We start from the raw sequence: 226480 nt of genomic DNA on the forward strand, positions 1-226480 counted from the left end.
CGAGCGCATCAAGGTTGTCGAGCGACGGTTGCTGGCGGAGGTCATCGCCGCTGTCGCGACCCGAGGCATTGTCTCCGACGGACGAAAGGCAGAAATTCCAGATGAGCGAGCACGCCGGTGAGTGAACGTAAGGCGATCCGCAGGGCGCTGGTGAGCGTCTACGACAAGACCGGGCTCATCGAGCTGGCCACCGGACTGCACGCCGCGGGCGTGGAGCTGGTGTCGACCGGTTCGACCGCGGGCAAGATCGCCGAGGCGGGCATTCCGGTCACCAAGGTCGAGGACCTGACCGGTTTCCCGGAGACCCTCGACGGCCGGGTCAAGACGCTGCACCCCCGGGTGCACGCGGGCATCCTGGCCGACACCCGCCGCGCGGAGCACGTCGACCAGCTCGCCGAGCTGGGCGTGGAGGCCTTCCAGCTGGTGGTGGTGAACCTCTACCCGTTCACCCAGACCGTGGCCAGCGGCGCGAGCATCGACGAGTGCGTCGAGCAGATCGACATCGGCGGGCCGTCGATGGTGCGTGCCGCCGCCAAGAACCACCCGTCGGTCGGCGTGGTCGTCGACGTCAACGACTACGACGACGTGCTCGCCGCCGTGAAGTCGGGCGGCTTCACCCTCGCCGAGCGGACCGGACTGGCCGCCAAGGCCTTCCAGCACACCGCGAGCTACGACGTCGCCGTCGCGAGCTGGATGGGCTCGGTCGCCGTGCCCGCCGTGCAGCCCGAGACCGAGCAGTTCCCGGGCTGGGTCGCCGGCTCGTGGGAGCGCGCCGCGGTGCTGCGCTACGGCGAGAACCCGCACCAGGCCGCCGCGCTGTACACCAGCAACGACGGCACGGTCGGCATCGCCCAGGCCGAGCAGCTGCACGGCAAGGAGATGTCGTACAACAACTACACCGACGGTGACGCCGCCTGGCGCGCCGCCTACGACTTCGACGAGCCCGCCGTCGCGGTGATCAAGCACGCCAACCCGTGCGGCATCGCCGTGGGCGCCGACATCGCCGAGGCGCACCGCAAGGCCCACGCCACCGACCCGGTCAGCGCCTACGGCGGCGTGATCGCGGCCAACCGCGAGGTCAGCGTGGAGATGGCCGAGCAGGTCGCCGAGATCTTCACCGAGGTGATCGTGGCCCCCGGTTACGCGCCCGGCGCGGTCGAGGTGCTGCAGCGCAAGAAGAACGTGCGCGTGCTGGTGGCCGAGCCGCCGCGGCGCAAGGGCGTGGAGCTGCGTCCGATCAGCGGCGGCGCGCTGCTGCAGGACCGCGACATTCTCGACGCCGCGGGCGACGACCCGGCCAACTGGACCCTGGCTGCGGGCGACCCGGCCGACGCCACCACCCTGGCCGACCTCGAATTCGCTTGGCGCGCTTGCCGGGCCGTGAAGTCGAACGCGATCCTGCTGGCCGACGACGGTGCCGCCGTCGGTGTCGGCATGGGGCAGGTCAACCGGGTCGACTCGTGCAAACTGGCCGTCGAGCGGGCCGGTGAGCGGGCCAAGGGTTCGGTCGCCGCCTCCGACGCGTTCTTCCCGTTCTCCGACGGCCCGCAGATCCTGGTGGCCGCGGGCGTGCGCGCGATCGTGCACCCGGGTGGTTCGATCCGCGACAAGGACACCGTCGAGCTCTGCAAGGAAGCCGGTGTGACCCTGTACCTGACCGGAGCGCGCCACTTCGCGCACTGAGTCACCGCCGGACCCGAACGGGTGCCGTACCGAATCCCTCGGTGCGGCACCCGTTTTCGCTATCCGGCGTCGACCACCTGGCGGCTGCCCAGCGGCGCGGCCAGAACGATCTCCACGGTGCCGAAGACGGCGTTCATGGTGCACATCTTGCCGACCGCGTCGGCGCGGGTGCCCGCGCGCAGGGCGACCGTCACGGCGGTGGCCGACTCGGTGACGGTGACGTCGACGCCGTAGCACTCGGGGTTGCCGGTCTGGAAGTTGACGCCGATCGTGTTGTCGCTCAGGCGCGTCCACGAGGTGAAGGGCAGCGAGTGGGGGTTGACGATGGTGGGGTCGGGGGTGAAGCGATGGCCGAGGCTCGCGTTGCCGTCCTCCGGCCGGACGCTCGTGGTCGTCGAATGAGATTGGGGCGCAGCGTCATCGGAGTCCGAGCAGGCGGTGAGCGGGCTCAGCAGCACGGCCAGGGCGGCCGTGGCGGCGGTGAAACGCGAGGTCGTTCGCATGACGCGAGCCTAGTCGGCGTGGCGCGCGGGCTCGAGCGGGTCGGTGCGGCATTCTAGATGCGGTACTCCTCACAGTGAACTTTCCGCGAACCCTGCGCGTAACTCACCCATTTCGGCTCGGTGGGGACTACATTCGCTTGCGATGCGACGCCGTGGCATACGGCGAGCATCTTCTGTTGGATGCTCTGCAACTGGATCTTCGAAAGGACGAACGTGGGCGACACGCTGCGCGTAGGCGAAGAACTGGGACTGGGACAGTCCCTGACCGGCGGTGCGTACACCCTGGCCCTGCAGCCGGACGGCAACCTCGTGCTGACCGAGCCCGACGGCAACGTCGTGTGGGCCGCACAGACTCATGGGCAGGACGTGCAGCGCGCGGCCCTGCAGCACGACGGCGATTTCGTCATCTACAAGGGTGACGGCTCGCGCGTCTGGGCCACCGACACCAGTGGCAAGAACGTCGAGCGTCTGGTCGTGCAGCCCGACCGCAACGTCGTGCTCTACGGCACCGACGACTCGGTCGCGTGGGCCACCGCCACCAACACCGACAACCCGCTGCCCGCCCCGGCTCCCGAGCCGGAGCCGGTCGCCGCCGCCCCGATCGCCGAAGAGGTCCCGCCGCCGCCGGCCGCGCAGACCTACACGGTCGAGCCGGGCGACACCCTGTGGGCCATCTCCGAGCGCTTCTACGGTGACGGCAACCGCTACCAGGAGATCGCCGCCGCCTCCGGCATCGACAACCCGGATCTGATCAACGCGGGCCAGGTCCTCACCATCCCGTGATGATCTAGTCGCGGCGTTCTTCGCCCCGCACAACGACAGTGGCCCCGAGGCAACAGCTTCGGGGCCACTCTCGCGCGTGGACCTACTTGGTGGTGGTGAAGGGCAGCAGCGCCATCTCGCGCGCGTTCTTCACCGCGACGGCGACCTGACGCTGCTGCTGCGGGGTCAGGCCGGTCACCCGGCGGCTGCGGATCTTGCCGCGATCGGAGATGAAGGTGCGCAGCAGGTTGACGTCTTTGTAGTCGACGACTTCGATGCCCGCGGCGATCAACGGGTTCTTCTTCGGCTTACGGCCCTGCTCGGCGCGTGCCTTCTTGGACGGTGCTCGCTTCACTGCCATGCGATGTTCCTTCTCACGAGATCAGTGGGTGTCTACCAGCTCGATTTGTGGACCCCAGGGAGCTCGCCCCGGTGGGCCATCTCGCGCACACGAACACGGGAGAGGCCGAACTTCCGGAGATGGCCGCGTGGCCGGCCATCGGCTGCATCCCGATTGCGCAATCGTACCGGACTGGCATCGCGGGGCTGGTTGCGCAGTTCGGCCTGCGCGGCGGCGCGCTCGGCGTCGCCGGTTCCCGGCTTGCGGATGAGCTCCTTGAGCTCGGCGCGCCGGGCGGCGTAGCGCTCGACGATCGCGCGGCGCTGCTCGTTGCGGGCGATCTTGGACTTCTTCGCCATATCTATCGGCTCCCTTCCCTGGGCCTACCTGGTTACGCTGCGCTGCCGCTTCCGGCCCCTGAGCTCAGGGGAGCGTCAGCGCTCCTCGCGGAAGTCGACGTGCTTGCGCACGACGGGGTCGTATTTGCGCAGGACCAGCCGGTCGGGGTCGTTGCGGCGGTTCTTGCGGGTGACGTAGGTGAAGCCGGTACCCGCGGTGGACTTGAGTTTGACGATGGGTCGGATATCGGTCGACTTCGAGGCCATGGGTGCTCCTAAATCTTGTCGCCCCGGGCACGGATGCGGGCCACCACGGCCTCGATCCCGTCCCGGTCGATGGTCTTGATGCCCTTGGCGGAGACCGTCAGCGTGATGCGGCGGCCCTCGCTGGGCAGGTAGTAGGTCTTGCGCTGGATGTTGGGGTTCCAGCGCCGGTTGGTGCGCCGGTGTGAATGCGAGACGGCTTTTCCGAAGCCGGGCTTGCGTCCGGTGACCTGGCAGTGGGCCGACATGCGACCTCCCTCCATGGAGATGACAACCATTTTCGACAACAGTTATTCCGCACTGTACCGTTGGGGTAACGTAAATGAAAATCGTTATCGAAAGGGGTATCGGGTGCTGGACCAGTCCGACCGGAGAACGCCCGTCGTGCTGTTGGCCGGCTTCTCCGGACCTGCCATGACCGGCGTCGAGCACATCGCGGCGACACTGAGCGCGGACGCGGGCACGGTGGTGGTGCACCACGACCTCGCCGACCTGCGCGAAGGCGTCGTGCGGCGCACGGTGCGCACCGCGGGCACCGTCACGACCACCGTGCTGGAACTCGCGCACGGCTGCGTCTCGTGCACGCTGCGCGCCGATCTGCTGCCGATGCTGTGCACGCTCGCCGCCCGCGCGCACGTGCGTCGCATCGTGCTCGCGCTCGACCCGGCCATCGAGGCCGAGGCGCTGTGCCACGCGATCGACACGGTCGAGGTGACCGGAGTGGCGGACCGGGTCGACGGTCCCGCGAGCCGCAACGTGCGGATCGAGGCCACCCTGACCTGCCTGGACGGACAGCAGTGGCTCGCCGACGCCACCGGCGACGAGGTGCTGGCCGACCGCGGGCTCGCCGCGGCCGACGACGAGCGCACCGTCGCGCAGGTGGCCGTCGGTCAGGTCGACTTCGCCGACGCGCTGGTGGTGCTGGCCACCGAGGTCGACGCGCTCGAGCGCGAACGGCTCGGCGCCGTCCTCGGCAGGCTGGCGCCCGCCGCGCCGGTCGCCTGGCTCGACGAACTCCCGGCCTTCGACGCGGTCGAGATCGGCGCGCTGCTGACCCGAATCCCGGCCGACGCGCGCCGCGGCCGGATCTTCGACGCTCACGCGCCGCTGCTGCGCGGTCAGCCGCCGCTGACCACCGACTGCGGCGTCTCGCTCATCGAGTTCGCCGCGCGCAGGCCGTTCCATCCGGGCCGCCTGCACGACGCGCTGGACGTGCTGTTCGACGGCGTGGTCACCGCGCGCGGCCGGGTCTGGCTGGCCACCCAGCCCGACCAGGTGGTGTGGCTGGAATCGGCGGGTGGTGGTCTGCGCGTGGGCGGCGCCGGTCGCTGGCTCGCGGCGATGGACGCCGAGGAACAGGCCTCGGCCGACCCCGACCGCCGGGCGATGGCCGCGCTGCGCTGGGACGAGCGGTTCGGCGATCGCGATGTGTCGCTGGTGATCCTGGCCCACGACGCCGACCCGGCCGAGATCCGGCACGCGCTGCACTGGGCGCTGGTCGAGGACGACGAGCTGCTGCTGGTCGACCGGGCGCCGGAACGAGTCGCGTTGTGGGAGGACCCCTTCGGCGACTGGCACGAAGACCCCTGCGCCGATCCGTCCGAGGCCGCGGCCACGGCGGGCGAGCGCACCGAGAGAGGAGAAACGTCATGAAAGCGGGTATCCACCCCGACTACCACCCGGTGGTCTTCGAGGATTCGAGCACCGGCAAGCGGTTCCTGACCCGGTCGACCTCGACCAGCGATCGCACCGTCGAGTGGACCGACGGCAACACCTATCCGCTGCTGATGGTCGACGTCACCTCGGATTCGCATCCGTTCTGGACCGGCACCCATCGCAACCTCGACACCCAGGGCCGGGTGGAGAAATTCGAGCGCAAGTACGGAAAGCGCTCGCGCGCGGGCAAGGAGGGCTGAGCCGTGGCCGTACCGAAGCGCAGGATGTCGCGGTCCAACACCCGCAGCAGGCGTTCGCAGTGGAAAGCCGCCGTTCCGCAGCTGGTTCCGGTCACCGTCGGGGGTGTCGAGTACCGGGTGCCGCGTCGTATCGTAGGGGCGGTGCGGAAGGGTCTGATCGACCCGTCGCGGATCTAGATCCGCCCGCACGGGGAGTTCGAGAGCTGGTTCGGAGGGGACAACCCGGATCGGGGATCGGACAACAGCAACGGCCTGCCGGGAAATATCCCGACAGGCCGTTGTCGGCCGCCCGGGATTCAGCCCTCGCGCTCGGCCAGTTCGGCCAGGGCCGCGGCGAGCTGGAAGAACTTGTTGCTGCCGAGATCGGCGATGGTCTTGATCTTCAGGGCCTCGAGCAGCTGCTTGTCGTGCGCCTCGGTCAGGCCGGCCAGGGCCGACGGCGGCGCGGCGAGGATTTCCTTCAGCGTCTTGTTCTCGTATGCCTTGTCGAGAACTTTGTCGAGCACCACGTTGACGGCCATGCGAACTCCTTCGAACGAACCTTGGATGTGCTGGGCGAGACGAATGCGCCCTGGCCGACGATAACCCGCTGAAGGCGCTGGTGGGGGCCGAACGCGCCGTCCGCGACCGGTTCTTCGACCGGTGCTGTCCAGGGGGCTTTCCGTGAGGACGTTATGCCTGTTCAGCGCCCTATGGGCGGGTTCGGGGCAATCGCTCGGTTAACGATGTGACGCATGCCACTTGGCGTGAGCAGGGCTAACGGCTTGCCCGGCGATTGCTGGCGGGCACATAACCGACTCTTGGTTTGTTTTGTGGCACAGGAAAATTCCCCAGCGACTGATGCGGAGTCCTTGGCGGGTATGTACTCTCGTGCGGGAGGGCGGGTTCTCCGGTTAAGGAGAACCCGCTCATCGCCACTTCAGGGGCGGTTTTCGGGCCGGATGTGGCTCGCCGCGAGGGATTTCGCGAGCGGGGCGCTGGTCCACAAATTTTCCGACAAACCGGACGTTAGCTGGTCACCGGGCGGTGACGGTGCGCGCCTCGCGCTGACGTTCGGCCGCGTCTCGCCGATCCGGCGCGATCAGCACCGCGGTGATGGGCACCGTCAGACCGAGCGCGCCGAGCACGAACATCGGGAACACCAGGTCGAACGGCGTGAGGCCGCCCGGCGTCCGGCTGCCCGGATCGATCGTGAACTCCAGTGCGGCGACCGCGGTGTAGTACACCGCGGCGACCCCGAGCGCGAACAGTGTCGAGGCCGCGACCCGCACCAGGACCAGCCGCACGACCTGGAAGGCCCACAGGGTCGCGATGCACAGCGCCATCGACGCCAGCACAGCGACGCCGATCAGGCCCAGCGACTCGTCCACGGTGCCCTGCACCGCGAGCGCGTCCAGGGTCAGGTAGGTCGACAGGCCGACACTGAGGCCCATCGTCAGCCCGCCGACGATCAGCCGCGGCAACTGCGGGGTCCGGCCCGCGATCAGCAGACCGGCCAGCACGCCGACGACCGCGGTGGCCGCCGCCGCCGCGCCGAGCGCGGCGTTGTACCGCAACGTGGTGTCGTGCACCGTGATGCCGAGCAGCGCCACCGAATTGGCCAGCCACAGTCCGACTCCGCCGAGCGAGACCGCCGCCATCGTCAGCCAGAGCAGGCGGAACCGCAGGGAGTACTTCGCGTGCCGCACACAGGCGAACGCCACCAGCGCGCCCAGGATCGACAGATCGAACGCGAGCCAGGCGATGCCGGTGCCGCGGCCGAACGTTTCCGCACCGGTCGCGGCGAGCACCTCAACCACGCCGGCCGGCCTCCTCGAACTGCTGCGGCTCGAGCTGCGCGATGGCGTACTCGGTGACCGCGGCCAGCGCCTGCCTGACCTCGACCGCGTTGCGCGCGTCGATGTCGACGATCGGGATGCCCTCGCGCACCGAGAGCGCTTCGCGCAGTTCGGCGATCGGGAAGCGCGGGGCATTCGGGAAGCGGTTCACCGCGATCAGGAACGGCAGGCCGCGCGCCTCGAAGAAGTCGACCGCGGCGAAACTGTCCTCCAGCCTGCGGGTGTCGATCAGCACCACCGCGCCGATGGCGCCGCGGATCAGGTCGTCCCACATGAACCAGAACCGCTTCTGGCCCGGGGTGCCGAACAGGTACAGCACCAGGTTGCCCGGCAGCACGATGCGGCCGAAGTCCATGGCGACGGTGGTCGTCTCCTTCTCCGGCGTCTCGGCGAGATCGTCGATCCCGTCGGAGAAGTGGGTCACCATCGCCTCGGTGCGCAGCGGAACGATCTCCGATACCGCACCGACGAAAGTCGTCTTACCCGCCCCGAATCCACCGGCCACGACGATCTTGGTCGACGCGACCCGCTGATCGGGGTTCGGGGGGCGCATGCCCTCAGAGGCCACGGAGTCCACGCAAAGTCCTCTCCATCAGTGATCGGCGTTCGTCATAGCTCGCCTGCTCGGTCAGCGTCGAATGCACTCGAAGAATCCCGCCGACTACGAGATCGCCGATCATCACCCGGACCATACCCAGTGGGCGTCCGAGGTATGCAGCTATTTCCGCGACCGAGAGCCGATGTGTGCCCAGTCGCATGATTTCGGTGCGCAGATCCCCTGCGGGCCATTCCATATGTGCGGTGTAGGAGACCGTTTCCACCACTGCCTCCAGCGGCAGCGAGATCGCGGGCTCGGTCCGGCCTGAGGTCAGAGCGTAGGGCCTGACCCGGGTCGTCGGCCGGTTTTCTGATCCGTACGGGCTCGACATCTCACCTCAGCCGGCGGAGCGGGCGGTGGCGGTGACCGCCGAGCCCACCCGGTCGACGAGCAACGCCATCTCGTAGCCGATGCGGCCGATGTCGTGGCTCTTGTTGGCCAGAACCGCCAGGTGCGAGCCGTTTCCGACACTCATCACCAGCAGGTACCCGCGCTGCATCTCGACGATCGATTGCATCACCTTGCCGCCGTCGAACAGATGCGCCGCACCCATCGATAGACTGGCCAACCCCGCCGTCACGGCGGCCAGCTGCTCGGCCCGATCCGACGGCAGGTGCGGGCTGGTCGCCTGCAGCAGGCCGTCCGCCGACACCAGCACCGCGTGCGAGACGCCGGGCACATCCCGGGTGAAGCGGGCGACCAGCCAATTCAGATTCTCGTCCGTGGGGTGCGCGTTGCTCATTCGAGGCCTCCGTCGTTGTACTGGATCTCGGCACGGCCACTGCGGACGCCGCTGAGATGTCTGGTCAAGTTGTTGCGGATCTCCTCGGGATCGCGAGCACCCGCCTCCTCGGCGGGGGCGAGACCACCGGGGACCAACTGAGCGCCCGGTTTACGGATCGGCAGGCCACCGACGGTGCGCGACGATGTCGGTGGATTGCCCGCGCTGGCCGCTGCCGACCAGCCCGCGTCTCCGGGGGAACTCCATGATGCGCCGTTGCCGCCGGATTCGGCAGTGGCGGAAGCGGGTTCGACGAGCCATTCCGAGACCATCCGCTGATAGATGGGGGTCGGAGCCTCACCGGGCACCGGCTGCAGCCGGGTACTCGTGGTCGGCATCGGGTCCGCCTCGGCGACCGGCGCGGGCGCGGGCTCGGGCGTTCGTTCCGGCTCGGGCAGACGGGGCACCTGCCGCGTCTCGGTGAGTTCGCTGAGCGCGGAGGCGGGAACACGTTGCGGTAGTCCGATCGCCCTGGTCGCCGAGTCGCTCGCCGGGGCGGGCGCCGGGACCGGCAGGTCGTCGGTGTCGTGCTCGTGCTCGGCCCACAGCCCGGTCGGCTCCTGGGGCTCGGGCTCGACGGGTTCGGGCGGCTGGCCGTTGAGCGGACGACGCTGCGGCAGTCCGGCACCGGTCAGCGGCACCGACGGCGGCTCGGCGTCCCCGCCGGGACCGAAGCCGGTCGGCACGAGCGGATTCGGGCCGGTCGGCACCAGCGGATTCGGGCCGGCCGGCACCGGCACCACGAGCGGCTGCGGGCCGGTCGGCGACAGGATCGGGTTGGGGCCGGTGATGTCGGCGGGGGTCAGCGCGTGCGGGCCGATGGCCGAGGGTGCCAGGGCGTGCGAGCCGGTCGACACGATCGGGTTGGGGCCGGTCGGCGGACCCGACACCGCGGGCGGCGGCGAGACCAGCGCGCTGGGCAGGTGCACGCTCGCGGTGATGCCCGGCTGCGGCGCCTGGGTGGAGGTGCGCCGCAGGCTGACGGTGATGGTGTGCCGCTTTGCGAGCCTGCCGACGACGAAAAGACCCATCCGGCGGGCGGTCTCGATGGTGACCTCACCACCGGAGGCGAGCCGGTCGTTGGTCGTCTGCAGGTCGTCGGCGGACATGCCGAGACCACGGTCGGTGATCTCGATCAGGTAGCCGCCGTCGACCGCGCGGCCGACGATGACCGCCACCGAGGTACTCGGCGGGGAGTAGCGCAGCGCGTTGTCGATGAGCTCGGCGAGCAGATGCTCGATGTCGACCGCGGACTCACCGGCGACGACACCGTCGGGCACGTTGCCGATCTCGACCCGCTGGTAGTCCTCCACCTGGGAGACCGCGCTCCAGAGCATGTCCGACAGCGGCACCGGCGGCAGGTGACCGCGGCGCAGCACGGTACCGGCGAGCACGAGCAGGTTGTCGCCGTTGCGGCGCATGCGGGTGGCGAGGTGGTCGAGCCGGAACAGCGTCTGCAGGCGCGAGGGGTTGTCCTCGTCGTGCTCGAGTTCCTCGATGAGCGCGAGCTGCTGCTCGACCAGCGACTGGCTGCGCCGCGACAGCGTCTCGAACATGTTGCCGATCTGCAGCCGCAGCCGGGCCTGATCGGCGGCCAGATTCAGCGCCTGCTCGTGGATCTCGTCGACGGCGCGTGCGAGCTGGCCGATCTCGTCGGTGGAATGCACGCCCACCGGCGCGATCTCCGGGGTCGCGCCACCGCTGCGGACGACCGCGAGCTCGTCGGGCAGCTTCACGTGCGCGACCTCGAGCGCGTCCCGCCGCAGCCTGCGCACCGGGACGACCAGCGTGCGGGCCACCGCGAGGGCCAGCGCCAGGCCGGCCAGCAGCATGCCGAGCACCAGGGTGGTCTCGCGCAGCGCGCCGGTCTGGGCGTTGGCGGTGTTCGTCTCGAGTGTGTGATCGATGTTGTCGAGCAGGGTGGCCAGGCTCGACGCGTAGGTGTCGGCGCTGACCTGCAGGGTGTTGAGGACCGCGGCGTTGCTGGTCGGGTCGCCGCTGTTCTGGCTGAGCACGCTCATCCTGGTCTGGACGGCGTCCATCATCGCGGCCCTGCTGCCCGCCTTCTCCGGCATGATCATGGCGTAGGTCATGATCGTGGTCATCTCGGAGCCGAGCTCGACCAGCATCCGCGCCCGGGCGCTCTGGCTGCGGCCCGCGTCGGGGGAGACGACCAGCAGGCGCTGGTGGGTGAGGATCCGGCGCGCCTGGTGCAGCGCGGTCAGCTGCAGGAAGTAGCGCTGGACGACGAAGTCCTCGACGTTGGGGGTCTGGGCGAGCGCGTTGGCGATTCGCTCGGCGATCTCGTCGGACTGCTCACCGACCATCGCCGGGGAGCCGCCGCGCACGGTGTTGCGCAGGGTGGCGCCGGTCGCGGTGGCCGCGGTGAGCTCGGTCTGAATGGTCGGCGAGAGCCGGGCCGAGCGCATGGCGCTCTGTACCTCGGCCAGCGCCTGGTCGTAGGTGGTGAGCGCCGCGTCGGTCTGTGGGTCGGCGATCGCACCCCAGTTGGCCGTCGCCGCGACCGCGAGTTGTTCGGTGGCGGTGGCGAATTTGACGACGGGGCGGATGACGGTGGCTTGTTCGGTGGCGGCACTGAGCTGCGTCATCATTTGCAGCTCGTTGTTGATCCGGAGCACGGCGAACGTGGTCGCCAGCATCACCGGCAGCACCAGCACCACACCGACCTTGCGCGTAACCGACCAGTTCGACAGGCTGAATTGCCAGGAGCGCGATGCAGGTTCCATCCGCGTGCGTTGCCTCTGCTTCCACGTGAGACCCCGGCCCGCGCGGGGAGGTCGCGGAGCGATGCGAGCGCAGAACCAACTGGAGGTCTTCTTTTACCGCAGGAAAGATACCCGGCTGGGTGGTCAACGGCAATCCGGACCACACGGTCTGCAATTCGCCGAATATGCGCTGGCACATCGCGACCGCCACGCGGGGGCGTGCCCCTCTCAGTACGTTCTCAGTCGATCACGGCAAACTGAGCACATGCGCATTCTGGTAGTCGACGACGATCGCGCCGTGCGGGAATCACTGCGTCGGTCGCTGAGCTTCAACGGCTACACCGTCGACCTGGCGGTGGACGGCATGGACGCGTTGGAGAAAGTCACCGCGGCCAGGCCCGATGCCCTGGTTCTCGATGTGATGATGCCCAGACTGGACGGGCTCGAAGTGTGCCGCCGGCTGCGCAGCACCGGCGACGATCTGCCGATTCTGGTATTGACCGCCCGCGATTCGGTCTCCGAACGGGTGGCGGGCCTCGACGCGGGCGCCGACGATTATTTGCCGAAGCCTTTCGCGTTGGAGGAATTGCTGGCGCGTTTACGCGCGTTGCTGCGCAGGCGCGCACCCGACCCGGGCGAGGCATCGGAAGCGATGGTGTTCGCTGATCTGTCGCTGGATCCGGTGACCAGAGAGGTCTCGCGCGGCGAACGCGCCATCAGCCTCACCCGCACCGAGTTCTCCTTGCTCGAGATGTTGATGGCCAATCCCCGTCGCGTGCTCACCCGCGGCCGCATCCTCGAAGAGGTCTGGGGCTACGACTTTCCCACCTCGGGAAATGCGCTGGAGGTCTACATCGGCTATTTGCGGCGCAAGACCGAGGCCGACGGCGAGGAACGCTTGATCCACACGGTGCGCGGCGTCGGGTACGTGCTGCGCGAGACCCCTCCGTAGGCGGCCGCCATGGCACCCAAGGAACCCGCTGTCGCCGTCCTGCGACTCCCGCCGGACGCGGGGGAGATGCGCCCACCCATGCCGCTTACCCGCTCGGTGTCGCTGCGCTGGCGGGTGACGTTGCTGGCCGCCTCGGTGGTGCTGATCGCCGTCGCGGTCACCTCCATCGCGGCCTACGCGATGGTGGCGCGCGCGCTCTACGCCGACGTCGACGCCCAGCTCGAGGCCCGCGCGGCCACGATGATCAACAACAACTTCGAGACGCTGGGCTTCCAGTCGATCGTGCTGGCCGGGTTGTTCTCCAATGACGTCGGCGTCGCGCTGATCTACGCCGACCACAAGCCGTACATGCCGCCGCAGCAGACGATCCCGCCGGTCGGCGCGCAGGAGCTCGCGGTCGCCGACGGCAAGATCAACTCGTCGCTGCGCACCGTCGGTGACCAGCGCGTACTCGCCGCGCGCACGCACAGCGGCGCGACGCTGATCATCTCCCAGAAGCTCTACCGCACCCGGGAGGTGCTCGACCGGCTGGCGTGGCTGCTGTTCGTTGTCGGCGCCTGCGGCGTCGTGCTCGCCGCCGCGGCGGGCACCGCGGTGGGCCGCACCGGCCTGCGCCCGATCGCCCGGCTGACCGCCGCGACCGAGCGGGTCGCCCGCACCGACGACCTCACCCCGATCCCGGTCACCGGTGACGACGAACTGGCCAGGCTCACCGAGAGTTTCAACACGATGCTGCGGGCGCTGGCCGAATCCCGGGATCGTCAGCGCAGGCTCGTCGCCGACGCCGGCCACGAATTGCGCACTCCGCTCACCTCGCTGCGCACCAATATGGAGCTGCTCATCGCCTCGGGCAGGCCGGGCGCGCCCCGGCTGCCCGACGAGGACATGGCCGAGCTGCGCGCGGACGTGGTCGCCCAGATCGAGGAGCTCTCGACGCTGGTCGGCGACCTGGTCGACCTGGCCCGCGAGGACGCGCCCGAAACCGTCTACGAGCGGGTGGATCTCGGCGAGGTGGCCGAGCGCGCGCTCGAGCGTGCGCGGCGCAGGCGCACCGGCATCACCTTCACCGCCGAACTGCGCCCGTGGTTCGTCTACGGGCACGAGGCGGGCCTGGAACGCGCCGTGCTCAACGTGCTCGACAACGCGGCCAAGTGGAGTCCCGGCGACGCCGAGGTCAGGATCACCATGCGCCCGGCCGGACCCGGGCTGCTCGAACTGGCCGTCGCCGACGCCGGTCCCGGCATCCCCAGCGGCGAACGCGAGCTGGTGTTCGAGCGCTTCTACCGGACCACGGCCTCGCGCTCGATGCCGGGATCCGGGCTGGGCCTGGCGATCGTCAAGCAGGTGGTCACCAAGCACGGTGGCACGATCGCGATCGACACCTCCGACCGCGGCGGCGCCCTGGTCCGGATCGTGTTGCCCGGTGAGGCCCCCGCGATCCCGGACGAAGCCGAGCCCGGCTCGGTGTGATCGGCCGCGGAGTCTCGGCGAACTGACGGGGCGATCTCAGCCGCCTCTCAGTACCCGTCACGAAGCTGGACAGCAAGCGTGAGGAGACAGACACCATGACCGACGATCCCCAGCAGCGACCTGCTGACCAGCCCGCCGACCCCGGACCGGGCAGCGCGGATCATCCCGCCGAGGCGAGGTTCCCGGGCCATGGCCCGGCGCCTGCGGACCAGGGGCCCGCGGCCGGCGCACCGTATCCGGGGCAGCAGGCGCCGTACCCCGGCCCCGCCCAGCACGCCGGCTCGGCACCGGCCTCCGGCCAGGCACAGTCCGGCGGCGGCCATCCCTACGGCCCGGTGCCGCCCCACGCTCCCGAGCAGCCGTACGGCGCCGCGCCCTCCCACAGCGCCGAGCAGCCGTACGGCGCGGCACAGCCGCCCTACGGGTCGGCCGAGTCGCACGGCACGGCACCGCTGCCGGGCGTGTCCGCTTACGGCGCGCCGCAAGGCCACCAGGCGCCGGGGCAGCCGCCGTTCGGCACGCAGTCCGGCCCGTTCGCCGCCGCGCCTGCGCAGGCGCCGCAGCGCAAGCCGCTGCGGCTCGGACTCGTCGCGGGGGCGACGGCGTTGGCGCTGGTCAGCGGCGGTGTCGGCGGTGTGGTCGGCGTGCTGGCCACCGGCTCGGACCGAGCGCCGGTGACCAACGCGCTCGACGCTCCCAAACCCGCGGTCAACAACGTCGCCAACGCCCCCGCGGGCTCCACCCAGGCGGTAGCTCAGCGAGTGCTGCCCAGCGTCGTGATGATCAAAGTCGCCGGGGCGCGCGCCTCCGGGGAGGGCTCGGGCGTCGTGTTGTCCACCGACGGCCTGATCCTCACCAACAACCACGTCGCCGCCGGCGCGGGCGCCTCGGCGAAGATGGAGGTGGTGTTCAGCGACGGCAGCACCGCGCCCGCCACCATGATCGGCGCCGATCCGGTCTCGGATCTGGCCGTCATCAAGGTCAGCGGCAAGAGCGGGCTGACCCCGATCGAACTGGGCACTTCCGACGGCCTCGCGGTCGGTCAGCCGGTGATCGCGATCGGCTCGCCGCTGGGTCTGGCGGGCACCGTCACCACCGGCATCGTCTCCGCGCTCAACCGCCCGGTCTCGACCAGCGGTGAGGGCACCCCCAGCCAGGTCAACCCGGTGATCGACGCGATCCAGACCGACGCGGCGATCAACCCGGGCAACTCCGGCGGCGCGCTGGTCGACGGTCAGGGCAAGCTGATCGGCATCAACACCGCCATCGCCAGCCTCGGCGGCGAGGCCGCGGGCGGCGCGCAGAGCGGATCGATCGGCCTCGGCTTCGCGATCCCGGTGGATCAGGCCCGCCGGGTCGCCGACGAACTGATCAAGACCGGCCACGCCACCTATGCCCAGATCGGCATCAAGCTGCGGCCGCAGGACACCGCGGCCCGGGTACTCGAGGTCACCCCGGACGGTCCGGCCGCCAAGGCGGGCGTGCCCGCGGGCGCGGTCGTCACCCGGCTCGACGATCGGCCGATCGACTCCGGCGACGCGCTGATCGCGGCGGTGCGCTCGCATCAGCCGGGCGACAAGGTCGAGCTCACCTACACCGACGAGCAGGGTGGCAACGCCAAGACGGTCGAGGTCACCCTCACCGGCGCGGCGGCGGAGGGTGGCCGATGATGCGTTCGAACGCGGCGCTGTCGTGCGTAGGCGCTACGGTGATGAGCATGGACATCGATGCTCCCGTGGCAGGGCGTGCACTGGTTGTTGTCGTCGACGATCGGACGGCGCATGGCGGCGTGGATTCGTTCGGCCCGCTCGTCACCGAACTGCTCAGCGAGGCCGGCTTCCTCGTCGACGCCTCGGTGACGGTGCAGGCGGAAGAGGTCGAGATCCGCAACGCGCTCAATACCGCGGTGATCGGCGGCGTCGACCTGGTGATCTCGGTCGGTGGCACCGGTATGTCGCCGCGCGATGTCACCCCCGAGGCCACCGCGCAGGTGCTCGACCGGGAACTGCCCGGCATCACCGAGGCACTGCGGGCCTCGGGCCGGGTGGCGGGTTCGCTGGACGCTGGGCTGTCGCGCGGTGTCGCGGGCATCTCCGGCAGCACCCTGGTCGTGAACCTGCCGGGTACCCGCTCCGCCATCCGCGACGGCATGGCGACGCTGGGTCCGCTCGCGAGCCGGGTGATCGACGAGCTCTCCGGTTTGGACGAGTGAGGACACGATGACGTCGTCGGACAGCACGTCGCCGCAGGACCAGGAGGCCCTCCACCGCAAGGCCGCCGAGGCCGCGCGTCTGGCCCGCATCTTCGGTGACGTGCTGCCCGAAACCACCGGCGACGAGCGCGGCGGGCGTTCGGATAACGACGAATGGTTACGTTCGCAGGTGCCACCGCACCACGGGTGACCGTACCGTTATCTACGTAGCCGCTACGTAATAGGCGCTCACCGAAATGTCGTTTTCGGTGTGATTGCGAACAGGTGACAATTCCCCGGGACCACGCGAAAGCGTGGTCCTTTGTCGTATGAGTGTTCGAAACTCGCCAGTAACCACTTCTGGTCCACCCCCGTTGACGCGCGGGATCTCGGATGCATTTATGCACTTCAAAGCATGTGACCATGTGTGGAACTGTGCTGGGTGTCACAATGAAATTTACGAACTCTTTCGTTGCCGGAACGACGGCGCAGCGTTTAATGTTCGCCATCGAGCCATCAACTATTGGTCCCCGCAGTACCCCACTTCTGTGCGTTGAACCACCCGGTGGAACCCTGGCTCGGGTTCGCCACACCGGCCCCGGCCGTATCGTCGAAATAACAGTTGGTTACGTAACGGCAACAAAGGGGCGACACACTGAGCTGGGCCTGTGAGGTCCACCCGTCCGGTCTCGAAAGTCGAGATCGGCTGTTAGACACTGATGAGGGGAAGTATGAGCGAGAACCGCACCACCGGTGTGCGCCGCGGCGCCCGTGCCGCGGGCGTCGGCGCTGCCGCGGCCGCCGTGGCTTTCGGCCTGCTGTCGACCGGTGCCGCCAACGCCGACACCTTCGTGCCGTTGCCGGACGGCCAGAAGGTGAGCCCTGCCGGCGTGACCATCACCCGCACGGGTGAGCACGCTTTGATCTCGCCGTCGCTGGCCGCCAACGGCGCGGGACGCGTCGTCTGGGTCTCCGGCACCGCGCTGGCCGAGGTCGCCGACACCCCCGAGGGCGAGGTCGGCCCCTGGAACGGCCCGTCGGGCCGCCCCGGTTCCAACAACTCCTCCACCCACGGCACCTCCCAGCTGAACACCGGCTACATCGTCGGTTGCCAGGTGAGCATCGCCGACGACGCGATCGGCGCCGGCGTCTCCGGCGGTCTGAGCACCGGTGGCGTGAGCGCCGGCGGCTCGATCGGCGTCAACCTGGGCCCGGGCGAGGTCAAGTTCGTGCAGATCAGCTCGAAGGACATCCAGAAGGCCGGCACCTACGCGATCGATTACCAGGACGCGGAGATCGAGATCCAGGGCTGCGCCGGCTACGCGCAGGCCCGGGCGTACACCGTGGTCGAGATCATCGGTGACAACTACTCGAAGACCACCCTGTACGGCATGCCGTTCAGCATCGGCTGACGTCTTTCGAACCGGCACGAATCTTCTTCTCGCTGCGGCGAACTCAATCCTCGAGGGACATTCCTATGATCAACCGTAAGTTCATGGCGCGGATGGCGGGCGTCAGCGCCGCGGCCACCGTGGCCGTCGGCCTGTTCTCCACGGGCGCGGCCAACGCCGACACCTTCGTTCCCCTGCCGGGCGGCCACATCACCAAGACCCTGTCCGACGGCACCGTCGTCGAGATCAGCCTGGTGGGCGAGTCGGCCAACATCAGCCCGTCGATGGGCTCCACCCCGGTGCACCGCAACGCGTGGGTCTCCGGTAGCGCGCAGGTCACCGTCTCCGACGGCGGCTCGGGCAAGATCTTCCCGGGCTACACCGTGGGTTGCCAGGTGAACATCGCCGGCGGCGGTGTCTCCGGCGACGCGACGGTCGAAAGCGACTGGGAGGGCAACGCTTCCGGTGGCGTCGGCACCGGCGGCGAGCTCTCGCTCGGCCCCGGCCAGTCGAAGTCGTTCTACATTCTCGACATCGAGAAGGCCGACGACTACGGCAGCGAGTCGCACGGCAAGTCGAACAAGTTCAAGGACGGCGCCGGCTCGGTGACCTGGTCGGATTCGACCATCGGCCTGACCGGCTGCGGCGGCTACGCGCAGGCTCGTGCCTTCGTGAGCGTCGAGGTCGAGACCGACAACGTCATCAGCTGGGTGACCCTGTGGGGTCAGCCGTTCAGCCTGGGCTGATCTGTTCGATCACGAACACCACGGGCCGGTCGCGATTGCGACCGGCCCGTGGTGTTGTGCCGTCGATGGCATAGCGCTGGACATTGCGGGGTCCCCTCATTATGTTTGTGGCGAAATGACTGCTGTTGTGGTCGTTATCACCACGAATTTCGTGCTTTTCAGCTTCTCGATACACCTCCCGGCTGGGCGAATCTGCCCTGTTGCCAGCGACGCGGTCCGCGGACCCGTCTGGGCTGGGTCCGGGCGCAGCACAGATATCGACCTCGACGGTCGAGGTCGATTTTGCGTACACCTCGAGGGGAAGTATGAGCGAGAACCGCACCAACCGCGTGCGCCGCGGCGCCGTCGGCGCCGGCGCCGCAGTGGCCGTGACGATCGGCCTGCTGTCGGCCGGTGCAGCCGATGCGGATACCTTCGTTCCGTTGCCGGACGGCGAGAAGCACGGCCCCGGCGTTCATCTCAGCCGGACCGGCGAGCACGCCCTGGTCTCCCCGTCGCTGGCCGCCAACGGCGCGGGCCGCGTCGTCTGGGTGTCGGGCAACGCGCGGGCCGATGTGCAGGAAACGCCGGAGGGCGAGGTCGGCCCGTGGAACGGTCCGTCGAATCGTCCCGGCTCCAACAATTCCTCGACACACGGTGCATCGAATCTGAACCACGGCTACATCGTCGGTTGCCAGATCAGCATCGGTGACGACGCGGTCGGCGCCGGCCTGTCCGGCGGCCTGTCCACGAGCGGCCCGAGCGCCGGTGGCTCGATCGGGCTCAATCTCGGCCCCGGCGAGGTCGCCTTCGTGCAGATCGATGCCAAGGACATCCTCAAGCCCGGTGTCTACTCGGTGGAATACCAGGACGCGGAGATCCAGATTCAGGGCTGCGCCGGCTACGCCCAGGCACGGTCGTACACCGTGGTCGAGATCATCGGCGACCACTACTCCAAGACCACGCTGTACGGTGCGCCGTTCAGCATCGGCTGATCGCGGCCGAACCCGAAAATCTGGCTACCGCACACGAATTCACCCTCGAGGGGTCAACTGTGACGATCAACCGTAAGAGCATGTCGCGCGCCGCCGGGATCACGGCCGCGGCGACTGTGGCGCTGGGCTTGTTCTCCACCGGTGCGGCCGATGCCGACACCTTCGTTCCGCTGCCGGGCGGGCATATCACCAAGACTCTGTCCGATGGCACCGTCGTCGACATCAGCCTGGTCAACGAATCGGCCAATATCAATCCGTCGCTGGGCTCCACACCGGCCCATCGCAATGCCTGGGTCTCCGGCAGCGCGCAGGTGACCGTCTCCGGCGACGGGGGCGGCAAGATCTTCCCCGGCTACACCGTCGGCTGCCAGGTGAACATCGCCGGTGGCGCGGCCGCCGGCGGCGCCGAGGGCGAAAGCGATTGGGAAGGCAATCCCTCCGGAGGTGTGACCTCCGGCGGCGAACTGACCGTCGGCCCCGGCCAGTCCAAGTCCTTCTACGTTCTCGATCTGGAACAGCCCGACGACTACGGCAACGAGTCCCACAAGACCCGCAACGCCTTCAAGGGCGGCAGCGGCTCGGTGACCTGGGCTGACGAGACCATCGGTCTGTCGGGCTGTGGTGGGTACGCGCAGGCGCGCTCGTTCGTGAGCGTCGAGGTGGAGACCGACAACGTGATCAGCTGGGTCACCCTGTGGGGGCAGCCGTTCAGCCTCGGCTGACGCAGGCCACCAGCGCGCCCGACGAGGTCGGGGCCGAGTTCCCGGAACCGGCCCCGACCTTCGTCGTCGAGGCAGCTCAGCGGGTGTGTTCGCCGTTGCTGGTCGCCGACTCGGTGGCGATGCCGTGCTTGCCGTTCGAGGTGTTGCCCTGCTCGGCCAGCAGATCCCGGATCTGGATGAGCAGCTCGTTCTCGGAGAGCTTCTCGTCGGCCTTGGAGAAGCGCTTCTTCGCCATGGTCGCGGGCAGCACCAGCACGAAGTACAGGATCACGGCGATCATCAGGAAGTTGATGCCCGCGGTGATGATGGGCCCGATCTCGACGAAGGTGGCCGGTTTGTCGGCCACCAGCTGGATACCCAGCCCCATCTCGTTGGACCCGCCGAAGACCGCGAGCAGCGGATTGACGATCCCGTTGGTGAACGCGGTGACGATGGCCACGAACGCGGTACCCATCACGACGGCGACGGCCAGGTCGATCACATTGCCGCGGAGCAGGAAATCCTTGAAACCTTTGAGCATTGCCGATGTCTCCTTCGTCGAGGAGCCGGCCGGGGGCGCTGTGCTCCTGGTTCGAATGCGCTGAACGGTCGAGCAGGTTCGTGTGTGATGCTAATCAGCATTGCGGCAAATTTCTCGCGAACAGTGCCCAGGTGGCGTCCACGGTGCGGGCCGGCGGGGTCAATGGAAGACGACCGTGAGCGCCGTTCGTAACGAGGCACCGGCCACCGCCGTGGCGTATTCGGCGTCCAGCGCGACCAGGACCACCCGTTCCGCGCCCGAACGTCGCTCGCCCGTCGCGGTGACGAGGACCACGGCGGCGTCGGTGGCCAGCGTGCGGGCGGGCTTGCTCGCACCCGGTCCGCCCGAGTCTTCGACGCCGACGACATCGACCCGGTCGCCCGCGCGCAACACCTCGGCCACCGCGGAATCCGCCAGGCGGATGGGCACGATCCGGGCGTCGGGGGAGCCCGCCGCGGCCGCGGCCAACCGCGGGCCGATGACGCGCAGGTCGGTGAAGGTTTCGCCGGCGTGCATCGCGCCGGTGAGTGTCGCGCCGACCAGGACGGCGGTATCGGTGACCGAACCCGAAGGCAGCGAACGGGATTCGAGCCGGTCGACGCGCAGATCGTCGGCGGTGAGCAGTCGGCCCGGAGCCAGCTCACGGGCGGCGACGACGACGTCGTGCCGGGTGGTGCCGGGATCGCCCCGGACGAACAGCGCGAGGGCGAGCAGCGCGAGCACGGCGGCCCCGATGCGCCGCGCGAGCAGCGCATCGGCCCAGGCCGGGCGGTTACCGAGGGCGAAACGCCAGGAACCGCCACGTCCCAGATCGGCGAGACTGCGAGTCATGCCCGAAGCCTAGGGGCGTGGCAGTGCGGATCAGCCGCCGAAAGTGCTGGTTGTGGACAACTTCGGTGCTGTGGACAAACCGGCGGAGATCAGCTCGCGGCGGCGGGCGTCGAGCTGGTGCTGGTGCTGGTGGAGCTGCTGCCGTTGGTGCTGCCGCTGTCCGCGGAGGACTTCGCGGGCTCGCTCGCGGTGGACGCGCCACCCCGGCTGTCGGTGCGGTAGAAACCGCTGCCCTTGAACACGATGCCGACCGAGTTGAACAGCTTCCGCAGCTTCCCGGAACACTGCGGGCACTCCGTCAGCGTGTCGTCGGAGAAGGACTGAACGATGTCGAAGCGGTTGTCACACTCGGTGCACGCGTATGAATAAGTTGGCACAGGATCCTCCGCAAGTCTCGTCGATCTAGCACTCTACCGCCGACACTGCCAACGTCGGAAATCGCCGTTTCATTCCGGCGGAACGGGCCGGTCACCGCCCAGTTCACGCAGCCCACCGCCGGGCGTCAGCGCCCACCCCATCCGCCGGTCGTGCGGTTCCTCCGGCAGCCGGTCGACGAGTTCATTATCCCGGACGACGGCGATCAGGCGAGTGCTGTTTCCGACGGCGCCCAGCGTGCGGTCGTAGTACCCCGCTCCGCGGCCCAGCCGGACGCCCCGCCGGTCCACCGCGAGCGCGGGCACCAGGATGGTCGCGGCGGTGGTCACGGTGGCGGGCGGCAGCGTCGCCGTGGTCGGTTCGAGCAGACCGAAGCGGGCCTTGCGCAGCGAATCGGGACCCTCGTAGCGGGCCCAGCTCAGCGGTCCCGGCTCGCCGGTCACCGGCAGCAACACCGTGGCGTTGCGCACACGCAGCGCGTCGAGCATGCGCAGATCGCCGGGCTCACCACGGATCGGGACATAGGCGCAGACCACGTCGTCGGCCCCGGCCAGCGGGCCGATCGCGGCGGCCAGCGCCGCGGCCTCGCGTGCGTGATCGGCGGGCCCGACCAGCGCTCGTTCGGCGAGGATGTGGCTGCGCCATGCATATTTGGTGCGCTCACCGGGCATCTCCACAGCGACCACCCTAAGCTCTTGCCGACGCCGGATCGTCGCGACGGGCGATCGGACGGCACGCTGAATGGATAGGGTATGCGCATGACAGACAAGACTTCCGGTTTCCGCACTGCGGTGGTACCCGCGGCCGGACTCGGGACGCGGTTTCTGCCTGCCACCAAGACGGTGCCCAAGGAATTGCTGCCGGTGGTCGACACCCCCGGCATCGAGCTCGTCGCCGCCGAGGCCGCCGATTCCGGCGCCGAGCGGCTGGTGATCGTGACCTCGCCCGGCAAGGACGGCGTCGTCGCCCATTTCGTCGAAGACCTGGTGCTGGAGAGCACCCTGGCCGAGCGCGGCAAGTTCGCCCTGCTGGAAAAGGTCCGCAAGGCCCCCGGTCTGCTCGATGTGACCTCGGTCGTGCAGGAGGAGCCGCTGGGGCTGGGCCACGCGGTCGCCCAGGCCGAGGCGGTGCTCGACGACGACGAGGACGCCATCGCGGTGCTGCTGCCCGACGACCTGGTGCTGCCGTGCGGCGTGCTCGAGACCATGAGCCGGGTGCGCCGGGAGCGCGGCGGCTCGGTGCTGTGCGCGATCGACGTGCCGAAGTCGCAGGTCAGCGCGTACGGCGTCTTCGATGTCGAGGAGCTGACCGAGGGCGCCGAGACCGACGTGCTGCGAGTCAAGGGCATGGTCGAGAAGCCCGAGCTGGCCGACGCGCCGTCGACGCTGGCCGCCGCGGGTCGCTACCTGCTCGACCGCGTGATCTTCGACGCGCTGCGCCGGATCACGCCGGGCGCGGGCGGGGAATTGCAGATCACCGACGCGATCGCCCTGCTGATCGCGGAGGGACACCCGGTCCATGTGGTCGTCCACCGTGGGTCGCGCCACGATTTGGGTAACCCGGGCGGCTATCTTCGAGCTGCCGTCGATTTCGCCCTCGAGCGGGAGGAATACGGCCCGCAATTGCGCGAGTGGCTGAAGTTCCGGCTCAGCCCGGAGTGGGACCCCAACTCCCCGAACGCGTAAGCGCGACAAGCGATGGACACATAGACACAGGAGCTCGATGCGCTCGGTTGAGGATCAGCTGATCAAGGTCACCGCGGCCGCGGTCGCACCCAGGCCGGTCCGGGTCGCGATATCCGAGGCCCAGGGTCTGCTGTGCGCGGAGGACGTCGTCACCGAACGGCCGCTGCCCGGCTTCGATCAGGCCGCCATCGACGGCTACGCGGTGCGCAGCGTCGACGTCTCCGCCGCGGGCACCGACGTGCGCGACGAGGCGGGCGAGCTGATCGACCTCACCCTGCCGGTGGTCGGCGAGGTGGTCGCCGGTTCGCGCCAGCCCATCCGGTTGCAGCCGCGCCAGACCGTGCGCGTCGACACCGGCGCCCCGCTGCCGACCCTGGCCGACGCGGTGCTGCCGCTGGACTTCACCGACGGCGGCCGGGCCAGGATCAAGGTCTTCGAGCCGGTCCGCTCGGGCGACTACGTCCGCCGCATCGGCGACGACGTGCAGCCCGGCGATGTCGCCGTCCGCGCGGGCACCATCATCGGCGCCGCCCAGGTGGGGCTGCTGGCCGCGGTCGGGCAGGACAAGGTGCTGGTGCATCCGCGGCCGCGGCTGTCGGTGATCTCCATCGGCGGCGAGCTGATCGATATCGATCGCACGCCCGGCCCCGGTCAGGTCTACGACGTGAACTCCTACGCGCTGGCCGCGGCCGCGCGGGACGCGGGCGCCGACGTCAACCGGGTCGGCATCGTCAGCGCGGATCCGCGCAGGCTGCGCGATGTGGTCGAGGGTCAGCTGGTGCGCTCGGAGGTCGTGGTGATCGCCGGCGCGGTCGGCGGCTGGGCCTCGGACCAGGTGCGCGAGGCGCTCGACGGGCTCGGCGAGCTCGAGGTGGACCGGGTGGCCATGCACCCGGGCTCGGTGCAGGGCTTCGGCAGGCTCGGCCGCGACGAGGTCCCGACCTTCCTGCTGCCGTCGAATCCGGTGAGCGCGCTGGTGGTGTTCGAGGTGATGGTGCGTCCGTTGATCCGGATCGCGCTGGGCCGTCGGCAGCCGATGCGCCGGATCGTCAACGCCCGCACCATCACTCCGATCACCTCGATGCCCGGTCGCAAGGGCTACCTGCGCGCGCAGCTGCTGCGCGACGAGGCCACCGGTGACTACCTGGTGCAGCCGCTGGGCAACGGCAACGGCGGGTCCTCCCATCTGCTGGCGACGTTGGCCGAGGCGAACAGCCTGATCGTGGTGGAGCCCGACGACACCGATTTCCGCACCGGTGACGAGGTGCGGGTCGCGTTCCTGGCGCAGCGCGGCTGAACAGTGGACTCGATGAACGTATTCCGGGCAGGTCAGCATCCCGGATGGCCGGCCCGGCTCGGTCCGGTGATCGTCGCGGGCGGACAGGTCACGCTGCGCCCGGTGCGCTTCCGTGACGCCGCCGCGTGGAGCCGGATCCGGCTGCGCGATCGCGACCATCTGGAGCGCTGGGAGCCGACCGGACGCGGGAGCTGGGAGGCGCGCAATCACGCGTCGAACTGGCCGTCGCTGTGGACGAGCCTGAAAGCCGAGGCCAGGCGGGGCGCGATGATCCCGTTGGTGATCGAGGTGAACGGCCAGTTCAGCGGACAGCTGACCATCGGCAATATAGTGCGCGGCGCGCTGCGCTCGGCCTGGATCGGTTACTGGGTGGCCAAGGATCTCGGCGGTCAGGGTGTGGCCACCGCCGCGCTCGCGCTGGGACTCGATCACTGCTTCGGGCCGGTCGGGCTGCACCGGGTGGAAGCCACGGTGCGGCCGGAGAACCTGGCCAGCCAGGCGGTGCTGCGCAATGTCGGATTCCGCGAAGAGGGTTTGCTGCGCCGCTATCTCGATGTGGACGGCGAATGGCGCGATCATCTGCTGGTGGGCTTGACGGTCGAAGAAGTCATGGGCACCGTCGTGGATCGCCTGGTCAGAGAGGGTCGAGCGGCACTGCCGTGAAATTTCTGTTACTCATGTGGCAGGTGTGCACGGCGCGCCTGCCGCGAGGGCAGGCGCGCCCGAATTAACCTACGGACGTCGGTAGTGCGTCCAACTATGGATAAACGCGCAGGCGGGGACGGGAGGTGATGACCGCGATGCCGAATTCGATCCTGTGGATCGGACTTGTGGTGCTGTGGGTCTTCGTCCTGTTCCCGATCCTGGCGGACCGGCATCCCCGGATCCGCCGCACCACCGATGCCGCACTCGCCACGCGCGTGCTGCACCGTGGCGGGGCCGAACGACGGATTCGCATCGGGGCGGCAGGCGGTCACGAGAGTGACCCCGACTACCGCCCCCGTGTGCTGACCAAGCGCCCCCACCGTACTGATTCGGAGGATCGGATGACGACATCGGCCGACGAGCCCGTCACCGAAGCTGACGACGAGTTGCTCACTCCCACACCGGAACTGGAAGCCGCGTCGACGGAAGAGGCAGACCTCGACGACGCCGCGGCCGAAGACCGCGCCGCGGCCGCGGATGCCGCGGACGCGCCGATCGATGACGCTGCGGCGGAGCCGGACGCCGACGACGAGTCGGCCGCGGCCGACGACGCGACCGACCCGCCCGTCGCCGCGCGTATCCCACCGGCCCCGCCCGCCCGCCTCGAGGACGTCGCCGAGGAGACCACCGACGCGGCGGCCGACGACGACGAGGACTTCGTGCCGAACCGGCGCGGGCGCGGTGGCTACGACCCCGAGGCCGACGCCATCGCGCGCGCCGCCCGCTACAGCTTCCGGCAGCGGGCGGTGCTCGGCCTCATCATCGCCACCATCCTGTTCGCGGCGTTCGGCCTGCTGCTAAATTCGATGTTCTGGTGGGCGTGCGGGCTGTCCACGGCCGTGCTGGTGGGCTATCTGGCCTACCTGCGCAAGCAGGTCCACGTGGAGGAGGAGATCCGCCGCAGGCGTGCTGCTCGCCTCACCCGGGGCAAGCGCCGCGAGGCCACCGCCACCCCCGAGGCGGCCACGACGCGGCGCACCATGGACCGCGATACCGCGCGTGCCCTGCGCCGCCGTTCCACCCTGCTCGACACCGACGACGAGGACCCGATGTTCGAGCACCTGGAAACCTTCGATCCGGCCACCGCACGCGCGCTCCGCACCCGGGTCGAAGACCTCGGCCGCGCAGTCGGCGAATAACTGGTCGAACCACGCAGAACAGCAGGTCAGAGTACCGATTCGGTATCTGGGCGCAACGCCTGATACAGTGTCACAGCGCGGTTCGCCAGAGCCGCACGGGGCTATAGCGCAGTTGGTAGCGCGTCTCGTTCGCATCGAGAAGGTCAGGGGTTCGATTCCCCTTAGCTCCACAGTATGCGCAGGTCAGGCCGGGTTACGAAGATTCCTTCGAAACCCGGCCTGAACTTTTTCCCCACTAAGTCACCACTAATTCGGCCGAGGACTCTGCGAACCCACACCTCGACAACCATGCGGCGCCACGCGCAGGAAATAGGCGAGGCCAGGGACCGGCACTTGCGAACCCCGAAGTGGATGTGCCAAATCAAAGTGAATGAAAATCGAGGTGTCGCGCGACAACAGCGCTGGTCAACAAGTGTCGTCCCCACACGCGTGGGGGTGAGCCCCGCAGCAGCGCGAACGGCGGTGTTGCGCGGATGTCGTCCCCACACGCGTGGGGGTAAGCCCGGCTGCCCATCCCACAGCAGGGTGGTGCCGAGGTCGTCCCCACACGCGTGGGGGTGAGTCCCACTCGGCCTGGCGCTTAATCGATGCGTCGAAAGTGGTTTCCAACTGCGCGGGGTGAGCTCCGAGCACCCAGGTGCCCGAACTGCTCGCGCTGGTCGTCACATACTCGTGGGGGTGAGCCTAGGACGGGCAAGCCTGAGTCGGTGTTCAACCCGTCGTCCCCACATGCATGAGGTGAGCCGAGCCATACCCCTGTGCACGACGAGGCGCACGGGGCCGTGCCTCACGCGGGGCGCGGAGCCACGTGATCATCAGGGAAGGCACTTCCGCGCCGAGGTGGGGGCCCGATGTTGGCTAGTTAGGAGCTGATAGCGTTTGTCGCCCGCCCTGCCCGCGCCTCTGCGATCCGCCCCGTAACATGGGCAAAATGACAACCGTGGAAGTTCGGCCTGTAGACACAGCCGTAAGTCAGACGCTGGCTGTCTACCCGCGGCTGCGGTATATGGGGTCGAAGTACCGGTTGATCCCGAAGCTGGCCGAGGTCTTCGCTGAGATCGGCGGGGAAACCGCGGTCGACGGGTTCTCGGGGTCCGGTGTTGTTTCCTACCTGCTCAAGAACCTGGGATACAGCGTCACCTCGAACGACTTCTTGAACTTCCCGACTGCGATCGCGACGGCGACAACGGTCAACAGCTCGCAGCGGCTCACCCAATCGGAGATCGCGGCCATCTGCGGGCCCGCTGCCGATGAGCGCGACTTCATTCGTACAACCTTCGACGGGTTGTACTTCACGCCGGCGGATCGGGAGTTTCTCGACAGCGCCTGGTCGCATATCGATCGCTTGCCGCCCTACAAGCAGGCTGTCGCCATCTCGGCGCTTGTGCTCTCAGCAGCTCGGCGGCAGCCGCGGGGCGTATTCACCTTCACCGACGTCAACCGGTACAACGATGGTCGGCGCGACATGGAGCTGTCGCTGAAGGAGCACTTCGTGCAGCACGCCGCTGCCTACAACCGAACAGTTTTCTCCAACGGCATGAAGCACACGGCAGTGACAGGGGAGGTGACCGACCTGCCCACAGGAGCTGACCTGGTCTACCTCGATCCGCCATACGCCCCACCCAAGGACGACGCTGACTACATGAAGCGTTACCACTTCCTGGAAGGGCTCTCGGTCTACTGGCGTGGCCAGGAGATCATGGAAGGCACCGCAACGAAGAAGATCGTGAAGAAGTACACTCCCTTCGCGTATCCGCGCACCGTGGAGGAAGCAATGCGTAACCTGTTCAAGCACTTTCGAGATTCGACGATCGTGCTGTCCTACGGGAGCAACGCGGTGCCGGATGCGGACAAGATCATTGAACTACTGGGGGAGGTCAAGTCCGACGTGCAGCTGATTCCGATTCCGCACACCTACACCTTCGGCACCCATGCGACGGCAGCTCGCAAAGAGGTCGCCGAGTACATCTTCGTTGCTCGATGAGCGCTGCAGTTTCGTTCCAGGAGTACCTGGACTCGATGTCCAAGCTCAGCGGTGATGCCGACCCAACCGTCGAAACAGCCCACACGGCTCAGGTCAAGGACGCTGCCACCCAGCTTGCCGGGCTGGGCAAGATCGATCAGCAGGTGCTGGCGCAGTGGGTCGAGGACCACCCCAACAGTGCCTTCGTTCTTGGCCTCGTCCTGGGGATGAGTCAGGAGCGCCTCAAGAACACCATCCGCAGCATCTATGGGACCACCTCGATCGCGCTTCGTGCACGCACAAACTCGACCGAGCTGATCGCACGCCTCGACAAAGACTTCGATCTGATCCGCCTCCTCAGCACGCAGCTGTCGACCGATTACACCTTCGGCGACGTCCTTGCCGCGCGGTCCGGCGGCAAGGCCCGAGCGATCAACGCAGCGGAAACCGGCAGATCGATCGAAGACACGATCGAGAAGATCGTGCACGAGCTCGGCCTGCCGTTCGAAGTCCGGACACGCTTCGTCGGCAAGGGTGGCAGAACCGCTCCCGCTGACCTCGTGATTCCCAATGCCGCGAACGCTGTAATAGCTATTGCAGCAAAGGGATTCGACTCGACCGGTTCCAAACTGACTGATGCGCCCCGTGAGATCCAGGAGATGGCCGAGGTGCGAAAGCCAGTCCAGTTCATCGGCGCGGTGGTCGATGGAATGGCCTGGCTGTCAAGGAAATCCGATCTCCGGAGACTGCACAAGATGTGGGAGGATGAAGCGATCGATGGCCTCTACACGATGTCGTCGATGGAGCGGTTCCGCGCCGACATCGCGACTCAAGCGCGGCTGCGAGGGTTCAAAGTCAAGGAGTGATGGGCAGGCTCACTCCTCGGAGTGAGCCTCCAGCCACAGCTCGATCGCTTCAGCGGTCGCCGTGTGCACGGAGACCCCTGACTTTGCAGCGGCGGCCCGGAACCGATCGCGGAGCGCGCTGTCGATCTCAGCAGTGAGACTAGGTTTCCGCTGCGGTGCTGGTTCCGGCTTGATGGCGAGATACTCCCAGGGGATCATCTCGATAATCTCCCTGAAATGCGTGTGCCGCAGGACTACTCGATCGCCGACCGGGAACGAGCGAAGGACCGAACAGCTCGCCGAGTACCCCTTCCTGGCGATGCCCTTACCGTGTGCAGTGTCGTGGCGAAGCTTCCGAAGGTCACCGAAGTAGTCATGTTGGAAGGCGTTCGGCTCGCACCCGTGAGCTTCCGCGAGCTTATGCCTGTAGTGCTCATCCCACAGTGCGTAGAACCATACAACCCACAACCGGCTGACTGCGTCGGCTTGAGGACTGTTCGCGCCGAGCGCTCGCAGGAACTTGCCTGCATCGATGGTCGTGGCTGACGGCCGAGGATTGATCTGGAAACCACCATAGGGATCGCACACGTCGAATGCGCTCGGCGCCGGAATCTGGATCGAGATCGGCTCCTTCGTTGTCAGGCCATCGGCTGAGCTCCGCCACGCCACGCCAGTGGCGGGAGTATCGGTTAACTCGGCGATTGCGTCGAGAAAGGTCCATCCTCCTCGCGGTGCCATGCGTACTGTCGCGACCGATAGCAGTAGATCGTCGTTGAGATCCAGAAGAACCTTCTCGACCTCGGGTTTGATCTCAGATGGGAACGTGGGCACCACAGCATTCTTCACTGCTAGCGCCGCGACCTGCACCGGCTTCGGCCGAAAACTTGAGCAGGGGCTGGAGTCTGTGGAGCACACGGAAGTCGCCGGCGCCGGGACGGGTAGGTTCGGAGGCGCGGACCACAGTGGTGCAAAGTCGGCTACTCGCTAGGATTCTATGCATCTACTTGACTAGCGAGCGAGGTTGTACTGCTCGCTGAACGGCCACTCGACGACAGGATCGGCTCGATGGACGACCACTTCTTGACCGCGAAGGTCGATGATGCCGCGCTTCCTGTGCCCCGTGCAGGCGACCGACTCACCGTGCGTCACCACACAGGCACTGCGAATATCGAAGTCTTTGATCCGATGGAAGGCGAATTCGCCGAGCCGATCGCGTTGCCGCGGCCTCCCGAGGGGCCAACGCTCGACGAGGTTGAGAGGTACCTGCTTGACAACCGATTCCGGATCGTTGGCCAGTGGTACTCGCTCGGCCACGAGCAGTTGATCGCTGACGTAGAGTTCATCGGGTTCGCCGAGGAGTAACACCTGAGGTCGAAGAGGCGAGAGGAGCTGGCACAGATGGCCTTCCATCGGTCCGACGCCAGTTCGACTGCGAGTGTGTTGGTTGTCCTACGAGGAAACTCCGCCTCGGGCAAGTCGACCGTGGCCCATGCGGTGGAGCAACGATTCCCGCGTGCTAGCTGTTTGGTTGCTTCACAAGATATGGTCCGCCGGAAGATGCTTCGCGAGACTGACGCTCCCGCCGCGGTCAATATCGACCTCATCGAGCATGTCGCTGCTTTCGGGCTGGCTCGCGGACTGATCGTGATCGTGGAAGGCATACTCGACGCCGACCGGTACGCCGAGATGCTCGAACGACTCTCGCTCACAGCGGGATCAGCGCTGTTCTACAGCTTCGATCTAACCTTCGAGGAGACACTCCGGCGGCATGAGCGCAGACCTCAAGCACAGGAGTTCTCGCCGAAACAGATGGCGCAGTGGTACCACGGGTGGCAACCGTTGCCGTTCGTCGACGAAGTCCGCATCAACGCGAGCTGGAGCCTTGGGAGATCCGTCGATCAGATCTACTTCGACATCCGTGCCGCAATCGATCTCGACCAAGAACCGGCATGATCCGTGATGTAACCAATGGGGCGTCGTCGTAGCCGCGGACAACACCCCACAGGTGACTGTGACCGCCGGACCGATCACGGAGATCCACGGGCGTACTGCCGATTGCACGAAAGAGGAATCAGGTGCATTTTGTGGACGCGGGTTGTGATCCTTGTTCGTTGACCTCGCCGGGCCTTCGATGATGGAGGAGCGGAAGAAAAGTGAATGAAATTCGTCTAGCTCCTTCCCAAAATCGCTGGTCAAGAAGTGCCTTCCCCACACGCGTGGGGGTGAGCCGGTCGACGAACCGGCCTACGTCATCTGGGGCGAGCCGTCCCCACACGCGTGGGGGTGAGCCCCGCGAATTGATATCTATAGCGACTGCCGTCCGGCCCTCCCCACACGCGTGGGAGTGAGCCCGGTCGGCATTCCACGTCCATCTCCACTATGTGGTCGTCCCCACCCAGGCTAGAGCAGAGCAGGCCTGATCGCGCTCGCGTTCGGGCTGCTCGCATTGTTCCTCCCACGTGGGCGAGCCTGATTCGGCCGGCGACTGACCGGGTCACGCGTCGAGATCCACTGGCATGCCGCCAATAGCCCGGTCGAGGACATTCGCTGCGGCCTGGTGGGGGCGTCCGCGCGCCATGTAGTGCTTCTGGGTCATGGAGACGTCCTTGTGTCCGAGGACGTCGGCGGTGACACGCGCCGACAGGCCCGCGTCGTCGAGGATCGTAGCCACAGCGTGGCGGAAGCTGTGCGGGGTGATGTCCTCGGCGAAGCCCAACGCTTCTCGGACCCTCTGCCACGCGTGGCCGACGTTCTGCGGGTCTCGCAATGTCCACACCGCGGATGGGAACACCAGATCCAAGTCTTCGATTCCGGGTTGGGGCGGCGAGGTCAGGCGCCGGGCCGCCATCGCGTCTTTGCGGCGTCTGAGCATCGCGACGGCGAACTCGGGTAGCGCCATGATGCCGGTGTGGTTCTTGGGGTCATCGTCGTCGGTGACCCGGACCAGTCCCTTGCCGCCGACCCGGACGACCTTGCCGACCGGGTGCAGAGTCGCTTCGTCGAGGTCGATGTCGGACCACACGAGTCCGAGCATCTGGGAGCGGCGTAGCCCGGTCGCGGCGTAGAGGGTGATGACGTCGGCGAGGTCGGCGCCTTCGCAGTAGGCCGCGACCGTGGGTGGGGTGTAGGCCTTGACCGGTGTTCCTCGGGAACGTTCGGCCTTGGACAGCTTGCGGGGACACGGGGTCTGCGAGGTTCGGACCGAGGACAGGATGAAACGCAGCTCGTCGACGGTCAGGTCACCGGCACCGCCGGTCCGACCCCTGGCTTCGACGTTTTCGGCCATTTTCGCCTCGCGCACCGGGTTGACCTCGAGCGGGGTCCGGCTGCACGCGAACCGGAACATCCCCGAGAGCACGTTGCGGGCGGTGCGCATGTTCGACGGGCCTCGGGCGTGCCCGACCTCCTTGAGAAAGGCCTCCACGGTCGCTGTCGTGACTTCGAAGAGCCGTCTGCCGCCGAAAGCGGCGTCGAAGGTCTTGGCGGCCTCGTCGTAGCGGCTGACGGTGCCCGCTGCGCGGCCGAGAGAAACGAGGTGGTCGCGGTAGTGGCCCCACAGCTGTATGACGGTCATCGAGTCCGACAGCTCGTCATCGAGGTCGACGCGGATGTCGACGGCGGCAGCTAGCACGGCATCGAGCGCGCGTTGGCCGGTGCGATCGGGCAGTTCGCGCCCTTGAGCATTGAGCTTGATCGGGGAGAAGCGGGTGACGTCGCGTCGCCGGCCGGAGGTGTCGCGGATGTAGACGCGGGCCTTCCAGTGGCCGGGGGAGACCTCGGTGAGCATCGGCTTGCCGGGGACCCCGAGTGGCCGCGGTGGTCTACCCCGCCTCATCGTCGGGCTCCTCTGTCGGGTCGGCCAGGTTCGTCAGGGCGGTGTCGAGTGCGTCGATGTCCCAACGGAATTCCTTTCCGACTCGGATGGGCTTGGGTAGCCAGGGGTGCTTATCCGGTTTGCGCGCCCAACGGCGCAGCACTTCGGGATGAACGCCGACGTGCGCGGCGGCGATCTTGGTGTTGACCCACCGGCGCAGCGGCGGCGTGAGGCCGGGTGGGGGTTCAGCAGACACAACTGCCGCCGGGGTCCTCGGGGTGGATCCCGCGGGCGCTGAGGTGGAGGAGGGACCGGGAAGGCCGGTTGGTCCCGAGATTCGCGGCGTCTCGGCAATATTGATGGGTTCGCCGGAGCCCGATCGTCAGCTGGGTCGCTGCGTTGGAACTGAATTCGGCAAGACTGAACCTGTTACACCGCGCTGGGAGCCGAAGTGCTGTTGCGCTGCGGCGAGGCAGTGGCGCGCGATCAGGCCGAGAATTCTCGCGCGTCAGGTGTGTGGGGGTGTGGGAGTGAATTTGCATCGGGCACCGTGTTTCTGCCCGATCAATGGCTCTTCCTTATCCAGGAAACCTGAAATTTGCCGAGTTCGCTACCGGTATTTCGCGGGCGGTGTCGAATTCAGGGTTGTTCGCGTTCACGGTCAGCGGCTGATGCTGCTGTGAACGGTCATGGAAACACCTCCGGCGCAGTGGATGGACTCCACTGCGCCGGACGGGATCGTTTGCTGTCTAGTGCCTCGTCACGCAACGTTCGGTAGGTAATCGGGGCGCCGAATCTTGGAGCCGACCGCGAAGTCCTGGATCGGTCGGGCGTGCTGGTTGCGCCAACGGATGTAGTCACCGATCGCCGCATCCTGCGCTGTATGGGTGCGATGGTCGGTGCCGTTGAGCGCGAAGTACCGCAGCGCCGCGAACTCGCACTCGATCCGGTTCAACCAGGACGAGTACGTTGGCAGGAACACCAACTCCACACCATGGCCCACGCACCATTCCCGCACTTCACGCCGCTTGTGGACCGAGTAGTTGTCGAGGATCAAGTACAGGCGTTCGTCCGGCCATCGGGCGCGTAGCGACTTCACGAACGCCAGGAACTCGATCGCGCGTTTGCGGTCCCGGATCCGGTAGTACAGCTGACCGGTGGCCAGGTCCAGGGCACCGAACATGTGCCGGACACCGGCGTTGCGGTTGTAGGTGGCGCGCAACCGCGTCGGCCGCCCAGCCTGCTGCCAGCCGCGGCCGGCGCGGGGCTGCAGGTTCAGCGGCCCGAACTCGTCGACGCAGACGACACGCCCGTCCGCCAGCGGGTTGTCGTAGAGATCCAGCACCCGGCTCATCTTCTCCACGAACTCGGGGTCGTTGCTGGTCTTCCATGTTTTCGTGGCCTGCCATGACACCCCACCGGCCTTGAGGATCCGGCGCAATGTCTCCCGACTGATGTCAGCGATCCCGTTGCCGCGCAGCACCTCTGACAGTTTCGATAGGCTCCACGCCGAGAACGGCCACCCCAGGTCCCGGGGGCAGCACCGAGCGATCTGACAGATCCGGTCACGCGTGGCCGGATCGGTCTTCGCCGGTCTGCCCCCTTTCCATTTTGGGTCCAGCGCGTCCATGCCCTTCTCGTTGAAGTCATGGATCACTTGTCGCACATACGATTCCGACACTTGCATCAGCTTCGCGATCAACGGAACCGGTTGATGCTGACCTGAGGCCATCACCACGATCGCCCGCCGCATCCGCACGGGCTGCTTGCTACGCCGCCCGATCTGGGCGAGTTTGCGGCCCTCCTCCGACGTGAGAGCCCTGACGAACACATCCGGCTTGCGAGCCACCGGCACCACCTCCACCGGCAGCATCACCGCTCGACCGGTCGAGGGCAACCCGCCACCCCGGGTGGCGGGTTACAGCATCAACCTTTCAGGACACGGCACTAGGTGATTTCGGGTCCGGAGTAGGGCTCGGGGGTGGCGGTGAAGAGCTGGATGTGGTGGGCCAGGATGCTCTCGGTCAGGGTGAGCTGGTAGGAGACCGGGACGCCGCCGGGGCTGTGGGCGTGGAGCAGGAACCGGGAGTCACGCCCGAAGGAGATATCGGAGCCGGCCGCCCAGAACCGCTGAGCTTCTTCGTTCGGGGTCAGCGCGGTGACGAGTTCCCGCGCCTGCTCGGAGTCGCGGTACTTGCCCATGATGCCCTTGAGCATCGACACCGACCAGGCGCCTTCGGCCTCGGGATCGACCACGGCGGCCTTGCCTGTGTCGGTGAACATCCACACCGGCAACGACCGGCTCTCGTCGATCCCGGGCAAGACCTCGGCGAACAGATCGTTGTGTGCCAACACATTCCACAGCGGATCGACATAGGCGGCCGGGATGTTCCGAGTCTGGAACCGGTCGAGGTTCGACAGCAGGGAAGGATCGCGTTGAACCCAGGTGCGAAGGTACGGGGCCGGCGACAGCGGGATCGCCGGGATGGCGAGGTCGCGCAGATGCGCGGCCATCGCCGGACCCAGCCGGTACCCGGAGATGATCAGTTCCATGAACTTGGCCGACGGCAGCGATTCACCGCGTTCGAATCGACCGAGGTGAACGGCACTGAACTCGAGGACTATCGCTGCTTCTTCCCGCGAGAGCCCGCGGCTCTCGCGTAGCCACCGGAGGGTGGTGCTGAACTCGGGAATCGAGATGGGTGGCGGATCGGGGTCAGGTCGGCGACGGCTGGGACTGCTGCGCGGAGACTTCTGTGTCAATGCTCCCCCCCAGGAGCTCGTGTTGGACATCACGGATTGTGAGGTTTGATCTGAGCATCACCACGCGGTGATGGCATCGGTTGTACCAGAACACCTTTCGTGCGGCAAGGTTTGCCCTCACGTCTCGACATGGTGAACGTAAGTGTTCGCCGAAACCGCAGGATTTGTGTGGTCCGGGTCACTCCGGGGGGTCCGCCGGGTGTCTCTTCGAAAACTTCTTTTCCGCCCAAATTTGGCGAATCGCCAGCGCAGGACGCAATTCTCAACTTGTCATTTTTGACGTATCAAATCTGATAAGCCAATGAGGTAGCGGCGCACCAGGTTTCGTGGATTGAATGGATATCGCAAGACGAAATCCATTCGAGAAAGGAAATCCTGTGGACCCCATCGTGATCGTCGGCTACCTCAACGCGGGGCTGTCGCTGGCGTCGAACGTGCTGGCTCTGGCCGGCAACGCGCTGAACCTGGTGCTGCACTTCCTCTGACCCGCCGAGAGGCACCGCCGAGCTCGGTGCATCACTGACCGGCGGTGCCCCGCAGGCGCCGCACAGAACATTCTCGCCGCGCACGACGTCCAATCCGGCTGCGGCACAAACCCTCAGCTTCACCTTTCGAGGAGAGAGGTCTCCCTGTCATGCCCGAAAACTCTCCGACCACCCACGAAAGCGCGGTGCGCGGTCGCCACAGAACTCCCGCCACCCGTCGAGCCAGCACGCTGCTCATCGCCGCAGCGATACCGGTCGCCATCGCCATCGGAGTCGCCGCACCCGCCCACGCCGCCCCGCCCCTGAGCGCGGTCGCCGACCAGGGCGGCCTGGACGGCTCCGCCCAGCCGGGCACCGAAACCCCCACGCCACCACCGGCTCCCGAGACCGAACCTCAGCCGGAGCCGGCACCGGTGCCGCAGTACTACGAGCAGCCCGCCGAGGTCCGCAAGGGCCCGTCGCGGCCCGCGCCGAGTGTGGAGGAGCCGGTCGAGCCGGTGCGGATCGAGGAACTGCACCTGCCCGAACCGGTGGAGCCGGTCGCGCCGATCACCCCGCCGGAGAACACGATCCGGATCGGAGAGTTCCAGACCCCGAGCCCGGACTGGCTCCCGGTCGAGGTCCGCGACACGATCAACAACACCGCCGCCGGAGCCGAAGCCCAAGTCGCCACCGCCCTGGACTCGATCGGCATCCCCGCCGGACGCTCCGACCGCGTCTCCGGCGCGGTCCTGGGCGGCGCCGGCCTCGGCGGCGCGGCCGGAGCGACCGTGCTCGGCGCCCCCGCCGCCACGGCCGGAGCAACCGTCGGCGCGCTGATCGGCGGCACCGTCGGCGGGATCGCCGGAGCCGCGCTGGGCATCATGGTGCCGGTCCCGATCGTCGGCCAGGTCACCAGCGGCGTCGCCGGAACCGCTTTGGGCGGCGCTGCCGGTGCGGCGGCCGGTGCGGCGATCGCCGGAGTCCCGGTCGCCGTCGTCGGCGCGGTCGTCGGCGGCACTATCGGCGCCGGGTTCGGCGCCGGTGTCGGAGTCGGCCAATGACTCCTCGCCGGGTCGCGGCCACGGTCGCCGCTGTCGTGCTGAGTGCTGCGGCGGTGACCGCCGCAACCTCGGTCGGTCCTGCGAACGCGGTGCCGATCAACGGCTGCCCAGCCCTATACCTCCTCGGAGTGCAGGGCACCGGTCAGTCCTCACCGACCGCGGACCCACTGGCCGATACCGGTGTGGTCGGGTCGCTGATCGGGCCGGTCGTGTCCACCGTCCCGGCGTTGGTGCAGCGCGCCTACATCGGCTACGAGGCCGGGTTCGGGGGCATCGTCCCCGGCGGCGGCGCCGACCCCTACGCGTCGTCGGTCTCGGGTGCGCGAGCCAACCTCGACGCCGCCGCAGCCCAGATCATCGAGGCCTGCCCGAACACGATGCTCGCCGGGGTCGGCTACTCCCAAGGCGCCCAAGCGATGGCGAGCTTCGCCCGCGACGTCGGCTCCGGCAACGGACCCGTCCCTGCGGATCGGGTGGCCGGGATCGCGCTGTATGCCAACCCCGACCGCGGCCAGCTCGAGCCGGTCTTCCCCGGACGGCCGGGACAGACCGTGCCCGACGCGGCACCGGGCACCAGCGGTGCGGCAGTGTCGACGGTGCAGGTGCTGGCCGCACCGGCCGGGGGAGCGGGGATCGCGACAACCGCCGACGGCTACGGCGAGCTCACCGGCCGGGTCGCCGACATCTGCAGCGACGGCGACCTCGCCTGCTCCGCACCCGGGCAAGCCGCAGTCCTTCGCCTGGGAGCGGAATTGTTCGCTCAAGCTGATCTGACCAACCCGATCGGCGCCGTCTCGACCCTGAGCTCGGCGTTGTCGAGCGCGCTCGGCGACGCCTGGAACACCGTTGTCCTCAACGACTTCGAGGTTGATCTCGGCAACGTCGACTACGCGCCGCGGGCCAGTCTCGGTGATCGGCTCGTCGATGCCGGTGACCCCCGCACAGCCAGTCCTGATCCGACCGCGTCAGGTGCACGGTGGAACGAGATCGTCGCGGCAGTTGCGGCAAATCCGCTGGTCGTGGGGAAGTTGATCGCGCAGCTCGGCGCCGCGTGGGGACAGTTGGCAGCGGAGAACGCCGAGTTGGTCAACCCGGTCACCTGGTGGCGGTTCGCCGACACGGTCGGGCGCCACAACGGCTACGCCCTGACCGGGCAGATGAATTCGGGCATAGCGTGGATGGTCGCGCTGGCCCACGACATCGCCGGAGCCCGGTAATGACCGGCACCGAACCCATCGACCCCTTCTACAACAACACCGCCCTGAGCGCCCGCGCCGAGCACGGGATCGTCCTGCGCACCCGCAACGTCACCGTCCCACACCTGGCGGGGGTGGGCCGGGCCTGGCAGGTGGTCTACACGACCCGCACGGGTCGCGGGGTCCCGATGCCGGCCTCCGGCATCGTCCTGGAACCGAAGACCCGGACCGGGAACGGGACCGCGCGACCTCCCGTGGTGGTCTACGTTCCGACCTTCCACGGTCTCGGCGGCCGGTGCGCCCCCTCGCAACTGCTCGTCGCCGGCACCGAACCCGACACCAGCAGCATCAGCGCGGCGCTGGCCCAGGAATGGACCGTCGCTGTCCCCGACGGTATCGGTCTGGGCATCACCGGCTTGCAGCCGCACCACTTCCTCGCCGAAGAAGCGGGCGCGCACGCGGTCCTGGATCTGGCCATCGCCTTGACCAAACCCGCTGCTGCGGGCCGCCGTCCGGTGCCGGTCGCGTTCTGGGGCTACGCCGACGGCGGCCGGGCCGCTGTGGCGGCGGCCGAACGCCAGCCAGGCTATGCCCCCGATCTGGATCTGCGGGCGGTCGCGGCCGGTGCGGTGATCCGCGATCCGCGGGCGTTGATCACCGCGCTCAACGGTGGCGCGTGGGCGGGGTTGGCGTTCGCCGGGATGGTCGGGCTGATGCGGGCCTACTCCTACCTGCCCGTGGACCACCTGCTCACCGACGACGGCCTGCGCGCGGTGCACCACGCCTCCCAGCTCGACCAGTCGCGGCTGATGGTGGAGTACCTGCAACCCCTGTCGGTGTGGTGCGAACGCCCCGACCCGTGGAACGACCCGGTCTGGCGCTACGTGTTGACCAACGAGGTCATCGGCACCGAAACCCCGCTGGTCCCGGTGCACCTCTACCACGGGCTGGCCGACGGCCTCGTTCCTGTCGAGTCCGGGCGGGAACTGTTCGCCGAGTACACCTCCCGCGAGGTGGCGGTGTCGTGGTCGGAATACGACACCGGCCACCTCGGCGCCGCCGACCTCGGCGTCCCCGACGTCTTCACCACCCTGCGCGCGGGATTCACCCGCCGGTCCTCCGGTCGCGAAGGACCCCTCCAATCCACCTGACACGCCTGCCCGCGCCCGCCCCTGCACGGGCGCGGGCAGGCCGACCACTGACGAAACCGCGAGAGGAAGCCGAAGCCGATGAACCGCCCCGTAACCCATCACGTGACACGAATCGTCGCGACAGTCGCCCTGGCCGCGACCGCCACCATCGGCGGGTCGGCCGTCGCTGACGCCGATCCGTCTACCACGGCGCCGAGTACCTCGGCGACGGCGAAGTCGACATGCCCGCTGCTCTACGTCCTCGGCGTCCAGAACAGCGAAGAAGGCGCGGCCACGACCGTCGACACCGGCGACACCGGCGTCCTGGGACAAGCCTTCGGCCGGATCGCCAGCAACGCCGGTGCGGGAATCGAGCGGAGCTACATCGTGTTCGGCGCCGACATCGGGGACGCGAACTACGCCACCGCGGTGAGCACCGCGACCGACCAGATCGAACAACTCGCCACCGGAGTGATCGAACGGTGCCCCTCGGCCCAGATCGCCGTCGCGGGGTACGCCCAAGGTGCCGCAGCGGCAGCCACTTTCGCAGAAAAGGCAGGTGCAGCACGATCCCGAGTGCCAGCGGACAAAGTTGCCGCGGTCGCGCTACTGGCCAATCCCTCACGGCGCGCCGCCACCGGCGTGCTGCCGGGCACCGACAACGCCAGGACGCCGACCGCGGCGCCGGGCACCGACGGTAGCAGCGTTTCGAAGATCAGCCTGACCAACACCGGCCTGTCCGGCGCGGGGATCGACGCGGCGGCGGGCCCGGTCAGCTACGGCGCACTCGCCGGGCGGGTCGCTGACCTGTGCGTGGCCGGGGACGCGACCTGCGACGTCCAATCGGGAAGCCCGTTGGTGAGCGCGGTCGCCAACATCTCCGGCCAGACCGAAGGCAAAGACCCGATCGCCGCGATCGCGACAGTCGCGCAAGCCCTGGTCAGCACGGCCTTCACCACCGCGGTCGGGGTCGTCAACGACGACCTCAGCGGCACCAGCCTCGACCAGCTGACCTACTCGCCCTCGAAGAACCTCGGCCAGCGCGTGGCCGAAGCCTCGTCACCGACAGCGAGCGTGCCGACCGAATCCGATGCGCTGTCGGCGTTGTTCAAGATCGGCACGATCGGCCTCAACGCGGTCGTGTCGGTCGCGCAGAAGGTGTTCACCGCGACCACGATCGCCGAACTCGCCGCCGTCGGCTTGTCGAACCCGGCCGCCGCCCTCGCCGTGCTGGGCACGAAAGTCGCTGACGCGGTCGTGGATCTGATCCCTCCCCAATCGATCAGTACCTGGGTCAACGACGCCTTCGAAGCGATCACTTCCACGATCACCGACACCCAAGACCTGTACACGACCTCGGCGACCGCCCAGTACAGCGATTCCTCCGGTCGGCGCAGCAGCTACAGCACCGTCGCGGCGACCATCACCGGCGACAGCCCGTTGGCCGCGACCGCGGCCTGGTTCACCGCCGTCGCGACCGACCTTGCCAGCGCTTTCCCGCCCTCGCCCTCGGCAACCGCGACCTCGACGACCAGTGCCCCCATGGCCACGAGTCCGCCGTCGACATCACCGAATCCAACCACCACCACGACGCCGCCGATTCCACCGTCGACCACGACCGGTCCGGCGACATCGGTCGCGCGTCCCTAGACCCCTTCGGAGCACAAGGGCTGCCACTCGGTTCCCCCTCCGATCAGTGGTTCTTCCAGCGGTGTGCTCCGAAGGGCCCCAGCCACCCATCCCGACCCCCACCCCGTTCGAGGAGGTGAATCCCATGCCCCGCGACGACCTACTTCCCGGCCACGGCGCCGGATGGCTGAACGAGCCCCACGGCGATAGCGAACAGCCCGCCTACACCCAACTCGAAGACCCGCCGACAGAGCCGATCTCGTCGACCGCGGTATCCGACCCAGCGGGCAACCGGACTGGTGCGTCGGGGCCCGGATTCAGAATCCGCACTTGGACAGCCCTGTTCGCGATATTCGCGGTGGGAATCCTCGCCGGCACGGTCGGGGCCTTCGGGGTCGCCATGATGCCGAACACGTCTCCATCGAGCGTTCCGACCCTGGCGAGTGCGTCCACGACCGCACCGAGCTCGACGACACCTCACCGCGTGAGGGCCTGCACCGGGCTCAAGGCGGCGACGGTGACCGACGGCGCGGGCGACACCACGACCGTCGCCGGGGTGGTCGCGAAGTTCCAGCACGCCTACTACGTGCAACGCAACGTCGACGCCGCACTGGCGTTGGTCGGCCCGCAGTCCGGCGTCACCCGAGAAGGCCTCACTCCCGTGATCGCGGCCTTGCCCGCTGGTGTCGCTCATTGCGTCGGGGTCGACGTGGTCGCCGAGAACACCGCCGAGGTGCACGTGGTCGAGCTCCGGACCGACGGGACCCGCTCGGACTACCTGCAGCTGGTCAACGTCGCCACCGGTCCCTCGGGCCTGGTCATCACCAACGTCCAGAGACGAGGCAACTGACATGGTCGCCCTGACCCCTCGTGATCACCGACTGCACGCGATCGGCGGCCGCCGGTTGGACCCGGCCACCGTGCACCCACCCGCCAACTGCGCCATACATCGCATCGAACCGTTGCCGATCACTGGTGCGCATCCGCCGCTGGTGGCGATCGTCGGCGCCCACGGCGGTGCCGGAACGTCGACGCTGGCCCGGTGGTGGGCGCCCGCCGCCGATTGCGGGCAACGCTGGCCTGCCTCGCCGGAGACCACGCAGCGGGTCGTGGTTGCGGCACGGCTGTGCCTTCCCGGGCTGGTCGCATGCGCGGACCGGCTCCGCGAATGGATCGTCGGCGCGGCTCCCGATGGTGTCGAGGTCATCGGTGTCGTCCTGACCGCCGCGCGACCGGGAGCGGTCCCGGCGGCGGTGCGCCGCTACCGCGCCAATATCGCCGAGCTGACCGAGCTGGTGTGGGAGATCGGCTGGCACAACGAACTCGTCGAGCGAGAACTGGGCGAGCTCGCCCGGTTCACCCCCTTCACCCCGGCCCCGCCGCGGCGGTCCGGCCTGACCGAGGCCGTGCCCGCCGATGTCCACCGTGTCGGCAGCGAGCTCATCGCCGTGCTCGCCGCTTCGTTGAAAACCGCTACAGAAGAACAGGATTCGGAGAGATGAGAATGTCCACGCTATCGATTGTGGGAGACAGCCTCTCGGTGCTGTCGCAGCAGATCACGGTCAACCCTACCCGGCCACCGGGCGGGGAGAAGCTGACCAACCTCGTCGGCTACCTGAGCTGGTTGGTGATGCTGGCCGGGATCGCGGCCCTGATCTACGCCGGCGGGAAATTCGGGTGGGAACGCTGGCACGGCGGTGCCGTGGAGTCCCCCAAGATCGTGTTCGCGGCCCTGGTCGGCGGCATCATCGCCACCTCCGCCGGCGCGATCATGAACGCCGCCGTGGCGGGAGGCAACTGAGATGACCGAATCCCGCACCAACGCAACACCGTTCACCCGCGCCCGCGACCGGAACAGGTTCACCGTCACCACCGACGACGACACCCCACTAGTGCTCACCCGCTATGGGCGCCGCGACGCCGCAGCGACCGTGATCTACCTCCACGGCCCACTCGCCGACGCCACCTCCTGGACACCGCTGATCAGCGAAATCCACCAGCACTTCGGTGGCGAGATCGCACAGCTGGTCTACGACCAGCGCGGACACCGCCATGGAGTCCCATTCCACCCCGACCGCCCAGGTGTTGAGCAGCTGGTCGCTGACCTCGACACCGTCATCGCTCACGCCAGCGGCCGGGTGATCCTGGTCGCGGAGTCCTTCGCCGCGATCCTGTTGCAGGAGTGGCTGTTCCGTCACCGCCGCGGTGTCCTGCGTCTGGACGCGGTCGTCGCGATCTGCCCGGTGCCCGCGCTGCCCGGCGACCGACGGTCCGTCCGATCCGGACTCGCCGACCTGGTACGCCAGCCCGGTAGCTCCCTGGAACGCGATCTGGGGATCGCCTTCGGCATTCTCGACTGCGACAACGATCTACCGATCCTCGAGTCCGTCGGCGCGCTGATGGACGCGCTGCGGGCAGGGGTGTCGGATGTGGCGGTCGTCGAGGACATGCTGCGTGCCACCCCGACCTGGATCGTGGCAGGCAAACAGGACCGGCTCGTCGGCCACCAACTGGTCGCGGAACTGGCCGACACCGTGTGGGCCGAATGGGTCCTCGTCGACGACGCCGGACACGACCTGATCGCCACCCACACCCGCATCGCCGCCGACGCGGTGGTCGCCGCGCTGGAAGCAGCCCACGAACAGACCCTGTTCCGGGGCGCTTGATGCTCGCCACACCCCTGCCCGCCCAAGTCCTTTCACCGCTGACGCAGCTGGTGAATTGGCTGGCCTGGTTCGTGCTGCTGGTCTGCATCGCCCGCGCGACCTGGGTCGGCGGCCAGCTCGCGATCCGGATCTACCGCGAGGAAGCCATCGAAGGCTTCCTCGGCTCCCTGGCCGCCGCCGCACTACTCGGCTCGGCCAGCGTGCTGGCGATCGCCATCCTGCCCACCTGACCAAGGACACACTGATGACCCAGAAACCACCGCAACCCGACAGTCACGGCGCGGTCGCTGTGATGATGCTGGCAGCACTGCTGTCCGTCGCAACCGGCTGTACCGGCACCGACACCGACCGCGCGCCGACGAGCACGACGAGCTCGGTGCCACTGGTTCCTAGCGGCGTGAGCTGGCGGTCCTGGCAGGGCATCGAGCTGCCCGTGGCAGAGCAAGGCCCGCACTTTATCGAGGGCGCGGTCGCCTCGGACTTCGACCGCTCACCGGCCGGGGCCGCGCTGGCCGCGATCCACGCCAGCGTGCGGATGTCGCTGGCCCCGGACGGGCAATGGCCGCAGGTTGGGCAACGGATGCTCGCCCCCGGGCCCGGCCGCGACAAATGGGCGACAGCACGCGCCCAGATCTCGATCACCAGCCCCGCGTCGGAGTCGGTGCCCACCCTCCTCGGCTACACACTCGCGGCCTACACCCTCACCGAAGCGCGCGTCGATATCTACAGCTCGTATGCCGACCACTCGATGACCCGCAACACCGCCAGGGTCGTCTGGGTGGTCGACGGATGGCGGCTGCACTTGGCCGACCCGGTGACCGAAAGCCCTGTCACCGCTGTCGATTCCGCACCGGCCGACATGATCCCCCTGACCCGCCCGTAAGGACCTCCTGATGCGTCCACTTCGTCTGCTCCTGACCCTGCTCACCATCATCGCCTCGATCGTCGTCGTCGCTTTCGTCGTGACCGTCGCCGACGACGACCCCGAGAACCCCCAACCCCCACGCGCACACACCGAAACAACCACCGACCGAACGCCGTCGACGACCTCCTCGCAATCCCGACCACCGACGGTCGACATGTTCGGCAACCGGCTCGAAGTCCCCGCCGACGACGCGGGGGTGCCACTGCCACAGACTCTCGACGGCCGCATCGACCCCGCACGGCCGGACTACCTGACCGCCGCACCGGCGCGGTTGCAGTGGCAGCGGATCTGGGGCGGTGCCGCCGTGCCGGTCTCGGGCAGCGACGGCCCGGCCCGCATCGACAGCGGCGTGGCCGCGGGGTTCGCCCGCACTCCGCAGGGCGCGGCGCTGGCGGCGATGGACGCGATCGGACGGGCCTACGCCGCACCGGAGACGATCTGGCAACAGGTAGTCCGTTACCGCTTCTACGGCGGCGGTGACGCACTGATCGCCGGGTTCGCCCGATCCCGCGCCAGCGCACCAGGAATGGCACGCTACGTGACCGTTCCCGAAGGCGTGCGGATCCAGCCCGGCTACCGCGACGACCTGGCCGTGGTGCAACTCGTGGTCCGCTCCACGAGCGGCTACGCGGTCGCGACCTGGCCGATGGTGTGGGTCGAGGGCGACTGGCGCATCCGCGTCCCCGACGACGTCGACACGCTCTGGCGCCCCGGCACACCCACCGCGTCCACGGCAGGATTCGGCAACTGGAGACAGTCGTGACCAGCGTCCTTGCCGCCCCGGCAGCACCGGGCGGGGACATGCACGCCCAGGTCACCGATCTCGCCTGCATCGCGGTGCCCGGCATCAAGGAGGTCTGCCAACTCGGGGGCGCGGCCGCAGGCGCGGCGAGCGCGGCGCGGGACTCGGTGATCGATGGCCTCGCCTCCGACCTCATCGAAAGCCTCGTGTCTGCGCTGCGAATGGTGATGGCGTGGTGGACGACATTCCCGTCGCCGGACTTGTCGACTGCCGAAGGACGACCCGCCCCGGTACTCGCCCAGATCCGCGAATACACCAGCGGGTTGCAGGTGGTGCTACTGACCGCGGGGATCATGTTCGCCGCGGCACGCCTGGCCTTGGCCAAGCGAGGGGCAGTGGCAGGCGAAGCGCAGGAGAGCTTCTTGATGCTGGCGCGCGCGATCTTCGGCGCGCTGACCTTCGGAGCGCTGATCACCGTCGCCACCACCGCCGGTGATGAATTCGCCGACTGGGTCGTATTCGACGCGACGCGTGGCGATCTCGACTCCGCAATCGACCGCATCGCCGATCCGAAGATCATGGCCAACCTCGGTCCCGGAATCCTCCTGGTCTTGAGCGTGCTCGGTTTGATCAGCCTGCTCGTCCAAATGACCATGCTCGTGATCAGGCAAGCTCTGCTCGTCGTAGTGGTCGCGGTAATCCCCATGGCCGCTGCGGCGTCCGGGACCAGCCCAGGCTCTCAGGCCTACAAGCGACTCGTGGCGTGGTCGCTGGCATTCGTGTTGTGGAAGCCGGTCGGAGCGTTGGTGTATGCGATCGCGTTCACCGTGACCGGCGGCAGCGACCAAACCGATCCCCAGATGGTGCTCCTCGGGGTGATCTTGATGGTGATGAGCGTGGTCGTTCTGCCCGCGCTGATCCGTTTGATCGCACCCGCGGTCGCCACGCTCGGCGGTGGGGGCGGCGCGACCTCGGTCCTGGCCGGCGCTGGCGCCGGTATCGCAATGTCGGCTGCGGGAAGCCGCCCTCAGGCCAGAAAGATGTCCGAATCCGAAAACACCGGACAGTCGAGCCACGGCAGCTCCCCACCCCCGGGCCCAGGTGGTGCTGGCGGAGCGCGATCGATGACCGCGAGTACGGGATCACCTCAGGCCGAGACCACTCCCACAGCAGCAGCTGGTGGCGGGCCGGTCGCGGCGGGACCTGGAGTTGGCGGTTCTAGAACCGGCGGGGCGTCAGCGGCGGGTGCTGGTGCATCAGGTCGAGCGGCAGCGACCGGAGCGATGGGGGCCGGTCCTGCCGGTGCGGCGATGTTGGGCGCGCAGCTCACGGTCGGCACGATGCAGAGCCTGGCCTCAGCCGCGCAAACCGCTGTCCCGGAGTCGCCCTCAGCACCGATCGACCCCGACGCCCTCGGTCCCGGGGAGGTACGGCGATGACCACACGCATGTACGGACGGTGGGAACAGCCTCGTTCGGCCGGGTTCTTCGGGCTGACGTGGGGTGTTTCTCTGCTGGGGCTCGGGTTGATCATCGCGGTGATGGTGTCGTTCATGATCACCCGCTCTCTCGAGTTCACTGGGATCATCCTGCTTGCCGCCGCCGTGGTGTTCGTCCCGCTGGCGGTGACGCGGAACGGGCGTACCGGCTGGGAGCTGCTGTTGTTGCGCGTCCAGTTCGCGCGCTCGCGTTCCCGGGGTGAACTGACCTACCGGTCTGGTCGGTTCTCCAGGCTGCCTGGGATCGCGAAACTCCCCGGTTTACTGGCTGATTCGCGTCTGACTGAGTACGAAACCCCGGGTGGCAAGCGGTTCGCGATGCTGCACATCCGGCGCAGCGACCACTACACGGTGATCGTGCGGGTGATCCCGCGAGGCAAAGAGCTCGTCGACCAACCCCAGATCGATTCCTGGGTGGACGGTTTCGGCCAGCTCCTGGCTTCCCAAAGCCGGGGCGGGGAAGTCGTCGCGGTCACCGCGGTCCTGGACAACACGGTCGAGACCCGGTTGAAGCAGACCCGCGAAGTCACCCGGTTGGTCCGCGACAACGCCCCGGACTTCGCGAAAGCGGTGATGCGGGAAGCCGCCGCGGACAGTGGCGGGGTCGGGGTGCGGATCGAAGCCCGCATCGCGATCACCTACCGCGCGATCGGCAAGGGCCGCATCCGCCGCGACCAGGCCGAGCAGGCCCGCGAGATCGGGCAACGCCTGCAATCGGTGCTGTCCCAGCTCGCCCGCGCCGGCCTGCCCGCCACGCCGCTGCACGCGTGGGAGGTGTTGGGGTTGGTGCGCAGCCGCTACGACCTCGCTTCCCAGCGTGATGTCGAGGCTGCTGGCGCGCAGATTACTGAGTCGCAGTCTTGGGAATCGGTCGGCCCGCTCGCGCATCAGGATCGGTGGGATCACTACGTCCACGACGGCGCCCGCTCCATCACCTGGGAGATGGACGGCGCCCCTCGCGGCGCGGTGATGGAAACCGTCCTCGAAGAACTCCTGCGGCCTCGTCCGGACGTGCCGCGTAAGCGGGTCGCGATCGTCTACCGACTGCACTCGGCGGCCGAAGCGACGTCGCTGGTTGATTCCGATTTCCGGGACGCGGTCGCGGCCGAGCAGACCGAGCGCGGGATTTCCTCGGCGTCGGCGCGGATCCGGGTCGGTAACACCCAAGCCGCGCGCGAGGAACAAGCCCGCGGCGCTGGATTGACCCGGTTCGGGGTGTTGGTGACGGTGACCGATCACCTCGACGCTGATCTGCCCGGTATCGAAGCCTCGGTGAAGGGGTTGGCGGCGGCATCGCGGTTGACGGTGCGTCGCTGCTACGGCTACCAAGCCGCTGGCTTCGCCGCATCCCTGGGTATCGGGCTGGTCCTGCCGGAACACACCTCGATTTCCAAGCGGGTTTCGGGATGAGCACCCGACGCGAGCCACGTCGACAGCAAAACCCGAAATCCGAAGTGGTCGAGGGCATCAGCCTACTCACCAGCACCCGCCGCGCCCAGGTCGAGGCCATGGCCACCCGCGGCGGCCTCGTGGGCTGGCGGGCGCGGATGCTGCTCTCGAGCGATGATCACCGGCGCGCGACCGCGACCCGACGCCGCGACGGCACCACCGGTGACGGGTTCGACCTGACCCCGCCCGCGTTCACCGACCGCGGCTACGCGGGCCCCGGCGGCGGCCGGGCAGCGGTGGTGCCGAGGACACCGGAGTGGCGGGCCACGACCGTGCAGGTCGCTGGACTGTGGCCGTTCTGCGTCGGCGCGACCTCACCGACTGTCGGGGTGCCGGTCGGCAGCCACTACATCACCGGCGCCCCGGTGCATTTCGACCCGATGAGCTGGTTCCTGCGCGGGTTCATCACCGCACCAATCGCGTTCGTGCTGGCGCTCAACGGGTTCGGCAAGTCCTCCCTGATCCGGCGCATCGTCGCCGGAGCGGTCGCGGCGGGGGAGACCGTGCTGTGCATGGGCGACACCAAAGGCGAATACCGCGACCTGGTCGAACGCCTGGGCGGGCAGGTCGTCGACATCGGCTACGGGCACGGGACCGTGAACCCTCTCGACGTCGGCGCGCTCGGCTCGATCATCGCCCGGCTGCCTGATCCTGATCAGCGTCGCCAGGTCGCCGCCCGGGTGGAAGCAGGCCAGATCAATATCATCGCCGGCCTGATCGAGCTGGTGCGCGGCGGGCGGGTCGCCGACTACGAAGAGGTCCTGCTCGCCGCAGGGTTGCGCGAGCTCTACAGTCCCGCAGGCGGGTTCACCCATCAGAACCCGCCGCTGCTGGAGGACCTGCTCGCGGTGATCTCTGCCGGTGGTGACCGGCTGCGTGCGTTCGCCGAGGAAGACGACGAGCTCGCCTACCGGGCCGCGACGAAAACGCTGCGGCGGTCGATGCGGGCGCTGGTCGAGGGCCCGTTCGGGGCGATCTTCAACGGCCCCACCACCACCCGCATCGATCTGGCCAGTCCGGCGATCTGCGTCGACATCTCCCACATTCCCGAGGGCGACACCAAACTGCTGGCCGCGGTGCTGATGACGTGCTGGTCCGACGGTTTCGGTGCCGTCGCGGCCGCTCACGCGCTTTCCGATGCCGGGCTCGCCGCAGCGCGGACGTTCGAGGTCGTGATGGACGAGATCTGGCGGGTCCTGGGTGTCGGGGAGTTCATGGTCGACCGCGTCGACGCTTTGACCCGGCTCAACCGGCCGTTGGCGACCGGGTTGATCATGTGCTCGCACACCATCAAAGACCTCGCCGCGTTCGACTCACCCGCCGCCCAAGCCAAGGCCTTGGGGTTCTTCGAACGGGCACGGGCCAAGATCATCGGGCCGGTCGGCCCCGATGAGGCCACCCGGATCGGCGCTGTCGCGGGCATGACCGACACCGAGCGCCTGCTGGTCACCTCCTGGGCCGCACCACGACCACCCTCGGACGACGACCTCGATACCTCACGTCGTGAAACCCCGCCAGGGACGGGGTGTTTCCTGCTCAAGACCGGTGAGGCGAACGAGCCGGGGATCCCGTTCCGGATGGTGTTCACCCCGACCGAACGCGACTCCGAGGTGCACAACACCAACCGACGGTTCGACAAACTCGACACCGGCCCGGCGGCCAGGTGATCCGGGATGCGCTGTAGGTTCTCATGCTAGTTGACGCCCTTCTCATTGATTCGGCACTGATGTGGCGCGTATGCCATATCGATGAGAACCCGGATGTGCGGCATCCTGGCCGACAGCTCCTTTCACCTGCTGCCAGCCAGGATGCACTGGCTCACTTCAGGTGCCGGGCGAAGAACCGGTTCCCGTCATCCGCCTCGGACGCCGGGACGCCGGTGTGTCCGCCCATATTGGCGTGCAACGCCTTCTCTTTAGAGCCGAACGCGTCGAACAGGTCCAGGGCCATCTGTCGGTCGTTGCCTTCGTCGTCCCATTGCAGCAGGACTTGCAGCGGAATGGTGACCTGCCGGGCCTCGGCGACTATGACACGCGGCACGAAGCTCCCGGCGAACAACAGGGCAGCGCGGATGCGCGGCTCGACCGCCGCCAGCCGGACCCCGATGGAGATCACCCCTCCCGAATACCCGACCGGGCCGTCGATTTCGGGCAGCTCGAGTAGAGCGTTGAGGGCGGCCTGCCATTCCGGGACCGCCTGGTCGACCACTGGGAGGATGAGCCGGTCGACGATGTCGTCGGTGACCGCCTCACCGGCCTGCAACGCCCTGCGCAGGTCCGCGCGGGCCTCATCGGCGGCGGTAGAACCTGGCCGCTCACCGGTCCACGGGTTCTCGATGGTGGCCGCGGCGAAGCCCGCCGCCACGGCATACCTGGCCCGCGCCAGCAGCCGCGGGTACATCTTCTGCAACCCGAGCGGGGGGTGGCCCAGCAGGATCAGCGGCACCGGTGTGGATGCGGATGATCCGGGTGTCCACAGGATGCCAGGGATCTCGCCGAGGGTGAATGCGCGCTCGAGGATGCTGTCGTCATCGAGGCGCTTTTCGGAAGTGAATTGCATGGTCGTGCCTTTCGGGAGTGCTCTTGAACGGCGCTCCCGGACGACCTATCGCCCGACCGTGACCCAAGAGGGGAGCACCCATGTCGATACTGCGTTCACGGGCACCACCTCCTCTTTCTCTCGCACGGCCTCCGGAACGCTAGCAGCGGTCATCGCGATCCGCCAACGGGTTTTCGGAGGCTCCTCGGCCGGATGCCACGGAACCGAACCACTCGCCTAGAAGCCGGATGGTTCATCCCGCACCTCGAAGACCGAAGCGGCCACCCCCGCATCCGACCCGACCTGCCGCCGCATCCAGCAACTCCCTATGGCCGAACCGTCGCACCACGGGCCGTCAATGACCGCCAGGTCCGAGAAAGCGCCAAACCAATGAGAAACCAGAGACGCAAAACCGTTGAGAAACCACTGGATATGAGCAGGTCTTCACGAAAACAGATGCCAGATATAGCGAGAACCTACAGATGTTGGTTCTCATGACTGATTGCGGATTCTCAGTCATTCTGCGTCGATCTTGCGTCTACGCAAGACCGTTGAGAACGTACTCTCTACTCGGTTCCAGGCGGCGAGCCGACCACGGCAATTCACCGATCGCTGAGAATGGTCTCCACCACGATCACCTTTTCCTCCTCGGCCGCGCCATAGCCGTCCAGATCCGCGCTGTGCCATTGTTCGCCGGGCCGAACGCGATGAAATCGGAAGGTTCCGCCGGTGGTGTTCGCCCCGATGATGCACCGAAGAGCAATCGGCTCGTTCAGCGAGTGCCCACAGCGGGCGATGCACAGCGCCAACATGAGGCCCTGAACCAGCACGCGGCGCTGGTCGCCCTCGGAAATCATCGGAACACCGAGCTCATCCCGCAGCCCCTTGTCCACCGGCACGAAGTCATCCAGATGGAAGCTGCTCGCGTCGACCTCCCACTGAGTCAGGTCGACGGAGTTCCCCAAAGGGCGCGTGGCCCGCTCGACCTGATCGGCGAAGACAACGACCTCGCCACAGCGCACGACACCGGCTTGTGCCCGCTCCCGCAGCTCAGGCACCGATCCATCGAGCACACCGCCACCGCCGACCGACACGAACGTGCCCACGCTGTCGGCCGCCGCGTCATTCATCTGCACCGAGATCACGCCACACCCTCTCACGACCCAACTGGCGAAACGCCATCCCCACCAGCTCGAGCAGACACCGGAGGAAAACCGCAAGACCAACGAGATACCAGTTACGCAAAACCGCAGAGAAGCACCGTGATCCGACCAGCTCACGTGCGGTGCAGCCGCAAACAAGAACGAGAACCTACATGCGCGCAGTCGAGCTCCAGCCACCACGCCACCGTGAGGCGACCGCCCGCGCGGATCGTTCGGGGGTGAGGACATGACCGGAACCACGCGCGTCGCCATCGCCGTCGCCTCGGTGGTGATGCTGCTGCTCACCCTCCTTCTGCTGCTCGCGGGGATCGACGACAACGCGTGCGCCGCGACGACCGGATCAGGTTCACCGGCCCGGTCCGCGCCCGGCGCCAGGACGATGCCCCTGGCCGCGGGGACTTACACGTTGACCTCGGGATTCGGGATGCGGTGGGGCGAACAGCATCAGGGCCAGGACTTCGCCGCCGAACCCACGACCCCGATCTACGCGGTCGCTGACGGTGTCGTGGTCCGGGCGGGTGAGGCCACCGGTTTCGGGTTCTGGGTGGTCATCGATCACAACATTCGTGGGCAGGTCGTGTCCTCGGTCTACGGCCACATGTTCCCCACCGACGTCCTCGTCGATGAGGGCGACACCGTCGGCATCGGGCAACGGATCGCCGCCGTGGGCTACAACGGCCAGACCGTCCCCACCGGCCCCGAGGGCGCGCATCTGCACCTGGAGATCTGGACTGGCGGAGGCAAATTCGGCGGCGGCACCGCCGTCGACCCGATGGCGTGGTTGCAGGCCAGCGAGACCTCGCCCGGCACGACCGCCACCTCGTCGACGACACCAGGCCCCGGATCCACGATGGCCGGAAATGCAGGCGAGGAGCTGCCTGTCCTGGCGGCTTCCATCGGGTCCGAGGCAGGGCTGCAGGTGGACACGATCCGGGTGGCCCGCACGATCGCCGTCGAATTCCCGCAGATCCAGACGATGTACGGGCAGCGTGAGGATCCGTTGCCTGATCATCCGAGCGGGCGTGCGGTCGACATCATGATCCCGAACCCGTCCTCCGGCAACGGCAAAGCCCTCGGTGACCGGATCGCCGACTACCTCATCACCAACGCTGCGCCGTTGCGGGTCGACTACATCATCTGGCGCCAGACCTACCGCGCCGCCAGCGGTGAATCCAACGTGATGGAGGACCGGGGTGGCGACACCGCGAACCACATGGATCACGTCCACGTCACCACCCTGGGGGGCGGCTATCCCGACGGTGCACCGATCGAATCCGCAGCCACCAACCCGACCTCGGCCGGCCCCGCCGGATGTGGGACCAGCGCCGGGGAATCGGACCTCGCGCCTGGCGCGGTCCCCGCGGACCTCGAGCCCTGGTATCGCCAAGGCGGCACAGTGTGCCCGCAGGTCAGTGCCTCGTTGTTGGCGGCGCAGGGTAAGCAGGAGAGCGGTTTCCAGCGCGGTCTGACTTCGTCGAGTGGCGCGCAGGGGCTGGCGCAGTTCCTGCCCGGCACCGCGTCCGCGCTGGCTTCGGATGGTCGCCCGTATGTGATCGACGCTGACGGCAACGGCACCGCGTCGGTGTGGGATGACGGGGACGCGATCATCGGCCAAGCCCGCTACATGTGCGACATCGCCGCCAAGATCGAGGGCTGGATCGCGCAAGGCTCCGTGGTCGGCGATCTGACCACGCTCACCTTGGCCGGATACAACGCCGGTGAGGGTGCGGTCCTGCGCTCGGGCGGATTTCCCACCGGCTCACCCGATTACGAAGTCCAAACCCGGCCTTACGTCGCGAACATCCTCGCGATGGCCGCCCAGATGTCGACCTCGATGAGCTGAGGACACCCATGACGAAACGACTGCCACTCCGATCAGCCGCCACCGCGGCCGCCGTCGTCCTGCTCGGTCTGCCGCTGGCCGGGTGCAGCAGCGACCCGGCCGCAACCGATCCACCGGCACCGACCGAATTACACAGCGAGGGACCGACACCCGAGACCGCCGACGCCGCGACAACGGCCCGGATGGGGCTCTCGGCGATGTTCTCCTGGCAGCCGAGCACCGACACCGGTCCCGGCGCCGCCCTGGCCCGTGCCTTGCCGTGGCTCACCGGAGACCTCGCCGCCGCGGCGACGACCGCCCCTGCCAGCGGGATGCGGCCGTTGCCGGAATGGGTGGGGTGGCGCGACAGCGGCGACATTGTTTCCGCGCTGGTCGAGGCACAGCCACCCCGCACGGTCGGAGCCGAGACCTCGGTGGTCGCGGTCGTCACCCAACTGGTGGTTCACCGCGACGGCTCGGCGACCCGCCATCAGCGCCTACACGTCACCGCCACCGTCGCGAACACGGCTGCGGGATGGCGGATGACCGGCTACCGCGTCAACCCCGGGACCTGACATGCCCGAAACCACCAGCAAGCCCATCGCACTGATGACACTCGACATGAACCGGAAACCCATGCCCCGGCCCGAGGGCACCGGGCACCGGACAGGACCACCGCCATGACCGAACCGACCCAAACCCACAGCACAACAGCCCATTCGGTCGTGCATCGGCGCTTGGCCGCCGCGATTCAGAACGTCGCTGCCGACCTGGCGATCCTGTCCGGTGAACCGCGCATCGAACGGCCCACACAGGCAACGATCCGCGATCTGTCCATCGCCCACCGTGTCTTGCGTGAACAGGCCGCCGCGGTCGGCGTGCCATCGACCTGGATCCAGGCCGCCACCTCGGCGGGGCGCCAGGGCCGACGAAGCACCGGCGAACAAGTCCTTCCCGCCGCGCATGCCGTACCGCGATCGCTGCTGGTCGCTCAACTGCGCCACCAGGTCGAGGCCCTCTACACCCTGCCCGCCCTGGCCGTCCTCCGCAGCAATCGCGGCCAGGTCGAGCCCCGCAACGCCGCCCGTTTGAGCGAGCACATGCGGTTGCAGTGGCTGCGGGTGGCGATGACCGCGGTCGCCATCGACACCACCGACGCCGAAACACACGGTTGGTTCGACCTCACCCCGACCGTGTGGCAACCGCGACTCGCGGCGGTCGCGCAGCAGCTCGACCTCGAAGGTGGTCGGCCCTGGCGTGCGGTGACTCAACCCGCGATCGTGCGCGAAGCGCGATGCCGCGTCGCGGCGATGCGCCTGGTCGGCATCAGCCTCGATGCGAGCCGGCCTCATCAGCTGCCACCGGCCCCGCACCTGCTCGAAGCCAGCGCCGAACACGCCTGGGAGACCCGCGAGGAGGTCGAACGAACCGCCGGGGAACTGATCGGCGCGGCGATCGACGCGACCGGCGTCACCGCCACGGATCTCGATCACGCCCAGGACGGCGCACACGACCTGCCGCCCCCAGCAGTGTCGTTGCCCCCCCGTTTCAGAACTCGACCTGTGACCACAACGATTTGCGAAAGGAGCCCCGCTCATGAGGCCACCGCGTTCCCCGTTCGGTGCGTTCGCGCCGATCAGTCCCGAGGACATGGTCCGTACCCGTGCCACCGAGTTGTTGACCTTCACCCGCACCGAGGACTTCGATCGGCTCGCCATCGAGTACGGGTTCATCACCCGCTACCTGGCCGACCGGTTCGTCACCGCGCTACTCGATATCGGCGTCGACTACGACGGCCTGCTGCACACCGAGATCACCCACGCCACCACCGACGCCCCGCTCGTGCGCCAAGCCGCGACCGGCCCGAAGTTGCTCGTGTGGTCGGCAGCGACGTTGGAGGCGTTCACCCTCTGCGCGGCCACCGGCCGAATGGTCTGGCACGAACCGTTCCCCGCACCCACCCTGCGCGACGGGGTCGTCGCGGCCACGACCTCGGCGGAGAAGGCGATCGAACTCGCCGGGCACGCCCTGCGGGATTGGGGTGCCCAAGCCGGAGTCCTGCGGTTGAACCTCGCGCGTAGCCGCGGCCTGGACCAGCCACGGCTGCATCGCCTCGCGAGCGTGACCGGATTGGTGCTCGAGGTCGCGACCATCGGCGCCCACAACCCGGCCGCCGAACAATGCCTGCACCCCGAGCCGGTCCGGTGGCGCGCAGCCGACCTGCTCGACCTGTGGCAGCGCGATCAGGCTATGTCATGACCCCGAGCCTCACGAGTCCCTGGGTACTGCTCAGCGCCCTGGTGATCGCGGCCGTGGCGATCGGCTGCAGCGCCAACCAGGCGCGGCCGGTCCTCGAACCAGCTTGCGGTGCAGCGGCGTTCCCGCCTCCGCACGAGGGCGTGCGGCCGTGTTCGGCGACGGAGGTTCTCCACGCCGCAGTGTCGACGATGTTCGGGCTGGATCCGCTCGCCGGGCGTGACGTCAGCGCGGGGCTGGTCGCCGCGCGGCCCTTGCTGCAGCCGGCGTTCGCAGCCGATGCCCGCGTGCGGATGCCCGAGTGGTCACCGATCACGACGGGGCAGTGGCAGGACTGGGCTGGCGGACAGATCGGAGTGAGCACCGAGGTGCGCATGCGTGCTGATGATCTTGTCCCCGATACGGCGTCGTCGACGAGCCGGGTCCTGGCGGTCACGATCACCCCGGCGGCCGGGACGCCGATCGTGTTCACCGTCTATGCCCGCGCGACCCGCCACTACTCCGAAAGCGCATGGCTGCTGGCTGAATTGCGGGTGCTGTCGTGAGCGGGGACCCGGTCGAGGAAAGCGGTCAGGCTGTCCGGCAGGGGTTCGTGCAGGCCTTGCAGACCGCCCACACCACCACCGGGCTGATTCGTGGTTGGGGCGCGGACTCGCGATCGCGCATCGAGTCCGAGCAGCGCGTGGCTTTGGCCGGAGCGAAAGAGCACCGGTCGGCGATCGAGCACGCGGTCCGCCTGGGCAACCTGGGCGCGGACCACAACTTGACCCAAGCGCGGATCGAGGAGGTCCGTGCTCGTATCACCAACGCGGGCAAGGTGACCGAGGTCGACGTCCGGCACAAGGAAGCCCAGATCACCCGCGCCGACAAAGACCTGCAACGGCGCGAAAAAGACGGCGAGCTCGCGCGGAACCAGAGCACGGAAGTCCACAAGAAGCGGATCACCAGCTACACCAACCGCGAAACGCGTGAGAAAGCACTGCACGCTCTCGATGTCGAGTACAAGAAGCTGCTCATCGACATCCGGCGCCGCGCTGCCGGTTTCACCGAAACCCTGCACCGATCCAACGAACCCGCCGACGCGGCCAAGGCGTCGGCGGCCCAGTTCGCTGCCGCCGACGCCACCCGTGACCTCTCCCCGGAGGCCGAGGCTGCCGCGCAGGCCTACCGGGAACGGCTGATCGACGACACCGGCCTCGATGTCGAGGACCTGTTCACCGACAGCGACCGCGCGAACGTGGCCGATGGTTGGTCACACGGCCTTGAGGATGTGGCCGGGTTGGCTGAGGACCTCACGATCGCCGCGCACCTGCACCACGAATCCGGGCTCGGCGTCGATGACCTCGACCGCGGCCACGCCCCAGATCTCGAGGTGATCGATGCCGAGGTCGTCGAGGCCGGGGAGTGGATCGAGTCCGTCGTCGCGGCGACCGGGGTCCACGACGTCGATCTCTCCGCGCCGGATCCCGGCCTGATCGACGGGGGCGGGCAGCCGTCGCCGCGTGCGCCGGGCACTGAGATCGAAGTGTGGCGTGGTGGTCCCGAGGTGGGATGGGGCCGGTGAGATGTTCGCCCCGACTCCGATCCAGGCCAAGCTGCTCATGGGCATCCAGAACCTGGCCGCCGACGACCAGCACCTGATCGCCACCTCCCAGACCCCGGGCGGGCCCGGGCTATCACCGGTCGCGCTCGCGCACCTCGACGTCAGCCGCCGCACGCGTGCTGAGCTCGAGGTGGTGGCCGCGGCGGTGGGTGTGCCGGGGTCGGTGATCGCCTACACCCGCGCTGCCGGGGACCGCGGGCACCGGTGGCGGCCCGGGCAGCCGCTGCTGAGCAGCGAAGTCATCGACCGCGACACCCTGCTGGCCGGGCACCTCGGCTCGGTGTGGCAGTTGCAGCAGATGGCCGGTATCGGCGCCACGATCGCGCTGCAAGGAACGGTGCCGCGCGACGGATTCGAGGCATTCCGGCATGTGATGGGGGCGAGCTGGCAACGCGTCGGCGCCGTCGGCCACGCCCTGGACCTGACACCGAGCGAACGCGAGCACGTGTGGGAGCCTTCGGCGCGGCCGTGGACCGACCGGGTCGCCGAGACAATAGGGGAGCTCGAACCCGCCGCGGTGACTCGGGCCTGGCGCGGGATCGTCGAGACGAACTTCGTGACGGCGGCGGTCCCGGTGCAGATGCTGACCCGCGCTGGAGTCACTGCCGAGGACATCAACGCGCAACTGCCGGTGCTTCCCGATCGGATGGTCGAGCTCGCTGCGGCGGCGATGCGGCCACGCCCCACACTCGACGCCGCTTTCGGGGCCGACATCAACGCCGCGATCGAAGCGACCGCGACCGCCGTCCACACCGACCCCGACCTCGACGACCACATCGGGCCGGTGCCGGAACGGCCGCGCACCCACGACCTGGGCCACGACCCGTGACCAGGGTGTGCCCACCCACTCCCAGACCGCTGAGCCCGAAACACCCAGTCATTCACCCTGATCGGAGGAACCGATGAGCAGTCCGCTCTCGGGGGCCGAAGAGTTGCCGTCGTGGCAGCTTCGGCTCCTCGAACGCATCCAGGCCACCAGCTACATCCACCACCGGACCCTGTTCCACGGCTACCCGCAGTATTCGCCCGCCGAGTCCGGCCCCAACAATGCAGGCCCCAACATTGCGCTCGAACGGTGGCGCACCAACCTCGCAGCCTTGGAGGCCGAACGCGGCGAGATCGAACTGCACGCCCATAGCCTCGACATCCCCCAACCCATGATCGACTACGCCATCAAGACCGGCGGCAGGGGAGTGCGGTGGGGCGAAACCCCCGAAACAGCGCGACTTCCGCTGGCCCCGGTAGGCGAGAACTTGACGCGCCTGCATCTTCTGGAACAGATCTCCGGTGATGTGTGGAAACTCGAGCACGCCGCGCTGGTGCGCGCGGAGTACCTGCATCGCGTGCACACCGTCGCGCTGCCGGACAACGAGGCCGGTGAGCGTCAGCTCCACGACAACATGGCCGCCCTGTGGCGGCGGATCAAAGGCACCGCTTCCCTGATCGATCTCGACGCTGGGACTGCTCAGCAGTTGTGGGGTCGGGGGCCGGAGTCGTGGAAGCGGCTGGCCGAGTTGACCGCGGCCTCCTACACCGACGCCGAGCTCCAGCAGCGCTTAGGGGAACTGTCCTGGAAGGGGATCGAGGCCGAGGTCTCGCGGGTGTTCGACAACCAAGCCGCCGGCAATGTCACCGAACTCCAACTGCCGACACCGTGGCAGGTCGCCGCGAACGCGGAAAAGGCGTTGGTGGCGATCCGGCTCGCCGACAGCGAAGCCGGACCACAGCCCGGCCGCGACATCGGAACCGCGGTGGAGGCCACCGGCGCCGGGACCGAGACGCAGTGGGAGCCCGACCCCGAACAGCGACCTCGACCACCCGACCGAGACGCTGGTGCGGGCCGGGATCAGGGGGTGTGGTCATGATCGGCGAATGGGATCCTGATGCCGCACCCGCGCGATGGACCTCCTGGTCGCATGCGGTGTCGGAGATGTTCGATGTCGCTCGGCAGGTGCGCGACGTCGGGCCCGAAAGCGAGAGTTCGCGCCAGCTGTGGATCGCGCGGGTGGCCGATTTCGACGCCCTCGCGGCAGACATGCGAAGCGACGCGCTGGCCGATGGCGCCGATCCCGGCTGGATCGAAGATGCCTGCTTGTTTGGTATTCAGGTCGGCATCGACCCCGGTCCGCCGGGTTGGCGCCATCGGCCCGCACGCCAGCATTCGACCGAGGTGTTCTTCGTCGATCTGCTGCATCTGGACCTGTGGCATCTCGAACGGACCGCCGCGCTGCAACTGGCCTACGAGAAGCGAGTGAGGTTCCGGTCCGGCGATGCGCGGGCTGATCTGGAGCGTGAACGAGCATTGTCCGACCGTACCGATCTGCGCCGGCGTCGCGTTTCGGGTGTGGTGGCCGGGGCCCGGATCACCGTCCAGGAGGGCGAGGAGCTGTGGGGCACAGGTGCCGAATGGATGCGGCGCATGCACGCGGGCGCGGTGAACCGGATGAGCGAGGACGAACTGGCCGAGATGTGGAATGCCTACGCCGATGCCCACGTGCCGCTGCTCTGGCCCCCCTACCTGCTCACCGACCCCGATACCGGAAAACCGCTGCGACCCAACCTGACCGAGCCTCCGTCGACGGAGAAGATGATCGCTCAGGCAGCGGCGGCGTCGGCGGCGGTAGCGGCAGCCGCGGAATCAGCGGCGGCGACTGGGAGGCGTACTCGCCGTGGCGAGGACACCGATCAGCCCGGCGCCGATTCCTCGATCGCCGCCGCGGTGCAGGCCACCAATCCCGGCTCATACCGTGATCCCGAACGCCCGACCGGCCTCGACGGGAAGCCGGAGACCGAACCCGAGCCGGAACTGCCACGGGCAACCCCCGTATGCGATCTGGGTCTCGATCATCGGGGCCGTGATGAGTAGCGGGCAGTGGGATGGCCATGACGATGCCGCACGTTTGAGCACGCTGCTGCGCCGCGTGGAACACCTGGCCGGGCAAGCCCACTTGGCCGGCAAATCCGACACGGCGCAGGCCAGCGATACCGGAGCCCGACGCGTCGTGTCGGCGGTGCCTCCGAGGTGGAGGATGCTCTCGGCCGAGGACCGGCTTGTCGTCGCCGAGCAAGCAGCGATTCGCGCCAACGCCGATCGGGGCTGGGTCGAGGACGCCCGCACGGTCGGCAGGCTGCGGGCCGAGAACCCCAGCGATCGGGTGCTGCGGTATTGCCCTCCACGCAGTCTGGGACACGAAGTGTTCCTGGCGGACCTGCTCGAGCGAGACGTGTGGCTGATGGACCGGATGGCGGCATTGCACGTCGGCCGCACCGAACGCATCGCGGCCGGGAATTGGCAGGCAGGCCACGACCCGGTCAGAGAGATGGCACTGATCGAGCACCTGCACGTTCGCTACTCCCGCGCGAGAAGGATTGTGCTGGGGGTGCAGATCACCCCGGACGAGGGAGAGCTGTTGTGGGGCAGCGGCGCCGAAGAGGGCCGCCGAGACCATGCGCTTGTGGTCGCGGCGATGAGCGATCCGGAGCTGTCGGCCCAGTGGCGGGCCTTCGCCGATGATCCGGCTCGGCTGGTGTCGCGGGCGTACCTGCGCCTAGATCCCGTGACCGGACAACCGTTGTGGAGGGAGCTGACCGCACCGCCGGACCCGGAGGCGATGATCGCCGCCGCCGTCGAAGCACACCACACCATCGGCGCAGCCGGTCAGCGGGTCGCCGGTGCCGAGAACCGGATCAGCGCGGCGATCCAGGCCACCGGCGCGGACGCCGGTGGCGAGTGGCTCGAAGCCCCCACCTCGACATCGCCCGACCACCACCAGGGCCCAGCGGCCGGACGAGACCCAGGGGAGTGGTGATGACCAGTAGTGGAGAACCTGAATCCCTTGCCGCACAGCAAGGTCGGCTGCTGCGCCGCATCCAAGCGCTGGCGACCGAGCAACACCGCGTCACCGAGGCCGGGCCAGCGATGTTCGCCGACAGCGGCGGCGTCGATCCACCGGCGCTGGTGTGGCAGCAGCGCCTCGACCACCTCGACAAGGACCGCGTTCAGACCGAGCACGAGGCGTTGCTGGCCGGGATCGACCGCGGCTGGATCGAGGACGCGCGCGAACTCGGCGCGCGGGCGACGGAGGCTCCGGAGCGGGCGGTGACTCGTCAGCATCCTGAGCGGGCGACCGGCGCGCAGGAGTTCTACCTCGGGATGCTCGAGATCGACCTGTGGCATCTGGAACGGATGGCCAGCCTCGATGCCGCCCGCACCGACCGGATCGCGACGGGGCGGTGGAGTTTCGACGCCCCACCCGAGGCCCAGCACCAGTTCTACGCGAACATGTTCGCCTACCACCAGCGGGTCACCGTGCTGGCGGCAGCAGCCGAGCTCACCCGCGGGGAAGGCGAACTGATCTGGGGAGCGAGCGTGGAAGGACTGCGCCGCGGCCACATCGCCGCGATCGGTCATCTCGACGAAACCGCACTGGCCGCCGCGTGGAACGCCTACGCCGCACCGGATCCGATGCTGCGGGTGCCACCGTATGTGCCCACCGAAACGACCGGCACACCGTTGGCTGTTCCGCCGACGCCCCGGGAGATGCTGCTCAACGCCAACACCGCCTTGCGGTCGGAATTCGTCGCTGCCTCCCTCGCCGCAGCGGCGGCGGAGGAGGCCGAACCGTCCGGCACCGCGATCACCAACGCGGTCGACGCCGCGCTGCGCGGCGACCACGAACTGGACTGGGCCACCGACACCGACACACCACCACAGCGCGAGGCGGGCAGCGAGGTGAACCGGGCACCAGAGATATAGCACGACCCGAAAGTGTGTGTTCTGTCGGCGTATTCGGCTAGGGGGAACTGGACCGATACGACCGAACCCGACCCGCTGGGCCTCAACACACCCGCCTGAGGGTGTGGACGTTTTCTCGATCCGAGGAACCGCGATGCCCCACCACCATCAGCCCATTCTCACCACCGGCGTGCTTGAACTGTCCGGCCGCGATCGCCTCGGCGGGGGATCGCGATGAGCTGGATAACCCAAGGAACCCGCTACACCGACCCCGCCTACTACCGCGACAGCGCCACCCCGACCGAGGCGCAGCTGCGCGCCGACTTCGCCACCTATCACCAGCTCCTTGAGGTGGCAGCCTTCGGTGAAACCCCTTTCGACATTGTCGAATACGCTGCCCGCGCCCACGATATCGCTCGTTCGTGGCAGCACGAATCTCCGCCTGAGCAGCGCGCGCTGTGGCAGCAACTCAGCGCTGCGGCCGAGGCTTGGAAAAGCGATCCCGAAGCTGCGCGTATCGAGTTCTCGCGCCTGCAGCAGGCGTTTATCGAGGGCAATTCCGGCATCGAGCCTGACGCCATCCGGACTCAACGCCAAGCTGCGGAGATCACCGGTCACCTCGAGCCCGTCCACGATCACTCGGGCCAGGACGGTGCTCGGTGGCGACCTCGCCACCTCACCGTGGTTCGCGACCGCTCGACCGCCACCGGAGTCCTGCAGCCGGGCGCGGCGGACCGAGCACTCGGCGGCCGGGCAGCCGGGGAACTGAGTCTGGCCGAGATCGACGCCATCATCGACGCCACCGACGACCTGCTCACCGCCGAAGAAGCCGCCGGTGATCTCGATCGCGGCACCGACGAACTCGACGCTTTGATCCCGCCCGGACAGCGTTCGGCGCCCGTGCGCTACGACTACACCGCCGCACATGACCAGCACAAGGCTCACATCCAGGCCCTGCGCCGGGTCCAAGACCTCACCGCCGAACACCTGCGCCTGGCGAGCCAATTCGACGGGACACCCGAGGGCGGGCAAGCACTGATCGACCGCCTGGAAACACTGATCGACGCCACCCACCGCGCCCGGCTGGAAGCCGTCGCCGTCGGGGCCGACGAGCACGACATCACCGCGGCCTACCGCGCCGGCCTCGACGGGCACTACTGGTCACAACAACCCGGCGTCCCGCACTTGGGGCAGCTCGATCAGCTCCTCGGCAACCAAGAGCCGGGCCTCGCCGAAATCAGCACGCTGCGTGCCGAACCCGGCGTCGAGGTCGGCCAGCCACCTGAGCTCGCTCTGGCCGCTGGTGCCGAATTCGCGCACCCACCGAGCGCATCGACGTCGATCCATCGTGCCGGCGCGGTCATCTCGAGCGCGGTCGACGCTGCGCTGCCCGATGGCGGCGACACCGGATGGAGCAGCCCGGAGCTCACCGGGGTCATCGACGCGCCCCACCGCGACCTCGGCGCCGACCCCCACTTCTGAAAGGACCAATCATGTTCTCTCCCCGTGAAACCCGACGCCGTGACAAGACCGGGATGGGTGAGGAAGCCGCCCTGCTGGCGATCCTGCTCGCCGTGCTGATGTTCGTGCTCCTGGTCTGGGCGGCCCTGAAGATCGGTAGCTGGTGGACCGGACAGGCGATGTCGTGGAACCCGTTCGCAGCTCTCCTGTCGGTTGCCTCCGGCCAGGCGGGTTGGCCGTGGCAGTCCACCCCGATCGCGGTGCTGCTGCTGTGCGCCGCCGGGGCACTGGCTCTTCGAGTCCTCCAGGTGTTCGGCACCGATCGGGAGGTCGACGCTGCCGCGCGGACGATGCAGCGGCCCGGCAAGATCCGCATTGCCCGCGCCGTCGACAACCTCGCCGACAACCAACGCCTGCTCAGTGATGCGCCGGAGCAGGTGCGAGCCAACCCTGGACCGTTGTTGGGGCGCACGGTGATCGGGGATGTCGCCCTGCACGTGCCCGCCGAGCTCGGTGTCACGATCGCGGCCGGACAGCGCACCGGCAAGACGGTCGCCTGGGCGATCCCGGCGGTGCTCTCGGCATGGGGGCCGTGCCTGGCAACCAGCAACAAGCCGGACCTGTACCGGCACACTGTCTACGGGCGTGAGCAGGTCGGTCGGGTGTGGGTGTGTGATCTGCAAGCGGTCACCGGCACGGTGGTGTGCGGTTTCTGGGTGAACCTGTTCACCCAGGTCGCCAGCCTGCCCGCCGCACGCAAACTCGCGGGGTTCTTCGTCTCGGGGTCGGCGGGGTCGGCCAGCGAGATCGCGAACGCGAAAACCGACGCCTACTTCGACGGCGGCGCCCAAGAACTGTTCGCGCTGTGCACCTTCGCCGCCGCCTGCGTCGACGGCGATCTGCACCATGTGGCTGACTGGCTGGGCCGCGACCAGGACCCGACCCCGGCATTGATCCTGCGCCACTACGGCCACGACCGGCCCGCCGCACGAATCCTGGAATGCCAAAGCCTCTACGCCCGCCAGCGCGACGGCCTCTACGACATGGCACGCCGTTTCCTCAACGTCCTCTCCGATGGCGGCTACGCCCAGATGGTCACACCCCCGGCCCGCAAGATCTTCCAGGTCAGCGAAACCACCGCTAAGGCGACGGATGGCCGGACGAGCAGTGGCGGCAAAAGCATCACGATCGCGAACGGGATCCGCGTCGAGGTCACCGAGCTACCCCGTACGCACGAGTTGCCGGAGTTCGTGCCGACGGAGTTCGTGACCTCGAACGACACTCTGTATCCGTTGTCGATGACCGGGCCGGACGGGGCGACTCCGCTGACCGCGGCCTTGGTCGGCCAGGTCCTGGAGGCCGCGTTGACCACCGCCCGCGCTCGCGCGGACGGACGGTTGCAGACCCCGCTGCTGTGTGTGCTCGACGAGGCCGCCAACTGTGCTCGCATCAGCGAACTGCCCAGCTACTACACCTATGCGGCGGGGTGCGGGATCATCTTGATGACGATCTTGCAGGTCCTCGAACAGGCCGAGAACCTGTGGGGGGTCAACGGCTGGAAGACTATGCAAGCCCAGTCGATCGAGGTCTACGGCGGGTCCATCGCCGCCCGCGACTACCTCGAGCACTGGTCGGCGATGGCCGGACAACACGACGTGTCCGACCGCACCCGCACCTACACCCCACAAGGCATCCAACGCACCCTGGCCTGGCGGCCCGAACCCATCCTCGACGTCGCCATGCTCGCCGCGCTCCCGAAAGACCGCGCCCTGGTCCGGCTGCCCGGACACGGCCCCGTCGTCGTCCGCAAAGTCCCCTGGTGGGACAGCGGCTACGCACCCCTGGTGAACACCTCGATGCAACGCTTCGGCGGCGGACCGGTCTCGCTGCTCAAGGCAACCTCGGCGGCAGGGGAGGCGCGGTCATGACCAGTCCGAACCCAGCACCGGCGGCACCGACGAACGCTTCGATCCCGCCGCAGTACCGGCATTTCACCGAGTTCGCGCACGAGTGGATGCTGCCCACGGTCAGTGTCCGCCTGGCCGAGGCGAACCGGGAGAACACCTACACCTGGTGCACCCACTGGTGGGCACACCGGCCGGTGGCGGTGCGGGTCGCGCACCTGCACACCGCATTCGAGGCCATGCGCCGCTCCAAGGCCGGATCCGCGGTGAGCACGTTCCTGCTCTCGCACTTCGACCCCCACGTCGCCCACATCCTCGATGCCGCCCACGGGCCACTGCACCGGTGCACCCGCACCCACCACCAGTCCACACCCTCGTTGCCGTTCGACCCGGTCCCACCCGGCTGGTTCGGCACCCGACCCGAACCTCCGGAGGGCCAGCCGCCCAGGAAGTTTCGGCACTACAGCGAGTTCATCGAGCAGTGGCTGCTGCCGGTGACCTCGGTGAGGATCGCCGCGAACAACCGGGAAGGCCAGTACACGTGGTGTCGGCAGTGGTGGCGCCACCAATCGGTCGCGATCCGGTTCGCCGGCCTGCACGCCTGCTTCGAAGCCGCGGTGAAAGCCGAGGACAAGATGGCGATGAGCAGCCTGTTCGTCCGCCACATCGACCCCCAGATGCGCCATGTCCTCGACGCCGCCAACGGCCCCCTGCACCGATGCACCCCAGAACACCACATCGACAGCCCCGGCCTGACCGGCGAAGCGATACCGGCGAACTGGTTCGGCCCACCCGGATCGACGATCCCGGTCGAGCACCGCGGGTTCGGCCCGGACTTCCGAGCCCTGACCAGCCTGGAAGGGGAGAACGAATGAACATGGTCAACGCCACCACGGTCCAGAAGCGAATCCTCAAGGCACTACAGAACTTCGCGGCGGAATCACACACGCTGCTCCGACAGCAGCGAGCCGACGGTGCGACACTGACACCGGAGCAGAGGAAGGACTTCGAGGATCGCGCCAGACTGCAAGCCGACTTCGCTGAGGCTGCTATCGCGGGTGGAGTCCCGCGTGAATGGGTGAGCCAGGCCGGGGAGCGCGGCGCGAAAGGGATCGGCTGGAACACCAACCTGTTCTTGCGCCCCGCCGCCCCGATCGACCGCGACGGCCTGTTGTCGCGGCTGAGCGGTGACTGGGATCGATTGGCGCGCTTCTGCGGAATCCATGCCGCCCATACCCGATTCGCACCGGCTGCGGATCTGCCGCAGCGCGACACGGTGGAACACGTGATCTCGACACTGTGGCGCAGGTCGGCCTTGGTCGGTGCACTGTTGGGCGTCGATGCCGCCGAAGGGGACCAGCGCTGGCCGCTCCAAGGCTGGATGGATACCGCAGCCTCGGCCGCGGCCGAGATAGGCCGTGATCAGGTCGCCCGCCAGTGGAGCGAGATCGCCGCCACCGACATCACCGGCTACGCGAACCAGTCGATCGTGCTGGCACAAGCGGGAATCAGACCCGACCTGCAGCTCGCGCCACCGGAACCGCATACAGTGCTGTCGGAGCTGGAGCAACTGCCCGCCTCGTCGGCGATGCAGCCGCTGTTCTCCGACGGCGCGCGCATCGATGCGGCGGTGGACGCGACCGGAACGGCCAACACTCACACCGGTGACGACCCGCTGATGAACCCACCCACGTTCAGCCACGGAGCGACACCCCCGGCGCCGGGGGTCGAGCTGTGACCGGCCGATCGACTGGGACCGGTCCGTGACGAGCCCGCCACCGCATCCCCGCCTCGTCGCCGACCTGCCGCCTGCGCAGGCAGAGGTCCTCGCCCAGATCCACGACCTCGCCCGCCGGGGCGCGGTGATGCGCCGCGAGCAGGACCACTCCCCAGAACTCGCTCAGCTGGACTGGGATCGCAGCCTGGCCGAAGCGACCGCCTCGGCCCGTGGTGTCCCCGCTGTGTGGATCAATCAAGCCAGAGAGCTGGGAACGAGAAACCGGGCGTGGCGGCCCAGCATCGTGTTGCGGGACCCGCCGAAGAACAACGTGGTCCGTCGGGGATACGGGCGCGTGGTCGACGACACCCGCCGGCTCGCCGACATGGCCGCGGTCGCGGTGGTCCGCGAGCATCACCTCTACAGCATCGGAGTCGACACTGATCCCGAACCGGTAGTGGCACACCAGCTCCGGCGCAACATGGAGGCCCTGCGGACCCGGGTCATCTACACCGCCGACGCGATCCACATGAGCCCGGCGCAACGGGTCCGCAGCTGGACGGTCACCGACGCCGTCCTGGCCTCCCGAGTCCACGCCCACCGCCACCTCGCTGCCGAGGACCTGACGGCATTGTGGCGTGACCTCGGCACACCCGCGGTCGCCGCGAGCGTGCGCTCGTCACTGTCGAGCCTGCGGCGCACCACCACACCGGGGACCGAGCTGGACATGGCGCCAGCGACCGCACAAGACCTCCTGGCCCGCGCCCGCCAGCAGCTTGCGGCGGTCACCACACCACTACCAGCGGCGGCCGAGCCTGGACAGGTGATCGATGCCGCCGTCGCCGCGGCGTTGCCCACCGCGGCCTACGAGCCGGAGACGCCCGGCGATCCCGAGCTCGGATCATCGGTCGACGCACCAGGGCCGCGCCTCGCGCCGGGCTACGACCTCTGATAGCCAAGACATCCCGGCCGCCGCGACACGGTGGCGACTACACCCGTCGCGGGTACTGTGGGCGCTTCGAATCCACCTGGTCGAGGAGCGTCGCGTTGAGCCAGCCCGAGCCGCCCGAAGTCGTTGAACTCGAAGCCGTCCTGATCCCGGAGACGACCACCTTCCACATCAGCGAGAGCCGACATATCGTGGTCGCGCTCGCTCTGTTCGCCGAGACCGCGACCCTGCACACGGTCATCGTGATGGCCGATAACCTCACCGAGCCTTTGGCTGACTACGTCCTCTTCGGCCTTCGTGATGAACGCGGTATCGAGTACCGGCGGATGGGCGGCGGCCACGGCGGCGTCGGTATTTCCGTCGAAGCGCGTGCGCGATTCCGGCGGCCGGACCGACACTGGCCCCTCGCGCTGACCGTGTCCTGGAAAGGGAGCAAAGCCAACAGTGAAGGCGATCTCTTCACGGTGCCAGTGCCGTCACGTGCCTAGCCAACTCCCTGAATCCCGGTTGATCGCAGGGGCCTGCGCCCGCGGCTATGGCGTTGGTGTGCCGCCGAGTGCTCGGGTGATCCTGTCTTCGACTGCGCGCGCGACGTAGCGGTTGATCGCCGCGTAGCGCCGGGAGAGGAACCGCCCGAACCGGTTGCTGGTCGAGAGCGCGGGGTCGTAGAGCCACAGGTACAAGAAGATGATCTCGAAGTTGAACGCCGCCCCGGCCAGCAAGGACCCGCGCTCTGCCAGCAGCAGAACCGACACGGCGAACACGAGCGAGACGACAACCCCGCTGACTCGAATGAACTTCCGGATGACGGTGTGGCCTCCCGGCCAGGTTGACGCGCGCGACGAGATGATGCCGTAGCTGCGCAGGAAGGACCCGCCGATCAGGAGGACGGAGTTGATCACGAACAGGATGGTCAGCGTCGCCAGATTCAGCCATACCAGTTGAAAGACGCCATCACCGATCGCTACCCGGATCACCTTGATCAACGCGATCGTGGCAGCCGCCACCGCTAGCGCGTAGAGCATGCTGGTGGTGACGATGCGCCACCGCTGAGTTCCCGAGCTGGTGGTGATCGGGTGTGTCACGGCGTGCTGCCTGCCGAGATCGGCGAGGAGGTCGTTCATCTTCTTCACGCCCGTTTGCTGGCGCAGTGTCGAGAAGTAGCGCCCGGCGGACATGGATTGCACGCGCATGTTCGCGACACTGATGCTCGCGCACAGGTAGGCGAAGAACACCGAGATGGCCTTGGTCAGCACGTCCTCGTCGACGGGGATGACGAACCAGGTGACGATGCTCATGTACAGCGCGACGATGGACAAGCCACGCGAGACGGCATCGACGCGCAGCTGCCAGTATTCGAAGACGGTTCCCGAGTCCGCGCGTCGGCCCGCCCCGGCGGCGAGGACGACCGCGATGTTGATGGTGGCGTTCGTCGCGACGATCGCGATGACGGCGGCCAGGACGTCTTTGCTCGACAAGCCGGAGCCGAAGAAGTTGCGTTTGTCGGCGGCGAACGTGTCGGGACTGGCCCACCAGATGGCCCCGAACAGAGCCAGGGTCGCCACGGTCAACGCGGCCGTCGACACCGCGATGCGTATGGAGCGATCGGTGGTCTCGGTGTCGATCCAGTCGTTCATCTCGACGGAGCGATCGCGGTCCTGGCTCGACACCGGCGGGAGGTGCGGATCGTCATCAACGGCAGGGGCAGGTGGGGGCGGCGTGGCGTGCTGTCCTGCCCACCGGTGGGCACTGATGCCGACCAGCGCGGAAACGAGCGCCATCGCCCCGCCGAGGGCCAGGAGCTCGTTTCTCTGCCGGGAACGACTGGCTTCGGTCGGGCTCGACTCCGCCGCGGCCTCGCCGTTGTCCGGGGTCATCAGAACGGTATCAAGGTGATCAACGGCAGCAGTGGCTTCAGCGGAACCAGGTCAATGACAATGCCCTTCGCCTCGATTCCGCCTCCGTAGTTGAGGGCGACTGAGCCTTTCTCGATCCATTCCGCCAATCTGTGAAACATCTGGACCACCTCGCAAGATAGATGCCTGCATATTCGGGAAAGTGACGTGTGATCGGAGCCCGCCGCTTCCTCGCGACCCAGCGAACGATTAGTTGCGCAAACGACCGAGAATTATTCTGGGACAGGAAGTTTCGGCTCCGAAGATCGACTTCGAGACTACGTCGCTGCCCGGTAGCCTGCCACCGTCCTGACTGATTCTCAGGTGATTGCGAGGATGCCCCTTTCGGAGTGGTGCATGGGCCGGGCCCGGCACCGAGGAATGGCTATCCCGCAACATATTCCAACCGGTCGGCACGATCAATTCCGATGCAGTGCCCGCAGCGCGACGGAGCTGAGACAGTGGGCGCCGACGCCCACGGTCACCGCCCTCGTTCCTGGCCTCGGCCGCGTTCTTGGCGTTCTGGTCCGGTCGTTCGGAATTGGGTGCCGCGCTCGCGTGCCTCGCGCTGCTTGTTCTCGACCTCGGCGCGGTCGCGTTCGAGTTTGTCGAGGGAGCCGGCGAGGTCGTGGCCGCGGCTGGACATCTTGAGCAGCTGGTTGGTTTCCACCACGCCCAGGTCTTGTCCGCGTTCGACTTCGCGGATCTGGTCGGCGTAGTAGGCCTCGAAGCTGTTGGGGCCAAAGTAGAGCTTCTCGTTGGGGCCGACTTCGAGGGTGTAGGCCTGGGTGTCACGATCCCATCGGGCCTGCCCCTGCAGCAGGCCCTGGATCGCGCGCGGGTCGACCTGCTTGGCCAGGGTCTGTTTGTCCAGGCTCAGCGCCGCTGCCGCGCGTTCGACCTGCCGGGTCGTTCGCGCCGCGGTGGCGGGGTCCTGGCTGCGCAGCTGCTGTGCTTGCTCGCGAGCGGCCTGTTCCACGCGTTTGTTGTGGTCGTCGACAATGCGGGTGAGTAGCTGGTCTTTCTGGAGGGCCTTGGCCTGGCGTGCCGCGCGGGCGCGTTCCTCGGCCCGGATTTGTTCGGGAGTCTTCGGTGGCGGCAGTGAGTTGGTGTGGTCGGCGGTGCGCGTCAGGTCCGCGACCAGATCGCGGTCGTGGGTGCTGCGTCGTTGTTCGAGGGCTTTGGTGGCGGCGTCACGGTATCGGGTGGGGACCAGTCGTGCGAGGGCTTGCTGCTCCTGCTCGCGTTCTTCCCGGTAGTGGGCACCCAGTTCTGTGGTGACCGTGACAAACTCGCGGATCCGGACGGCCAGGTTGCGGGAGCGGCCTTCACCGACGTCGCGGGCCCGGATCCGCTGGAGTTGTTTTCGCAGGTTCCTGCGGTCGCGCAGGGGTACCTCGGCGGCGACCTTCCGGGTGGCGGTGCCGACGATTTCCTGGTCGACGCGCGAGAGCATTCTGGTCATCGCCTCGAGGCGCTGCTGGCGTTTGTGCGCTTGGGCGTGTTCGACGACGAGGCTGTCGCGTAGCCCGAGTCCTGCTTGCTCGCGTGCGGTCTTGTCGATCTGCTGGGTTTGCTGCTGATCGAGCTCGATCAGGTTGGCCAGCTTGTCGCGGACACCGAGCAGCGTGTGCAGCCCGAGCGGTGTGCCTCGACGTTTGGCCTGGTCGATCGCGCGCCCGGCCCCGCGCAGCGCACGGAACGCGGCGGTGAGCTCAGGTGTGCGGCCGACCTGCTCGATGACCTTGCCGAGCCGTTCCACCGCCAGCGCCCGCACGATCGGCCGGCCGAGCTCGACGGCTTTGTCGAACTCCTTCTCCGACAACGCGATGATCTTGAACCTGGTCGGATAGGCCTGCGCCAGACGCTGGGCTTCACGCATCACGTCCGGGTGCGGCGGGCGGGCGGCGCGGATCACGTACTCGCTGACCTGCTGGGTTTGGCCCGTTCGGAGCAGGTGGTCTTCCTTGCGGAGTTGTTTGAGCCCGTCCTCGCGATTGACCGACCCGGCCTTGTATTCGGTGGTCGTGAGGACCCGCTGTTTGCCGAACACCTCGGCGATCAGGGCGACATCGTGGCGGCGGGTGCCGAACGGGGTCGGCCGGGCGTGCTCGGTGCGCCAGCCCTGCTCGGCGGTGCGGCCCAACATGATCTGGTGGCCGTACATCATCATGTCGTGCAGGGTCTTCTGGTCACCCCACTGCTCGACTTGACGCTGCCAGCTCTGCGGGTCGCGTACCGCGCCGATCGACGACGGAGAGGCGTTGTCGGGGATCTTGCCCAGCACGTAGTCGCGGTGGAAGGTGTCACCGGTCGGGGTCAGGCCCCGATCGGTACGCCCGACGACGTCATGCTCGTCGCCGCTGCCCCCGGGACCACCCGGCCCGGTCACCGGGTGGCCTCACCCGGATCCGGCTCGCTGCGGTGATCAGGTGTGGTCGAACCCCTGGCCGCTGTGGCGATGATCGGCGAGGGTTTGGTCGAGGCAGCGTGCCAGTGTGGTGCCGTCGCGTTGGGACAGCGCCAGAAGCAGAAGGGTTTCCGGTTCGATCCAGGCAGGCTGGTGCGGGATTTCCAGCGCCGGGCCCGGTGGGTTCTCGAACAGCGTCTGGACCCACACCCACTTGCCCTCGCCGAAGGCTTCGAGGAAGACGTGGCCGATCCCGCGAGACATCCGATCCAACAGCGCTCGCTGCTCGGCGCTCGCCGATCCGGTGATGTCGGGGAACGCGACCAGCGCGGCCGCCTCGATGAAGGAGAGCCCTTCGGCCGACCACGGGTCCTCGAGGTCGGCCAGTCCGGGTGTTTGGGCGACCAGTCGGGCCAGCTCGGCAGGTTCGTCGGCCAGCCAGTCCCCGAACTCCGGTGAGGACTGCCAGTCAGCGAGTTGCTGGTGCTGGGCGTCGGTGTAGGGGACGGTGTCGTCGTCCAAGACAGGTGCCCTTCCGGTGCGTTCGCGACGGGTGGATGCCGGTGAACCATGCTGATCGTATCCAGTTCACCGGCGACGTAGCTGGCCCACCGCGGCGTAGCAGCACACCACCGGCTTCGGCCACACCTGCGAACCGTCCTCGACTCCAACGATGGCTAGGTCGGGTCGCCACAGATCCGCGGTCACCAATCCGGGCTCGAGCAGCTGCAGTGGCGCCAGCATCTGCTCGACTTGCTCGCGGTCGCGTGGGCGGTAGCTGATCCCGGCCGACGCCCAAATCGCTACCGCCGCGTCGATCTCGTGTACCCGCAGGTCGGCGGCGGTCTGGGTGAACACCAGCCAGGTCCCGTCCGGGAGCAGACTGGTCAGCGATGCGAGGACCGCGGGCGCGTCGGGGAGGAACTCGGCGGTCCCGGACAAGCACACCGCGGTCGGCAACCCCGGTTCCAGCACCGACCCGATCCGTTCCAGGACATCGGTGGGGTTGGTCAGGTCGGCGTCGACGAACACGGCGCCGGCTCCGGTCATCAGGGCGCGGGCGTGGCCGGCGACAATTGGGTCGTGGTCGAGGTAGACGGTGCGCGCGGTCGGGGTTTGGTTGCGGGCGACCTCGTGCACGGTGGGATCGTTCGGGTAGCCGCATCCGAGCTCGACGATCTGGGTGACGCCGTGGTCACCGACCAGGTGTTCGACCGCGCGCAACAGGAACAAGCGGGCCTCAACGATCGCGACCCTGAATGTGTTGATGGCGAGTAGTCGCTGCGCGATGATCTGGTCGCTGCTGTAGGCGTCCTTCCCGCCCAACAGCGCGCTGAAGACCCGTGCCGGGTTCGGCCGCCCCTGATCCACGAAGGCGACGGGGTGCGCGCCGCTGTCGGTCGGCGCTGGGGTGTCGGCCATCTATGGGCCCTCGCTGATGGCGGTGATCTTGCTGGTGCCGTCGGGCTCGGTGGCAGTGTGGATGATCAAGGTCGCCAACAACTCCGGTAACTGCCCGGGGCGTTGTTCACGGACGTGGACCTGCCAGCGCGCCGGGGAAGTCGGCACGATCGACACGCAATAGCGCGTCCCCACCGGCACGGTGTCGATCCCGGCCTGAATCTCCTCCGCCGGAGGAACTTTCGCGTCCGCGGTGACGAATTCACGGGCCTTCGTCCCGGAGCGGTCGACGTAATAGGCGTGCTGCACCGCGAAGATCACCGAGACCGCGCTGGTCGTGTCACCGGCGTCGGCGCCGGAGGCTAGCGCGGTCGTGCGTGTGTGCGGGCAGTCGGTGATCGCGTGTTCAGGCGCGGTGGTCGGCGCGACGGCGGGCACAGTCAAGGGCGCGGGCAGCAGTGTCTCCGTCGGGTCGGCGGAGGGCTGCTCGGTGTCGGGCAACACGGCCAGGACCACGACCAGGCCGAGAAGGATGACGCCGAAGGCGGCGGCGAGTTCGGCGATGACTCGACCCGGGCCGCGCTCGGAGCGTGCACCGGGGAAGTTGCGGCCGACCTGCCGGAACCCTGGTGACGCGGCGGGCTTATCGTGGTCGCCGGTGCGGTCGCTGGGTTGGCTCCAGTCCGACCAATCCCCAACCCACCCCACATCATCGTCGGCGCCCCAGCGGTCGTCGGACTGCTGACGGTCGTCGAAGCGGTCGTCGAAGCGGTCGTCGTCATCGGTGGCCGGTGCGGTGTAGCGGCGCAGATCCAGCGGACTGTCTGTCACGACGGCACCGACCCGATCACCGGAACCACAGCTTCTGCCGGGCCACCGCCGATCGAGGACGTGCCCATCATCCCCGCCTGGGCGCGCGGCTTGTGCTCCCCCTCGGCCCCAGCGGCGGCCAGCCCGCCTGCCGGTGGGACCACCGCGGTCGTCGGCGCGCCCGCGGTGTTCGGAACGACCCCTGGCTGGGTGCTCGCGCCGGACCCAGCCGGAGCCGCCGGTTTCTGCTCGGCCGTGTCCAGGACCGCAGCGGTGTCGGGCTTCGGCGCGGTGGCCGGGGACCCTCCGGTCGTCCCGGTTCCGGTGTTCGTTCCGGTCCCGGTCGGCTTGTCGGAGGTGCCGAAGTTGATGACCGGCGTGCCGGTCGGCGCGGTGGTGGGATTCGTGGGGCTGCCCGTGCTGGTGCCGGTGGCTGCCGGTGTGGTGGCCGCGCCGTCGCCGTTGGTGTTGCCGGTCAGCGCGGCGGTGATGGTGTCTCCGGCCTCGGTGCCGAGGGTGTCGATGGCGTGGGTGGCGACCCCGGCGCCTTCGGTGATCAGGGTGGTCAGGACTTCGGCGCCGGAGGTGATCAGCTGGGTGCCGACGGTGGCCGCGGCGTCGATCGCAGCGGTACCGAGGGCTTGCTGCATCGCGATCACCGGATCGGTCGACGTCGTCGTCGTATCGGCTGCCAGGGTGGTATCCGAACCGGTCGTGGCAGGGTCGGAGCTGTCGTCGTCGGTGGTCAGCGACGGGTCGCCGGTGGAAGGGCCGCCACCGGTGCCCAGGCTCGACTTCGGCGTCGTGTACTTCTCGCCGAGCTTGCTGCTGTAGGTGTCGTAGTCGGCCTGCGCGCCTTGCACGGTCGACAGGGCGTTGCTATACATTTCGCGGGCGAGGTCGATCACCTGCGTGACGCCCTTGTCGTTGGGCGAGACCTTCAGGATCTGGCGGGCCTGGGTCGCGAAGTCGTCGAGTTCGGCACCCAGCGCGGCCGCGGCGGCGGTGTTGGTGCCGACGGCGGCGTCGATCAGCGTCGCGAATTCCCCGGAATCGGCACTGCTGTCGACGATCTGGGCGCGGGTGCCGCGGATCGCCGGGATCGCGGCATCCGCCGCCGCCGACGTCCACGTCGACTCGAGATCCGACATCGTCCCGCTGTACGGGGCCTCGGTCGCGTCGAGCTGGCCGATGGCGGTGCTGAGCAGTGTGACCGCGTCGGTCGACTCGCCGGTGCCGTCGAACGCGCCCCGCAACTCGGTGATCGGTTTCGACAGGTAGGCGATGATCGCGTCCGGATCCGGCGCCGACGTGGTGGTGGAGGGTTTGGTGCGGGTGACCATCACGCCTCCTGATCGACGGCGGTGAGGGTGGCGGCGAGCTGCTGGTCGTGCCCGGTCAGGGTGGCGTGGCAGACCTCGACGTGCCCGGCCTGGGTTCTGACCGCGCTCACGCACCCGTTCAGGTGGGTGGCGTGGTCGTTCATCGCGGCGATCAGCTGGGTGCGGAAGTCGGCGCCGATGAGCCCAAGCCCGGGAACGACCGACGCTGCTGATGTCGTGGACTGGGCGGCGGCGGCGAGGTCACCGACGACCTGGGTTCGGGCTACCGCCACGAACTGCTGCGCGGTGGACGGATCGAAGTCGAGCGACATGGTTTGGCCCCCTGAAGATTCGGTGCGAATGGGTGTGGTTGGGATGTCACAGTGACGAAGGTCGCGCAAGTCTGGGCATGGTGGATCGTGGTGGTGCTCGTCGAATCGGTTGCGGCAGTGTGGCTCTGCTCGGGTCGGTCGGGTCCAGCAGCGCGTCGATGTCCAGGACCATCCAGGTGGCGAGGTTGAGGTGGCGGGCGCCGAGCGCGGCGGCGGCGATGGCTTCGACCAGTACGAGGCGATCGGTGCCGATCGTGCTGAGCTGTCGGGGTCGTAGGCCGTAGTGGGCGAGCAGCCCGACGAGTTCGCGGCGTGCTCCGTGGACGTCGACGGCCAGATCGAGCAACGCCAGCGCTGTGGGGCGTCGGGAGTGGCGGCGTGCCCAACGGGTCGTCAATGCTGCGACGGCCCGGGTCTGCTCGTAGCGGCGCAGGTGCGGGAGCGGGTCGAACGCCGCCAATGTGCGGGCGCGACGCCGGACCTGATTCAGGCCGGTCACGAACTGGCGATGCACCCCATCACGGAAACCGTGATGGACGAACAACTCCCACGCCACCACCGCCGTGCGCATGCGGACATCGCGAGCCGTCGTGCGGTCGGAGGCCGGGAAACTGAGGTAGGCCAGGGCGGTCGCGGTGGGCGAGAACGCCACCCCGGCCACCGTGGCGTGGGCGATCCCGCCGGGCAGCCGCGAGGTCGGCAGGCTGCGCAAGATCCGGGCCGGTTGGGGTGGGCGCGTCACGGTCAGTTGCCGATCATAGCGTTCATGATGGTCCCGGCGCTGGTGGCGACCGCGCCGCCGATCATGGCTCCGGCGATCATCTTCGGGGATTCCAGGCCGCCACCGGTCCACTTCTCCCACGCGAACTTCCCACCGGCGTAGGTATTTCCGACTGTCGTAGTGTGTTTGTTGTCGGCGACGTTTGTGGTTGCGTGGTGAACATGTGTGTTTCGTTGTGACAGTGTCATATGGCGTTGCCCTTCTTGCGGGTTGATGGGAGGTTCAGTTCGGTGAGATCGGAGGGTGGAAGCGTTCGCCGAGTTGTGCTTCCAGGCCAGCGACCCGTTCGTCGAGGAATCGGCTGTTGTCGCGCGCAGCGGTGAGCCGCCCCCGCAGGGATTTGTTGTCGCTGGAGAGATCCCGGACTTGTTTGTGGAGGTCGGCGTTCTCGGAGAGCACCTGTGTGACACCGTCTTCTGGGAGGTCGGCCTCGAGGTCCCGGATGCGTCCGAGCAGTTCCGCGATGGCGGTGCGCTGCTGGCGGATCTCGCGGTAGGCCGCATCGACCTCGGCTTCAGCGTTGAGCGCGCGATCACGCCAAGCGGTGTCCTCGACGATGTCTGTGCACTGGAGCTCGTTGTCGGCCGGTCCCGCTTGGGCTCGAGCTCCGGTGGGCCGGTGAACGCCGGTTGCGTTGGCTGCGTGGATGAGCGCGCGGGCTTGCTTGTTGGTGTAGAGGAACGTGCGTGAGACCTCCGCGTTTCGGGCGAGGCCGGCGACGGTGATCGTGGTGTTGTCGTTGGTCATTTGTGTGATCGCGTCGCCGAGGCGGTCGAGCATGGCGGCGGTGGTGTTGCGTCGTGCCGCGATCGCGGCGGCCGTTTGAGTCGGCGGTCGTGTGCTCATGCCGGCCCCTGCTCAAGTCCGGCGAGGTCGTGGGCGAGGAAGTTCGTCGACCACACACGATGGAAGTAGTTCTGCGGTCGGCGCAGGTCGAGTGATAGTGCTTCGTTGAGCAAGCCGAGTCCGGCGAGCGCCTTCTCCAGTCCGGCGATAGCGCGGGCGGTGGGTTCGAACACCTGATGCAGGTATTCGGCTGTGGCGTCATCGGGTGCGCGTTCGGCGATCGATCGCCACTGCTCCTGCTTGCGGCGCCAGTAGAGCAGGTCGGCGCCGGAGAGCACGAACTTGTCGCAGTTGTGGCAGTCGAGCTGCCACGGGCAGGTGCCACCACTGACGACCGGTTGGAAGGTGCAGAATCCGCCGTCGGTCGGTGTCGACCGGCGAGACAGATCCAGAGCGAGCGCGAGGGCTTGCTCGCGGGTGAGTCGAGCATCCGCACTGGTCAGCAGCAGACCGGGTTCGGCGGCACCGGGGCCGGCGACCCAGACGGTGTGCAGTGCGTCTTCGAGGTCGGCGTTGGTGATGGAAACGTAGTGCTGTGCCATGCGGTCGCTGATGTGGCCGAGGTAGCGGCGAATGTGCGCCAGGCTCGCGCCCGCCCGCATCAGGTTGGTGGCCAAGGTATGGCGGGCTTGGTGGGGAACCGCTGGTCCGAGATCGAGTTCGGCCACCCATTGCTGGAATCGTCGGCTGAACACGGCGTAGGAGATCGAGCGGGTCTGGTCGGGGTTGCCCACCGGAGACGGGAACAGCGCCAGCCCGGCGCGCTCATCCGGGGTGGGCAGCCGAGCGAACCGATGCTCGAATGTGGCGACAGTTTTGGATTGGCGCGTCAGGATGCGGTCGTGGAGCGATTGCGGGATCCGGATTCCCGCGTTGAGGTTGCCGACCTTGGTCTGGTCATGCCACAGCAGCGGCATGCCGCCGTAGACTCCGACGCAGTCCAGGCGCAGTTCGGTGACTTCACGGCAGCGCCGCCCGGTGGCCATGACGATCTCCCAGAAGTCACGCAGGCCTTGATCCTTCGGATCATGAGCTGCGAGCCGTTCGAGGTTGTGCTCGGCCGACAGTGCTTGGGCGACGCTGTCGCTGAACGGGTTTCGTGACTGTGTTGCGTCGTTGCCGCCGTTCGGGATGGCGGTCACGAAGCCTTGGGCGAGTCCGAGCTGGGCGGTGCGGCCCGTTTCGAACGCCCAGTACAGGACCCGGCGGACGTGGTTGAAGCAGGCACGTCGTGTCGCGGCGGTCACCTGGTGGGGTTGTCGGTCGCTGCGGAAATCGGCCAGCGAAGCCAAGCCGTGGCGTTCGCGATGGCGTTGATCGGTGACGAACTCGACCGCGTGGTGGGCATGCAGCAGCGATGGTGTGTGGCCACCGCCGGGTGCTCGTTGGTGCAAGAACGCGCCGAGTTCGTTGCAGGCCCGACGCAGTTGGTCGAACACTGCCCGCGAGGTCGGGCAGTTCGCTGATTGCAGTGTTTCGGCCATGTAGTCCCACAGAAGATCCCGCAGCCACCGCTGGGGCACGGTGGTGAGGTCGAAAGTGCTGACCGCATAACGGAATCGGCGACCGAAGTGATCGGTCTCGATGTATCCGGCCTCCTTCGTTTCGGCGGGGCTGGTGTAGATCAGCCGCAGGGCCTGGCTGATCTCACCGGCGATGATCCGCACCCGCGTACTCATCCGCGGCTGCCCAGTACGGGGACGAGGTGTGGTGTCGAACAGGGTCAGTGAGGAATGGCCGGCCTCGCGCGCCATCGTGGCGAGCCGTTGAAGTGCACTGAATTCCCACATCGCGCGGCGCGGGTTCAGGGCGTGGGTGTGCAGGCCGTACTGGAACTCGGCTTGGACCAGCGGAGGCAGTCCCCGCAGGTTCAGCACGCCGAACCGGTAGACGGGTTCCTGCTCGACGCACCAGCGTGCGTATGCGGCCTCATCGGCGACAACCGGCTGCGCCGCTGCGGGCCGGGTTTCTTCGCGTGTCCACGCTTGGTTGCCATACGCACCGCCCGGCCGACCGGCTTTGTAATAGCGCTGCCGGTGCAGCTCACACAACCCCAGTGACGACACGGCGGTGTAGGTGCACACCCGGCAGAGGCATTCGCCGAAACCGCGCTGCGGGTTGCGCTCGGCGACCCATGCCTCGAAGTCGGCGCCGACGTTGCGGGAGCAGAACCAGCGCCACGCGTAGTGGTGGGATTCGCACAGCATCGTGTCTTTGGACTCGGCGGGCCGTTCCGGGCAGATTCGGCACACACCGAACTCGATGCCCTCGGTGGCCGGGAACGGTGTGGCGGTGGCCAGGAACTGTGCTCGGGTGAGCCCGGATTGTTGGGCGGTCAGCCACTGCTGGTGATGGGTGTTGCAGCTCTCGGACTGATTGCGCCGTGTGCGTCGGCAATCCGGTACCCGGCAGCCCCACCCGTAGACGGGGTGATCGGCCGGTACCTCGATCACCTCCGTGCGGAACAGGGGATCGAAGCCGGGAGCGGAGATCAGTGCGGTCAGCAGTTCGAAGCGGTCGCGGCCGCGGCGGTTGTGCTGAAGACTGGGCGCCAGTGTCAATTCGATCACCGCTGCCCCCACACGTGGTCCAGGGCGGCTGCGAAGGCAGGGTCGTCGACATCGGTGTGGGCGTAGACCTGCTCGACCGTGGTAGCCGAGGACCACCCACCCGCATCGCGGGCGATCACCGTATTGCCACCGGAGGCCTCGAGGACCTCGGTGGCGAAGCGGTGCCGGAACTGGTGCGGGTGGACCGCGGTCAGACCGAGGTTCCGCCCGGCACGCCGGACCACCCGCCGCGCGGCCGTGGTCGACCACGGTTGCCCACTACCGCGGCCGTGCAATTGGACCAGGAGCATTCCGTGGTCGACATCGGCGGGGTATTCGGTGCTCATGTACTCGAAGTAGGTGTGCACCATCGCAGGGCTCGCACGGCGGACGAGGCCGCCGGTGATCGTCGCACCCACCAGTTTCCAGGGGTGTTTGGTCTTGGCGCGGGCGCGATTCGGGTTGAGTTCGCGGTGGCAGATGTGGACATGCGCGGGTCGGCACTGCCCGCAGTCCGCGCCCTCGCGCAGATGCAGATCAACCAGATGCAGGCCACACAATTCCCCGATGCGGAACCCGCCATCGGCCAGCCATGTCACTGCCATCCGGTCCCGAGCCTTCGGCAGCACCGCGACCAGGCCGGCGCGTGCTCCCTCGGGCGCGAGTTTCGGATGGCGCCGCCTGCTCACGGTCGGCGCGATCGGATTCGACGGAACACGAGACGTGCTGTGGCCCAGCAACATACGTTCGCGATCCGCCTTTGTCGGCAGCCGCCGTCGCGTCAGGTCGGCGGCCAGTTTCGTGTTGACTTCGCGTGTCCCGAGGTGGGTGTAGAACTTCTTGAGGCAGGCTGCGGCGCCTTCGAGTCTGGCCGGGCCGTACGCGGTCTTGCCGGCGCGCCAGGGCAATCCATAGGGCCCAGCGAACTCCGCGCCGACCGCACCCATGTACCGATGCAAGTCCTGCACTGTGATCTGCTCGATGACCAAGCCCTCATAGGCCAACCAGCGCAGGTGGTCGACCAGCAGGTGTGCGTAGGTGCGATCCGTTCCGCCCGCGCAGGTGCGCAGGAAAGCGTCAGCGCGGTCGTGGACCCGGCACTGCGGGTCCACGATCGTGTACATCCGTCGACCGGTGCCGCGGACGATCTCCTGGACTCGAAAATCGTTCAGCACCAGCCCTTTGAACCTGCCTGTGACCATGTAACTCCCTCCGTCGTGAACATGACGAACACCGACCGTCCGTGATCGGTCAGCAGAGAGATAGACCATCCAGGTCCGGGATCTGCTGTACGACACGGACACTCCCGGCAGAGGAGGAAAAGTAGGTGATGGCGATGACCCCGGAGAGCAGGATGAACCAGGTGAAGTAGCGCACCAGCTGGACGATCTTGTCCGACATCGGTGGTGCTTGCGGTGTCGGATTCAATAACTGCGCCATCAGGTCGTAGCTGGCCAGCAGGACGGAATGCATCGAGATCCTTTCGGACGAACTCGGGAATCGGACAGGTCAGCGTCCGGTATCGGTGGTGATGCCGGGCTGACGCACCACAGTCGGAGACGATGGGGCGGTGGTGTCGAGACTGATGCCGGGCTGACGCGGCCCGACCCCGGCGACCGTCGACGCCGGACCGGTCGACGGGTCGATCGGTAGCGACGGTGCGGCGGCGAGTTGGGGTGCTCCCACCACCTCGACCGGCGAGAGGCTCGGCGAGGTGGTGGGAGCGGGCAAGTCCACGCTGCGGATCGTGGACGTGGTCGGAGACCCCGGCATCAGCGTGGTCGCTGGTGGACGCGCCGTCTCGGTGGTGGCGCGGCCGGTGACCGGTGGTGAGGTAGCGGCGTCGTGGGCGGCGGCGGCCAGCCAGGCGCCGGCCCACGCGGCGGGGGAGGGGCCTTCACCGAGAGCGTGGGAGTAGGCGTCGTGGCGCATCCCGGTTTCCCACAGCCGCACCCACATCGCGAGGTCGAGTAACGCCTGGTTGTCGGCGACCTCCCGCTGCACGACATCGAACGCCGCCGTGACGAGCCGGTCCCCGGTGATCGGCGGGATCAAGTCGTTGACCGTGGTGGTGAACTTTTCGCCGAGCAGCGCGACGGCGGCTACAGGATTGGACAGCACGACCGAAGCCAGTTGGGCGAGGGTGGCCGGATTGAGAACCGAAGCGATGGCGGTGTTGACCGCGGTGAGACCGATCGTGCCGACCCGGATCGCCGCCGTCAGCGCGGCGTTCATGTCCGGTGGGGTCCGGGGATCGGAGGCCTCGGCCAGCCGTTGGGAGATCGACTTGCTCGGCGACACCGACACATCAGCCAGCGAAGTCCCGGAGACGTCCTCCTCGACCGCGGTGGTGGCGGCTTTGATCGAGGTGAAGGCCAAGGCTTGGCCGATCGAGACCAGCGAGGCGATCGGGTCACCGGTCGACAGCAGCGACTGCGACGCGACCCCGGCCGCGGCCCGCAGGATCGCCGAACCCGCAGGGGTGTCACAGGCCAGATCGCCTGCGACACAGAGGTTCGCGACCCGGCCGGTCACCGCGCCGTAGTCGGCGGCGAGGTCGCGGGTCGGTCCGATCCCGCCACCGGAGGCCACCGACCGGATCGGCGCGGCGGGCAGCCGCGCCAGGTGCGCGCCGGTGGTGCCCGGAGCCGGGGCGGGCGCGCTGGCTCCGGTGCCGGGGAACAGGCCAGCGCCCGGAGTCCGGGTCGGGTCGGCCATCAACACGACCGCCGCGACGACCTCCGGGGCGACGACCCCGGTTCCGGCGCCGATGTCTTGGGCGGTGATCGAGGCGACGTGGGCGCCCTGGGAATAGCCGACGATCGCGATCCTGGTCCGCGGGCACACCGCATGGACCTGACGGATCATCGATTCCAGCCGCAGGACACCGGTGGCGACCGACTCGGTGTACGGGGTGACCGAGGCACCGACCGCGCCGCCGAAACCCGCCGGGTAGGGCACGTAGGCACGGTCGACCAGGCCACGCTCGGGTGCGGCGGCCATCATCGCCCGCATCACCAGCGACAGCATCCCGGTATCGGTCGTCGGCGCGGCATCCGGGGAGGACTCCCCGATGCCCTGCACCCCGAACGCATACAGCGCTGGACAGGCCGTGATTGACAGCGCCGTCGACACCGCCGGAGCCGGGATCGGGCTGGTGGTCGGTGCGGCGCCGACGGGCGCGGCGACGGGCGCGGCGACGGCGATCAACGCCACGCTGCCGGCCAGCGCCATGGCCACACGGCGGGCCGTCATGGGTGCTCCGGCGCCGGGACGACGGCGCCGAACCCGGCCCACCAGATACTGAGCGGGACCCGTCGGCGGCCGGTGATGAGGTCGGTGATGAGGCCGTCGAGAGCTCGCGCCAGCTCGTAAAGTGGACCCCACGTCATGATCAGGCTGGTCGGGGTGTGGTCTTGGTCGAGGCGGGCGGCGTAGTCGGCCATGCGTGCCACGGCCATCCCGATGGTTTCGGTGTGCGGCGGCGTCTGAGAGGACGGAACCGGTAGCGCCTCGGAGACCGCGGCGTCGATACGGCGCATCTGCTCGACGCGGGCCGCTCGGAGCGGCTCGCCGACCTGTGCCTGGGCGCGGGCGAGCTCGACCAGCTCGGCGGCGGCGGCCAGGATCGGGTCGCTGCGCTCGGCATCGGTGCTCCAGCCCAGGACCGAGCCCAGGATCGCCGTACCCGTGGGCAGCGGTGAATCCTGCTCGAACACAGTGCAAGTCATGGCAGCTCCTAGCGGAAACGCCCCGCGCCCGAGATCAGGTGCGGGCCGATGGATCAACCATGTTCGGTCGGCGGGGGATGCGGCCGACCGAACACGGGTGGGTCAGTGGTCGGCGTGGGTGGCCAGTGCTCGGGTGAGCACGACGCGCGCGTCGTCGCCGTAGACGGCCTGGTTCTGCAACAGGGCGAAGGTTCGCTCGGCGAGCGCGATATCGTCGGGGCTGGCGGCGATGACTTCGCCGGTGACGGTCTCGATTTCGACCGCCGTGCTGTCGTGGATTACGAAACTGCTTGCGGGCGACCGGAATTCGGTGTTGAGGGGCACGATCCCGATGCGCAGGTTAGGGCGTGAGTCGAGGTCGTCGATCAATGACTTGATCTGCGCGAACATCACCTCGGCGGAGCCGACGGTGCGGTGCAGGGCCCACTCGCCGATGAGGAATTCGAAGGCGTGGGGTTCGCGGTCGAGGATCAGCTGACGCTGCATGCGCGCGGCGACGGTGTCCTCCACATCGTTGAGCACACCCTGGACCTCGACGCAGGCCGACAGGACCGCTCGCGCGTAGTCCTCGGTCTGCACCAGGCCGATGACCAGCTCCGGGCCCCAGGCGCGTTGGCGGGTCACGCCGGCCTCGATGTCGATCAGGCTGCGCTGCAACTGCGCCAGCCCGGTAGAGAAGTGGGAGTACCAGCTCACGTAGGTCATCGTGTTCTGTCCTTACTGTCGTGGCCGGGCACCCGGATCGGTGCCCTCGAAAGCTGAGCCGGTCGGCCGGTTCAGTGCGTTCGGGGACTGCTAGGCCGCTTTCTGGGCGGCGCGAGCTGCGCCGAGAGTGATCCTGACCAGCAGTTCGAACTCCGCCAGGCGGCTGGGGCGAGGTTCGTCGCGCCATACCCGGGTGTCATCGCCGGGGGTGGGCAGCGGGATCGGGCACCCGGGTACCGTGCGAATCGCCTGCACCCTCGACTCTCGGGGGAACAAGGTGACCGTTCGAGTGTCGTCGGGCTTGGGCGCGGTGGTCAGAAAGGTACGTGTGCCGGTCGCGACGTTGTCCACGATCGGCGTGACGACGCCGCGCTGGCGGAGCTGGTCGAGAATCACCTCCGCCAGGCCGGCGCTGACCTGGATTCCGTGGACCTGGTCGGCGGGCAGGACGATCTGGTCGTGGCCGTCGAGCACGACGTGCCAGCCCAGGCGTCGGTAGGCGTTGGCGCGCTCGGCGGGGGTTTCGATCATGGGTATAGCCACAGTTCCTACTTAGGTTGTAACGGTTGCTCGGCACCGTGTGAGACGCCCGCACAATTCCTGGTCCGAGAGACCTTTTGTGAGGCTCGGTGCAGCACTGGCTGAGTAGTCGTTGACCGGGTCGGCCGTCGTCGAATCGGCGGCGGCCGACCCTGGACCTGATGCATCGGCGAGCGAAGACGGTGACCTCCGGGGTCCGTGGGTTGCGTCATGACCGTCGAGAGTTGGATAGGTCGTGGTCCGAGCCCTCCTGCACGACGCGACACCCGAAACATCGTGAGCGCGAAGCTCTGAGAAAGACCGGTGCCGTGCAGGTGAGCTGGGAACGCGAACAGCTCATTGGAGGCAAGCCGACCAGGCTCGTAAGTAGGGTGCTGCGCGTTCCCGTCTGGGTTTCGGATTGACCGAAGACCCTCACCGACGGGAGTTTGGTTTGACCAGATACTGCGGAATCGATTGGGCGGAAGGCCATCACGACATCGCGATCATCGACGAGGCAGGGACGTTGATCGCCAAGCGGCGCATCGCTGATGATCCGTCCGGCTTCGCTGCCCTCGTCGAGTTGCTGGCCGAGGCCGGCGACACGGCCGAGGAACCGATCCCGATCGCGATCGAAACACCGCGCGGGCTGATGGTCGCCGCTATGAAAGCGGCGGGCCGTCGTGTGTTCGCGATCAACCCGATGGCCGTGGCGAGGTATCGAGAACGCAGCACCATGACCGGCGCCAAGTCCGACCACGCTGATGCGATGACTCTGGCGAACATCCTGCGCGTCGATAGCCACGTGCACCGTCAGCTGCCCGATGACAGCCACCTCGTCCAGGCGATCGCCGTGTTGGCCCGTGCTCAGCAAGATGCCGTATGGCGACGCGCAAAAGCGATCAATGAGCTGAGATCGCTTCTGCGCGAGTATTATCCGAGCTTTCTGGCCGTGTTCGCCGAGCAGTCCAAGACCAACCTGGCCAAGATCGACGCCCGTGTCACTCTGAGGCTGGCGCCGACTCCCGCGGCTGCGGCGAAGTTGACTACAGCCCGCCTTGCGGCGGCGCTGCGCCGTGCCGGCCGGATCCGTGCGGTCGACGCGGCAGCGGCCGACATCGTCGAGCGGTTGCGCCGCGACCAACTGCGACAGCCCGTTCTTGTCGAAAAGGCGATGGGCCGTCAAGCACTGGCGCTTCTGGCAATGCTCGATGCCGCCTGCGCCGGGGCTGACGATCTGGAGGAGTCTTCGGTGGCGGAGTTCCGCAAGCACGCCGATCACGACATCATCGTCAGCTTTCCTGGCTTGTCGGAAACCTCGGGTGCGCGGGTCCTCGCTGAGATCGGCGATGATCGCGCGCGGTTTCCCACTGCGCGGGCGCTGAAGGCATACGCCGGATCCGCTCCGATCACTCGCGCGTCGGGACGCAGCATCGCGATCACCCGCCGACGGGTCAAGAACAACCGGCTCGCGGCGGCTGGCTGGGTGTGGGCCTTCGGCGCCGCGGTCAACCGTGGTCCCGCACGTGAGCACTACCTGCGCCGTCGGGGCGGCGGCGAGCGCCATGCTGCTGCGATTCGGCAGCTGTTCAACAAGCTGCTCGGTCAACTGCATTTCTGTCTCCGAACTCGGCAACATTTCGATCCGGTCAAAGCGTTCGAACCTCCAGCAGTCCAGAGCCCAGAGCCCCTGGCCGCTTGACACTTACGGCCATCGGAGGTCTCGCAAGGCATTCGGTCGATCGGGAGGAGTCCGTCCCTGATCTCGGCGACGGTGATGGACGGATGGGGATGGGAAAGCCAGTCACGCAAGAAGTTCCGCACTGCGGTGCGGCAGCCGCGGAAGTCGACCACCAGCCCGGCGCTGATCACCCGCAGATGGGTGTCGGGTTCGTCCGGGCGAGGTGATCGAGACAGCGGCATCGCACACCTGCGCGGGGTCCTACCGGCACCCCGAGATCGTGGCGAGCACGACCTCGGCGGAGGGCCGGTACGGATCCAGTGGTTCGTGCGGTAGCCAACGCCGGGCGGGATCTCGTGGCGAGGGCACCAGCACTTCGTCACCGTCGGGAACGAGCACCGCGCCGATCGCGGACAGTGCCGCGAAGCTCGCGCCGCTGCGCAGGTGGGTGGGTACGGGACCGGTCAGGATCGTCACCGTGGGCTGCTCGGTGTCGGTGTGCACGATGACCGGGCCCGGCCAGGCCAGCGCGTCGATGACCCGGTGACCGACATCGCACGGCAGCTCGATGGCGCCGACCGTGCCGGTCCGTAGCACGATCTGGCCGGTGGATTCGCGGACGAAGACCTCGAGTCCGCAAGCGTTGCGGTAGATGCTGGCCCGGTGAATCACTTTGTCCACGGACAGAAATCGGGTAGTCGTCATCGGTGTTCACCACCCTTCACGCAGGCCCGGACCGCGTCGAGGACGGTCGTTGTCGTGGGCCGCTGCGGACTGGATGGGGGCGTCTGCCACTCCCGGCACGGTGCTGCGCCGATGGCGGTCGGTGTCGGGAGCCCGATCCGAATGCCGGAGGCGAGGACGACGACGTTGTTGACCCACAGCAGCGTGGCGTCGGGGAGTTCGTCGATCTGGCGGTCAGCCGCGGTGATGAATGTCCACGACCTCGACCTGGGGTGGGACACGATCGGTCCGCTGTCGGCGTCGCCTCGGGCCAGTTCCCGTCGCACCCGGTGACCGAGGACCGACGGCATCATCACCGCCTGGACCCGGCCCGCGACGACGATGAGCTGGCCGGAGTCAGGATCGATGACCGCTGGCAGTTGGCACACCTGCCCGTAGTAGGCGCACCGCGCCGCCACCGAGACACCGACCAAGTCCAGGCCCGCCGACGCGGCCTCGGCTGTGACCGGAAGGTAGGGAGGGGGAGCGTCGATCAGCGCGGTTCGGCCAGAATTGGCATTCATTGGTTGCCTCCGCGTACGAGGTGGGAGATCGCGATCCAGGCCGGAAATCTGAGGTCTGATCGAGGGTTGGTGACCGCGGCCAGGGCCTTGTCCACGGCCGCGGAACGGCGCCGCGAATTACGTCGACTCGGCCAGTCTGCTTCCTCGGCCTTGAGTTCTGCGACAACGGCTTCCAGAGGCTCTGGGCCGTGGCGGGCGAAACTGCGCAGGATCGCTGTGAGCTCGTGGTGTGTTCGACTCCGCACCGCTGTCGACCCCCAATCTTGTGCGCGATTGACGTGTTCTTCTCAGGTAACCAGCAGCATCAGCCGCGGCCTACGGATTCGATGTCCACACCGCGTCCACAACCTGTTGCGGCTCCCGACAGTGCGCCAATTCGGCACTCAGTCGGTCGAACTCGGATGGCCATCGCGCTGCCGACGGCGTGCAGCGGTCGACTCGATCGGTGCCATGGTCGTGGCGTTGGCCAAGCGGACCTTGATCGCTTGCGGGCCGCGATCGCCTTCGGCGATGTCGAAGTGAACCCGATCGTTGTCGGACAGGCTCCGGAATCCCTGCCCGAGGATGCCGGAGTAGTGGACGAAGATGTCGGGTCCGTCGCTGCGAGCGATGAATCCGAATCCCTTCTCGGCGCTGAACCACTTCACAGTTCCGGTGTTCGACATCTCGAATTGCCTTCCGTGATCGCTCTGGCCACCCATCCACGGAGATGCGTCGGGCATTCCGACGCCCCCCGGCGAGGCAGCCGACCAAAGCCGGACCGGTATCTCGCTCGAGTGCTGATTCCAATGGTGGACGGCAGATTCGATGCGCTGAAGGGCTCGAGTGAATAGGTTCAATTCACGGCGGGCCGATTCGGCGGATAGGGTGAGCCGATGGCGTCATCGCCCGGCCACCGTGACTGCGTACGGTGTCGAGGACCTGCGGTCGGTATCGGCAAAACCGTGTTGTGCGTCGAGTGCGCCCGCGCCGCGTACTCGACGCGGATACCGACTGCGCAGTGGTGGGTCGGCGCGCTCAGAGATGCCCTGCGCAGCGAGCAGATCGGTCAGGTTCTCGCGGCCTACCGGCATCACCCAGCCCACGGGCACCGGTCACTACCGCAGACCGAGTTGGCCCGCTGGCTGGGTCTGTCCCAAGCCCGGCTGTGCAGGCTCGAAAACCAGCGCGCCCACCTCGATCACCAGGCCTGGACCGACATCGCCCACATCCTGGGGATCCCCGAACCGCTTCTGTGGCCAGATCCGCACGGGCAGCTGCCAAGAGAAGTCGCCACAGACACCGGCATCGCGGCGGTACGCCTTCCCAACGGGAAAACCGTGCCCGCGATGAGCGCCGGAACGGAGGCACCACTGGCACAGACACTGCTTGCGACACTGAACAACTACGCGGCACTGGACATGCTCGCCGGGCCCCACGATCTGCTCGATATCGTCGAATACCAGCTGGCAGCTATCGATTCCGCCGTGCAGCGCCGCATCGAAGGCCGATCGCAGCTGCAATACGCATGGGGGCGATTCGCCGAATTCCTCGGCTGGCTCCACCAAGACGCCGGGAACCTGCACACGGCGATGAAATGGTCTGCCCAGGCGCTTGCTCGCGCGAATGAGTGCGGCGATCCCCAACTGCGGGCCTACGTGCTGATGCGCCAATCGAACATCGCCGGCGACGCCGGCAACACCGTCGTCGCGGTCGACCGGGTCGAGGCAGCGCTGGCTGACACCACAGGCCTGTCCTCCCGGCAACGATCGGTGCTGCTACGACAGAAGGGCCACGCCTACGCCCAACGGACCTTGACGACAGGCAGCCGAGGAGACCGACGAACGTGCGTGGACGCGCTGGCCGAAGCAGCCGACTTCGCTACCGCGGGCAGTCCCGACGACAACGACCTGGCGCAGTACTGCACCGCCGGATACGTCGCGATGGAAGCTGCACATTGCTGGGTGCAGCTCGGGCGCCCCGAACGGGCGTTGACGACCCTCGAGACGGGATTGGCCGACTGGGCTCCGGGTAGCAACCGCGACCTCGGGATGGGATTTGCTCGCCTGGCCACCGCGTACGCTGGCAATGGCCAACCTGATGAAGCTCTTGACGTCGCGCAGCATGCGCTGAAGATCCACGCCGATACCGGGTCGCACAGGACCATTCGGCAGCTCCAACAGGTTGGTGTCGCCCTGCATCAACGTCGACACCGCGGCCACACGCAAGCCTTCGCGGCTATGCTGCGCGAGCACATGGCGACCGCCCGTGTCGCCCCGGCAGCCCCTGATGAGGAGTTCGAGTGGAGCTGATCACGACCGCCACCTCGACCGACGTCGCTCGTGTCGGCGCAACGGTCGCTGTCCTGCCTGTCGGGAGCTTCGAACAACACGGTGACCATCTGCCGTTGATCACCGACACCGCCATCGCGTGCCTGATCGCCGAGCAGATCGCCGACCGCTACGAGCTCATGCTGCTGCCACCGATCACGATCTCGGCCAGCCACGAACACGAAGCCTTCCCGGGGACCGTCAGCATCAGCGCGTCCACCCTGATCGCACTGATCGATGACATCCGCGCCTCTCTCACCAGGAGCGGGATCACCACCCTGGTCATCGTCAATGCGCACGGCGGGAACTACGTCCTGTCCAACATCGCCGCCCAAGCCAACGTTGACGGCCGCCACGTGGTCCTCTATCCCGGACGAGCGGACTGGGAAACAGCGCGGTTGGAGGCCGGGATGGTGAGCAGCATCCACGATGACATGCACGGCGGCGAGCTCGAAACCTCGATTCTCCTGCACTCCCGACCGGAGCTGGTTGGCGACTCCTATCGCGACGCAGACCACCTCGCCTCGGATCGCCGCCACTTCCTCCTGAAGGGGATGGCCGCCTACACGTCGACAGGCATCATCGGTCTTCCATCAGCGGCAACGGCGGATAAGGGCGAAGCTGTCCTGGTGAGCCTCACCGACTCGTTCGAGGACTACCTCGATGAGATCAAGCGATAGCTACTAGTACAACGACGACTGGTCTGTGCGGTTCGGGCATCACGTGGTGGATTTCTACCCCTCATCGGCTACCAAGCCCTTACGGGTCGAGGCGGTGCTCCGGGGTAGCCCTTTGGTGGCGCGGTGATGAATCCGGCGATAGCCTCCAGGCCGGGCTGGTATCCGTCGGTGGTGCAGACAGTCATCTGCGCGACGTCCATTTGCACAGGCACGAAAGAGTCGGCGGTGCGGGTTCCGGCGGTGATCTCGGCGATGAGGTCGGTGTCGTTGTGTGCACGGCGGTGGGGATCGTGCTCGGCTCGGTGGATGATGCGGTTGTGAGGACATGTTGTGGCGCGGTGCAGTGGATGATTCGGACCTGTGCAAGTTCTGTCAGCGGGATGAGGTTGGGGCGCCAAAGTTTGTCCTGGAAAGCGGCTTCGGCGACGATGCTGACCCCGGCGCGGGCAAGGACGGTGAGGGTGTCGAAGAAGGCGTGCATGGCGGGGATGTTGAGGTCTTCGTAGCCGGTGTGGCGTGGACCGGTGGCGACGGCCATTCCCTGTTTGATCTCGTCGCGGATGACCGCCGGGATACCGACCTGGTCGGCGAGTACGTGGGCGAGAGTGGACTTGCCTGAACCCGGTGGGCCGGAGATGACGGCGATCACGGGCACCCCAGGTGAAGTTGCCATTCCGCATTCTCGCATGTCAGACACCTGTATCGATCCTGTAGTCGCCGTGATCGGCCTTGGAAAGTTGGAAGACGATGAAGCCGGGCGCGCGGGTGAGGTTTCGTACTCGGCGGGGTGAGTTGGGGCTATCTCGGTGGGGGCTGGTGTTTGGTCTTGAATCTCGGTGTCCACAAAGCGTCCACAGACTGGCATGATTCGACCGTATGGACAGCCACGCCGCTATCGTCGGTGCGCAGCTCCGAGCCGCCCGCGAGGCCGCGGGCGTATCGCTGGCTGCGTTGGCAGGCCAGATCCATCGAGGGAAATCGACCCTGGCCTACTACGAGACCGGCGAACGCACACCACCGCCCGATCTCGTCGCAAGCTACGAGACGAGATTCGGCGGCCTTCGCGACCCCGCCGCCACCCTCGCTGACCTTGGAAAGGCTGATGTGGAACGACGAGCGTTTCTGCGCGGCGGGTACTCGACGGCCCTGAGCGCGTCAGTGCTGTTGCCCGGGTGGCTGGATACCCCCACACCCGCCATTCGAGCGCAGAGCGCGATCCGGCACGTCGGTTCCTCCGACGTCGCAGAAGTACGCAACGTCATAACCTTGTTCTCTCAGATCGAACAGCGCATGGGCGGCGGGCACGGGCGGCGAGCTGTCGTCCAATACCTCAGCAGTGAGGTTGTCGCCTTCCTCAACGGCACCTACACCGACGATGCAGTTCGCCGCGGGATGTTCTCGGCGGCAGCAGAGATGGCCTATCTGGCAGGCTGGATGGCTTTCGACAACGACGAGCACTCCCCGGCCCAGCGCTACTTCGCCACCGCAACCAAGCTCGCAGCCGAGGCGCATGACGCACCTTTGACAGGTCACATCCTGCGCGCGATGGCACACCAAGCGATCGACCTCGGGCACCCCGACGAGGGACTCGCACTGGCCGAAGCCTCGGTCGAAGGCCCCAGGTACAGCAAAGCCACGCCTCGGGAGAAGGCCTTGCTCAAGGTCGTCCACGCGAAGGCGCTCAGTTCGGCCGGCCGACCTTCGGAGGCGGCCAAGGCCGTGCTTGTCGCAGAACAAGATCTCGCCGCAGCATCGAGCGCGATCCCGGAACCTTCACGGGTGTTCTTCTTCACCGAGGCGAGCTTGGCGCACGAAACTGCTTGTGTTCTGCGCGATTCCGGGGACTTGGCAGGTGCCGCAGTGCAATTCGACCGCAGCGTACGTAAACGCAAGGCGCAGGCATTCGCCCGCACCCACGCGGTCACCCTCGGCTACCTCGGTGCGGTACAGGCCCGTCAGGGTGACCTCGAATTAGCCTGCGAGACATGGAAAGCCGCGATGCGTTCGATGGGGCGAGTGCAGTCCGGTCGCACCCGTGCGGTCGCCCGCGATATCCGCGACGCTGTCTCCCCCCATCTCGGCTCGACGGTGGCGGGATTTGCCGAAGTCGACGCCCAAGCCTCTGAATACCTTCAAGCACACGGAAAGTAGGACCGCAGCGATGGCTGACGAGACGTTCGAAGTGGTACCGATCGCGCATGTGGTCGGCGGTCGCCGCGAACCCACCGACGATCACTGGGGCGGCACCGAGACGGTCATACGGATCGACGATCCCCGGTTCGGCGAGGACTCGGTCCAGGGCCTCGAAGCTTTCAGTCACATAGAAGTGGTGTTCAGGTTCCACCTGACCGATCAGACCGACCTCCACTTTGGTGCCCGCAGCGCCCGCGACAACCCGGCGTGGCCCGAGGTAGGGATCTTCGGGCACCGCAACATGCGCCGGGTCAACTGGCTCGGAGTGTCGCGCGCGCGTCTCCTTCGCGTCGACGGTCTCGACCTCCATGTAGCGGAACTGGACGCAGTAGACGGCACACCGGTGCTCGATATCAAGCCATGGTTCGCCGAATTCGGGCCTCGCGGCGAGGTCGAGCAGGCACCGTGGTCCACGGAGATGCTCAAGGACTACTTCTGAGCCAGCGAATTCGTGAACAGCTGGGCGGACTAACTCCGGCCGTCATCACTGTGCGGAAGGCTGGGTGAGAAGGAAGAGCGGCATGAGTGATCAGGGAGGGATTGGCCTCGACGACGCCCGCATTGGCGACGGCTAGCCGTCCTTCTGGCGGGCGGTGTGATCGCGGTGCGCTCATGACAGCGGGCGATGATGCGCGTCGACAAGCTACTGCATATCCATGGCGAGTTGCTGGTGCCCCTCGGCCGGACATCGGCCGCGATTTGTTCGATGCCGGCCGGTGAGGACATTGGCGGCGAGTTCACCGTGGCCTCCGCGGTCCGGATGGGCCGCGACACAGACTCCGGCTATGTACGAACGTCGACGGCAGACGCCACACGACCCGAAACCGGCTACTGCCGAGGTTGTTCGCGAGCGGCAGCAGAAATCGGTGGTCAGCTCAGCCGCGCTCTGGTTGGCTGCGCGTAGTCCGCGTGCCTTTGTCCGGCACTGCGTTGGCGCACGACTGGCAGCGTGACGCGAAGGGGATGGGATGATGCTCGATGCCAGCCTGTTGAGATCGGCCCGGCGAGCTCGCGGCTGGTCGCAGGTCCGACTGATTTCTGCGCTGCGAGATCATGCTGCACAGTGCAATGTTGGGCTGATGACGACCGCGAGCCTGCGAGTCGCCCTGTCTCGCTGGGAGAACGGTCACGTTGTTCCCGACGAAGTGCACAGCCGCCTTCTCTGCCATGTTCTGGAACTGGACGAGATCGGCATCCAGCCCGCCCCGTCGTTATTCGACAGCACAGGCGATGACTCGCTGTTCGCGCTGCTCTCCGCACAGACGAACAACCTGCGACTTCTCGATCGTAGAGTGGGCGCGCCAGCGGTCCGGGTTCAAACGGCCGGGCACGTCGAGGCGTTGGAAGCACTTTGGCGCGGCGTCGACGGGGCGGACCGGGTGAGCATCGCGCGGGTTCAGGCCGACGCAGCAGCGTTGGCTGCGTGGCAGGACCTCGACATGGGCGATCACATCAATGCATCACGGCACTACGTCGTAGCCAGGCAGGCAGCCTCAAGAGCAGGCGACCCCGTTCTCATGGCGCATGCAATAGGTGAGCATGCAATTATGCTCGCTGAAACCGGCAGAGCGGCAGCCGCGGCTGTGGAGGTCGCCAGGGCTGAAGCGATGCCGATGTTGCCGATGTTGCTTCGCTCGTGGTTGGCGGCGACCTACGCACAGGTTTCGTCTGGGCTACCGGATCAGGCGCGGTCGGTGCAGACTGCGCTGATCCGAGCCGAAGCCCACCTTCGCCGCTCCACTCATGGTGACGAAGCGGAAATGCCCTACCTGGCGCTGAACGAGGTACATCTGCGACGTTGGCAGGGCCACATTCTGGTCAGATCCGGCGACCCGGCTGGAGCATCGGCGACCCGCGCAGCGCTGAACGAGTTGCCCGGTGAGTTCGTTCGAGCGCGGTGTGGGCAGCTCCTGGATCTGGCCGAGGCGAACCTGGCCGGTGGCGACCTCGAGGAGACACACGACCTTCTCGACACCGCGGCGGCGACGATCGCTCGCCTGGGCTCAGTTAGGCTCGGGAACCGTCACGAACTGCTGTCCAGGCGACTGCGTTCCGGAGTCGCCGGCAACTAGTGCTGCTGCCGCGAGCATGCCCACCGCAGTGCCGGTGCCAAGCAACTGGCCTTTCGAGAGGAGGTCGGCTGTTTCACCGAGAGGAACCCATAGCAGCTGGGCAGATTCCTCGGCGTCGGTCGGTGCGGCGATCTGGCATGGGTCGCTTCCGACGTAGATGAGATGGCGAGTTTGCACCAAGCCGGGCATAGGTTCGAGATCGGCTACCAATGTGAGCCGGTCGACTTCGAATCCTGTCTCCTCCAGAAGCTCCCGACGAGCACCTGACAGCGGGTCTTCGCAAGGATCGAGGATGCCGCCGGGGGATTCCAGACCGATCGAGTCCACGATCCATCGATGCCGACGCATGAGGAGGGCTCGGTGGTGCTCGTCGACCGCGATCACGGTCGTCACTGTGTTCAACCGGATGGCGTGATGAGTTCGGTCGAGCCCGTCAGGTGTGGTGATCTGGCTACGGGTCACCGTAAGCCACGGCTTTCCCTCGTAAACGGTCCACTCCCGGTGAACAATGGTGCGCGGCGGATCGATCATGGATTCACCGTAGCGGGCACTCGTGCTACGGGTTGCTACCTTCCGATACCGGCTGATCCCCGGGAAGGCTGGCGAAGAGTGGCGATCACTAGAATCGTGTTCGCACGACAGCCGATTCCGTCGAACGGCTGTGAGTTGTGTCGATCCCACCAAGTCGCGACAGCCGGTTGGCGCGGCGTAGCGACCGAATCCGGCCCGCACCAGCGGGCGTGGCTACCGAGAGGATTTCGCAGTCGTGACCCAGATCCGGGCTAACGCCCTTGACGAGCTCTCCTGGCGTGGGCTTGTCGCGCTGTCCACCGACGAGGAGGCGCTGCGCGCTTCCCTCTCGGACGGCCCGGTGACCTACTATTGCGGCTTCGACCCGACTGCGCCGAGCTTGCACATGGGCAACCTGGTACAGCTACTGACGATGCGTCGCTTGCAGGACTTCGGACACAAACCGATCGCGCTGGTCGGCGGCGCGACCGGGCTCATCGGCGACCCGCGCATGTCCGGTGAACGAGTCCTCAACGACCACTCCACCGTCGCGGCCTGGGTCGACCGCATCCGCGACCAGGTTCAGCGGTTCCTGTCCTTCGAGGGAGACAACGCTGCCGTTGTCGTGAACAACCTGGACTGGACTTCGCCGATGTCGGCGATCAACTTCCTTCGCGACGTCGGAAAGCACTTCCGGGTGAACAGGATGTTGGCCAAGGAAGCTGTTTCGGCGCGGCTCAACAGCGAGGTGGGGATCAGCTTCACCGAATTCTCCTACCAGCTGCTTCAGGGCATGGACTTCTACCAGCTCTACAACCGGTACGGGTGCACTCTGCAGACCGGCGGCTCCGATCAGTGGGGAAACCTGACTGCGGGAGCGGACCTGACCCATCGCGTCGAGGGCGTGAGTCTGCACGCCTTGGCCACGCCCTTGATCACCAAAGCAGACGGCACGAAGTTCGGGAAAACCGAAGGTGGCGCGATCTGGCTCGATCCTGAGATGACCACTCCATACACCTTCTACCAGTTCTGGCTCAACGCCGAAGACTCCAAGGTCGGCGACTACCTCAAGATCTTCACCTTCCGCGGCCAGGACGAGATCGCAGGGCTCGAGGACGCGGCCAGACAGCGGCCCGCGCAACGGGAAGCCCAACGCGCGCTCGCCGAAGACGTCACCACGCTCGTTCATGGGCAGGCAACAATGGAGCAGGTGCGTGCCGCCAGCCAAGCTCTGTTCGGTAGCGGCGACCTGGCAGCGCTCGACGTATCGACGCTCGGCGATGCGGTCAAAGAGCTGCCTTCGGCATCGCTCTCCCCTGGCACGCACAGCGTCGTCGACCTGCTGGCTGCCACTGGGTTGGTAGCTAGCAAGTCCGCAGCCCGCCGGGCGGTGGCCGAGGGCGGCGCCTACGTCAACAACCGCAAGGTCGAGACCGTCGATGCGGTCGTCGACGCGACGGACTTGCTGCACAGCCGATGGATCCTGCTCCGCAGAGGCCGCAAATCGCTCGCGGTCGTGGAAGTCGGCTGACAACATCGAGATGGGCGGTGACTTGTTGTCTCGGGTCACCGCCCGTCGTTGACCCGAGCACAGCTCGGCCGCGGTACGAACCGAATTCCACGAGCCAAGGCAGCGCGCTGATGGGCAAGCAGTTGATAATTCTCGACCTCGATGGAACGTGCTACCCCCGCGACTCCGCCTTGACACGGATCATCGACGACCGCACGACCACCTTCCTGGTGAAGCGCGCGGGAGTGGAGCCAGCGGACCTGGACGCGATGGAACGGCGCAACCCATCGATTCTCGAAGCGCTCGACCTACTCGGCATCCCGCGGCGCCAGTGGGCCGATGCGGTGTACCAGGACCTGCCGTATCGGCGACTCCTGCACCCCGATCCGGCACTAGCACTCGCCCTTTCACGCATTGGTGGACCTCGAATCCTGGTGACCATGGCTCCAGGCCGGCACGCGATCGAGGTGCTTGACGCGCTCGGACTCGCCGCGATGATCGACCGCACGATCTCCGTATGCGACAACGAATTCCACACCGACAAGCACGAAATCTACCGCGAACTGGTCGCCGACTTCGGCGCAACCGAGGCAACCGTTTTCGGAGACAACGTCGCGTTGGACTTGGACCCGGCATCGGCCTTGGGATGCGTGTGCGTCCACATCGATCCCGGAGGCGGCCGTGGTGGGGCATATCCCGTCTACCCGGACCTGGCTCGCGCCCTTGTGGCGCTTTAGGCGCTGGTAAGCACCAGGATTCGACGAGATCTTCATCGGATGCTACGTCCTGCTACGTTCCACTTGGGCGTATGCGGCTAGACCCTGAAGGGTATGACCAGGACGATCTCGAACGAATCCCCAACTCCGTTGCCGTCCAGCGGTTCCTGCATTGACGAGCAGGCGACATCCGAACCGCTTCTCAACCTCTTCCAGCATCCTGACTCGAAGGATGTTGCGGCCGTACACCGCTGGTTGAAGGTGCTGGAAGATCTCGTCGGGCCCTACGTCGACACCGCGAGTCCACGCATGCGGCGAGAGGATCTGCGGTCGTTCGGCGAGATCCTCGAAACCGAGTCTCTGCCCTACGAATCGAACGCGCCGGAGTCGGTGCTGGCCGAGCTGGCACCATACTTCCAGGGAATGATGCGCTGGATTCACTCCGGCACGATGATCAACGTGACTCCGCCGCCGACTCTGCCCGCGGCCGCGGCGGCAGCGTACGTGTCTGTGCTGAACCCCAACGGTGCACAGGATATGTCCAGTGGGCTCCTGCTCGGAACCGAGCTTGCAGTGGTGAAGATGCTGTCTCAGCTGGCCGGTTTCGACGTCGACAGGTCCGGTGGCGTGTTCACCTTCGGTGGCAAGAGCACCAACATGCACGCGATCAAACACGGTATCCAGCGTGCCCAGCCGGACTCTCGCCGCGACGGCATCGCCACTCCGGTACGCGTGGTGTCCTCGACCCAAGGCCACCCCTGCCACGAGGAAGCGTGCGGGTGGTTGGGAATCGGGGAAACCAGCTGCCTGCGCGTACCGACGCGGCCCGACGGAGCCATGGACCTGGCGGCCTTGGAGGACACCATCCGCGCAAGCGTGCGCGCGGGCGAACAGGTAGTGACGATCTTCGCCAACGGCGGCACCACGATCCAGATGCTGGTCGACCCTATCGGCGACATCGTCGCGTTGCGAGACCGGCTCGTCGAGGAACTGGACCTCGACTACATCCCCCGAGTCCACGTGGACTCGGTCGTGGGCTGGGTGTGGCTGTTCTTCCGCGACTACGACTTCCAAGCCAACCCCTACGGCTTTCCACCGACAGCGCTCAACCGCATCCGCACTCAGGCCGCCCGGATCGCCGAAATCAGCCTGGCGGATTCCTTCGGAGTCGACTTCCACAAGACCGGCTTCGCGGCCTACATTTCGAGCGTCTACATGGTCGCCAACCGTAGCGAGATCTACCAGCAGGGAGGAATCACTGACGCCGACCACCCGATCGGCGGCGGCGGACGCAAAGGCACGCCCTATCAGGAGCTTCGGTTCGGGCACAACTCCCCATTTCAATACACCCTCGAACTCAGCCGGTCGATGGCCGGACCAGTGCAGGCCTACGTCAACCTGAAGATGCTCGGTGTCGCCGGCTACCAGCGCCTAATCGGCGGTCTGGTCGTGTCCTCGCAGCGGTTTGCTGATGAGCTCACTGCACAGGGCAGATTCGAAGTGCTCAGCGACGCGGACAGCCACGGCTTCGCCGTGTTGTTCGTCGCCAAGCCCTCGACAGACACACCATCGCTTTTCGACAGTGCCTGGACGCGAGCCGATTTGGAAGCCGTCGCACACTACAATTATCGCTTCTACCGGTACCTGTTCGAACAGCAAGCGTTGGGCCGTTGCCCGATCGCCTGCGACTACTCCTCTGGCTATCACAAGCTGGCCGGTGGCGCGAAGATCGGCGTCCACAAGTCCTACCCCATGTCACCGTTCTACGACGAGGACACCGCGATCGACTTTGCCCGAACACTCGGCGAGATGCTCACCGAGTTCGACCGTCAACCTCTCGATCAGCCAATGGCAGGCGGCCCACACGAAGCGCGGCCGCCGATTTTCAGGCCCGGCTCCCTGAGATGATCACCCGCCGAGTGAGGGCCGCGTGCGCCGACGAGGTCCTCGAAGGACACCTCAGGAAATACGCCGAGCTCGCCCAATCCGATCGCACCCGAATCCTGGCCGCAGTTGTAAGGAACTACGCGCGCAGTGTCGACCACTCTGACCCCGACCGCTTCGCACTATGGCAGACGGCCAGCAACGAACTCACCAGACCACTCACGAGCGAGCTCGTCGAATCCCGCGCGCGGCGACTTGCGATCAGAGGTGGACGGCGACGGGAATTCGGCGGGCGGTCGCTGCTGTCGTCTATCGGCGACGCTATCCAGCGGGCGCCGGTGACGGCGGAGCACCATCTGCGTGTCGCACTCGATCTGCATGACAGAGGCGTCGCGCCTGTTCTCACGTACGCCTTCAACCGGTGGTTCGACTCCACCGTCGAGCCTCAGGTTGCCGGACGACGGCTCGCCGAACTCACGATCATGGGCCTCTATCGGCTCGCTGGCGAGCAAAAGCCTCGGTCCAATGCGGAAGTTCTGGCTTCCGGCGCCGCCGCAGATGTAATCCACACGGGCGCAGGTGTTTGCAAGCATCCCAGGAACCTCGCGGCCCGCGAGGTACTGCTTCCGCTTGAGTTCATCAACTACAAGATCCTCGCTCAGACCGCTCTCCGTAACCGAATCCCCGGTAATGCTGACTTCACGCCAGATACGGCGACGCTACGCCGCGACTACGTGCACGGCGTCAGTGGCGAATCCATGCTTGCAGCTGGAACTTTGCCGAATTCGCAACAACGGGCAGACCTGAGATCCATGCATGGGGACCTGCTTCGTGAGCTTCCTGAAAACGAGCTCTCCCTTGACCTTCATCCGGGAAATTTCGTTTGGGACCATCGGCATGGCCGCTGGGTGCTGGTCGATCTCGGACCCATCCCCGTAATCGGCTCCGAAGAGTACGCCACCGCCGATTTCACTGCCTACTACAGCCACACCTGGTTGAACCGGCTGTCGAGGGAACGGGCTGAACCGATCAGGTCCATCGACTACCGCGTTGGGGCCTCATCGGATTCAACGCCGAACTTGGGCCTCGAACCCGAATCTCAATGAGCTCGCTACGGTGGAACAAGCGATCTGGTCGCGCATCACTGGCTGGACCGGAACCAAGCCCTCACCCGGCCCCGCCGCCTACTTCGCCGCGCACCAGAGCGAAATCCACGACCACCTCCTCGCGATGAAAGTGCAGACCACATGAAGATCCTCGTCACCGGTGGCGCTGGCTACGTCGGCGCCACCGTGACCCGGCTGCTGCTCGACGCCGGGCACCAGGTCGACGTCGTCGATGACCTTTCGCGCAACGACGCCCGCCAGATCCCGGCCAAAGCGACCTTCCACCAGCTGCGGGTGCAGGACATCGCACAGGTCCTCACCGCGGGATCGGGATTCGATGCGGTGCTCCACTTCGCCGGGCTCATCGCGGCCGGCGAGTCCATGGCGCACCCGCAATGGCACTGGGACAACAACACTCGCGCCTCGCTCGCCCTACTCGACGCCATCGAAGAGGCCGCGGTGCCTCGGCTGGTGTTCTCCTCCACCGCCGCCGTCTACGGCGAGCCCGAGGAAGTTCCCATCGTCGAGACCGCCGCGACAAACCCGGTCAACACCTACGGCGACACCAAACTCGCTGTCGACCGCGCGATCGCCACGATCACCCGAGCCAGCGAGCTCGGCGCGATCAGCCTGCGCTACTTCAACGTCGCGGGAGCACACACCTGCAACGACGGGACCATGATCGGTGAACGCCACACCCCGGAAACCCATTTGATTCCCCTCGCGCTCGACGCCGCCGCCGGACTCCGCGACAAGTTCTCACTCTTCGGCGACGACTACCCGACCCCGGACGGCACCTGCATCCGCGACTACATCCACGTCACCGACCTGGCGCACGCTCATCTGCTCGCGCTCGACGCGATCACACCGGGCGAGCACCGGGTCTACAACCTCGGCAACGGGATCGGATTCTCCAACAAGGAAGTCCTCGACGCGGTGCGAGAGGTCACCGGCGTGGTGTTCGAGACCGAGACGGCTCCACGCCGCCCTGGAGATCCCGCAGTTCTGTACGCCTCATCCGAGCTCGCCCGACGAGAACTTGGTTGGGAGCCGACTAGTCCGGGCATCGTCGATATCGTCGCCGATGCGTGGCGGTTCCATCAGCTGCGTCGCTGATGTGATCGGAACTCGGCCTGCCGTCGATCGACCGGGCCCGGCGAGTCTCGCGTCGGGATCGGCGCGAGAGACGGCGGCTAGCCGATTCGCAGTGCGGCGGTGGCGGCTTCGACGACCGCGCTGCGATATCGGGCGCCGAAGAGCACCAGGTGCACGAGCAACGGATGCAACTGATGCAGGGGGATCCGTTCGCGCCAGCCGTCGGCCAGCCGCGTCGCCTCGGTGTAGCTGTCGAGGATGTCGTCGAGGTGGTCGATACCGAACAGCGCGAGCATCGCTAGATCGGTTTCGCGGTGCCCGGCGTGCGCTGCTGGGTCGATCAAGACACCGCGCCCGCCGCTCCAGACGACATTGCCTGACCACAGATCGCCGTGGATACGGCTCGGAGGCTCGGTGGGACCGGCCAGGGAATCGATCCTGGCGATGACTGTCTCGATCAGCCGGGTCTCGTCAGGCTCGAGGTGTTGGTGGCCGGTGCGCAGGTAGGGCAGCAGGCGAGCTTCGGCGTACCACGTGTTCCATGGTTGGGTCGAGGGCGTGTTGTCGAGTGCTAGGTCGGCGATGTATCCGTCCCAGTCGGCACCGAAGGTCGGGGCCGGGCGGGAGTGCACAGTCGCCAGGTCGTGGCCGAATCGGCGCGCGGCCTCGACCGTGCCCTCCTGCGGCGTCAGCCACGGCAGCACCAGCATCGTGTCGTCGACGGCGAGAACCTCTGCCACGGGACTCGATTCGGTGTCAGTGGCCAGCCAGCGCAGGCCAGCGGCCTCGGCGGCGAGGACTGGTCCGCAGTCGGCGGTGGCTTTGACGAAGACCTGTTGACCATTGCCGGTCGTCGCGCGGTGCAGGGTCCAGGAGTGCCGCGCGCCGAGGTCGACGACGGTGTCGATCGAGCTGTTCAGCAGCTCGGATAGGTGAGCGTTGTCGAGCACAGATCGGTGTTCCTTTGTGATAGCGGGTCGCGATTGTCAGTAGGCGATGATGCTGTTGCCGGGGGCGGGAACCCGTCCACGATTATCAAGGCAGAACGCGCTCTGGACCGGGTTTCCTGACACCCGACGGGTCAGGACGCGGGCGCGGCATCTGGTCCGGGGCTGGGGGCGAGTGTGCTATTGGGCTAGCAGGTCGGGGGCGATGTATTACAGATGCTGCGACCTGCGACTGTGTTGGCGTTAGCAGTAATGAGTTGGCGAGAATTGCGGCGGTGGTGAGCATTCCGACGGCGGTTCCGGACCCGAGGAAGTGCTGGAGGGCGAGCAGGTCTGCCGTGCGGGTGAGTGGAATCCACATCAGTTGGCTGGCTTCCTCACCGTCTGTCGGTTCTGCGACCTGACGGGGATCGCGTCCTAGGAACACCAGGTGGCGGGTTTGAACCAGGCCGGGCATGGTTCGAAGTCGGCGATCAGGTCGAGTGCTGCGACCTCGAAGCCGGTTTCCTCCAACAGTTCCCGGCGTGCGCATGCGGCAGGGTCTTCACCGGTTTCGACAATGCCGCCGGGCGATTCGAACCCGGTCGCGTCGACGATCCAGCGGTGACGGCGCATCAGCAGCACTCTGGCGTGCCGGTCGACAGCGATCACCGTTGCGACAGTGTTCAATCGGATCGCGTGATGGGATCGGGTGATGCCGTCCGGTGTGGTGATCTCGTTGCAGGTGACCTGCAGCCACGGTGTTCCGTCGTACACAGTCCATTCACTATGAACGACAGTACGTGGCGGATCGACTATGCGCCCAGGCTAGCGTCCGGTGGCGTGTTCAGCCGCGTTCGATTGCCACAGCTCGTGCTGAAGAGCGCGGTCGCGCAGCTGCCGCCAGCCTGCTGGAAATCTGGCTGGGATCAGGCGGTTGCTTGGTGGTAGGCAGCGACGATGTCGGCGGCTATGCGTCCACGGGCCGAGACCTGGTGGCCGTTCGCGGACGCCCAGGCGCGGATGGCGCCGCGCTCATTGGCCGGCGCGGACTCGGTGACCTTCCTCGGGCGAGCGCTCGGTGTGGCACCTCGGATCTTCCGTGCGTGCGGGATCCATTCCTCGAAGGTCTTGCGCAGGAGTGCGGCGTTGGCCGCGCTCAGATCAATTTGGTAGCGGGCTCCGTCGATCCCGAACGAGATCGATTCATCCGCGGGTGTGGTGCCATCGAGGTCGTCGACGACGCTGACCGTTACTTTGCGTGCCATATTCCGGCCCTATTCGCTCGTTGGAAGGTTGGGAATTTCCAACGGTATCGGTGTTCGATGACTACGAAAACTCGATATCGATGTACGTTGCGTCACACCAGATTTCAGGTGAAAGCACTCGTTGTCGCACCGTAGCGTCGAGGAATGACGAACAATTCGAGCGGTGACTGGACCTGGATCTGCGACATGTGTCGGATCGAGCTGACCGTCGAGTGGGATGACGAGCTGGAACAAGACATCGGCCTGCCAGCCTTCACAGCCCCTTTGCCCGGCCGCGTGATCAACATCTGCGACGACTGCGCACAGAATCGGGGCTCACACGAGCTGACCGAACTGGCCCATACCATCGTCGACAGCCAGGGCATGTGAGAGGAACCGCGGTGCCGACCGCGCCGGCGAACGTATGCGCACCGGGCTGATTCGTGCGGGGATACAGAGCGCGGAGGACTCTCGGCGGTGGTCTATAGCCCGAATTCGGGTCGATGATCGGCTTGATTGACCTCGGTCCCGGTGTACTCGTCGATGCCGAATTCGTCGTCGGTGGCTTCGTGTCGCCACCGCACGCGTTCCTCGCGGCGCCGTTGAGGAGCGGTCAGATTCTCGCGCCTGGCGTGTTCGGTGCGGTGGTTGGTGAGCTCGGCTTCGAGGGCCTGGTGTAGGGCCTCGACGGTTGCGTCCCGGGCGATCGCTTCCTCGGTACCCGCACGGGCTTGCGCGTCGGCACGGCGCTGATCGTCCGCGGTGGCGGTGCGCTCGGCACGAGCGGCCAGTTCGTTGGCATCTCGGTTGGCAGCTCGGGCGGCGGTGCGGGCCTGATCGTGGGCTTCTTGGTGGTCGCGATGGTCACCGACGAGGGTGTTGATGCGGGCCTGCAGAGCGCTTCGCTGTCGGCGGCGCATGATCGGCAGCGCGTCGAGCTCTTCTCGTGCGGTGTCGAGCTGGTGTTCGGTGGCGTGGAGTCGACGGATCGCGGAGTCGAGTTCGCGGGCACGAAGCAGGGCGGTGGTGCGGGCGTCGTCGGCGGCGCGTTGCTGTTCGGCTACTACCGGTTCGGGTTCGATCTCGATGGGGATTCGTCGGATCGGGGCGAAGAACTCCGCTTCGGTGGCAATGTTGCTCAGCCGCAGGGACAAACCCTCGATGGCGTCGGTCAGTTCATGGTCGGAGAGGCGTTGGATCGGATCGAGTAGCGCGGGTGGCTGTTCGGTGAGGGGATGGGCAGCTAGCCACTGCTCGATGACCGCGCGTCCGGCCGGGTCCAGTGCCCGCCAGTCGCGGCGCAGCATCGCCATCGCGGCGGGTGTTGGATGGGTGTCGGTGATGTGGGCGCAGCGTGCGGTGAGGTGGTGGGCGGGATCGTGGTCGGGGATCGCGGGTCGTTCGTCGTCGCGGCATGGCTGGCACAGGCCGTCGTCGGAACGCCGTGGCGGCACCGGGATGGTGGCGGTGCGGTGGCGTTCGATGCTGCAGTCCACGCAGGGCAGGCCGACGGCGGAGGGTATCGCGGCTAGGTCGTAGTCGATCGGGGAACCGATATCGGGCCTCAGAGTGCGTTCCTTGTCGTCTGGATCGAGGCCGTCGGACGGCTCGGCCTCGTCGAGATAGGCGTCGAGGGTGTCGTCGCCAGCTGCTCGGATCGGGTCGAATACTGCTGGTGGGATGGTCGGATCGATGCGGTCGCGATGGTCGTAGACGGGGCGGGACCGCGTTTGGGCAGGTTCGAGTTCGGGGCGGTAGGTGTGGGGGTCGGCCGCCGGTGTGCAGGCGTTGATCAGGTCACGGTGGTGCGGGAATTGCTCTGCGGCCCAGCGGAGTCGGGCTCGGGCGACGGGGAAGCTGTATCGGTAGAGGGTTTCCGAGACCGCGGTGAGCACCGCTCGTTCGTCGTCGGTGAGCTCGCTGCTGAACGTGCGGAACGCCGCGGTGGCGTCTGCGACGCGTCCGGTGGCGAACAGCCTGGCGATGCTGTCGATGTCGGCAGAGCGGTGGTCCTTGGCCGGATCGCCGTCGACGGAAGACGCGTTCGACGTCTCGGTCATGGTCGGTTCGGGTTCGACGAAGCTGTCCAAGGGTTCCTCATCAACGACCGGGGCTGCGGGTTCAGGCGGAGCAGGAGCCGCGGCCGGAGTCGGCGTGTGGTGGTGTAGTGCGTCGATTCGCCAGGCCAGTGCGGCGGCGAGTTGGTCGGCGCGCAACGGTGGCGCGTCGTCGGGTTGCGCGCCTTGCAGCAGTTCGTAGGCGGTGACAAGCAGATCTCGCGGGTTCCAGGTGCTGGTGGCACGTTCGACGGCGGCCACGACCCGGGGCCAGGCCGGTGCGGAGGTGACTTGCTCGGTCATCTCCGCACCCAGGACGGCTTGCAGGTCGGGGAGCCAGTCGGGGCGCAGCAGATCGGTGCCGGTGATGTCGAGTGCTGATGGTTCCAGTTCCAGACGCGCCCACAACGCGGCGGCGGGCATCTCATCCGGCAGCGGACGCAAGGCTGCGGCGTCGGTGAGCAGGGTGGTGATGGCGAGTCCGGCCCGGTCCGCGAGGTCGATCTTGTCGGCCACCACAGGCCAGTACGCGTCGGTGCGGATGCGGGGATCGATGCCGTCGACGACCGGCGCCCACCGATTCCGCGGCAGCGTCGGATCCCCGTAGACGTCGACGACTCGTTGGTCGAGGCGTTTCTGGTGGAGTCGTTCGAGGTTGGTGTAGCGGTCCGGTCCAGTTGGGCGGATATCGGTATCGGGGACGTGCAGGCCGGCTCGCCACACCGCGAGCTCCGCGAGCAGCGCCGCGTCGGCGCCGAGGAGCGGGCGCGCCCAAACTGGTGCGGTGGACGGGGTCCACCGGTCGGTGGCGCTTTGGATCTGTGTGGCGAGGTCGGCCACGATCCGTTCGCGAGCACGCACCGGTGCGGCGAGCTCGTCGTCGACACCGTGGTCGGGCAGACCTGGGGTCCAGGCGAGCGGCCCGCGGCCGGTGGAATGACTGCCGGTGGGGTCCAACCGCCAATCCAGGACCGCCGCCGGATCATCGGCGGTATCGAGCTCGCGGGCGGCCGCAACAGCACGCAATGCCGCGACCGGGTCGGCGCCGGATAGCGCGATGAGCGCGAGGTGCTGGCGCAGGACCGGGTAGGCGGGAGCCTCGGTCAAGTCGGGGTGGATCGTGTCGGCGAGGCGGTCGAGTTCGTCGAGGCGGTCGGCGCCGAGGGCGTGTTCGGCGGCTAGGCCGAGGGTGTCGAGGTAGATGTCGACCGCGGGCCCGATCCGCAAGGTCGGGTCGAGGGCGTCGCGGAGTTCGGTGTGCGCGGACTTCTGCGATCCGTCGCGGCCCAGGATCCGGTGCAGATGTTCGACGGCGGTGCGCGGGTGGTGGGCGGGTTCGGTGTAGATGGAGCCTTCGGCGCCGTCGAGGGCGGTGACGATGTAGGCGTGGTTGGCGTGGATTCCGCGGGTCATCGCGACGTAGAACTGTTGTCGGGATTCGCGCCCGGACAACGCGACATGACAGGTGTCGGCGGTGATTCCCTGGGCGGAATCGATCGTCGCGGCGTAGCCGAGGTGCACATGCGCACGCACATACTTCACCGGAAGATGTACCGAATGCTCGCTGTCGATGCCACCTCGGCGGTGCGAAACCGTGAGCGAACCGTCGTCGTGGACGTCGGTGACGCTCCAGGAGTAGCCGTTGCGGACCCAATCGGTGTCCCCGAAACGTAGCCGCGGATTGTTGCGACGTGTGCGCACGGTGTCACCGACGGAGGCGCACAGGCCGTCAGCGAGGACGATTTCGGTGTCCGCGGTGGTGCCGGTTCGGGTGAGTCTGTCGGTCCGGGCACGGGCGTTGAGCGCGGTGACGACGTCGTGGGTGGGCGCCAGCATGACCGCGTCGCGACCGGTCTGGTGGTCGGCCGCCCACGCGGTGTAGGTGTCGTCGTAGACCGATCCGGTGTGCCCGGAGTGGATCCGATCGTTGTCCAGATACCACGCCAGCGCCGATGGGTCGCCGTCGCGCAGTCCGATCGACGCGGTCGCTTCCCCAGTGGAGGCGAACCGAACGACATGCGAGAGCGTCACCATCTGCTCGGGAGAGGCGATCGCCATGTCGGTGTCGGCGCCGCCGGCTTCGATCGCCGGGAGCTGCCGGTCGTCGCCGATGCACCGCACAGTCGCCCCACGTCCGGCCAGGAATTGCAGCAGGCGTAGCCGTTTGAGGTTGCTGAGCTTGACGTGTTCGTCGACGATCACCAGCGTCGCCTCGTCGATGTCGAGCACCCATTGTGGCAACGACGGCGTCCCGACGAGCTCTTCTCCAGCCGTGATCTGGTCGGGGGAGTGGCGGTGGAGGACGTCGAGGAGTTTGTCGACGGTCTCGGCGCGGGTGCCGATCGAGGTCCCGAGTACCGCGGCTGCGGCGGCGGTGGGTGCCATGCCGAGGACGGTGCCGCCGCTGGAATGCCAAGCCGTGGTGAGGACTTGCATCGCGGTCGTCTTCCCGGTGCCCGCCGGTGCATTCGCTGTGTGCACGCGTAGGCCGGAGGTGGCGAAGGAGGAGATGACCCCGACCTGACCGGCATTCAGTGGCCGGTCCGGGTGGGCGGTGTCGAACTGGGCGACAGCATCGGCGAGAAGTTCCGGGTCCAGGGAGCGGGCACCGGGTTGGATCGAGAGCTCGATCAGTGCCGTTTCGACGGCGAGGGTGGTTTCGGTGGTGTAGACCTGGGAGTTCGGGGCGTGATGGACCGAGGTGCCGTCGCTGCGCTGCAACCACGCGGGCACCGCACGAAGACCGGGTTCCTCGGTCAGGTCGGGATCGCCACGCGCCACCGTCGACCGCGGTGAGAGCGCGGCTGCGATGACTTTGTCGGGTACCCATTCCCAGTCGGCGGGGGTGATTTTGCCGCGGAGTTGGCGTTCGACTTCGGCGCGTAGGTTGAACGGCCGCCAGGTCGATCTCCGTTCCGACACCGCTGCCAAAGCGCGCTCGGCGGTCGCGGCGATGAACTCGGCGTCCGGGGTCGGGCGCGGTGTCGGCGGCACCGCTAGCGTGCGCAGCACGAACTCCTCGACCGCTTCCCGGCCACCGAGCAGGTCGGCGGCCTGGGCCGCCCACGTTTCGCGTTGCTGAGCTTGTGAGCCCGGAAGATGTTTCGCCGGGCGGGTATTCAACGTCGCTTGTTCGGCGAGCCCGTAGACCTCTTTCGGTGTCGGTTCGCGCAGGTGCCGTGCTTGGAACTCGGCTGTCAGTTCGTCCAAGCGAGCGTTGATCGCGGTGGCGCGCTGGGACCAGGCGTGGATCAGTTCGGTGGGGACGCCGATGATTTCGCGGATCTGGACCTGGTGGATATTGCGATCGGGCCGGGTTTCGAACTGCAAGCCGAGCGCCAGTTCGAGGTAGTGCTCGAGGCGGGAGTCATAGATTTCCGAGACCGTGACGACGGCTTCGTGGAACAGGCGCGAGTCGATCGTGCGCCACTTGCCGTCGCGGGTGCGGACCTTGTTCGCGATCAGAACGTGGGTGTGCAGGTCGGGGTCGCCGGCGCGGCTGTCGCGGTGGGTGAAGCACGCTGCGATCATCCCTTCGACGTCGACGTGGCGGATGCCGTTGCGTCCCAGCCGGGTGTAGAGGTTGTGGCGTTCCAACCACGTCAACGCGTCCTTGATCGCGCGCTGGTGGGCGGCCTCGATCCGACGTGCCATGTCCGGTGGGGCAAGGGCCCACAGCACCGCGACACTCTTCACCGCGGAGAAGGTGAGCTCGAGACCAGCCACCGCGGTCTGGTTCACCCGCGAGTTCTTGGCCACCCACCCCGACAACTCGCGCGCATTAAGAGGGACGCGACCGTGGTCGACGATGAACATTTCCGTCGCTACCCGTGACCGGATACGCGAGCGAATGAAGTCGGGAATTGCGGTGGTGGGGTCGAGATCCCGTTCCAGATTGTGTTCCCGGTACGCCTGCGCGCACCGTTGCCGGTACTCCGAACGGATCGTGTAGGTGGGGAATTTGTTGCCGAGTTTCGTGGCCTTCGCGGCTGCGCGGGCGGCGTCGCGGGGCTTGGCGCCGAGGGTGATCTGGGTTTGGTAGACCTCGGCTTTGATCCGTTCGGCGTTCGGGTGGACACCGTGGCCGAACAGGGCTTTCATCTGTTCTTCGGTGACCTGCTCGCCCGGGGCGATGCCGAGCGCGGTCAGCCCGGCGCCGTGCCAGCGCCCGGGTGCTTCCCCGTGGTCGCTGTAGTACTGCGACAGTGAGGCCCGCCCGCGCGCGGTGCTGTCGTTGGCGGCGGTTTTGCGTAAATAGTATTGGTAGCCGTTTCCCGCGGCGACCCGGTGAACGGTCGCGACCATGCCTCCATGAAGCGCCCGCGAATTCGGTTGCGGCAAGGGGCAATTAGCGTGGTGAGACTACTTTGGACAACTTTGGACAACTGCGTTATCAAATCGTTATCCAGAATGCCAGATGTGTGCTCGTTGTAGGGACGTTGGGGAGGAAATGAGGGGGTATTTGCATGGTGAAAGTGGGTGCGGGAGTTGCGGTGCGAGGCGTGGCGGAGGGCGGGGTATGCGGATGCGAGGTGGGGTGCGGTGGGCATGGTGGGTGGTGCGGAGCTGGCGGCGTTGGATGCCGCGGTGAGGTGGGGGTGGCCGCCGCGCCGGGAGGAGTTCGGCAGCGGCGGCCACGCACGCTTGAGGTGGCGGGAAGCGGGCGGTCTAGCCGAAGACCTCGCTGATCGTGGTCGGACCGTCGACGAACACCCCACGCAGCTGCGAGGTGATGTCGAGCGGAGCGACGGCAGCGGCGACCGGTCGGTGAGTGAGGGCATAGCCGCCGGCGACGCGGTCGACGGGGTAGAGGCTCCATCGAGTCGGTGTTGCGGCGTCGCCGGGGTAGCGGCGGGTGATGGTGCCGTCTGCGGTGATGGTGAGTATTTCCCAGTCGCCGGACTCGACGAGCGCGAACTGCGGCTCGATGCTGTCGGCGGCGAGCTGCCGCGCGAGCGCGGCGACGGGAGTGCCGGGGGTGATAGGCGCTGCGTCTTCGACGGCGAGGTAGCCGACCACGGTGGCGGTGGTGGCGTCGGCGAGGGTGAGCTGGATCGGGCTGCCGGTGTGTGGGTCGGTGGCGCGCGGTGTGGGTGCGGTGAGCTGTGCGGCGGTGGATGCGGTGATGAGGGCGAGGTCGACGTGTCGTGCGAGCTCGCGCAGCATCTCGGCGACGGTCAGCGGCGGCTCGTCGGCGGTGTCGAAGACGAGACCGGCGATGTTGACCGGAGACGGGTCCGGCACCAGCGTTGAGGCTGTGACCCAGTCGATGTCGCCGTCGGCGGTGCGGGGGACCTCGATCTGGGGTGCGGTGTCGGCGAGGGCGGCCACGGTGTCGAAGGCCGTCGCTGAATATCCGCGGTCGAGGTGGCGGGTCCACCGGTCGAACGGGTTGAGCAAGTGGAAACCCATGAACACGGTGACATCGACAGGGGTGGGTCCGTCGGTCCACGACACACGCAGATGATGGGCGTGGGCCCAGGGGCCGACCGGTCGCAGCGCGAACGCCGCGGTGGGCCAGTGCCGCCGCAGGCGCGCCTGGATCAACGCGCCCCAGGCGGAGAGGTCGTCGGTGTCGTGGGGTGCGATGAGGTAGTGGGTGGTGGTCGAGTCGGTGAACCGGATCAGCGCACCGGTGGCGTGCGGGGTGATTTCGCGGACGATGCCGTTCGTGGCCGACAACTCCGCCAGCGCCGCGTCGAGGGCATCGAGCGCGTCGCCGAGGTAGCGGGTGAGGATCGAGCCGTCGAGGTAGACATCGAAGGTGGGTGCGCTCATCGGGGACTCCCGGGGTCGGAGGTCGTGGACGTGGTGGTGCGGGCGAGGCGCGGTGGCGGGACGTGGCGCCAGCCGGTCGGTGTGCAGGCGTAGTGGCGGGAGCCGAGGGCCAGGACGTCACCGACGGACAGCGACCGGTGGCCGAGCCCGTACCAGTGGTCGGTCAGGGCTTCGTCGCCGTGGTTGGGGTGGCCGTTGAGCGCGGCGAAGACCCGGTCGAGCAGGACGTGGTCGTCGAGGATGCGTTGCAGGAGTTCGAGATCGGCGTCGCGCATCGAGATGTCGAGAGCGAACCGGTCAGCGAGGGAGAGCGGTTTGTCGGGGGTGTAGCCGAAGAAGATGGTGTCGATGTCGCCGAGGTAGACACGGACCCAGCGCGTGCGAGCGCGGCGGGTCCGCGCCGCGACGGACCGGCGGCGTGGGCGATGGTGGCGGGCACGGTGGAACACCGGCGAAACTCCTCGATAGTCGGGTCGAGCGGCTGGGGCACCCGATCGTGCGGGTGCCCCAGCCGAGGTCGGGATGCGAACGGCCCGGGGTCAGGCCGCGACGAGGCGACGCGCGCGCGGCACGGGCACGTGCAGGCCGAGGTAGACCCGGCACTGTGTGCAGAACCCGTCGTCGTGGACAGGGATGTATTTGGTGCAGCCCTCGCATTTGCCGGGTCGCTGTCCTGGCGGCAGGACCTGCTGGCGCCTGGGTCGCGTCGGCGCGGGGACCGGTACCTGTTCGTCGTCGACGTCGGGCAGCACCGGTGCGCCGGGCAGATCGGGGTGGTTGGCGAGGAACCGGTCGATCACCGCGGTCAGCCACTGCGGGGCGCGGCGGCGGACCTCGTCGAGCAGCGCGCACGCCGAGTCGCGGTAGTGCTGGGCGAAGTACGCGCAGTAGGCGGCGGCGAGATCGGCGCCGGTGAACCCAGGCGCGAGCTCGGGCAGCCCGGTGCGGCCGTCGCCGCGGCAGTAGTCGCACAATCCGTCGTCGCTGCGGAGTACACCACCGCGGACGTGGACAGGGCGCTGGTCGGCACTGGGGCGTTCGACGAAGCACGACACGCACCGCCACCCGGCGACCGTGGTCATGGCGGTGGCGAAGTCGTCGAGTCCGTTGCCCTGGAACAGATATGTCTCGCGCCGGTCACCGCGCGAGCGCAGGCCGGTGCGTTCGGCCGCCCACGCGTGGGAGTGCTCCGGGGACTTCACTGATTCGCCCGCGAGCGCGCGTTCGTGGTCGCGTTGGTCGGCGACGTGGGCGCAGTACTGGTGATCCCAGATCGCCTCGGACAACTCGGCCGGCAGCGGCGGCCGTTCACCGGGCCGCCGCGGCGTCCACCCGCGCGGCGCCGACGCGGTGGGAGTGATGCCACGCGCGGCAAGTTCGGCCCAGCGCTGCCGCAGGCGGGCCTGGTCGGCGACCTCGGTGTCGACGAACAAGCTCTCCCGCACATAGGTCGTCACGACCGACGGCTCGACCTCGGCCCGACGGCGCCGGCCGCGGGCGGCGACACGGGCACGGATCTGCTCGGGGCGAAGACGGGAGGCGTCGACGCGTTTGGTCGGTGCGAGCGACAACCGAGGCAGCGGGTTGTACCGAGTGCGGATCGACTGGCGCGGCATCTCGGCGGCGAGGAGCTGGACTTCGAGCTTGGCCTGCTCGTCTTCGACGGTCGTGCCGTTGCGCCGCGCACGGGTTTCCCGAAGGTGGTTCAGGTCGTGGTCGGAGCGGGAGTGCAGGCCGGGATCGGTGTCGGGCACCAACGCCAGCATCCGCTCACGGCCGAGGTCGTCGGCGTGGCGCCACAACGCGTCCAGACGGCGCAGCGCGGCTTCGCGCGGGTGCAGGGTGAACTGTTCGACCATGAAGTCCATCAGCCACCAGTCGGCGTCGGTCGCCAACGCGAGGGCGGCGGGGAACGCCTCGAGCGCCGCGCGGCGGTCGAGGTCGAGCTGGAGCTCGATCTCGAAGATCGCGTCGAGGAACGCCCGAGTGCCCGCGACCTGATCCGGATCGACGGGAATGGGCTCGGCGACAGGGGATTCGACGGTCGGTGCTTCGAGGAACACCGGGGAGTGATGAGCGATAGCAGACACAGCAGATCTCCTGACTGAGAGGCGAGAGATAAGGCGGCACCCGGGCGCGCTGGAACGCGACGCTCTTCCCGAAAAGGAGGGTGCCGGGCTGGGGTGGGCCCAGCCGAGGGCGACCGACCAGGACAGCGGGCGACACGGCGGAGGGAACGCGCCATTGCGTGCGGGGACGAATTCCCCACGCCCGTGCGTGCGGGACGGGTGGGCGCGGCTGGTGGCGGCGTGGGGAATTCGTTTCCGCCGGGCGCGGGCCCGTAGCCGTGGCGCACGATGGCCTGGTAGCCCTCGATTGGCTGGGTCCACCCCAGACCGTCACCCGGACCCACCACCGATGGACTCGCTCATCGGCGCGATCGCTGATCGGAACTGACTGAGATCCGCGCATGCCGTTGTGAAGGTCCGCCGGTCCGGGAGCGGAAAGCCGCCCGAGCAGTGCTGCTCGGTCAGGAGACCGCTGCGCTCAGAACGGCGGCTCGCCGAAACCTGCACCGGCTCCAGCCAGTACCGGCGTCTCCCACAGCTCACGTCCGCCGGCGGGTACCTCGGTGTCACCGGGCCACGAATCGTTGCCCGTGCTCGCCGGGGCGGGTGTGTTGTTCGCGCGGGTGGTGCGGGTCGCGGGGTCGGGCTGGGCGAACCCACCGCCACTGCTACCGTTGCGGCCGGTGCGGGTGACTTTGGCGGTGGCAAAGCGCAAGCTGGGTCCGAGTTCGTCGACCTCGACCTCGTAGACGGTGCGCTTGTCGCCGTCGCGGGTTTGGTAGCTACGCTGTTTGAGCCTGCCCATCACCAGGATCCGCGCCCCTTTCGCCAGCGACTCCGCTGCGTTCTCGGCTGGCTCTCGCCACAGGTTGCAGCGCAGGAACAACGGGTCACCGTCGCGCCATTGCCCGGTGGTGCGGTCGAAGACCCGCGGTGTGGAGGCGACGGTGAAATGCGCCACCGCGACACCGGCGGGTGTGAAGGTGAGCTCGATGTCGGAGGCCAGGTTGCCTACCAAGGGCAGTGTCGGTTCGCCGGGCATAGTCGGACCTTTCTGTCATCAGGACGGGTGGGGATGTGCTGGCCTCGATGCGGAGAAGCGGCGTCCGGGCCGTGTCACCAAGAGACGAAGGTGGTCTCGGTGAATCCGTCGGGAACGGTGTCGGTGACGCTGATGCGTGCGCGCGCCCAGGTCCCGATCAGCGGATGCGCGGGCAGATCGCCGGAGCCTCGGCCGTTGCCTTCGGCGGTGAGTGCCGGCAGCAGATGCAAGGTCTCCGACGCGTCATCCGGGTTCGGCGGGCTGCGGTGTTTGTCGATGAAGGTGCGCTGGTCGTGGTTGAGCAAGAACCGTCTGATCGGGATGGCACGGTCGATGGCGATGTTGGGGTAGGCCTCTGACAACGCGTGCAGGGTCGGCGGGTACTCGCGCAGTGTGCCTTGGTCGTCGAGCTCGGTGACCGGGTCGGTGTCGGGTTCAGGATCGGCGTACTGCCCCGCCCACACCAGCCGGGTCGGCGAGGTCAGGGCACGTTCGACGTCGAGGACGAACGAGTCGCCGATCCACACCACCTCGGCGAGCTTGTAGGCCCACATCTGCGGCTGGATCCGCCCGATGATGGCGAAGTCGTCATCGAGGAAGACCGGGTGGAAGTGCTGTCCCAATTTCTGGTCCCTTCGGGTTCGGGTCGTCACGGTGGATCCGGGCGAGGGCGTGAACAGGCGACTGGCAGCATCCGGTAGCTTGTGCCGCGTCCAAGGCCTGCCGCGCTCGGTGTCAGCGCGGGAAATGGCGGCCATAATCGAGAGGTAGATCAGGGCGGGAGAACTTCGAGGAGGGGCCGCGGTGGCGCCACCGGGTGCGGTGTTGATGATCGATATGCAAAACGCCTACCTGCGCGAGGACGTGCGATCCGCGCTTGGCTGGCCACCGATCTGGCGACTGAACGAAACGATAACCGCCTGCACTGAGCTGCTGGCGGCGGCTCGCGCGACGGGATGGCCGGTGATCTATTCACGGCAGACGTCCAGCCCGGCGATCAACCCGCGCGCGGAACGGCATCGGCTCTCGCGCCCGGGCGTGCCGGTGCTGTCGGCCACCGAGCAGCAGTGGCACAGCGAGATCATCGACGACCTCGCTCCGCAGCCGGGCGAGGTCGTGCTGGACAAGACCAGTCCGAACTTCTTCGCCTACACCGAACTGGCGTTGGTACTCAACGGGCTCGGCGTCGACCGCGTCCTGCTGGCTGGGCTACAGACCAACGTGTGTGTGGAAGCCACCGCGCGGGCCGCGCTGGAACACAACTTCGAGGTGGCTGTGGCCGCGGATGCGGTCAGCACTGACGGACCCGCGCTGCATTACGCGTCGCTGAACTCGATGCGAGTGATGTATGTCGAGGTCGGCTCCTGGCGTGAACTGCTGGCACCGGATGCGGCGTGGGACAAGGCATTCACGACACCGAACTACGGGCGCGACACCGGCTACTGGTCCGAACCCGCTTTGTGAACGAAGCCGGGGTTCGGCGCTAATTGCCCCGGCAACTGCGGGCCTGACGGAGGCGATCGCCGCGGCGTAGCGTCGAACCGCCCCGGCTTGTCCCCTTCGAGCCGGGGACCATCGAAGACGCTCTTTGCGTCGCGGCTGGTCTCCGGCTGCACCGGTCAAGCGTGCCGTGCGTGGCCGCGTACGTTGCCCGCGCTCGAAAGCCCGGCCGAACCAACGGCGGCGGTCCTACACTGCCGAGCACACACCCGCCGACGCAGGGGACCCGCCATGACCCGGCCACACCCACCTCGACCAGGAATGCCAGTGCCATTGCCGACGGCGCCGCAGCAATCAACTCCGAAGCCGCCTGGACAGCTGATTCCGCAGTGGATTGTGGTCGTAATCGCGGGCGGATTGCTGTTCACCTACATGGCGGCCAACAACTTCACCGGTTCCGAAGCCGTCGGCGTGGGGATCGTCCTCGGAATCGGCACGATCATCGTCTTGGTGATCCGAGCCCTGGTCCGGCTCGGTGACAAACGGCCACCTGCGGTCGTGGTGAACACCGTTGCCGTCCAGGCACCGCCGGGTTGGTACGTCGACCCGCAGGGGGCGACGAGATGGTTTGACGGCCGGGCATGGACTGAGCAAGTTCAACCGCCCGCCCCAGCCGCCGAACACCGCCCGCCCGACACGCAGGGGTGAACCTCGGCCCGCGCGCGGTGCGATGAGTTCGGTGCCGAGCGTGCCCGGTTAGATCGCTGTGGTGAGGTCGATGCCCAGATCGGCGGCGACGGCGCGTCCGGTGTGGGCGATCATCGCGATCCTGTCGGGTCGTTCACCGTGGTCGAGAGCAGTGTTGAGCACCACGGCCATCGAGTGTTCGGAATCGGCGTGCAACGCTGCTTGCAGGCAGATCCTCGCGTAGACGGCGTCGCTGCGGTGGTAGGCGTCGTAGCCACACAGCATCGCGGCCTCGGCCCGATCCCTGCCGGTGCTGGCCCGCGCCACCGACTGCCACAGGGTCTGCGCGGCCGGGGCCCAACGGGTGCCGGACAGTCCGAGCATGGCGTCGCGGATCCTCATGTCGCGCAGCGCCGCCACGACAGCGGCCAGATCGTTTGGGGTGCGCCCGGATTCACTGTCGACGGCGATCTTGTCCAGTACCGCTCGGGCGGCGTCACGGCGGAAAGCGGTGCCGAGGTCCGCGGCGAGCGCGGCTGCCAGGCCGGTGCGGTAGGCCGCGACGGCGGGACCGATGAGCGGGGCTAGCTGCGCGACCGCCGCCGGATCGACGGCGATCAGGTCGAGCAGGTCGGTGCGGCTGTTGTGGATCTGGACGCCATCGGGGGTTAGGGCGCGAGCGAGCGGTGAGGTGGCGGGGTCGTTCACGGTTCCGTCGGTGTCGCCGTCGAGCAGGGCGCGGTAGGTCTCACCGGCGGTGATGGTGGGGACCAGCCAGGCGCGGGTCAGCTTCATCGCCGATGCGCGCAGAACATCGATGACCATCCTCGCGGTGCCGGTCGCGTGGGGTCGGTCGTCGACGATGATCACCAGTGCCGCAGTGGCGTTCTCGTTCCCGTACTGCCACTCCAGGTACGCCACCACCTCCCGGGTCTCGGTGGGGTTGGTGACGGTGTCGAGGTCGAAGCGGACCAGCAGCCGAATCGCACGCGGCGCCTCGGCTGTTGGGCAGATCATGGCCAGGACCAGTGATCGGGTGGGGACGAATCGCAGCATCGCGGGGATGGCGGCGATCAGCTGCCCGGCGTCATCGACCCGTACATGATCGGGGGCGGCGGCTCCGGCGAGATGAGCGTGGCTGTTCGATCCGGGTCGTTCGTGTACGGGCGCCATGGAAGTGTGCTCCTTCGAAAATCGGATCGGCGCCGCCCACTACTGCCGAAACCGGCGGTGTGGGTGGCGGGCTCGAGCGCCGGTGGCGGGGCCGGGCATGGTCCGGTCGTTTGCCTGGTCTGACCGGGCCATGCGCGCGCTGTCGGGGGCGTTCAGGCCGCCGCAGCGAGTTCCGTTGTCGCGGTGTCGGTGTCGTCGCTCGCCGGGGCGGTGCCGTCGGTGGGATCGTTCGGCGACTGGTCGGTGACGGCGGGGGAGTTGAGGTCGATGGTGTCGGGGTCGAGGTCTCCGGCGGTGGCGAGCTCGACATCGACCAACGCGAACCCCTTCGATTCACCGATCTGGGCCAGGTAGTGCAGGTAGTGCGTTGCGCTGGTGCCCAGCCACCGGTGATGGCGCCAGGAGTCCTTGCCGAGGGCGGATTCGTGGGCGGCCAGCACCAACCCGAGCACGAACCGCCACCCCTCGGTCGTGGTGCCGCCGGTGGCGTGCTCGATCAGCTCGGTGCTGGTCTCGAGCCCGAGCCGCTGCATCGCGAACGCCCGCGCCCGCGTCCCCGATAGCAGCCCGGAATCCCGCGCCAGCGATTCGGCGACGAATTGCGCCGCACCGGCAGGCAAGCTCCGTCCCGACAGCAGCCGGTTCAGGAACTCGATGCGGCGGGTCTTGGCCGCGGCGCCGCTTCGGTTGAGTTCGATCACCCTGCGCCGCTCGTCGCGGCGGGCCTGCGCGACGGCGTGTTCCGCCTCGGCCTGCGCGGCCGGCTCCTCGGAGTCGGTGCCGATGCTGGTGATGTCGGTGGCGGTGCGCCGCTGCAGCCCGGTGGACTCGAGTTGGTCGACGGGCAGGAAGTAGGTCGGCAGCCACGCATCTCGGTAGGCCAGGTCGTGTGCGGAGCGCAGTCCCTCGGCGGGCGCGTCATCGGGGCCCTCGGCGTCGAAGTCGACGGTGTCGGGGTCGATCAGCTCCCCGGTCGCCTCGTCGACGAGTTCGGCGTCCTCGACCCGCGCGAGCGCGACCACCCAGCGGGCCGGGTCAGCCCAGATGCCGGATTCGGTCACCGGGACCTGATCTGGGGTGACCAGGTCCTCGACGGGTACGTAGTGGTCGTGGTCGAGGTAGGCGGGGTCGGTGGGTGTGATCGCGAACCCGGCCCCGGCGTAGGGCAGGGCCGCTGCGAGGCGCTGGCGTTGTTCGGCACGCTCGCCCGCGACGAGTTCGGCACGGTAGTCGAAGTTCCAGCGGCCGCCTTCGGTGAGCTGGGCGACCGCGGCGTGGTCGGCGACGGCCTCATACTCGGCGATGATCTGGAGCTGGTCGAGCCCGAACTGGTTGTCGTCCAACAACTTCCGTGCCGTCGCGGAACGACCGATCCGGCCGGCCCGACGGATGCTGGCGGTGTCGGTCTGCAAGCCGTCGGCGATACGAGTGGTGGTGGCGCCGAGGTCGAGCATGTAGGTGACTGCGGCCGCGCGAGCGGACTGGGTGAGTTCGATGCGCCGGTCGTTGAGGTTGATCTGAGTGAGCGCCCGGTCGATCAACCGTTGGGGGTCGGTGATCGCCCGATCGGTGTCCTGGATGTAGACCGGGACTTCCCGGATGCCGAGGGTTCGGGCGATCAGGGCGCGGACCTGGCCGTCGATGACGACGATCTGTCCGTCGGGGCCGCGTTCGGCCAGGATCGGGTCACGGACCCCGAGCTGCCGGATGGAGTCGACTTGTTTGGGGTGGGCGTCGAGGTCGATCTGGTCCTCGGGACGGACATTGTGCCCGATCACCAACTCGGCCGGGTCCATGATCCGGGCCTCGACGTGGGGCGGGGCGGGCGCGACCACGATGGTGTCGTCGTCGACGGGCTCGGCTTCGGTGGCAGGGGCGGACGGTTCGGTGGTGGGCTGGTCGAGGTCGACGGTGTCGATCGTGGTGGTGGGCAACGTAGCTCCTCTTCGATGGGAACGGCGACGGCGCGCATCGGTGGGCGTGCGCGCTGTCGCAGGATGGCGGGATGGGCAACTGGTCAGCGGGTGCGGCGGTTGCGGGTGACGTTGAGCGGGTGCAGTCGCAGGGTGTCGGAGTCGTCGGCGCGGTAGGTCCAGTGCTTGCCGCGCCAGCCCGGGAACTGCTGACGCCAGCGCTCGATCACCGGGTCTTCACCGAGCTCGGTGACGGGCCCGGCGGTGCCGAAGTGGACGCGGTTGGCGAGGTCGATGGTGCTGATCGATTCGACCGGCGCGGTGGTCGGCGCATCGGTCGGGGTGGTTGCGGTCAAGGGGTCTCCTTCGATTGCTGGATGTCGATACAGGGCTCGGGATGTTCGAATAGAGCTGGTCACGAACGCGCAGCGCTGACTCGGATCGCGGCGATCCGACTCGAACAGCGGTACGCTGAATATTTGCTGAATGGGTTCGGGGGGAGGGGAGTGTGGTGATGGCGAGGCGCGAGTGAGTGGGTTGCCGCGGTATGCGCCGATGCTGGCGACCGCGGGTGAACTACCGGCCGATGACGGCCGGTGGTCGTTCGAGGTGAAGTTCGACGGCCTGCGCGTGATCGCCTACGTCGAGCAGACGTTGCGGCTCGAGTCGCGCAACGGCAACGACATCACCGTCGCCTGGCCCGAACTCGCCGCACTCGCACCGGCGGAGCCCGGGTTCGTCGTCGACGGCGAGATCGTCATCCAGCACAACGGGCGGTCGTCGTTTCAGGCGTTGGCGCCGCGGATGCATCAACGCAACCCCGCCACCATCGCGGCGCTGGCCGAATCCGATCCGGCGACCTACATGATCTTCGACCTGCTCCACATCGGAGACCGGTCCCTGATCGAGCTGCCCTACAGCCAGCGCCGCGAACTCCTCGAACACACCGGCCTGGCCGGCCCGCACTGGCAGATCCCGCACCTACTGCCCGGCCCCGCCACCGACGCGCTGGCGGTCTCGAAGGAACTCGGGCTCGAAGGAATCATCTGCAAACGGCGCGAGAGCTGGTATCTGCCTGGTCAGCGCAGCCCGGCGTGGACGAAGGTCAAGAACGTCTCCCACCAGGAAGTCGTGGTGATCGGTTGGAAGGCGGGCTCGGGGCGCCGCGCGGGGCAGATCGGATCGCTGCTGGTCGCGGTCCCCGACGATCGCGGCACCCTTGAGTACGCGGGCAGTGTCGGGACCGGGTTCACCGCGGCGATGCTGTCGGATCTGCGCGCGCGTCTGGCGCCGTTGCAGCGACCGGACCCGCCGATCCCCGGCGTCGGACCGACCGCGGTGGGGGTGTTCTGGGTGCAGCCCTGGCTGGTGGGGGAGGTCGTCTTCACCGAGTGGACAGGTGAGGGGCGGCTACGGCACCCCAGCTGGCGGGGATTGCGTCCCGACAAGGACCTCGACGAGGTCGAAACCCCGCTCGGACGTCCATAGTTCGGTGTTCACCATGACCCGGTCGACCCACCACCCCACGCGAAGCGGCGGGAACGCCGATCCGGCCTTCGGACCCGGTCGCGAGTGTTCAGCGTCGGGAGTGCTGGAGGGGAAGCCAGTCGAGGACGTAGAACACGATCAAGACGATCGTCGATGTTTGAGTAAGCCGCAGAGCGATCGGGTCGCCGAGATCCCTGGTGAGGACCATCCGGCCTATCCCGACCAGAAACAGGCCGACGCCGACGACCACAGCCGCGATCGTGCGTGTCGTCCATCGCTTCGGAACGCGCACCGAGTCGGAGAAGGACTTCGGTGGTGGCCACGGAGATCAGGAGCAGCAGCCCGGCGGCCCCGAGGGCCAGGCCGAACATTTTCGTCGCCGCGAGGTCGTTCCAATTCCCGCTGACGGCCAATCGCACCAGCGCGGCGGCGTGGACGCCGGCCACGACGACCGCGCCACCCGTGAGCCACCGCGCCCAGCGGCGGCTGGGGCCTTCCGGCGCCGCCGACACGTACTGCTCTGCCATGACGCCACGATCCCACGGCGCAGACGTCGGAGCTAACCGGATCTCGATGAACAGCGGCCAACGATGTGGGGTTTCGGCGGTCGGAATTCCGGACATGACAGGTCAAGGTTCTGTGGAAGGATCCAGACACAGCCGCCCGATCGGCGGCAGGGAGGGAATCTACGTGCGCGGGTATCGGAAGGCAACAACCGGTGACGGGGATTGGCGGGGGTGCCCGGCGCCGGCCGAATCGGAAGGAGCCTACCGGGTTTCAACGGATCGATTCGACCCGTCACCCAGGCCGAGAAGGATCGCACACGAGGCGACCACGCCATCGGACACAGCCGTGCGGCCGACACGCCGATCCAGGATTGCCGTGGTCGCGGCTATCGGTGTGGTGATCGCTTCGGTGTCCTCGTGCGCGAGCGCGGGAACCGCGGTGGCGCAGCCGCGGTTCGGTCACGTCCCGGCCAGTTGCGCGGTCGCGCTCACTCCCGTCGCGGCCGAGATCGATCAGTTCGCCGGCAGCCTACGCGCCGACGACGATCGGATCAGCACCGACGCCGACCCGGGCCTCGATGGGGAGTCGATCGGTGTGCGATGCGTCGGCATCTACTCCGGTGACCCCGACACCCCGACCCCGCTGCAGGACACCGCGACCGGGCCAACCAGCCGACACCTGTTCCTCAGGTTCATCGTCATCCCCGGCAGCGACACGGTCTCGGATCCGGTTGCACACACCCGGCAGCTCTTCGAGCAGCGGCGGCCACCGGGCGCGTCCGACGTGCCCGGTGTAGGCGAGGCTGCCTACGCTGTGACGACTCATTCGCGCTACCCCAGCGGGATCGCGGGCACGGTCACCGGCTCGGTCGAGATCTCCTTCCGCACGAGCAATCTCATCGTGGCCGCCGACATCGGCGGTATCAACATCCACGACAGCAGCGAACCCGCCCAGTTGCTCGCCGACCTCAAGCGCGACGCTGATGCGATCACCAGAGCCCTGGCGGCCGACATCGACACGGCGATGGCCTGAACGAGGCCGGTTGATGCGAAGCTGTGCGCAGGTTCCGAATCCGGGCGAGGCTCCAGCGGCGGGAATGTGGTGAGTTCGATGGACGACGAGCACCTGATGTCTGCCGATCAGCAGCGGCTGGTCCTAGCCGTGGTCGAAGCCATAAACAACGGTGGCGATGTTGTGGCTCAGGTACGTTCGGCGATCACCCCGCCGCCGGAGGTCGCCGACATCGACACCGTCGTGCGGATCGTCGCGCTGGACTGGGTCGGCTACACCATGGGGGACAAGCCCGCGGTGATCCTCGCGCGTCTACTGGACCGCATCGAAGAGGTCATCGATCCGCCGAGCTGACACCTCAGCGGATGTGCCGGTGGTCTGCGCGAAATCGGCGGTACCGGCCAGGCATTGACAATCGACGGGGAACTCGTCAGCGAACCGGTGATTTTGCTAGTGCTGCTCGGTCAGCCAGTCGATCACCATCAGATACCAGTGCGTCAGGAATGCATCGTCGAGATTTCCGATCGGTGCCAGCCCGTCGCGGCCGAACGTACCGAGGGTTTCGGCCGCGACGGCACCGGCGTACCCGCGGCCTCGCGTGAGCCCACGTTGCTCAATGGGATTGTTTCGCCAGTCGGTGTCGACAACACTCCAGATCTCACCCCGTGTAGTCAGCAACGGATGGTGTCGGGCGTGTTCGTCGTCTGTCCAGAAGCCGGGCCCGAGCGCGGTGATGAACCGCGCCGGTCGGCGCAGCGACCACCCGGCGCCAGCCGGGGTGTAGGTGAACAAGTCCAGTCCGGGTCCGTAGCGGCGAAGCAGTGGCTTCGGCCGGTCAGCTGCTGCGACGACGTTCACCGAGTACAGCGGGCGTGACGGGATGTGTTCTGCGGTCAAGATGTCGCGCAGATCGCGCATCCGCTGCGCGGTACGCAGATCGCAGGCGGCCTGAGCCTGCGAGCGGTGGGCTTCATGGGCGGTTGCGTCCGCAGAATATTGCTGGCGCAATCGCTTTACTCGGTCATGGGCTTCGCTCACACTTCACCGTCCCGGATTCGAACCAGCGGCCGAGGCCGCACAGAAGACGAGCCATCGTTGCAGCGCGGGCTCGGTCCGACCTCGACGTAGTCCCGGCCGACGCGGTTGCCAAAATATATCGCGGCGGCTGAGTTCCGTCTGGAAATGTTCGAACGAGATGATGCCCCGCCGGAGTCGAGCGATATCGGTGCGATGCGCGGCCCGCCTGCCCGTCGCGATCCATGATCGTCGAGTGTTCTGTCGGGTCGGCGGCCGCGTCGTGATCGTGCGCGCGGCGCAACGTCTGGCCGGATCCACTACCGGCTCGTCGCTGAAGGCCGGATCTACGTAGGCTCCCCGCATGCCCTCATGGCTCGGTATTTCGTGGCGGTGCACGCTGATGGTCGCGATCGTCGCGATCAGCGGCTGCGATCCCCAAGCCGATACGCACCACTCCGATCCAGGTACCGCGACGCCGCCGGCGACCTCGACAGCGGGCCAGTCCACCGAGGCGACAGGCTCGCCCGTCCCGGGCTCGGCTCGGCCGGTGTTCGTGGACAACGCCGCAGCCGCCGCAGTCGAAATGCCGATACTTCCTGAGCCCGGGCTCGGGGAAGCGAGGCTGATGCTGGCAGGCGGCTGGAGAGCCGATGTCGTGCTGGGCGGTGGTGAACTCACCTGCACGGGAGGACCTTTCGATGACCCGTCGAAGGGGAGCTCGTGGACCTACCGAGCGCACGCGCGCGACAACATCGTGACCTTCACCGTCGAGATCGCAGCGACCCCGCGGTCGATGCGCTCGCGGTTCCCGCTCGCGCCGCAGATCTCGATCCGGTTCACCGACGACCGCCACAACCTGCAGACCATCCACGCGACCAAGGACTCCGCCGACGACATCGAAGTAGCGGTCTCCGAAGACAGGCGATCGCTGGCACTCAAAGCCACAGCGACTGTGCTGCCTGGTGATTTCGGCGACCCGGACGATCGAGTATCGAAAGTTGCCGTCAACGCTACGTTCTCATGTGGCCTGATCGCGCCACGATAGCCAGCCCTGGAACCCGTGGACGAGAGGATGGTCCGGCCTGTCGTCGGTTCGACTCGGTGCTCGCGCTCACCTGGGCGGCCACGGTGGGCCTGGCTGGCTCAGCCGCTGGCGTGCACGGACTACGGTCCGGGCAGGCCGGGACCGCTGGCCCGGACGTGATCGTCGGCGAGCTCGAGCCGGTAGATCGCCGGCATCGGCATCGCGTGGCTGAATCCCCAATCCACGTCGGTGAATCCGAACCCGACCAGGGCACGCGCGATGAACGTGCCATGGCTGCCGATCACGACGGTGCTGTCGAAATGGCGGTCGGCCAGCGCGATCAGGGCCCCGGCCGCGCGCAAGGTGAGCTGGTCCAGGCTTTCCCCACCGGCGCGCGCCAGTCTCGGCATCATCCAGCTGATCGCGTAGTGGCGCGCGTAGTCGCGGCGAGGTGCGAGCCCGGAGTCCCATTCCCGCAACTCGTGATCGGTCTGCACCGGTAGGTCCAGGGCCTGGGCCAGCGGCTGCACTGTTTGGACCGCTCGTAGGTAGGGACTGGACACGATCGCCCGCGGCGCCAGCGGGATCAGTTCGTCGATCACGCTGTGGGCCTGCCGGTGTCCCTGGGTGGTCAGCGGGCGGGTGTAGTCGTCTGGTCCGCCGGGTGTGGGAATGACGGGGGTGGCGTGGCGGAGCAGGATCAGCGTGGATCGCACGGCGGCCGCGGTACCCGAGGAGTCGGCGCCGTCGTAGGCACTGGTTGTGTCGCGCGGGGTCCCCCGCGGTGGTGGAAGTGACCGGGATTGTCGTGCCAGCGGGCCCGTAGCAGGGCGAGTCCGCGTTCGACGGCGATCATGCGGGCCTGAACGCCGGGGTCGTTCGGGTCGTAGCCTGCCTCGAGCAACGCTGCACGATCTTCAGGTGTCATGCCAGATTGGACGCCGCTGCACCGGTGCCGGTTCCCGGCAAAACGGACGACTTCGCCCTTGTCTGCGCGCGCCGTCGAAAACACTCCGTATCAACAACAAGCCACGAGCCGATGCTGGGTGCGCTTGCCTGGACGCGTTGCCTAGTCGCCTGCTGGCTGCGGGATTCCGCGTCGCCCGAACTGGTCGTCACCAGGCGAGCCGCGATCTATTGCGCGGCCCGTACGCGACGTCGGCTGACGGCACTATCGTCATCTCGGAACGGCCCGTCGGCCAACCGGTTCGACGGCCGGGACTGGCTGGGCTGGCGCCGGTCCGATACCGATGCGTGCACCACGACGATCTGGCAGGAGTGGAACCAGTGAGTGACGACGACTTTCCGATCGACTTCGACGCACCCAGCACGGGCCACGACTACCAGGTGCTCCCTGACGGCCGGGTGCCGTTGTGGGTGTTACTCACCGTCGGCGACGACGCGCACTGCGTCACGCCGCGCCACTCCTACACGGCTCCGCTGGTGCTCTCGGCTGCCGTGATGGGCCGCGACTGCGACATCCCGGCCGGGGAAGTCATCGGCCGCGAGTTCACCGCGTCCGGCGGACTGGGTGAGGCGTTGCACGACTTCCGGCTCGTGCACGATCCGCGCTTGTAGCAGGGGCAGATGGGCTGGGCTCGACTTTGCTGACCTCAAGTGGGATCGATCGGCATGGTCCGGGCAGCGCTGAAGGGCGTCGAGCACCGTTCGCGCAGAGCTGGGCGCCGGTGGTGTGTTCGCTCAGGTGAATTCGGCGCACCACACGCACAGCTGCTCCACTGCGACCTCGGAAGCTTCGGCGGCAGGTACACGCACCGATCCCACCGCGCGGCCGCCGATCGTGGCCTCGATGCGGTAGTCCAGAATGCGGCCGGACTCGGGGTCGTAGCCGATGGCGGTGATCGGGCCTTGCAATTCGATGAGGATGCCCCACTCGCGGCCGTCGATCCCGCGGTGCAGGGTGGTCCAGCCGATTTCCTCTCCGAGCGCGAACTGCGGCATAGCCCCACACCGTAGGACCTCGACGTCACGATGCGATGACATCGCCGTCCGGCGCGGCCGCAGAGGTTATCTGTCGGTCAGGTCGGGGAAACGGCGATGCAGGGCGTCGATGAATCCGCGCACCCGGCGCAGGTTCGACAGGTGCGCAGCGCGTTGCTGCGGCGAGGTAGCCAGCGCCGCCGCAGTCTCGATCCCGGCCGCCTCCACAGTGAGCATCTCGAGGAATTCGCGGGCCTGGGCAACGTCGGGATCATCCTCGGCGCTGCTCATACCAACCGTCTACCAACATCACGGCAGGGGCCGGCCGATCGCTGGACTGATATCGGCCGGGTGCTGCGGCCGGATGCCGATGACGACTTCACTGATGTGTCCTGTCCGTGCGAGGCGATCACGGTGTGGCCCGGGATCGGTCGGCCTCTGGCGTCGATCCGGGCAGTATCGCACCGACTTACCCGATTTCCTGGCGGTGGTTCTCTCCGTGAAACCGCAGCACCGATGACCGGTAAATCTCGACACCGCTCTCAGCGCCGAAGGTGCTGGTATCCGCGAAGTTCGACACCACCAGACGGGTCGCGGTGGTCAGATCCTGCCGGTATCAGCCAGTGACCAGGCAGAAAGGGTGACCGGCCGGGTCCAGCAGCACCCGCCACCGGTCGCCGCCCGGCTGGTGGTCCGGCCTGACCGCACCGAATCCCAGCGCCGAGGTCTCCGCCGCGTCGAGGTCGGCGACCCTGAGGTCCAGGTGCAGCTGCTGCGGCACGTCCTGACCCGGCCACCGCGGGGCCCGGTATCCGTCGACTCGTTGGAAGCCCAGATCGCAACCCGAACCATCGGTCAGGGCGACGAACTCGTCAGTGCCATAGCCGAGCTGCATGCCTGTCAGCTCGAGGTAGAACCGGGCGAGAGCCCGAGGATCGGGGCAGTCCAGGGTCACGCCTCGCAGCGTCGCGATCGGCATCGTGCACTCCCTTGGTCATCCAGGTTCGCGGGCCGCGCGGCGCCCGCAGGTGGCTATCCAACCGCACTGTCGTGGCTCGCTCCACTTCTTTTCGGGCGGCCGACAGCGCCCGCGTCGGGCGCAGCGACAGCGGCGCTGCGCACCCGCTTGTCTGTGCGGGCGAAGGTCCTCCTGCCGCTGGCCACATCGGCTAGGAGGACGGGTGTTCGGGATCGCTGGACGTGTGATCGATCCGCCAGGGGCGCACGGTCCGTGCGGATCGCGGCCGCAGCGGGCGCCGTAGCCGTGGATATCTGCGGGTGTCGGCTTCGGCGTAGCCGCGCAGCACCTCCGTCAGGCGCACCGCGATCTCGTCGAACTGCTCGGGGGTGAGCACGGCGCCGAATGCGGCGCAGGCGTCGAGCTGGCGGCGGACGGTGGCCAGCGCCGCTGCCGTCGGCGCGGGGGCAGGCATCTCGGACATGGCCAGCACTCTACTCGTTATCGAACATACATTCGAGACCTGTAAGTTCGGCGGCGTGTTCGAGAAGTGGCCGGTGCAGTTCAAACCAGAGCCGTGGCGGGTCGTCGACCCGCCACAGAAGGTGATCGTCGCCGCCCACCTGGCCATCACGACCAAACCGCGACACTTCCGCCAAGACCAGCTGGCGATGCGCGTGAAACTCGGCGGCCTGCGCCTGGCCGAGAACGTCCCCGGCTGGCTCCATGCCTGGGTGCTCCTCGATGACGGAACCTGGATGGGCCTGGTCACCTTCACTCTCGTCACCGGTAACGGGCACGGGCAACTCCAGCTCCACCAATGGTGCCCCGCGCACGCGCTCAGTCCGGCCGACCAGTAGCCGAGAAGGCGCGGCCGTCGGCGGCTCGACGCACCGGAAATTTCTGCACGGCCGTACCGGTATGGCAGCGTGGGCGGTGTGGACGGGATCGAAGTCGAGCAGCTTGACGGTGAGCACACACTGCTCCCGCAGCTACTCGCCTCCCTGGACCGGATCCACCGGCTGCGCGACAGCGTCTTCGCCGCACCCTCACGGTTGGCCGGGATCGGTGACCCGGATGTGGTTCGGCTCCTCGCTCGGCGCGACGCCACGGCTGAAGGGTTCCTCGCCGGCACCCCGCAGACGGGCCACCTCGCTTTGGTCGGCGTCCTGCGACCGCGATGCGGTGTCGGGTCTGCACTGGTGCGCACGTTTATCCAACGAGCCTGCGTGGCAGGGGCCGGGGAGGTGGCCGTGGTCCTCGACACCGACCCGCAAGGGCGGTGGGGGCGTCGACAATTCTTCGAAGCGCTCGGCTTCACCGCGGTGTCCGGCAGCGCGCTGCACTTCCACCGCACGGTGTGAGGTCAGTCCCGGTCGGCCGGGCCCTTACGGGTGAGGCCTCGGCCGACCGGGACGGGTGCTGAGCATGTATCCCGCCAGAGACCTGCATCGCACCTGCTGTCGAATCCCACCCTCACCGGCTCTTCGGGATCCGACGAGACGGGAATCTACTCCGCGCCCGCCGGGTCGGCGGTCCGACAGGCGCCGGGGTTCGATATCGATTCGGCATCCGAACCGGGGCGCTAGCGGGCGAATGGTGCAGCGGCCGAACTGAACTCGATGTCGAGGCGGCCGCCGGGATGCACGGTGAAGATCATGATGCCGCCGCTGGCGGCGTGGTGGCGGATCATCTCGATCAGCGAGGTTCCGTCTTGTTTTGCGGTGAGGGAGAGGTGTTCGGCGAAGTCGTCGCCACCGACCGCGGTGTAGGAGAAGTTGAAGTACTGCTCGTAGCCGACCGCGTAGACCACCTTCGAGGAGCCCTCGGGGTTGTCAGGGTCGGCCAGCAGGCGGGGTCGGCCGTTGGATAGCATAGGTGCCCTGGTCCTTGGCCCACACCAGCGCCGGTGGGACCGGGTCGGGTTTGTTGCTGTCGTAGTCGGGCCAGGAATGCTCGGTGGCGGCCATCGCGTGCTCGGCGATCACGGCGACCTGCCTCAGTGGGAACCACAGTTCGAACTTGCCCATCCGTACGGTCATCGATGATTTCCTCTCTGTCGGTGAAAGATTCAGTCCTCGGCCGCGAGGGCGGCCAGCAGCTGCCCGGTGTCTGTGGCCAGGCGGGCGCGGCCGTCGTCGACCATGGCCGCGCACCCGGCCCACGCGGGAGCGGTCGGTGCCGGCGAGGGCAGGGCGTACACGGGCCGGTCGAGCCGGTTTGCCCAGTCGACGGCGTTGAGGGTGCCGCTGCGGATCCCGGCCTCGGGCACCACCATCCCGGCGGCGCCGAGCGCGGCGATGATCCGGTTGCGGTGCAGGAACCGGTCACGGGTGGGCCGGTCGGACGGCGGATACTCCGACACCAGCAGTCCTCGCCGGGTGACCTGTTCGAACAGGTCACCGTTGGTGGCGGGGTAGGCGTGGCGCAGCCCGCCGGCAGTGACGACGACCGCCGACCCGCCCGTGGCGAGCGTGCCTTCGAGGGCTGCGGTGTCGATGCCGTAGGCGCCGCCGGTCACGATCGTCCACCCCTGCTCGGCGGCGGTTGCGGTGAAGTCGCGGGTGGTGGTGTAGCCGTGCTCGGTGCATACCCGTGCCCCGACCACGGCCACGCCGCGGTGCGTGAGGGTGTCGAGGCGTCCGGTACCGCGAGCCCACAATGCGATCGGACCGAACTGGTTGGTGGCGGGGTCGTCGAGCTCGGTGAGCTGGCGGGGCCAGTCGGGGTCTTCGGGGGTGATCAGCCGGGCGCCGATGCGGTCGGCGTCGGCGAGGTCTGCTTCGGCGCGCACCGCCAGGCCGGGGGTGGCGCGGGCGAGGATGTCGGAGGCCCCGTCGGGGCCCTGAGCGGCGAGCAGGATAGCGACCGCTCCGCGACGGTAGAGGGCGGCGCGGGCCAGGATCGCCCATGCCAACTGCTGGGCGTGCTCGGCGGAAATGGTCAGGTCCACGGTCGATGAAGTCCTCTCGCAGGGTGGACCGCGCTGCGGCTGCGGCCGGGCGGGTCGGATGGTGGCTCCTGTTGTGGTTGTCCACAGGGGTATCCACAACATGTGGATATGGTGAGCGCCGGTCACTGCCCGGCCGGGAAGTCGCGTACGGGGCTGGCGGCGAGGTAGCCCGCGCTGCCGGACGCCGGGTGACCGGCTATCGGGGCGCCTCGGAGTCGTCGGTGAGGTTGAGGGTTTTCCAGAGCGTGCGGGCGGCGATGACCGCTGCGAGCAAGTCCATCGGCTGGATGTCCTCGGAGTTCGGTGCCGGGTCGCGGACCTTACGCAACCGCAGGAACGGCACCCCACGTAGCGCGATGCCGGTGGCGGCGGGACCGGACTCGTCGGCCGGGACCGTGAAGACGTCGTAGTCGTCGCGCCGGATCCAGGCCTCGTACCAGGCCTCGGCCGGTTTGCCCTCCCGGCCCGGAGTGGTGGTCTCGGCGGGCGCCCAGTACCGGCAGCGACATAGCGGGTCGCTGCAGAGGTTGAGTGGGGTGTTGCCGACGGGGTTGTAGCGGTCGACGTGCCCGGCCAGCATCACGCAAGCTCGGCGGCTATACCAGCCACATTCGGGGTGCAAGCCAGGTTCGACTGCCACGCCGCGCAGGTAATCGGAGGGGCGGATCATCAAGATGAGGGTGTCGTAGAGGTCTTCCCCGCAGACCTGGCATCGTTTGTGGTGCAGGACTTCTGCGAGGCGTTGTGGGTCGATGTTTCCCCACACTGGTCGGGTTCGGTCGCGGTGGGCGAGGGTGATGTAGGGGACTACGAGTCCGGCCGAGACCGGCGCGTGCGCCAGCCGCGCGAGGATCGGAACATGCTCAGCGGCGCGCGGCCGCGACGTCGGGGAATGTGCTGTGTGGGGCAATCGGGCCTCGAATCTGCCGGTCCGGCATCGGGTTCGGTGTCGTCGGCGGGAGTGGGGTGGGCGACCAGGACCACGGTGGTGGCCCGGTCCGGGGCACAGTGGGTCTGCACGCGCAGGTGGACCAGCGCGACCAGCGAGGTAGCAGTTGGTGTTCCGGCGTTCCACGGCAGATACCGGGTCTCGTCGAGCGCGGGCATCTGGGCACGCAGCCACGAGTTGAGCTGCTTGGCGTCGCCGATCACGAGGCCGTGATCCACTCACGGCCGGTGTGAGGGTTGTGCCCGTAGACCCGCACCACCGTGGGCGGGGACAGGGCGGCGTCGATGACGGTGGCGGGCAGGACGGCGTCGTGGCCGCTGTAGGCCCAGCGGCCACCGGCGATCACCCAGCTTTCGCCGTCGGGTTCGGTCGGCATCAACCGCCACGACACCGGGTCGAGCCCGTCGCGGATCGGGTCGGGCACCCACTGCGGGATCGCGATGCCGTTGATGATTCTGTGGGTGAGGGCGGCGTGTTCGATGCGCACCAACCCCATCACCGGGCGCTGCCCGAAATCGATGCCCATCGTGTCGGGGAAGACTGCGAGTTTCGTGCCGGCGGCCGGTGGTGTGGCGAAGGTGCTGTGCCAGCCCACGATCACGACCTCGGTCGCAGCCAGCAGGGGATGCACGCGGGCGGTGAATCGGTCGGGGTCGGGGCGGTCGTCGGCGGCGAGGCTGATCGGCATGGTCACGCCCGTCCCTCGCTTGCTGTGCGGGTGTGGCGTTCGACGGATTCGATGAACCGCAGCGGCAGGATCACCCGTTCACCGGGTGCGGTGGTCAGCACGGTGTAGCGGGCGCTGACGGTGGTCGGTGTCGCGGTGGGCAGGGTGTGGCCGCCGCGGGTCCGCACGGTGATGGCGTCACCGCGACCGCGCGCGGCCTCCAGCTCGATACCGATCGCGGTCGAGTCCGACGACGGAGCAGTTGGTGCGGGTGTGCGGAGTTGCGCGATCGCGGCACGCAGCCGGTACCGCAGTGGCGGGATGGTCAGGGGCTGGGTCATGCGCGGTGGATCCTCCGGAGAAGGTGCAGGAACGCGAACCGGCGGACCGGTCGCGGATGATGACGGGCAGCCAGCGCTGCGGCGAGCCGGTCGGCTTCGTGGCGGTCGAGATCGATGAGCTGGCATCGGGTTTCACCGGCGAGCGTGTCGTGCAGGTGCAGGCGAACCCAGTAGCCGTCGGTGCTGACGTGCACGCGGGCGCCGTCGCGGTCATGGACCCGAAGCAGCGGAACGGGAAGATGGGGCAGTGGTGGGTGATTCACGCCGACCCGCCTGCGTCAGCCGAACGCCGCGGTGTGGTGGTGCACGCCCGGTCTGCACTCGAGCGCCTCGCGAGCGGGGTGCAGACCGAGGTGATGCGGCCGACGCGGGCAAGGGCGACGTCGTGCATGTGGCTCCCATCGAAGAAGGTGTTGAGGGACAGGCTGTTTCGAGCGCGGGGTCGAGAACATCCGCGTGCGACTCGGCCTCGGACACATCGGAGATGTGCTGTCTGAGGGATGTGCCGCGTCGAGCCGAGAGACCGCGAGGGTGATTGCGCAGGTCGGGAGCACATCGGCCGCCCTTTCGCCAGTGGATCGGGCTGTGATGGGTGCCATCGACGTGGAGATGCCGCACCGGCGTCAGGTGTGCATAGCGTTGGTGGACAACATCATTGGTTGTTGTCCAGGAGGCGAAGATGCCGAAATCGCGAGCTCGACACTCGAAGAAGAAGGCACCCCGCGATCGCGGTCGGCCTGTGTCTGTGGACTTGGGCTACCTGTGGCGACAGGCCCTGAAAGGACCGATCGAGGTTCGGCTCGCGCGGACCGAGGCAGAACTGTCGCGGTTCGCCGAGTGGGGATCGATGCTGGGGATGGACGGTCCGGGGATCGCCTCAGAGCTGATCCGCGCCCATCGGGATCGTGTGCTGGGCGCCGGTGTCGTCCGGGGCAATGTGTGGCGTGCGATGGCGCGCCGCCACGTCAGCTTCGAGTCACTGGTGATGGCGCGCACGGCCGCGTTGGTCGCGCTCGACGGCGACGGCACGGTGATCGGTGGGGTCCTGGCCGGACCCGACGTCGACTTGCTGGATGCGATGTCGCAGGACTGGGACGCGCCTGCCGCGGTGACGGCGTTGGCGTTGGTGGCGATGTGGCGGGTGGATCTGGTCGCCGTCGACGAGCCGCATCGACGCCGTGGTGTCGGTAGCGCGCTGATGCGGGCATTGACCGCGACCGCGTTCTACAACGCGACAGGTGCGCTCTACGGCGCGTTCGCCCCGCGCGAGCCCGGGCTGAGCGCGTTCTTCGGCAGACCGGAACGGGAACTGTTCATCTACCCGACCGGTGCCGGCGTCGATGTGAGCGTGTGGCTCGGCGGCTTCCCGACCGTGGTGATGCCCGAGCCCGACAGGTGCCTGTTCTACCTCAATCTCCAACCACCTCCCACGCCGGAGAACCCGATAGCGCGAATCCCGATCTGATCCGGTCGCGTCGCAGGAATCGCATCCGGTCACTCGTTAGGCGTGACGGGGTGGTTCGACACCACAGGCGGTCACGCGGTTTCGAGCTCGGGGTCGCCGAGGTCGGCATAGCGCAGCGACTCGTCCGGGCAGGCACAACTACAGCGCGGGAAGGTCCGCAGGCATTGCACGCAATATCCGCAGTACAGACAATGCGGGCCGTCGGGGTTGTCGAAGTCGGCGCCGCAGTTGTCGCAGTAGCCGTCCTCGAACCCGAAACCCTCGGCGAAGGCGGTGTAGCCACCGTGCGGGAACCGGCCCAGCTCATAGGTGTGATTTGAATACCACGATCCGTCGCGCCAGTGCCCGGCCTGCTCGTTGAAGATGTAGACGGAGTGCTTGTAGGCGGGGTCGACGGTGAGGATGACGGCCTTGTCGTGGCCGAGCCAACGCTCGAACCGCGACCGTCCGATCCAGGAATCCAGTGACCCGAACGGTGCGCGGGGCAGGAAGTCTTCGGCCGCGATCCGGGTATCGGAGCGGTCATCACCACGGGTTGGGTGGACGTGGTCGGGCAGGACCCCGTTGTGGGCCAGCACGCTGCGTTTGTCCCCGCCGATCGCGAACGGGTGACAGTTCGCGGTGGTGTGCTTGCCGTGGGTCGCGTAGCGGGAGTGAAACAAGGCGGGCCCGTCGGGGAACTCTGTTCGGGCGTGGGCGAATTCGGTGATCGTCTCGCGCGGGTCCAATCCGTGCCCGACGACGAGCCGGTCACCGGCGTGGATCGCCCAGCCGTGCCCGTGGGGGTTGGCGATCGCTCCGGCGGCGAGGGCGTCGTAGTCGGGGGTGATGGCGGGCCGGATGAAGGTCAGGATGCACACGGGTAGGCCTCCTCGAGGGTGGTGAATGCACCGGTAGCGGTGAGCGCGGCCAGCTCCGCGGTCAGCGGCGCGTACTGCGCGCGTGTGGACACCCAGGTGGTGAAGGCGGACCAGTCCCAGCCGCCGCGCGCGACGTCGCCCGAGCGCAGGCCGCGGGTGTATTCGACCGAGGCGTCGGCGAAGGCCAGCGCGGCCTGAACTTGCTGGGTCTTCAGGGAGCTGGCGAATACGCGCAGCTCGAAGGTGTCGGCGGGGCGGGCGTTGACGGCGTGGTAGCGGCCCCACCCGTGATCGCCGTGGGCGAGCTTCTTGGCCATGGCGCGGGTGTCGGGGTCGAACTGCGCCCAGGTGGTATAGCGGCGCCGCGCCAGGGTGCTGACGGCGGGCTCGTTGCGGTAGATCAGCTTGAGCCAGCGGTAGATGTGGGCGGGGGAGTCGAACCCGGCGCGGGACAGGTGGATGTGGATGCCGACTTCTTCGTCGGTGTCGCAGCCCAGCAGCCGCAGCTGCGGTAGCAGCGACCACGGGAACTGGTTCATCGCGTAGTCGAAGCTCATCGGGTGGGTGACCAGCTCGAATCCGTCGCTGACTGACGCGTCGGTTTTGAGGTAGCCCAGCGAGTCGAGCTGGGTGTTGGCGGTTTTCACCGCGTCGTCGTGTCCGGTGTAGCTGGTGCGGACTTCGAGCTCGAGACCCAGGAACAGCGGTCCGAGGCCGTGGAAGTCCGGGTCCGGTTTGTAGTCGGAGTCGTGGACCCGGGATTCGTCGGGTTGGGCGCAGCCGTCGCAGTAGTACTCGCACCCGCGAAACAGCCAGTGGCATCCGCGGCAGCGGTCGTAATCGTCGCGGCAGTCCGGGCACACCGCGTAGTCGCCGTTGATCGAGACCGGATCAGCGACGACGATGTTGCAATCGAAACAGGTCGAGTACTCCTCGGCGCAGCCGGAGCAGACGTCGCCACCGGAGGCGACCGCGGTGATCTCGCTGGTGTAGCGCGCGCAGTCGTCACATTCGCTGAGCCGGCTGCGGCATTCGGCGCACACGTCCTCCTCGTCCACGGTCTGTTCGACGTCGCGGGTGGGCCGATCACACCCCTGGCACAGGTCGAGCTCCGAGGCGCACCTCGCGCACAGCTCTTCGGCGTCGGCGGTGTGGATGAGGGCGTCGGGAGGGGTTCGGGTGGAACAGGACTCGCATTCGGCGAGGTCGAGGGGAGGATTGAGGACGGCGGTGGGCATCGGTTCCTTCCCTGGAAACGACGAAAGCCCGCACCATGCGGGTGCGGGCTCGGATGAATAGGTGGTGATGGCGCGACAGCCCGCTAGGTACTCGGCTGCGGCGGCGCGGGCAGGGCGAGCTGGCGGTCGGAGCCGCGGCGATGGGGGCTGCGGGTTCGTGGTGGTCGGCAGTCGCAGTGCGGGAAGCGGGTTTCGCAGGCGAAGCACCACCCACATTTGCGGCAGTAGCGGCCGACCGGGTTCAGGTCGACGTCGTCACAGGCGCTGCAGACGTAGGGCTCGGGTGCGCGATAGCGCCGCGGCACAGGTAGGTAGCTCGAGTTGGAGTACCAGATGCCGTGGTCCCAGTGCCCCCTCGATTCCCCGAACAGGTACACCTGCTGGTCGTAGGCGGGATCGACGGTGAGGATCAGCAGTTTCGACGAACCGAGCCAGGTTTCCAGGCCGCGGGCGCCCCGGTGGGTGTCCAGCGACCCGAACGGCATCTGCGGCAGGTAGTCCTCGGCGGCGATGCGGGTATCGGAGCGCCAGTCATAGGCGCTCGGGTGGACGCGTTTGGGCAGGATCCCGTTGTGCGCGAGCACCGTCCGCGCGTCACCGCCGAGCCGGAAGGGGTGGCAGTTGGCGACCGTGCGGATGCCGTGGGTGGCGTAGCGGGAGTGGAACAACGCGGGCCCCTCGGGATGCGCGGCGCGGACGCGGGCGAAGGCGTCGATCACGTCCTGGGCGTTCATGCCGTGGCCGGTGACGATCCGGTCACCCGCGATCAGCGCGAACCCGTGGCCGTGCGGATTCGCGTCGGCGCCGCGCAGCAACGCCTGCGGGTAGGGGGAGACCGAGGCGGGGATGAAGGTCAGGAGGCACACAGCACAACCTCCTGCGGGTACTCGTCCAGAGCGGTGAGTTCGTCGAGCAGCGGCCGGTACTCGAGGTGCCGGCTCAGCCAGTCGGTGAACCGGTCCCACTCCCAGCCACCGGCACGGATGTCGGGGACGGTGAGATCGGCGGTGTAGCGGATCGATGCCTCGGTGAACGCCAACGCGGCCTGGACCTGCCGGGTCTCGAGGGAACTGGCGAAGACCCGCAACTCCAAGGTGTCGCGCGGGTGCGGGTTGATCGCCTGATTACGCGGCAACCCGACAGCGCGGTGAGCGCCCTTGGCCAGGTCCTTGGCTCGGGCGCGGGTGCCGGACTCGAACGGGGCATAGCGGCTGGTACGCCGTGCCAGGGCGGTGACCTCGGCGTGGTTGCGGTAGACCAGCTTCATCCACCGGTAGACGTGCGCGGGCCCGGTGAATCCGGCGCGGGAGGCGTGCACATGCAGGCCGACGCTGGCGTTGGTTCGACACCCCATCACCTGGAGGTCAGCCAGCATCTGCCACGGGAACCCGGTCAGGGCGTACTGGTAGGTCATCGGGTGGCAGACGATCTCGAATCCGGCCGGTGCGATGGAGGAGTCGCGTTTGAGGTAGCCGAGCGGGCCGAGCGCATCGACTGCGATCGCGACCATGTCGTCGTAGCGGTCGGCGGGGACGACGACCTCGAGTTCCATCCCGAGGAACAACGGCCCGTCGCCGTGGAAGATCGGGTCGGGTCGGTAGAAGTAGTTCCACACCCGGTACGGGTCCTCGCAACGTTCACACTGGCCCTGGCCGCGGATCAGGGTGCCGCAGTCGGTGCAGGCCCGCAGCTCGCGCGCGCACTCGGCGCAAGCACGCACGTTGCCGACGACGTAGCGGCTGTGGCGGGTGAAGCGCTCGCACTGGAAGCACTGGTCGAACAGGCGCGCGCACAGCTCGCACACCACGCCACCGGTATCGACCTGTTGGCGAGCCGAGGTGACTTCCGTACACACCACACACGGGCGGAGCCGGGAAACGCAGCCCGTGCACAGCAGTCCGGCGCAGGTGGTGGGGGTCAGCGTGATCGCGCGGGCACCGCACTGGAAGCACTGCGGGCACCGGTACACGCAGGTCTCGCAGACGGGCCCGCCGTTGATGGTGTAGCGGGTGCCGGGGTCGCGGGTTCGACAGACCCCGCAGGGGTCGGGCAGTTCCACATCAGGCATGACGGGTGAAATCCCTTCGCAGAAACGACGAACGCCGCCCCGAAGGCCGGGAACGGCGCGAAATGACGAGAACGGGAAACGGCGGTGAGGAAGGTGGGGTATGGGTCAGGCGGCGCGTGCGCTCGCCAGACGGCAGGCGACGGGTTGGCCGTGGTGGCGGCCGTCGCAGGTGGTCAGGGCCAGCACCCGGTCCGGCATGGCGAGCTTGCGGCGCGCGACCGCTTCGAACTCGTCGATACCACTCGCGGCGATCGCTTCGTAGTGGTCGTCGAATCCCTTGACTGGCTCACCGAGGTCGGGCAGTCCCGCCTGGCGCCACATCCGCAGGTAGAGGCCGAACGCGCTGGTGTTCAACGGAGTTACGAGACTGACCTGCATCAACAACAACACGACCTCGACAGCTGTCCCCGGCTTGGTCGGCTGTCCGGCCGCGACTCGGTCGAGTAGTTCGCGGGCGTGGGCGCGGTAGACGAACTCGGTGCTCATGCGAGGGTGGGTGGCGGTCAACAGCGAAAACCCGTGAAAGAGAACGTCGGCGACGTCAGGGTGTCGCTGCTGTGCCAGGTGGATCTCGTCTTCGGCCCAGTCCGTCTGGGTCAGGGTGGACAGCAGCGTTGCCGTGAACTCCTTGCCGGTGAGACTGCGCAGGAGCGGCTCGATCGTGGCGTGCGTGTCGGTCATGAGTGCGTCCTTCGGCAACGGTGATGTGGCAGGCGAACTCTGGAATGGCGCGCAGCTGTGGGCAGGTCAACGGCGCGATCCCCCGATCGCCAATTGCGGCGCGGCAGATCTCGACGGCGTCGGGTAGCGCTGGGGGAGAGGGTGATCCGGCTCAGCTGTGCTGGATGTCGGTAGCGGGGCGTATCCTCGTGGGTGGAAGAGCCGCTGGTCGGGTCGATCTCAGGAGTTTGAGATGCCTGCTAGCAAGCCACGTCGTGCCAGGAAAGATCCCGAACTGGTTCGGCGGTTGGACGAGGTCCGTCAGCTGATGAAGGATCGGCGCACCGAGGCGGAGCGCCGCGCGGCCGCGACGATGGACGCGGTCCAGACCTACTTACACGCTGCGGGAGTGATCCGCCACAGCCTCATGACGCGTGATCACCGCATCGGTGAACTGCGTGGACAGATCGAACAGATAGAACGCGAATACGAAGCCGAAGCCACTCGATGGCGCGCTCAGCAGGCGCAGGCAGTCGCGTTAATGCGTGACCAAGGCGAGTCCGATGAAAGTATCGGCCAACTACTCGAACTGACCAGCAGACAAGTGCGGCAACTCATGACTGCCGCAGCCCGCGCGGCCGATCATGCAACGACTGACCGCAGTGGACCGGATCGCGGTGGTGCAGCCAGCAGTTCGCTGGAAACTGTGCGCTTCGAGGTTCAAGCGGGTTCACAGGACGCCCCAACCGTGGTCGAGGCGCTCGGTCAGAGTTTGGCGTAGCCGCCGATGTTCCAGACATGCCACCGGAATTGGCTCGGAGCCAGGGCGACGCGATAGGGGATGCCGGGCGCGGTCGGATACGGCCAATAGGCGACGCCGCACCGGTGGCAGTAATAGCCGTGGCTCCACACCCCTCGCGCGCGGCCACGCCCCGCCTGGACCTTGCCGTTGCGGCGCGCACGCTGGAACGCGAGCGTCAAGATCGCGGCCACGGGGATCGACAGCAATAGCGGAAAGAGGTAGAAGCCCAGCAACGATGCCAACATGCGGATGGGATTGCCCGGTAGTGGATTTTCGGCCAGGGCTGCGGTGCACACAGCGAACATAGCCATGACGAACAACAGCAGGGTGGACCCCAGGACCGACAGTGGTCCTGCAGAGGGCAGCACGGGTTGCCAGGCCAAGCTTCGCGCGAGAGTCGAACTGTGGCCGTACTCGTGGACCGAGGTCCCGACAACAGGCACAAGTCCACCCGGACCGATGCCAACTCCGGTATGAACACCAGTGCTGTAGCCGCTATGGGTTCCGTCCGCCATGGCGGCGGGCACGCTCTGGACCCAGTCGATGCGTTCGCACTGCGGGCAGGAGAGATCGAGGTTCACTGGTCCCCCAAAGGACGTGGTTTCTCGCTGAAGTCGTGCACGAAGGTGATGCCTGGCAACGAACCGTGCGTCAATCCAACATGGGAAGCACCCTCCTGTCGATGTGGCCTGAACCACACCAGATAGGGGTTCGGGTGGTCCGCCGATCGGCCGAAACATCGTCCGTCTCAACCGCTCGTGCCCGGTTCGGTGCTCGCGGGGCTGCGGTCGGCGTGCACACGCTCATCCTTGGTGTGCGCACGGTTGCCGCGCGGCTCGGCCGCCTCGTGCGCACGGTCGGGATCGGTGTGCGCACGGTCTTCATCATCGTGCGCATGCTGAGCAGAGAGTTCAGCACCGGCGTGCGCACGATCGATGGGTACGTGCGCACGCAGTCGTTCGGCGTCGCGCAGGATTCGGCTGACCGCTGAACGGCTGCGCCCGAGTTCGCGCGCCACACGGCTGGCGCTCCACCCATCTACGTACCGGTGTGCGAGCACCGCGGCGACGGTCGCGGGGTCGCGTCGCCCGCCGGGGTCCTGTTCGCAGATCAGCGTGGCCAGTGCCTCGAGATCTGCTCCGTCGCAAGAACCATCGAGGGAATCCCCGCTCAGCTCGGCTGTCCGGTCGGCAGAGCTCGCGGCGTGGCCGCTCGGTGCGTTCGGTATGTCCAGTGGGCGCTGTGATTCGGGCACAGTGGCTTCCGGCTCGTGCTCCGTGTCGTGGTGGTGTGCGTGCGCCAGCGTCAACAGGGCGATCGAACTCTGGGTCATTTCTCTGCACCATCCGAGCGCTAGCCGGGATTAGGGCTCGTCCGCTTATGTCGTGTCCAGCCGCGGGGAGGCCGCTACTGCTGGAGCCTTTGCTTAGGCTTGGGCCGCTATTTGAAGGGTCGATGCCGTGCATCGAAGGTCGAGCTATCCGGGGCGATCCGCAGCGTAGCCGTCAACGAAGGTCCGGTGGTGGGTTGCCTTCGAAGTAGGCGGAGCCGGTTGGATCAATAGGCCGCGGGGGGACCTCACGCAGCTCATCCACGATCTTTCGCCATCTGCTTCGTTCAGCGGTCAACGCCATCACAGCACCTTGACGGGTCGCGATCACGATCTCGGTCTCGCCGGGGTTGGGGTCACGGTCTCGGAACTGGGCAATCTGGCGTTGGAGCAGCTCGATCTCGCCCTCGATCGCGGCCAGCACACCCTCGCCAGCGTCGACGAGTTCCGGTGTAGATGGGAGCGCATTCGCGAACCTCTCGCTCGCGGCCGCCAAGTCCTTGCCCTGTCCAAACATCCGCCCATTGTCCACTCCTCGACCGTGGTCAGGCAGAACACCGCGCCGACGCCCAGAGAAGTGACGCCACAATTCGCGTCGTCAACGGTGCCCGTGCCTCCTGAAGCGGTGCCAGGATTCGTCGGCATCCAACGCACAACCGCTTACTCGAATAACGGCATATCCACGCCTATTGACGCATCTATCGTGACGAGATCGGCGTCGAGGTGGGCACTGTGATTGAGCAACTCGTGCCACCCGTCGCCAGAATCAGCGCGGCGTCGATACCTGGAAAGTCGTGTGGCCTGCGACTGTCCACGTACTGCGGGACGCAGTGTTGGTGGTGTTCTGGCGATCTGGGTGTTCTCGTCGTGGGTGCATCGACATACGTCCGCATCGCGGGCAGTGGCAGTCGCTGTTCGTAGCAGGCACATGATGGGCTGCCCCGATCGGCTAGTTGGTCCCGCTCAGCGCCATGCCTGCTCCAACTCCGACAATCATCAGCCCGCCAGTACTGCCTACTGTTTCGAGGCGACGTGGAGAACGAACGAACCATGACCGTGCAGTTGCTGCAAGCAGCGCCCAACAACCGTCCGAAAGTGCCTGGATTGCAAGGAAGATCGAGCCCAGGGTCAGCAACTGCGCGGGCAGAGCTCCCTGAGTTGGTACCGCGAACTGCGGAAGGACCGCGCTGAAGAACACGATCGTCTTGGGGTTGGTAGCACCGACGACGAAGCCCTGTCTGAACACACGACCGCCGTCGGTGCTCGGGGCACTGGACAGCAAGGCCGTAGCGAGCTCCTTCCGCTGCAGGATCGTCGCGATGCCCAAATAGATCAGGTATGCGGCTCCTACTACTTTCACGATCGTGAACAACAATGCTGAGGTCATCAAGACCGAGCCCAGGCCTAACGACACCGCGAGTAGCGGTACGAACGATCCGGTGACACCGCCTGCTACCGACAGGACTGCGGACCGGCGCCCCAGAGTCAGGGCTCGGCCGATCGCGAATAGCACGTTCGGTCCAGGAATGACGATGATGATCAAGGCTGCGGCGGCGAAGGCCGCAGCATGCGAAAGCGGGACCATTTCACCGAGCGTAGTTGCTTGCGATCACATTCTGCGTGGAATCGCGTGAGGGGTCGCGTTGGCGCCAATTTTGCCCGCACACCGGGCGGTGTCGACCATCGCGTTCATGTTCCTCGCTGTCCTGAACCGGTGTACATCGTTCTGGCGCGACTGATTCGTCCACGCCGCGAAATCCCCTTTGCTCGTCACCGCCGTCGCCACAATGAGCGGTTCGATACCGACGGTCCACCATGCAACACGGCAGGCACTATTGGTGTCGACGCGTCCGCGGTGGCGCAAGATTCAGCAGCACGGGTTCCGCTGGTGTGATTCTGGTTAGACGTTGAGTCTGCTCACGTTTCTGCCGCAGGAACGTCAGGGTTAGCTCGATGCCTTCGATCTCCCCGAACCATCCCTCCACCTGGGCTCGGGTTCGTCGACCGATGAGGTCTTGTTCGATCTCGTCGAGCCGAACGAGCATCATGGGATTGATGTTGAGCATCGGGCATCGGATGCAGGCGTGTTCGTGCTGGCATGCGGTGCCGTAGGGGCGGGCGCATCCGCCGAGTTCGACTCGTCGTTTGTCGAAATGCTCTTGGAATTCGGTCCATTCGGTGTCGGTGGTCGGGCGGTATTCCTCGGTCGGTCGAAGTTGGCGGCGCCTGTCGAGGTGGGCCTGGTAGTGGCGGACGATGTCTTCGTTGAAGACGGTGACGTATCCGCGGAAGGTTTCGAGATTCAGGTGCCCCAGCAGTGCGGCGCCGATATGGATGGGCAGTCCGCTGTTGGCCAGATCGGTCGCGAAGAGTCTGCGGAAATCGTGGGGTGTGAAGTGCATGTCGGCGAATGCCGGGTTGAGCGCCGAGATTTCGGCGCAGGTGTCTTTGAGCCAGCCCAGGATCGTCACTGGTGACAAGACGTGCTGGCTGTGGCCGTATTGGCGCTGGAACAGGTAGGGCATTGGTTCGCCCCAGACTCTCTCGTGGTGGTCGTAGCGCGCAACGAGGTGGATCGAGCGCCCGTCATTGGTCAGGCGGCGGATGATCTGCGCGATGACGTGGAACAGTTCCGCCGACATCGGGACCACCCGTTCCCGATCGGATTTCGAGGGGGCGATGACCAACAGGCCGATGACCTCGCCGCTCGGGCGCTGGTATTGCCGGATGCTGAGGTGGGTCAGTTCGCACAATTCCTCGATCCGGATGCCGGACAGCCGCAGGACTTCGACCACGGCCCAATGCCAGAAGCGGGAGTTCTCGTGAGCTGTCTGGTTGACCACCGCTCCGGTGGCGAGGTCGCGCAGCCGGACCGGAATGTGGTCGGGGCTTTGCAGGTCGAGGCGGCTGGTGAATCGTTCGTACTCGCGGCCGGCGTGGACGAACCGCACTGCCATGTCGAGGGTGGGTTCGGCGGTGGCGGCGACGGCCAGCAGTGATCGTGCCTGTTCGTATTGGGTTTCAACGTATTCCACCAGGGTTGCGAGCAGTGGCTGCCGGACCCGGATGCGGTGGTCGATGCGTTCCTTGACTCGCCGCTTGCGTACGTTGTAGCCGCGCAGCTCCCCGTAGGGAATGGGGCAGGGTGCCGCCCATTTCGCCCAGGTTCCGGGGTCTTCGACCGCCCAGCTGTGGATGTCGCCGTAGAGCGCTCGCACGTGGAGGAGGATCCCGTGGACGTCCTTGCGGAGCTGGGGTGGTTTCCCGGCGACGGGAGTTTGCCAGTTGATCCTCTCGCGCCATTGCTCGTAGGTGGCTTGGTCGATCTCGAGCGTGGCTTGGCCTGGATTGATGGATTCGATAGTGGCCCAGAAGTTTCCGGCCAGTGCGCGCGCGATACAGGTAATGCTGTTGAAGTCCGCCTCGGTACTGCGGCGGGCGAGGTAGTCGATCAACAGTCGGCGGACGTCGGCGTCACGAACGTCGTAGAGGTCGACGAGCTGGGCCATGCTCAGCTGCCCGACGACCAAAGATGCGCCCAGGGTCGGTGGCGTCGACGGCGGGAAATGGCCCATCTCGTGCAGTACCTGCCAGGCAAGCTTGCCCGGCAGTCCTTTGCCGCAGACTGCGGTGCCGTGGCGCTGGTTCTCGAAGGCATAGTGCAGCAGCGCTTCCGGCGTCAGGTCCGACAACGCGATGCCCTGTGTGGTGAGCGCGCAGCAGACATCGAACAACGCATGCTTGCGGTGCCGTCGCGGGATATGGGTGCGTGCCTCCACTTCGGCGAAGAACCGGTCCAGTAGCCGATCCTTCTGAACGAGCGCGAACGACTCGGGGTACCCGCCGAACTTGTTCGACCGAAAGCCAGCTACCGAGGGCTGAACGACCCGCATGCAGAACAGGATTCGCATTGCGGCGGTGATTTCCGACCGACGATTCTTAGTAGTTGGGCTGATCTCGGTGATCAGCACCTCGCCCAGCGGAGTGTGTCGTTCGTTCAGTCCGGCAGCTTCCCATCGTTGCTGCCAGGTCTCACCCGGAAACCGGAATAGGTGATCGAGCACATGCCCCAGACCGACGATATTGCGCTGACGATTGGCACTGGCAAGCCCTGGCCAATCTCGGCGGTACACCTCGACGATGTGCTCCGCCGCGGCCGCAGTGCGGTCGCCGAACGGTCTGGGCGGGTTGATCGGTATCGGCGCTGGGGCGGAGTCCACACGCGTATCGAACGGCGAATCGTTCTTCGGGCGTTGCTGACTCGTCCGCTGAAGGTGGCGGTGACGGGAGGTGTAGGACGCAGGGGTCGTAGAGTTCGATGGCGTCGCCGTCATTTCAGGCACCGAACACGACCGACACGTCGTCGGCGGCGTAACCGGCCGGATACGACACTTCCGGTCGTGGACGGCCATAGTGCTGCTGGAGCCGGTCGAACATGTCCTCTACCCGCGTCTGGGTGTAGATGCTCACCGTGGCCAGATTCGCATGCCGCAGAATGCGCTGCACCTCGGCCAGCGTCAATGCCGGATCGCTGACGAGGCGGGTCGCGGCGGTATGACGCAGATCGTGGCACGTCCAGTTCGTGTTCAACCTGTCGTTGGCGCGCTGCAGGATTCGCCGCAGCGCCCAATACGTCAGCGGCCGCCTTTCTCCGCGCAACGTCCGGAACACCGGCAGGTTCGGCCCAGGCAAGCCCTCTGACTCGAAATAGCTGGCCAGGTAGACGAACGCCTGCGGATCGGCTGGGATATCTTGGCGGGCACGACTTCCCTTGGACACCACCCATATCCGCATCCCGCCCCAGTCGATGTCGTGGGCTCCGATGCCCAGCAACTCACTCGCCCGGGCTGCGCTGGACACGTAGAACAACAGCAGGGACCGGTCGCGGTCGTTGCGCATCGCGTCGAACAACTCGTCCCAGAGCCTGTCGGGGATTGACCGCGGCGCAGCCTGCGGGACCCGCTGCCGCAAACGTGCCCGCCGCACAACAGGTTTCGGTTCCAACGGGCTCAGATGCCGTAACGCCTCGCGACGCTCGGTCGACTCGGGCACCGGGTTGAGGACAGGACCACGCCCGAAACTTCCGTGATAGGCATAGAACCCGCAGATCACCGACAAGCAATGGTTGATTGTCCGCGGCGCGTATCCCGCCTTCAACTGTTGTTTGCCTGTCCGGACGTTCACCGTCCCTGGCCTCGGCGTGCCTGCCCGTTGCCGAATCCGCTGCGGATTGGACCCGTTACGCAGCGAGCCCACCAGCAGCGCCACCTCTGCCTCGGTCGCGTGGTCCCAGTCCACCCCGAGCAGCCACAGCAACCGGAACCAGCGCAGCAGGTCGTAGCCGTAGCTTTTACAGGTCAACGGGCTGACATCGCCCAACGCTAGGTCCCGCAGGTACTGCACTGCCGGATCGACCAGTCGCTGTTGGGCGTCCACCACTACGAACGGCGGAACCGTTCCCGGTCCGGCGATTACCGCACCGACGCGAGGAACCTCCGTCAAACCCTCGGCCACAGCGTTGCGAAGTTTGGAATCCGGTGCCACACCAACTACTTCGTAGCCGACAGCGGCTTGGGTGGTGCAGTCAACAGACTTTCACGACGGTGGTGGGTAGGACCGTGGCCTGCGCAAGGTGTGCCGGGGCCTAGCAGTTCATCCTCGGCACTGGGCTCGCCCCGGTGTGAAATTCGAGCAACTTTCAGCGAGCGTCAATGGATTTCGTGCATGATCCGGTGGTGCTAAGGGAAGGTGTACTGCTGCGCAGTGATCGACGCCTACTCTCGACGCATCGTCGGCTGGGCCATCGACTCTCGGCAGACCGCGTCGCTGGTGCTCAGCGCGCTAGACATGGCCATTGCGGCCCGTTCATCTGATGGGACGATCATCCACAGCGACCACGGCGCTCAGGGCGGATTCAACTGGTCGTCGCAACACGTGAATATTTCGGTGATTGTAAATGGTCGGCCATCGCCTCGGCCGGTGTTCGCCATCCGAGGACCTTCCGGGGACGAGTGTTGAGCGTGTGGGCGACCGCGGCAAGGTCGTCAGCGCTCCACCGGGACAGGTCGGTGCCCTTCGGAAAGTACTGTCGCAGAAGTGGAGTGGTCCCCGGAAGTTGGACACCGTAAGTAGGCGTCCATTCTTCAGGAGGCAGGCCGATGTACTCGGGAAGCACGTTGAGTCAGGCCGACGCCGTCTCGGCGATCGAACTGTTTGAACAGGGCTTCACCGCGAAGTCCGCGTCCCTGTCCCTTGACCTCGCCCCGAACCCTGTTCAAGTGTTGTACCAGCGATGGCAGCTGAGAGGACGGGACGCGCTGGTGACGAGGGAACGCAGGCAGTACGACTTCGGGACCAAGCTCGAGATCGTGCTCCGTCATGTTGCTGGCGAGTCGGGACGGGCTCTCGCCGAGGAATACGGGCTCCCCTCGCCCAGCACCGTCGCCAACTGGACGACCACCTATCGACGCGAGGGCGGAGGAGGGCTGCGCCCCAAGAGGCGGGGCCGGCCCCCGACCGATCGCGGAAACCCTGCACCGCAGAACGAGATCGAGACGCTGCGCAAGGAGAACGAGCGGTTGCGCGCAGAGGTCGCGTACCTGGGAAAATTGCGGGCCTTGAAGTCACAGGAACGACGCTGAAGGTTCAAGCCGTCGAAGACCTCAAGGCGCAGTACCCGCTGTCGCTCTTGCTGCAGATCGCGCACCTTCCCCGGTCGACGTTCTACGACCATCGGAACAGAATCGCCCGTCCGGATCGGCATGCTGAGCTGAAAGAAGCCATCCGTCAAGCCTTTGAAGAGGCAAGGCGCGCATACGGGCACCGGCGCATCCTGGCGATCCTGCTGCGGCGCGGATGGCGGGTGTCGAAGAAGACCGTGCTGAAACTGATGCGCACGCTCGGCCTGCAATGCCCTGTGCGCCGCCGGCGGAGATACAACTCCTTCCGGGGCGAGGTTGGCCAGGCGGCCGACAACGTGTTGAACCGCCAGTTCACCGCGGCGGTCAAGCACACCAAGTGGGTCACGGACGTGACCGAGTTCGTGATCGGGTCCTCCAAGGTGTATGTCTCGCCGGTCCTCGACCTCCACGACAACCGGGTCATCTCTGCCGCGGCCGGGCCATCGCCGAGCGTGAAGATGGTCACCGATGGCCTGCGCACCGCGATCGACAGCCTGCAGTCAGATGAGAAACCGCTGGTTCACTCTGATCAAGGATTCCAGTACCGCCACCCCCTCTGGCAGGACGCACTCCGCGAGGCCGGTCTCACACAATCCATGTCCAGAAAAGGCACGTGCCTCGACAACGCCGTCATGGAAGGATTCTTCAGCCATCTCAAAGAGGAGTGGTTCCGAATCCAGCAGCCCGCGACCGTTGACGAGTTCCACGCCGGACTGTCCGACTACCTGCAGTGGTGGAACACGACCCGCATCCAACAACGGCTCGGCTACCTCAGCCCCGACGAGTACCTGGCCCAAACCACCGCTGCAGCATAAGGTTTAATTCCAAGGTCCAACTTTCGGTGACCACTCCACTTCTGCGACAATACTTCCCGAAGGGTACTGACCTCTCGCGGTGGAGCAAGCGGGACCTGGCGGCGGTCGCTGACGCGCTCAACACACGACCGCGGAAGGTCCTCGGGTGGCGCACGCCGACCGAGGCGATGGAACAACATCTACAATCGCTTCAACAACGAAACGTTGCGTCGACCAGTTGAATTCGCCCTGCGAGCCACGGTCGCTGTGGAAGATGGTCTCACCGGTCCGGAACGGCAAATTACGTGCGGCCATACGGAGCGCGTCGGATACCAATTCCGTACGCATATGATCGGCCATCGAATACCCGACCACCTTTTTCGAAAAGCAGTCGAGCACGGTCGCCAAATACAGCCACCCTTCCCACGTGCGAATGTAGGTGATGTCGCCGACGAGTTTCGTCGCCGGTGCTTCGGCGGTGAAGTCGCGCCGCAGCAGGTCCGGCAGGTCCGCCGCGTCACCAGCGATCGTCGTCACCGGCCGCCACGGACGCGGCTGACAGGGCACCAGGCCCAGGCCCCGCATGACAGACCGCACCGTTTCCGGGTCCACCGCCGTGCCCCTACGTGCCAGCCAGGCGTGGATGCGCCGATACCCGTAGGTGCCGTCGGAATGCTCGAACGCGAATTGCACTTCGGCTTCCAAGATTTCACGGCGCTGCGCCGTCGCCGACGGTTCGCGAGTTTTCCAGTCGTAATAGCCGGACCGTGAAACATCCGACCACAGACACATGTCGGTGACATCGTGAATGCCTTCTTCGCTCGCAATGAGCTCGTACCGGATCGTCACCGGTATCTCGACGCGAAGAAGGCGCTCGCTTTTCCCATGAACTCCAGTTGCTCACGGAGCTTGCGGTTCTCTTTCTCCAATTCCCGCAGGCGGTCTCGCTCGCTCGTCGTCAACTCCGCACCCGCGGGCCGCTTCGCCCGATACGCCTTCACCCAATTCCGGACCGTCTGATCCGTCACCCCGCAATCGCGGGCCACATCCGCCACCGGCCGCGACTTTTCCACGACCTCGCGGGCCGCCGCTTCCCGGAACTCCGGGGTCAAATCACGCGACTTCTTCTGCGCCACAAACAACTCCGTCCAGTTGCCCAAATCATACTTTGGGTCGCTGTCCGACATCCTTCGGGCACCTCACACCTCGTTGCCGAACTGCCGCGTAACGCCACCGGCAAACTGCTCAAGACCGTACTGCGTGAGCAATACACCGGTGTCGCCGACGGCGTTGTGCACCGCTGAACAGAACCCTTGGTTAATGCCTGAAGACGAGCTCTTCCGCCCTTCGATATTGCACCCCACGACCACCGATGCGGGTCGTGGCCAACCTGATCCGGCAGTAGCAAGCCGCACACGTACACCTCGACGGTCCCGACCAGTATGAAGCAAGATGGGACAACACCTCGCTGCCCATTCCGGTCGATGGGTTGCCGATCACCCTGGCGCGCAGATGAGTCAGGCACCGGTGTCGTTCTTGGGAGCGACCGACTTCCTCGATATCGAGCACGAGTCCGTCCGGGCGTTCACCGCCGCCGCGATTGGGGATGCGAGCACCGACCAGGACAAGGCGAAGCGCCTCTTCGCCGCCGTCCGCGACCAGATCTGGTACGACCCCTATACGGTGTCCGACAATCCCGCGCACTATCGAGCGAGCTTTGTCCTCGAGACAGGGCGCGCCTATTGCGTCCCGAAGGCAGTGCTGTTGACCGCGGTGTGCCGTGCGGGAGGGATTCCGGCGCGGCTGGGCTTCGCTGACGTACGAAATCACCTGCAGACCGAAGCGTTACGAGCGCGGATGGGCGGCACGGACCTGTTCGTTTATCACGGCTACAGCCATCTCTACATCGACGGCCGGTGGTTGAAAGCGACGCCCGCGTTCAATACCGAGTTGTGTGCGCGTTTCGGTGTGCCGCCGGTGGATTTCGGCGGCGATCGCGACGCCCTCCTGCACGCCTTCACTGCCGACGGATCCCAGCATATGGAGTACGTCCGCGAGCGCGGCGTCTTCGACGACCTGCCTTTGAGCGTGATCCTGACCGAGCTTCGCCGTACCTATGGACCGCTGATCTTCAAGCGGCCCAACGTGATCGCTGACGCTTTCACCGGCGCACCCACCAGCTGCACCCAGCCCGACGGGATCTCCCGTGGTTCCCATTCACCTACGGAGGCCTGAAGAGTACGACGACCACAGCAGGTGTCTTGGACGTGCGCAACCCAGCCGACGACCGGCTGGTCGCGACCGTCGACGATCGCGAGACCGTAATCGCGTCGGCTACCGACCTCCGCCACGCCCGGGTCGCGTGGGCCGAAGCTGGCCCGCGGCAACACGCCACATCGCTGGCGGGACTGAATCCTGGTTCACACCGACGAGCTCACCGACCTGCTGCAAGCCGAAACGCAGGCCCTACCTGGACGGAGCCTTCGAAACCCATCGTCCGTTCATATGCCGAGGAGGATGTCACCTGCCCCGCCGTTCAGGTGCGTTCCACATTGGGTGGCTGCCAGCCGGTATCGGTCGGGATGTATTGCCGAAGAATGAGATTGAAGGGGCTGGCGGGCGCGGGGAGCCAGTTGGCCAGGGCGGCCGGGTCAGTCGGATCGGTTAGGAACGCGGAGATGGTGATGTCGACCGAGCCGTCGGGATTTCGGTGCAGTGCGGGTTCGTCGCCGCCGAGTGCGTACCGGCCGAGGGGGTTGGCGACGAGGAAGTTGTCGGTGTCGTACATCGAGATCGACCACCACCCGCCCTGGGCTCGTTCGACCGGGACCAACGGATCCCCGGCGGGCAGGTGCACCCTGTAGGTGGCGCGGCCGTCCAGCGGTGTTCCGGTGCGGTCGATGTCGGTCAGGAAGTATCGGGATTCGGCCTGTTCGTTCGCGGCGAGACCGTACTTCGCTGTGGCCGCGCGCTGCAGGTAGTCGGTGCCGTAATGGCCTGCCGCGGTGAGTGTTTGCCACTGGCCGGCAGTGCTGAAGGCCGTCTTGTAGGCCCCGTCGAGCCTGGCCTGCCCGGCCCGCACTCCAGCGTCGAGCGTTTCCCGGTTCGGGCCGGTGCTCGGGGTGGCGCCGGGTGTGACGCCGAGGGTGGCCAGCGAGTCGAGCATGTCGGAGTCGGGGGCGGGGTCGGCGGCGAGCACGTCGGCAAGTTCATCGAAGAAGCCAGGGCCGGCGGAGGCGGGATTCTGCGGATCGCCGCCGGTGCATGGTTGCTGGCGCAGGCGCGGCGGCGGTACGCCGACAGCGGCGGGGGTCACCGACAGGGTGTATCCGCGCTGCACGGTCATCGCGTCCGGTTGCGCGGTTCCGGCGATGCCGGTGCGGCCGAGCATCCACACGTCCCAGGTGCTGGCCCGCAGCAGGTGGCTACCCTCGGGCGTCGGTCCGGTGTACCCGGGCGGGACGATGGTCGCGGTCGCGCCCGCGGTGCCGGTGGTGCGGGTGCCGATATTGCCGATCACCTCGGTGTACATGTCAAGAAATTGCAGGTCGGCGTATCGGCCGCCGGTGTCGGGGTAGGACACGGTCACCGGCCCGTCGCGCAGATCGAGGAAGGCGTTGGTGTAGAGAGTGTCGGTGTTCGGGGCGACGACCGCGCGGATCAACGGGTTCATCGGGATCGGAATGTTCGCCACGGTGTTCGGTGCCCGCCCGCACAGCAGTTCGGCGCGGGTCCGGGCCATGACGACCGGCGCGTACCCGAACAGGTAGGCCTGTTCGGCCATCTCCAGCGTGGCGTTGTCGGTGTCCGCGCACGCCACACCGGGTGCGATGACACCCAGGAACCCGGTCGCGGCCGCGATGAGGAGCACGGCGGCTTTCGATACGGAATGTGTTGGCACGCTCGACCTCCGAGTTCGGCGATGATCAAGCAATGGTCTCCCGCCTCGACCCGATCCTGGAACGCAGCGGCAGCGAGAACCCGGGAGGGCGGCACCACCATGGCACCTGCTGGCGACTCGGCCCCTGGCTAAACTGTCAGCGCGAGTCTCAACGTTCGACCGGCACGCGACGCTCATCGGTTCGGACCGGTTCGGTCGCGCAGGGCGATGAGTCCGCCGAGGGTGCCGAGGTAGGCCGCTCCGTCCGGGCCGAGGGCCAGGCCCGCGTAGTGATTGTTGTACAGCGGGCCCGAGCCCGCGAGCCGGCGCCACACCATTTCCCCGGTGCGGAAGTCGAGGGCGGTCCAATACCAGGGGTCGGTCGGTTCGGTGCCCTTGGTGTAGGTGTAGACGAGCCCGGTGGCCAGCGAGAGTTTGGGTACCACGCTCGGGGCCGCGACCGTGGTGTTGGTCCACACCAGGTGGCAGCCGTCGCCGCCGGAGTTGATGTCGACGCGGGCGAATCCGGCGGTGGTGGTCTTGCCGAACGTAGTCGCCGTAGGTCCGGCGTATCCGTAGTTGTTCTCCACGATCAGCGAGCGCCCGGCACCGATGAGGGTGTTCTCGGTGGCGCTCGCGCCGGGCGAGAAGACCGGCACCGAACACACTTCCCGTTGCTGTGCCGCCGGGTCGGTGCGGTAGACCACGACGTTCATGGGGTCGGCGTTGTCGGTGATGGCCACGTATCCACCCGGCAGGACGGTGGGAGTGGTGCCGGTGCCGTCGTCGACCTGGCCGGGTTTGGACTGTCCGCTGTTTGCGTAGGTGACGCGCCAGGTGATCTCGGGCACCGCGTCGGGCCCGGGGTCCAGGCGGAACAGTTCCCGGTTGGTGGCGATGTAGGCCTCGCCGTCTGTGCCTACCGCGAAGGAGTTCTGGATCTGGCCGTCGGAACCGTTGCCCAGCCGCAGGGTCCGTGCCGCGCCGGTGTCGGGATCGAGGATGCCGACGACCCCGTTGGTCTTGGCCGCGAACCACATTCGCCCGTCGGTGCCCGGCAGCACCGAGTTGAGGGTTTCGCCCGCGCGCAATGTCTCGGTCAGATCGTAGTCGTGCTCCACGGTGAATCCGTCGGCGCTCGGGGTTTGCGCGAACACCCGCACGTGTCCGTCGCCGGTCCCGACCACGGCTCGATCATGATTGTCGAGATAGAAGTAGGCGCCGCCGCTGAAGTCGGTGGATCCGGCGAGGGCAGCCTCGGCGTCCAGCCCGCGCCGCGGAATCGGGTGGCTGCCGAGGACTCGCATGGTCGCCGGGTCGATCAGGTACAGGCCCGTGTTCGCGCCGAGGCAGGTGGTGACGATTCGCCCCGCCCGATCGAAGGCGAGGGATGCGCATTCACCGCCCAGCAGCAGCGAATCAACGCCGGTGTCGTGTCCGAGGGGGCCGGGACGAGTGTAGGTGTCGGTCATCCACCCGTCGTTGTGGATACCCGCGTCACCGGCTGGCGCCAAGCCCGCCAGCTGGGGCGTAGCGGGCACGTCGGTGAGGGGCCGCGCGGTCGCCGGAGTCCCGAGGAAATCGCTGCCGGGCGGTGACGGAAGGCTGGGTATCGGCGCGCCGTTCGCCGTGCTCGTGCCGATCATGAGCGCTGCGGGCAGCAGCCCGATGGTGAACAGTCCCCGGGTTCGCGACCGGCGTCGGCCGCGGCCGGTCGCGTCGGGTGTGTGATTGTGTGTCATTGTCCTCGTCTTGATTGTCGGTACTGGCTACGCACCGGTCCCGAGAGGTGTTCGGTCAGCGGCAGGACTGGGAGGAGCAGGAGTTCAGGGCGGCGAGGCGGCGGTCGAGGTCGTCGACGATCTCGGTGTGGGCGGCGCGGCCCGCGTCGGTCTTGATGAGGTTGGTCAGCTGGTAGGGGTCGGTGTCCAGGTCGTAGAGTTCGTATTCGCGTTCTTCGAGGGGACGTTCACGCTCGTACCAGCGCACGTACAGGTACCGGCCGGTGCGCACCGCACTCCAGGACGGCATGTCGAACGCGTACATGGCGGGGGTCTCGGTGCCGGGGATCTGCTCCTGAATGATGCCGTCGCGGCCGTCGAAGCCCGCGCCGCCGTATTCGGCCAGGAAGTCCTCTCGCCACCCGGTGTTGTCACCGGCCAGGGCCGGGACGAGCGAGCGGCCGTCGACGTGACCGGGGATGTCGATGCCGGCCCAGTCGAACAGCGTGGGGGCAAGGTCGATCGACAGCCCCATCGCGTCGCTGCGGCCGGACGAGATACCCGGCCCGGCGATGGCGAGCGGCACCCGCATGGACTCCTCGTAGGGGGCCATTTTCTGGGTGAGCCGGTGGGCGCCGAGGCTGTAGCCGTTGTCGGAGGTGAACACGAGGTAGGTGTTGTCCAGTTCGCCGGTCGCGGCGAGGGTGTCGACGATGTCGGCCACCATCTCGTCCAGGGCCTTCAGTGAACCCAGGCGGTTGGTGTAGTCGATGTCGTTGGTGGCGGCGATGGTAGCCGCGCGCGCCGCGGCGGTGTCGACGAGCCAGGAGGGCTTGTCGGACACGTCAGCTTCCTGGTAGTTCGGTGAGCGCGGCGCGGCGGTGGGGCGGGTCTCGGGGAGATGGCGGGGTGCGGGCGGGATCGGGAAGTGCGGGGCGGTGGACAGGGCGTACCAGAAGAACGGCTGCTCCGACGCGGCGGCGGCGGTGATGAATTCGCGTGACTTGCTCGCGATGACGTCGGTCTGGTAGTCGGCCGGTGTCACACCGTATTTGACGAAGGTGCCGTTCTCGTTGAGGGTGTAGTTGTAGCCGGAGTACAGGAAGTTGTCGACTCCGGCGTTCCAGTCGTCCCAGCCGGGTGGGATGTGGCCGGGGTCGTTCTCGAGACCGTTCATGTACTTGCCGGCCATGCCGGTCCGGTAACCCGCGTCGTGGAGCACGGTGGCGATGGTGTGGTCCTCGTTGCCGTTGTCGCGGAAGGACTCGAAGCCGCCGACCGGTCCGGCGTTGGTGAGTACACCGGTGTTGTGGCCGTACTGACCGGTGAGGATGGACGAGCGGGCCGCGCAGCAGATCGGCATGGGCGCGAAGCTCTCGGTGAACTCCATACCGCGGTCACGGATCAGTGCGGCGGTGCGCGGCATCGCCTCCCACACCGGCGTGGCGGTCGCGTCCAGGTCGTCGGCGAGGATCATCACGATATTCGGCCGCGCGTCGACACGCTCGGGTGCGGCCGACGCCGCGGACAGGCCGCCGGTCACCGCCAGCAGCGTCGCCGCCGCGGCGGTCAGTGATCGTCGCAGTGCACGGCTGGAATACATGGAGAACTCCTGTATCGGATTGTTTCAGTGGACGGATTCTTCCGAATCGGGTGTCACTACTCCCGTTGACGGTAATTCGCCAGGCGTGAACATTGCGACACGGTGCAGCGGTTCCTCATCGATTCCTCATCGTCGCCACCGGAACTGTACTGGGCATTCGGCGAACATTCGCGACCAGAGGTGGTCCGGTCGTATTCAGGGCGGGTGCTCTCCATCAAACCCTGTTGATCGGCAACATGTTTCGATCGGGCCGTGGATCGAGTCGCAGCATTCGAGCCGGTGTCGGATGAAGGTTCGGTGAGGACGATGAGCACTCGATGAGAGAACACAGTGGACTGTTTCCGCATGCTCTCACCGTGCCTATCGTCGGTCTCAGTCCTTCACGATCCGGTATTCGTTCACCGATCAAATTTCAGGTGTGGAGGACGGCCAACGAAAGGACATCTGGTTATGAGTCAGCATCGAAAGCAGCGCAATTCCGGACGGCGGCTGGCGGTCCGCGTGGCGGCCGTCGGCGCGCTGGCGGCGATTCCGCTCGCGGCCTTCTCCGGCACCGCGTCGGCCGTCGATCCGGGTCCGGGCATCGGGGTGGACGGTCCGGGTGTGTTGGTCCCGCGCCCGGACACGGATCCGGGGCTCGGTGTGGGTGTGCCCGGCCCGGGAGTGTTCCAGGAACGGCCAACCGATCCCGGACCCGGCATCGGCGTCGACGGCCCCGGCGTGTTCGTCCCGCGAGCCAAGCCGGTGCTCGATCCGGGTCCGGGCATCGGAGTACCGGGTCCCGGCGTGTTCGTCCCCCGCACCGGCTCGGCGGATCTGGGCGCACCGGGCCTGGGCCTGCTGCCAGGCCTGGGATTCGGACTGCCGGGAATCCCGGGACACCCGTTCCTGCGGTGACTGTTCTGATCCCGCGCCGCTGAGGCGACGGTCGGGCCACACCGAACCGCAGGGGTGCGGTCCGACCGTCGCCGCGAGTCTGACACCGTTGCTGGCCCGCCGCCGGTCCGGCAGTGGTCAGCAACGGTCGATGAACTCGCAAGGGCGGGGACGCGGCGACGGCCGCAAGGTGATATCGACGTCTGGGCGTTGGACGGTGATCTCGATGCGCGGCGGCACCGGCGTCTCCCCGGCCGGCGCTGTCGGCTCCGGCGGCGGTGGCGGCGGCTCGCTGCCGCGATCGAGCGCTTCCTGCCGTGTCGCGCATTCGCCGATCAGACCCGACCGCGCCTGCCATGCCTCGTCCTCCGCCGCCGCGATGGCATCGCGATAGCCGCGATCGGGTTCGGGCAAGGCCGCCGAGTCGGCGGCGGCCTGGTCGCGCACCGGGGCCGCGGCCGCGCTGTGGTCGACCGGTGGATCCAGTCGTGCGCGGCCGGTGCGCACCAGAACCTCGTTGACGCTCGCTTCGGCCGACCGATCCGGTCCGGTGGCGTGGACGAAGGCGGTGAGATCGTGACCCTGTTCGGCGGGTACATTCGATCGCACCAGCGTCACCTCGGTGCCGACCGGCGCCAACTCGGCCAGACCGGAGGTGTAGGCGGCGACGCCGCCGGAGACGCAGTCGACGGCGGTGATGCCGGCCAGCGCCACCGTCACCGGCCGCGCGAGGCCGATATCGACCGCCAGATCGGTGGCTCCGGCCGCGGATATCCGTCCGGGCAGCACGGCATCGGACGGGATCTCGAACGCGGTGTCGGGCGCGGCGACATCGGTGCCGGGAGCGCACGCGGCCAGCACCATCCCCACCGCGGCGGCAGCGAGGATACGGCGGGCACATGCGTCGGCGAACGCCACAGTCAACCTCCGGGATGAGTTCGCTGCCGAAGCGTACGGACGCGGCGCGAACCCGGTCAACCGTTCTCACCGTTTTCTCATCGTCACCGCCGATGTGCGGGCACCACGCTCCGGTCGGCCGGTCGGACTGCTAGCGTGCCGCTGTCCCCCATCCGCCGTTCACTCGTACCGCAACCCGGAGGGAAGTCACCGTGACATCGGCCGACGTCAGCCGCGAGCACTGTGTCCTGGTCGTCGACGACGACCACAACGTGCGTGAATCACTGCAGCGCGGACTCGAGCTGTCCGGGTTCGCGGTGCTCACCGCCGGCGACGGCGCCCAGGCGATCCGGTCCTGCACCGAGCACAATCCCGATGTGATCGTGCTCGACATGCAGATGCCACGCCTGAGCGGGCTCGGCGTGATCACCGCCCTGCGAGCGGCTGGCAACGATGTCCCGATCTGTGTGCTCAGCGCCCACAGCGCCCCCGATGACCGGATCATGGGCCTGCAAGCCGGCGCCGACGACTACCTGGTTAAACCGTTCGTCTTCGACGAACTCACCGCGCGGCTGCACGCCCTGCTGCGCCGCTATCGCGGGCCCCGGCCCGAGGCCGCACGCGTCGAACCGTTGACCGTGGGCTCGCTGCACATCGATGCCGCCGGCCGCCGCGTCCGCCGGGCGGGCCGGGAACTCGACCTCACCCGCCGCGAATACGAACTGCTCACCGTGCTCGCCGCGGGCCACGACGTCGTGCAGTCCCGCGAGCAGCTGCTCGCCACCGTATGGGGCTACACCTTCGACACCGACACCAACGTCGTCGACGTGTTCGTCGGATACCTGCGCCGCAAACTCGAGGCCGCCGGCGAACCCCGCATCATCCACACCGTCCGTGGCGTGGGCTACGTCCTGCGGGCCGACTGATCGCCATGCCCATACTGTCACTGCGCACCCGCGTCGCCCTGGCGACCGGTCTCGGCGCCCTGGTCATCGCGGCCGTACTCGTCGTGGCCGTCTCCTTCCTCGTCGCCCGCAACAATATCGATCACCTCGATGACCAGCTCGACACCGCCGTCGACCTCATCGAGCTCAACGCCGACACCGTCGGATTGTTCCTGGGCCGCGTCGGTGACGCCGGCGCCTTCGCCGTCACGCTGCGCGACCACGGCGTCGTCGTCGCCTCCACCACCACCCAGCTCCCCGAACTGCCCGACGGCTACACCACCCGCGACCTCGGCGGCATCCGCTACCGCATCCGCACCGACACCATCGGCGCGAGCACCGGCCGACCCCGCACCGTCGCGGTGGCCGCTCCCACCGCCCGCGCCCAGACCGTCACCCGAACCCAGCAACAACGCGTGCTGGCCACCGGCACCGCGGCCGTCCTGGTCGCGACCGGCATCGGCTGGGCGCTCGGCGGCAGGGCCGTGCGGCCCCTCGTCGAGCTGACCCGCCGCATCAGCGCCGGCACGCCGACCCCCGACCTCACCCACGCCGGCGGCGGCGTCCGGGAGGCACGTCAACTGTCGACCGCGGTCACCGATATGCTCGGGCGCGTCAATCACGCGAACGACCAGCGAGAATCAGCGCTCGAGACGGCCCGCACCTTCGCCTCCACCGCCGCGCACGAACTCCGCACGCCCCTCACCGCGATCCGCACCGACCTCGAAGTCATGCGCGGACTGGACCTTCCCCGCCCTCAGCGCATCGATCTGATCGGCGACATCCTGCGCAAACAGAGCGGTATCGAGGCCACCCTCACCGCCCTCGAACAGCTGGCCTCCGGCGAACTCGCCCGCGACGACCAACGCAGCACCGTCGACCTCATCGATATCGCCGACGAAGCCGCCCGCGACGCCCGCCGCCACCATCCCGCCGCCACCATCGACGTCCGCAGCGAACCACCCCTGCCCGTGCGCGGACTGCCCAGCGGACTGCGCCTGATACTCGACAACGCCATCACCAACGCCGTCAAACACGGCCACGCCACCACCATCCACGTCACCGCCCACCGCCACGGCAACCGCGTCATCCTCACCATCGACGACAACGGCACCGGAATCCCGCCCGACGAACGCGACGCGGTCTTCCAACGCTTCTACCGCGGCAGCAACGCCACCCGCGACGGCTCCGGTCTCGGCCTCGCCCTCATCGCCCAACAAGCCCAACTCCACCACGGCCGAGCCCTCCTCACCGACAGCCCACTCGGGGGTGCTCGCCTCACGATCGATATCGACCCCGACCATCCCCCGGACGCCCCACCTGACCGGTCGTGACCTCGATATCTGCGCGATCACGAGCATCAGGCCGCGTCCGCAGGACGGAATCGGTTCAGTGACCGTGGTCCGAGCCGCTCACACAACCGACCACCGCACAGCTTCTGGTCGGCGAGCTGGTAGAAGGGTCCATCAAAACTGAGGTAGCGCGCCGAGGATGCGTCTACAGGATCGGAGCCATATGATCTCCGGCCAGCGAATCCGCGATGGCGATCTGTGCCGCACTGGGTAAGGTGTGTACGATCGCCCGAACCCGTTCCTTGCGGCGCTGTACAGCCTGGCGCGTGGGCAAACCTGGCGTGGCCTGCATTTGCGCGATAATGCCCTCGATTTCTTCGGCGCCACCGTGATGATGGCCCGCCTCGACCAGGGCCTGCTCTTGTGCTATCTGCGACTCGTCCTTCTCCTCGGACATACCGATCGGGCCGATCATGCGACCGTTGAGGAACTGCTTGACCACCGGATCGTCGCTGGTCAGCAATACTTCTCGCGGACCGAAAAGCACCAGTCCGCGCCGAAACAGCATCCCGATATTATCCGGTACCGTTCGAGCCAGATTGATGTTGTGGGTCACGATCAGGATTGTTGCGTCGATCTGAGCGTTGATATCAATCAATAGCTGAGACAGATAAGATGTTCGGACCGGATCGAGGCCCGAGTCGGGCTCGTCAACTAAGATTATCTGGGGGTCCAGCACCAGCGCTCGCGCCAGACCAGCCCGTTTGCGCATGCCTCCCGAGATTTCACCCGGTAGTTTCCATTCGGCCCCCACCAAACCTGTCATCTCCAGCTTCTCCATCACAATATTACGTATTTGCGTTTCCGTCTTTTTCGTGTGTTCGCGTAACGGGAAGGCGATATTGTCGAACAAGTGCATGGAGCCGAACAGTGCGCCATCCTGGAAGAGCACACCGAACAGCTTTCGGATCTCATAGAGCTCCTTGCTGGAGCAGGTAGTGATATCTGTTCCATCGATATAGATTGAACCTTGTTCGGGACGCAGCAAACCGATCAGCGCCTTCAGGAAGACCGACTTACCTGTGCCGGAAGGTCCGAGCAAAGCGCTGACCTCACCTGCGGGAAGCGTCATCGACACATCTCGCCAAATCACTTGCGATCCGAACTTTTTCGAAATTCCGACAGTCTCGACTACTACACCCATTATTCCTCACTGAATTCTCTGGTTTTGTATTCCGAGCCACATCAGATTGGTTTCATGTCGACGATCAGCCAGCGGCTACCTATCCGTTCGACGGTAACTCGGACGCGACTGCCGTCGATCTTGGTTTCCGGTTGCTCCGCGCTTGTAGTCGACTGGTTGACGAAGAGGAGAAGTTCGGCCCGATCCGGGCGAGCATCGATTACCGAACTCCCCACCACGTCGGCATTTGTCACAACCTGCCGCTTCTGCGCGGACGGCACGATCACCTGACGGCTCACTTCTTCGAACTGCGGGCGGAATTCGCCGCCGAGACTATCGAGCACACTCGTAAAGTGCTGTTCGACGTTCCGGTGGTCGTAGGACAGAATCTGCGAAACCGTCTCGACGGCGAAATCACGGGCCTCACGCCCGGCGCGGTCAGCGGCCCGTGCGTCGCTCGCGCCGACGGTGGTGACAGCAGCGGCCGATACCAGGCATACGGCGAGCAGGGCTGTCACCAGGATCGCTGGTCGGCTGGCGCTGATCCGAGCCAGGCTGAATCGGTGCCGTGAACCCGCGGACCCATGCGAATGGCTGCGGAACCTGAGAAGTTTCATGCGACGAACTCCACGTTCGATACCAACCAACGCCCACCAGTGTTGTCGAGAGAGATCTTCATGCGGTACACCCTGATTTCGCCGTCGGGAGCTTCGCTGTTCTTGACAGTCGAGGTCACTGCGGACAGGACCGTGGCCTTGCCATTGTCGGCCTCCACGATCCCCGCGCCGACGACCTGCCCTGATGACTGGACTGCTCCCTGGTCGAGCAGCGACTGGAACCCTTCTGCCATCGACGCGAACTGGGCTCGGAAGTCCCCGGTAGTTCCGTCGAGTACGCGCGCCAGATCGGAATCGGCGGAATCGTGCCGCATGGTGACAAGGTTGACCGACATCTCCGACGCTGTGGCGAGTATTTCGTGATCGCGTGCCTCGGCTTCGGCAGCCTGTCGCCAGGAGAGACCAGACCACGCCGTGACAACCGTCGCTACGGTGACCACTATCAGCAGAACGCCCCAAGCAGCCAGTCGTTTCCAGCTAGGTCGGGTGGCCTCCTGTTCCGGCACCGCGCCACTGCCGACGTCGTCCTCACCACAGTCGGTGTCGGTGTCCAGTGGGTCCGCGACACCACCGGTCGGATCCGTCTCCGGCTCCGAGTTCTCGACTTGATCGGCGCTCGGTATGGCGCCGACTTCGGTCACCGTTGGAATAGCGCTTGCCACGTCAACTCCTTCTCGTAGGCGGCGGGTGTGATCGAGTACAACGATCCGATCGGGGTACGGAAGCGACCCGACCCAGGGTCGTAGGGCACTGCCCCCGGTGTCGGTAGCGCGGGGTTCGCTGGTGGCGCAGGATCGTCGCTGGAATCCTCCGGCATGGTCGGCGGGTCCGCGGGCGAGTAGGGCGCGTTGGGCCGGGACAGCATTTGCGGCCAAGAGGACGGCAATCCTCCCGGGCATTGTGCGATCTCAGCGGTCCGCACGCCGGGGTCGGTGGCACATGGCACATTCCTGAGGCCACGTGCCACGCGCCCGTCGTCGGCGGGTAGCGTGCAGTACGAATTCTCCGCCGGTTCGGCGGGCGTGACGTTACCGGGGTCTCGCCGCTGAGTCTCGGAATATCCTTCGGTGCAGAGCAGCGGGTTGGCGGTGTTGCCCAATTTGAGGTCCAGCGGTGCTTGCCCGTAGATCCTATCGTCGCCTTGAACACCGAGAATCGAATGATTGATGCTGGCCGACACTGCTGGATAGATGACCAGTATCTGACGAAGTCCTGGGATATTCACTCGGAGAACCTCGCCGACGCTCTGCAGATTCGCCAGCAGAATGGACACGGGTGAACCGATGTCGGAGATGGTCCGATTGACCGCGCCGAAGAATGCGGGACCGTTGTCGAGCGCGGCTCGTATCTGCGCGTCGTTCAGGGCGAGTTGTTCACTGAAGGAGGCGAGGTCCGTGGAGAAGGCCGTTATGTCGGGACCCGCCGTGTTGAGCGCACCCAGCACTGGCTCGGCGTCGGTGATCAATTGCTGCAGCGGGCCGATGTTCGTCTGCGCCAATGCGATGAGCGACCGGGAAGAGTCGATCAGCTGTGCGAGCGCGGGCCCCGCACCGGTGAACGCGGCCGATGCTTCGTCGACGGTTGTGCGCAGGTCTTCCTTCGGCAGGCTCTGGAGCAGATCATTGACCGCCACCACGACCTCGCCGGTGGGGACGGGAACGGACGTACGATCGAGCGGGATGACGTCGCCATCGGCGAGAAAGGGTCCCGAATCTGTCGCCGGTTGTAGATCGAGATATTGTTCGCCGATCGTGAAGACGCTGCGCACAGCGGCGTCGGTGTCGCGGGGCACCTTGACGTCGGACTGGAGCTGTAGCCGGGCGAGGACCTTGCCGTCCTCGAAATCGGTATCTAGTACGACTCCGATATCGGCTCCGCGATAGGTCACCAGGGCACGGGGATACAGGCCACCGGCCGTCTCGAGTTCGGCGGTGACGGTGTAGGTGCCGATGCCCGTGTAGCGTTGCAGGCCCATGAAATGGTAGGCGGCATAGGAGACGACGAAGACCGATATCATCGCGAAGGCGATCAGCTGACCGCGGACGAGTTTCGAGGTCATCGGGGCGCTCCCTGCAGGTCGGCGAGGATCTCATCGATTGTCGGAATTCGTGGGCCGGCCGGTTGTGGCAGCGACGGCGCCAGTAGCGGGTCCGTGGCTTGCCGGGAGGGGTTCCGGCCGATCAGTTCATCGATCGGGATGCTGCCGAGGACTTTGTCTCCTACGGTCTCGGCGCTGACATCGAGGGTGAGGAAGAGATTCAGGTAGTCGCCGCGTAGGGCTCTATCCGCGGTCATCACAGGGAAGGGCATGGTCGCGACGATCTTCAGTGCGTCCGGAATCGCATCGCTGACGGTCGCGAGTTGCTCGAGCACCGGTTGCAGTGCGGCCACGTTGGCGCGTATGTCGTCGCGACTCGCCTGCAACACGTGTGTTGCCGAATCACCGAACTCACCGAGTCGGGTGAGCATCGTGACCAGCTGGCTGCGTTGCTGATCCACAACCTCCACGGCGGGCCCGAGTGCGACCAGTCCCTGGTCGATAGTGTCGTTTTGGGCAACCAGTTCCGCGCCGAGCCGATCGAGTCCGTCGATGGCCGCGACGATGTCCGCGCGCTGGTTGTCGAGTTGGCCGACGAAATCGCGCAGATGGCCGATCAGTGACCGTAACTGCGGTTGTTTGCCGTCGAGGACCCGGTTCAGTTCGGATGTGACGGTCTGGATCTGCTGTAGTCCGCTACCATTGAGCACCAGCGCGAGGGCCGAGAGGACCTCTTCGGTCGAGGGGTACTGGCTGGTGCGCTCGAGCGTGATGGTGTCGCCGTCGGTGAGTCGGCCACGCGGCTGTTCATTGCGTGGCACTGTCAGTTCCAAGTACTGAGACCCGAGCACGCTGTTCTGCGACAGCTTGGCCGAGACGTTCGCCGGCAGCGACACATCGGCGCGGATTTCGAGCGTCACCACTGCTGTCCAGTTGCGGCTCGCGATCCTGCCGATATTGCCGACGACGACATTCTCGGATTTGACCGGCGAGTTCCCGACCAGGTTCTGCGCGTCGGAAAGCTCGACGGTGATCGTGTAGGTATCGCCGTCGACGGCGGTGCCGGGCAACGGGATCGAGTTCACTCCGTCGAACCGGCATCCGCCGGCCAGTACCGGAAGCGCGCACAACGCGGTGAGCGAGGCGGCAATCCGCCGTGCGGTCCGATTCATCGCGGCGGCTCCTCGGACAGCGTGCTGCCGAGCGCACCGACGAAGGCGTCACCCGCTCGCAAACATTCGTCTGCGGGCGCGTTCGCAGTGGTCAGCAGGGCACAGATCAGCGACTTCGGATCCGGCAGATTGGGGACCGCCACCGCGCCCGTGAGCGAATTCGATTGCGGATCGTAGATGTTGTAGAAGTTCGACAGGGTGGTCGGAGCGGAGTGCAGGATCGCCATGAGGGTGTCTACGCGGTCGACCAAGAGCCCGGTGATGGTGTTGAGCTTGTCCACATCGGTACGCAGCCCTTCCCGGTGCTGTTCGACGAACCCGGTGACCTGGTCGAATGTCGCTTGCATGCTGGTGAGCAGCGCGTCCAGCTCGGTCCGGTTGTTATTGAGAAACGCCGACAGATTCGCAAGCTCGCTGCTGAACGCTACGATCTCCTGGTCGTTGGTCGCCAGCGCGGTGGTGAGTTCCTGGAGGTTTCTGACGGTGGCAAACAGGTCGCCCCCGCCTTCGCCCAACGTTTTCATCGCTTCCGACAAGTGAACCAGCGATGCGTGCAGCGACGATCCGTTCCCGTTCAACGTTCGTGCGGTCTGGCTGACGAACTGGTTCAACGCGCCTTCGGTGTTTCCCGGGGTGGCGCCCACGTCCTGGGTTAGTCTGATTATCTGTTGTTTCACCTCGTCGAAGGAGACCGGCACCGCGGTCCGGTCCAGCCCGATAGTGGCTCCGTCCGCCAGCTTCGGTCCACCGGTGTAGGCGGGCGCGAGTTGGATATAGCGGCCTGTCACCAGTGTCGGTGCGACAATCGCGGCTCTGGCGTCCGCGGGTACCGGGTGCCGGTTGTCGTAAGACAATTCCACCCGGACCTTGCCGCCCTCGGGGCGGATTTCCTTCACCGTGCCGACTTCCACGCCGAGAATCATGACGCGATCGCCGGCGTAGAGCCCGGTGGTGTCCCGGAAGTAGACGGTGACGTGGTCGGTGCCGGCGCGATCGACGATCGCCGCTGCCATCGTCACTGTCGCGGCGAGGGCGATGACGGCGACCAAGAGAAGCGTACGTGGCCGTCTGCATAGTACACCAGGAGTTGTGAGGCGTTTGGTGACAAGCCTCATCGGGGACCTCCGAGACTGCCGGGAAGTTGGCCGGCGAGGTTGGCGGGCAGAATGTTCTGAAGCAGAGCCGAGAAGAACGGACCGCTGCCGACTACGTCGCCGAGCCGTTCGGTGTATCGCTCGAGCCCGGTCAGTGCGGCGTTGATGTTGCCGACGTTCCCGTTCAGGGTGCTGACCAGGGTGTCCAGCTGCGCGAGGGTCGGCCCGAGAGTATTTCGATTATCCTGCTCGAGCGCGCGCAGTTCGTTCGAGACGATCTGAGCCTGCACCAGGATGCCGTGCAAGGCCGCTGAGCGGTTGTTGAGCGCCGCGAATAGGCTGCGCCCCTGACCGAGCAAGGCGATAACCTGCGCGTTTCGGCTAGCGAGCACGTCGCTCACCCCCGCCGCGTGGGCAAGCAGATCTCGCAGTTCCTGATCTCTGCCTGCCACCGTTTGCGATAGTCGTTCCACCCCGGTCAGCTGCCATTGGAGATCTGGTGGCAGTTCTCGTTCGACTGCCGAGATCTGGTCGAGCGCGCCGGACAGGTTGCCGGTGTCGGTCCGGGCGACAGTGTCGGATGTCTCCTCGAGCGAGCGGGTGATGTCGTACCCGGAAGCCGTCTGTTCAAGCGGAATGGTGTCGTCGGAGGTCAAGGTTTCCCGGCCGGTTCCAGGGGTCAGTTCCACATAGCGGTGCCCGAGTACCGTGCCGACCTTGATCGTCGCCCTGGTGTCCACACCGAGCCGGACTTCCCCGGGATCGGCGTCGAATTCCACCTCGACCTTGTCTCCCGCGAGGTCGATCGATTGCACCTGACCGACGACGACCCCGCCGACCCGGACTTCCGATCCTTCGAGAAGCCCGCTCGCATCGCGGAAGTGCGCCCGATAGGTAGTGCCGCCGGTGATCCCCGGTATGGACTGGGAGTTGAACCCGAGCGCCAGCGCGGCAGCGATGACCAGCGTGCCGACCAATCCCAGACGGACCGGATCACGCTCGAGAAATGATTTCGAGATTCCGTACATCAGCTATTTGCACCTCTCGGCTGGAGCAGTGAACATCGGTGACACATCCGCGGGGCCACTGCCGTAGCGGACCGCGATGCCGCATACGAAGAGGTTGAGGAAACTTCCGTACGAGGCGGCACGTCCGGTGAGCCGGTAGACTTCCGGAAGCCTGGACAGCACCAGGTTGAGGGTCGTGGTCTTGTCGTTCAACCCGGACGCAAGACGTTCCAGCATGGCGACCTCGGTGCCGAGTGCGGGCCGATTCTCGGCCAGTACATCGGCCAACGCCCTCGAGAGCGAATCGATACGATCCAGCGATGCGGTGATCTGCTGCTGGTCGCCGTCGAGACCACCGATCAGCCGCTGCAGGCCGTCGATCAGCCGCGACAAGTTAGCACTATTGGTATGGACCGTACCCAACGTCGTATTGAAGTTGGTGATGACGGCACCGATCGCCGCATCACGATCGGCGAGGGTATTGGTCAGCGAGCCGACGAGTGCGATGAGTTCTCCGACCGCTGCTTCTTGACCGTTGAGGACCTGGATCAGCGAGACGGTCAGCTCGTTGGTCTGGTCCGGGTCCAACCCCTGAAGCAGTGGCCGGAAGCCATTGACCACCTGGTCGATGTCGAGCGCTGGGGCGGTGTTTTCCAGGGGGATCGGCCCCGCCAACGGACCCGCGCCGCGCGCACCCGGTAGCAGTTCCAGATATCGATCATCAATCAGGTTCTTGTACCTGATATGTGCCCGCGTGCCCGCGTCGAGTGTGTATGCGGAGTCGACGGTGAACGCGACCAGCGCGGTTCCGTCCGCGGCCAGTTCCACGCCGGTGACCTTGCCGGAGGGCACCCCGCCGATCCGTACGTCCTCTCCGTTGCCGAGCCCAGAGGCGTCCCTGAATACTGCCTGGTAGGAGGTGGTAGACATGTAGCGGAGGTTCCCGGCGACCGTCACAACGCCGAGGCCGGCGACGGCGGTCACGGTGATGAATATCAGCAGTTTGATTGCTGACGCTCTGGTACTCATCGGCCAGCTCCTGGGCGTGGAAGGAATTGAGCGAACGGATTCCCCAGCAGATCCAAGGGCGTGAGAACCGGGCCGTACGCGTGGCTACCGTCGTTGAAGTCGGTATGTCCGGGCGGCTGGGACCAGTCGTAGCACTTGGCCGGACCGTCGGCGGCGACGATCGGGCGGTCCTCGGGGTAGGTGTAGGGAGGTTCGCCCATCAGTAGCGTGGCCAGAATATTCAGTCCGGGCTGATCGCTGCCGCCGATCGTGCGCTCGAGATAGGCATTGCTCTGTGCCAGACTCGTCACCAGGCATGGGAGGGCCGGGGCGTGCTCCGCCAGCAGCGCCGTCGTCGGAGCGAGGCTACGCATCGACTCTGCCAGCGGCACACCGGCAGCGGCGAACAGGGACTTCCCGTGATTTCCGAATTCCGTGAAACTGAGCAGGAAGCCGGACAACTCGGCCTGCTTCTCGGTCAGCGTGCGTCCCGTCGTGGTCAGGTTCTCCACCGCACGGAGCAACTCCGGGCTGGCATCGGCGAGTACGCCGGCGGTCTGCGCGGCGGACGTCAGATCACGTTGCAGCGTGGGCAGACTGCCGTTGAACCGGGCGAGGAAGCCGTCCAGGTCGACCAGCATTGTCCCGAGTCCGTCGCCGCGACCGTGCAACGCGGTGGACAATGCGTTCAGCGCGCCATTGACCTTTTGTGGTTCGACTTCCCGCAGCACCACGACCAGCTTCTCGAGCAGCTCGTCGACCTCAGTGGGTACCGACTCCGCGGTCATCCGGACTCCCGGGGCCAAGTGAGTGGCAGCGGGCTGCTCCGGCCACGTGAAGGTGACGAACTTCCGGCCGAAGAGCGTGCTGAGGTCGATGGCGGCGACGGTGTTGGCCGGAATCTCCCGGGCCCGGCCGGCATCGATATCCATGGCGATCATGGCCTGCCCGCGGACGAGTTCCACCGCGGCGACGCGCCCGACAACCACACCACGCAACTTCACATCCGAGCCCGGCTCCAGCATCAGGCCCGCGCGATCGGAAACGAGGTCGATACGGACGGTGGGCTGGAAAAGACCGCGGTTGGTCGCGACTGCCAGCACGACGGTGGCCAGTACGAGCAGGCACCCCAGCACTCCCGTCGCGACGCGGGCAGCCCGGGATCCTTGCATCACACGCGTGCCCATCAGCCCGACACCCGCACTGCTCCGGACGGGCCACCGTAGACGGCCACGCCGATGAGAAGGTCGATCAACATGATCGCGATGAGCGAGGTCCGCACCGCTCGGCCCACCGCGACTCCGACGCCCGCGGGGCCGCCGGCCGCGTGGTAGCCGTGGTAGCAGTGCACACACATCACGACGATCGCCATGGCGAGCACTTTCACCGCCGACCACAACACATCGCTGGGTATCAGAAAGACCTTGAAGTAGTGATCGAACGTGCCCGAAGCTTCCCCGAACAGGAAGACCGTGACCATACGCGTCGCGGCGTACCCCACGAACAGACCAGCGCTGTAGAGCGGCACGACCGCGATGATCCCAGCGATAACCCGGGTCGTGACCAGGTAGGGCAGCGACGGAATGGACATTGTTTCCAAGGCGTCGATCTCCTCGCTGACCCGCATCGCTCCCAACTGGGCGGTGAATCCCGCACCGACAGTGGCCGTGAGTGCGATGCCGGCGATAACCGGCAGGACCTCACGCGTATTGAAGAACGCCGAGATGAAACCGGACAGGGCCCCTAGACCGATATGGCTCAACGACGTCGAGCCCTGCTGTCCGACCTCGTAGCCAGTTGCCATGCTCAGCATGGCGACCACGGTCAGCGTCCCGCCTATCATCGCGAGAGCACCGGACCCCATACTGACCTCGGCCAGCAAGCGCAGCACCTCACTCCGGTATCGGCGCAGGGTCCGGGGCATCGCGACAACGATGCGCTGGTAGAACAACAGTTGTAGGCCGATATTCTCCAGTCCGTTGATCGGAGCCGAGGCTACCGAGATTGCTGATCTGACCATCGTGTTTCTGGATGTCAACGTCATTGCTCGATGCTGTCCTGGTTGATGAGGTGGCAGTGTTCATAGACGGGAAGCGCCGCCCGCGCGGTCCTGGTTAGTGCAACGCGATGGTGGTGATCACAGAGTTGGCCAGGAACAGCAGGAGGAAGCTGTATACAACGGTTTGGTTCACCGCGTCTCCAACGGCTTTCGGGCCGCCACGGACGTTCAATCCGAGATGGCAGGCAACTAGGCCGGCAAGCATTCCGAACACCGCGGCCTTGATTTCGGCGACCAGAAAGTCAGCCGGGCCAGTGATGATCGACAACGCGGTCACATACTGCCCCGGCGACGCGCCCTGCAAATACACCGTGGCGATGTAGCCGCCCATCAATCCGACTGCGGACACCGCGCCATTGAGGAATACCGCGATCATGATGGAGGCCAGCACACGGGGGACACACAGACGGTGGATCGGGTCGATGCCGAGCACTCGCATCGCGTCGATCTCTTCACGGATCGTCCGTGATCCCAGGTCGGCGCAAATCGCGGTGGACGCGGCGCCCGCGACGACCAAGACCGTGATGATCGGTCCGATCTCACGAATGATCGCCACGCCCGCGCCCGCCCCGGATAGATCTACGGCACCGATCTCGGCGAGCAAGATATTGATCTGGTACACGAACATCACACAGAAGGGGATCGCCATCAGCAGAGCGGGCATGATGGACACGCCGGCGATAAACCACGCCTGATGGAGGAACTCACGCAGGTGGAACGGGCGGCGCGCGGTCGCACGGAAGGTTTCGAGCGAGGTGGCATAGAACTCACCAACCGCTCTCGCGGCGACCAAGACAGCGGACCGAGCCTTTCCTTCCCTGGTCTCATGTCCCTCTGGTAATGCCGCAGTTTCACCGGTGTGTGCGCTGTCACTGTTAGGTGCGCCCGGCGACTGCCCGTCGTAAGATATTTCTTGATACATTGCTACCTCGGATTTCTAGGCGACCTCGACTATCCGGGAAGCCTTGTCTCTCGATCTCGCTGTGGACACGTGAGTTCCGAATACGGCAGTGCTGCCACACGGCAGTGCGGCCACGCAGCACACGAATGAACGGGCCGCCTGCCGTGCGGGCAACCGGGCTGATGCCCGCACGGCTTTGACTGCGGTGTCTTCTTGATGACAGCACGCGCGCTGTTGGCTCGCCTCGGCTCCTGCTGGCGTGGCGACTAGACGGTCATTCGAGAGTCTCCACCTTCAACCGGCCGTCCGCGTAGCTCCCACGCAGCACCTTCTTATCGAACTTCCCCACGCTGGTGCGGGGTATCTGTTCGATGAACGTCCACCGCTCGGGCAGCCACCACCGTGGTAGCTTGTCCGACAACCAGGATCGGAGTTCGTCGGGCGAGACTTTCGCCCCCTCGCGAAGGACGACAGCCGCCAGCGGACGTTCCTGCCAGCGATCGTCCGGTGCGGCGATGACCGCCGCTTCGAAGACATCCGGGTGACCCGCCAGGACCGATTCCAGTTCGACTGATGAGATCCACTCGCCACCGGATTTGATGACGTCCTTCATCCGGTCGGTCAGCGTCAGGAAGCCATCGGAACTGATGTGGCCGACATCCCCTGTGCGCAGCCATCCGTCGCGGAAGCGGCTGTCGTCGTCGACCCGGTAGTACGACCCTGTCACCCATGGCCCCCGCACTTCCAGTTCTCCGACAGTCTGTCCATCCCGCGGCTGCGGCGTTCCGTCCTCGCCGACGATCCGCATCTCGACACCGCACACCGGCCGTCCCTGCGTTGCCCGCATCCGCCAGGCATCGACCGGATCGGCGTCGACCGTCGGGCGAGCCACCGCCGCGAGTGGGGAGGTCTCGGTCATGCCCCACGCTTGCACAATGGTTACGCCGAGTCGTTGTTCGAAAGCCTCCATGAGCGACCGGGGCACGGCGGAACCTCCGCAGGCCACCAGCCGCAACGACGAGAAGTCCAGTCCGTCCTCTTTCTCCGTGTGCAGCAGGACGTCGTTCCAGATCGTCGGGACCGCGCCGGCCACGGTGGGCCGCTCCGTGGTGATCATCGCGGCGAGCGGAGCCGCCTGCAAGAACCGGTCCGGCATGAGCAGTTCCGCCCCGGCCATCAGGGCCGCGTAGGGCAGACCCCACGCGTTGGCGTGGAACATCGGGACAATCGGCAAGATCCGATCGTGCTCGGCGATGCCCAGTCCGTTGCCCGTGCACGCGGCCATCGAGTGCAGATACAGCGAACGGTGGCTGTACATCACACCCTTCGGGTCGCCCGTCGTGCCACTCGTGTAGCACATCGCCGCAGCCGCGTCCTCGTCCGTCGAAGGCCATCCGAACTCGGGTGACTCCGCACCGAGAACGTCTTCATAGCGGAGCACCGCCTTACCTCGGCTTTCAAGGGGCGCGAGGTCACCGTCACCGGTGACCAACACGACCGCGACCGTCTCGAGCGTGGGGAGCACCGGGGCCAGCAGCGGCACGAGCGACGAATCGACAATGATGACCTTGTCCTCGGCATGCCCAGCCACAAAGCGGATCTGTTCGGCGGACAACCGGATGTTCAGTGTGTGCAGTACCGCGCCCATGGCAGGGACCGTGGCGTATGCCTCCAAATGCTCCTGGTTGTTCCACTGAAACGTGGCCACGCGGTCATCGCCGGTGACTCCGAGCCGCCGCAACGCATTGGCGAGCCGTCCGCACCGCTCACCCACCTGCTGGTAGGTCGCCCGGCGAAACCCGCCGCCCGTCGCCGTAATCACCTCACGTTGGCCGTGGACGTTCACTGCGTGTCGCAGAATCGACCCGACCGCGAGCGGCGTCCCCTGCATGGTGCTGCGCATTGTCAGACCTCCGTCACTCCGCCGCTCACGCCTTCAGCAAGTCGTCACGGCCGTCGCGCTCGAGCAATGACACGTAGGTGGGGAAGAGCGATTTCGCCGCTGGTACCAGCTTCAGGATCTTCGAAACCGGGCCCTTCGCACGGACCTGCCCTTTGGCCATGGCGATGGAGAGATTGACCTTGCCCAGCCAGAACTGATTTCCGGTGTCCGCCGTCATGAACAACTCGACCTGCGGGGTGAGGTTGCTCTCACCTGTTTGGACAACACCGGCGGGGAAATCGACCGTCAGGACCGCGTCGGGATCGGTGTAAGTGATCTGGAGAACGACACCGGAACTCTTCAGTTTCGCGCCCACTTCCGGGTCGGCCAGACCGTCTACGAAGACGCCACCGATGTACTTGTACACCTCGGAATCATCTTTGAACGTACCCATTATGTACTCCTCACTGAGTTTATTGCCGATAACTGTGAAATTGGAAATTCTGCGATCCGGACGGCTGGTGTTGCTCAGTCCATTCCGATCCATACCGACTTCGTCTGCGTGTACCCGAGCAACGACTCCTCGCCGAGGTCACGTCCGTAGCCTGAGGACTTGTAGCCCCCGAAAGGAGCCGCCGGGTCGATCATGTTGTAGAGATTCACCCAGACCGTGCCCGCCTCGAGCTCGCGGGCGACGCGGTGCGCTCGCTTCAAATCGGCGGTCCACACACCGGCCGCGAGGCCGTAGGCGCTGGAGTTGGCGCGACGCACCACTTCGTCCTCGTCTTCGAATGTGAGGACCGAGAGCACCGGACCGAAGATCTCGTCGACGGCGATGGACATCTCGTCTCGCACGTCGGTGAAGATCGTCGGTTCCAGAAAGTACCCATCGACCAGCGCGCCTTCTGGGCGCTGCCCGCCGCAGACCAGTGACGCGCCGTCGCGGACACCGGCGCCGACGAAGCCTTCCACCCGGTCCAGCTGGCGCGCCGAGATCAACGGGCCCATCTGGGTCTCCTCATTCAAGCCGTGACCCAGCTGGACTCCCTTGGCCTCCGCCGCGAGGGCCGCGACGACCTCGTCGTGGATGTCACGGTGTACGAACAACCGCGAGCCGGCACAGCACACCTGTCCCTGGTTAAGGAAGATGGCGCTGAGAGCGCCCTGCACTGCCGCGTCGATGTCGGCGTCCGGGAAGACAATATTCGCGGACTTCCCGCCCAGCTCGAGCGTGAGCTTCTTCAAGCTCCCGGCACTGGCGGTCACGATCCGCCGCCCGGTCTCGGTCGACCCCGTGAACGAGATCTTCGCAATACCGGGATGATCGATCAGAGCCTGGCCGGCCTCCGGGCCCAGCCCCGTGACCACGTTCAGCACGCCCGGCGGCAGCCCCGCCTCGAGCGCGACTTCGACCAGCCGCACCGCGCTCAACGACGTGAACTCGGAAGGCTTGAGCACCGCAGTGTTCCCCGCCGCCAATGCGGGCGCCACCTTCCATGAGGCGATCATAAGGGGGAAATTCCATGGCACGATCGCGCCGACCACGCCCAGCGGCTCGCGCTGGGTATAGACCAAGGCCTCTCCCACTGCTGGCGACACCGGTAGCGTCTCCCCGCAGAGCTTTGTGGTCCAGCCGCCGAAGTACCGCCAGATCTGCGCGGAAAGACTGACGTCGAGATAGGTCGACTCGGTGAGCGGTTTACCATTGTCCAGCGTCTCGAGGATGGCCAGCTCTTCGGCGTACCTCTCGATCGCGTCGGCGATGTCCAGCAGTACCCGACCGCGTGCGGCGGGGCTGAGCCGACGCCAACTGTCAAACGCCTTGTTCGCTACCTCGACGGCACGGTCTACGTCCGCCTTGGCCCCGGCCGCGATGTTCGCCAGCAACGCCCCTGTAGCGGGGTCTGTGGTCGGGATCTCGCCCCCGCTCGCCGCCCCCACCTGCTCGGCGCCAACGACGATGCTTGTGGCCGCGCGCGCCAGGAAGGGACGCACCTCCGCCGGAATCTCAGCTGGTAACGTCGTCATCAGCGAACATCCTTCTGAGTTGATTCTTCGTGAAACAATTGCTGTTCCCATCTCGGTCTCGATCCACCGCAGCGGAGCCGGACACTTTTCGGCCGCTAGGTACGGTGGCGCAGCGTGCTCGACGCTGCACTTCCACTGAATGAACTCGTGCGGTGTCCGGCGTGGACAGACCGCCGGAGAATTGGAATGCAGGCCGCGCCCCCGCCTTCGCTCGAGTTGGATATCTACGCGAGATTTCGTCTCGTCGGGGCGGAGAAGATGCCGACCTGCGGCATTACGTCCGAAACGGCTAGTCCTTTTCGAAGTTCTTCACGTACTCCGTATCCTCGATCGGGGGCTCGACCTTGGTGGATCCGCCCGGACTGCCGAGTTGTTCGAACGCCGATTTCGCTGATTCCTGGAATGGGCGCCAGCGATCGTCGACGTGTTGAGCCGGTTTAATGGCCCCGACCGGGCAGACCGGCTCACACGCCGCGCAGTCGATGCACTCGGAGGGATGAATGTAGAGCATGCGCTCACCCTCATAGATGCAGTCGACCGGGCATTCCTCGATACAGGTCATGTCTTTTACGTCGACACATGGATCTCCAATGACGAAAGCCATCGCTTATTCCTCTTCTGGTTCGTCCGACTTCTGGTTCGTTCGATGAACGGCGGTGTGTCTCAGGCGCCGATTTGTGCGGGAAGCATCAGATCGCTTGAGTGCCCTGGTGCGAGCTCCGCCTCTGGGTCGAGCGCGACAGCCGCGTTGTTCACCGCGGTCGCCACTTCACCGAAGCCGACGGCGATCAGCTTGACCTTGCCGTCGAAGGTCGCGGCATCGCCAGCCGCGAACACCTCGGGCAGGTTCGTCCGCATCTTGCTGTCCACCCGTATCGCGCGGCCCTCGAGTTCCAGTCCCCAGTCCTTGATCGGACCGAGGTCCATCAGGAACCCAAGTGCGGCGATGACGACCTGCGCTTTGATCTCGCGGAGCTCGGTTTCGTCGGCTATCTGGACCCCGACGCTCTCCACCCGGTCATGGCCGCGCAGTTCTGTCACATTGGCATTGACGACCACGTTGCAGGCGGACTGCTGGAGCAGCTGGACAGAATGCGCATGCGCGCGGAACTGCCGCCGGCGATGCACCAGCGTCGTCGACTGGGCGCGAGGCAGTGCTGCCAGTGCCCAATCCACCGCCGAGTCCCCGCCCCCGACGACTACGACGTCCTTGCCGTCGAGCACGTCCAGCCGCGGCACGAAATAGCACAAGCCGCGGTCGAGAAAGTCGTCGCCAGCCGGGAGAGGCCGCGGGGTGACGGCCCCGACGCCGGAGGTGATCACGACTGCGCGAGCGTCGATCACCACCTCGGCTGATGTCGTGGCACGCCACCCACCGTGACTACGACGCTCTAGCAGCAGTACCCGCTGTGAGAGCAGGTACTGCGGGGAGAACGGTGCGGCCTGATGGACAAGATTGTCAATGAGGTCCTGTCCTGGCACCGCTGGTATGCCGGCGATATCGTAGATTTTCTTCTCGGGGTAGATCGCTTGGACCTGGCCACCGACCTCAGGAAGGGCGTCGACCAGCGCCATGCTCAGGCCCCGAAACCCTGCGTAGTAGGCACCGAACAGTCCCACCGGCCCGGCGCCGATGAAGAGGAGATCGACGCTCACATTCGCGGCTTGCGCGGAGGTGTCCATTAGCATGCCAGTGACTTCCTTGAGTTGTGGGTCGACTAGGTTGTCCAGCGACCTGGTTATCGGTTAGCGCGATCGACGGATCAGGAGCTGAGGGCTGTCAGCGACTTCGCGACCACGGCTTCGTCCTCCTCGGCGAACTTGTCCTCGAGTTGCATCGGGGAGTAGTCCTCGTCGATCTCCTCGACCGGGCGGCCCCGAGCGCTTTCGATGGATTCGAGCCGACGGTTGATCTTGTCCAGCCCGTACTCGGTCATCTCGTCGATGTCGATTCCGAAGGGTGTGTTGTCCTCGAAGACGTCGAACAGCCGTACGATCAGTTGGATCGCGGGCTGGAGCAGATCCTGCATCCGTTCCTCGATGACCTCCCAGTTGTGGTCATCGGCGGCGACGTGGCGCCGACAGGTGAAGGTGCCCCACGCCATATGACGGCGTTCGTCGTCGCCGATGTACTTGATCAACTGCTGCATGCCGGGCAGGATGCCGCGGCTCTTGCACACCTTCGCCCAAGCGAAGTAGCCGGTGAGGGCGAGGCATCCCTCGACGACGTGGTTGTAGGTCACCGAGGCCCGGACCTGTGCCGCCGCCGACGGGTCCTGCTCCAGCGCGTACAGCGACTTCGGCAGCTCTTCGATGAAGATCTTCCGGTACGGCTCGCTGTAGTCGACGAACTCGTGCAGGTCTGTGCCGAGTCCGACCGCATCGAACCACAGCCTGAACGCCTGCATATGCTTGGCCTCTTCGAAGATGAACTGTGTCAGGTACGTTTCGTCGGCAAGCCGACCTTCGGCGGCCACCGCTGTCATGAAGGGCTGCAGATCCTGTGCTACAGATTCCTCTCCCGCCATGAATTGGCAGGCGAGGATGGTGGCGAGCCGCCTCTCATCGGGACTCATCGCGGCGAAGTCCTTGGCGTCCTGCGAGAAGTCGATGTCCTCGGGGTTCCAGAACTTCTTGTTCCCCTTGCGGAACAAGCGCATCGGAAACGACTCCATGCGGAGCCCCCCCTGACTCAGACTGCCGAAGCCCGTGCGTTTGCCGTGCTCGATGGTGCGTTCGATAGCCATAACACTTTCCTCACATGATTGGATTCATGCCGCCGGTGGCGGCATAGGGTGAAACCGCTGCCAGGTGGCCAAGCGGGACTAATAGCGAATGAGGCCGCGGATGTTCCTACCGCTGCGCATGTCCTCGTAACCCTGGTTGATCTCATCCAGGGTGTATTCGGTAGTGATGAGCTCATCGAGCTTCAACAGGCCGCTCGTGTAGAGCTCGAGCAGGCGCGGCACGTCGTACTGGCCATTGGACGAACCGAACAAGGAACCACGGAGTTGCTTTTCGTACAACGTCAACTCGATGAGGCTGGTGGTGATCGACGTTTCCTCGGGGTGGCCGATAGCCGTGACCACGACCCTGCCGCGCTTCCCGACCAGCGACAGGGCCGGCGTGATGTACGACCCTTCGGCGACGTCTGTGGTCAGGACGCATACGTCGGCCAACTGGCCTCGGGTCAGCTCGCTAATGATGTTCCACGCCTCGTCCATCGAGGCGGCCGTGTGCGTAGCCCCGAACTCGAGGGCCTTGGCACGCTTGAACTCGACAGGGTCGACCGCGAGGATGAGCCGGGCACCGGCGATCCGTGCACCCTGAATCGCGTTGGCACCGATCCCTCCGGCGCCAACGACGACCACCGCGTCACCGGCGCGCACGTCGCCGGTGCGCACCGCGCTGCCGAATCCGGTCGTCACCCCGCAGCCGACGAGCGCGGCCTTGTCCAGCGGAATGCCATCGTCGATCCTCACAACCGAGGCCGCCGGCACAACGGTGTATTCCGAGAAGGTGCCGAGCAAGCACATTTGACCGATATCCTCACCGCGGGCGTGGAATCGGTAGGTGTTGTCCAACTGCGGGCCGAGCATCACGGCGGCACCGGCATCGCACAGGTTGCCCAGACCCCTTGCACAGTACGAGCACCTGCCGCAAGCCGGCAGGAAGGTCATGACGACGTGGTCACCTTCGGCGACTTCCGTTACACCGAAGCCGACAGCTTCTACCACACCGGCACCTTCGTGACCACCAACCAGCGGGTAAGGGAAGGGCAAGTCCCCGGTTACGAGGTGCTCGTCCGAGTGACACAGCCCACTGGCGGCAAGCTTGACCAAGACCTCGCCAGCCTTCGGAGGATCGAGTTCGACCTCTTCGACCTGCCACTTTTGATGCTGTCCCCACAGGACCGCGGCTTTCGTCTTCATCGACGCCCTCTCCTTATGTGTAAACGACTCGTTACGATCGTCACAATTTTCGGAGGAGCGCACACCAGCCATGCGAGCCAGTGATGGCCCGCGCGTGCCAAATCGGACCGACAGCGAGGAGGTGCTCAGTCGACCGGAACTTCGAGGCACACCACCAGGCCACCACCCGAACGCGGCCGGAACCGGATCCTGCCGTCGAGCGACCGAACTATCTGATCGGCGATCCACAGGCCGAGCCCTGCGGTTCCGCCCTGCTCGCCGCCTGAGACCAACTGTTCGATGACGACCGGCGCGAGCTCGGACGCCAGCCCCGGTCCCCGGTCCAGGACCATGACCTGAAGCTGCCTCTCTCGCAGACGGGCGACGACCTCCACGGGTGTGCCGCGGCTGTACCGTCCGGCGTTCTCCACAAGGTTGGTGACGACGCGTCGCAACAATTGCGCGTCAAACCGAGCCTGTCCGCCCTGCGGTATGACGCGGATGTGCAGTAGGGAGTCCGCCAGGCCGCCCGCGTTTCCCGCCGCGTGGAGGAACTGCTCGATATCGACAACCGCTCGCCGCCCTGTGCTGAACGTCGGCCGACGGCTCGCCGCGACGTCGCCCAGCGCGTGCATCATCGATGAGAGGTGCTCGGCGTGGGCCGCAACCAGGCGCAGGCTGGCCCAACTGTCATCGTCTGCGACTGTGGGCGGGCCGCATCGCTCGACCAGGTTGTCGGCGAGCGCCTTGAGGGACGTGATGGGTGTCCGAAACTCGTGCAAGATGACCAGCAATCCGGTCTCCTGCGCCTCATATGACTTCATGAGCCGGTCACGCAGATCTCGTTCTTCGTCCGCGGCCGCTCGCTCGGCGGCTGCCTGTGCGCGAGAAGCGGCATGCGCTTGTGTCGCCCGCTCAGTCAGCAACGCGAAACCACCTGTCATCGCAGCGGTGAAAACCAAGTACACCGCCCACCACGCCCCGGTTTGCAGACGCTCAGGCATCGGTGCGGGTCCGTCGTCTACCATCACCGTGATCAGGAAATAGGTGCCACCGAGTGTCATCGACAAGACGACGGTGGCCACGAAGGACAGGCGCATCGCCGCCGCCGCGATAACAAGAAAAAGCACCGATACGGCGACACTGCTCGCCCCGCCGGTGATGACGATCAACGCCAGCGTCAGGACCGAATCCAAAGCGGTCACGACGGAGGCGGACCGACTGCTGCGCAACTCGATCGAGGGATCCCAGAAGACGGCCACTGTATAGGCGCTCGCGACAGCCAGCCATGCCAACGCGAATGGGAGCCGATCGCGCACGGACTCCGGTCCGAACACCAGCAACAGCCCGACGGACAATACGACACAGACCCGGACGCTGGCGGGCACCCGCTCCACGACCCGGATATCCTCTGCCCGGAAGGTGCCGCCCTGGACGATGGTCGCCGAGCGCGCAGAACGCCACCACGGTACAGTCGGCATCGGTGTCCCTCCACGACGTCGCCCACCACTCTGCGAGCGACCTCATATAGCAATTTCGCGATTCTGCCACCTTCTGGTGAGGAGAGCCATGCAAGACCACAAACTCGTCTTGGTGGTCGTCGACGACCATGACCTGTTCAGCCAGGGGTTGGCTCTGCTGCTCAAGGCGAAAGCCGCCGACCTGTTCGTGATCGGTGGCACGACGAAGCACGCGGAGGAGGCGGCCACACTCGTCGCCTCGTGCGGTGCGGACTTGGCGTTGGTCGACCTTGCTATGCCCCCCATCGGCGGGATTCCCGCGATCCGTCAGATCAAGTCCCGCTTTCCAGCTACCAAGGTCGTCGCACTGTCGGGGACGTCGGACTTGCAGTTGGCCGAAGACGCGCTGCGGGCCGGCGCCGACGGATTCCTGCCGAAGTCAGCCGATCCTGATGTGCTGGTAGCGCCCTTGCTATCCGTGGCGGCAGGTCTCCGAGTGGTGGAGGCCACCTTGTTCACCTCGTTGCTCGATGCCGTGCGGCACCCACCGGAAGAGGTCTTCGGCCGCCTGGCAGCGGACGAGATTCGCTTGTGGGTACTGCTGTCGCGCGGTTTGGAGACTGTGGAGATCGCCGAACGCATGCTGGTCTCCGAGCGGACCGCGAAGCGCTTGATCGCTTCGCTCCTGAACAAGTTGGGAGCTCCGAACCGCATTGTCGCCGCCGGCATGGCCGGTCACTACGGATTGCTGGGAGAACAGCTGCCGAGCCTGAATTGACAGCGAATCCGCCCGGTGAGTCCGGACACTTATTGGTGTGACAGCTCGGCGGGTTGTTGAGCGTAATAGGCGGTTTCGAGCTCCGCTGGCGGCATGTCACCGCAATTGCGGTAGAGGCGGCGGTGATTGAACCAGTCGACCCATTCGGCAGTGGCCGACTCGACGTGATCAACGGTGCGCCACGGAGCCCGCGGTTTGATCAATTCGGTCTTGTAGAGTCAATGCCGCGTAGTTAAGAGCTCCTAACAGGATCTGTCGGCTAGCGGCGAGTCCTGTTGTAGTGCAGGATGTTTCGTCGTGGCAGCGCCGTGGATCGTGGACGACCAGCTGTGGGCAGTGATCGAACCGCTACTGCCGGTCAAGGCACCAGGAACGCCGGGACCAGCACGGATGAACGATCGGCTTGTCCTGCAAGGGATTCTGTTCGTGCTGATCACCGGCATCGGGTGGGAAGACCTGCCCCGGGAACTGGGGTTCGGGTCCGGCATGACCTGCTGGCGGCGTCTCCGGGACTGGCAGGCCGCCGGGGTGTTCGAGGCCCTGCACACCACGATGCTCGCCCACTGCCACCGCGCGGGCTTGATCGACTTCGACCGCGTCATTCCCGACGGCTCGCACGTGCGGGCTAAAAAAGGGGCACCGATACCGGTCCCAGCCCCGTCGACCGCCGCAAAACCGGAGCCAAACACCACATCCTGACCTGCGGCAACGGCTTCCCACTCGCCATCGTGCAGTCAGCGGCCAACGTCAACGACCACCTCGTACTACCCGAACTCCTCGACCGAGTACGGCCGCTACGCGGACGCCCCGGCCGACCACGCGAGAAGATCACAACCCTGATCGCGGCTAAGGGCTACGACTACCCCCGCGTCTACGAGGAACTCGAACGGAGGCGGATCACCAGCTACATCCCACGCCGCGGCACCCGCGACAAAGTGACCGCCGGCCGCTGGATCGTCGAGCAAACCCTGGCCTTGCTGCACCAATACCGACGCCTGGCCGTCCGCTGGGAACGCCGCACCGACATCCATCAGGGACTTCTCGATCTCGCTGCTGCGCTGATCTGCTGGCGACGACTCAGCAATCGAACCTGTTAGGAGCTCTTAACCGCTGTCACCGGATCGTGCAGCAGTCCCATCTCGCCGCAGGGCGAGTGGCTCTCCAACGCGGCGGCAGGGGGCGGGGATCCCACTATGTCACCACTAATTCGGCTGGACGCGCCGTTGCCGAGCGTTGTCCAGCGTCGTCGATAGTTGTCGTATTGGAGCGCATTTCCCCAGGTAGGCGTGCTGATTAGGTAGTCGATAGTTGTCCAGAGTGGGCCACGGTTGTCTGTGCCGCGTGCTCCGAGAAGGTCAGGGGTTCGATTCCCCTTAGCTCCACATATGCGCAGGTCAGGCCATATTTTTGGTCTGATTTGCGGGTTATGTGGTCACCAGTAAGTCACCACTAATTCAAATGACGAGTGTCCGGCGGGGTTCGAGTTGGGCAGCGTATTTCGAACGGATTCGCGAGCGGTCTGAATCCGCTATCCGGTCACCGCTCGGTTGAGGACATCGGCGGCGGCCTTGTGTGGGCGTCCACGTGCCATGTAGTGGCGTTGGGTCATGGCGGGGTCGACGTGGCCGAGGACATCGGCGGTGACACGGGCCGACAGGCCGGCGTCGTCGAGGATGGTGGCCACGGCGTGGCGGAAACTGTGTGGGGTGATGTCCTCGGCGAACCCGAGGGCTTCGCGCACGCGTTGCCAGCCGTGTCCGACGTTTTGCGGGTCACGCAACGTCCCCACCGCTGAGGGGAAGACCAGGTCCAGGACCTCGATTCCGGGGTCCGGCGGAGAAGCCGGTCGGCGGTTCGCCACCGCGGCTTTGCGGCGTTTGAGCATTTCCACCGCGAACTCGGGTACTGCGATGGTGCCGGTCCGGTTCTTCGGGTCGTCTTTCCTGGTGACCCGGACCAGTCCTTTGCCTGCGACGCGGACGAGTTTTCCGGTGGGGCGCAGGGTCGCGGCGTCGAGGTCGATGTCGGTCCACAACAGTGCGAGCATCTGGGAGCGGCGTAGGCCGGTGGCGGCGTAGAGGGTGATGACGTCGGCGAGGTCGGCGCTCTCGCAGTAGGCCGCGACGGTAGGTGGGGTGTAGGCCTTGACGGGTGTGCCGCGTTCTCGTTCGGCTTTGGCGAGTTGTCGCGGGCACGGGATCTGGGAGGTCCGGACGGCGGAGAGGATGAACCGCAGTTCGTCGGTGGTGAGGTCGCCGGCGCCGCCGGTGCGGCCCTTGGCTTCGATGTTTTTCGGCATCTGGACTTCGCGGACGGGGTTGACTTCGAGGGGGCTGGTGCGGACGGCGTAGCGGAACATGCCCGAGAGCACGATGCGTCCGGTGCGCATGTTCGAAGGGCCCCTGGCTTTTCCGACTTCGGTGAGGAAGGTTTCGACCGCGGAGGTGGTGACTTCGAACAGGCGCCGGTCACCGAAGGCGGTGGTGAACATTTTGGCGACTTCGTCGTAGCGGGCGATGGTGTTCGTGGTGCGGTCTTGTGCGATGAGGCTCGCGCGGTAGCGGAACCACAAGTCGCGCACGGTCATCGATGTGGACAGTTCGCCGCCGAGGCCGACGGTGATGACGGCAGCGGCGGCCATGACGGCGTCGAGGGCTCGTTGGCCGGTGCGGTCGGGGATCGGGCGGTGGCGGGAGTCGAGCTTGGTCGGGGACACACGCATGAGCTCGCGTCGTTTTCCGGAGGAGTCACGGACCCGTACACGGGCTTTCCAGTGCCCGGGCGTGAGTTCGGTGAGCATCGGTTTGCCGGGAACCCCGAGGGGTCGGAGTGGTCTACCGCGGGTCATGGGTACACCGATTGAGTCGGTTGTTGTGGGTGGCGGCTGTCTTGGTGTGGTGTGGCAACGAAATCCCTTTCCGTTCGGTGAGTTGGGGGAGGCCGGCGTCGTCTGCGGGTGGAGTTCGGGGTTCGACCTCGCGCAGTGCGCGTCGAGCACGCGGCGTCGGTCCACGTGACCTGTGTCCTGGGGAGGCGACTTTTCTGAATGCGCAGCTCTAGCGGCTGCTGCGACCATTACGGTGGCGGCGGCGGTCGACCGTGTGGAGGATTGCTATGTCGCGCGAGAGGCGCCATGACCGTCTACCTGGCCCTGAACTAGCGCACCGGGCCCTGATTCGGCGTCGTCGAGTAAGTCCATCTCGGCGACGGCGACTGCCAGACTTGTCACCCCGCCTACGAACTGTTCGGTGTGCGCGTCGACGGCCACCCCTCGCGAGCGAGGATGAAGCCTCCCGATCGAGCTGCGGCACCTTTGCGTATGCGTGCTCCCCGGGCGCGCGGAATGAAGCCAGGGTGGGGGAGGTGCAGCTGTCCGGCCTACAGTGCTCCCCGCCCGAGCGGGGATGAAGCCACCGCCGGCCCCATTACAGGCAAGTCATGAGACTGCATGGTTCTGAGCGCCAAAGTGAACACCACGCGAGCGCGAATCCCGACACCACCTGCCGACGGCTCGATGTCCGTCAGCGCGAATTTCAACACCGCCGCCCGAGCTCGGCTCGTCCGGCGCGCTCGCCGTCCGGCGGCGCCAAGCCGCCGATCGCTGCTGATCTGGGCGACCTCCGCGTGCCGAGGGCGATTCGGCGGCACGACGACCCGCAACGCAACGGCCCTTCCTCTGGCTCGGGTGGTGTCGAAATTCGCGCTGACGATCGGCAGACCAAGATCGCGAAGTGGTGTTCGAGTTCGCGCTCGGGTGGTGTCAGTTTTCGCGCTCTTAGCCAACTGCATGCCGCTGCGGGAGATGCCGATGATGGATCATCTCCGTGTCGTGGGTATCGGCGAGTTCAGCCAGCATCTGTGCTGAGGGATCGCATCGACTGTCCGGTGACAGTGAAGATGAGCCACGCCAACCTCGCTGACCTGCGGTGGCCCATTTTGAGTGGCAGACTCCCCGACCCGATTTGCCATTCAAAGTGAGCCAACTCTCTCCATCGGCCACGGCGAACTGGCTGGTCGGGCTCTCGATGGTCCAGGTTCAGTGGCAAGGCTGCGTCGATGGCTCAGGTGGGTTGGCAATAGCCTATTTTCACTGGCAACGGACATCGGCTGAAGCGTTGCTCAGTGTCGGATCTCACCGATCCGATTGGTGAATTCTGACGTCGCCGGGTGTGGCAGGGCGGGATTGTCGACCAGTTGGCAGCACGCAACAGTGACAGCGGCGACCAGCAGAGTTCCGGGCGAAGATCCGTTGAGACAACGCTCAGCTAAGCCAGCGACGGGCCACTGGCCAGCGATAATCCCGGCGACGTCGATGGTCACCCCAGCCATAATCTCCGACGTGAAAGAAGTCGAGGTCGTCGTCCAGTACGAGCGCGCGACTCTGCACGTCGGCGGGGTGTTCCTGAAGATCGACGCTGAACAGTCGAACACCGACACCAAGGTCGAGGCGATGGCCGGCACCGTTCCCGACTCCGGATGTTCTGTGGCGTAAGCCACCAGTGCTCGCGCTCGCCGCTCTGCCAGGATTGGCACTCGGCGCCTCGGTGAGCCGTCGACCGCATCGCCAGCGGCGTGGGCCGCAGCGGGCGCCACCATACGGAAGCTGCACGACGCGCCGCTACCGCCATGGCCCGGCCGCAGCCTCGACGCGCACGCATCGGAGCTCAACCGCAAATGTGCAGCGCTTACCAGGAGCGGGGTGGCCCCACCAACGTAGTCGCACACAACCGCCGGATAGCCGAGATCGCGCTTCGGCCGTGAACGCCGGCATTCACCCACGGCGACCTCCAGATCTCCCATGTGTTCGTCGAAGGCGATGAGGTCACTGGCGTTAACCGGTGCAGCGAGGGAAGGCGTTTCTCGCGGGGTGGGCGGTCGTTGGCGATCAACACCGCCATCCACGACAACGGCAGTGTCACCCCCATGATCGCCGCGGCCACCCAGCCGGGACCACCAGCGGCGTACACGGCGGTGGCCAACAGCAACGACGGCACCCGACACGCCATCAGGACCACGTACTTGCGGACCCGACGGCGATGCTGTTCGGGGTAGGACAAGCCCACGGCGGTGATCAACGCCGCCTGCCGCTCGTCCCCGTCGGCGGCAGAGCCCGGCGCAGACCGTTTCATGCGCAGGCCTTACCCGCCTGTGCCGGACCGAATCACCGCGCGAATGTCGGATCCGCAGTGAGCGCATTGCTGACTGTATCGTCGGCCCGGATGCGATGTCGGTGACCGGCGCCTGGCCGAGCTGCTCCTGCGCGATCACGGCGGGCGAAGCAGATGCCGGTACGCATTGCCACCGATGTCGACGGGTGGGGCCCGGGAACTGTTTTAGGCGAGCAGGCGCGGGCATTTCGCAACAGGTCGTGTTGGGGCGATCGGATCGTGCAGTCCCGAGTGGCGAACTGACTTGTCACAGGGGGCGGAAAGGGGCTGTGATGGTGTCGAACACAGTGGTCTCGCTCCTGGTGGCGAGTGGGGAAGGACCGCCGGGCTTGTTGCCCGCTCGCCAGCAGATGGCGTTCTCGTTGGGCTGGCATATCGTGCTGGCCTGTTTCGGTGTCGCCTTTCCCGCCATGATCTATGTCGTGCACCGGCGTGGCCTGGTCCGGGAGGATTCCGTCGCGCTGGGGCTGGCCAAAAGGTGGGCGACGGTCTCGGCGATCCTGTTCGCGATCGGTGCTGTTTCCGGGACGGTGCTCAGTTTCGAAATGGGGCTGTTGTGGCCGGGGCTCATGGGCCGCTACGGCGATGTGCTCGGTCTGCCGTTCGCCTTGGAGGGCCTGTCGTTCTTCATCGAGGCGATATTCCTCGGGATCTATCTGTACGGGTGGGGGCGGATGCCGCCGCGCAGGCATCTCGCGATGCTCATCCCGATGGGGGTGGCGGGCGTGGTCGGCACCTTCTGTGTGGTCAGCGTCAACGCCTGGATGAACAACCCGACCGGTTTCCGGATCGTCGACGGTGAGGTCACCGACGTCGATCCGTGGCGAGCGATGTTCAACGACGGGGCCGTGCTGCAATTCGCGCACATGTGGGTCGGGGCGTTCATGGTGGTCGGCTTCATCGTCTCGGGCGTCTACGCCGCCGGAGTGCTGCGGGGGCGCCATGATGCCCACCACCGGCTGGGCTTCACGGTTCCCTTCGTCCTCGCGACGGTCGCCGCACTGATGCAACCGGTCATCGGACACATTCTCGGAATGCGGGTGCACGACAGTCAGCCGGCGAAATTGGCCGCGTTCGAACTGGCCACCACCACCGAAAGCCCGGCTCCCTTGCGTCTGGGTGGCGTGCTGGTGGACGGTGAGGTCCGCTGGGCGCTCGACATCCCACGTCTGGGTTCGATCATCGCCCGCAATTCGTTGACCGCGCCGGTGCCCGGTCTGGACTCGGTCCCGGTGCACGACCGCCCGCCGGTCAACATCACCCACCTGGCGTTCCAGACCATGGTCGGCATCGGCACCCTGCTGGCACTCGGGGTGGTGGTGTTCTGGCTGATGCGGTGGCGCCGCCACGACCTGCTGGGCAACCGGTGGTTCCTGCGCTTCGCCGTCGTCGCGGGGCCGCTGGCGGTGCTCGCGCTCGAATGCGGCTGGATCGCCACGGAAGTCGGCAGGCAACCATGGACCGTGTGGCAGGTCCTGCGCACCGAAGACGCCGCGAGCACGAGTACCGGGCTGTGGTGGAGCTATGCCGGTGTGCTGCTGGTCTACCTCGGTATGACGGTCGGTGCCGTCGTCGTGTTGCGTTCGATGACCCGGCGCTGGCGCGCAGGTGCCGAATCGATCGCGGCTCCCTACGGTCCCGGCGACTCGCCCGTCGACCAGGCGCAACGGGAACACGACCCCGGAGGGCGGTGACCGATGGACCTGTCGGATGTCGTCGCGACCGCGATGTTCACCGGGGTGGTGCTGTACGCGCTGTTCGCCGGCGCGGACTTCGGCTCCGGTTTCTGGGACCTGACCGCGGGTGGGCCGGCCCGCGGCGGCCGCCTGCGGGTGCTGATCGACCACAGCATCGGGCCTGTCTGGGAAGCGAACCACGTGTGGCTCATCTACATCCTGGTCTTCCTGTGGACCGCCTATCCCACGGCGTTCGCGGCCATCATGACGACGCTGTTCGTTCCGATGAGCCTTGCCCTGCTGGGAATCGTCCTGCGCGGGGCGAACTTCGCGTTCCGCAAGTACTCCGCGACGATGACTCAGGCACGCCTGTTCGGCGCACTCTTCGCCGGGGCTTCGCTGATCGCCCCGTTCTTCTTCGGCACCGTCGTCGGTGCGATCGCCTCGGGCCGTGTGCCCGCGCAAGGTTACGGCGATCGGGTGAGCTCGTGGTTGAACCCGACCTCCTTGCTCGGTGGCACGCTGGCCGTCGGTACCTCGGCGTTTCTGGCGGGGGTGTTTCTCACCGCGGACGCCGCGCGCTCCGGCGATCTCCGGCTCGCGGAATACCTACGCCCACGCACCCTCGCGGTCGGTGTCGTGACCGGTGCGATCGCGATAGCCGCGATCGCACCCATCCGGCGAGACGCCCCGACCCTCGGTAACGAACTACTCGGGCGGGCGCTGCCCTTGATCGTGCTCTCCGCGGCAGCCGGGGTACTCACACTGGCTCTGGTGTACCGCCGCAAATTCGGGTGGGCGAGAGTGTCCGCGCTGATCGCCGTGGCCGCGATCGTCATCGGGTGGGCGGTGGCCCAGACGCCGTGGATGCTGGTCGACCAGATGCTGATCGCCGACGCCGCGGGAGCACGTTCCACACTCGTCGCGCTGCTCGTAGTGGTCGCGATCGCGGCCGTGACTGTGCTACCCGCTCTCGGCTACCTGTTCTGGCTCACCCAATCAGAGGCCTGGGGACATGAAGAGGAGCCAGGCGCACAGGACCAACAGCACACGAGTGGCTCATCGCGTTGATCGCGGTATGCGAAACCAACTCGGGCGCCGTGGGCGGCGATCCTCGTCTGACGCGATGACTTTGCCAGGCACACTCGCTTCGGGCATCCGGTGTCCAGGACACCAGTTATCGGGGCCCACCCGGGCGCGGACAGCCTCGATGTGGGCGCCGCAGCCCGACCAGGTGGTTTTACCGCAGGTGCGGCATCGCACCGGTGAGCACATCAGCGGGCCTCCTCGGTGGTGGCATCAATTGTGGGCGGGCCTTGATAGGGGCGATGCAGGGCAGCGAATCCCGGGGTGGTCGCGGCGGTGACCAAGGCGGCGAGCAGGCCCGGGCCGCGCTGCGCGGTCGGGGATTCGGTCAGGACGGGGCCGTGGAAGCCGTGTCCGTCGATGACGATGATCGGACTGCCACCGGCGCTGCCGAGCGCGTCCTGACTGGCTCGGTGGGTGTTCGCGAGTTCGGCGTCGAGGGCGGTGTCCTCGGTACGCTGGGCCAATGCCGGATCCAGGCCGGCCTCGGTGAGTGCGTCGGTGAGCGCGTCGTGATCGATCTCGTCGCCGCGAACGTGCAGTCGTGTCCCCAGCGTCTCATACAGTCGCGCGAAGGCCTCGCTTCCGGCGGTGTCGGTCGCCGCGGCGAAGACCCGGCCGAGGCGGCGTGATCGCTGGATCATCGGCTTGTGATCGGCGTCGACGTCGCTGCCTTCATTGAGCACCGCCAAGCTCATCTGTTGTAGCCGCACAGTGTGCGGACCGGATTCGGTGGCGGCGAGCAGCCACCGCGAGGTCACCCATGCGAACGGGCAGACGGGATCGAGATACAGGTCGATTTCGGCCATCGACGGCCTCCTGAGGGAAATGGTAGGAACGGCGGCTGGCGCCTTGGCATGAGCCGTGGGCCGCCGCGCAGGGTTTCGATGCGGTGCGAAAGTTGGGCCGATCAGTGGCTGCCGCGGGGTCGACCCTGCAGGTCGACTCCCAACACCGGACCGAGCAAGCAGAAGTTGAACACTCCCGCCGCGATGGGGACCAGCCCGATGATCGCCACCACGATCCCGGCGGTCCCGCCGACCAGGAGCAAACCCGCGGCGATCACCACGATTCCGGCGGCGATACGGGCCAGGCGCCCGGCGGTACTTCGCATGAATTCGACGATGCCCATAACGCTGCACTCCTTCGACACAGGAACAGGGGTTGCGCTCGACTATACCCCCTGGGGTATTGTCGAACTCGAAATCAATATACCCCAGGGGGTATTAAAGGAGGGTCGGATGACCGAAACGAAGCTCGATACCGCCTCGGCGAAACCACCCCGCACGACCTCCGGGCCAGGAATGCTGGGCCGGTGGGGCGCGTTCATGGCCGGGCGCACCCGGGCAGTGATCGGGATATGGCTGCTGGTGCTGATCGCACTGGGCGCGGCCGCGCCGAGTGTGTTCACCTCCCTGGCCGGGGCAGGGTGGCAAGCCAACGGCTCGGAATCGGTCCGTGCCCGCGAGCTGGCTCAGCAGCATTTCGGCGGTAATTCCTCGGCCGCGGTGCAGGTGGTGATCCATTCCGACACCGCCACGATCGGTGGCCCGGCGATGGCACGGGTGGTCGAGCAGGCCACGGCGGTCTTCGCCGGGGACGAGCGGATCGGGCAGGTGATCGCCCCGCAGCCGGGGTTCACGATCAGCCCTGACGGACACACCGGCATCGTGATCGCGGGCGCCAATGCCTCCACCGATGACATGGTCAAAGCCGTCGACGAGCACAAAGCCGCGTTGACCGCGCTGTCGAAAGACGGGATCGAGGTGTATCCGACCGGGGCGTCGGCGTTGTGGAGCGATTCAATGTCGCCAACCACGACGCGATGATCCAGGCCGAGATGTTGTCGTGGCCGGTCACGTTGGCGATCATGGTGCTGGCGTTCGGTTCGCTGGTCGCGGCCGGGCTGCCGCTGCTGCTGACCCTCGCGGGCTTGGTGGCCTCCGCGGGTGGGTTGGTGCTGCTGAATCAGATCACTCCGATCTCGGTGTGGGCGATGAACTTCGCCATGATGTTCGCCCTGGCCCTGGGGATCGACTACGCGCTGTTCCTGGTCGCGCGCTTCCGCGACGCGCTGGCCCGCACCGGCGATCCCCGCGCCGCGGTCACCGAAACCATGGACACTGCCGGCAAAGCCGTCCTGCTCTCAGGGCTGACGGTGCTGGTGAGCTTGTCGGCGGTGCTGATCGTGCCCGCTCCCGCCGTGCGGACCATGGCGGTCGGGATCATGCTCGCGGTGGTGTTCGTCCTCGCCGCGACCCTGACCCTGCTGCCCGCCGTCCTCGGCGCGCTCGGCACCAAGATCAACGCCGCCGCGCTGCCGTACGCGCGCCGCCAGCAGCACCGCTCGCCGGTGTTCGCGCGCTGGGCCCAGATCCTGCACAAGCATCCGTGGCCGTTCGCCGCGGTGGCACTGGCCATCCTGATCGGGCTGGCCGCACCGGTGTTCGGGCTCAAGACCGCGATGCCCTCGATCGCGGTCGTGCCCACCGACGCGCCGGTGCGCCAGGGCTATGAACTGATCGCCGAGCAGATGGGCCCCGGCGCCCCGGGCATGCTGTCGATCATCACCTCGACCGCCGACGCGGCGGCCACCGAGACCATCGCGCGCGCCGGCGACGGCATCGTCATGCTCACCCCGCCCCAGCTCGCCGTCGACGGTGCCGATCTGGTGATGATGCAGGCCATGCCCGCAGTCGATCCCTCCGCACCGCGGATGGCCGAAATCCTGGACCGGTTGCGTGCCGACCTGCCCGCCGACGCGGTGGTCGGTGGCGCGGCGGCGGAAAACCTCGACCTGCAACAAGCCCTCGACGACTATCTGCCGATCGTGGTGGTCATCATCTTGGTGCTCGGGTTCGTGTTGTTGCTGATCGCGTTGCAGGCCCCGCTCATCGCTGCCCTGGGAACCCTGGTCAGCCTGCTCTCGACCGCGGCCGCGTTCGGGGTGGCCAAGCTGATCTTCCAGGACGGGCACGGCGCCGAGCTGCTCGGCTTCACCCCGCAAGGGTTCCTCGACGGGTGGGGGCCGGTGTTCTTCTTCGCGATGATCTTCGCCATCGCCATGGACTACACGGTGTTCTTGCTGGCCACCGCCAAGGAACACTACGAGCGCACCGGCGACCCCCACGCCGCGCTCCTGGACGGGCTCGCGCATTCGGGGCGGGTCATCTTCGCCGCCGCGGCGGTGATGGTGGCGGTGTTCTTCACCTTCGCCCTGGCCGACCCGCTGCCCCCGAAGGAGATGGGCATCATCCTGGGTGTCGCGGTCCTGCTCGACGCACTGCTGGTGCGGTTGGTGCTGTTGCCGGTGATTCTGCGCCTGACCGGGCACGCTGCCTGGTGGAGCCCGGCGTGGCTGACCCGGGTGCTGCCCACCATCAGCTTCGCTCACCACTGACCCACCGGCCAACCCACTTCCTCGGAACCCCCTATACCCCATGGGGTATAGGGGGGGAGGATCCGAGAAGGGAAACATCGATGATCGGCAACGACGACGCTATCGCGCAGGTACTCAACAGGCTGCGCCGCGCCCAGGGCCAACTCACCGGGGTGATCGCCATGATCGAGGACGGGCGCGACTGCAAGGACGTGGTCACCCAACTCGCCGCGGTCTCCAAAGCGCTCGACCGCGCCGGATTCAAGATCGTCGCCACCGGCCTGCGCGAATGCCTCACCGAGACCCCCGAGGGTGAGGCCGCGCCCATGAGCATCGACGAACTGGAAAAGCTCTTTCTCGCCCTGGCCTGACCCCGCACAGCGCGGGGTCGGGTACGCACACTGGAAGGACTCCCGCCGATGGCATTGCCACCGCGACCGCACGGATGGACCATCACCCGCCTCGTCCCGGCCCTGGCCGGGACCCTGGTCCTGCTCAGCGTATTGCTGAGTGTGACCCTGTCCCCGTGGTGGCTGATTCTGGCCGCCCTGGTCGGGGCGAACCTGCTGCTCTACAGCGCGGCGGGCTGGTGCCCGGCCACCCTGGTGATGCGCCGACTCGGTCTGACCGACACGACCTGCCCAACCCCCACCGCCTGACCACTCTCCTCGGATCGGAGCACACGAATGGACCTGGCCCTGTCGACCACGCTGCACACCACCTTCGACGACGCGCTCGAACGCACCCGAGACGCGTTGGCCGAGCAAGGATTCGGCATCCTCACCGAGATCGACATGCAAGCCACCCTCAAAGCCAAACTCGGCCACGACATGGAGGACTACCGCATCCTCGGCGCCTGCAACCCACCCCTGGCCCACCAAGCGGTCGAGATCAACCGCCAGATCGGGCTCCTGTTGCCCTGCAATGTCGTGGTCCGTCGCGACCGGACCGACACCGACACCATCATCGTCGAAGCGATGAACCCCCAGCTCATGGTCGCAGTCACCGGTCAGCCCGCACTCGATCCGGTCGCCGAGGATGCCACCACCCGCCTGCGCGCAGCCCTGGCTGCGCTGGGGGCCACGGGGATTTGACATGACGCCCACCGTCCCGGTCTATCCCGGTCACTGCGCCAGACTGCCGCGCCTTCCCAACGAGCCGATCGTCCCTACGGCCCTGAGCCGATTATCGACGACCCGAATAACCTTGGCACGCCGCTCGGTGAGACCACCCACCACATCTCACTCCGGCCTTCGCCAAGCCTAGGCTTTCCGACCGACCCGCCGAGCAAGCGCGCCGGTTCGAGACCTCGGACTCCGAGTGCACCGGTGGTGACTGGTTGCAGAGCGGGACCGATGGCGTCCTTGCCGGTGCCCGGCCGGGGGGATGCGTATCGCACTCACATGTAGCACCGGTGCATCAGCCACTGGCACTGAAGCAATTGAATATCAAGGAAATGATAGAATGATTGCCAACGCGAGGTGGTATGACGTGAGCAATGGGGCTGGATACATTGCAGCGCAGCTTCCTTCCAGAACCCTCATCAGCAATTACAGTAGCTATAGCCCGAAGTCCTTTCTAATCTGCAGCAGACCCCGCACCCCAGCGCGGTCCTGAACCTGCTCGTCGGCCGTGCTGGGCCTGGCAAGCCACAGCAAAGCGACCGAGATGGTACGCCTGGAATGTAGGCCTTTGATCGGACTTCGTTGTCATGCGAAATCCGCCTAGAGCAGTCCAATATTCTCGGTGTGCAGCGTCGCAGTCGGATCGATTCGGATCCCCCGGGCTCGCGACGACGCATCGATAATTCCCCAAATGATAGCGCTGAGATGATCCCGGAAGGCCGAGCGGGACATCGCGGATGGGTCGGCTTGCGAGTTAATCCACCAATCGGTTGCGGAGAGGCTGGCCCCTATGATTGACTGCACGACCAAATCTATGCCGGTGCTGTCCGCGCCAACGTTCTCCAACACGGCGGCGAAATGGCCAGCAATGAAACCGGCGAGCTCGCGTGCATCCTCCAGGGCCTGATCGGATTCTGATGAGCTCTCGCTAAAATGACTCCGCACGAGATATTTGAAAACGTTGCGGTGCTCGTCGACCAATTGCGTATATTGCTCGACGAGCTGATTCATCACTTTACCGATCGGCTCGGATCCGAAGTCGACCGCATCGAGAATGTTGGTCCACATGAGGTCCTTCGCCCGCTCCACCACAGCGGCACGGAGGCCCTGTTTGTCGTTGAAGTGGCGATACAGCTTAGGTTTTGTTGCGCCTGCTTCCCGGGCGATATCGTCCATGCTGGCCTCGGGGCCATATTTAGCGAAGGCTTGGTACGCGGCATCGACCAGCTCCGCGCGCACTACGGCCCGATGCTCTTCCCAACGGCTTGATCGTGCGTCAACTCGCCGAACCACCGAGCTACCGACCTCCAACATTTTCCGTCGCGCGCCTGCCACGATGCCGATCTTACGCTACGGGCTACACGGATGGACAAGTACACGAGGTCGGCAGCCCGTTAACGCCTGGATTCTGGCGATGTCACCGCCGGACGGCCACTGCCGGTTGTGGACGGTTAGCCGAATGTCACAATGACAGTATCGGTGATCGGTAGAGACTGGCAAGCCAGGCGGTCGCCCTCCTCGATGTCGTCCTCGTCGAGTACGTCGTTCACTCTCATCTGTATGTCACCATCTATGACCTTGCATACGCACGCGCCGCATCCGCCTTCGCGGCACGAGTACGGCGGCGAAAAGCCCTCGTTCAGCAGGACTTCGACGAGCGTAAGATCCTTGGGCCATTGAAGCTCGGCACGGTCACCATCGAGGTAGACCACGAGACGTGCCTGCTCCGTGGTCATCGACTGCTTGACGCCAATTTCGGTGTCGAATGGATCGGAACGAAGAGATTGGAAAATTTCTCGATGGAGATTGCCATGCGGGATGCCGACATGATGCGCTACGTCGCCCACTAGGTCCATGAAAGCTGCTGGACCGCACACGAAGTACATTCGATTCTTATATGCGCTGCAGAGTTCTGAGAGAGTTTCTCGGTCCGGGAGTCCTCGCTCGCTCTCCAGCCATTCTATGAGAATGAGCCGTTCCGGAAACTGTTTCGCCATATAGCGAAGGTCTTCGCCAAAAATTACGCTCTCTGCGTCCTGGTTCGCGTAGAAAAGCACAAGATGGCCATCACCCTCGAGCAGGGCTGACTTGATAATTGAGATGATCGGCGTGATGCCACTGCCAGCTGCTAGCAGTACCATATCCGAATTCAAATCCTGCGGCGTGAAATGTCCGCTAGGCGGTAGCACGGACACGATAGTGCCAGTGGCGATATTGTCGCACAGCCAGTTGGATCCATACCCACCCGCTGTGCGTTTTACTGTGACAGCCAGCTCGTCCTCGGTGTGCGGAGAACTCGACAGCGAGTAGCAACGGGCTACAGGTTCCCTCTCGCCACTCCCAGGAATGCGCAACGTCAGGAACTGTCCCGGAGTGTACGAGAATGTTGCCCATTGATGCTCCGGGACTTCAAACCATATCGAGACCGCATCCTGCGTCTCCTGCACCACGCGTGACACAGTGAGCTCACATGGCATATTTTTCTTCGAGAACATTCCATCTCCCTCGATGCTGGACAGCCACTGTCGGAAGTCCCGTCTAGCCCGGCGGACCGGCATCAAATATTGTAATTCACCAGACCGTATCGGCGACCTATCGCGAATCCGAGGCGGGCCAGAGGCGCGTTGAGGTCCTGGTACCTAGGCCCTACCGCCCGCGTAATAACATCGAAGCCGAGGGCGTCAGGCCCGATGAGAACGCGTGGCTTATTGCGACGCACGCCTTTAATGATTGAATCCGCAGCGCCATCGGGTGTCGTGAGAGCAATCCGATCGAATCCGGCAACAATCTTCTTTTGATCGCCCATTGTGCCGACGCCCCGAGCATCCCGTACGATATTGGTCCGGACACCACCGGGATGAACGCAGGTTACACCTACGGGCAAGCGGTTAATTCGCATCTCTTGACGCAACGCTTCGGTGAAACCTCGGACAGCGAATTTGGACGCGTTGTACGCGCTCTGGCTGGGTATGGCCATCAGCCCGAAAACGCTCGAAACATTGACAACGTGGCCGTCACCTGAATCAATCAGATCCGGAAGAAATAGTTTTGTTCCGTTAACCACCCCCCAGAAATTGATGCCCATCAACCATTCGAAGTCGATCCATTCCATGTCCACTACATCGGCGCCTAGCGCAACGCCTGCGTTGTTGACGACCATGCTGATTGATCCGAAGTCCGCCAGGACGCGGTTCCGGTAATCCTGGAATGCGTGACGATTGGCTACATCGAGCTCATAGGGTCGGCATTCTGCACCAAGCGAATTGCAAACAGTGGCGGTCTCCTGTGCGCGTTCCGCGTCGATATCAGCGATCGCGAGCCGTGCGCCGTCGCCAGCCAGCCGAATTGCGACGGCGCGGCCGATGCCCGAACCGCCACCCGTTACCGAGACCACCCGGTCTCTGAAATCTTTCATTTCGGAAGGTTCCCCTTTTCGAGCGCATTCGGGAGGTCGGCGGTGTATTGTGCACCGGCCAACTCGCCGACAAATCCGAAATCCGCCGGCGCCAGTTTGCGAGTGCGCCGCCAGTATTGCCATGTGAAGCCCGGCCAAACAGTTCGGTTGACGCCCTGTGCGTCGAGGTACCAACTTGTACACCCGCCGCTACTCCAGACTCCCTTGACCAGCTTGGCCTGAATTTCGGAGTTGAATTTCCGCTGGACCGGCTCGCGTACTTCTAGCGCAGCTGCGCCACGTTTGTTGACAAGATCGATCGCCGAGATGATGTAACTGATCTGGCATTCAATCATAAAGACTACGGAGTTATGGCCTAGCCCTGTGTTGGGGCCGAGTAGGAAGAAAAGATTGGGGAACCCGGCGGTGGTGATGCCGAGGTGCGTCTGGATCCCTTCGTCCGACCAAACCGTTGCGAGTTCCCTGCCGGACAAGCCCTTGAGGCGAAGACTTTCAAACCCGTCGGTCACATGGAATCCGGTCGCGTAGATGATCACATCCGCTGGACGCTTCTCACCGTTCCGTGACACGATCGCATCCTCGGTTATCTCAGAGATACCTTCGGTGATGACGGTTGTGGTTGGTCGATTCAGTGCTGGATAGTAGTCACTCGAGCCGAGAATCCGCTTACATCCGATGCGATAGCTAGGCGTGAGTTTACCGCGCAATACGGGATCATCGATTCCCTGTGCGATGTTCCACTTGGCAATGCTCTCAAGTGGGCGCATGAGGTTGAGGTGACCATTGAGGCCCATTGACAACGATTCTGCTGACCAGTAGATAGCGGCCCGGACTGCCTTCGCAAGGATCGGCATCCTGGTGAATGCCGCACGGATAGATTCCGGGATCTTGACATTCTTCCTTGGCAGTACCCATGCTGGCGTCCGCTGGTATACGTGCAGTTCAGCGGCTTCCTTGGCAATCTCGGGAATGAACTGAATCGCACTGGCTCCTGTGCCGATCACGGCGACCTTCTTGCCCGCCAATGAGCAATCATGATCCCACTGCGCCGAATGAAAGACTGTGCCGTTGAAGTTCTTCTGCCCGTCAATTGTAGGGATGCTCGGTATGTGTAGCGCTCCGACTCCTGAGACTAGGAACTGGGCGATGTACTCGTGGCCGTCGGATGTGACCAGATGCCAGGCGGAATCATCGGGATCCCAATGTCCGGATTGCAGTGTCCGACCAAAATGAGTGAACCGATACAGATCGTACTTGCGTGCTAGCCCGGTGAGATAGTTCTGGATCTCGTCCTGCCCTGCCCAGAGCCGACTCCAGTCCGGTTTGGGTTCGAAGGAGTACGAGTACATATGCGAAGGAACGTCACATGCGCAGCCCGGATACGTGTTGTCGCGCCACGTTCCGCCGATCTCGGTCTCCTTCTCGATAATTAGGAAGTCATCTATTCCCGCTCTCAGCAACTGTATTGCCATCCCCATTCCCGAAAATCCGCTTCCGACGATGAGGACTTGCGCCCGGTGGACTGTGGCTCGCGCTCCGTCACCTCCCGAGCCATTGGCCTTTTGTGCATACTTGGCAGATCGACTTTTGCTCATCGGTTTCCTCTGGCCGGTGCGGCTCGCCCAGTGCTAGCCGCAAATTCATATGTCGTGCGAAATTCCTGGCCACGTCCGTGCGTTTGTGCTTTCGCCGGACTGGGCTGCTCACCGCTGGGCGATATCCTCGGGGAGGCTCCTGGACAGACGCCACAGGAACATTGTGATGCGGCCTTCGATCATGCCGGCCTCGTCAAAGAACCGGATCATCGGCTCGGACATGAACTGCAAATTCTCCCGGTAGTGTGGACCGGACTGGCACGCCAAGAACCCACGTAGTGGATGCACGCCGACGACACGGTACAGCTTCGGGTTGATCAAGATGGGATAAGCCAAGTTCGCGACGACCGCGAGCACGCCGCGGTGCCATGCTCTCGAGGCTCGTCCCCGTACGCGCATACCATCGACAAGTTCGGTTCGCGCGAACGTGATGTGGCGTGCCTCTTCGAGTACATGGATCTTCATCAACTGCCGGACCTGTGGCTGTAGACGCTCGTCATTCATCGCCTCGCGCTGGGCCCTATCGAGGATCTCTTCGATCAACAGTGTCGCACCCTGAATGGACGGCCCCAGCGGGATGAAGTGCAGGATCTTCGCCATCGAAAGGAACCCGCGCGGGAGCTTGTAGGGCGGGATGCCCGTTTTGGCAATCAAGCGCGCGAACATCATGGAGTGGCGGCTCTCGTCGCCAACTTCGGCGAGTGCGTACAGCGACTTGTTGTCGACGAGGTCCCCTGTGGTGTTCTGCCGTAGCAATGCCATGCTCAGCAAATTCTCAGCGTAGATGCCGAAGCTGAGAATGCTCACGAGTTCATGCTTGCCCAGCTCAACTTTCTGTGCGTCCGAGAGCCGGTCCCAGATCTCGGTGCCGAAGAGCGACACCCGGTGTTCGGGCAGCCATGCCTTATCCGGCCACCATGGACTATCCCAGTCGATGTCAACCTCGGCGTCATAGGACTTCTCGGCAGAGGTCTTGAGCAGTCGCCCGGCCGATCGTTGAAGATCGGTGCGTCGGCGTCCGCTCACGCGGGCCATGCCGTCAGTGGTAACGGCTATCGGCCCGGCGCTGCGGCTTCGAACTTCGCTTGATGTCATTGGTCCATCTTTCGACTCGGCCGATGGCACAGCATCGGCGTATCTGGCACGGTGTGCCACCCCGTCGGAATGCTTGGACTCCCGCCCAAAGTTACCCGAACGATGGGTAGCGGATACTCGGGGTATGGGGTAACTTTGACTGCGGCAGACCGGATTGTCAAGCGGTCAACGCCCTCGGATTCCGACGTCGGCCCACCACACCGGCAGTGCTGGTGTGGTGGATCCCGTTGCAGGCGTCGGCTGGCGATCACGCGAAGGAAGCCACAGTGAATTCTCATAGTCCGCACGATGACTCCGACTACATCGGGTCCGCGACAGTGATCATGGCAAGCACGGAAGTTGAGGTGCAGGTCGAGCTGCGTGGCTTCTTCCAACCCATCGATGGCCGCTTCTGCTGGTACGGGCGGGTTGGACAGAGTGACATTCTCGACGAGTTTCTGCAGGGTCGTCGACGTTCGGTAGTGGTCCGGACTTCTGCCGGCGAAGCTGCCGGAACCATCGGTGATCGAGACTTCTGGGGTCGCTATCGGATTCAAGGCCGCGGTCGCCCGCCATACCCCACGCCGTCATCACTAGACGAAGTCGAGGCGACGCCGAGTTGAACTACAGACCGCGAAGACGGACGGCGACAACCAGCCGCTTGCGAATGGAACCGGAACCGACATGATCCGCTTTGGACACCTGCTCGACGCCCGAAGATCCGCAGCCTGGACCATGATTGTCACCTGCGGCGCAGTGGCTCTCGTTGTCGCGGCTATGGCAGCGCTCTATACCGCGCTCCCCGCTATAGCCTTGGACACGGGCGCGGATCAAAACGCGCTTACCTGGATAGTCGACGGCTATACGCTGGTGCTTGCTTGCCTCGTGTTGCCAGGGGGCGCGATCGGCGATAGATATGGACGTCGACGTGTTCTGACGGCAGGCTTGGCCGTATTCGCGGTCGCTTCTGTGGTGCCCGTGCTGGTCGATGCCCCGATATGGCTCATGCTCTCCAGGGCTGTGGCGGGAGCCGGAGCCGCCTTTGTCATGCCTGCGACTCTCTCGCTTCTGACCGCAAACTTACCGGTGGACAAACGGGAGTACGCGGTCGGGGTGTGGGCAGGTGTCGCCGGTTCCGGCGGAGTAATCGGTATGGTCGGATCCGGTCTGCTCCTCACACGTTGGTCATGGCACTCGATTTTCGTCGGCCTGACCGTCGTCGCACTGCTGCTGTTGGTGCTTGGTCTCACCGTCCCTGATTCACAAGACACCGAATGCCCGCGGCTGGAGGTTCGCGGCATGTTCTTGGTGGTACTGGCGATCGGGACGACGGTATTCGCGGTCATGGAGGCTCCGACGCGTGGTTGGACCGATGGCTGGGTCTTCGCCATGGGAGCGACCGGCGCAATGAGTGTCGTGGCCTTCATCGTCACTGAACTCCGTGTCGAGCACCCCTTGCTTGATGTACGGCTGTTCCGCCGCCGAGGTTTCTCGAGCGGTGCGTTGTCGATAACCATTCAATTCCTCGTGACTTTCGGTGTGATGTTCCTGCTGGTGCAGCATTTCCAGCTCATCTTGGGGTTCACGCCCCTGCACTCGGCCTTGGCGCTTGCCCCGATGGTTGCTCCCCTCATCGTGATGTCTCTCGTCTCACCGATGATCGCCGCGTGGCTGGGGCTCCGGGTGACGACCACGACCGGGCTACTTACCATCGCAGTCGGCTTGTTGGCCCTCCAGCGCCTCGACACCGGTTCGTCTTACCTCGATGTGCTCTGGCCGCTGCTGATCATGAGCGCTGGCCTGGGCATGTCGGCCGCTCCCGCCACCAACGCGATCATGCTCGACACGCCCTTGGAGAAACATGGGGTATCAGCTGCGGTCAACGACGCAACTCGAGAGATCGGCGCCGCAGTCGGTGTCGCCGTCGCCGGCAGCATCCTGTCGGCGAACTACACGTCGAAGATCGCGGAGGTGTTACCCCGCCTTCCTGAGCCTGCTCGCGACCCGGTGCGGAGTTCGCTGGCTGGTGCACTCGAAGTCGCTGAGCGCGCGGGGGCTGCGGGAGAGCCCCTCGCCGAGTATGCGAAAGCCGCCTTCTGGGATGGAGTGGAACACTCCGCGTTCGCGCTGGCCGTGATCAGCCTCGCAGGCGCGCTGATACTCATCCCGCTCTCTCCTGGACGCACAGTCGACGAAGGCCACAAAGTCAGTTGCGTTCGCCGGGGCCGTCGAAATCGTCTGCGACGCCTCCGGCTTACGCGTGGTGCGCGGAGGAAGCGGTTGGAGTCAATGCCTACCATTGAACCGGCGCAACGGTAAGCCGAACGCACTTTCCGGATCCGTTCACACTTGCGGACCGCTTCAGGGCGTCAGCAGAACAGCCAGTCGGGAGCGAACTCCGGTGATGAACTCTCGTCGCCGACGTGCTCTCGGGTGGTCGGCTAATGGCACATGCCCGATCTGAGTGACTGCCCGGTTGTCGTGGTGTCCGGCCCGAGAGTGGGCCCCGTTCCTGGTCGATAGTTGACTATGTGGCCAGTGTCTCTGATCTTGGAATGACGGGGTCCCGTTCCCGCACATGGACGGACTGTTGGTCGATGCGGTTCGTGGGGTCGGGTCCGTGCGAATCGACGCCGCAACTTTGCGATGCGGTGGCGCTCTGCCCGAGTGGCTCAGCGCCGTCCCGGTGGATTCACGGCCGTATCGGCGGCAACTGGCCGATATCTCGGTCACTGCCAGCGAAGCGGCGATCGTGTTGCTCGTCAGCAGATTGTTCTGCGACAACATCGACTTCGGAAAGACTTTCGCCGAGCAAGTACCTTGGCTCGCCGCACGCCGCGGGCGATGGACGTTGTTCTGCAGCGGGTGTTGGGAGCGGTGGCGTTAGTCCTGGGTGGCCGCCCGGGAGCGCCGTTGGACTGGACATCTCGCGGCGCGGACCGGATAACCCTGCTCCGCCATGTTCGTGCGATCCCTGACCTGCCGCAGCCCAACTATGCGCGGACGGCTCCGCGCTATGCCATGGACACCGCTACGCCACGATCCTGATCGCATGGAATCTCGCCGCCCGATCGACGTGCTCACAGATTGCAGCGCCAAGACTCTGAGAATATGGTTACAGACCCTTCTTGACATCGAGATCATGTGCCGCGACCGGGCCGACCCCTACTCCGGAGGTGTGGCCAGCGGGGAGCCAGTAGGATTCCAGGTCGCTGATCGGTGGCACATCTGGGAGAACCTCGGTGACGCCCTCGAACACGCTATCGCACCGCGCCGACACTGCCTGACCGCCGCGGCGGGCTGCCTCGATGACGCCCCCGCAACTACCCGATATCGCCGAGGTCTCCGCAGGCTTGCATCGTGGTCCGGTCGAGCCAGGTCTGCGCCAAGACAGGGTCGCGATCCGATGCCAGCAGCGTTTCGCCGAGGTCCAGGAATCATCTACGAGTTCAAGCCCTATCTCCTCAGCGGTGGAATAAGGGATGCACCCGACGCCGCCCTGCTGTTTGACGCGATCACCGCCTGCGGCTATCGAAGTCAGCCGAACCTCGTCCGCGCCCATCAGGCCTTCCTCGATGCCGCTCACATCACCGGGCCCCCAATTATGACCGAACCTGCTCGCACAGACCCAAATGACCAGTGGCGCTTCGACATGACTCTACCGCCAGCCCGGATTCGACGCACCCGCTGGTCACGTTCGTTCGCCGCGATCATCAAGAGCCGTGTGAGAGGCGACGCCACCTTCGGCGAATCCTCCTGAGCGGCTGAGCAATTCACACAGTCGAATTGCGAAATAGTGCCAGATCCCTGATTCGGCCGGAATTGAACCTGGCACCGATGGAAGTGAGCGGCCCGCGGAAGTAGTCCGCGACTGCCCACGCGATCGCCAGTTTGCGGTACGCGGCAAAGAGTGGTTTACTCAGCGATTTCTCGTAAACCTTGCGGTGGAACTTGTTGTGGGCCTGTTCCATTTCGGCAGTCCGACACCGGGCGCCTGGCGGTGCGGGATGAAGAGGCCGTTCCCTGGTAGCCGCCGTCGGCGATGACCATAGCGGTGCGGCAGGCGTCGGCGCCGGATTCCGTCCAGGCCTGCGGTGCAACGGACGTCCGATCACGACGACGACTTCGTTATCGGGCGTCGATGACGACCAGATGGTGGGTCGAGTACCAGTGGTTCCTACTCGGTGCGGCAATGTACGGTCGCAGGTCGGACCAGGTGCTGACCACCGTAAGCACCACACCGTGCGGGATCGGACCGGGGTCGCAGCGCCAACGTAGTACCAGGTCGTCGATCACCGGGGTTGGCCGGCTTCCATTCCGAGTACCGCCGCGGGTTGACGCATCGTCAGATTCGTCCGCGGTACCTGGCCACCAGTAACACCTGGCCCTCGAAACACAACTCTCGATGTCGGCCCCGCAACGACCGGTCGGTGCCCTCGTGCGGAAGCCGTGTGGTCGGGCGAGCGAACATGCGTGGCCACAGCCCGGAGATCAACTCCATCATCGAATAAGCCGCCGAGTGGCTACCCCCAGAACAATACTCACTGCTAGTCGAACGAATTATGGACAGCCGTCAGGAGGAGCTCATCGGCAAAGCCGCCAGGGGCTTGTTGTTTGCCGGATCAACTCTGTCCGATGAACTATCAGAAGTCCAACGGCTTATGCGGTGACCACCTTCAAGGTCGAAAGTCCGCGAAAAGACAGCCCGGTGCGCCAGCGGGGCTGCTCGACCAGCCGAAGATCGGGAAATCGGGACGCCAGGAGCGGGAACAATATTGCCCCTTCGAGCCGTGCAAGCGGTGCGCCGAGGCAGAAATGGATGCCGGCCCCGAACGACAACGGCGGGACCCCGGTTCGGGTGATGTCGAGACTGTCGGGGTCGTCGAACCGATCCGGGTCTCTGTTGGCTGCCCCAAGCAGGATCAGTACGACCTGACCGGGATGTAAATCAACTCCCGCCAGTCGCGTCGGCTGGAGCACCGTACGCCCGTTGGTCTGGACGGGGGACTCATAGCGCAATAATTCTTCGACTGCGTTGCTCGCCAACTCTGGCCTGGCACGAAGTTCGCGCATTTGGTCAGGGTGGGCGAGCAGCGCGGCGACGCCGTTGCCGATCAGGTTCGTGGTGGTCTCGAACCCTGCCGCAAACAAAAGAATCGCGGTACCGACGCATTCGTCGTCGTCTAGGATGTCGTCGCCATTCGCGACGGCGAGCCGGCTCAGTAGGTCATCGGTAGGGCGGGCGCGTTTGACCGCCAACAGGTCAGCGAAATATGCGGCAAGTTGGTCTTCGGCGTCGCAGGCTGCTGTCAAGGCCGCGATATCGGCACCGGGTTCGAGCGAGGCCAGCAGGGCCCGCACCAGTGGGGCTGCTACTGCTCTATCAGTAAAGGGCACCCCGAGTAGATCTCCAATCACATTCACGGGCAGCGGGAGCGCCAGATCGTTGATGATGTCGACGGAGACCCGTGCTTCCATGACATTGAGCAAGTGGTTGACCTGTGTGACGATACGGCCGCGCAACGCGTCGATGTGCCTCGGGGTGAACACGTCGGCGACCAACCGACGCAGCCGGTGGTGGTCAGGAGGGTTGCGGAACAGCATGGTGCGTCGGAACCGGTGCATGGCCTGATGTTGCAGCTCTTCAGGAATGTCGGACAAGCCGAAGCCCAGCGACTCGTCGGCCTTGCCGAGGCTGCGGTCGCGGAGCGCCGCCGCGCAATCGTCGTAGCGGCTCAATACCAGCACCCCCGATCGTGTAACCAACACTGGTTGCGTCTGGCGCAGCCGCCGGAACGCCTCATAAGGTCCGGCCGAGCCGTGATCGGTTAGCAAGGCGTCCAGGAGCAGTGCTCGCTCGCTCGGTACAGTCATGCCTGTCTCCTTGCACTCACCGGCGACTGCAAGAAATGTTTGACATCGACCACAATGAACAGTGCTGTGGCCGTGACAACCAAATGTCCCCCTGCATCCTCGATTCTGGCCCCGAGATGTAATTTCCGGCCATCTCGAGACCGTAGTTCGGCGTGCAGGGCGTAGGGAGTGTCGAGCTGAACCGGAGCAAGATAGTCGAGGTCGAGATGGCGCGTCACGGCGAGTTCGCCGACGGTGTATAGCAGGAAACCGAATAGGTCGTCGACTACTGTCGCCACAGCGCCCCCGTGCACTATTCCGGGCGCTCCTACATGACGTCGATCGAATCGGTGGTGAGCGACCACGCCGCCTGCGCAGCGCTGGGCCGTCAGAAAATGCCCATGCGGGTTGGCCGGTCCACAACCGAGACAGTTGGGATGGTGGGGAGGCAACTCAGTCGATCGAGGTTCCAAAAGTCGGAACGAACGCACCCATTCCTCCAAGTCGGGATCGGACGACCTGCCGCCCGTGTCCGATAGATTGCTCATGGTCAGCCTTCCTGTCGATGAAGCCGCACCCAACATCGATCTCGAGCGTGACCACTATGCAAATACATATCGCGCACGCCAGAGGTGGTGCGCAGCCGGTGGCCCCATTCCACCACCACCGGCGCGAAACGTGCCGTGCACTGGGAGGTGACTCCCATCTTCGTTTGCAGCCTTTCGCCGATGTCGACGTGCACGGTAATGTCGCCGGTGTCGCGAAAGCTTCGCATTATGGGTATCAATGTCCTGTTCCGTCCTACTCAGGACCAGGCATGGAGACAATTCCTAAATCTCGACGACGGTCAGCTCGCCGTTCGCATGCAGGGTGCGCAACCGCTTCTTATCGAACTTGCCGACCGAGGTCTTGGGCACCTCTGCGGTGAAGCTCCAGCGCTCAGGCAGCCACCACGTGGCGACCTTGCCGTCGAGGAAGTCACGCAGTTGGGCAGGTGTTACTTGCCGCCCGTCGCGTACGACGATCACAGCGAGGGGGCGTTCCTGCCACTTCTCATCCGGGACCCCGATTACTGATGCCTCGAGCACGTCGGGGTGACCGGCGAGCAGAAGTTCGAGCTCGACCGAGGAGATCCACTCCCCGCCGGACTTGATCACGTCCTTGGTGCGGTCGGTCAGCGTGACAAAGCTGCGTTCGTCGATCCGGCCGACATCGCCGGTGCGCAACCAGCCGTCCTGGAACTTATCCCCGCCATCCTCTTCGCCGATGTACGAGCCGGTAATCCAAGGTCCGCGCACTTGCAACTCACCGACGGCTTCGCCGTCGTGCGGGAGCTCATTGCCTCCGTCGTCGACGATCCTAAGCTCGACTCCTGCAACCGGACGACCTTGGGTCGCTCGCAGACGCCACCGCTCCTGGGCGTCGAGCGACGCCGGTGGACGCGCGACAGCCGCTAGTGGCGAGGTCTCGGTCATTCCCCACGCCTGTACAACCTGTACGTTGTACCTCTCTTCGAAGGCCTTCATCAGATGAACGGGTACAGCTGAGCCACCGCAAGCGACCAGGCCTAGAGACGAGATGTCGTAGCTGGGGTTGGAATCCAGGAAGTCCAAGACGTCGTTCCAGATGGTCGGGACTGCCCCGGCGATGGTTGCCTTGTGGACGTCGATCAGCCGCACGAGCGGCTCGGCCTGTAGGAACCGGTCAGGCATGAGCAAGCCGGCACCCGCCATGAGTGCGGCGTAGACCAGCCCCCAGGCGTTCGCGTGGAACATCGGGACGATGGGGAGGATTCGGTCATCGCTGCTCACGCTCAGTCCGTCGGCGGCGCAGGCCGCCATCGAGTGGAGGTAAGTCGACCGGTGGCTATAGGCGACACCTTTGGGGTCGCCGGTGGTGCCAGAGGTGTAACAGGCCGCGGCCGCAGACTGCTCGTCGAGGTCTGGCCAGTCGAACGTCTCGGGCTGGGCGGAGATGAACTCCTCGTAATCAACGACTGTCAGTCCCTCACGGTGCAGCGGGGTAAGGTCCACCTCTCCGGTGACAACGATGGTATGCACGCTAGTGAGCTGCAGCAACACTGAGGCCATCATGGGTACTAGGCTTCCATCGACAATCACGACTTGGTCCTGAGCGTGGTTACCGATGTAAACAAGCTGATCGGAGGCGAGCCGTAGATTCAGGGTATGCAGCACCGCTCCCATCGAGGGCACTGCGCAGTAGGCCTCCACGTGCTCCTGGTTGTTCCACATGAGGGTCGCGACGCGCTCATCGCCTGTGATCCCGCAAGCCCGCAATGCGTTGGCCAACTGAGCGGACCTCCGTCCGATTTCGGAGAACGTAGCAACCTTCACGCTTCCGTCAAGTTGCAAAGTCCGCACGGTCGCCGAGCCGTGCACACTCGAGCCGTGGCGCAGAATCGCCGCGGTCGTCAACGGGACGTTCATCATCGTGCTCTGCATAGCATTTCCTCATTCAAGAGTGTCTTCGAACGTAGGCGATCTGGGGGTTGATTCGCCGCTGGCCGGCGACATGGGGCTGCTGTCAGCGATCCACAGCCGTCAGCGAACTGGAAGCAGCCTCCAGGGACGCGACCAGGTCCAACTCCAGCTCTGGCAGTTGGCTAGCGGCCGAGGCCACCCCGGCCAGGCGAACTCGTATATCAACGTCGCGGCGGATACCGGCACGCGCAGTGGCGGTCCACGCCTGCGCACAACGGCTGGCCGCTACGGCGAGTTGAGCGGTGGCGGAGTCCCCGGTCAGACGAGCGACATCTGCGCAGCCATCGGCTAGCAATCGGCGGAACAGCCCGCCGCCAGTACCTGCCTTCTCAATGAAAGCGCTCAGGCTGAACAGGAGAGTCTCGAGGTCGTCCACCGGAAGATCGGCCCAGGTCTGAATGTCGGCCGCCAGCTGCACCGCCGCGGCCAAGCCCTCCGCACCGGATGCCGCTGTCCTGAGATCGACGATCCCGGGTTGCGATGGGCGGCGCATTCCGGCTGCGGACTGTCGAAATGCCTCCGCCGCTACTTCCGCCACGTCCGGCAGCGCACTCGGCCAGCTGATGCGGTATGTACAGTGGCGCGTCGGTTGCGGGAAAGACTTCGAGGACCGCGCCCGAGCCAGTGCATCGAGCGGGACTTTCTGCACCTCGGCGCGGTCATTGTCTACGACAAAGGCGATCCCCTCGGCCTCGTCGTGACCGATCACGACGATGTCGTGGCGACTCATCTGGAACTGGACGCGGAGGTACGGCAACTCACCGATATCTCCCCATACCAGGCTGGGTCTGCCTGCTTCGAGCTCGTCGAGAACCCATGACCACCCCTCTCGGGGATCATCGGTCGTGAGAACCTGGACTTGCGCGCCGAGTCGGCGGGGCAGATCAATTTCGAAGTCGGCGCCTCGTCCTACCAGGTACAGCGGTGGAACGAGGTCGCTTGACCGGAGGTACGATAACCCCAGTGCGCCGCCGAGAGCGAACACCAGACCTTCGTCGGGCGGCCCATCCCACCCCAGTCCATGCCAATGCAGAAGATCCCGCATAGCGCCAGAACCGCAGTGTCCCCCCATCTTGTGCGGGTAGTCATCGACCAGGGTCCTGCGGGGCATGTGAATCCTTCCGGGTGAATGAGGGGGCCAACGGGGATCGAAGACCGGGTCAGTGGGTCCGGATTCTGTCCAGGTAGGCCTGGCGGGCCGCTGTGTCGACGCCGTCGAGAAATACCGAGTCCGTGCCCAGCGCGGATCCGAGCCTGGCGGTCAGCCAGCCAGGGACGAACTTCATCGCCGCGACCAATACGCCGGCCAGGCGAGTGACGCGTACGAATGGACGCGGGCGCTCGATAAGATCGGCTGTCGCACGCGCGATCTCCTCGGGCTCGGCATTGCGCAGTCCCTTGGCACCAGCGGTTCCCGCGACGAGCTCGGTGTTGGTGAATGTGGGCCTAACGGTGGACAGCTCGACGCCTGACGTGCGGTACTCGTGCCGTGCCGCCTCGGTGAATCCGATGACCGCGAATTTGGTACCGCAATACGTCGCCAGTCCAGGCACAGCGAGCTCGCCGGCCAGCGACGCGGTGTTGATGATGTGCCCAGCGCGCCGCGGCAGCATTCGCTGAAGGGCTAGTTTGGTCCCAAAGACGACTCCCAGGACGTTGATCTCGACCTGCCTCCGGGTCACCGTGTCGTCTTCCTCGTGTACGTGACCAGTGGGCATGATGCCCGCATTGTTGATCAGCACGTCGAGGGGGCCGAGCTCTTCCTCGACCAGCTCGAGAAATTGCCGAAACGAAGTGGGGTCGGTTACGTCGAGGTGGGTAACGATCTTCACGCCGAGTTCGGTGGCGGCCTCCTGAGCGCGCTTCTCATCGACATCGCCGATGGCGACGCGGTGGCCTCGTCGAATCAGCTCCTTCGCGGTCTGGTAGCCGATGCCGCGGGCCCCGCCGGTGATAGCTACGGTCTTTGCGGCGGTGCGGGCACGGTGTGTCGTCACTTGCTGTTCTCCTTGTTGAGGCCGAGGCGCTGCCATAGGCCGCGACCGGCCGCCGCGCGCAACACTCTTCCGGCCATGGCCGCGCGCCGCGGGGTGTACGGGTACCAGGTGAGTTCTCGCGACAGGACAGGGATCCGTGGCTCTGTCACTGCCTGTACCCGGCAGTACTTGCGTAGCCCGTGAGCTCCGCCGAGCCGAGCACCGATGCCCGAGGCCTTCCATCCACTGTGCGGCAGTGTGGTGGCGAACAGGTTGCTGAAGACATCATTTATGTTGACAGCTCCCGCGTTTAGCTGTAATGCGATGCGCTGAGCACGAGCATGGTCTCGGGTCCACACCGTCGCAGACAAGCCGTACGCCGAGTCGTTGGCCAGGCGGATGGCCTCGTTCTCATCCGCGACCTGCATCACCGGAATCGTGGGACCGAAGGTCTCCTCGGTCATGCAGGCCATCGTGTGGTCGACACCGACCAGGACCGTCGGAGCGTAGTAGTTTCCGACCGCACTCCGAGTTCCGCCAGCCAGAACCCGCGCACCTGCCACCACTGCCTCGCTGACGTGGCGATCGGCAATGTCGACCTGCCTCGCGGTGACCATTGCGCCCACGTCGCGACCGGCCGCACCATGGGCGAGGGACCGCACACGTTGGGTCAGCCGCGCCACGAACTCGTCGTAAACCTCAGATACCACATACACCCGCTCGACAGAGATGCATACCTGTCCCGCGTTGAACAGAGCGCCCCACGCGATTCCCTCCACCGCACGAGCAAGGTCGGCGTCCTCCAGCACGATCGCCGGATCTTTGCCGCCAAGCTCCAGACTCATCGGCTTCAAATGCTCGGCACAGCGGATCGCGACCGCACGCCCGGTGGCGGTCGAGCCGGTGAACTGTACAAAGTCAGCGGCATCGACCACGGCTGCGCCCGAATCGCCATCACCTACAACGTGCGCCAGAACCGCGGGGGCGCCGATCTCGTGCCAGCCCTCGATGATCCGCGCGCACGTCAGCGGCGTCTCCTCCGAGGACTTCGCCAGGACCGCGCAGCCTGCTGCCAGCGCGGGCGCTGCGTCCATGAGGAAGAGGGTGATCGGGAAGTTCCACGGCATGATCATGCCGACGACCGGGAAGGGGTGATAGGTCGTAGTGAGTCGTTTCGACAAGGTCAGCAGGCTCGAGGACCTGACCTGCTCGCCGGCGAGAAACTTCGCGGCATGGTCGGCGTAGTAGCTGATGAACTCGCACGATGCTGTCGTCTCCACCAGGGCGTCGGGACGCACCTTGCCTGTCTCGGCTTGCAACAAGTTGGTGAGCTCGTCGGTGTGATCAAGGATCCAGTCCCGCCAGCGATGCAGCCATTTGGCGCGTTGGCGTGGGCCGGCTTCGGCCCACCCGACCTGAGCGTCTCGAAGATCAGCAGCGACGAGACTTACTGTCTCGCGGTCGTCGACAGCGACGGTTGCGATGAGCCGACCGTCGGCGGGGTTGCGCACGTCCAAGACGCCCGCTGGGATCGTCGCGCTCATCGGACCTCCGTAGGTGAATGGGGATCGCGGGCGATCCCGTCGGGATGGGTGCGGTGGGCGGGTGTATCGGTGAAAGCGTCAGCGATCACCTGGGGCCGCTTGAAGATAAGAGGCCCATAGGTGCGGCGAAGTTCGGCCAGGATCGCGTTCAACGGCAAGTCGTCGTAGACGCCCCGCTCGCGGACGTACTCCATATGCTCGGCTCCGTCGGCAGAAAAGGCGTGCAGTAGTGCATCGCGATCGCCGTCGAAATCCACCGGCGGCACACCGAAACGCGCACACAACTCGGTGTTGAACGCGGGCGTCGCCTTCAACCACCGGCCGTCGATATTGAGGAGGCTGTAACCGTGATAGACGAACAGGTCTGTGCCACCCATGAGCGCTCGCAACGCGTCTGTCTGCAAGTGATTGCGGACGTCAGCGAAGCCAAGCACCGCAGGGATCCCCGCCGCACGGCACACCGCGGTCAAGAGCACCGCCTTCGGGACGCAATAGGCGCGCCCGGACTCGAGGACGAAGCTCGCGCGATAGTGGGCAGGGTCGTCAGACACCGTGTAGGGGTCATACCAGACCCGGTCGCGAACGGCGGCGAAGAGACGCTTCGCCTTCTCTCGGCCGGTGCTCGCGTCGCCGATCACAGTGGCGGTGAACTCCCGGACTAACTCGTGCTCGATGTCGAGGAAGTCGGTCGCTGCCAAGAATGTCATCCGGTCCGTTTTCATCTGTGCTCCAGGTCTATCGGCAATCCGTCGACGGGAATTGGGAGCGAGGTGTTGTCCCACCTGGCTTCATACTGGTCAGGGACCGTCCAAGTGTAGGTTCGCAGCATGTGATGCAGGATCGCCTTCACCTCGAGAGTGCCGAAATGCAGGCCGATGCACTTGTGCACGCCTCCTCCGAAGGGGATCCAACCGAGGCGATGATTCCGGTCCTCATGCCGCGGCTCGGTGAAGCGGTCAGGGTCAAAAGTGTCGGGATCGGTCCAGTACGACTCATCGAAGTGGTTCACCGCCGGAGCCACGGCTACCAGTGTGTTTTCGGGGATTTGGTGTCCGGCGATTTCGACATCCTCGATGGTCTTACGCATCATGATCGGCACGGGCGCCACCAGCCGCAGCGTCTCCTTGATCACCAGGTCGAGAGTCTTCAGCGCGTCCAGGTCGTCGATAGTTGGGCGACGTCCGCCCAGTTGGTCGGACTCGGCCCGAGCCCGTTCCTGCCAAGCTGGATGCTTGGCGAGGAAGTAGACGGCAGCGGTGCTGGTGATGGTCGAGGTGTCGTGTGCCGCCATCATCAAGAAGATCATGTGGTTGACGACGTCCTCATCGGTGAAAGCTTGACCGTCGGCCGTGCGGGCATGGCACAGCGCCGCAAAAAGGTCCTCTCCCTGGGCGCTCCGCGCCGCCGGCAGGTGGAAGGTGAAGTAGTCCTCCAGGAGCGCACGCCCACGGACTCCGGCCCGCCACCGAGTCCCCGGCAGCGGGAAACGGATGATCGAGCTGGCCGCACGCACGGCCGCCACGAAGGCATCGTTGATGGCGTCAGTGTCCTCACTGCCACCCCGATCCGCCATGAAGACCTTCGTTGCTACGTCAAGGGTCAGGCCCTTCAGCAGTGGATAGATGCGTGTGGACTGGCCCGCTGGCCACGCGGGAATACCGGTCTCGAGCGGCGGCCCGAGCTGGTCCACATAGGCGGTCAGGCGGTCGCGGGTGAACGCCTCCTGCATGATTCGTCGATGCATCCTGTGCTCGTCGAAGCTCATCAGCATCAGACCCCGGTGAAAAAAGGCGTCGATGAGATACGCCCACCCGTCCTGTGAGAACGATTTCGCCTTGACGGTCAGCGCCTCCTGCATGGCATCTGGACCGGCCACCATCACAATCTTCGTGCCGAAGGCGCCCATCCATGAGACGGGCCCGAATCGCTGGTACCTGGCCCGGGTGAAGCTGGATCCGAAACGGATGTAGTCCAGGGTGTGACCGAGCACAGGCAGACCAGCGGTCCCTCGGATCGGCTTGAGGCCCGACCCTGCGGGGGGCATTGCCAGCTCACGGACAGGCCACTGATCACTGGCCCGCAGGAGGGCCACATCGACCCGGCTCGGCAGTGGCGCCAGGAGGACTGACGAGAGTCGCTCCCGACTCTTCGCCAGCGGCAGATGGATGGCGTACGTCACTGACATTCCTTTCTGAATGCTGTTCGCACGCAGTCGTCGTGCGAGTCGCCCGAGAGTCGGTCACTCAGGGCGAGCCAGCGAGCACCAGTTCTGCCCGGCTTATGCGAAGCTGCTGGGTGATGGCCCGCTTGCTGAAGATGAAGTCACGGGGGCGATTGATGCAGTCGGCGGCAATCAGCTCGCCAGCACGGAGGTAGAAGCATGTGAATTCGCGGCCCCGGGTAGGATCCCCGCTGAGTACGACTTCGTCGTAGCCGGTGTTTAGACCGGCGATCTGGAGCTTGAGATCGTATTGATCCGACCAGAACCATGGAAGCGCAGCTATGTTCTTTGACTTCCCGCAGATGGTCGCGGCAGCGACCTTGGCCTGCTCGCCCGCGCTGGGTACAGATTCCAGGCGTATGCGACGGCCGTAACGGGCCATGTCGTGACTGGCGCAGTCCCCAGCGGCCATGATGTTGCGGTCGCTGGTCCGACTCTGGCCGTCGATCACGACCCCGTTGTCGACCAGCAGACCCGCGTCGGCGGCGAGTTCGGTATTCGGCTCCACGCCGATGCCGACAATGACGAGGTCGGCAGGAATTGATTCGCCGCTGGACAGGAATACCTCTCGGATCCTGACGTCTCCGGATAGGGCCTCGACTAGCGCGCCTGTTCGGATGTTCACGCCCTCCTGTCGGTGAATTCGGTCGAAGAACGCGGATACCTCGGGGGCTGTGACCCGTTCGAGGACGCGTTCGGTAGCCTCGAGCACAGTGACCTGCAGACCCAGCGCACGCAACGAGGCGGCCGTCTCCAGTCCGATATATCCGCCGCCGATGATCACGACCCGGCGCCCCGGGCTGCTTTCCTCTCGGATCATCTCGACGTCCGCCGCGGAGCGTAGGTAATAGACCCCGGCCAGGTCGACACCGGGCACGGGGAGTCGACGGGGGCGAGCGCCCGTGCACAGTGCGAGCTTGTCGTAGGGCACTTCGTCGCCGGTGCTCAGTGAGAGCAGGCCAGCCGAACGGTCGATCGCCTCCACCGTTGCATCCACGAGTTGGATTTCCTGCTTGTTATAGAACTCGGCGCTGCGAATCGCGAGCTCGTCGAGGGTTTGCTTCCCTGCCAGGTATGCCTTCGACAGCGGAGGGCGGTGGTATGGTAATACCGCCTCTTCTCCAATGATGGTGATCTCGTCGGTCCATCCTTCTTGGCGCAGACTGCCGGCGAGTTGGACCCCGGCGTGGCTGCCCCCGACGATGACGGCCCGCCGCGTGGTCATATGCTAGTTTTCGGGGTGAGACGGACCATCATCTTGCTGATGCCCCGCACAAAGTTGGACTGCACGTACTCGGGCTCCTCGACAACCTCGATACTTTCGAAGCGAGGAAGTAGCTCCTCCCAGAGGATCCGCAGCTGCAGCTCGGCGAGCCGGTTGCCCATACAGCGGTGAACACCGAAGCCGAAGGCTATGTGGTTGCGGGCGTTTGACCGGTCGATGATGAAATCGTCGGGGCGTTCGAATACTCGCTCGTCGCGGTTTCCCGAGGCGTACCACATCACTACCTTGTCGCCCTTGCGGATGAACTGCCCGTTAAGAACGGTGTCAGCTCTGGCGACACGGCGCATGTAGGCAAGCGGAGTTTGCCATCGGATGATCTCCGAGCACATGTTGGGGATCAGGTCGGGGTTCGCTTTCAGCTTCGCGAACTGTTCAGGGAAGCGGTTGAGCGCAAGAACGCCGCCGCTCATCGAGTTCCGGGTCGTGTCGTTCCCTCCGACGATCAGCAATACGAGGTTGCCCAAGAACTCCATCGGGCGGTCGATCAGGTCCTTGGTATTTTCATTGCTTTGCAACATCGTGATCAGATCGAATCCGGGCTGCTCCCCAGCGGCTGTCCGGGCCGCTTTGTCGTGCCAGAGAGCGCTGAGACCTCTCGCCATGTCGCGCATGCCGGGGAACACCTCGTCGTTGTCCGATGGCCCACCGTTGGCCTGCTCCAGCGAGGTTGCGAGATCCGACCAGTAGACGAGCTTGTGACGTTGCTCGTACGGGAAATCCAGCAGGGTCGCAAGCATCCGCGCGGTCAGTTCGATCGAGACGTTCTGCACCCAGTCGAACGGCTTATCTACGGGTAGATCGTCGAGCACCTCTTGGACGCGCGATCGAATCAGGCCCTCCATCTCGCGCAGGTTCTTCGGCGCGACCACGCCTTGAACAGCGGCCCGCTGTGCGTCGTGTCGTGGCGGGTCCATCGCGATGAACATCTCGATATCGAGGAAACGGGGCGGAGCCCCGATAACGATGAACGGCTCAGCGGAGAAGAGTTCGTGGTTCTTGTCGACGGCCACGATGTCAGCATGCCGCGTCACGGACCAGAACGGACCGAACGGACTGTCTGGCTGATAGTGGACCGGGGCCTCGTTTCGCAGGCGCGCGAAGTAGGACTGCCAGCGTCCCTGGCGGTACAGGAAAGGGTTGCTGAGGTCGATGTCGGCGAGCGCGACTTCTTCGACTGGCGGGATGGGCCTCTCGACGAAGAGCTTCTCCCCGTTCGTTCCGGTCATCCATCGGCGAGTCTTGTCATATAGGTGTGCACCCTGGATCTGTAGATCCATCGGGATGGTCGACTGAACCTTGGCGGTGATTGCTCCGGGAATCTTCATCGCGTCGTATCCGTTTCTCGCCGTTACATCTGGAACTCGGGTAGGTGGACGATCAAGCCGTCCCAGGCCGTCGATGCCATCATCTGGCACGACAGCCGGGAGGTCGGCTGGCGCTCGGGGTTCATCGCGAGCATCTCCTCCTCATCGGCGCCGGAACGTCCGACCTGCTCGATCCACTGCGGATCGACAACCACATGGCAGGTGCCGCAGGCAGCTTCGCCTCCGCAGTCCCCGTCGACGCCGGGCACAGCGTTGTTGGTCGCGACCTGCATCAGCGACTGGTCTTCCTCGATCGGCGCCTCGTGCTTCTCGCCGTCGTGGGAGACAAAAGTGACAACTGCCATAGCCAACTCCTCGATGCGTTGTCCTCAATGTGACTTGGTCCAAGTGTTGTCGAACACGGGTTCGGAGGCTATGTTCGGCAGAGTCAGAAATTTGTGAATTCGGCTCAGAGAGACCATGGTGAACCTCAACGACGAGGGCGTGCCTCCGCTCATGTTCGTGCAACTGCTCGAGAGCCAAGCGCTCGACCCGGACGCCGCCGCTCGGCTTCGCGACATCATGGCTCGCGAAGGAATTGACGAGACGACGTTGATCCAACGCAATATCCAGGCCCCGATACGGTGGTTTCGCGAGGTCTACCCTGCACTCGATGTCGACCAGGCAACTTCGCTCGGCTTCGCGTTCGCCGAACAAGCTCAGTTGACATCCTTCGGCCCATTGAGTTTTCCGCTGGTCAGCGCAGGCTCGGTAGCTGAGATCGTGGAGCTGCTCACCTATCTGCCTTTGATCTCGACGGCTCTCAGTCCGCAGTTCCACCCAAGTGACGAGGGACTCACCGTCGGGCTCGCCGCGCACACAGGCGATTCGGCGCTGAACTGCCTGGTCGTCGCGTATGGCGGGTCGGCACTCCTGCGCCTGCTCGACATGCTGGCCGGCGATATGCCGACCGTGACACTCCATCTGAGCTGGTCAGCGCCGAACTTTCTAGCCGATAATGAGGACGCCCTAGCTGGGCGGTTGTTCTTCGACGCTCCGACGTCATTCCTTAGTGTCCCGGCGGACACTCTCAACGAGGTATGCAGGTTCTCCGATCCGGTCGCCTATCGACTTGCCATCGTGGATCTGCAACGAACCCTCGACCAGCGAAGTAAAACCATGTCTTTCTCGGAGAAGGTACGACGGCTGCTGGAGGAAGATCCTGGAAAGCGGAGTAAAGACTGGGTCGCGCACGAGCTGTCGATATCGACGAGCACACTCAAGCGGCGTCTATCCGGGGAGGGGACCACCTTTCGCGAGTTGCGCGAATCATTTCTGCGTGACCGTGCGATGCTGCGGCTACTCGACCGATCGATGTCGGTGAGTGAGATAGCTGCCGATCTCGGATATAGCGACCTCGCGAACTTCTCGCACGCCTTCAAGCGATGGACCGGTCGCTCTCCCAGCGAATTTCGACACGAATAGGACCACCCGTCCCGTCGTTGGTGGATGGAGTCTGCGCGAACTGGTGCAGATCGGTTGGGGCTGGCCCCAGGCAGGAACCCGCTGCGGCATACGACAAAAACTCGCGACTTTGCCGAAACCGTGCAGAACTTTGCCGAACTCGTTGCTGCAGCCAGCGGCTATCAGCGGTGTAGCCAACACCTAACACGGCGAGTAGTGAGTCGGCACCGGTCTGAATGATCTCAGCGCGTTGCCACCAGGATCCTGTCGGTGACGGCTGCGCATGAGATGGACGGAGTCGAGTCTCTCAATCGTGAAGCACATCGACTCGGTTAGCCAGCCCTAACTGGTCCAGTTGCGATGCGATGCAGGACTGCAGCACGAATCGATCGTGCCCCGCATCCAGGGCCGGTGTTGACGAGAAGGCGACGATCGGTGCCGAACCGACAGTCTTACCCGCTAGGTGGAGGGGATCGCCGGTGAGCTGGGTACTTGATCTTGTCGGCCTGCTTCGAAGCGGCTCACCCGTTATCCACGGGCGGGTATTCGGTCACTGGCACTGATCGGCGGTCGGTCCGTTTCCGACCGCGACCCTTGGGTGGGTAGCGAGAAAGTTGTCGACCAGTTGGGTGCAGTCGTCATGATCGATGGTGCGTAGTCCGGTGAGGCGCGCGAACACGATCGGGCCGAGGAGTTCGATGATGGCGAACGTGGTGTCGAACTCGCCGAGCATCGCCCGCGCGTCGGGGCCGGTGAGGATCCGGTCGAACGGCTGGCGATATTGCTCGATGACGCGGGCACGCAGCGAGGTTACCGCTGCCGGGTCGGTGTGGTCGTCGCCGATCGATCCCATCGCCAGCCAGGCCAGCGTGGTCATCTGCACTGGGGCTTGTTCTACGAGGTCCGCCTGAGTAGTGAGTAGCGCGATGAGTTGATCGCGCACGGGCCCGTCGCCGGTCGGTGTGTCGACATGGGGAAGCAACCGTTCGAAAGTTGCCGCGAGCAGTTGGGTGGTGCTGCCGAAGTGTCGATAGAGAGTGGCGCGCGCGACCTTCGACACGCGGGTGACGGCATCGACTGTGACCGCTTCGACCCCGCCGGTGGACAGCAGATGACTGGCCGCGTCGAGCAACCGGTTGCGGGACCGCGCCAGCCGAGGATCGGCCTGCTCGTCGGCTACGGTGCGCGGATCGGCCGCGGCAGAGTCCGGCTCTGTCATGGCCGCCCCTTCCTCGATTCGTATCGCTCAATTTGATCGTGCGTGGACGTCATCTCGCTCGCCGACCCACTATGATACTAATAGTCTCACACAGAGACTATCGATCTACAACGGCGGGAGGTGCACCGGTGAACACTTCCCGGACGGGCGCTGTCGAGATCGCCCGGTGGACCAGGGCCCAATACTGGGTGCTGGCAGTATCGTGCCTGGGGGTGGCGCTGGTCGTCGCGGCCATGGCGGCGTTGTACTCGGCGTTGCCTCAGATTGCAGTCGCGACCGGGGCGACCCAAGCCCAGCTCACCTGGATCGTTGACGGCTACACACTGGTGCTGGCGTGTCTGGTGTTGCCCGCCGGAGCCATCGGTGACCGCTATGGGCGCCGCGCGGTGCTGGTGGCGGGACTGGCGGTGTTCGCGGCCGCCTCGGCGTTGCCGCTGGTGCTGACCGACCCGGTGTGGCTCATCGCGGCACGCGCACTCGCCGGTGCTGGCGCAGCGTTAGTGATGCCATCGACCCTGTCGATTCTGACCGCAGGCTTCGCACTAGCTCATCGCGGCCGAGCGGTGGGGGTATGGGCGGGCGTCGCCGGATCCGGAGCTGTTCTGGGGATTCTCGGTGCCGGGATGCTGCTTGAGCGGTGGTCGTGGCAATCGGTATTTGTCGGGCTGACCGTGGCGGGGATTGTGCTGGCCGGGTTGGCTTGCACGATCGCGGAGTCTCGCCAACCCGAGCATCCGCCGGTGGACGGAATTGGCGCGGCGACGGTGGCTGTCGCGATCGCGGCGATCGTGTTCGCCGCGGTCGAGGTTCCCGCACGCGGCTGGGCCGACCCGCTCGTCGCTGTCACCGCCGGTGTCGGAGTCGTGGCGGCGGTGGCGTTCGTGGCCGTGGAGCTACGGATCTCGGCACCACTGTTAGACGTGCGGTTGTTCGGACGCCGAGGCTTCGGTGCTGGCTCCCTGTCCGTGACCATTCAGTTCCTGGTCACCTTTGGGGTGTTCCTACTGCTGGTCCAGTACCTACAGCTGATTCTCGGATACGGGCCGCTGGCGTCGGCCCTGGCGCTGGCGCCGATGGTGGCGCCGCTGGCCATGATTTCCGTGATCGCGCCTTGGCTCTCGAGCATGGTGGGATTGCGGGTGATGACCGTGACTGGCCTTCTCACCATCGCTGCCGGGCTGGTGCTGGTGAGCCGGTTGGACCTCGCCGCGAACTACCTCGACCTACTGTGGCCGCTGCTGATCATGAGCGCGGGCCTGGGATTGTGTACCGCCCCGGCGACTTACGCCATCGTCGCCGACACCCCCGAGGCCAAACACGGGGTCGCCGCGGCGGTGAATGATGCCGCCCGCGAGATCGGCGCCGCGATCGGGATCGCCGTGGCCGGCAGCGTGCTGGCCGCCGGCTATACTCAGCGTATCCAGCCCGCCCTACCCCGCCTGCCCGAGTCCGCTCGCGAACCCGTTGCCGATTCCCTGGCCGCCGCCCTGCAGGTCGCCGAGAAGGGCGGACCAGCGGCCCAGCCGCTAGCCGAGTACGCCAAGGCCGCGTTCGTGCACGGCAGCGGCGAGGCCGCGCTGGTGTTGGCTGCTATTACCGCCGCAGGCGCGATCGTGCTGGCTGTGCTTGCACCCGGGCCCACCACTCGCCGATGCCGCGCACAACCCTCGTGCACGATGGCTCCTGCCTCTCGCACGTCCCCTACCCGCGAAGGACGCCCGGCATGACGGCCTATCGCACGATCCTTGTGGATACCGATGGATCCGATCGCTCCTACCGCGTGGTCGATCGCGCCGCCGAATTGGCCCACGCCACCCACGCCCGACTGGTTATCGTCGGCGTCCGCCACCACATCGACGAACGCACACTCGGAGTTGACCTCGACCGGCTGGGACCCGAGGCCTACCGGCTGCGCGGCACCAACCCGGTCGAAGCGATATTGCGCACGGCCTGCCAGCACGCCCTAGCGCACGGCGCCATCGACATCGACACCCGCATCTTGTCCGAACCCACTTTGCGTGCCCTATTGCGCCTTGCCGCCACTGCGGCGCCGGACCTCATCATCACCGCCGACTTGTGCCGGTCGAGTCCGCTGGCCCGGCTGCTGTCCAATACACCGACCGAGCTCGCACGCAGAGCTCACTGCGACATCCTTATCGCCACCACCCAATGACACACATATGCAGAAAGCACCCATGAGCCGCACATCCGATACCATAAGATCCGTATCGTCCGAGGCCGAGGAGAGTACGCCCCTCTTCCCTGTGGTTCCGCCGGAATGCCAAGACTTGCCGCCCCATCATGATCATTGCCTCGGTTGTGGGCCAGCCAATCCGCACGGCCACCAGTTGAGCGTCCGACGTGACGCGGAAGGTGTCTACGCCCGTCACACGTTTGACTCCCGCCACGTTGGCGCCCCAGCGATCGCCCATGGCGGCGCAGTCGCCACCGTCCTCGACGACCTGTTCGGGTTCCTCCTCTACACCGTGGGAGAACCCGCCGTCACCCGCCACCTCTCCATCGACTACCTCTCCCCGGTTCTACTCGACACCCCGTATATCGCCCGCGCCCATCTTCATTCCCGCCAGGGTCGCAAACTGAACCTTCGGGCCACCATCGAAGACGACCATGGCCACATGGTTACAACCGCTACTGCCCTCTTTCTCGTCGTCAACATCGACCACTTCTTCCTGGCCTCACAGCGTGCCACCTCTTCAGACGTGCCACCAACGGCCTAAGCGGCGATCACGTACTGTGGCCGGCGCGATCAGGCGATGAGGACGACTTGGGTCGGGACCGCTATGCCGCCAGCGCACTCTGGGGTGCAGGCTGCTGTGGGACGGTGACCTACGGGCTTCGCTCACGAGTATGCGCTGTCTGACACGATCCGCCAAAACACTACGCACAGGATGCGGCTGTTATGACTCTAATGGGCACGCACGGTCCGGAAATCCCGGAAACGCCAAGCTTCGGTGGCCTCGTGACCACCGATGACATGGTCGCTGCTCGGAAACGATTAATGGAATTCACCGATGAAGACGAGGCATTGCTGCGGCAGTTTAGCGGAGTCGCGACACCCGGTATGGCTGAGATCGTCGACGAACTCCGCGCCTACCTAAACGAACACCGGGACACTGCCGCACTTCTTTCTGGGCGCGACACTGAGGAACAGATCGAACATCTTCGAAGCGATCACCTTTCCGGTTTGACGGCGGGAACCGTCGATGCTGACTATCTCATCGAGCGTATGCGTATGGCCGCGCGTCACGAGCGACTCGGCGTGAAGCCGACATGGCTTCTCGGCGCGTACAATCGGTTTCTTTGCTCTGCTGCGAGCCGGATCTGTGAATCCAGCTCATCTTCCGATCCCGAGCGTGCGTTGGCGACGCTGCTGGCGCTACAAAGGCTGGTGTTCCTCGATATCGGCCTCGCCGCCGACATCTACCTCGCCAAACGCGAGCACTCGAATCGCGAGCAGCAGAGGGCGGTGAGCGAACTCCCGACTCCGGTACTGCAGTTGATCCCAGGGCTTCTGGTGGTCCCGATCGTAGGAGAATTGGACGATCGCCGGGCTCTCAATTTGACCAATCAGCTGATGGCGCATATCCGCAATTCGAGGGCGCAGGCCGCCGTCGTCGATATCACCGGACTGCCGTCGATCGATCTCGACGTTGCTGCCCATCTGATCACAGCAGTAAAAGCATGTGCGCTTTTGGGTGCGGAGGTTATTTTCACTGGGCTTTCCGCCGAAGTCGCCCGGACGCTTGTCGACATCAGTCCACAGAAAACTACGCTCATTACATTTGTCGACTTGCAGAGTGGGGTCGAGCATGCCACACAGACACTTGGGTACGAGATGGTGATGACGTGGCCATTACGCAATACCTGATTTGGCGAAGTGCTTGGCCAGTTGCGCAGTCCCGGCTGCGGTGGGCGATCCGGCTCACCAGCCTGTGTACGTGCCGACGCGGTGCTGATTGCGAAGTAAGTCCGCCGTCGGTGAAGATGCTCAACAGCAACGTTCGCGCGCACCGCCAAACATGCCGCGCGCAGTATCTGCGGTGGGCCACCGCTGGTATCGTACGGAGCTTCGGCGGCATTCGAGTTCGGGTACCGGTCCTCATAGCTCCTAGCGTGAATCTGCATGTGTCACCGAGACACGTTGCGATGCAGGAAGTTTCGCAGCGGACCTATGTGACGGATGATTGTGGTGGTTAGCGAACCGCAACTCCCAGTGAAGCCGCCGGGAATAGCCAGCCCTCACCACACAGCCCGAGGTTGGTGTTCAAGGGGGAGTGGGGGAGGGCTGTACGTGCTGTCGGGGGCCGCTCATTCTCGGGTTCGTGTCCGGATGACCTTCTGGCGCAGGCTAATAGCTTCTGTCGGTGCGGTTGCTGTGCCGTCGCCATCAGATCAGTGCGGCATCGAGATTCAGGAATCCGTAATGGATGTCGATGCGGCGTGCCCACCGGATGGCCAGGCGCCGGTACCGGGGGAGCGGGCGCAAGTCTGCTCCACGATCCACCGGCCGCAGTGACTTTGTCCCGGGTTCCGCGGCGGGATGTAATTCGACGCAGTAAATCCCCTTGCCTGGACGGCCGAGGCCACTGGGACGGCGGATCGATAAAACTATCACCGACACGGGTTGCGAGCATGTAGTCTGTACGCCGACCTGCGACAGCGCCGGGATCGACGGCCCATTCCCATCGCGGAACCCGAGACAAAGGTCACCGCCAGTCGGCTAGTCGTGGAACAAACCATGGCCCGACCCCACCAATATCGGCGAACGGTGATCGATGGAACGCCGCATCGACATCCACTATCGATTCCTGAATGTCGGTGCCGCAGTATCAGACCGCGACGACTCAGCAACTGAACCTGACAGGAGCTCCTAGGGCACAGCGTGGTAGTCGGATAGGGCGAACTGAGTCATTTGGCTACGGAATTGTCGAGCCAAGCCCGGGAAAGCCGCGGGATTAAAACCATCTTCCCCGACAGGCCAAGTAACGCATCCAGAGTTCCAAGTCGTGCGAGCCAAGTGCCGTTGAACAACCGCGTTGAATCGGTCCTGCGCTGACTTTCGTACATCAATATATCGGAGCCCCCATCGCTCCAGCGTCCGCACCGACTCTACGATGTAATCTATCTGCGCCTCCAGATAGGCTAGGGCTGTGTAGAAATACGGACCGGAGTTCGGTCCGAAAGTGAAATGTAGGTTGGGATACCCAGAAACATGTATGCTCTTGTACGCGTAAACTCCTTCGACCCATTCTTCCTGGAGGAGTCGTGCGCCACAACCACGAACCGGGAATGGTACTCCAGCCTCGCCGGGTGCATCGAAAACGATCGTATCGAAGCGGCGCTCGACGCCATCAACCGTGAGGATTCCGTGCTCCGTAAGCCGAATGATCGGGAAGGTGAGGAGTCTGCAGTTGTCCCGATCTAGAGCCGGTAAGAAATCATTTGAGATGAGCAATCGCGGACGGCACGCCCGGTTGTCCGGTGCGAGCTGCCGTCGCGCCCATCTATCTTTGACCTGAAGCCTCAACTGGATTTTAGATACCTGTTCCAGCGCGGTGGTGAGACCTGTTGTTCGAACCAAACCGTATCCGATAGACTCGTACGCCCAGAAGTGGGCACTCCGGGCTAGATCCTCGGCCAGCGGTAGTTTCTCGAATAGCGAACGTCTCCACCCTGCCGTCCCGTACTGCGGGTGGGGAAGAACCCATCGCGGTGCACTCTGAAATACGGTGACGTGGCGGGCTCGGTCCACCAACTCCGGGATCATCTGGACTGCATTGGTGCCGGTACCG

229 protein-coding genes, 1 tRNA gene and 8 pseudogenes (2 of these 238 running past the window's edge) are annotated in these 226480 nt (G+C 66.2%); 103 read left to right on the forward strand and 135 right to left on the reverse strand.

All coding sequences use genetic code 11. The features are described from left to right. A protein-coding gene (purN, locus tag ACIO52_RS02280) for a phosphoribosylglycinamide formyltransferase (RefSeq protein ID WP_218717119.1) crosses the window boundary here: on the forward strand, window positions 1-121 show its 3' end. Its footprint begins 536 nt before the window's first position; only the last 121 of its 657 coding nucleotides appear in the window; the start codon falls outside the window, past its left edge; it ends in the stop codon at window positions 119-121. Next, window positions 118-1683 carry a bifunctional phosphoribosylaminoimidazolecarboxamide formyltransferase/IMP cyclohydrolase gene (gene purH / locus ACIO52_RS02285; protein ID WP_218717101.1) on the forward strand — a complete coding sequence of 522 codons (1566 nt, stop codon included), beginning with the start codon at window positions 118-120 and terminating at the stop codon, window positions 1681-1683. The genes purN and purH overlap by 4 nt, the downstream gene beginning before the upstream one ends. 59 nt (window positions 1684-1742) lie before the next feature. On the opposite strand, the gene ACIO52_RS02290 is transcribed toward purH, so the two are convergent. Then, complete coding sequence (locus tag ACIO52_RS02290; RefSeq protein WP_342801787.1) at window positions 1743-2186, reverse strand: hypothetical protein; 444 nt, start codon at window positions 2184-2186, stop codon at window positions 1743-1745. Window positions 2187-2399: 213 nt separating this feature from the next. Here ACIO52_RS02290 and ACIO52_RS02295 point away from each other — a divergent pair, with 213 nt between their 5' ends. Further along, window positions 2400-2969 (forward strand): LysM peptidoglycan-binding domain-containing protein, encoded by a 570-nt coding sequence (locus tag ACIO52_RS02295; protein ID WP_218717099.1) that lies wholly within the window; start codon window positions 2400-2402, stop codon window positions 2967-2969. An 82-nt stretch (window positions 2970-3051) separates the two neighbouring features. Here ACIO52_RS02295 and rpsR read toward each other — a convergent pair whose 3' ends face one another. The 4 genes from rpsR to rpmB all read right to left on the reverse strand — a co-directional run bounded on the left by rpsR (window position 3052) and on the right by rpmB (window position 4138). Further along, window positions 3052-3309, reverse strand: a complete 258-nt coding sequence (rpsR, locus tag ACIO52_RS02300; RefSeq protein ID WP_189025862.1) for a 30S ribosomal protein S18 — start codon at window positions 3307-3309, stop codon at window positions 3052-3054. Window positions 3310-3341: 32 nt separating this feature from the next. After that, the gene (gene rpsN / locus ACIO52_RS02305) at window positions 3342-3647 is read right to left on the reverse strand and encodes a 30S ribosomal protein S14 (protein ID WP_189025864.1); all 306 of its coding nucleotides are present in this window, start codon (window positions 3645-3647) and stop codon (window positions 3342-3344) included. Between the two features lie 75 nt (window positions 3648-3722). Then, window positions 3723-3893: a 50S ribosomal protein L33 gene (gene rpmG, locus ACIO52_RS02310; RefSeq protein ID WP_068914580.1), complete on the reverse strand. Its 171-nt coding sequence runs from the start codon at window positions 3891-3893 to the stop codon at window positions 3723-3725. A gap of 8 nt (window positions 3894-3901) precedes the next feature. After that, complete coding sequence (rpmB, locus tag ACIO52_RS02315; protein WP_019049258.1) at window positions 3902-4138, reverse strand: 50S ribosomal protein L28; 237 nt, start codon at window positions 4136-4138, stop codon at window positions 3902-3904. 103 nt (window positions 4139-4241) lie between these two features. Between rpmB and mrf the strand changes: the two genes are divergently transcribed. The 3 genes from mrf to rpmF are packed head-to-tail and all read left to right on the forward strand — an operon-like array spanning window position 4242 to window position 5983. Beyond that, window positions 4242-5543, forward strand: coding sequence for a ribosome hibernation factor-recruiting GTPase MRF (mrf, locus tag ACIO52_RS02320; RefSeq protein WP_402640880.1), 1302 nt, complete (start codon window positions 4242-4244; stop codon window positions 5541-5543). Then, window positions 5540-5806 (forward strand): type B 50S ribosomal protein L31, encoded by a 267-nt coding sequence (locus ACIO52_RS02325; protein WP_218717097.1) that lies wholly within the window; start codon window positions 5540-5542, stop codon window positions 5804-5806. Before mrf ends, ACIO52_RS02325 begins: the two co-directional genes overlap by 4 nt. Window positions 5807-5809: 3 nt before the next feature. Further along, on the forward strand, window positions 5810-5983 hold the full coding sequence (rpmF, locus tag ACIO52_RS02330; protein WP_316576100.1) for a 50S ribosomal protein L32: 174 nt from the start codon (window positions 5810-5812) through the stop codon (window positions 5981-5983). Between the two features lie 119 nt (window positions 5984-6102). On the opposite strand, the gene ACIO52_RS02335 is transcribed toward rpmF, so the two are convergent. From ACIO52_RS02335 to ACIO52_RS02360, 6 genes are all read right to left on the reverse strand, one after another. After that, entirely contained in the window at window positions 6103-6327 is a 225-nt protein-coding gene (locus ACIO52_RS02335; protein ID WP_218717095.1) for a hypothetical protein, read from the reverse strand. Window positions 6328-6822: 495 nt separating this feature from the next. After that, window positions 6823-7605, reverse strand: coding sequence for a hypothetical protein (locus ACIO52_RS02340; protein ID WP_316576099.1), 783 nt, complete (start codon window positions 7603-7605; stop codon window positions 6823-6825). Continuing rightward, window positions 7598-8197, reverse strand: a complete 600-nt coding sequence (locus ACIO52_RS02345) for an ATP/GTP-binding protein (protein ID WP_218717093.1) — start codon at window positions 8195-8197, stop codon at window positions 7598-7600. Before ACIO52_RS02345 ends, ACIO52_RS02340 begins: the two co-directional genes overlap by 8 nt. Window positions 8198-8201: 4 nt before the next feature. Continuing rightward, entirely contained in the window at window positions 8202-8573 is a 372-nt protein-coding gene (locus ACIO52_RS02350; RefSeq protein ID WP_218717092.1) for a DUF742 domain-containing protein, read from the reverse strand. Between the two features lie 6 nt (window positions 8574-8579). Next, on the reverse strand, window positions 8580-8984 hold the full coding sequence (locus ACIO52_RS02355; protein ID WP_019049250.1) for a roadblock/LC7 domain-containing protein: 405 nt from the start codon (window positions 8982-8984) through the stop codon (window positions 8580-8582). Next, complete coding sequence (locus ACIO52_RS02360; RefSeq protein ID WP_402640888.1) at window positions 8981-11770, reverse strand: ATP-binding protein; 2790 nt, start codon at window positions 11768-11770, stop codon at window positions 8981-8983. Before ACIO52_RS02360 ends, ACIO52_RS02355 begins: the two co-directional genes overlap by 4 nt. A 244-nt stretch (window positions 11771-12014) precedes the next feature. On the opposite strand from ACIO52_RS02360, the gene ACIO52_RS02365 reads away from it, so the two are divergent. The 9 genes from ACIO52_RS02365 (at window position 12015) to ACIO52_RS02405 (ending at window position 20195) form a co-directional block, all read left to right on the forward strand. Beyond that, window positions 12015-12701, forward strand: a complete 687-nt coding sequence (locus ACIO52_RS02365; RefSeq protein ID WP_189025881.1) for a response regulator transcription factor — start codon at window positions 12015-12017, stop codon at window positions 12699-12701. A 9-nt stretch (window positions 12702-12710) separates the two neighbouring features. Continuing rightward, window positions 12711-14171 (forward strand): HAMP domain-containing sensor histidine kinase, encoded by a 1461-nt coding sequence (locus tag ACIO52_RS02370; protein WP_218717090.1) that lies wholly within the window; start codon window positions 12711-12713, stop codon window positions 14169-14171. Window positions 14172-14266: 95 nt separating this feature from the next. Beyond that, window positions 14267-15841, forward strand: coding sequence for a trypsin-like peptidase domain-containing protein (locus ACIO52_RS02375; RefSeq protein WP_402640891.1), 1575 nt, complete (start codon window positions 14267-14269; stop codon window positions 15839-15841). Beyond that, complete coding sequence (locus ACIO52_RS02380; RefSeq protein WP_218721718.1) at window positions 15841-16383, forward strand: molybdenum cofactor biosynthesis protein B; 543 nt, start codon at window positions 15841-15843, stop codon at window positions 16381-16383. The genes ACIO52_RS02375 and ACIO52_RS02380 overlap by 1 nt, the downstream gene beginning before the upstream one ends. Window positions 16384-16390: 7 nt before the next feature. Beyond that, window positions 16391-16573 carry a hypothetical protein gene (locus ACIO52_RS02385; RefSeq protein ID WP_402640894.1) on the forward strand — a complete coding sequence of 61 codons (183 nt, stop codon included), beginning with the start codon at window positions 16391-16393 and terminating at the stop codon, window positions 16571-16573. 520 nt (window positions 16574-17093) lie between these two features. Further along, on the forward strand, window positions 17094-17774 hold the full coding sequence (locus ACIO52_RS02390; RefSeq protein WP_218721722.1) for an MspA family porin: 681 nt from the start codon (window positions 17094-17096) through the stop codon (window positions 17772-17774). Between the two features lie 65 nt (window positions 17775-17839). Continuing rightward, window positions 17840-18499 (forward strand): MspA family porin, encoded by a 660-nt coding sequence (locus tag ACIO52_RS02395; RefSeq protein ID WP_218721724.1) that lies wholly within the window; start codon window positions 17840-17842, stop codon window positions 18497-18499. Window positions 18500-18804: 305 nt separating this feature from the next. Further along, window positions 18805-19473: an MspA family porin gene (locus ACIO52_RS02400; protein ID WP_218721725.1), complete on the forward strand. Its 669-nt coding sequence runs from the start codon at window positions 18805-18807 to the stop codon at window positions 19471-19473. 80 nt (window positions 19474-19553) lie between these two features. Continuing rightward, the gene (locus tag ACIO52_RS02405; protein WP_402642130.1) at window positions 19554-20195 is read left to right on the forward strand and encodes an MspA family porin; all 642 of its coding nucleotides are present in this window, start codon (window positions 19554-19556) and stop codon (window positions 20193-20195) included. 76 nt (window positions 20196-20271) lie between these two features. Here the strand turns inward: ACIO52_RS02405 and mscL are convergent, their stop codons facing one another. The 4 genes from mscL to ACIO52_RS02425 all read right to left on the reverse strand — a co-directional run bounded on the left by mscL (window position 20272) and on the right by ACIO52_RS02425 (window position 22592). Further along, window positions 20272-20715: a large conductance mechanosensitive channel protein MscL gene (gene mscL, locus ACIO52_RS02410; protein ID WP_218721727.1), complete on the reverse strand. Its 444-nt coding sequence runs from the start codon at window positions 20713-20715 to the stop codon at window positions 20272-20274. Window positions 20716-20874: 159 nt separating this feature from the next. After that, a complete protein-coding gene (locus ACIO52_RS02415) occupies window positions 20875-21546 on the reverse strand; it encodes an SAF domain-containing protein (protein WP_402640898.1) in 672 nt (223 codons plus the stop codon). Between the two features lie 89 nt (window positions 21547-21635). Beyond that, entirely contained in the window at window positions 21636-21923 is a 288-nt protein-coding gene (locus tag ACIO52_RS02420; protein ID WP_316576095.1) for an FmdB family zinc ribbon protein, read from the reverse strand. A 69-nt stretch (window positions 21924-21992) separates the two neighbouring features. Further along, window positions 21993-22592 carry a 5-formyltetrahydrofolate cyclo-ligase gene (locus ACIO52_RS02425; RefSeq protein ID WP_402642133.1) on the reverse strand — a complete coding sequence of 200 codons (600 nt, stop codon included), beginning with the start codon at window positions 22590-22592 and terminating at the stop codon, window positions 21993-21995. 87 nt (window positions 22593-22679) lie between these two features. Between ACIO52_RS02425 and ACIO52_RS02430 the strand changes: the two genes are divergently transcribed. From ACIO52_RS02430 to ACIO52_RS02460, 7 genes are all read left to right on the forward strand, one after another. After that, window positions 22680-23606, forward strand: coding sequence for a UTP--glucose-1-phosphate uridylyltransferase (locus ACIO52_RS02430; RefSeq protein ID WP_218721732.1), 927 nt, complete (start codon window positions 22680-22682; stop codon window positions 23604-23606). Window positions 23607-23643: 37 nt separating this feature from the next. Then, entirely contained in the window at window positions 23644-24903 is a 1260-nt protein-coding gene (gene glp / locus ACIO52_RS02435) for a gephyrin-like molybdotransferase Glp (protein WP_218721734.1), read from the forward strand. A gap of 12 nt (window positions 24904-24915) precedes the next feature. Then, window positions 24916-25566, forward strand: a complete 651-nt coding sequence (locus ACIO52_RS02440) for a GNAT family N-acetyltransferase (RefSeq protein ID WP_218721735.1) — start codon at window positions 24916-24918, stop codon at window positions 25564-25566. Window positions 25567-25703: 137 nt separating this feature from the next. Continuing rightward, complete coding sequence (glpR, locus tag ACIO52_RS02445; RefSeq protein ID WP_218721737.1) at window positions 25704-26747, forward strand: gephyrin-like molybdotransferase receptor GlpR; 1044 nt, start codon at window positions 25704-25706, stop codon at window positions 26745-26747. 97 nt (window positions 26748-26844) lie between these two features. Beyond that, window positions 26845-26917: transfer RNA gene (locus ACIO52_RS02450), tRNA-Ala, on the forward strand. A 761-nt stretch (window positions 26918-27678) separates the two neighbouring features. Continuing rightward, on the forward strand, window positions 27679-28731 hold the full coding sequence (locus ACIO52_RS02455) for a DNA adenine methylase (protein ID WP_402640904.1): 1053 nt from the start codon (window positions 27679-27681) through the stop codon (window positions 28729-28731). Then, a complete protein-coding gene (locus tag ACIO52_RS02460; protein ID WP_402640907.1) occupies window positions 28728-29576 on the forward strand; it encodes a hypothetical protein in 849 nt (282 codons plus the stop codon). The genes ACIO52_RS02455 and ACIO52_RS02460 overlap by 4 nt, the downstream gene beginning before the upstream one ends. A 9-nt stretch (window positions 29577-29585) precedes the next feature. Here ACIO52_RS02460 and ACIO52_RS02465 read toward each other — a convergent pair whose 3' ends face one another. Both ACIO52_RS02465 and ACIO52_RS02470 read right to left on the reverse strand, forming a co-directional pair. Continuing rightward, the gene (locus ACIO52_RS02465; RefSeq protein WP_402640910.1) at window positions 29586-30386 is read right to left on the reverse strand and encodes a hypothetical protein; all 801 of its coding nucleotides are present in this window, start codon (window positions 30384-30386) and stop codon (window positions 29586-29588) included. Window positions 30387-30563: 177 nt separating this feature from the next. After that, window positions 30564-30965 (reverse strand): hypothetical protein, encoded by a 402-nt coding sequence (locus tag ACIO52_RS02470; RefSeq protein ID WP_402640912.1) that lies wholly within the window; start codon window positions 30963-30965, stop codon window positions 30564-30566. On the opposite strand from ACIO52_RS02470, the gene ACIO52_RS02475 reads away from it, so the two are divergent. After that, window positions 30954-31508 carry an AAA family ATPase gene (locus ACIO52_RS02475; RefSeq protein WP_402640915.1) on the forward strand — a complete coding sequence of 185 codons (555 nt, stop codon included), beginning with the start codon at window positions 30954-30956 and terminating at the stop codon, window positions 31506-31508. The two genes, ACIO52_RS02470 and ACIO52_RS02475, sit on opposite strands and share 12 nt — an antisense overlap. 541 nt (window positions 31509-32049) lie before the next feature. On the opposite strand, the gene ACIO52_RS02480 is transcribed toward ACIO52_RS02475, so the two are convergent. The 4 genes from ACIO52_RS02480 to ACIO52_RS02495 all read right to left on the reverse strand — a co-directional run bounded on the left by ACIO52_RS02480 (window position 32050) and on the right by ACIO52_RS02495 (window position 36162). Further along, a complete protein-coding gene (locus ACIO52_RS02480; RefSeq protein ID WP_402640917.1) occupies window positions 32050-33390 on the reverse strand; it encodes a tyrosine-type recombinase/integrase in 1341 nt (446 codons plus the stop codon). Further along, window positions 33377-33625: a hypothetical protein gene (locus ACIO52_RS02485; protein WP_402640920.1), complete on the reverse strand. Its 249-nt coding sequence runs from the start codon at window positions 33623-33625 to the stop codon at window positions 33377-33379. Before ACIO52_RS02485 ends, ACIO52_RS02480 begins: the two co-directional genes overlap by 14 nt. 504 nt (window positions 33626-34129) lie before the next feature. Further along, complete coding sequence (locus ACIO52_RS02490) at window positions 34130-35242, reverse strand: IS630 family transposase (protein ID WP_402640922.1); 1113 nt, start codon at window positions 35240-35242, stop codon at window positions 34130-34132. Between the two features lie 74 nt (window positions 35243-35316). Beyond that, window positions 35317-36162 carry a helix-turn-helix domain-containing protein gene (locus ACIO52_RS02495; protein WP_402640925.1) on the reverse strand — a complete coding sequence of 282 codons (846 nt, stop codon included), beginning with the start codon at window positions 36160-36162 and terminating at the stop codon, window positions 35317-35319. 604 nt (window positions 36163-36766) lie between these two features. On the opposite strand from ACIO52_RS02495, the gene ACIO52_RS02500 reads away from it, so the two are divergent. The 14 genes from ACIO52_RS02500 (at window position 36767) to ACIO52_RS02565 (ending at window position 50562) form a co-directional block, all read left to right on the forward strand. Further along, window positions 36767-37660 (forward strand): hypothetical protein, encoded by an 894-nt coding sequence (locus ACIO52_RS02500; RefSeq protein WP_402640928.1) that lies wholly within the window; start codon window positions 36767-36769, stop codon window positions 37658-37660. Next, complete coding sequence (locus ACIO52_RS02505; RefSeq protein WP_402640931.1) at window positions 37657-38877, forward strand: cutinase family protein; 1221 nt, start codon at window positions 37657-37659, stop codon at window positions 38875-38877. The genes ACIO52_RS02500 and ACIO52_RS02505 overlap by 4 nt, the downstream gene beginning before the upstream one ends. Then, window positions 38877-40007: a lipase family protein gene (locus ACIO52_RS02510; RefSeq protein WP_402640934.1), complete on the forward strand. Its 1131-nt coding sequence runs from the start codon at window positions 38877-38879 to the stop codon at window positions 40005-40007. The genes ACIO52_RS02505 and ACIO52_RS02510 overlap by 1 nt, the downstream gene beginning before the upstream one ends. 78 nt (window positions 40008-40085) lie before the next feature. Beyond that, a complete protein-coding gene (locus ACIO52_RS02515; protein ID WP_402640936.1) occupies window positions 40086-41636 on the forward strand; it encodes a cutinase family protein in 1551 nt (516 codons plus the stop codon). A 463-nt stretch (window positions 41637-42099) separates the two neighbouring features. Further along, window positions 42100-42465 carry a hypothetical protein gene (locus ACIO52_RS02520; RefSeq protein WP_402640939.1) on the forward strand — a complete coding sequence of 122 codons (366 nt, stop codon included), beginning with the start codon at window positions 42100-42102 and terminating at the stop codon, window positions 42463-42465. A gap of 1 nt (window position 42466) precedes the next feature. Then, on the forward strand, window positions 42467-43117 hold the full coding sequence (locus tag ACIO52_RS02525; protein ID WP_402640942.1) for a hypothetical protein: 651 nt from the start codon (window positions 42467-42469) through the stop codon (window positions 43115-43117). Between the two features lie 20 nt (window positions 43118-43137). Then, window positions 43138-43416 (forward strand): hypothetical protein, encoded by a 279-nt coding sequence (locus tag ACIO52_RS02530; RefSeq protein ID WP_378830976.1) that lies wholly within the window; start codon window positions 43138-43140, stop codon window positions 43414-43416. Window position 43417: 1 nt separating this feature from the next. After that, entirely contained in the window at window positions 43418-44281 is an 864-nt protein-coding gene (locus tag ACIO52_RS02535) for an alpha/beta fold hydrolase (protein ID WP_402640945.1), read from the forward strand. Beyond that, window positions 44281-44511 (forward strand): hypothetical protein, encoded by a 231-nt coding sequence (locus ACIO52_RS02540; RefSeq protein ID WP_189022571.1) that lies wholly within the window; start codon window positions 44281-44283, stop codon window positions 44509-44511. Before ACIO52_RS02535 ends, ACIO52_RS02540 begins: the two co-directional genes overlap by 1 nt. A 14-nt stretch (window positions 44512-44525) precedes the next feature. Then, window positions 44526-45164 carry a hypothetical protein gene (locus ACIO52_RS02545; RefSeq protein ID WP_402640948.1) on the forward strand — a complete coding sequence of 213 codons (639 nt, stop codon included), beginning with the start codon at window positions 44526-44528 and terminating at the stop codon, window positions 45162-45164. A 10-nt stretch (window positions 45165-45174) separates the two neighbouring features. After that, complete coding sequence (locus ACIO52_RS02550) at window positions 45175-45969, forward strand: hypothetical protein (protein WP_402640951.1); 795 nt, start codon at window positions 45175-45177, stop codon at window positions 45967-45969. Continuing rightward, window positions 45966-47387, forward strand: coding sequence for a hypothetical protein (locus tag ACIO52_RS02555; protein WP_402640954.1), 1422 nt, complete (start codon window positions 45966-45968; stop codon window positions 47385-47387). The genes ACIO52_RS02550 and ACIO52_RS02555 overlap by 4 nt, the downstream gene beginning before the upstream one ends. Next, window positions 47384-48856, forward strand: coding sequence for an SCO6880 family protein (locus ACIO52_RS02560; protein ID WP_402640957.1), 1473 nt, complete (start codon window positions 47384-47386; stop codon window positions 48854-48856). The genes ACIO52_RS02555 and ACIO52_RS02560 overlap by 4 nt, the downstream gene beginning before the upstream one ends. Continuing rightward, window positions 48853-50562, forward strand: coding sequence for a hypothetical protein (locus ACIO52_RS02565; protein ID WP_402640960.1), 1710 nt, complete (start codon window positions 48853-48855; stop codon window positions 50560-50562). The genes ACIO52_RS02560 and ACIO52_RS02565 overlap by 4 nt, the downstream gene beginning before the upstream one ends. Before the next feature lie 151 nt (window positions 50563-50713). On the opposite strand, the gene ACIO52_RS02570 is transcribed toward ACIO52_RS02565, so the two are convergent. Together ACIO52_RS02570 and ACIO52_RS02575 are read right to left on the reverse strand one after the other, a co-directional pair. Then, window positions 50714-51454, reverse strand: a complete 741-nt coding sequence (locus ACIO52_RS02570) for an alpha/beta hydrolase (RefSeq protein ID WP_402640963.1) — start codon at window positions 51452-51454, stop codon at window positions 50714-50716. A 581-nt stretch (window positions 51455-52035) separates the two neighbouring features. After that, entirely contained in the window at window positions 52036-52578 is a 543-nt protein-coding gene (locus tag ACIO52_RS02575; RefSeq protein WP_402640966.1) for a hypothetical protein, read from the reverse strand. Between the two features lie 244 nt (window positions 52579-52822). On the opposite strand from ACIO52_RS02575, the gene ACIO52_RS02580 reads away from it, so the two are divergent. Next, window positions 52823-54439, forward strand: coding sequence for a peptidoglycan DD-metalloendopeptidase family protein (locus tag ACIO52_RS02580; RefSeq protein WP_402640969.1), 1617 nt, complete (start codon window positions 52823-52825; stop codon window positions 54437-54439). 8 nt (window positions 54440-54447) lie between these two features. Next, window positions 54448-54993 (forward strand): hypothetical protein, encoded by a 546-nt coding sequence (locus ACIO52_RS02585; protein ID WP_402640972.1) that lies wholly within the window; start codon window positions 54448-54450, stop codon window positions 54991-54993. On the opposite strand, the gene ACIO52_RS02590 is transcribed toward ACIO52_RS02585, so the two are convergent. Beyond that, window positions 54916-55911 carry a hypothetical protein gene (locus ACIO52_RS02590; RefSeq protein WP_402640975.1) on the reverse strand — a complete coding sequence of 332 codons (996 nt, stop codon included), beginning with the start codon at window positions 55909-55911 and terminating at the stop codon, window positions 54916-54918. The genes ACIO52_RS02585 and ACIO52_RS02590 overlap by 78 nt on opposite strands. Window positions 55912-56014: 103 nt before the next feature. Here ACIO52_RS02590 and ACIO52_RS02595 point away from each other — a divergent pair, with 103 nt between their 5' ends. From ACIO52_RS02595 to ACIO52_RS02660, 14 genes are all read left to right on the forward strand, one after another. After that, complete coding sequence (locus tag ACIO52_RS02595) at window positions 56015-56677, forward strand: hypothetical protein (RefSeq protein WP_402640978.1); 663 nt, start codon at window positions 56015-56017, stop codon at window positions 56675-56677. After that, on the forward strand, window positions 56674-57219 hold the full coding sequence (locus tag ACIO52_RS02600; RefSeq protein ID WP_402640981.1) for a hypothetical protein: 546 nt from the start codon (window positions 56674-56676) through the stop codon (window positions 57217-57219). The genes ACIO52_RS02595 and ACIO52_RS02600 overlap by 4 nt, the downstream gene beginning before the upstream one ends. Before the next feature lie 272 nt (window positions 57220-57491). Continuing rightward, complete coding sequence (locus ACIO52_RS02605; RefSeq protein ID WP_402640984.1) at window positions 57492-58238, forward strand: hypothetical protein; 747 nt, start codon at window positions 57492-57494, stop codon at window positions 58236-58238. Between the two features lies 1 nt (window position 58239). After that, window positions 58240-59106: a hypothetical protein gene (locus ACIO52_RS02610; protein WP_402640987.1), complete on the forward strand. Its 867-nt coding sequence runs from the start codon at window positions 58240-58242 to the stop codon at window positions 59104-59106. 73 nt (window positions 59107-59179) lie between these two features. Beyond that, a complete protein-coding gene (locus ACIO52_RS02615; protein WP_402640990.1) occupies window positions 59180-60142 on the forward strand; it encodes a hypothetical protein in 963 nt (320 codons plus the stop codon). Next, the gene (locus ACIO52_RS02620; RefSeq protein ID WP_402640993.1) at window positions 60139-61143 is read left to right on the forward strand and encodes a hypothetical protein; all 1005 of its coding nucleotides are present in this window, start codon (window positions 60139-60141) and stop codon (window positions 61141-61143) included. Before ACIO52_RS02615 ends, ACIO52_RS02620 begins: the two co-directional genes overlap by 4 nt. Window positions 61144-61306: 163 nt before the next feature. Beyond that, window positions 61307-62086 carry a hypothetical protein gene (locus ACIO52_RS02625; protein WP_402640995.1) on the forward strand — a complete coding sequence of 260 codons (780 nt, stop codon included), beginning with the start codon at window positions 61307-61309 and terminating at the stop codon, window positions 62084-62086. After that, the gene (locus ACIO52_RS02630) at window positions 62086-63033 is read left to right on the forward strand and encodes a hypothetical protein (protein WP_402640998.1); all 948 of its coding nucleotides are present in this window, start codon (window positions 62086-62088) and stop codon (window positions 63031-63033) included. Before ACIO52_RS02625 ends, ACIO52_RS02630 begins: the two co-directional genes overlap by 1 nt. 213 nt (window positions 63034-63246) lie before the next feature. Next, window positions 63247-64494, forward strand: coding sequence for a hypothetical protein (locus ACIO52_RS02635; RefSeq protein WP_402641001.1), 1248 nt, complete (start codon window positions 63247-63249; stop codon window positions 64492-64494). A gap of 11 nt (window positions 64495-64505) precedes the next feature. Then, window positions 64506-66401, forward strand: a complete 1896-nt coding sequence (locus ACIO52_RS02640; protein WP_402641004.1) for a type IV secretory system conjugative DNA transfer family protein — start codon at window positions 64506-64508, stop codon at window positions 66399-66401. Then, on the forward strand, window positions 66398-67252 hold the full coding sequence (locus tag ACIO52_RS02645; protein WP_402641007.1) for a DUF4913 domain-containing protein: 855 nt from the start codon (window positions 66398-66400) through the stop codon (window positions 67250-67252). Before ACIO52_RS02640 ends, ACIO52_RS02645 begins: the two co-directional genes overlap by 4 nt. Window positions 67253-67254: 2 nt before the next feature. After that, window positions 67255-68115 carry a hypothetical protein gene (locus ACIO52_RS02650; RefSeq protein WP_402641010.1) on the forward strand — a complete coding sequence of 287 codons (861 nt, stop codon included), beginning with the start codon at window positions 67255-67257 and terminating at the stop codon, window positions 68113-68115. Between the two features lie 25 nt (window positions 68116-68140). After that, window positions 68141-69046, forward strand: coding sequence for a hypothetical protein (locus tag ACIO52_RS02655; RefSeq protein ID WP_402641012.1), 906 nt, complete (start codon window positions 68141-68143; stop codon window positions 69044-69046). Between the two features lie 95 nt (window positions 69047-69141). Then, the gene (locus ACIO52_RS02660; RefSeq protein WP_402641015.1) at window positions 69142-69531 is read left to right on the forward strand and encodes a hypothetical protein; all 390 of its coding nucleotides are present in this window, start codon (window positions 69142-69144) and stop codon (window positions 69529-69531) included. A 45-nt stretch (window positions 69532-69576) separates the two neighbouring features. Here the strand turns inward: ACIO52_RS02660 and ACIO52_RS02665 are convergent, their stop codons facing one another. The 18 genes from ACIO52_RS02665 to ACIO52_RS02750 form a co-directional block, all read right to left on the reverse strand. Continuing rightward, entirely contained in the window at window positions 69577-70920 is a 1344-nt protein-coding gene (locus ACIO52_RS02665; RefSeq protein ID WP_402641017.1) for a hypothetical protein, read from the reverse strand. Beyond that, entirely contained in the window at window positions 70920-71060 is a 141-nt protein-coding gene (locus ACIO52_RS02670; protein ID WP_402641020.1) for a hypothetical protein, read from the reverse strand. The genes ACIO52_RS02665 and ACIO52_RS02670 overlap by 1 nt, the downstream gene beginning before the upstream one ends. A gap of 359 nt (window positions 71061-71419) precedes the next feature. Then, window positions 71420-73330, reverse strand: a complete 1911-nt coding sequence (locus ACIO52_RS02675) for a hypothetical protein (RefSeq protein ID WP_402641022.1) — start codon at window positions 73328-73330, stop codon at window positions 71420-71422. 36 nt (window positions 73331-73366) lie between these two features. Further along, window positions 73367-73870, reverse strand: a complete 504-nt coding sequence (locus ACIO52_RS02680; RefSeq protein ID WP_402641025.1) for a hypothetical protein — start codon at window positions 73868-73870, stop codon at window positions 73367-73369. A gap of 66 nt (window positions 73871-73936) precedes the next feature. Beyond that, window positions 73937-74770, reverse strand: coding sequence for an SAM-dependent methyltransferase (locus ACIO52_RS02685; RefSeq protein WP_402641028.1), 834 nt, complete (start codon window positions 74768-74770; stop codon window positions 73937-73939). Then, window positions 74771-75580 carry a hypothetical protein gene (locus tag ACIO52_RS02690; protein ID WP_402641031.1) on the reverse strand — a complete coding sequence of 270 codons (810 nt, stop codon included), beginning with the start codon at window positions 75578-75580 and terminating at the stop codon, window positions 74771-74773. Further along, window positions 75577-76902, reverse strand: coding sequence for a hypothetical protein (locus ACIO52_RS02695; protein WP_402641034.1), 1326 nt, complete (start codon window positions 76900-76902; stop codon window positions 75577-75579). The genes ACIO52_RS02690 and ACIO52_RS02695 overlap by 4 nt, the downstream gene beginning before the upstream one ends. Then, window positions 76902-77213 carry a hypothetical protein gene (locus ACIO52_RS02700; protein ID WP_402641037.1) on the reverse strand — a complete coding sequence of 104 codons (312 nt, stop codon included), beginning with the start codon at window positions 77211-77213 and terminating at the stop codon, window positions 76902-76904. The genes ACIO52_RS02695 and ACIO52_RS02700 overlap by 1 nt, the downstream gene beginning before the upstream one ends. 46 nt (window positions 77214-77259) lie before the next feature. Beyond that, entirely contained in the window at window positions 77260-77955 is a 696-nt protein-coding gene (locus ACIO52_RS02705) for a hypothetical protein (protein WP_402641039.1), read from the reverse strand. A 2-nt stretch (window positions 77956-77957) separates the two neighbouring features. Further along, window positions 77958-78182, reverse strand: coding sequence for a hypothetical protein (locus tag ACIO52_RS02710; protein WP_402641042.1), 225 nt, complete (start codon window positions 78180-78182; stop codon window positions 77958-77960). 34 nt (window positions 78183-78216) lie between these two features. Continuing rightward, complete coding sequence (locus ACIO52_RS02715) at window positions 78217-78840, reverse strand: DUF6262 family protein (RefSeq protein ID WP_402641045.1); 624 nt, start codon at window positions 78838-78840, stop codon at window positions 78217-78219. Continuing rightward, window positions 78837-81047, reverse strand: coding sequence for a tyrosine-type recombinase/integrase (locus ACIO52_RS02720; protein ID WP_402641048.1), 2211 nt, complete (start codon window positions 81045-81047; stop codon window positions 78837-78839). The genes ACIO52_RS02715 and ACIO52_RS02720 overlap by 4 nt, the downstream gene beginning before the upstream one ends. Window positions 81048-81406: 359 nt before the next feature. Continuing rightward, on the reverse strand, window positions 81407-82591 hold the full coding sequence (locus ACIO52_RS02725; RefSeq protein ID WP_402641050.1) for a tyrosine-type recombinase/integrase: 1185 nt from the start codon (window positions 82589-82591) through the stop codon (window positions 81407-81409). A gap of 49 nt (window positions 82592-82640) precedes the next feature. Continuing rightward, entirely contained in the window at window positions 82641-82862 is a 222-nt protein-coding gene (locus ACIO52_RS02730) for a hypothetical protein (RefSeq protein WP_402642190.1), read from the reverse strand. A 36-nt stretch (window positions 82863-82898) separates the two neighbouring features. Beyond that, on the reverse strand, window positions 82899-84644 hold the full coding sequence (locus ACIO52_RS02735; RefSeq protein ID WP_402641053.1) for a cutinase family protein: 1746 nt from the start codon (window positions 84642-84644) through the stop codon (window positions 82899-82901). Then, complete coding sequence (locus ACIO52_RS02740) at window positions 84641-85120, reverse strand: hypothetical protein (protein ID WP_402641056.1); 480 nt, start codon at window positions 85118-85120, stop codon at window positions 84641-84643. The genes ACIO52_RS02735 and ACIO52_RS02740 overlap by 4 nt, the downstream gene beginning before the upstream one ends. A gap of 102 nt (window positions 85121-85222) precedes the next feature. Next, complete coding sequence (locus ACIO52_RS02745; RefSeq protein ID WP_402641058.1) at window positions 85223-85825, reverse strand: DUF5753 domain-containing protein; 603 nt, start codon at window positions 85823-85825, stop codon at window positions 85223-85225. Window positions 85826-85915: 90 nt separating this feature from the next. Further along, a complete protein-coding gene (locus tag ACIO52_RS02750; RefSeq protein ID WP_402641060.1) occupies window positions 85916-86356 on the reverse strand; it encodes a hypothetical protein in 441 nt (146 codons plus the stop codon). A 409-nt stretch (window positions 86357-86765) separates the two neighbouring features. On the opposite strand from ACIO52_RS02750, the gene ACIO52_RS02755 reads away from it, so the two are divergent. Beyond that, window positions 86766-88046 (forward strand): IS110 family transposase, encoded by a 1281-nt coding sequence (locus tag ACIO52_RS02755; RefSeq protein ID WP_402641063.1) that lies wholly within the window; start codon window positions 86766-86768, stop codon window positions 88044-88046. Between the two features lie 240 nt (window positions 88047-88286). Here ACIO52_RS02755 and ACIO52_RS02760 read toward each other — a convergent pair whose 3' ends face one another. From ACIO52_RS02760 to ACIO52_RS02770, 3 genes and pseudogenes are all read right to left on the reverse strand, one after another. Further along, window positions 88287-88706, reverse strand: coding sequence for a hypothetical protein (locus ACIO52_RS02760; protein WP_402641066.1), 420 nt, complete (start codon window positions 88704-88706; stop codon window positions 88287-88289). 20 nt (window positions 88707-88726) lie between these two features. Then, window positions 88727-89272, reverse strand: coding sequence for a DNA-directed RNA polymerase subunit beta (locus ACIO52_RS02765; RefSeq protein WP_402641069.1), 546 nt, complete (start codon window positions 89270-89272; stop codon window positions 88727-88729). Between the two features lie 470 nt (window positions 89273-89742). Further along, window positions 89743-89937, reverse strand: a pseudogene (locus ACIO52_RS02770) (cold shock domain-containing protein); the annotation flags it as partial. A gap of 279 nt (window positions 89938-90216) precedes the next feature. Here ACIO52_RS02770 and ACIO52_RS02775 point away from each other — a divergent pair. Together ACIO52_RS02775 and ACIO52_RS02780 are read left to right on the forward strand one after the other, a co-directional pair. Further along, the gene (locus ACIO52_RS02775) at window positions 90217-91563 is read left to right on the forward strand and encodes an XRE family transcriptional regulator (protein ID WP_402641071.1); all 1347 of its coding nucleotides are present in this window, start codon (window positions 90217-90219) and stop codon (window positions 91561-91563) included. After that, on the forward strand, window positions 91554-92261 hold the full coding sequence (locus ACIO52_RS02780) for a creatininase family protein (RefSeq protein ID WP_402641073.1): 708 nt from the start codon (window positions 91554-91556) through the stop codon (window positions 92259-92261). The genes ACIO52_RS02775 and ACIO52_RS02780 overlap by 10 nt, the downstream gene beginning before the upstream one ends. A gap of 181 nt (window positions 92262-92442) precedes the next feature. Here the strand turns inward: ACIO52_RS02780 and ACIO52_RS02785 are convergent, their stop codons facing one another. Next, on the reverse strand, window positions 92443-92910 hold the full coding sequence (locus ACIO52_RS02785) for an AAA family ATPase (RefSeq protein ID WP_402641076.1): 468 nt from the start codon (window positions 92908-92910) through the stop codon (window positions 92443-92445). A gap of 227 nt (window positions 92911-93137) precedes the next feature. Here ACIO52_RS02785 and ACIO52_RS02790 point away from each other — a divergent pair, with 227 nt between their 5' ends. The 3 genes from ACIO52_RS02790 (at window position 93138) to ACIO52_RS02800 (ending at window position 96526) form a co-directional block, all read left to right on the forward strand. Beyond that, window positions 93138-94412: a helix-turn-helix domain-containing protein gene (locus ACIO52_RS02790; protein ID WP_402641078.1), complete on the forward strand. Its 1275-nt coding sequence runs from the start codon at window positions 93138-93140 to the stop codon at window positions 94410-94412. A gap of 10 nt (window positions 94413-94422) precedes the next feature. After that, complete coding sequence (locus ACIO52_RS02795; protein WP_402641081.1) at window positions 94423-94893, forward strand: SAM-dependent methyltransferase; 471 nt, start codon at window positions 94423-94425, stop codon at window positions 94891-94893. Window positions 94894-95533: 640 nt separating this feature from the next. Beyond that, window positions 95534-96526 carry a hypothetical protein gene (locus ACIO52_RS02800; protein WP_402641084.1) on the forward strand — a complete coding sequence of 331 codons (993 nt, stop codon included), beginning with the start codon at window positions 95534-95536 and terminating at the stop codon, window positions 96524-96526. Here the strand turns inward: ACIO52_RS02800 and ACIO52_RS02805 are convergent. Continuing rightward, a complete protein-coding gene (locus ACIO52_RS02805; protein ID WP_402641087.1) occupies window positions 96458-97057 on the reverse strand; it encodes an NUDIX hydrolase in 600 nt (199 codons plus the stop codon). The two genes, ACIO52_RS02800 and ACIO52_RS02805, sit on opposite strands and share 69 nt — an antisense overlap. 244 nt (window positions 97058-97301) lie before the next feature. Between ACIO52_RS02805 and tyrS the strand changes: the two genes are divergently transcribed. From tyrS to galE, 6 genes are all read left to right on the forward strand, one after another. After that, window positions 97302-98567: a tyrosine--tRNA ligase gene (gene tyrS, locus ACIO52_RS02810; protein WP_402642136.1), complete on the forward strand. Its 1266-nt coding sequence runs from the start codon at window positions 97302-97304 to the stop codon at window positions 98565-98567. A gap of 110 nt (window positions 98568-98677) precedes the next feature. Further along, window positions 98678-99283 carry an HAD family hydrolase gene (locus tag ACIO52_RS02815; protein ID WP_402641090.1) on the forward strand — a complete coding sequence of 202 codons (606 nt, stop codon included), beginning with the start codon at window positions 98678-98680 and terminating at the stop codon, window positions 99281-99283. A gap of 93 nt (window positions 99284-99376) precedes the next feature. After that, window positions 99377-101170 (forward strand): pyridoxal phosphate-dependent decarboxylase family protein, encoded by a 1794-nt coding sequence (locus tag ACIO52_RS02820; RefSeq protein WP_402641093.1) that lies wholly within the window; start codon window positions 99377-99379, stop codon window positions 101168-101170. Then, the gene (locus ACIO52_RS02825) at window positions 101167-102252 is read left to right on the forward strand and encodes a hypothetical protein (protein ID WP_402641095.1); all 1086 of its coding nucleotides are present in this window, start codon (window positions 101167-101169) and stop codon (window positions 102250-102252) included. The genes ACIO52_RS02820 and ACIO52_RS02825 overlap by 4 nt, the downstream gene beginning before the upstream one ends. Before the next feature lie 10 nt (window positions 102253-102262). Next, entirely contained in the window at window positions 102263-102397 is a 135-nt protein-coding gene (locus ACIO52_RS02830) for a hypothetical protein (RefSeq protein ID WP_402641098.1), read from the forward strand. After that, the gene (galE, locus tag ACIO52_RS02835) at window positions 102394-103368 is read left to right on the forward strand and encodes a UDP-glucose 4-epimerase GalE (RefSeq protein WP_402641100.1); all 975 of its coding nucleotides are present in this window, start codon (window positions 102394-102396) and stop codon (window positions 103366-103368) included. The genes ACIO52_RS02830 and galE overlap by 4 nt, the downstream gene beginning before the upstream one ends. A gap of 77 nt (window positions 103369-103445) precedes the next feature. On the opposite strand, the gene ACIO52_RS02840 is transcribed toward galE, so the two are convergent. The 3 genes from ACIO52_RS02840 to ACIO52_RS02850 all read right to left on the reverse strand — a co-directional run bounded on the left by ACIO52_RS02840 (window position 103446) and on the right by ACIO52_RS02850 (window position 105541). Then, a complete protein-coding gene (locus ACIO52_RS02840) occupies window positions 103446-104297 on the reverse strand; it encodes a fructosamine kinase family protein (RefSeq protein ID WP_402641103.1) in 852 nt (283 codons plus the stop codon). 414 nt (window positions 104298-104711) lie between these two features. Further along, window positions 104712-104945: an NUDIX hydrolase gene (locus ACIO52_RS02845; protein ID WP_402641106.1), complete on the reverse strand. Its 234-nt coding sequence runs from the start codon at window positions 104943-104945 to the stop codon at window positions 104712-104714. A gap of 257 nt (window positions 104946-105202) precedes the next feature. Next, the gene (locus ACIO52_RS02850; RefSeq protein WP_402641109.1) at window positions 105203-105541 is read right to left on the reverse strand and encodes an Lsr2 family protein; all 339 of its coding nucleotides are present in this window, start codon (window positions 105539-105541) and stop codon (window positions 105203-105205) included. 144 nt (window positions 105542-105685) lie between these two features. Here ACIO52_RS02850 and ACIO52_RS02855 point away from each other — a divergent pair, with 144 nt between their 5' ends. Next, window positions 105686-105910, forward strand: a complete 225-nt coding sequence (locus tag ACIO52_RS02855) for a hypothetical protein (RefSeq protein ID WP_402641112.1) — start codon at window positions 105686-105688, stop codon at window positions 105908-105910. A gap of 92 nt (window positions 105911-106002) precedes the next feature. Here ACIO52_RS02855 and mobF read toward each other — a convergent pair whose 3' ends face one another. The 6 genes from mobF to ACIO52_RS02885 form a co-directional block, all read right to left on the reverse strand. Further along, window positions 106003-111882 carry a MobF family relaxase gene (gene mobF, locus ACIO52_RS02860; RefSeq protein WP_402641115.1) on the reverse strand — a complete coding sequence of 1960 codons (5880 nt, stop codon included), beginning with the start codon at window positions 111880-111882 and terminating at the stop codon, window positions 106003-106005. Between the two features lie 363 nt (window positions 111883-112245). Next, window positions 112246-113355, reverse strand: coding sequence for a hypothetical protein (locus ACIO52_RS02865; RefSeq protein WP_402641118.1), 1110 nt, complete (start codon window positions 113353-113355; stop codon window positions 112246-112248). After that, window positions 113352-113804 carry a hypothetical protein gene (locus ACIO52_RS02870; RefSeq protein WP_402641121.1) on the reverse strand — a complete coding sequence of 151 codons (453 nt, stop codon included), beginning with the start codon at window positions 113802-113804 and terminating at the stop codon, window positions 113352-113354. The genes ACIO52_RS02865 and ACIO52_RS02870 overlap by 4 nt, the downstream gene beginning before the upstream one ends. Window positions 113805-113894: 90 nt before the next feature. Beyond that, entirely contained in the window at window positions 113895-115445 is a 1551-nt protein-coding gene (locus tag ACIO52_RS02875; RefSeq protein WP_402641124.1) for a hypothetical protein, read from the reverse strand. Between the two features lie 457 nt (window positions 115446-115902). Next, window positions 115903-116466 (reverse strand): single-stranded DNA-binding protein, encoded by a 564-nt coding sequence (locus ACIO52_RS02880; protein ID WP_402641127.1) that lies wholly within the window; start codon window positions 116464-116466, stop codon window positions 115903-115905. Between the two features lie 74 nt (window positions 116467-116540). Beyond that, a complete protein-coding gene (locus ACIO52_RS02885; protein WP_402641129.1) occupies window positions 116541-117089 on the reverse strand; it encodes a hypothetical protein in 549 nt (182 codons plus the stop codon). Between the two features lie 181 nt (window positions 117090-117270). On the opposite strand from ACIO52_RS02885, the gene ACIO52_RS02890 reads away from it, so the two are divergent. Then, window positions 117271-117930, forward strand: a complete 660-nt coding sequence (locus ACIO52_RS02890; protein WP_402641132.1) for a cysteine hydrolase family protein — start codon at window positions 117271-117273, stop codon at window positions 117928-117930. 303 nt (window positions 117931-118233) lie between these two features. After that, window positions 118234-118614, forward strand: a complete 381-nt coding sequence (locus ACIO52_RS02895) for a DUF2510 domain-containing protein (RefSeq protein WP_402641135.1) — start codon at window positions 118234-118236, stop codon at window positions 118612-118614. A 48-nt stretch (window positions 118615-118662) separates the two neighbouring features. Here the strand turns inward: ACIO52_RS02895 and ACIO52_RS02900 are convergent, their stop codons facing one another. From ACIO52_RS02900 to ACIO52_RS02910, 3 genes are all read right to left on the reverse strand, one after another. Beyond that, the gene (locus ACIO52_RS02900) at window positions 118663-119766 is read right to left on the reverse strand and encodes a DUF4192 domain-containing protein (RefSeq protein ID WP_402641138.1); all 1104 of its coding nucleotides are present in this window, start codon (window positions 119764-119766) and stop codon (window positions 118663-118665) included. A gap of 152 nt (window positions 119767-119918) precedes the next feature. After that, entirely contained in the window at window positions 119919-121700 is a 1782-nt protein-coding gene (locus tag ACIO52_RS02905) for a ParB/RepB/Spo0J family partition protein (RefSeq protein WP_402641141.1), read from the reverse strand. An 83-nt stretch (window positions 121701-121783) separates the two neighbouring features. Further along, complete coding sequence (locus tag ACIO52_RS02910; RefSeq protein ID WP_402641144.1) at window positions 121784-122035, reverse strand: hypothetical protein; 252 nt, start codon at window positions 122033-122035, stop codon at window positions 121784-121786. Between the two features lie 199 nt (window positions 122036-122234). Between ACIO52_RS02910 and ligD the strand changes: the two genes are divergently transcribed. After that, the gene (gene ligD / locus ACIO52_RS02915) at window positions 122235-123167 is read left to right on the forward strand and encodes a non-homologous end-joining DNA ligase (RefSeq protein WP_402641147.1); all 933 of its coding nucleotides are present in this window, start codon (window positions 122235-122237) and stop codon (window positions 123165-123167) included. Window positions 123168-123255: 88 nt separating this feature from the next. Here ligD and ACIO52_RS02920 read toward each other — a convergent pair whose 3' ends face one another. Beyond that, window positions 123256-123417 (reverse strand): hypothetical protein, encoded by a 162-nt coding sequence (locus ACIO52_RS02920; RefSeq protein ID WP_402641149.1) that lies wholly within the window; start codon window positions 123415-123417, stop codon window positions 123256-123258. 632 nt (window positions 123418-124049) lie between these two features. Between ACIO52_RS02920 and ACIO52_RS02925 the strand changes: the two genes are divergently transcribed. Next, entirely contained in the window at window positions 124050-124706 is a 657-nt protein-coding gene (locus ACIO52_RS02925) for a hypothetical protein (RefSeq protein WP_402641152.1), read from the forward strand. Window positions 124707-124784: 78 nt separating this feature from the next. Next, on the forward strand, window positions 124785-125039 hold the full coding sequence (locus ACIO52_RS02930) for a hypothetical protein (RefSeq protein WP_402641155.1): 255 nt from the start codon (window positions 124785-124787) through the stop codon (window positions 125037-125039). 96 nt (window positions 125040-125135) lie between these two features. On the opposite strand, the gene ACIO52_RS02935 is transcribed toward ACIO52_RS02930, so the two are convergent. Next, window positions 125136-125723 (reverse strand): hypothetical protein, encoded by a 588-nt coding sequence (locus ACIO52_RS02935; protein ID WP_402641158.1) that lies wholly within the window; start codon window positions 125721-125723, stop codon window positions 125136-125138. Between the two features lie 340 nt (window positions 125724-126063). Between ACIO52_RS02935 and ACIO52_RS02940 the strand changes: the two genes are divergently transcribed. Next, a complete protein-coding gene (locus tag ACIO52_RS02940; RefSeq protein WP_402641161.1) occupies window positions 126064-126747 on the forward strand; it encodes a hypothetical protein in 684 nt (227 codons plus the stop codon). Window positions 126748-126866: 119 nt separating this feature from the next. Here ACIO52_RS02940 and ACIO52_RS02945 read toward each other — a convergent pair whose 3' ends face one another. Next, window positions 126867-127442, reverse strand: a complete 576-nt coding sequence (locus ACIO52_RS02945; RefSeq protein WP_402641164.1) for a histidine phosphatase family protein — start codon at window positions 127440-127442, stop codon at window positions 126867-126869. Window positions 127443-128013: 571 nt separating this feature from the next. Between ACIO52_RS02945 and ACIO52_RS02950 the strand changes: the two genes are divergently transcribed. Next, window positions 128014-128304, forward strand: coding sequence for a hypothetical protein (locus tag ACIO52_RS02950; protein ID WP_402641166.1), 291 nt, complete (start codon window positions 128014-128016; stop codon window positions 128302-128304). A 123-nt stretch (window positions 128305-128427) separates the two neighbouring features. Here ACIO52_RS02950 and ACIO52_RS02955 read toward each other — a convergent pair whose 3' ends face one another. From ACIO52_RS02955 to ACIO52_RS02970, 4 genes are all read right to left on the reverse strand, one after another. Next, window positions 128428-128688 carry a hypothetical protein gene (locus ACIO52_RS02955; RefSeq protein WP_402641168.1) on the reverse strand — a complete coding sequence of 87 codons (261 nt, stop codon included), beginning with the start codon at window positions 128686-128688 and terminating at the stop codon, window positions 128428-128430. A gap of 66 nt (window positions 128689-128754) precedes the next feature. Then, window positions 128755-128958 (reverse strand): hypothetical protein, encoded by a 204-nt coding sequence (locus tag ACIO52_RS02960; RefSeq protein ID WP_402641171.1) that lies wholly within the window; start codon window positions 128956-128958, stop codon window positions 128755-128757. A gap of 325 nt (window positions 128959-129283) precedes the next feature. Beyond that, entirely contained in the window at window positions 129284-129646 is a 363-nt protein-coding gene (locus ACIO52_RS02965) for a VOC family protein (RefSeq protein WP_402641174.1), read from the reverse strand. A gap of 190 nt (window positions 129647-129836) precedes the next feature. Beyond that, window positions 129837-130109, reverse strand: coding sequence for a DUF6374 family protein (locus ACIO52_RS02970; protein ID WP_402641178.1), 273 nt, complete (start codon window positions 130107-130109; stop codon window positions 129837-129839). A gap of 73 nt (window positions 130110-130182) precedes the next feature. Here ACIO52_RS02970 and ACIO52_RS02975 point away from each other — a divergent pair, with 73 nt between their 5' ends. Continuing rightward, on the forward strand, window positions 130183-130485 hold the full coding sequence (locus ACIO52_RS02975) for a hypothetical protein (RefSeq protein ID WP_402641181.1): 303 nt from the start codon (window positions 130183-130185) through the stop codon (window positions 130483-130485). Window positions 130486-130563: 78 nt separating this feature from the next. Continuing rightward, complete coding sequence (locus ACIO52_RS02980) at window positions 130564-130989, forward strand: hypothetical protein (RefSeq protein WP_402641184.1); 426 nt, start codon at window positions 130564-130566, stop codon at window positions 130987-130989. A gap of 221 nt (window positions 130990-131210) precedes the next feature. Here ACIO52_RS02980 and ACIO52_RS02985 read toward each other — a convergent pair whose 3' ends face one another. The 8 genes from ACIO52_RS02985 to ACIO52_RS03020 form a co-directional block, all read right to left on the reverse strand. After that, a complete protein-coding gene (locus ACIO52_RS02985; protein WP_402641187.1) occupies window positions 131211-131501 on the reverse strand; it encodes a hypothetical protein in 291 nt (96 codons plus the stop codon). After that, on the reverse strand, window positions 131461-131667 hold the full coding sequence (locus tag ACIO52_RS02990; protein WP_402641189.1) for a hypothetical protein: 207 nt from the start codon (window positions 131665-131667) through the stop codon (window positions 131461-131463). Before ACIO52_RS02990 ends, ACIO52_RS02985 begins: the two co-directional genes overlap by 41 nt. A gap of 29 nt (window positions 131668-131696) precedes the next feature. After that, window positions 131697-132578, reverse strand: coding sequence for a DNA-processing protein DprA (locus ACIO52_RS02995; protein ID WP_402641192.1), 882 nt, complete (start codon window positions 132576-132578; stop codon window positions 131697-131699). Between the two features lie 196 nt (window positions 132579-132774). Then, window positions 132775-133218 carry a hypothetical protein gene (locus tag ACIO52_RS03000; RefSeq protein WP_402641195.1) on the reverse strand — a complete coding sequence of 148 codons (444 nt, stop codon included), beginning with the start codon at window positions 133216-133218 and terminating at the stop codon, window positions 132775-132777. A 167-nt stretch (window positions 133219-133385) separates the two neighbouring features. Then, the gene (locus tag ACIO52_RS03005; RefSeq protein ID WP_402641198.1) at window positions 133386-133745 is read right to left on the reverse strand and encodes a hypothetical protein; all 360 of its coding nucleotides are present in this window, start codon (window positions 133743-133745) and stop codon (window positions 133386-133388) included. After that, the gene (locus ACIO52_RS03010) at window positions 133727-134221 is read right to left on the reverse strand and encodes a hypothetical protein (RefSeq protein ID WP_402641201.1); all 495 of its coding nucleotides are present in this window, start codon (window positions 134219-134221) and stop codon (window positions 133727-133729) included. Before ACIO52_RS03010 ends, ACIO52_RS03005 begins: the two co-directional genes overlap by 19 nt. Next, window positions 134218-134535, reverse strand: a complete 318-nt coding sequence (locus ACIO52_RS03015; RefSeq protein ID WP_402641204.1) for a hypothetical protein — start codon at window positions 134533-134535, stop codon at window positions 134218-134220. The genes ACIO52_RS03010 and ACIO52_RS03015 overlap by 4 nt, the downstream gene beginning before the upstream one ends. After that, window positions 134532-134729 carry a hypothetical protein gene (locus ACIO52_RS03020; RefSeq protein WP_402641207.1) on the reverse strand — a complete coding sequence of 66 codons (198 nt, stop codon included), beginning with the start codon at window positions 134727-134729 and terminating at the stop codon, window positions 134532-134534. The genes ACIO52_RS03015 and ACIO52_RS03020 overlap by 4 nt, the downstream gene beginning before the upstream one ends. 545 nt (window positions 134730-135274) lie before the next feature. On the opposite strand from ACIO52_RS03020, the gene ACIO52_RS03025 reads away from it, so the two are divergent. Next, window positions 135275-136000 carry a GNAT family N-acetyltransferase gene (locus tag ACIO52_RS03025; RefSeq protein ID WP_402641210.1) on the forward strand — a complete coding sequence of 242 codons (726 nt, stop codon included), beginning with the start codon at window positions 135275-135277 and terminating at the stop codon, window positions 135998-136000. Between the two features lie 71 nt (window positions 136001-136071). Here the strand turns inward: ACIO52_RS03025 and ACIO52_RS03030 are convergent, their stop codons facing one another. The 5 genes from ACIO52_RS03030 to ACIO52_RS03050 all read right to left on the reverse strand — a co-directional run bounded on the left by ACIO52_RS03030 (window position 136072) and on the right by ACIO52_RS03050 (window position 140847). Continuing rightward, window positions 136072-136860, reverse strand: a complete 789-nt coding sequence (locus ACIO52_RS03030; RefSeq protein ID WP_402641213.1) for a class II glutamine amidotransferase — start codon at window positions 136858-136860, stop codon at window positions 136072-136074. Continuing rightward, a complete protein-coding gene (locus ACIO52_RS03035) occupies window positions 136848-138098 on the reverse strand; it encodes a hypothetical protein (RefSeq protein ID WP_402641216.1) in 1251 nt (416 codons plus the stop codon). The genes ACIO52_RS03030 and ACIO52_RS03035 overlap by 13 nt, the downstream gene beginning before the upstream one ends. An 83-nt stretch (window positions 138099-138181) precedes the next feature. Continuing rightward, the gene (locus ACIO52_RS03040; RefSeq protein WP_402641219.1) at window positions 138182-138964 is read right to left on the reverse strand and encodes a hypothetical protein; all 783 of its coding nucleotides are present in this window, start codon (window positions 138962-138964) and stop codon (window positions 138182-138184) included. Next, on the reverse strand, window positions 138952-140166 hold the full coding sequence (locus tag ACIO52_RS03045; RefSeq protein WP_402641222.1) for a hypothetical protein: 1215 nt from the start codon (window positions 140164-140166) through the stop codon (window positions 138952-138954). The genes ACIO52_RS03040 and ACIO52_RS03045 overlap by 13 nt, the downstream gene beginning before the upstream one ends. A gap of 105 nt (window positions 140167-140271) precedes the next feature. After that, a complete protein-coding gene (locus tag ACIO52_RS03050) occupies window positions 140272-140847 on the reverse strand; it encodes a hypothetical protein (RefSeq protein ID WP_402641224.1) in 576 nt (191 codons plus the stop codon). Between the two features lie 232 nt (window positions 140848-141079). Here ACIO52_RS03050 and ACIO52_RS03055 point away from each other — a divergent pair, with 232 nt between their 5' ends. Next, a complete protein-coding gene (locus ACIO52_RS03055) occupies window positions 141080-141607 on the forward strand; it encodes a hypothetical protein (RefSeq protein WP_402641227.1) in 528 nt (175 codons plus the stop codon). Here the strand turns inward: ACIO52_RS03055 and ACIO52_RS03060 are convergent. The 6 genes from ACIO52_RS03060 to ACIO52_RS03085 all read right to left on the reverse strand — a co-directional run bounded on the left by ACIO52_RS03060 (window position 141592) and on the right by ACIO52_RS03085 (window position 148502). Then, entirely contained in the window at window positions 141592-142209 is a 618-nt protein-coding gene (locus ACIO52_RS03060) for a hypothetical protein (protein ID WP_402641230.1), read from the reverse strand. The genes ACIO52_RS03055 and ACIO52_RS03060 overlap by 16 nt on opposite strands. 167 nt (window positions 142210-142376) lie before the next feature. Beyond that, on the reverse strand, window positions 142377-142961 hold the full coding sequence (locus ACIO52_RS03065; RefSeq protein WP_402641233.1) for a helix-turn-helix domain-containing protein: 585 nt from the start codon (window positions 142959-142961) through the stop codon (window positions 142377-142379). A 172-nt stretch (window positions 142962-143133) separates the two neighbouring features. Then, a complete protein-coding gene (locus ACIO52_RS03070; RefSeq protein WP_402641236.1) occupies window positions 143134-143475 on the reverse strand; it encodes a hypothetical protein in 342 nt (113 codons plus the stop codon). Window positions 143476-143907: 432 nt separating this feature from the next. Beyond that, window positions 143908-144543 (reverse strand): LysE family translocator, encoded by a 636-nt coding sequence (locus ACIO52_RS03075; RefSeq protein WP_402641240.1) that lies wholly within the window; start codon window positions 144541-144543, stop codon window positions 143908-143910. A gap of 247 nt (window positions 144544-144790) precedes the next feature. Continuing rightward, window positions 144791-147178 carry a tyrosine-type recombinase/integrase gene (locus ACIO52_RS03080; protein WP_402641243.1) on the reverse strand — a complete coding sequence of 796 codons (2388 nt, stop codon included), beginning with the start codon at window positions 147176-147178 and terminating at the stop codon, window positions 144791-144793. A gap of 115 nt (window positions 147179-147293) precedes the next feature. Further along, window positions 147294-148502: a tyrosine-type recombinase/integrase gene (locus ACIO52_RS03085; RefSeq protein WP_402641246.1), complete on the reverse strand. Its 1209-nt coding sequence runs from the start codon at window positions 148500-148502 to the stop codon at window positions 147294-147296. A gap of 198 nt (window positions 148503-148700) precedes the next feature. On the opposite strand from ACIO52_RS03085, the pseudogene ACIO52_RS03090 reads away from it, so the two are divergent. After that, window positions 148701-148865 (forward strand): annotated as a pseudogene (locus tag ACIO52_RS03090) (DDE-type integrase/transposase/recombinase); the annotation flags it as partial. Window positions 148866-148872: 7 nt separating this feature from the next. Here the strand turns inward: ACIO52_RS03090 and ACIO52_RS03095 are convergent. Then, a pseudogene (locus ACIO52_RS03095) lies at window positions 148873-149064 on the reverse strand (IS30 family transposase); the annotation flags it as partial. A 52-nt stretch (window positions 149065-149116) separates the two neighbouring features. Between ACIO52_RS03095 and ACIO52_RS03100 the strand changes: the two are divergent. The 3 genes and pseudogenes from ACIO52_RS03100 to ACIO52_RS03110 form a co-directional block, all read left to right on the forward strand. Further along, window positions 149117-149407 (forward strand): annotated as a pseudogene (locus ACIO52_RS03100) (hypothetical protein); the annotation flags it as partial. Then, a complete protein-coding gene (locus ACIO52_RS03105; RefSeq protein ID WP_402642138.1) occupies window positions 149407-150453 on the forward strand; it encodes an IS3 family transposase in 1047 nt (348 codons plus the stop codon). The pseudogene ACIO52_RS03100 and the gene ACIO52_RS03105, both read left to right, overlap by 1 nt. 29 nt (window positions 150454-150482) lie before the next feature. After that, window positions 150483-150674 (forward strand): annotated as a pseudogene (locus ACIO52_RS03110) (IS30 family transposase); the annotation flags it as partial. Between the two features lie 19 nt (window positions 150675-150693). On the opposite strand, the pseudogene ACIO52_RS03115 reads toward ACIO52_RS03110, so the two are convergent. Together ACIO52_RS03115 and ACIO52_RS03120 are read right to left on the reverse strand one after the other, a co-directional pair. Continuing rightward, a pseudogene (locus ACIO52_RS03115) lies at window positions 150694-151281 on the reverse strand (IS3 family transposase); the annotation flags it as partial. Then, window positions 151278-151619, reverse strand: coding sequence for a transposase (locus ACIO52_RS03120; protein WP_402641249.1), 342 nt, complete (start codon window positions 151617-151619; stop codon window positions 151278-151280). The pseudogene ACIO52_RS03115 and the gene ACIO52_RS03120, both read right to left, overlap by 4 nt. 325 nt (window positions 151620-151944) lie before the next feature. Between ACIO52_RS03120 and ACIO52_RS03125 the strand changes: the two genes are divergently transcribed. Continuing rightward, the gene (locus tag ACIO52_RS03125; RefSeq protein ID WP_402641251.1) at window positions 151945-152667 is read left to right on the forward strand and encodes a transglutaminase-like domain-containing protein; all 723 of its coding nucleotides are present in this window, start codon (window positions 151945-151947) and stop codon (window positions 152665-152667) included. Between the two features lie 301 nt (window positions 152668-152968). Here the strand turns inward: ACIO52_RS03125 and ACIO52_RS03130 are convergent, their stop codons facing one another. From ACIO52_RS03130 to ACIO52_RS03140, 3 genes are all read right to left on the reverse strand, one after another. Continuing rightward, window positions 152969-154333, reverse strand: coding sequence for a DUF1254 domain-containing protein (locus ACIO52_RS03130; protein WP_402641254.1), 1365 nt, complete (start codon window positions 154331-154333; stop codon window positions 152969-152971). Between the two features lie 173 nt (window positions 154334-154506). After that, window positions 154507-156054, reverse strand: coding sequence for a hypothetical protein (locus ACIO52_RS03135; protein WP_402641256.1), 1548 nt, complete (start codon window positions 156052-156054; stop codon window positions 154507-154509). A 55-nt stretch (window positions 156055-156109) separates the two neighbouring features. Continuing rightward, window positions 156110-157636 (reverse strand): sulfatase, encoded by a 1527-nt coding sequence (locus ACIO52_RS03140; RefSeq protein WP_402641259.1) that lies wholly within the window; start codon window positions 157634-157636, stop codon window positions 156110-156112. 450 nt (window positions 157637-158086) lie between these two features. Here ACIO52_RS03140 and ACIO52_RS03145 point away from each other — a divergent pair, with 450 nt between their 5' ends. Further along, on the forward strand, window positions 158087-158533 hold the full coding sequence (locus tag ACIO52_RS03145) for a hypothetical protein (protein ID WP_402641262.1): 447 nt from the start codon (window positions 158087-158089) through the stop codon (window positions 158531-158533). Window positions 158534-158650: 117 nt separating this feature from the next. Here ACIO52_RS03145 and ACIO52_RS03150 read toward each other — a convergent pair whose 3' ends face one another. Continuing rightward, on the reverse strand, window positions 158651-159430 hold the full coding sequence (locus ACIO52_RS03150; protein ID WP_402641265.1) for a hypothetical protein: 780 nt from the start codon (window positions 159428-159430) through the stop codon (window positions 158651-158653). 191 nt (window positions 159431-159621) lie between these two features. Here ACIO52_RS03150 and ACIO52_RS03155 point away from each other — a divergent pair, with 191 nt between their 5' ends. Continuing rightward, window positions 159622-160335: a response regulator transcription factor gene (locus ACIO52_RS03155; protein ID WP_402641268.1), complete on the forward strand. Its 714-nt coding sequence runs from the start codon at window positions 159622-159624 to the stop codon at window positions 160333-160335. A 5-nt stretch (window positions 160336-160340) separates the two neighbouring features. Beyond that, window positions 160341-161687 (forward strand): sensor histidine kinase, encoded by a 1347-nt coding sequence (locus ACIO52_RS03160; protein ID WP_402641270.1) that lies wholly within the window; start codon window positions 160341-160343, stop codon window positions 161685-161687. A gap of 163 nt (window positions 161688-161850) precedes the next feature. On the opposite strand, the gene ACIO52_RS03165 is transcribed toward ACIO52_RS03160, so the two are convergent. From ACIO52_RS03165 to ACIO52_RS03255, 19 genes are all read right to left on the reverse strand, one after another. Then, window positions 161851-162849, reverse strand: a complete 999-nt coding sequence (locus ACIO52_RS03165; protein WP_402641273.1) for an ABC transporter ATP-binding protein — start codon at window positions 162847-162849, stop codon at window positions 161851-161853. Between the two features lie 41 nt (window positions 162850-162890). Further along, window positions 162891-163346 carry a hypothetical protein gene (locus ACIO52_RS03170; RefSeq protein ID WP_402641276.1) on the reverse strand — a complete coding sequence of 152 codons (456 nt, stop codon included), beginning with the start codon at window positions 163344-163346 and terminating at the stop codon, window positions 162891-162893. A 95-nt stretch (window positions 163347-163441) separates the two neighbouring features. Continuing rightward, the gene (locus tag ACIO52_RS03175) at window positions 163442-164107 is read right to left on the reverse strand and encodes a hypothetical protein (protein ID WP_402641279.1); all 666 of its coding nucleotides are present in this window, start codon (window positions 164105-164107) and stop codon (window positions 163442-163444) included. Beyond that, on the reverse strand, window positions 164083-165504 hold the full coding sequence (locus tag ACIO52_RS03180; protein ID WP_402641281.1) for an MCE family protein: 1422 nt from the start codon (window positions 165502-165504) through the stop codon (window positions 164083-164085). Before ACIO52_RS03180 ends, ACIO52_RS03175 begins: the two co-directional genes overlap by 25 nt. Then, window positions 165501-166655, reverse strand: a complete 1155-nt coding sequence (locus tag ACIO52_RS03185; RefSeq protein ID WP_402641284.1) for an MCE family protein — start codon at window positions 166653-166655, stop codon at window positions 165501-165503. Before ACIO52_RS03185 ends, ACIO52_RS03180 begins: the two co-directional genes overlap by 4 nt. Further along, window positions 166652-167704 (reverse strand): MCE family protein, encoded by a 1053-nt coding sequence (locus ACIO52_RS03190; protein ID WP_402641287.1) that lies wholly within the window; start codon window positions 167702-167704, stop codon window positions 166652-166654. The genes ACIO52_RS03185 and ACIO52_RS03190 overlap by 4 nt, the downstream gene beginning before the upstream one ends. 62 nt (window positions 167705-167766) lie before the next feature. After that, window positions 167767-168777, reverse strand: coding sequence for an MCE family protein (locus ACIO52_RS03195; protein ID WP_402641290.1), 1011 nt, complete (start codon window positions 168775-168777; stop codon window positions 167767-167769). A 3-nt stretch (window positions 168778-168780) separates the two neighbouring features. Then, a complete protein-coding gene (locus ACIO52_RS03200; protein ID WP_402641293.1) occupies window positions 168781-169785 on the reverse strand; it encodes an MCE family protein in 1005 nt (334 codons plus the stop codon). Then, window positions 169782-170951, reverse strand: a complete 1170-nt coding sequence (locus ACIO52_RS03205) for an MCE family protein (protein WP_402641296.1) — start codon at window positions 170949-170951, stop codon at window positions 169782-169784. Before ACIO52_RS03205 ends, ACIO52_RS03200 begins: the two co-directional genes overlap by 4 nt. Continuing rightward, entirely contained in the window at window positions 170951-171784 is an 834-nt protein-coding gene (locus ACIO52_RS03210) for an MlaE family ABC transporter permease (protein ID WP_402642142.1), read from the reverse strand. Before ACIO52_RS03210 ends, ACIO52_RS03205 begins: the two co-directional genes overlap by 1 nt. A 94-nt stretch (window positions 171785-171878) precedes the next feature. Continuing rightward, window positions 171879-172616, reverse strand: coding sequence for an MlaE family ABC transporter permease (locus tag ACIO52_RS03215; protein ID WP_402641299.1), 738 nt, complete (start codon window positions 172614-172616; stop codon window positions 171879-171881). A 382-nt stretch (window positions 172617-172998) separates the two neighbouring features. Continuing rightward, window positions 172999-174627 (reverse strand): long-chain fatty acid--CoA ligase, encoded by a 1629-nt coding sequence (locus ACIO52_RS03220; RefSeq protein WP_402641301.1) that lies wholly within the window; start codon window positions 174625-174627, stop codon window positions 172999-173001. Window positions 174628-174652: 25 nt separating this feature from the next. After that, entirely contained in the window at window positions 174653-175060 is a 408-nt protein-coding gene (locus ACIO52_RS03225) for an SCP2 sterol-binding domain-containing protein (protein ID WP_402641304.1), read from the reverse strand. A gap of 74 nt (window positions 175061-175134) precedes the next feature. Further along, complete coding sequence (locus tag ACIO52_RS03230; protein WP_402641307.1) at window positions 175135-176634, reverse strand: aldehyde dehydrogenase family protein; 1500 nt, start codon at window positions 176632-176634, stop codon at window positions 175135-175137. 289 nt (window positions 176635-176923) lie between these two features. Then, on the reverse strand, window positions 176924-177238 hold the full coding sequence (gene fdxA / locus ACIO52_RS03235; protein ID WP_402641310.1) for a ferredoxin: 315 nt from the start codon (window positions 177236-177238) through the stop codon (window positions 176924-176926). Window positions 177239-177297: 59 nt separating this feature from the next. Continuing rightward, window positions 177298-178323: an NAD(P)/FAD-dependent oxidoreductase gene (locus tag ACIO52_RS03240; RefSeq protein ID WP_402641313.1), complete on the reverse strand. Its 1026-nt coding sequence runs from the start codon at window positions 178321-178323 to the stop codon at window positions 177298-177300. Window positions 178324-178397: 74 nt separating this feature from the next. Beyond that, window positions 178398-179381 (reverse strand): R2-like ligand-binding oxidase, encoded by a 984-nt coding sequence (locus ACIO52_RS03245; protein ID WP_402641316.1) that lies wholly within the window; start codon window positions 179379-179381, stop codon window positions 178398-178400. Window positions 179382-179459: 78 nt separating this feature from the next. Beyond that, window positions 179460-180566, reverse strand: a complete 1107-nt coding sequence (locus ACIO52_RS03250; protein ID WP_402641319.1) for an NDMA-dependent alcohol dehydrogenase — start codon at window positions 180564-180566, stop codon at window positions 179460-179462. 125 nt (window positions 180567-180691) lie between these two features. Further along, entirely contained in the window at window positions 180692-182026 is a 1335-nt protein-coding gene (locus tag ACIO52_RS03255) for a sensor histidine kinase (RefSeq protein WP_402641321.1), read from the reverse strand. An 88-nt stretch (window positions 182027-182114) separates the two neighbouring features. Here ACIO52_RS03255 and ACIO52_RS03260 point away from each other — a divergent pair, with 88 nt between their 5' ends. Next, window positions 182115-182783, forward strand: coding sequence for a response regulator (locus ACIO52_RS03260; protein ID WP_402641324.1), 669 nt, complete (start codon window positions 182115-182117; stop codon window positions 182781-182783). A gap of 29 nt (window positions 182784-182812) precedes the next feature. Here ACIO52_RS03260 and ACIO52_RS03265 read toward each other — a convergent pair. After that, window positions 182813-183001 (reverse strand): annotated as a pseudogene (locus tag ACIO52_RS03265) (integrase core domain-containing protein); the annotation flags it as partial. Window positions 183002-183080: 79 nt separating this feature from the next. Between ACIO52_RS03265 and ACIO52_RS03270 the strand changes: the two are divergent. Continuing rightward, window positions 183081-183880, forward strand: a protein-coding gene (locus ACIO52_RS03270; RefSeq protein ID WP_402641327.1) for an IS5 family transposase whose coding sequence is annotated in 2 segments (ribosomal slippage) — window positions 183081-183426 and window positions 183426-183880 — 801 coding nt in all. Because the reading frame shifts where the segments join, the coding sequence is not laid out codon by codon here. 431 nt (window positions 183881-184311) lie between these two features. Here ACIO52_RS03270 and xerC read toward each other — a convergent pair. Continuing rightward, window positions 184312-185505 (reverse strand): tyrosine recombinase XerC, encoded by a 1194-nt coding sequence (gene xerC, locus ACIO52_RS03275; protein WP_402641330.1) that lies wholly within the window; start codon window positions 185503-185505, stop codon window positions 184312-184314. A gap of 726 nt (window positions 185506-186231) precedes the next feature. Between xerC and ACIO52_RS03280 the strand changes: the two genes are divergently transcribed. Together ACIO52_RS03280 and ACIO52_RS03285 are read left to right on the forward strand one after the other, a co-directional pair. Continuing rightward, entirely contained in the window at window positions 186232-186648 is a 417-nt protein-coding gene (locus tag ACIO52_RS03280; protein WP_218721768.1) for a hypothetical protein, read from the forward strand. A gap of 474 nt (window positions 186649-187122) precedes the next feature. Further along, the gene (locus ACIO52_RS03285) at window positions 187123-187275 is read left to right on the forward strand and encodes a hypothetical protein (RefSeq protein WP_174562648.1); all 153 of its coding nucleotides are present in this window, start codon (window positions 187123-187125) and stop codon (window positions 187273-187275) included. Window positions 187276-187468: 193 nt separating this feature from the next. On the opposite strand, the gene ACIO52_RS03290 is transcribed toward ACIO52_RS03285, so the two are convergent. Next, window positions 187469-187912, reverse strand: a complete 444-nt coding sequence (locus ACIO52_RS03290) for a DUF3099 domain-containing protein (RefSeq protein ID WP_062984908.1) — start codon at window positions 187910-187912, stop codon at window positions 187469-187471. 311 nt (window positions 187913-188223) lie between these two features. Between ACIO52_RS03290 and ACIO52_RS03295 the strand changes: the two genes are divergently transcribed. Then, on the forward strand, window positions 188224-189645 hold the full coding sequence (locus ACIO52_RS03295) for a cytochrome ubiquinol oxidase subunit I (RefSeq protein ID WP_402641334.1): 1422 nt from the start codon (window positions 188224-188226) through the stop codon (window positions 189643-189645). 3 nt (window positions 189646-189648) lie between these two features. Next, window positions 189649-190698, forward strand: coding sequence for a cytochrome d ubiquinol oxidase subunit II (locus ACIO52_RS03300; protein WP_402641336.1), 1050 nt, complete (start codon window positions 189649-189651; stop codon window positions 190696-190698). 203 nt (window positions 190699-190901) lie between these two features. Here ACIO52_RS03300 and ACIO52_RS03305 read toward each other — a convergent pair whose 3' ends face one another. Both ACIO52_RS03305 and ACIO52_RS03310 read right to left on the reverse strand, forming a co-directional pair. After that, a complete protein-coding gene (locus tag ACIO52_RS03305) occupies window positions 190902-191522 on the reverse strand; it encodes a hypothetical protein (protein WP_062984906.1) in 621 nt (206 codons plus the stop codon). Between the two features lie 101 nt (window positions 191523-191623). Then, window positions 191624-191827 carry a DUF2892 domain-containing protein gene (locus ACIO52_RS03310; protein ID WP_357220738.1) on the reverse strand — a complete coding sequence of 68 codons (204 nt, stop codon included), beginning with the start codon at window positions 191825-191827 and terminating at the stop codon, window positions 191624-191626. Between the two features lie 127 nt (window positions 191828-191954). Between ACIO52_RS03310 and ACIO52_RS03315 the strand changes: the two are divergent. The 4 genes and pseudogenes from ACIO52_RS03315 to ACIO52_RS03330 all read left to right on the forward strand — a co-directional run bounded on the left by ACIO52_RS03315 (window position 191955) and on the right by ACIO52_RS03330 (window position 195186). Further along, window positions 191955-194113 (forward strand): annotated as a pseudogene (locus ACIO52_RS03315) (MMPL family transporter). A gap of 80 nt (window positions 194114-194193) precedes the next feature. Continuing rightward, window positions 194194-194463: a metal-sensitive transcriptional regulator gene (locus ACIO52_RS03320; RefSeq protein WP_062984899.1), complete on the forward strand. Its 270-nt coding sequence runs from the start codon at window positions 194194-194196 to the stop codon at window positions 194461-194463. A gap of 48 nt (window positions 194464-194511) precedes the next feature. After that, entirely contained in the window at window positions 194512-194751 is a 240-nt protein-coding gene (locus ACIO52_RS03325; protein WP_062984897.1) for a YgaP-like transmembrane domain, read from the forward strand. 27 nt (window positions 194752-194778) lie between these two features. Further along, complete coding sequence (locus tag ACIO52_RS03330; protein ID WP_062984895.1) at window positions 194779-195186, forward strand: DUF302 domain-containing protein; 408 nt, start codon at window positions 194779-194781, stop codon at window positions 195184-195186. A 630-nt stretch (window positions 195187-195816) separates the two neighbouring features. Here ACIO52_RS03330 and ACIO52_RS03335 read toward each other — a convergent pair. The 5 genes from ACIO52_RS03335 to ACIO52_RS03355 all read right to left on the reverse strand — a co-directional run bounded on the left by ACIO52_RS03335 (window position 195817) and on the right by ACIO52_RS03355 (window position 201321). Then, entirely contained in the window at window positions 195817-196455 is a 639-nt protein-coding gene (locus ACIO52_RS03335) for a TetR/AcrR family transcriptional regulator (RefSeq protein ID WP_062984893.1), read from the reverse strand. Window positions 196456-196667: 212 nt separating this feature from the next. Further along, window positions 196668-197711 carry a ferredoxin--NADP reductase gene (locus ACIO52_RS03340; protein ID WP_062984987.1) on the reverse strand — a complete coding sequence of 348 codons (1044 nt, stop codon included), beginning with the start codon at window positions 197709-197711 and terminating at the stop codon, window positions 196668-196670. Between the two features lie 62 nt (window positions 197712-197773). Next, window positions 197774-198631 carry an SDR family oxidoreductase gene (locus ACIO52_RS03345; RefSeq protein ID WP_062984890.1) on the reverse strand — a complete coding sequence of 286 codons (858 nt, stop codon included), beginning with the start codon at window positions 198629-198631 and terminating at the stop codon, window positions 197774-197776. After that, on the reverse strand, window positions 198628-200226 hold the full coding sequence (locus tag ACIO52_RS03350) for an NAD(P)/FAD-dependent oxidoreductase (RefSeq protein WP_084503719.1): 1599 nt from the start codon (window positions 200224-200226) through the stop codon (window positions 198628-198630). Before ACIO52_RS03350 ends, ACIO52_RS03345 begins: the two co-directional genes overlap by 4 nt. A gap of 108 nt (window positions 200227-200334) precedes the next feature. After that, entirely contained in the window at window positions 200335-201321 is a 987-nt protein-coding gene (locus ACIO52_RS03355; protein ID WP_062984888.1) for a diiron oxygenase, read from the reverse strand. A 266-nt stretch (window positions 201322-201587) separates the two neighbouring features. Here ACIO52_RS03355 and ACIO52_RS03360 point away from each other — a divergent pair, with 266 nt between their 5' ends. The 3 genes from ACIO52_RS03360 (at window position 201588) to ACIO52_RS03370 (ending at window position 205060) form a co-directional block, all read left to right on the forward strand. Beyond that, window positions 201588-201923, forward strand: coding sequence for a DUF4873 domain-containing protein (locus tag ACIO52_RS03360; RefSeq protein WP_074965659.1), 336 nt, complete (start codon window positions 201588-201590; stop codon window positions 201921-201923). A 61-nt stretch (window positions 201924-201984) separates the two neighbouring features. Continuing rightward, window positions 201985-203619, forward strand: coding sequence for an MFS transporter (locus ACIO52_RS03365; RefSeq protein WP_063816138.1), 1635 nt, complete (start codon window positions 201985-201987; stop codon window positions 203617-203619). A 1087-nt stretch (window positions 203620-204706) separates the two neighbouring features. Further along, a complete protein-coding gene (locus ACIO52_RS03370; protein ID WP_402641347.1) occupies window positions 204707-205060 on the forward strand; it encodes a hypothetical protein in 354 nt (117 codons plus the stop codon). Between the two features lie 13 nt (window positions 205061-205073). Here the strand turns inward: ACIO52_RS03370 and ACIO52_RS03375 are convergent, their stop codons facing one another. The 12 genes from ACIO52_RS03375 to ACIO52_RS03430 form a co-directional block, all read right to left on the reverse strand. Next, complete coding sequence (locus tag ACIO52_RS03375) at window positions 205074-205271, reverse strand: hypothetical protein (protein ID WP_062984885.1); 198 nt, start codon at window positions 205269-205271, stop codon at window positions 205074-205076. Between the two features lie 688 nt (window positions 205272-205959). Next, window positions 205960-207174: a cytochrome P450 gene (locus ACIO52_RS03380; RefSeq protein WP_062984883.1), complete on the reverse strand. Its 1215-nt coding sequence runs from the start codon at window positions 207172-207174 to the stop codon at window positions 205960-205962. Beyond that, on the reverse strand, window positions 207171-207701 hold the full coding sequence (locus tag ACIO52_RS03385) for a PaaI family thioesterase (protein WP_022565926.1): 531 nt from the start codon (window positions 207699-207701) through the stop codon (window positions 207171-207173). Before ACIO52_RS03385 ends, ACIO52_RS03380 begins: the two co-directional genes overlap by 4 nt. 282 nt (window positions 207702-207983) lie before the next feature. Next, on the reverse strand, window positions 207984-209615 hold the full coding sequence (locus tag ACIO52_RS03390; RefSeq protein ID WP_062984881.1) for a long-chain fatty acid--CoA ligase: 1632 nt from the start codon (window positions 209613-209615) through the stop codon (window positions 207984-207986). Window positions 209616-209697: 82 nt separating this feature from the next. Continuing rightward, window positions 209698-210765, reverse strand: a complete 1068-nt coding sequence (locus tag ACIO52_RS03395) for a BtrH N-terminal domain-containing protein (RefSeq protein WP_062984879.1) — start codon at window positions 210763-210765, stop codon at window positions 209698-209700. Window positions 210766-210814: 49 nt separating this feature from the next. After that, entirely contained in the window at window positions 210815-211651 is an 837-nt protein-coding gene (locus ACIO52_RS03400) for an SDR family oxidoreductase (protein WP_062984877.1), read from the reverse strand. Then, window positions 211648-213174: an aldehyde dehydrogenase family protein gene (locus ACIO52_RS03405; protein WP_062984875.1), complete on the reverse strand. Its 1527-nt coding sequence runs from the start codon at window positions 213172-213174 to the stop codon at window positions 211648-211650. The genes ACIO52_RS03400 and ACIO52_RS03405 overlap by 4 nt, the downstream gene beginning before the upstream one ends. Next, entirely contained in the window at window positions 213171-213896 is a 726-nt protein-coding gene (locus ACIO52_RS03410; protein ID WP_062984873.1) for a transglutaminase domain-containing protein, read from the reverse strand. Before ACIO52_RS03410 ends, ACIO52_RS03405 begins: the two co-directional genes overlap by 4 nt. After that, entirely contained in the window at window positions 213893-215353 is a 1461-nt protein-coding gene (locus ACIO52_RS03415) for a cytochrome P450 (protein WP_084503729.1), read from the reverse strand. The genes ACIO52_RS03410 and ACIO52_RS03415 overlap by 4 nt, the downstream gene beginning before the upstream one ends. A gap of 64 nt (window positions 215354-215417) precedes the next feature. Continuing rightward, a complete protein-coding gene (locus ACIO52_RS03420) occupies window positions 215418-216620 on the reverse strand; it encodes an NAD(P)/FAD-dependent oxidoreductase (protein WP_062984869.1) in 1203 nt (400 codons plus the stop codon). Then, the gene (locus ACIO52_RS03425; RefSeq protein ID WP_062984867.1) at window positions 216617-218005 is read right to left on the reverse strand and encodes a cytochrome P450; all 1389 of its coding nucleotides are present in this window, start codon (window positions 218003-218005) and stop codon (window positions 216617-216619) included. Before ACIO52_RS03425 ends, ACIO52_RS03420 begins: the two co-directional genes overlap by 4 nt. 23 nt (window positions 218006-218028) lie before the next feature. Beyond that, window positions 218029-218349, reverse strand: a complete 321-nt coding sequence (locus tag ACIO52_RS03430) for a 2Fe-2S iron-sulfur cluster-binding protein (RefSeq protein ID WP_019050196.1) — start codon at window positions 218347-218349, stop codon at window positions 218029-218031. Between the two features lie 118 nt (window positions 218350-218467). Here ACIO52_RS03430 and ACIO52_RS03435 point away from each other — a divergent pair, with 118 nt between their 5' ends. Continuing rightward, window positions 218468-219469, forward strand: coding sequence for an AraC family transcriptional regulator (locus tag ACIO52_RS03435; RefSeq protein ID WP_062984985.1), 1002 nt, complete (start codon window positions 218468-218470; stop codon window positions 219467-219469). Window positions 219470-219998: 529 nt separating this feature from the next. On the opposite strand, the gene ACIO52_RS03440 is transcribed toward ACIO52_RS03435, so the two are convergent. Continuing rightward, window positions 219999-220667, reverse strand: a complete 669-nt coding sequence (locus ACIO52_RS03440) for a TetR/AcrR family transcriptional regulator (RefSeq protein ID WP_062984865.1) — start codon at window positions 220665-220667, stop codon at window positions 219999-220001. A gap of 128 nt (window positions 220668-220795) precedes the next feature. Here ACIO52_RS03440 and ACIO52_RS03445 point away from each other — a divergent pair, with 128 nt between their 5' ends. From ACIO52_RS03445 to ACIO52_RS03460, 4 genes are all read left to right on the forward strand, one after another. After that, window positions 220796-222394 (forward strand): MFS transporter, encoded by a 1599-nt coding sequence (locus ACIO52_RS03445; RefSeq protein WP_062984859.1) that lies wholly within the window; start codon window positions 220796-220798, stop codon window positions 222392-222394. After that, window positions 222391-222840, forward strand: coding sequence for a universal stress protein (locus tag ACIO52_RS03450; RefSeq protein WP_062984857.1), 450 nt, complete (start codon window positions 222391-222393; stop codon window positions 222838-222840). Before ACIO52_RS03445 ends, ACIO52_RS03450 begins: the two co-directional genes overlap by 4 nt. 22 nt (window positions 222841-222862) lie before the next feature. Next, window positions 222863-223405, forward strand: coding sequence for a PaaI family thioesterase (locus ACIO52_RS03455; protein ID WP_062984983.1), 543 nt, complete (start codon window positions 222863-222865; stop codon window positions 223403-223405). A gap of 191 nt (window positions 223406-223596) precedes the next feature. After that, window positions 223597-224556 (forward strand): protoglobin domain-containing protein, encoded by a 960-nt coding sequence (locus ACIO52_RS03460; protein WP_402641359.1) that lies wholly within the window; start codon window positions 223597-223599, stop codon window positions 224554-224556. 1002 nt (window positions 224557-225558) lie between these two features. Here the strand turns inward: ACIO52_RS03460 and ACIO52_RS03465 are convergent. After that, window positions 225559-226480: the 3' portion of an NAD(P)/FAD-dependent oxidoreductase gene (locus ACIO52_RS03465; RefSeq protein WP_084503717.1), read on the reverse strand. It continues 584 nt past the right edge of the window; 922 of the gene's 1506 nt are visible here — the last part of the coding sequence; the start codon falls outside the window, past its right edge; the stop codon is at window positions 225559-225561.

Source organism: Nocardia sp. NPDC087230 (genome assembly GCF_044744725.1).
GTDB classification, from domain to species: Bacteria; Actinomycetota; Actinomycetes; order Mycobacteriales; family Mycobacteriaceae; genus Nocardia; species Nocardia canadensis.

Bases quoted from the DNA above. Each gene is read 5' to 3' on its own strand.
- ACIO52_RS02505 (WP_402640931.1), top strand. From the start codon at position 37,657: ATGACTCCTCGCCGGGTCGCGGCCACGGTCGCCGCTGTCGTGCTGAGT.
- ACIO52_RS02440 (WP_218721735.1), top strand. From the start codon at position 24,916: ATGAACGTATTCCGGGCAGGTCAGCATCCCGGATGGCCGGCCCGGCTC.
- ACIO52_RS02700 (WP_402641037.1), bottom strand. From the start codon at position 77,213: ATGTCGCTCGACTTCGATCCGTCCACCGCGCAGCAGTTCGTGGCGGTA.
- ACIO52_RS03300 (WP_402641336.1), top strand. From the start codon at position 189,649: ATGGACCTGTCGGATGTCGTCGCGACCGCGATGTTCACCGGGGTGGTG.
- ACIO52_RS02825 (WP_402641095.1), top strand. From the start codon at position 101,167: ATGATCACCCGCCGAGTGAGGGCCGCGTGCGCCGACGAGGTCCTCGAA.
- ACIO52_RS02370 (WP_218717090.1), top strand. From the start codon at position 12,711: ATGGCACCCAAGGAACCCGCTGTCGCCGTCCTGCGACTCCCGCCGGAC.
- ACIO52_RS02650 (WP_402641010.1), top strand. From the start codon at position 67,255: ATGGTCAACGCCACCACGGTCCAGAAGCGAATCCTCAAGGCACTACAG.
- ACIO52_RS02965 (WP_402641174.1), bottom strand. From the start codon at position 129,646: ATGCCGATCGCGACGCTGCGAGGCGTGACCCTGGACTGCCCCGATCCT.
- ACIO52_RS03325 (WP_062984897.1), top strand. From the start codon at position 194,512: ATGGCATTGCCACCGCGACCGCACGGATGGACCATCACCCGCCTCGTC.
- rpmG (WP_068914580.1), bottom strand. From the start codon at position 3,893: ATGGCCTCGAAGTCGACCGATATCCGACCCATCGTCAAACTCAAGTCC.
- ACIO52_RS03185 (WP_402641284.1), bottom strand. From the start codon at position 166,655: ATGAATCGGACCGCACGGCGGATTGCCGCCTCGCTCACCGCGTTGTGC.
- mscL (WP_218721727.1), bottom strand. From the start codon at position 20,715: ATGCTCAAAGGTTTCAAGGATTTCCTGCTCCGCGGCAATGTGATCGAC.
- ACIO52_RS02625 (WP_402640995.1), top strand. From the start codon at position 61,307: ATGCTCTCGGCCGAGGACCGGCTTGTCGTCGCCGAGCAAGCAGCGATT.
- ACIO52_RS02695 (WP_402641034.1), bottom strand. From the start codon at position 76,902: ATGGTCACCCGCACCAAACCCTCCACCACCACGTCGGCGCCGGATCCG.
- ACIO52_RS03250 (WP_402641319.1), bottom strand. From the start codon at position 180,566: ATGAAGACGAAAGCCGCGGTCCTGTGGGGACAGCATCAAAAGTGGCAG.
- ACIO52_RS03230 (WP_402641307.1), bottom strand. From the start codon at position 176,634: ATGACGACGTTACCAGCTGAGATTCCGGCGGAGGTGCGTCCCTTCCTG.
- ACIO52_RS02375 (WP_402640891.1), top strand. From the start codon at position 14,267: ATGACCGACGATCCCCAGCAGCGACCTGCTGACCAGCCCGCCGACCCC.
- ACIO52_RS02640 (WP_402641004.1), top strand. From the start codon at position 64,506: ATGTTCTCTCCCCGTGAAACCCGACGCCGTGACAAGACCGGGATGGGT.
- ACIO52_RS03070 (WP_402641236.1), bottom strand. From the start codon at position 143,475: ATGTTTGGACAGGGCAAGGACTTGGCGGCCGCGAGCGAGAGGTTCGCG.
- ACIO52_RS02790 (WP_402641078.1), top strand. From the start codon at position 93,138: ATGGACAGCCACGCCGCTATCGTCGGTGCGCAGCTCCGAGCCGCCCGC.
- ACIO52_RS03355 (WP_062984888.1), bottom strand. From the start codon at position 201,321: ATGACATCAAGCGAAGTTCGAAGCCGCAGCGCCGGGCCGATAGCCGTT.
- ACIO52_RS02500 (WP_402640928.1), top strand. From the start codon at position 36,767: ATGCCCGAAAACTCTCCGACCACCCACGAAAGCGCGGTGCGCGGTCGC.
- glpR (WP_218721737.1), top strand. From the start codon at position 25,704: ATGCCGAATTCGATCCTGTGGATCGGACTTGTGGTGCTGTGGGTCTTC.
- ACIO52_RS02470 (WP_402640912.1), bottom strand. From the start codon at position 30,965: ATGGAAGGCCATCTGTGCCAGCTCCTCTCGCCTCTTCGACCTCAGGTG.
- ACIO52_RS03340 (WP_062984987.1), bottom strand. From the start codon at position 197,711: ATGTTCTCGAAGAAAAATATGCCATGTGAGCTCACTGTGTCACGCGTG.
- ACIO52_RS02765 (WP_402641069.1), bottom strand. From the start codon at position 89,272: ATGAATGCCAATTCTGGCCGAACCGCGCTGATCGACGCTCCCCCTCCC.
- ACIO52_RS02360 (WP_402640888.1), bottom strand. From the start codon at position 11,770: ATGGAACCTGCATCGCGCTCCTGGCAATTCAGCCTGTCGAACTGGTCG.
- mobF (WP_402641115.1), bottom strand. From the start codon at position 111,882: ATGGTCGCGACCGTTCACCGGGTCGCCGCGGGAAACGGCTACCAATAC.
- ACIO52_RS03065 (WP_402641233.1), bottom strand. From the start codon at position 142,961: ATGACCCAGAGTTCGATCGCCCTGTTGACGCTGGCGCACGCACACCAC.
- ACIO52_RS02580 (WP_402640969.1), top strand. From the start codon at position 52,823: ATGACCGGAACCACGCGCGTCGCCATCGCCGTCGCCTCGGTGGTGATG.
- ACIO52_RS02750 (WP_402641060.1), bottom strand. From the start codon at position 86,356: ATGATCGAAACCCCCGCCGAGCGCGCCAACGCCTACCGACGCCTGGGC.
- rpsN (WP_189025864.1), bottom strand. From the start codon at position 3,647: ATGGCGAAGAAGTCCAAGATCGCCCGCAACGAGCAGCGCCGCGCGATC.
- ACIO52_RS02815 (WP_402641090.1), top strand. From the start codon at position 98,678: ATGGGCAAGCAGTTGATAATTCTCGACCTCGATGGAACGTGCTACCCC.
- ACIO52_RS03075 (WP_402641240.1), bottom strand. From the start codon at position 144,543: ATGGTCCCGCTTTCGCATGCTGCGGCCTTCGCCGCCGCAGCCTTGATC.
- ACIO52_RS02620 (WP_402640993.1), top strand. From the start codon at position 60,139: ATGATCGGCGAATGGGATCCTGATGCCGCACCCGCGCGATGGACCTCC.
- ACIO52_RS02630 (WP_402640998.1), top strand. From the start codon at position 62,086: ATGACCAGTAGTGGAGAACCTGAATCCCTTGCCGCACAGCAAGGTCGG.
- ACIO52_RS03305 (WP_062984906.1), bottom strand. From the start codon at position 191,522: ATGGCCGAAATCGACCTGTATCTCGATCCCGTCTGCCCGTTCGCATGG.
- ACIO52_RS02900 (WP_402641138.1), bottom strand. From the start codon at position 119,766: ATGGCGCCCGTACACGAACGACCCGGATCGAACAGCCACGCTCATCTC.
- ACIO52_RS02670 (WP_402641020.1), bottom strand. From the start codon at position 71,060: ATGTTTCACAGATTGGCGGAATGGATCGAGAAAGGCTCAGTCGCCCTC.
- ACIO52_RS02515 (WP_402640936.1), top strand. From the start codon at position 40,086: ATGAACCGCCCCGTAACCCATCACGTGACACGAATCGTCGCGACAGTC.
- ACIO52_RS03385 (WP_022565926.1), bottom strand. From the start codon at position 207,701: ATGAGCAATCTATCGGACACGGGCGGCAGGTCGTCCGATCCCGACTTG.
- ACIO52_RS03320 (WP_062984899.1), top strand. From the start codon at position 194,194: ATGATCGGCAACGACGACGCTATCGCGCAGGTACTCAACAGGCTGCGC.
- ACIO52_RS03380 (WP_062984883.1), bottom strand. From the start codon at position 207,174: ATGACTGTACCGAGCGAGCGAGCACTGCTCCTGGACGCCTTGCTAACC.
- ACIO52_RS02395 (WP_218721724.1), top strand. From the start codon at position 17,840: ATGATCAACCGTAAGTTCATGGCGCGGATGGCGGGCGTCAGCGCCGCG.
- ACIO52_RS02540 (WP_189022571.1), top strand. From the start codon at position 44,281: ATGCTCGCCACACCCCTGCCCGCCCAAGTCCTTTCACCGCTGACGCAG.
- ACIO52_RS02425 (WP_402642133.1), bottom strand. From the start codon at position 22,592: ATGCCCGGTGAGCGCACCAAATATGCATGGCGCAGCCACATCCTCGCC.
- ACIO52_RS03120 (WP_402641249.1), bottom strand. From the start codon at position 151,619: ATGTCGGACAGCGACCCAAAGTATGATTTGGGCAACTGGACGGAGTTG.
- ACIO52_RS03460 (WP_402641359.1), top strand. From the start codon at position 223,597: ATGGGCACGCACGGTCCGGAAATCCCGGAAACGCCAAGCTTCGGTGGC.
- ACIO52_RS03255 (WP_402641321.1), bottom strand. From the start codon at position 182,026: ATGCCGACTGTACCGTGGTGGCGTTCTGCGCGCTCGGCGACCATCGTC.
- ACIO52_RS02595 (WP_402640978.1), top strand. From the start codon at position 56,015: ATGAGGCCACCGCGTTCCCCGTTCGGTGCGTTCGCGCCGATCAGTCCC.
- ACIO52_RS03365 (WP_063816138.1), top strand. From the start codon at position 201,985: ATGATCCGCTTTGGACACCTGCTCGACGCCCGAAGATCCGCAGCCTGG.
- ACIO52_RS02290 (WP_342801787.1), bottom strand. From the start codon at position 2,186: ATGCGAACGACCTCGCGTTTCACCGCCGCCACGGCCGCCCTGGCCGTG.
- ACIO52_RS02940 (WP_402641161.1), top strand. From the start codon at position 126,064: ATGCCCTCATGGCTCGGTATTTCGTGGCGGTGCACGCTGATGGTCGCG.
- ACIO52_RS02585 (WP_402640972.1), top strand. From the start codon at position 54,448: ATGACGAAACGACTGCCACTCCGATCAGCCGCCACCGCGGCCGCCGTC.
- ACIO52_RS02855 (WP_402641112.1), top strand. From the start codon at position 105,686: ATGACGAACAATTCGAGCGGTGACTGGACCTGGATCTGCGACATGTGT.
- ACIO52_RS02390 (WP_218721722.1), top strand. From the start codon at position 17,094: ATGAGCGAGAACCGCACCACCGGTGTGCGCCGCGGCGCCCGTGCCGCG.
- ACIO52_RS02930 (WP_402641155.1), top strand. From the start codon at position 124,785: ATGGACGACGAGCACCTGATGTCTGCCGATCAGCAGCGGCTGGTCCTA.
- ACIO52_RS02325 (WP_218717097.1), top strand. From the start codon at position 5,540: ATGAAAGCGGGTATCCACCCCGACTACCACCCGGTGGTCTTCGAGGAT.
- ACIO52_RS02740 (WP_402641056.1), bottom strand. From the start codon at position 85,120: ATGACTTGCACTGTGTTCGAGCAGGATTCACCGCTGCCCACGGGTACG.
- ACIO52_RS03350 (WP_084503719.1), bottom strand. From the start codon at position 200,226: ATGAGCAAAAGTCGATCTGCCAAGTATGCACAAAAGGCCAATGGCTCG.
- ACIO52_RS03145 (WP_402641262.1), top strand. From the start codon at position 158,087: ATGAGTCAGCATCGAAAGCAGCGCAATTCCGGACGGCGGCTGGCGGTC.
- xerC (WP_402641330.1), bottom strand. From the start codon at position 185,505: ATGCGTGTGTCCCCGACCAAGCTCGACTCCCGCCACCGCCCGATCCCC.
- ACIO52_RS02800 (WP_402641084.1), top strand. From the start codon at position 95,534: ATGACGACCGCGAGCCTGCGAGTCGCCCTGTCTCGCTGGGAGAACGGT.
- ACIO52_RS02665 (WP_402641017.1), bottom strand. From the start codon at position 70,920: ATGACCCCGGACAACGGCGAGGCCGCGGCGGAGTCGAGCCCGACCGAA.
- ACIO52_RS02535 (WP_402640945.1), top strand. From the start codon at position 43,418: ATGACCGAATCCCGCACCAACGCAACACCGTTCACCCGCGCCCGCGAC.
- ACIO52_RS02570 (WP_402640963.1), bottom strand. From the start codon at position 51,454: ATGCAATTCACTTCCGAAAAGCGCCTCGATGACGACAGCATCCTCGAG.
- ACIO52_RS02545 (WP_402640948.1), top strand. From the start codon at position 44,526: ATGACCCAGAAACCACCGCAACCCGACAGTCACGGCGCGGTCGCTGTG.
- ACIO52_RS02600 (WP_402640981.1), top strand. From the start codon at position 56,674: ATGACCCCGAGCCTCACGAGTCCCTGGGTACTGCTCAGCGCCCTGGTG.
- ACIO52_RS02495 (WP_402640925.1), bottom strand. From the start codon at position 36,162: ATGTCCAACACGAGCTCCTGGGGGGGAGCATTGACACAGAAGTCTCCG.
- ACIO52_RS02710 (WP_402641042.1), bottom strand. From the start codon at position 78,182: ATGACACTGTCACAACGAAACACACATGTTCACCACGCAACCACAAAC.
- rpsR (WP_189025862.1), bottom strand. From the start codon at position 3,309: ATGGCAGTGAAGCGAGCACCGTCCAAGAAGGCACGCGCCGAGCAGGGC.
- ACIO52_RS03405 (WP_062984875.1), bottom strand. From the start codon at position 213,174: ATGAGCGCGACGATCCCAGCGGGCGTCTTGGACGTGCGCAACCCCGCC.
- ACIO52_RS02345 (WP_218717093.1), bottom strand. From the start codon at position 8,197: ATGCGCCCCCCGAACCCCGATCAGCGGGTCGCGTCGACCAAGATCGTC.
- ACIO52_RS03240 (WP_402641313.1), bottom strand. From the start codon at position 178,323: ATGCTAATGGACACCTCCGCGCAAGCCGCGAATGTGAGCGTCGATCTC.
- ACIO52_RS02725 (WP_402641050.1), bottom strand. From the start codon at position 82,591: ATGGTCACAGGCAGGTTCAAAGGGCTGGTGCTGAACGATTTTCGAGTC.
- ACIO52_RS03395 (WP_062984879.1), bottom strand. From the start codon at position 210,765: ATGCCCCGCAGGACCCTGGTCGATGACTACCCGCACAAGATGGGGGGA.
- ACIO52_RS03420 (WP_062984869.1), bottom strand. From the start codon at position 216,620: ATGACCACGCGGCGGGCCGTCATCGTCGGGGGCAGCCACGCCGGGGTC.
- ACIO52_RS02645 (WP_402641007.1), top strand. From the start codon at position 66,398: ATGACCAGTCCGAACCCAGCACCGGCGGCACCGACGAACGCTTCGATC.
- ACIO52_RS02960 (WP_402641171.1), bottom strand. From the start codon at position 128,958: ATGAGCAGCGCCGAGGATGATCCCGACGTTGCCCAGGCCCGCGAATTC.
- ACIO52_RS02550 (WP_402640951.1), top strand. From the start codon at position 45,175: ATGCGTCCACTTCGTCTGCTCCTGACCCTGCTCACCATCATCGCCTCG.
- ACIO52_RS03180 (WP_402641281.1), bottom strand. From the start codon at position 165,504: ATGACCTCGAAACTCGTCCGCGGTCAGCTGATCGCCTTCGCGATGATA.
- ACIO52_RS03165 (WP_402641273.1), bottom strand. From the start codon at position 162,849: ATGGGTGTAGTAGTCGAGACTGTCGGAATTTCGAAAAAGTTCGGATCG.
- ACIO52_RS02430 (WP_218721732.1), top strand. From the start codon at position 22,680: ATGACAGACAAGACTTCCGGTTTCCGCACTGCGGTGGTACCCGCGGCC.
- ACIO52_RS02715 (WP_402641045.1), bottom strand. From the start codon at position 78,840: ATGAGCACACGACCGCCGACTCAAACGGCCGCCGCGATCGCGGCACGA.
- ACIO52_RS03295 (WP_402641334.1), top strand. From the start codon at position 188,224: ATGGTGTCGAACACAGTGGTCTCGCTCCTGGTGGCGAGTGGGGAAGGA.
- ACIO52_RS02955 (WP_402641168.1), bottom strand. From the start codon at position 128,688: ATGCCGCAGTTCGCGCTCGGAGAGGAAATCGGCTGGACCACCCTGCAC.
- ACIO52_RS03430 (WP_019050196.1), bottom strand. From the start codon at position 218,349: ATGGCAGTTGTCACTTTTGTCTCCCACGACGGCGAGAAGCACGAGGCG.
- ACIO52_RS02475 (WP_402640915.1), top strand. From the start codon at position 30,954: ATGGCCTTCCATCGGTCCGACGCCAGTTCGACTGCGAGTGTGTTGGTT.
- ACIO52_RS03390 (WP_062984881.1), bottom strand. From the start codon at position 209,615: ATGCAGAGCACGATGATGAACGTCCCGTTGACGACCGCGGCGATTCTG.
- ACIO52_RS02795 (WP_402641081.1), top strand. From the start codon at position 94,423: ATGGCTGACGAGACGTTCGAAGTGGTACCGATCGCGCATGTGGTCGGC.
- ACIO52_RS03210 (WP_402642142.1), bottom strand. From the start codon at position 171,784: ATGGTCAGATCAGCAATCTCGGTAGCCTCGGCTCCGATCAACGGACTG.
- ACIO52_RS03195 (WP_402641290.1), bottom strand. From the start codon at position 168,777: ATGTACGGAATCTCGAAATCATTTCTCGAGCGTGATCCGGTCCGTCTG.
- ACIO52_RS03245 (WP_402641316.1), bottom strand. From the start codon at position 179,381: ATGGCTATCGAACGCACCATCGAGCACGGCAAACGCACGGGCTTCGGC.
- ACIO52_RS03125 (WP_402641251.1), top strand. From the start codon at position 151,945: ATGAGTCAGGCACCGGTGTCGTTCTTGGGAGCGACCGACTTCCTCGAT.
- rpmB (WP_019049258.1), bottom strand. From the start codon at position 4,138: ATGTCGGCCCACTGCCAGGTCACCGGACGCAAGCCCGGCTTCGGAAAA.
- ACIO52_RS02720 (WP_402641048.1), bottom strand. From the start codon at position 81,047: ATGCTGTGCGAATCCCACCACTACGCGTGGCGCTGGTTCTGCTCCCGC.
- ACIO52_RS02525 (WP_402640942.1), top strand. From the start codon at position 42,467: ATGGTCGCCCTGACCCCTCGTGATCACCGACTGCACGCGATCGGCGGC.
- ACIO52_RS03280 (WP_218721768.1), top strand. From the start codon at position 186,232: ATGGTTCTGAGCGCCAAAGTGAACACCACGCGAGCGCGAATCCCGACA.
- ACIO52_RS02400 (WP_218721725.1), top strand. From the start codon at position 18,805: ATGAGCGAGAACCGCACCAACCGCGTGCGCCGCGGCGCCGTCGGCGCC.
- ACIO52_RS03440 (WP_062984865.1), bottom strand. From the start codon at position 220,667: ATGACAGAGCCGGACTCTGCCGCGGCCGATCCGCGCACCGTAGCCGAC.
- ACIO52_RS03140 (WP_402641259.1), bottom strand. From the start codon at position 157,636: ATGTATTCCAGCCGTGCACTGCGACGATCACTGACCGCCGCGGCGGCG.
- ACIO52_RS03225 (WP_402641304.1), bottom strand. From the start codon at position 175,060: ATGGGTACGTTCAAAGATGATTCCGAGGTGTACAAGTACATCGGTGGC.
- ACIO52_RS03425 (WP_062984867.1), bottom strand. From the start codon at position 218,005: ATGAAGATTCCCGGAGCAATCACCGCCAAGGTTCAGTCGACCATCCCG.
- ACIO52_RS03015 (WP_402641204.1), bottom strand. From the start codon at position 134,535: ATGACCCAGCCCCTGACCATCCCGCCACTGCGGTACCGGCTGCGTGCC.
- ACIO52_RS02460 (WP_402640907.1), top strand. From the start codon at position 28,728: ATGAGCGCTGCAGTTTCGTTCCAGGAGTACCTGGACTCGATGTCCAAG.
- ACIO52_RS03375 (WP_062984885.1), bottom strand. From the start codon at position 205,271: ATGGAACAGGCCCACAACAAGTTCCACCGCAAGGTTTACGAGAAATCG.
- ACIO52_RS02510 (WP_402640934.1), top strand. From the start codon at position 38,877: ATGACCGGCACCGAACCCATCGACCCCTTCTACAACAACACCGCCCTG.
- ACIO52_RS02970 (WP_402641178.1), bottom strand. From the start codon at position 130,109: ATGTCCGAGATGCCTGCCCCCGCGCCGACGGCAGCGGCGCTGGCCACC.
- ACIO52_RS03050 (WP_402641224.1), bottom strand. From the start codon at position 140,847: ATGACCGACACGCACGCCACGATCGAGCCGCTCCTGCGCAGTCTCACC.
- ACIO52_RS03450 (WP_062984857.1), top strand. From the start codon at position 222,391: ATGACGGCCTATCGCACGATCCTTGTGGATACCGATGGATCCGATCGC.
- ACIO52_RS02990 (WP_402641189.1), bottom strand. From the start codon at position 131,667: ATGACCGTACGGATGGGCAAGTTCGAACTGTGGTTCCCACTGAGGCAG.
- ACIO52_RS02335 (WP_218717095.1), bottom strand. From the start codon at position 6,327: ATGGCCGTCAACGTGGTGCTCGACAAAGTTCTCGACAAGGCATACGAG.
- ACIO52_RS02685 (WP_402641028.1), bottom strand. From the start codon at position 74,770: ATGGCCGACACCCCAGCGCCGACCGACAGCGGCGCGCACCCCGTCGCC.
- ACIO52_RS02350 (WP_218717092.1), bottom strand. From the start codon at position 8,573: ATGTCGAGCCCGTACGGATCAGAAAACCGGCCGACGACCCGGGTCAGG.
- ACIO52_RS02610 (WP_402640987.1), top strand. From the start codon at position 58,240: ATGTTCGCCCCGACTCCGATCCAGGCCAAGCTGCTCATGGGCATCCAG.
- ACIO52_RS03290 (WP_062984908.1), bottom strand. From the start codon at position 187,912: ATGAAACGGTCTGCGCCGGGCTCTGCCGCCGACGGGGACGAGCGGCAG.
- ACIO52_RS02745 (WP_402641058.1), bottom strand. From the start codon at position 85,825: ATGACCTACGTGAGCTGGTACTCCCACTTCTCTACCGGGCTGGCGCAG.
- ACIO52_RS02635 (WP_402641001.1), top strand. From the start codon at position 63,247: ATGAGCTGGATAACCCAAGGAACCCGCTACACCGACCCCGCCTACTAC.
- fdxA (WP_402641310.1), bottom strand. From the start codon at position 177,238: ATGGCTTTCGTCATTGGAGATCCATGTGTCGACGTAAAAGACATGACC.
- ACIO52_RS03205 (WP_402641296.1), bottom strand. From the start codon at position 170,951: ATGGGCACGCGTGTGATGCAAGGATCCCGGGCTGCCCGCGTCGCGACG.
- ACIO52_RS02415 (WP_402640898.1), bottom strand. From the start codon at position 21,546: ATGACTCGCAGTCTCGCCGATCTGGGACGTGGCGGTTCCTGGCGTTTC.
- ACIO52_RS03370 (WP_402641347.1), top strand. From the start codon at position 204,707: ATGCCAGCAGCGTTTCGCCGAGGTCCAGGAATCATCTACGAGTTCAAG.
- ACIO52_RS02490 (WP_402640922.1), bottom strand. From the start codon at position 35,242: ATGCTGCCGGTGGAGGTGGTGCCGGTGGCTCGCAAGCCGGATGTGTTC.
- ACIO52_RS03330 (WP_062984895.1), top strand. From the start codon at position 194,779: ATGGACCTGGCCCTGTCGACCACGCTGCACACCACCTTCGACGACGCG.
- ACIO52_RS03035 (WP_402641216.1), bottom strand. From the start codon at position 138,098: ATGCCCACCGCCGTCCTCAATCCTCCCCTCGACCTCGCCGAATGCGAG.
- ACIO52_RS02615 (WP_402640990.1), top strand. From the start codon at position 59,180: ATGAGCAGTCCGCTCTCGGGGGCCGAAGAGTTGCCGTCGTGGCAGCTT.
- ACIO52_RS02850 (WP_402641109.1), bottom strand. From the start codon at position 105,541: ATGGCACGCAAAGTAACGGTCAGCGTCGTCGACGACCTCGATGGCACC.
- ACIO52_RS02455 (WP_402640904.1), top strand. From the start codon at position 27,679: ATGACAACCGTGGAAGTTCGGCCTGTAGACACAGCCGTAAGTCAGACG.
- ACIO52_RS02405 (WP_402642130.1), top strand. From the start codon at position 19,554: ATGTCGCGCGCCGCCGGGATCACGGCCGCGGCGACTGTGGCGCTGGGC.
- ACIO52_RS02865 (WP_402641118.1), bottom strand. From the start codon at position 113,355: ATGAGCGCACCCACCTTCGATGTCTACCTCGACGGCTCGATCCTCACC.
- ACIO52_RS02985 (WP_402641187.1), bottom strand. From the start codon at position 131,501: ATGCTATCCAACGGCCGACCCCGCCTGCTGGCCGACCCTGACAACCCC.
- ACIO52_RS02805 (WP_402641087.1), bottom strand. From the start codon at position 97,057: ATGATCGATCCGCCGCGCACCATTGTTCACCGGGAGTGGACCGTTTAC.
- ACIO52_RS02380 (WP_218721718.1), top strand. From the start codon at position 15,841: ATGCGTTCGAACGCGGCGCTGTCGTGCGTAGGCGCTACGGTGATGAGC.
- glp (WP_218721734.1), top strand. From the start codon at position 23,644: ATGCGCTCGGTTGAGGATCAGCTGATCAAGGTCACCGCGGCCGCGGTC.
- ACIO52_RS03135 (WP_402641256.1), bottom strand. From the start codon at position 156,054: ATGACACACAATCACACACCCGACGCGACCGGCCGCGGCCGACGCCGG.
- ACIO52_RS03455 (WP_062984983.1), top strand. From the start codon at position 222,863: ATGAGCCGCACATCCGATACCATAAGATCCGTATCGTCCGAGGCCGAG.
- ACIO52_RS03310 (WP_357220738.1), bottom strand. From the start codon at position 191,827: ATGCGAAGTACCGCCGGGCGCCTGGCCCGTATCGCCGCCGGAATCGTG.
- ACIO52_RS03055 (WP_402641227.1), top strand. From the start codon at position 141,080: ATGCCTGCTAGCAAGCCACGTCGTGCCAGGAAAGATCCCGAACTGGTT.
- ACIO52_RS02820 (WP_402641093.1), top strand. From the start codon at position 99,377: ATGACCAGGACGATCTCGAACGAATCCCCAACTCCGTTGCCGTCCAGC.
- ACIO52_RS03200 (WP_402641293.1), bottom strand. From the start codon at position 169,785: ATGAGTACCAGAGCGTCAGCAATCAAACTGCTGATATTCATCACCGTG.
- ACIO52_RS02730 (WP_402642190.1), bottom strand. From the start codon at position 82,862: ATGCATTCCGTCCTGCTGGCCAGCTACGACCTGATGGCGCAGTTATTG.
- ACIO52_RS02735 (WP_402641053.1), bottom strand. From the start codon at position 84,644: ATGACGGCCCGCCGTGTGGCCATGGCGCTGGCCGGCAGCGTGGCGTTG.
- ACIO52_RS03260 (WP_402641324.1), top strand. From the start codon at position 182,115: ATGCAAGACCACAAACTCGTCTTGGTGGTCGTCGACGACCATGACCTG.
- ACIO52_RS02480 (WP_402640917.1), bottom strand. From the start codon at position 33,390: ATGAGGCGGGGTAGACCACCGCGGCCACTCGGGGTCCCCGGCAAGCCG.
- ACIO52_RS02355 (WP_019049250.1), bottom strand. From the start codon at position 8,984: ATGAGCAACGCGCACCCCACGGACGAGAATCTGAATTGGCTGGTCGCC.
- ACIO52_RS03220 (WP_402641301.1), bottom strand. From the start codon at position 174,627: ATGCGCAGCACCATGCAGGGGACGCCGCTCGCGGTCGGGTCGATTCTG.
- ligD (WP_402641147.1), top strand. From the start codon at position 122,235: ATGCTGGCGACCGCGGGTGAACTACCGGCCGATGACGGCCGGTGGTCG.
- ACIO52_RS02365 (WP_189025881.1), top strand. From the start codon at position 12,015: ATGCGCATTCTGGTAGTCGACGACGATCGCGCCGTGCGGGAATCACTG.
- ACIO52_RS03160 (WP_402641270.1), top strand. From the start codon at position 160,341: ATGCCCATACTGTCACTGCGCACCCGCGTCGCCCTGGCGACCGGTCTC.
- ACIO52_RS02565 (WP_402640960.1), top strand. From the start codon at position 48,853: ATGAGCACCCGACGCGAGCCACGTCGACAGCAAAACCCGAAATCCGAA.
- ACIO52_RS03345 (WP_062984890.1), bottom strand. From the start codon at position 198,631: ATGAAAGATTTCAGAGACCGGGTGGTCTCGGTAACGGGTGGCGGTTCG.
- ACIO52_RS02560 (WP_402640957.1), top strand. From the start codon at position 47,384: ATGACCACACGCATGTACGGACGGTGGGAACAGCCTCGTTCGGCCGGG.
- ACIO52_RS02385 (WP_402640894.1), top strand. From the start codon at position 16,391: ATGACGTCGTCGGACAGCACGTCGCCGCAGGACCAGGAGGCCCTCCAC.
- galE (WP_402641100.1), top strand. From the start codon at position 102,394: ATGAAGATCCTCGTCACCGGTGGCGCTGGCTACGTCGGCGCCACCGTG.
- ACIO52_RS03045 (WP_402641222.1), bottom strand. From the start codon at position 140,166: ATGCCTGATGTGGAACTGCCCGACCCCTGCGGGGTCTGTCGAACCCGC.
- ACIO52_RS03410 (WP_062984873.1), bottom strand. From the start codon at position 213,896: ATGAAAACGGACCGGATGACATTCTTGGCAGCGACCGACTTCCTCGAC.
- ACIO52_RS02880 (WP_402641127.1), bottom strand. From the start codon at position 116,466: ATGCCCGGCGAACCGACACTGCCCTTGGTAGGCAACCTGGCCTCCGAC.